This window comes from Micromonospora sp. B006 (genome assembly GCF_003408515.1).
GTDB classification, from domain to species: Bacteria; Actinomycetota; Actinomycetes; order Mycobacteriales; family Micromonosporaceae; genus Micromonospora; species Micromonospora echinospora_A.
Genome location: NZ_CP030865.1, coordinates 1,125,118 through 1,351,860 on the forward strand (window position 1 = coordinate 1,125,118; position 226,743 = coordinate 1,351,860).

The following is a 226,743-nucleotide window of genomic DNA, read 5'->3' on the forward strand; positions in this document are numbered from 1 at the left end:
GTGCCGGCAGTCCGTCCAACGCCCGGCGGAGCAGGTCGCGCTGTTCCACGCCCATGTACTCGTCTCGTGCCTGGGTCTCCACCAGCCGGCCCAGGGGCTGTTCCCACCAGGATCGGCGTCGCCTCCAGGTCACGAAGGTGTTCACCAGAACGCGGCGAACGTAATGATCGACGCCTTCTGAGCGTTGCAGCCGAGACCACGCCACGACCGTCTTGGCCAGCGTCGTCTGGACCAGATCCTCGGCTTTCCCACGGTCTCCGCACAGCAGGAAGGCGGTCCGAAGCAGCGATCCGTAACGCGCCCTCACAAAGGCTGTCACCTCCTCATCCTCGCGATCGTGCATCGGCCACCCGCACCTTCGGTTTCGATCTCACGGCCACTACTTACGCCCTTGACCCCGGCAAACGTTGCCGTGACCCCGGGAAATCTTTGACGATCAATTATCTCGGCCCGAGGGTTGGTGAGAGTGACGACCGGCCCGGCACCCGACGAATGTGGTCGCCTCCGGCAGCGGTTCCCGGCTACCGTCCGGCCGTGTCCCGCACCGTGACGCTCGTCCTGCTCGACGCCACCGGCCGCCCGCTTGGCGCGCTGCCGCCGTTCGACGTACCGGAGCCGTGGTGGCAGGAGGTCGCCTCGATCGTCGAGACCGTCCGGCGTCGCCACGGTCTGGAGGTCGCCGTGCTGCGGCTGCTCGACGCCGACCGTCCCGCACCGCCCGGCGGCCACGTCCACTACCTGGCACAGACCGTCGATGCGCTTGGCGTACCCCTGGAACCGGCAGTGGTGGCTGCGGACCTCGCGCCGCATCCGCTGCGCCAGCCGTGGGCGCAGGCCGGCGGCCCGGCCCGCAGCGTCGCCTGGGCGACCGGCGAGCTGCGCCGGCTCGGCCGCCGGGTGACGGCGGTGGCGCAGCAGCGCACCTGGAACCTCTCCGCCATCTGGCGCCTGGACACCGACCAGGGCCCCGCCTGGCTGAAGCAGCTCCCTTCTTTCGCCCGCCATGAGCCCACAGTCCTGGCCTTCCCCGATGATCAAGGAGTTGGTGTCTCTGACGATCTCCCTGGCGACCCGAACTCCTTGGTCGACGGACCGACGGTGCTCGCCGCCGACGGAGAAGGGCGGATGCTTCTGGCGGACGTGCCGGGGCAGGACCGGTACGGGGCCGGGGAAGGGGAGCGGGCCGCGATCGCGGCCGGGCATCACGTGGTGCAGCGGCGGGCGTGTCGGGTCGTCGGTGAGCTGGTCGCGGCGGGGGTGCCGGACCTGCGCGGGGCGGGGCTGGCGGACTGGATCCGCGAGCGGCTGGCCGGGCACGACGTGTCGGCGGCCGCCGACCTGCTCGACGGGCTCGACCACCGGCTCCGGCAGGTCCGTGACTGCGGCATGCCCGACACGCTTGTGCACGGTGACCTGCACCCCGGCAACGTGCGCGGCGACGGGCAGCGGCGGGTGGTGATCGACTGGGCGGACTCGTTCGTCGGCCACCCCGCCTTCGACATCCTGCGCCTGACCGAGGACGTCGACGCGGACGCCGCCGCCCGGCTGGTCGACGCGTGGGCGCGGCGCTGGCGTACCGACGTGCCGGGCAGCGACCCGCGCCGGGCCGTCGACCTGCTCCGGCCGGTCGCGCCGCTGCGGCTGGCCGCCGTGTACGCGATGTTCCTCGACGCGATCGAGCCGAGCGAGCACCCGTACCACGTACACGACGTGCCGGCCGCGCTGGCGCGAGCGGCGGCTACTCCCTAGACCCGGCGGACCGGGATCCACAGCTCCGCGTCGGCGGTGCCGCCGTCCTCGGCGACCCGCACCCGCGAGATCTCCGGCCCCGGGCGGGCCTCGTACGGGTTGGACGGGAACCAAGACGTGAACACGGCCCGCCACAGGTGCTGCACCGCCACCGGGAACGCGCCGGAACTGGAGAACACTGCCCAGTCACCGGCCTCGACGGGCAGGCTGCGCAGGTCGCCGGGCACCTCCGCACCGGTCACCGCCGCGTACCAGTAGTCCAGCTCGGCGCCCTCGTCGCGGGAACCGGCCAGCTCGGCGCTGACGTTGACGATCCCGCTCGGCTCCTGGTCGGACAGCGCCTCGATCCTGCGTACCGTGGCCGGGTCGATGCCCCTGACGAACGCCACGATGTGCGGGTTCATCCCCTCGTGGACGAGCGGCACCCGCGCCGTGAGACCGGCGAGCCGGAAGGCGTCCTTGGTCACGATCCGGTAGTCCATGCTGGTGTTCCCTTCGACGACGAGCCGGAAGGACATCCGGGGCTGGGACCGCAGCACCGCGCCGGCCTGCCGGGCCTGCGTCGGCCCGGTGCCGTGCACGGCCCGGAACGCGCGGGCGAACGCCTCGTTCGAGCCGTACCCCCAGCGGACCGCCACGTCGAGCAGCGACTCCTGGCCGGCGAGCACGTCCGCGCCGGCCAGCGTCATCCGGCGACGGCGCACGTACTCCGACAGCGGCAGCCCGGCCAGCGCCGAGAACAGCCGGCCGAAGTGGTGCTCCGACACGCCCGCGATCCGGGCCAGCGCGGCCACGTCGAGCGGCCTGTCGAGCCGCTGTTCGAGGTGGTCCAGCGCGGCGTTGAGCCGATCCAGCACCCGTTCTTCCCTCCTGGTGACGCCGTCGACGCTAGGTTCCCGGACGCCCACCGACCCGATCACACCGGACCGGGTCCGGTCGCCTCATCGACACTGGCGAGCGTGTCGCATCATGACGTGGTGATCTTTCGGAAGCGGCACCACAACAAGAAGAAGAGCCGGGACTGGTGCAACTGCGACGCGCCCACCTGTGACGGGCCGGGCTGCTGCGACCTGGGCCTCTTCTCGATGCTGCTCACCCTCGGCTCGGTGACTGCCGGTGTCGTGCGCCGACCCGCCGTGGACCGCGCCGGACGGGCCGCCATCCTCGGTTATCGGCGCTGGCTGTCGCACCGCTGGCCGGGGACCTGCCGCTACACGCCGACATGCAGCGCGTACGGGCTCGCCGCGGTGGAGCGGTACGGGCTGGCGGTGGGCGGTCGGATGGCCGCCGACCGGGTACGCCGATGCCGCCCCGACGTGCCGCACGGCACGCACAACCCGCTGCGCTGACGCCGCTCCCCTCAGCGCCGCGTGTCTCGGGGCCGCGCGGACGTGTCGTCGCCACGTCGGGGAGGTGGCGGTGTCCCGGTGCGCCGGATGCCGCCACTTCGGCGACCTGGCGTCGATCAAGGCGCTCGGCAACGGGTGGCGGTCAGCCGACCGTGGAGGGGCCGCCGAAGACGACCGGGACGCCGGGTGAGTAGAGCACGCTCACCGGCGGCCCGTCCGGTGCCGGCAGGCCCCCGGCGGTGACCAGCTCGTCGTCCAGGTGCAGCAGCTCGGCGCGGTGCAGCGGCCACTGCGGATGCCAGTTCGGCACGTGCAGGGTGCGGCCGTACGCGCGGGTGTGCAGGCCCCAGCGGGCAGTGAGGAAATGCTCCAGCGGCGTCGGCTCGGGGATGGGCGCGCCGACGCGTACCGTCATCCGGCTGGACGCGCCGGACGGACCGGGCCAGCGGCGGCGGCAGCGGTAGGTGAGCGTGTCGCCGGAGCGGTCCAGCCGCATCGCCGACCACTTGTACGGCAGGCGCAGGCTCAGCTGGGCCACCAGCACCGGCACCAGCCGGGACGCGTCGAGCGAGCGGAACACGACAGCGCGCCGCCCGGAGCCGTCGACGGAGTAGAGCCGGATGTTCGTCTCCCAGAACGTGCCGAAGTACGGCACGCCCGGGCCACGGCCGAGCCCCAGCCCAACCATCTGGAACCCGATCAGCCCGACGTAGGTGAGCCCGTCGAACGTGTCCGGCCGGGTGCCGGCGGGCAGCAGTGGCGCCACCCGCTCCGGCGGGACCGCCCAGTGCAGGAAGGCCAGGTCGTGCCAGCGCTGTGCCAGCCAGGACCGGCGGATGGCGCGTACCGGAGCGTGCTCGACCGGTTCGATCTCCACCGGTCCATCCTGCCTCCCGGACGCAACCGGACTCACTCCGGACGGTGGCAGACCGCCTCGACGTTGTTGCCGTCCGGGTCGCGGACGAACGCGCCGTAGTAGGTGGCGTGGTACTCCGGCCACTCCTTCGGCGCGTGCAGCACCTCCGCGCCCGCCGCCACCGCCGCGTCGTGGAACGCGCGCACCGTGGCGCGGTCGGCGGCGGAGAACGCGATGTGCACCGGCACCGGCGTGGCGTCGGACGGCGCGGGCTCCACCCAGAAGTCGGGCTTGTCGACGCCGTAACCGATCGGGCCGGGCTCCATGAGTCGCCGCGCGCCCAGCGGGGCGAGCACCGTGTCGTAGAAGGCTCCGCTGGCCGCCAGGTCGCGCACCGCTACGGAGAAGTGGTCGAGCACGTCGCCTCCCTGCGATCGTCGTTGACCGCGCCAGGCTACGAGCCCCCTACGACAATTCCGCCGGGTGCGGCGTGCGCCGTCGCCGGGCGGTGTCAGTGACGATCAGCAGGCCGGGCACCGCGCCGAGCAGCCAGATCACGCCCACCGGCCAGTGGATCATCTCGCCCACCGCGCCTCGGATCTCCGGCAAGTCACCCACCACGTAGGACGCCTCCGGGTCCGTCGTGCGGCAGTCGAGCGTCCACGTACCCGGAGTCGGCACCCGCACGGTCGCCACCCAGGCATAGGTGGCGGCGTCGCTGCCGTAGTCGCCCGGCGGGACGGAGACCGGCTCGGCCGCCCGGACCTCCGAGTCGTCGCCGGTGAGGCGGCAGTCCGGGTCCGCCGGGGAGAAGCCCACCGCGAAGATCGCGTACGCCCCGGCGCCCGGCGCCGTGAACCGTCCCGCCGACGCCGTGTAGGGACCGACTCCGCCGTACTCCCGAGGGGGTTCTCCGATCGTGCTGTCCTCGGCGCCGAGCCGTACCGTGCTCTGCGCCAGCAGCGCGCCGAACACGACGGCGAGCCCGCCGATCAGATAGCCGCGCCACGACGCCGGGCCGCCACGGCGGGGGTGACGCCCGCCGACGGCGTACCCGATCAGCGCCCCGGCCACCGCCAGCGCCGCGCCGCCGAGCAGCGCCCGCCCCCAGCGGGCCTCGCCGGTCAGCGGAACCACCCACCGGAAGAAGGCCAGCGACACGGCGAGAAGCACGGTCGTGACCAGCTTGGACACGCCGACGGCCACGGCGGGGCGCCGGGGTTGGCGGGCCGCCAGCACGGCGGCGAGCACCGGCGCCGCGAGCACCGGCCACCACAACGCGGTGGAGACCGGCTGGTCCTCCTCCCACCTGTGGGTCCACTCGAAGAGGATCAGTGGCGCCGGTACGGTCGCGGCCAGCCAGGCGGTCAGGACTCCGGGACCGGGCAGCCGCAGGCTCATCAGCCGAGTCTCGGGCACCCGGATCATCGACGAAAGTCCGCGAGCCGTCCGAAAGGGATTGCTCACGCAGCGTAGGATCGCGTGCGACACAGCCGAACACACGGGGGAAACGATGTTCGAGCGCCTGGGCAGATTCGTCGTGGGCAAGGCGTGGTGGGTGATCGGCGGCTGGGTCGTCGCCGCGATAGCGATCATCGCCGCCAGCCCGTCACTGAGCGACATCACCTCCGCCGACCAGGAGAGCTTCCTGCCGCGCTCCTACGAGTCGGTGCAGGCCACCGAGCTGGCCGAGAAATCGTTCCCGCAGGCCGCCACCGCCACCGCCACCGTCGTGGTCAAGCGCGGCGACGGCAAGCCGCTCACCCCGGCCGACGAGGCGCGCGTGGGGCAGCTCGCCGCCGCGCTCAAGGCCCGGAACATCCCGCAGACCTCCGGCTACCTGACCGGCCCGCAGGCCGTCGCGCCGGACAAGTCGGTGCAGGTGGTCACTGTCGGTCTCGACGCCGACAGTCCCGACGACCCGGGCCTGCTCGACGCCGTACGCGATCTGCGCACCGCCCTCGGGCCGGACCTGGCCGGCAGCGGCCTGACCGCCGGGGTGGCCGGCGACGTGGCCAGCTTCGTCGACAACGAGGACACGTTCAACGACGCGTTCGCGGTGGTCGGCGTCGCCACCATCATCCTCATCATCGGGCTGATCCTGATCATCTTCCGCAGCCCGATCGCCGCGCTGCTGCCCGTGGTGGTGATCAGCGTCGTCATGTCCGTCACCACCGGGCTGGTCGCCGCCGCCGGCAAGGCGTTCGACCTCAACGTCAGCCAGGACCTGCAGACCATCCTGCTGATCGTGCTGTTCGGCATCGGCACCGACTACATCCTGTTCCTGCTGTTCCGCTACCGGGAACGACTGCGCGCCGGTGACGACAAACGCACCGCGATGGTCGTCTCGGTGCAGCGGGTCGGCGAGGTCATCACCTCCGCCGCCGGTGCGGTCATCGTGGCGTTCCTGGTGCTGCTGCTCGCCTCGCTCGGCTTCTTCGGCTCGCTCGGCCCGGCGCTCGCCATCGCCGTCGGCGTCATGCTCGTCACCTCGCTGACCCTGATCCCGGCGCTCGTGTCGCTGCTCGGCCGGTGGGTGTTCTGGCCGTCGAAGGCGTGGCAGCGGCCACCGAAGGCGACCCTGTCCCGGCGGCTCGGCGCCGCCGTCGGCCGTCGCCCGGCCGTCGTCGCAGCCGCCTCCGGCGTGCTGCTCGTCGCGCTCGCCGCCGGGGTGCTCGGCTACAAGGCCGACTACGACTTCAGCGCCGGCTTCCCGCAGGACACCGAGTCGGCGCGGGCCGCACAGGACCTCCAGCGCGGCTTCGCCGCCGGGGCGCTCGCGCCCACCGAGGTCTACCTGACCACCGGCAACGGCACCCCGCTCACCGACCAGCAGGTGAACGACTTCGCCGCCGCGTCGGCCAAGGCGCCGGGCGTCGGGCGGGCGCAGCCGCCGGAGCGCAGCGCCACCGACCCGAGCGTCGCCCGGATCAGCCTGCTGCTGAACGAGAACCCGATGTCCAACGAGGCGATCACGCTGGTCCGCGACGACCTGCGGGACGCGCTGCACGCGGCAGCTCCGCCGGGCACCAAGGCCCTGGTCGGTGGCGCCACCGCGATCTTCGCGGACATCAACTCGGCGAACAACAGGGACCTCTCGGTCATCCTGCCGGTTGCCGCCGGCCTGATCGCGCTCATCCTCGGGCTGTTGCTGCGCAGCCTCGTCGCGCCGGTCTACCTGGTGATCGCGGTGCTGCTCAACTTCGCTGCCACGCTCGGCGCGACCGTCTACGTGTTCCAAGGGCTTCAGGGCAACCCGGGCGTGACGTTCCAGCTGCCGATCATCCTCTACCTGTTCGTGGTGGCGATCGGCACCGACTACAACATCCTGATGATCGCCCGGCTCCGCGAGGAGGCGCGCGAAGGCCACGAACCGCACGAAGCCGCCGCGATCGGGGTGGAACACGCCGGCCCCACAGTCGCCGCGGCCGGGCTGATCCTGGCCGGCACGTTCGGGGTGCTGATGCTCGCGCCGATCTCGTTCCTCCAGCAGATGGGCTTCGCGGTGGCGATCGGGATCGTGCTGTCCGCGTTCGTCATGTCGATGTTCTTCGTACCGGCGCTGACCGGGCTCATCGGCCACAAGGCGTGGTGGCCGGGGCACGGCGACGAACGGCGCAACGGCGGTGGCGGCGGCCGGCACGCGGCGCCCGAGCCGGCCGACGCGGCGCCGGTCTGACTGTGACCCGCCCCGGCGCGGCTCAACCCTCGCCGGGGCGGACCAGCCCGCTCTCGTACGCGATCACGACGAGCTGCGCCCGGTCGCGGGCGTTGAGCTTCTGCAGCAGCCGGCTCACGTAGGTGCGGGCGGTGTCGGGGCTCAGGAACAGCGCCTGCCCGATCTCCGTGTTCGACCGTCCGGCGCCCACCTGCGCGAGCACGTCCCGCTCCCGCGCGGTCAGTCCGGCCAGCCGCGCCGGGTCGGCCACCGGCGAGCGGGCCGCCGCCGCCAGCACCCGTCGGGTGACGGCGGGGGACAGCAGCGCGTCGCCACCGGCCACCGTCCGGACCGCGTCCCGCAGGGCGTCCGGCGCGGTGTCCTTGAGCAGGAAACCGGCCGCCCCGGCGCGGATCGCCTCGAACAGGTACTCGTCGTCGTCGAACGTCGTCAGCATCACCACCTGCACGCCGTCCAGCGTCGGGTCGGTCAGGATCCGCCGGGTCGCCTCCAGCCCGTCCCCGCCCGGCATCCGTACGTCCATCAGCACGATGTCGGGTCGCTGCTCGCGTACCACGGCGAGGCCGCTGCGGCCGTCGCCCGCCTCGCCCACCACCTCGATGTCCGGCGCCCGGTCGAGCAGCGCGCGCAGGCCGGTCCGGACCAGGTGCTGGTCGTCGACGAGGACGACGCGAACCGGGCTCACGCGGCCACCCCCGCCAGCGGAAGGCTGACCGCCACGCGGAAACCGGCGCTGCCGGTTTCGACGGTGCCGGTTTCGACGGTGCCGCCCAGGAGGGCGACCCGCTCGGCCATGCCGCGCAGGCCCTGACCCTCTCCGTCCGTCCGCACGGCGGGTGGGCCACCGCGGCCGTCGTCCACCACTTCAAGCGTGAGCCGCCCGGGCGTGGCGCGGACCGTCACGGTGACCCGGGTGGCTTCCGCGTGGCGCAAAACGTTCGTCAACGCCTCCTGCACGACCCGGTAGACGGTGCTGCCCACCACCGCCGGAAGCGTGTCCACCGGCCCCTCGACGCGCAGGTCCACAGCCAGCCCGCCGCGGCGTACGCCGTCCACGAGCGCCGGGATCTGGTCGAATCCGGGCACCGGCTCCCGCGGCCCGGGTTCGCGGCGCAGCGTGCCGAGCGTGGCCCGCAACTCCGCCATCGCGCTGCCGCTCACCGACCGGATCGCGGCCAGCGCGCTCTCCGCCTGCGCCGGATCGCTGTCGGCGAGCGCCTCCCGGGCGACGGCGGACTGCAACGTGATCACCGACATCGTGTGGCCGAGCGTGTCGTGCACCTCCCGGGCGATGCGCAGCCGTTCCGCCTCGACCTGACGGGCCGCCTCCCGGTGGCGCTCCTCGTCGGCCGCGACCGCCTGCCGGATCAACGCTGCCCGTAGCGACCTGCGGTTGCGTACCGCGTCGCCGAGGGCGATGACGGCGAGCAGCAACGCCGCCTCGGAGCCCAGCTGGGTACCGACGACGACGCCGATGTCGTCCCCCTCGGCCAGCCGCGCGACCACCGACACGGCCAGCAGGCTCCCGGCGACGACAGCGGCCGGGGTCACCCGCCCGCGTTCGGACACCCGGTAGAGCACGGCTGCGGCCGGGGCGGCCACCCCGACCGGCGGCAGGTCCAGCGCGTAGTACCCGAGAATGGCGACCGCCGTGGCCAGCAGCGCCGGCACCGGACACCGCCGGGCGCACAGCACCAGCCCGCCGAGCCCCGCGCCGAACACCACGGCGAGCGCCGCGCCGCCGGCGGCGGGCCGCTCGGCCGCCACGGCCACCGCGACCAGGCCGAGCGTGGCCGCGGCGAGCAGCGCGTCGGCGCGTCTGGGTGAGGTCTCGGGCACGCTTCGAGCCTAGGTCCGCGCGGCCCCTCGCCGCTGTCGTCCGCAGGCGTCAGGGACAACCCCGAGGCGTACGCCGAGAAGCGACAACCGGTCGCGCGGCCACGCGGACGACGGCCGCCGGCTGCCGACCTAGCGTCGATGGCGTCCCCAATTCGTGAGGAGAACCCTCGTGGTACGCACAAGACTGACCTGGATCGCCCTGATTGCGATGGTCTGGGCGGCAATGATGTCGTTCGGCGGGGTCGCCGCCGAGACCGTCATGCTCTACCCGAACGTCTTCAACGACGCGCCCGCCTCCCTCGACCGGGCACGCGAGTTCCTCGTCCACGGCGGCCCACACGACTACTTCCCGCCGCTGGGCGCGTCGGTGATCCTGAGCAGCGTCGCCGCGATGCTGCTCACCTGGCGCGACCGCCGGCTGCGCTGGTGGGTCGCCGGTGCCACAGCAGTCTTCGTCGTCTGCGAGTTCCTGTTCTCGGCTGTCTTCTTCTGGCCGCGCAACGAGATCATGTTCGTGGACCCGGTGGGGACGCACTCGCCGGAGTACCTGCGGCAGGTCGCGGCGGAGTTCGTCGCCGGGCACTGGGTGCGCTTCGCCGGAGGAGCGGTCACCGCCGTACTGGCGTTCGTCGCGCTGCTGCGGTTCGTGCGCGCGACCGCGCCGGCCTCGGCGTCGGCGTCCGTACGGGATTCCGCGCCGGCTTCTGTTCGGGCGCCGTCTTCGGGTTCTTCGGAGGTGACGCGATGAGCGGGGCCCGCCGTACCCTCGGGTTCTCCTGGCCGGCGCTGGTCGCGCTCGCCGCGCTGGCCGCCCCGCGCGTAGCTCTGCACGACTTGGACGTGGTGCCGGAGGGCACGATCGTGGCCGCGCTGCTGGCGGTCGGGCCGCCGCTGTGCTGGGTGGCCGCCGTGCTGTGGCGGCGCCCGCCGCGCCCGTTCCTGACGCTCGTTGTGGTCGGGGCGCTGTACGGGGTGTTCCTGGCGGTCGGTCACCAGGTCTTCTGGGACTCGTCGCTGGGGATGGACGCGCCAGGGCTGGCCGGGCTGGCGCCGGGGGCGCGGGAGGCGTTGTTGCGGGGTGCGGCGGTGATGTCGAGCCTGGTCACCGGGACGATGGTGGGGGTGGTGGCCGGGGCGGTAGCGGTGCTGCTTGTCCGGGTGCTGCCCGCGCCGGGCCGGCGTCCCGAGCAAGCCGGTGGTTCTCGCCCGCCCGCCTGAACAGGCGAGCGGGCGGAATCTGGATCAGGCGGCGATGGCGCGAGCGGCGGCGTACATGTCGGCGGGTAGCGGAGTCCGCAGCTCCCAGAGGATCCGCATGGGCCGGTCGCCGCTGTGCTCCCGGTACGTCATCGGCCCCGCGTACAGGTACGGCGGTGCGCCCAGGTCGCGGTCGGCGATCTTCGTTTCCCGCACGAACAGGTGCACGGTCGAGCCCAGCGCGACGTGGTTGACATACCGCTGGCCGGTGGCCGAGCCCGACGATGTGGTGCTCTGCGACTCCCACTGGAACAGCCGGTCAGTGATGGCACGGTCGGCGTACATCGTGGTGGGGGAGTAGTGCTCCTCGGACTTCACGAGCGTGACGAAGAACAGATCCGCTCGCTCGTCGGGCAACCACTTGACGCCCTCGCGCAGTGAGCCCGGATTGGTCATGCCGAATGCCGCGCACGCTTCGTTGCGGCTGTAGCGGGCGTGCACCCGCAGCGGTACCCGGCTGGAGGCCGGTCGATCGGTGACCCGGTGGATGCGGTCGCGCAGCACCTCGGCGACCTGCCGCAGCTCGGCGCAGCGCGCCGGTTCCGCCCATAGCCGCTTGAGCCGGGCGTCGCGTTCGGTCAGCGGCACCGACGGCCCCCACAAGCTGAAGTGCAACATGTCGAGCAGCCGTCCGGCGGCGGGGCGCTGGCCGGCGGCGACCCGGGCGAGCAGATCCAACCTGTCGACGTCGTCGGTGTGCAGCATCCGGCCGATGGCCCGGCTCAGGTCCCTGTCGTCCGGGCCACCGGCCGTCGTGTCGAGGCCGGCCAGGCGGCGTAGCCCGGCCCAGCCGCCGATGCTCCCCGACCGGTAGACGTCCTCAATCTCCAGGCCGGTCTCGCGCAGGAAGTCGGACAGGCTCACGTCACCGAGCTGCCGTAGTTCGGCCACCAGCGCGTTCTTCGACGTCGGCATCGCCGACTTGAGATTGCGGAGGACGATGTCCTTCGCCACCCGGTCCAGTTCGATGTGGCAGCCGCTTGGCAGCGAGGGGAAGTCCTCCCGCACGGCGGCTTCGACAGCCCGTCGGCTCACCCCGGCAAGTGCCCGCCAGCGCAGATCGAAGCGGAAGTTTGCGTGCTGGCCGCCGATGAAGTCGAGCACTGTCAGACACGGTTTGCCGTCGTCCAGCCGCAGGCCCCGGCCGAGTTGTTGGAGGAAGATCGTGGCGCTCTCGGTGGGACGCAGCATGAGGATGGTGTCGACCATCGGCAGGTCGACACCCTCGTTGAACAGGTCGACGGTGAAGAGCACCCTCAGCTCGCGCTTGCGGAAGCGGTCAATCAGTGCATGCTGATCTGTCCGCTTGATGCTTGATGTCACGGCCGCCGACGGCACACCGTGCCGCGTGAACCAGTCGGCCATGAACCGCGCGTGCCCACGGCTGACGCAGAAGCCGAGCGCCCGCATCTGCCCGACATCAGCGATGCGCGTGACCGCTTGCAGGATGAGCCGGGCCCGAGCGTGGTTGCCTGTGTAGACGCCTTCAAGTTCGCCGGTGTCGTACCCCTGCCCGCGCTTCCACCGCACGTGGGACAGGTCCACGTCGTCGTGCAGCCCGAAGTACTGGAACGGCGCCAGCAACTGCCGTTCGAGGGCATCCCACAGGTGCAGCTCCACCGTCGCACGGCCGTCGAACCACGAGCGCACGTCCCGGCCGTCACTCCGCTCGGGAGTCGCGGTCAGACCCAGGAGTACGCGTGGCCGAAGCCGCTTCAGCAACGCCGTGTAGGTGTCCGACTCGGCGTGGTGGAACTCGTCCACGATGACCATGTCGTACGCCTCGGGGTCGATCTCCTGCCGGTACAGCGACTGGATCGATGCGAAGACGTGCTTCCAGCCCTGTGGCCGATCGCCGCCGACAAGCGTCTCGCCGAACGTGCCGTCGCCCATGACCTGGCGGAACACCGACCGGCTCTGCCGCAGGATCTGCTCCTGGTGTGCGACGAAGAGCAGCGAGTCGACGTGCCCTGCCCGCTGGAGCCGGCGATAGTCAAGCGCTGCCACCACGGTCTTGCCGGTGCCGGTCGCCATCACCACCAGGTTGCGCCAGCGGCCGTGCACCAGCCGTTCGGCGTCGAGGTCGTCAAGAACCTCCTGCTGGTACGGGAACGGCCGCACGTCCAGGTTCGCGATCTCGGTCGGCGCCTCGTCGGCGCGTTCCCCACGCAACGCGACGCGCAGGCGCTCGGCGTCGGTTGCCGGGTCGTACGGCTCGAACGCCGAGTCGTGCCAGTAGTCGGCGAACGTCGCCTCGAACGTGTCGATGACGTGCGGCTGCTCCAGGTTCGAGATGCGGACGTTCCACTCCACGCCGTCGACAAGCGCGGCCTTGGAGAGGTTCGATGAGCCGACGTACGCGGTGGTGGTGCCGTTGTTGCGCCGGAACAGCCATGCCTTCGCGTGCAGGCGGGTGGTCCGGGTTTCGTAGGAGACCTTGATCTCGGCGCCCAGCTCGGCGAGCCGATCAAGTGCCCGCTGGTCCGTGGCGCCCATGTACGTGGTCGTGATGACGCGGACCCGGCCACCTCGGGCGATCAACTCGGTGATCGCGGGCTCGATGATGCGCAGCCCGTGCCACTTGATGAACGCACAGAGCAGGTCCACCTCGTCCGCCGAGGCCATCTCGTGGCTGACCTCGTGGCCGATCCGCGGCTGGTGCCGGCCGTTGACCAGGAGCGCACCGGTGGAGAGCGGCGTCGACGGGCGGATCGGGAAGACCGGTGCGGCCGGCGGGGTGGGCGGCGCGGCGATCGCGTGCAGCAGACGTTGGGCGTCGGCCACCTGGTCCTCGGCGGTAACGGCACGCGGCTCGGCCTGAGCGATGTGCGCGGCGATGCGGTTCGCCAGGTCGACCTGCCGGGCGACTTTGTTGTCGCCGCCACCGACGCCCAGGAGCGCTCGCCGCGCAAGGCCCGCGATGTGCCGGGCCAGGAGTTCATGCGCGTCAGCGGGATCCAGCTTCTCGTCGCGGACAAGGGCGTTGTCGATGTGCCGGAGCTGCGTCGCCAGCTTCTCCGTGATCAGGTGCTCGTAGATACCCTGTTCAAGATCCCCCACGAAGGCAAGCTAGCCGCGATGAACGCCAGGCGGAAGCCGGTGCGATAGGTGTCAGGAGCTTTGTCCCGCGGCCTGTCGGATCATCGACACCTAGAGAAGAAGGTCGACGCGTTGCCATCACCGGATCGACGCAATGGCTTTGATGCGGACCTCGAACAGCGGTGCCCCTTCCCGCGTTGGCTGGAGCCACCCAGCCGGCTGCCAACCCCAGGAGTCATATGCCTGCTGGGCGGCAACGTTGTCGGGTCGTACGAGCAGCGTCGCCCTTTCCTCCCGCCGCGTGCTCAGGAGCCGATCGTGGAGCGCCCGTGCGATGCCCCGGCGTTGCCACGATCGCCGCACCAGTAACTCGCAGACCGCGAACGTCCGGTGCCCGTTCTCGTCCGTGAAGCCGCCTGGTACCGGCTCGTGGATGCCGTCCCACCAACGCGTATCGGATCCGAGCGGGAAGCCGTACACGTAGCCGACCAACTCGTCATCGAGGTAGGCCGTCACCAGCTCCCAGCCTTCCCGGGGCATGTGTGCCGCGAGCTGCTGTTCGTACCGCTCGGCCGTGTAACGCGGGCCGTCGTCGGCGTGCGCGTCGAGGTACACGTCCACAAGCTGGTCCACCAGGCCCTCGGCCCCCGCTGCGGTCTCGTGCCGTAGTCGCAGATTCTCCAGCACGAACACAGGATCCCACCGGGCGGCAGTCGCTCGCCGAGAGGCTCTCAGACGAGATCGGCGAACGGCTTCCAACGTAGACCGTGGTCGCCTTGGGCAATTGACTGCAACCGCTTGGCGAACTCGGCCGCGACGCTCGCCGAACTCGCGAGAAGCGGCGTGGCAGCAGCAATCATCTTGAGCTCGCGGGCTTCTCGCAGAAGCGGCCAGTTGCGGTCGGACATCACGTCGTATTCGTACGCCTCGGCGAGCGCCCGATGCGTTCCGGTCTTTCCGAAGCGGGCCTCGCCCACAGCGACCGCTGCTAGGTCCACCTGCCAAGGCCCAAGACAAGTGGCGTCGAAGTCGCAGAGCAGGATGCCGCCCGATGCGTCCCGGAGCAGGTTGCCGACGTGTGCATCCCCGTGGATGAGTGACTGCTCCACGCGTTGGTTGAGATCTGCGACCTGCGGCTCCAAACGGTCGCACCACGTCATCAAGTAGTCGTGGTCCTCTGCGGTCAACCCGTCTGCATCTGCCAGGCGTCGACGCGCGTCCCCGATCGGATCCCAGTGGGCCAGCGGGAAGGGCGGGGGTCCGAGCGCATGAAACCGCCGCAGTGCCGAGCCGAGGTCATCCGCCGTGGGAGCAGGCACGGCCGGCGGCACGTAGGTCCACACCGAGGCCACCAAGCCGGCGGCCTCAACCGGTTGTGTTACGCCCGGTGCCAGCCGGATGGTCGGTGCTCCCAGCTCGGCGAACCATCGCGCCAGTTGAACGACCTTCGTCACCCGGTCCTGGAGCCGGTGAGTTCGTGCGATCCGGATGACGAGCCCCGCGCCGGGCAACGCGAACACGGCGTTGTTGGTGAGCCGCAGGAGCCGGGCATCTTCGATCGGCACGTCAAGATTGGCCGCGATCTCCCGCATGGCACAGGTCATCGCCTCTTCCGAGAACCGTCCGTTCATACCGTCGCCGCCACTCGGGCGATGAGTGTCCGCTCGAAATCGGCAACCGTGGGAAGGTGACGGTGCCGCCCGAGGTCACGACGCAGATTGACAACTCGATCAACGACGCGCCTGGAACTCAACGCTCGCGACTGTTCGACCACACGAACGCCGACACTGACGGCCCGATCAGGCTCGTCGGCGAGGAAGAGCGCGCTGCACAGTCCGACCTCGTTCAGGACCATGCTGCGGATGTTCGCTGGGCCGAAGGCGACAATCGCGTCCTCGACGCTCTGCACAGCCTGTGCCGTATGCGTGCCGACCTGGCGGGCCATGTCCCGGTATACGCGACCGTACTGCGCGAGCAGCTCGCCACGGTCGTAGAAGGCCATCCAGGTCGGCTCACGCTCGGGATCCACACGCTCGAACTGATCACTCGCCCGACCGAGGAGGGCCAGCGCGTTTCGGTGGTCGCCGAGTGCGGCTGACGCGGCTGCCTCCGCGCCCCAGAGCAGCGCCTTCACGGCAGGGGTTGCCCGGGATCCCAGCTCTGAGTGAGCCAGCCGCAGCGCGGCCAGAGCATCGTGGTTGTGCCGAAGGTGTTGCAGCTGCTTGGCCTGCGAGTAGCGGATCAGAGCCGCCAGCGGAGCGTCGCCAGCGGACATCGCGGCCCGCTCGCCGGCGGCGAAATGCCGTTGAGCGTCCGCGTGCCGGCCGGCGTCGAGCGCGGTCCAGCCAGCCAACTGTCGAGCCGCCGCGATGGCCGCGACCAGGCGGGGTGTCAGCCCGGGCGAGTGTGACCAGTCGAGCATGCGGTACACCGACTCCGCGAACCGGGCGACCTCCCGATAGAGCAGACCGCCACCGCATTCGTAGTCGACCGAGCGGTAGAGCTCCAGCACTGCGTTGAGCCGAGTCACATCCGCGCTGCCGATGCGGCGAGGACGGGGATCCTCAGCGGCTCCGACCAGCCCGGCTCCCGCCGACACCGCCGCGATGCCAGCCAGGAGGGTTCGCCGGCCCAGGTCTGGTGCCGCGCCGCTCCCGTCGGCCCGAGCGCTGGCTGGTGAGTCTGGACCGACGGCGAACCAGAGAGATCCCTGCGGGATGCGGAGCACGATCGCCCAGTGCGCCAGCCGGTCGAGATGCACCAGGGCGGGGCCGTTCTCGATCCGGCTCAACTGCGCCTGCGTGATCCCCAGCCACCCCGCAACGACGCTCTGCGGCAGCGGGTTCCGCCCGTGGTACGGGTGGTGTCGGTACGCCCGGATCACCTGCCCGAGGTGCCGCCCGGCCAGCGCCGCCCGGAGCGGCTCATGGGCCCAGAACGATTCGGGTACCGCGGGCGACGTGCTGAGGCGGTCGCGCTCGGCGGCCTGGCAGGGCGCGCAGCGTCCGGTGTCGTTGTCGCGCGCCAAGCGCCCGCCGCAGCGGGGGCAGTTTGCAGGTGTCACCGGCAACCTCGCCGTTCGCGGAGAACCTGTGTCCGAAGTCGAGCCTAGCCATTCAACCCGTTTCGGAGCGGCCCGGTATACGCACCGTGCATATCGCCGGATGTCTCGCGGCGGTGACTGAGCGTATGCGGCGTGCGCATGGCGACCACGATCATCAGGGCATGCGGCTCCTGTCGGGAAGGACCGAGAGTCGGCGCATGGCCCGGGGCGGGTGCCGGGCTCCGGTGGTACCGCGTCCCCCGATCGCGGCTCCCGCCGTCCCCGCCCGCCCCGGCGCCACTCCACGAGAACCGACCCGGAGGCGCCAGCCGATGTCCGCTGTACTCGCCGACTTCCCCGTCCTCACCCCGGTCACCGACGAGGATCTGCTCGTCGCCGCGCTGGCCGTGCGCGTCCACGTGCCCGAGCACTGGCCGCAGGGACCGCTGTGCCGCAGCGAGCGCGTCCCGTACCCCTGCCGGCTGGCCCGGTGGGGGAGGGCGACGCTCGCCGCGGCCGGGTTACCCGACGACGCCGTGGCGGCCGGGATGGTGGCGTCATGATCTACGTGACCGGGCAGCGGGTGCAGGCGTACCAGGTGCGCAGCGCCGTCTTCGACACCCGCTGGCGCGGGCTGGACCCGGCGCAGGTGCACGACTACCTGCGCCGGGTCGCCGACGAGATGGACCGGCTGCACCGGGAACTGACCACCGCGCGCACCGAATCGGAGCGCGTCCGTCAGGCCCTCCGGCAGTGGCAGTCCCGCCACAACGGGTGCCGGCGACGCGGCCACGATGGCTGAGCCGCGCTGGATCATCCATCTGCCGACCACGCTCACCAGCCGAGCTGCCGCCGCCGAGCTGGCCGCCGCGCTCGCGCGATCGCTCGGGCACCTGGACGCCGTGGACTTCGGCGAGAGCACGTTGAGCGAGGAGGATGCCCAGCACGTGCGGTACCGGGTCTGGTGTGACGCGCGGTTGCCCGAGGGCGGACGCTGTGGGCTGCGGAACGGTCACGGCGGGTCGTGCAATGCGGCGACCCAGCATCTCTGCTGCCAGGCGGTCAACAAACCTACAGGTGCGAAGGAAGGGCTGGCTTGACCTTCTGTCCCCGCTTCAGCCGGCAGGTGCCCTGCTTTCGCGGACCCAACGCCACACGTCAGCGGGTTATGCCCTCCCGGTACCAAGAGAGCAACTCCGCACTAGATACCCCCGGGTCGAAGGTTTCGCAGGCGTCCGCCACGTCAGTGAGCTGTTCGATGAAGCCTTCATGTGCGCCAAGGTGCGGATCCTCGGAGGTACCTCTGATGTAGAGAACCACGAACGTTGCAGGCCGTCGATCGGGCTTGGGACGGATGACCCGGCCCATCCGTTGGATCATCTGGCGTTTGCTCTTGCTGCTCGCCAGGACGACACCGATCTCAGCCTCGGGAACATCGACCCCCTCGTCGAGGACTCGCGGGGCGACCAGCACCTGGATCTCCCCGCTTTTAAAGTCGCTCAGGCGGTCCTTTCGATCGGGTCTGTCGAGGGCGCTAGTGAAGTCCATTGCGCGCAGACCGCGTTTACGCATCGCCTTGGTTGCCTGGTGGGTGCTGGCCGCAGTCTCGGTGAAGATGATGCCAGCCCTCGCCTCAGCGAAAACCGGTGCCAGCGACGCTAGTGCCTTGTGCTTGCGGCGGCATCCGGCCAGTATCTGCCTACGTTGGCTGAACGCCCTCAGATAGCCTCTGGCGTCCCTCCTTGACCGGATGCTGCGGTTACCGGGCTGGCTGAGCTCGTTGACCTCAGCCATGAAGTCACCAAATGGCTCCGCCGGACAGCCGTGGTCGAGGATGAGCCGTCTCCGGAGCGTCCTGACCCGTTCGTCGTGCCGCTTGTACTGTTCGTGCTCGTCCCGCGCGAAATCCGCCCCGACGAAGGCGACACGAAACGGGGCCAGAATGTCTTCGGTCAGGCCCCGCTCATAGGTGCACCCCGCCACCACGTCCCCGAAGTAGGGCTGCAGTCGGTCCGCGACACCGCTGTCGGTGCGCTCGTAAGTCGCGGTTAGTCCAAGTCGGGCGCCGAACCCGTCTTCGAGAGCAGAGGCGAAGCCCTCTGCCCCATAGCGGTGAACCTCGTCCGCGATCAATAGGCCAGCGGTGTAGGGCGGCAGGATCCAATCTTTTATAGCTGAATGAACGACGGCCACCAGGATCGAGTGGTCTGATAGCGAGTCGCGGTGACGGTCCCCAAGTCGCCCAATCCTGACACTTGGCAGAGACAGACGTAATACCTCGTACCACTGGTCAAGTAGCTCGCACCCGGGCACGAGTACCAGCACCTTCTCGCCGGCATCTACCGCGGCGGCTGCGGCGAGCACGCCGACGGTGGTCTTGCCGGTGCCTGTGACTGCCTCGACCACGCCCCGTCGGCCATTCGCCTGCCACTCGGCCAGCGCCTCGCGCTGCCAGGCGCGCGGCTCTTTACCCAGGTAACTCTGAGGAAGGGCGAGGGGTGCCACTCGGATCGGCTCGGGTTCGTACCCAGCTCCGGCGGTTAGATGCCAGCGCGGTGGTGTCGCTCCGTCGTGGGTGAAGGTCTGCCTGCCGGCGTACAGCACGCGGTTGACGTCCCTCGTGCTTAGGTCCCCCAGACCCAGGATGCGCAAGCCTGCCAACAGTTGCCGTTTGTTCTGCCCGGGCCACTCCGCCAGCAGTTGCCAGAGTGCCTTTCGCATCTGCTTCTCGTGCACGTTGCACCCCTCGTCACCCAGTCAGAACGTGCTGGCATCTGATCCGCTGTCGGAGGTTCCGGCCGCCCCTTGCGCATCGGCAATCCCACGCCGCTCAGCGCACCGGGTGATGGTAGTGATCTATGTCGAGCGTCCGGATCAACCGCCCAGTTGCTGCCGTTCGTCAGGAGGACGAACAAATTTCCCAACTGGTCGAGCGGGGCGCGGCGATCAGGTCGCGCCGGGGCGCGCTGCGTCGCGCCCCACCGCGCTGCGCTGCGCTCGCGGGACGGGGTCGTTATCAACGCCTCTCCGGCGGTGCCGCCCTTGATCCAGGAGCACCTCGTGCAGCCAGGCCTGCCTTGCGCGTGTTAAGAAGGGGCCCCGCCTCTACCGGAGACGTTAAAAGGGGGCCCTTCCTTGCACGAAGCGGAGCAGGTGATCCAACGGGTGCTGCGGGACCTCCGGGAGGGGGCGCACCGGGGCGTCGTGGTGGACTCGCCGCCGGGCGCCGGGAAGTCCACCCTCGTGGTCCGCGCCGCGGTCGAGATCGCCGCCACCGGCGACCCGCTGATGATCGTGGCGCAGACCAACGAGCAGGTGGACGACCTCATCGACCGGCTCGGCCGTAAGGCCCCGGAGCTGCGCGTCGGGCGGCTCTCCGCCACCGACTACCGGCCCACCGAGCGGGTCACCGGGCATCAGGCGGTGCGGGTCGCGGCGAAGGTCGCCGACCTGGGCGGGCCGGCGGTGACCATCGGTACGGCAGCCAAGTGGGCCACCGTCACCGAGGGGAGCTGGCCGTGGGCGATCGTGGACGAGGCGTACCAGATGCGCGCTGATGCGCTGCTGCGTGTGGCGGGGCGGTTCGAGCGGGCGCTGTTCGTCGGCGACCCGGGGCAACTCGATCCGTTCTCCACAGTGGAGACATTCCGCTGGACCGGGCTGACCTGGGATCCGATGCAGTCGGCGGTGGCCACGCTGCTGCGGCACAACCCGGAGCTGCCGGTGCACCGACTGCCGGTGTCGTGGCGGCTGCCCGACTCGGCCGCCCCTGTGGTGTCCGCTGCGTTCTACCCGTTCACCGGGTTCCGCGCCGGCACCGGACCGGCCGACCGGGTGCTGACGTTCACCGAGCCGGGCCCGGGTGACGCCTACGACGCCTCGGTGGAGGTGGCCGCCGCGACCGGCTGGGCGTTGCACGAGCTGCCGGCCCGGCACACCGTGCGTACAGATGGGGAGGCCGCCGCGGCCTGCGCGGAGCTGGCGCTGCGGGTGCTGGCGCGCGGCGCGGTCGCGGTGAGTGAGGCCGCGCCGAGCGGCGCGCCGGTCACCGCGGACCGGATCGCCGTCGGGGCCGCGCACCGCGACCAGGTCGCGGCCATCCGGTCCCGGCTGGGCACGGCCGGGGCGGGCATCACCGTGGACACCGCCAACCGGCTCCAGGGCCGGGAGTACGACGTGACGATTGTGCTGCACCCGCTCTCCGGCCGACGGGACGCGACCGCGTTCCACCTGGAGTCGGGGCGGCTGTGCGTGCTGGCGTCGCGACACCGGCACGCCTGCGTGGTGGTGGCCCGGGCCGGGATCGGTGAGCTGCTCGACGCGTACCCGTCGACCGAGCGGGTGCACCTGGACGTGCCGGTGAAGTTCCCGGACGGCTGGGAGGCCAACCAGACGGTGCTGACCCACCTGGACGCGCACCGGGCGTGACGGGGGGCCGTCGCGGCATGTCGGGCAAACCGTTCGGATCTTCCGGCGGTCGAGGGCGGTGGGCACGATGGCCGGATGTACCCTCACGACCCGTATCAGCAGGATCCGTACCAGCAGCAGTATCCGCCGCCGCAGTACCCGCCGCAGGCGTACGCGCCGCAGCCGGAACAGCGGACGAACAGGTGGGCGATCGCACTGTGGGTGGCCGTGCCGGCGCTGCTGGTGATCCTGTGCTGTGCCGGCTGTGTCGCGTCCGGGTTCGCGGGCGGGTTCATCGACGGGTTCAACGAGGGCTATTCGTCGTCGTAGGCGTACCTCGGCGCGCGCCGCTGGCGGCGGTGCGTTAGACATGGATCATGACCGCGAGCGTGCTGCCCTGGCTGGGTGGGGGTGTGGTGGCCCTGGCGGCCGGGTTCCTCGCCGCGTTGCTGCCCCGGCGACGCGCCCGCGCGCAGGGCCGGCGCGTCGCCTGGTCCTCGGCGCGGGCGGCGATCCACGACGCCACTGTGAGCCGGGACGCGTCCCTGACGGCGGTGCCGGAGGCGGAGCGGCTGCTGGCCCGGGCCGAGCTGCTCGCCGCCGGGCGGGGCGGCGCCGACGCGGCCCGGGCCGCGGCCGAGCACGCGCGCCGGGCCGACGAGCTGTGGCGGGCCGGCCGGTGACCGCGCCGAGGTTGCCGGTGCGCCGGGAGCTGGTGCGCTGGTCGCTGCTCGCCGCCGCGGCAGCAGTGCTCGTGGTGTTCCTGGGGGCGCAACGGCAGAGCGTGGAGGTCAGCTACGGGCGGTCCCCGTCGGCGGGCGCGCTGCCGCAGGAGGGGTCGGCCGGGGAGTTGAGCGACGCGAGCGTGCCGTCGGTCGAGGAGATGACGGCGCTGGTCGCGGCCGAACCGGTGGTACGGCTGCCCGGGGCGGTCGCGCGTTGGGACGAGCAGCGGGTACGGGCGGCCATCGGTGACCGGGGCACCCGGATCCTGGTCGCCCCTCCGGGTCTGGACGAGGCGGAACGCCGCCGGGTCAAGGACGTGGAGAGCGCCGAGATCCGGATCGTCGGCACCGAGGTCAGCGGCGGGCTCTACGTGGCCTCGCCGGACGACCTGCCGGGCTGGCGGGCCCGGTTCGCCACCCGCGACGTGACCGGCCCGCTGCTCACGCTGCTGGCCACGCTGCACGACCAGCCGACCCCGCCGGACCGCGACGACCTGCGCTGGCGGGAACCGACCGGCGCGGAGCTGGCCCCGATGGTGGCCGCGTTGCGCGCCACCGGCCGGTACGTGGGCTCCGGCGCCACGCTGACCCGGCTGCCGGAGAAGGCGGCGAGCAGCGCGTTCCCGGACGGGGCCTGGTTCGTGGTGCTACCCGCGCAGCCGTACGGGGAGCCGCTGCCCGCGTACGGGCCGGCACTGCACCGGCTCGCCCCGGACCAGCCGCTCGTGGTGATGTACGGCGACTGGATCGAGTACCACGGTCCGGGCGCTGCGGAGTTCGCCGAGGTGGCCGGCGCGAGCTTCTACGCCCAGTTCGGCAGCCGGCTCGGCCGGTACGCCTATCCGCAGCAGAACGTGCTCGGCACGTACCTGGGCCAGGTGACCGACGTGCGGTACGCGGGGCTGTTCGACCGTCCGCTGCCGTACCGGCCGTTCGACCCGCTGCGGGTGGCGCTGCCGGCGTTGCCCTGGCTCTTCGCCGCCTGCGTGGCCGGTTTCGTGGTGCTGTCGATCCGTACCGTGCGGGGGAGCGGTCGCCGTCCGGCCGACGTCGGTCCGGGCGGTACGCCGGCCCGGCTGGCCGGGCTCTCCGCGCTCGCAGTGGAGCTGTCGCTGCTCACCGACGCCCGCAGCGACCCGGCGCTGGTGCGGGGCGTGGGCCGGTTGCGGGCGGCCCGGGACGCGCTGGACGAGGGGCTGCCCGACCGGCACGTACGCGAACTGCTCGCCGACGCGGCGGCCGAGCTGGACGACGTGGCCCGGGACGTGCGGATGCCCGGCTACCGGCCGGACGTCTACCTGCGGGCGAGGCTGTCGTGAGCGGCGTCGCGACCCGGCCCGCGCGGGTGTCCGCCCGGCGTGGCGCGCGGGCGACCGGTCCGCGCCGGCTGCTCGGCCGCCTGGTCGGCACCGCCTTCGGCCGGGCGACGCTCGCCTGCCTGGCGCTGGCCGGCTGGGCGCTGTGGTCCGGCGGCATCCTCGACGGCCCGGTCGCCCGGCAGGTGCGCAGCTCGTCGGTCTACGCCGCTCCCGGGGTCGACCTGGACCGGGCCGCCGCCGAGCGGGTCATCGGCAACCGGCGGCTGGTGGTGCTGATCATGGAGCCGGGCGCCGACCTGCGCGAGGCGTGCGCCGACACCAAGCGCGCCGCCCAGGGCACGTTGGTGCTGGCGATGAGCCGCGACGGCGAGGACTGGGACACCTACGGCTGCTCCCGCCTCGGCGGCGACGGCGCCAAGGACCTCGGCCGGGCGATGGTCGCCGAGACCACCATCGGCCGGGGCGCCGACGCGTTCGTGGACCGGCCGGTCGAGGCGCTGAAGGTGATCGTGCTCAACTACGACCGGCTGGTCCGGGCCGGTCTGGTGCCGGACGGGGCTCGTACCATCAGCCCGTCGCTGCCGCGTTATCTCCTGGCCGGTGGCGCGGTGACCGGCGTGGTGGCCGGCGCCGCGGTGCTCTGGTTCGGCGGTCGCCGGGCCGGTCGCCTGGCGGACGCGCGCCGGGCCGGGCGGGACGCGCGCGCCGACGAACGGGCCGCGCTCGGCGCCGCCACCGCGGTGCTCGCGCAGCAGATCATCGACCTGGACGGGTACGCCGGGCCGGCCGCCCCGGCGCACCGGCGGCTGGCCGCCGACTACGTCGGCCTGCTCGACGAGGTGTCCGAGGTGGACGACGACGCCGAGGCGCTACGCCGGCTCCGGGAGCGGGTCGAGGAGCTGAACCGCCGCGCGGCGGATCTCGCCGACGACGCCGCTTCCGGCCGGGGCGCGGATCGCGCGGGTGGCCGCAAGCAGGACAAGCCGCCGGGCGGGAGTGCCGGCAGGTCGGCGGGCGGACGGCCGGGCCGGACGGCGGCCGGCACGCCGGGGAAGGGCCGGGCGCGCGGACGGGGCCGGCGGTGACCCGCCGACCCCGTCGTCACTGCGTCGTCAGCGCTGGGCGCCCACCGTCGCGGCGGCCGGCCAGCTGCCGGTGAAGACCTGGGCGGGCGTCGCGCTGCTGGCGGCGAAGCCGAACAGCGAGTCGACCCGGGAGGCCTCGGCGGAGCTGGGGTACGGGTTGGTGCAGCTCGTACCGGCGCTGCCGCCGGACATCAGGAGGGCGCAGTTGCCGTTGTAGTTGTCCGGCAGGCCGAGGATGTGGCCGATCTCGTGCGTCATGATGCGCAGTGCCGAGTACTGCTGGGCCTGGTTGTAGTCGATCACCACGCGGCCGTTGCCGAGGCTGGTGCGCTGGGCGTACGAGCCGCCGCCGTAGGTGTAGGTGATCCGCAGGTTGGACCCGCACTGGGCCATGTTGATGTTGTTCGTGTAGTTGTTCCAGATCGCCGCCGCCGGCACCGCCGTGTTGGCGAACGGGCCGGCCTGGCTGATGTTGTAGCAGACGTTGCGGACGGCGGCGGAGGCCGGAGCCGGGTTGACGGCTACCGCGCCGAGCGCTGCCAGCGTCGCGGCCGCGAGGGTGGCGAGGATCCGGGACAGCTTGGGCTTACGCATGGTTCACACTCCTTGGGATGGGGGGTGAGCGGAACGCCGCCAGCCTATAGATAGGCATTCATCGATATCAAGTGCCACGGTGAACTGACCGGGCTCGGCCATCCGTACCCCTGGTCGTGCGGACCACGGAGCTGGTGACCTGTCCCGGCGAGTCGCGCGACCGGCTCGGTCCGGTCGCCGTACGCGAGGCGGTGCACCGCTGGCTGCGGCTGATCGCGGCGGACGCGGAACTGGCCCCGTACCTGATCGGGGTCGACCGCCGCCGGCTCGCGGCGCTGCTCACCGCCCGGCTGGACACGGCGCTCGGCGGTGTGTGGCGCAGCGCCGGCGGCGCGTTCCCGGCCGGGACGCCGGACGGCCTGCCGGTCCTCGGTGGCGCGCGACGGCCGCCGTTGAGCGAGGAGCAGCGCTGGCGCGTCCTGGACTATCTGGCCGCCGCGCTCTGGACGCTCGACCTGCCGCCGGCGGCGCTCGTGAACGCCCAGCGGGCCGTCGCCGGACTGCTGCGCGCCTGACCGCGCCCGCGCGGCAGCACAGGAACGGTCATTCACGCCGCCGGGTATCCCCGGCATTCCTGTCAATCTCCCGTCACGCAGGGTGTTTTCCTGATCGCTTCCGGTCGATAACGTCGGTCCACTGCCGTCGACGAAGGGCCGACGATGAACGACAACGGACACCTGCTCGACCGTCGGCGACTGCTCGCCGGCGCGGCGGCAGCCTCGGCGGTCACAGTGACCGGCCTGGCCGTCGCCTCCACCCAAGCCGCCGCCGCGGCGGCGCCCGCCCGCCCCGCGACGCCGCTGCTCCCCCGGGACCGCATCGCCACCGCCGCGCTGCGCGCGCCCGACGGCTCCGCGCTCGCGGTCGGCGTCCAGACCGACTTCCACGCCCGGCTCGCCGCCTGGCTGGCCTTCTGGTCGGCGAACTCGCCGCCGGCCTGGAGTACGCCGGTGCAGGTGGTCGCCCGGATCGAGCCGGCCGGCGACGCGCTGGTGCTGCACGCGATCCGGCACCGCCGCGACGACGAGCTGCACGCCGGGTTCACCGCCGGCCGGCGCGACGCCACCCACCTGGCCACGCTGGCCAGCCTGCATCACCACTTCCCGAGCGTGCGGGTCCGGCCGGACGGCACGGTCCGGGTCGCCGACGGACCCGCCGGGTTCACCGGCGCCCCGGAACAGGTCGCCTTCGCGGTCGCGGCCTGCCGCGAACTGTGGGGCGACGCGGCGGCCACCGCCGGCCGCTGGGCGGAACACGCCGCCCGGGTGCTCGCCCGCGCCGGGCAACGCACCGACGCCGCCTCGCACGCCGGCTGGGCGGCCTTCACCCGCACCAGCCTGCGTCGTGGGCTGGGCACCGAATCGTACGAGTGACCGGAGGAAGCACATGGCCCGCAACGAGTTCCGCTTCGTGGTCGACGGTGTCGACCTGAGCGCCGAGCAGCAGACGCTGATCGCCGCGGAGATCCAGAAGGCCGGCCTGGCCGCGCTGCGTACCGCCGACGCGAGGCTGACCAACCCGCTGACCGTCGGCCACGGCAACATCAAGCTGCGTCCCGAGTGGTACGGCCTCTGGGTCATCGACGGCCCGTTCGCCCAGGACCTCGGGCAGAAGATCAACGACATCGGGTTCTGGATCCAGCGGTGACCGACGCCGCCCGGCCGGCCGGCGCGCCGGAGCGGATGTGCCCGAGCACCCCGGCGTCGAACGCCACGGTGTTCCTCGGCATGATCACTCCGGCGGGCCGGGTGGCCTACGTGACCCCGGCCGTACCGGCCGAGGTGGCACTCGCCGGGCTCGGCGACTCCGACGAGCCGGTCGAGGCGCGGGTCCGGCTCGCCGGTCCGTGCGTCACCTCGTCCTGCGGCTTCTGGACCGGCTCGCACTGCGGGCTGGGCGCCCGGATGGCCGCCTCGTACGCCGAGACCGCTCCGCCCGCCGAGGAGGCGCTGCCGAAGTGCGCCATCCGGCGCACCTGCCGGTGGTTCGCCGAACAGGGGCCGTCGGCGTGCCCGGCGTGCGCGCACGTGGTGACCGACGCGCGGACCTGATCGCCGTCATCTTGTCGGACCCCTCGACTAGCGTCGGGAGGTCATGGAGCCGCGGTTCGGCGAGGGAATCATCGGGCGGGAGCACCCCGCGGCACTGTTGCGCGCCGAGGTGGCCCGGCTGACCGCGGGCCACGGCGGCCTCGCCCTGGTCACCGGCGAGCCGGGCATCGGCAAGACCACACTGGTCTCGGCCGCCGCCGACGAGGCCCGGCGCCGCGGGGCGCTCGTGCTCGGCGCCGCGTGCTGGGACTCCGACACCGCACCCGACTACTGGCCCTGGGTCCAGGTGCTGCGCCGGCTGGCCCGGTCCGCCGGCGACCCGTCCGGCGCCCGGGAAGCAGTCGACGCCGGGCTGGCCGCCCTGCTCGGCGAGCGCCCCGCCGGGGAGGGCGACGAGCCGGGGGACGACGGTGACCCGGCGGGGGACGACGGCCGGGCCGAGTTCGACAGGCACGACGCGGTGACCGCGGCGCTTGTCGCCGTCGCGCACTACCGGCCGGTCGTGGTGGTCCTCGACGACCTGCACTGGGCCGACCCGGCGTCGGTCCGGCTGCTCCAGTTCGTCACCCGGCACACCTGGTTCGAACGGCTGCTGTTCGTCGGCACCTACCGGGACGCCGAGGTCGAGTCCGGCGAGCATCCGCTGCGACCGTTGCTGGTGCCGCTGAGCGCGAAGGCCACCACAGTCACGCTCACCGGTCTCGGCCGGGACGAGGTGGCCGCCCTGATGACCCGCACCGCCGGTCGCGAGCCCGGCGCCGACCTGGTCGCCGAGGTGCACAGGCGCACCGGCGGAAACCCGTTCTTCGTCGAGCAGACCGCCCGGCTCTGGCACACCGACGGCCTCACGGACACCATCGCGCCCGGCGTACGGGAGGTGGTGCGCCGCCGGCTCGACCAGCTGCCTGCCCCGGTGGTCGAGGCGCTCACCGTCGCCGCGGTGCTCGGCCACGAGTTCGACAGGGGGACGGTGGCGGCCTGCGTACCCGCGCCGGTCGCCCAGGTCGACCGCATGCTCGGCCGCGCCGCCGCGGCCCGGCTGGTGCTGCCCCGCGGCGGCGGGCGGTTCGTCTTCGTGCACGATCTGGTCCGCGAGACGCTCTACGACGGGCTCGCCGCGGACGCGCGGCGGGCCCGGCACGCGGGCGTCGTCCGGGCCGTCGACAGGTCCGACGCGCTCGCCGACGCGCTCAGCCCCGCCCACCTGGCCCGGCACGCGTGGCTGGCCGGCGCCGAGCTGGACCCGGTACGCGCCGGTGACCTGCTGGTCACAGCCGCGCGGGACGCGGCCGGCCGGCTCGCCGTGGACGAGTCGGTCCGGCACTACCGGCGCGCACTCGAGCTTCCCGGCGAGCCCGCCCCGCGGGTCCGGCTGCTGCTGGAACTGGCCGGGCTGCTGCACCACATCGGGCCGGCGGAGGAGGTCGAGCGGCTGCTGACCGAGGCCGCCGCGCTGGCCCGGCAGGCCGACGACCCCGGCGTGCTGACCCGGGTGGCGCTCACCGCGCACCGGCGGCACTCGGCCACCCGGCGCCGGCTCGACGTCGACGACCTGGTCCGCGAGGCGTACCGGCGGTTGATCGGCGAGCCGGATCCGGAGCGGTCGGTGCGCAGCCTGGTCACCGACCTGATCACCGCCACCGAGACGCTCGCCCGGCACGGCCGGGACGACGAGGCGCTCACGTTCAGCCTGTGGGCCCGCCACGACACCACCTGGGGGCTCGGCACCGCCGAGGAGCGCGCCCTGGTGACCGCCGAGATCCGGGAGGTGGCCCGCCGCGGCGACGACCGGGAAACCGAGCTGTGGGCCACCGCGCTGCGCTGGGTCGCGCTGCTGGAGCTGGGCGACCCGGGATACCGCCAGGAGCTGGCTGCGTTCGTGGCCGGCGCCCGGCAGGGCGAGGTCCCCCGGCAGCGGATGGCGGCCACCATGGACAGCGGCATCATCGCCGCGTTCCGGGGCGACCTCGCCACCGCCGAGGAGTGCTTCGCCGAGGTGGAGAGCCATCCCGAGCCGGAGCACTCCGACCACGCCTTCATGACGTACCACATCCGCTGGTCGGTGCTGCTTCTCTACGGCCGGGTCGCCGAGGCCGAGGCCCTGCTCGACAAGGTGGGCGCCGGCCATCCGCAGGCCGAGCTGCTCCGGGCGATCACCGCCGCCGAACGCGGCGACACGGACGCCGTACTGGGATTCACCGCCGGGATCGAGGCCGCCGGCGCCACGTACCCCCGGTCGGTGTCGCCGCTGTGGCTGCGGCTGCGGGCCCAGGCGGCAGCAGTGGACGGCGACCCGGACCGGTGCGCCGAGGCGCGAGCGGCGCTGACCCCGCACCGGGGGCGGTGGATGGCCGCGCTGTTCGGCTGCGACATCGCCGGCCCGGTCGACCTGTGGCTGGCCGCCGTGGACGCGGCCGACGGCAGGTGGGACGACGCGGTCGCCGGTTACACGGCGGCCCGGGACGCCGCCGACCGGCTGGGCGCCCGCCCCTGGTCGGTGCTGGCCCGGGCCGGGCTGGTGGCCGCGCTGACCGGGCGCGACGGGCCGGGCGACGCGGCCGAGGCGCGGCGGCTGCGCGCCGGGACGGTGGCCGAGGCGCGGGCGCTGGGCATGAGACAGGTGCCCGGCCGGTTGGTCCCCGCCCGGGCGGGCTCCCCGGCGGTGGCGGTCTCTCCGCTGGCTGCCGTCTTCCCGGCGGCGTCCGCCCCGTCCCCGGTGGCGCTCGCCTCGCGGGTGGCTGCCGCGTCCCCGTCCGTCGTCGTCCGTCCCCGCGTGGGGATCCGCGCGCCGGGGGCCGGGCGGCCGGAGTTCTGCCCGGACGGGCCGGTGTGGCGCCTCGGGTACGGCGGTGTGGTGGTGCACCTGCCCGACGCCAAAGGGCTGCACGACCTGCGGTTGCTGTTGAGCCGGCCCGGAACCGACGTGCCCGCGGTCGAGCTGCTCGACCCGGCCGCCGGCCCGGAACTTGTCGCCGCCCGCAGGCTCGGCGCCGATCCGGTGCTGGACGACGAGGCGAAGGCCCGCTACCGCCGGCATCTGCGGCGGCTCGACGACGAGATCGACCGGGCCGCCGTACGCCACGACGAGCGGCGGCTGTCCGCGCTGGACGCCGAGCGGACGGCGCTGCTCGACCAGTTGCGTACCGCGGCCGGGCTGGCCGGGCGCAGTCGCCGCCTCGGTGACCAGGCGGAACGGGCACGCAAGGCGGTGACCGGGCGGATCCGGGACACGCTGCGCCGCATCGACGAGCGGCATCCGGCGCTCGCCGCCCATCTGCGCGAGTCCGTCACCACCGGCGGCACCTGCCGCTACCTGCCGCCCGAACCGGTGTCCTGGCGGCTCTGACCGGCCGGTACGCCGGGGGCGGCGGGGTGCGGACCCCACCACCCCGGCGGACCGGGTCAGTGGCGGTTGTAGCGGTACATGGTCAGCGTGCCGAAGACGGCCACGAAACCGGCGCTCCAGAGCAGCAACCACATCGTGTTCGTGGCGTCCATCGAGCCGGCCATCGCCGCGCGGACCGAGGCGACCAGGTGGGTGATCGGGTTGACCTTGACGAATGCCTGCAACCAACCGGGCATGGTGGACGGTTCCACGAACACGTTGCTGAGGAACGTCAGCGGGAACAGCACCATCATGCTGACCCCCATCACCGACTTCTCGCTGCGCAGCACCAGGCCGAAGAACGTCCACACCCAGGAGAACGCGAACGAGAAGACCACGAGCAGCCCGATCCCGGCCAGCACCCCGAGCAGCCCGCCGTCGGGGCGGAAGCCGAGCACCAGGCCGACGGTGAGGATGACCACCGCGGCGAGCACGTAGCGCAGCACGTCCCCGAAGATCATCCCGACCAGTGCGGCCGGCCGCCAGACCGGCAGCGTACGGAACCGGTCGAAGACGCCCTTCTCGATGTCGTTGTTCAGCCCGACCCCGGTGTACATGGTGATCATCACGACGCTCGTGACCATGATGCCGGGCAGGAAGAACTGCAGGTACGCACGCGGGCTGTCGGCGAGCGCGCCACCGAACAGGTACGTGAACATCAGCACCATGATGATCGGGAACGCGGTCACGTCGAACAGCTGCTCCGGCACGTGCTTGATCTTCAGCAGGGCCCGCCAGCCGAACGTCAGCGACGCGGCGAGCGGACCCGGCCGGGCCGGCCGTTCGGCCGGGGCGAGCACAGTGGCGAGCGCCTCGGCGGACGGGACGTAGACGGACGGCGGGCGCCCGGTGGTGATAGCGGTGTCGCTCATCGCGCCGCCTCCAGCTCGTCGTCCCGCTCGTCCGTCGGGACGGCCGGGTGGTCGGTCAGGGCCAGGAAGACCTCGTCCAGGCTGGGCTGGCCGAGGGAGAAGTCGTCCACCACGATGCCGGCGCCGGCCAGCTCACCGAGCGCACGGGCGGCCTGCGCGCTCGCCTCCAGGTCGGTGCCGTCCTCGCCCACCCGGGCGGTCAACGCCACCGGATCCGTGTCGAGCTGCACCGGTACGCCCAGCGCCGCCCGCAGCACCTGCTCGGCCTGGGGGCGCTGCCCCGGATCGCGCAGCCGGATGTGGACGCTGCCGGAGCCGACCGACGACTTCAACTCGCCCGGGGTGCCCTCCGCGATCACCCGGCCGTGGTCGACCACCGCGATCCGCCCGGCGAGCTGGTCCGCCTCGTCCAGGTACTGCGTGGTCAGCAGCACTGTGGTGCCGTACGCCACCACCGCCCGCACGATCGCCCACACCTGGTTGCGGCTGCGCGGGTCCAGCCCGGTGGTCGGCTCGTCCAGGAACAGCAGATCGGGGGTGTTGAGGATGCTCGCGGCGATGTCGATGCGCCGCCGCATCCCGCCGGAGTACTTCTTCACCTGCCGCCCGGCGGCCTCGGTCAGCCCGAAGGCGGCGAGCAGTTGGTCGGCGCGGTTCCGGGCGCCCGCCCGGCTCAACCCGAGCAGCCGGGCCAGCAGCATCAGGTTCTCCGCGCCGGTCAGGTCCTCGTCCAGCGAGGCGTACTGGCCGGTCAGGCTCACCCGGGAGCGGACCGCGTCGGCGTCGCGTACGACGTCGTGGCCGAAGACCCGGGCCGTGCCGCCGTCGGGGCGCAGCAGCGTCGCCAGCACCCGTACGGCTGTGGTCTTGCCGGCGCCGTTGGGGCCCAGCACCCCGTACACGGTGCCGGCGGGCACCCGCAGGTCCAGCCCGTCGAGCGCTCGCGTCGTACCGAAGGACCGGACCAGGCCGTCGGCCTCGACGGCCAGGCCGGTGTTCCGGTTACTCATGGATTGTTACCTCTCTCGTCGGTGTCTCGACAGGCGTACGGGCGTGCCGCCAGACCGATCGCCTGTTTCAACGAGGCCGGGGAGCTGTGGTGTTGTGCCGGCCTCACCCCTTAGGTGCCAGACGGTCCGCCAGATCCGATCTGGCGGTGGCGACTCCCGGCCGACGGCGGCCGGTACGGGAGAAAGGCGGGGTTATGACCGTTCCCGCAGCAGTCCGCCGGATGACCGGTCGCGGACAGTGCGCGATCGATCTTCTGCCATATGCTGCGCCGGCATCCGACGCACGGGGGGCGTGTCCTGGTTGTGGTGACGCGGACGCCTCTTGAGCGCATTGAAACCGAGAGGGGTCCACCGTGTCCATCGTCCGAAGAGTGCTCGGCGCACTCGCCGTGGCGGCCCTGGCCGTCACCGCCGCACCCACCGCCGCCGGTGCGGCGGCGGATCCGGCAGGCGTGCTCCACCTGACCGTCACCAGCCCCGACGGCAGCCCGGCCGCCGGTAACGTCGCCGTGACGGCCGCCGACAGCAGCTACGACAAGGACCTCCTGCCGCTGGACGAGTCCGGGCAGCTCAGCGTGGAGGTGCCGGCCGGCGACTACAAGGTCGCTGTCACCCCGGTGTACGGCGACGGCCAGGACGACGAGGTGCTCAGGCAGTGGGTGCCGGGCCGCACCAGCTGGGCGCAGGCCGGAACGGTCCGGGTGTCCGCGGGGGACACTACGGAGGTCTCCGAGCGCCTGCTCCTGCCCAGCGGGTCGACCCTGCGGGCGCGCGACGCGGTCACCGGCGCCGCGGTCGACGGGCTGTGCGTGTTCCTCGACCCCCGGCGCAATCCGTGCGGCGACACCCAGGTGACCGTCCCGCCGCTGATCCCCGGCCCGCAGGAGGTGTGGGTCTACACCCGGGACGACACCCACCTGCCCCGCTACGCCACGGTGAACGTCCTCGCCGACGGCAGCGGCACCGCCGTGGTCGTCCTGACCCCGGCCGCGAACGTGGTCTCCCGGGTGGTCGACGCGGCGACCGGCGCGCCCGTCGCCGGGGCCTGTGTGACGCCGGCACCCGCCGGTACCGGCGAGCTCCCCGACAACCCGGGACGGTACTGCTCCGACGCCTCCGGGAACGTCCGCGTCGGCCTGGTCGCGGCCGGCTCCTGGAACCTGTTCGCCCGCCCCGCCGGCGGATCGGCGTACGGCGCGCAGTGGGTCGGCGCGACCGGCGGCACCGGCGACGCGAAGCAGGCCCGGGTGGTCACGCTCCGCGCCGGGCAGACGGTCACCGTCCCCGCGATCCGGCTCGACCGTGCCGGCGTCGTCACCGGCACCGTGACCAGCGCGGCCACCGGTACGCCGGCGACCTCCGGCACCGTGACGCTCGCGCCCGAGTCGGGCTTCTTCCCGGATTGGGGAGTGGAACTGGACGCGCAGGGCCGCTACCGCATCGACTGGCTCGGCCCGTACGGCTGGCCGCTGCTGTTCGCCACCGCCGACAACGCCACCCAGTGGTCCGGCGGGTTCGCCCTGCGGGGCAAGGCCGAGCCGGTCACCGTCCGGACCGGCGCCACCACTGTCTACAACCTCGCCCTGCGCCGGGGTGTCCTGGTCACCGGCCGGCTCGTCGACCCGGAGGGCCGCCCGGTGGTCGCGGAGCTGACGGTGCGCAACGCGCGTACCCGTGAGGTCATCGGCCGGACGTCCGACCGCGACGGCGAGTACGCGCTGCGCGTGCTCGGCCCCCAGCCGGTAACAGTGGCCTGGCTCTGGACGCCGCCGTTCGTCAGCTACGCCGGCTGGTACGACGGCGCGGCCCGGGCGGCGGACGCCACCGAGGTGACCCTGCCGGGCACCGGCAGCCTGCGGCTGGACGTCCGGGTGAGCCGATTCCCGGCGAGCTGAGCGACACCTCCGGGCCGGGTGGCGCGCCGCCACCCGGCCCGGGCGGGTCACCCGGCCGTGTCCAGCCGGGTCCGCTGCTCCGGGGTCAGCTCCAGGTCGACAGCGCCCAGGCTCTCCTCCAGCTGCGCCACGGAGGAGAAGCCGACGAGCGGGACGGCCGGGATGTCGCCGCCCATCAGCCAGGCCAGCACCACCTGGTTGACCGTGGCCCCGGTCTCGGCGGCCACCGCCCGCAACGCCTCCAGCCGGGCCGGGGTGGCGGGTACCGCGTACTCCTCACCGAGCCGTTCCGGCCTGACGTACGCGCCCTTGAGCAGCGGCGAGTACGCGACCAGCGTGAGCTGCGGCTCGGCCCGCAGGTAGCTGAGCAGGTCCGGGCCGACCCAGCCGACGTCGCCGTCCCGGTCCAGCTCGCTCGGCACGTCCAGACGCCGGGGCAGGTAGCTGCGGTGGTACTGCAGCACCTCGTACCCGGGCAACCCGGCCGCGGCGGCGAGCGCCCGCGCCCGCTCCACCCGCCAGGCGCGGTGGTTGCTGGCGCCCAGCAGCCCGACAGTGCCCTCGGCGACCAGCTCGGCGAAGCCCTCCACGGTCTCCCGCAGCGCAACCGTGTGGTCCTCGATGTGGGCGTAGAGGAGATCGATCCGGTCGAGCCCGAGCCGCTCCCGGCTGCGTTCGGCGGACTCGCGGATCACCTTCGCCGACAGCCCTTCGGGGTTGTCCACATAGCTGGTGCCCGGGGCGAGCGGCCGGGCACCGAGCTTCGTGGCGAAGACCACCTCGTCGCCGACCCCGCGGCTGCGCCGCCAGCGGCCGAGCAGTTCCTCGCTCTCGCCACCCTGGCCCCCGTTCTGCCAGAAGGCATAGTTGTCCGAGGTGTCGATGAACGTGCCGCCGGCCTCGACGTAGCGGTCGAGGATGGCGTACGAGGTGGCCTCGTCGGTGGCGGTGCCGAAGAGCATCGCGCCGAGGCTGAGCACGCTGACCTTGCGGCGCGTCGCAGGGTCGGTGCCGATGGTGCGGTAGCGCATGGATTTCCTCCCCGTCGGAGCTTTGCCGGTCACCCTGCCCCTTCGAGTGCGCGCGAAGTCAAACGTCGAAGGGCCCCGGTTCCCCGGGGCCCTTCGGTGTGCGGCGGTTCAGCTCGGGATGTAGTCGAACTCGTCCGGGTTCGGGCCCGTCCGGCCGGCCTCGCCCCGGTCCAGCGAGGTGAGCCGCTCCATCGCGGTGTCGTCGAGCGTGAAGTCGAAGATCGCGAAGTTCTCCTCGATCCGCTTCGGGGTGGTCGACTTCGGGAACACGATGTCGCCACGCTGGACGTGCCAGCGCAGCACCACCTGCGCCGGGGTCCGGCCGACCTGCTCGGCCACGTCGACGACAGTCGGGTCGTCGAGCACCGCGCCCTGCGCGATCGGCGACCACGCCTCGGTGAGGATGCCGTGCGCCTTGTCGTACGCCCGCACCTCCTCGTTGCCGAGGTAGGGGTGCGCCTCGATCTGGTTGACCGCCGGCACCACGTCGGCCTCGGCGGCCAGCCGCTCCAGGTGCGCGACCTGGAAGTTCGACACGCCGATCGACCGTACGGTGCCCTCGCGCCGCAGGTCTTCGAGCACCTTCCAGGTGGAGACGAAGTCGCCGTCGTAGCGGGTGGGCAGCGGCCAGTGGATGAGGAACAGGTCGAGGTAGTCGAACTTCAGTTCCCGCAGCGTCTGCTCGAACGCCTTGCGGGCGTCGTCCGGGCGGTGGAAGCCGTTGTTCAGCTTGCTGGTCACGAAGACCTCGCCGCGGTCCAGCCCGGAGGCGCGCAGCGCCTGGCCCACCTCGGCCTCGTTGCCGTACATCTGGGCGGTGTCGATGTGCCGGTAGCCGACCTCCAGCGCGGTGCCGACCGCCCGGGCGGTGTCCTTCGGCTCGATCTGGAAGACGCCGAAGCCGAGCTGTGGGATGGAGTTTCCGTCGTTGAGTGCGATGTCCGGAACGCTGTTGGGGGCCATGAGAGTCTCATCTCCGATCGTGCGGTGCCGGGGCGCGTCCGTGCCGACCGCCCCGGCCGTGCCAACCGGATGTCTCTACCCGCTCGCCACGCTTCCTCACATCGAGGACGAGCGTCAACCCCAGATCGACCGGGCCCACTCCGGGTGGTCGACGAACGGGTTGCGGTTGCCCTGCCAGCGTTCGTGGATCCGCTGGTTGCGTCGCTGCTCGAAGGCGTCCGGCGGGTCCTGGTCGTTCCAGGCCAGCAGCTTCGACAGCCGTCCGAGCCGGGGCGCGGAGCCGTTGGAGACCGAGTCGTTCGGTTCCAGGTCCGGCCAGCCGTCGCCGCCCTCGTACCGGATCGCCATGTAGAGGATCATCCGGGCCACGTCGCCCTTTACCGCGTCGCGCGGCTCGAACGAGTCGGCGTCGGTGTAGCAGCCGGGCGCCTCGGCGACCGTGCCGCCGCCCGCGTCGAAGTCCTTGTTGCCGCGCAGCGAGTTGACCGACACGTCCTCCGGCCGCAGGTGGTGCACGTCGGTGCCGGGGCCGGTGGCGGTGCCGAAGTCGCCGTGCGACTTGGCCCAGACGTGCTCCCGGTTCCAGTCGTTCGCGCCGCCGCCGTTGCTGGTCTTGCTCTGTGACCGTCCGCTGTAGAGCAGGATCACGTTGGCCGGGTTGGCCGGGTCCTGATCGGTGTCCTTGAGCGCGTCCCACACCTGGTCGTAGCTGAGCTTCGTCTGCACCCGGATGATGCCGTGCAGCGCGCTGCGCAGCGCCGGCCCGGTCTTGCCGGCCGCGGCCGCGTAGTAGGCGTCGGGCGTGCCGGTCGGCGCCGGGGTCGCGGTGGGGGAAGGGCTCGGCGTGGCGCCGCCGCCGAGGACCATGGCTGTCGGGTTCTTCAGCCCGCCGTGACTGAAGTACGCGGTCAGCGCGCCGGTCGCGGTCACCTGCCGCCCGCGTAGCGACGGGTTGCTGAGCAGCCCGAAGGTGCTCCGCCAGGCGGCCGTGACCTGCACGTACAGCATCCGGGTCGTGCCGGTCTCGCCGGCCTGGTCGGCGATGGCGATCGCGGTGTCCGCGGTGAAGCCGGACCTGAGCACCGTGTTGGTGGCGGTGGGCTGGCCGATGACGTAGCCGGTCACGGTGGCGGTCCGGCCGTCCTGGGCGGCGAGCGCCTGCGCGACGGTCAGTGTGGTCGCGGCCGAGGCGGCGCCGGTGACCCCGAGCGGGATCGCGACCGCGACGGCGAGCACGACCGCCGCGACCAGCCGCCCGGGTCGCGAGCGGGTGACGCGCTTCATATTCATTACCGGCAATGTTAGGTGCTGCCGGCCGGTTTGAGGAGAGGCGCTCAGGCGGCGGTCAGGTCGCGCAGGGCCAGCACCGACCGCAAGTTGCGGGCCGTCGCCACCACACCCAGCTTCTTCTCCAGGTACGCGGCGGTGAACTTCGTCCGCCCGTAGCCGCCGGCCGGGAAGTGCAGGTGCGCCTCCCGGCCGATCACCTCGTACTCCATCGTCTCGCCCGGCGGCACTGCCAGCTCGCGGACCCGCGCGGCGGCCGGCGCGGCCGACAGGAACACCACGAGCACCCGCGTGTGGTCGTCCTGCCGGCCCGCGTACGGGCTGGCGGCGGCCACCGCGGCCAGTTCGTCCCCGTCGCGGACCAGCACCGGCACCCGCAGGCCGAGTTCGTCGGCGAGCCGGTTCGCGATGCCCTCGGCAAGCGTCTCGGCCCGGGCCGGCGGGCTGGTGAAGACCACGTTGCCGCTCTGCAGGTACGTCTTGACGTCGGTGTGTCCGAGGTCGGTGACCACGCGGCGCAGGTCGGCCATGGCCAGCTTGTTGACCCCGACGTTGACGGCCCGCAGCAGGGCGGCGTACCTGGCCATCGGCCCTCCTCGACTCGTGCTCGGGGCCGACCCTATGTCAGGACGCCGACAGCCGGGCGTAGACGTCGCCGGAGCGACCGGCGGGACGGTACGTCTCCAGCAGGCGCACCAGCCCGGCCGCGTCGAGCCAGCTGTCGCTCGCGAAACGCATGGTCTCCACCGGCGAGTAGTTGTAGCGGTAGCCGCCCGCGGACGCGCCGAGCCGTTCCACCAGTTCCAGCGCCTCCAGCGCGGCGTCGTGCGCCGGTGGCAGGTACTCGAAGGACAGCCCGCGCACCGGGTGGGTGAGCCCGGACAGCACGTCGACCTCGAAGCCCTCGACGTCGACCTTGCAGAACGCCGGTACGCCGTGCCGCGCGACCAGGTCGTCGAGCGTCACCACCGGCACCTCGATCGACCGGTCCCAGCGGACCCCGGCGAAGCTCGGGTCGGCGGTGACCGACTCGATCCAGGACGACGACATGGTGGACACCGTCGGCGTCGCCGACGACAGCTCCAGGCGCGCGCTCCCGGACCGCGCCCCGACCGCCGTCGGCTCGATCACCACGTCGGCGTCCCGCCCGAAGCCCAGGCGCAGCACCCGCAGGCAGTCGGGCTGCGGCTCCACCGCGACCACCCGAGCGCCCAGCCGCCGCCAGGTGCGAACCCGGCCGCCGACGTGGGCGCCGATGTCGAAGGCGAGGTCGCCGGGGGAGAGGAACTGTCCGTAGAGCTGCCGGGCACGCCGGTGCTTGGCCGGCTGACCGTGGTAGACCGCCAGGGAGCGGGTGATTCCCCAGGCCCGCGCGAGCATCGTCACGACATCCCTAACTGTGAGTGGTGGACTGCGGTCCGAACGCCCGCAGGAACCGGTCCCGGAACGACTCCATCGGCCAGACCGGGGCCTGCGGGTCGGGGTTGAGCCCGTCCTGCCAGCCCCATCCGGCGATGCGGTCGAGCACGGCCGGGTCCTTCGCGACGACTGTGATCGGCACGTCCTTGCCGGCGCCGTCGCCGGTGATCGCGCGGGCGGGTTGGTGGTCGCCGAGGAACACCAGCACCAGGTTCTCGTCACCGTACCGCTGCACGTAGGAGATGAGCGTGCGCAGCGAGTACACGACGGCCTGCCGGTACGCCTCCCGCGTGCCCTCCGCCGAGCGGTCGGCGCGCGCCGTCCCCTTGTACACCGAGCCGTCGCCGATGTCGTCCCAGTCGACAAGGGGCGGCACCGGCGTCCACGGCAGGTGACTGGAGAGCAGCGGGATCTCGGCCATCACGGGGGTGCGCCCGGGGCCGCGCTCGCGGCGCTGGAACGCCGACAGCGTGTACTGGTCCGGTGGCGAGGAGAAGCTGAACAGCGGTCCCCGGTAGCCGAGTTCCTTAGCGCCGTACAGCGTGTCGGGCTCGAAGAAGGCCGCTTCCGGCCAGGCCCGGTTGAGCGCCGGCATGACGAGCGAGGTCCGCCAGCCGGCGCGCTTGAACGCGCCGTTGAGGGTCATGTGGTCGCTGCGTACCAGGTTGGTGTAGCGCAACTGGTTGTCGGTGCGGATGCCGCTCATCAGCGTGGCGTGCGCGAGCCAGCTTCCACCGCCGGTGGTGGACGAGGTGAGGAACGCGCTGCGGCTGCCGTAGCCGGCCGCGCGCAACTGCCGGGTCCCCTCGTCGAGGACGGCGTCCACCTCCGGGGCGAGGTCCGGGTCTTCCAGCGCGACCCGGCCGTAGCTCTCCACGAACGTGAACAGGACGTCCTTGCCGCGCAGCGCGGTGAGCATCTGCTCACCCGGCACGTCCCGGAACGGGTCACCGGCGAGCTGCGTGTTCAGGGTCTCCTTGTCGTTCAGGCCCGCCCGCACCTGCCGGGCGCGGTCGAAGACGTCGGCGGCCACGGTGTCCGCGGCGACCGGGACGCCGGGCACGATCTGCGCGCCGAGCACGGCGCAGACCACCCAGGCGGCGGCGAGCGCGGTGACGGCGCGCGTGGTCACCCGGCGGTGGGTAGCCGCAGCGCGGGCCAGCCGCCGCGCCGACAGCGTCACCAGCACCGGTACGGCGAGCGCCGCGACCACGGCCAGGGCGATCGCGCCCACCTCGGCGGCCCCGCCGTACGACTCGGACAGGAACTCCGCGCCCGCGCCGAGGAACGTCCAGTCGGCGATCAGGTCGAAGCGCCGGTCGAGCACCATCGAGAACCCGAGATCGGTGACCTTGAGCACCAGGATCAGGCCGAGCAGCGCGCCGAGCAGCGTGGCCACCACCCGGCGCGGGCGTGCCGGCAGGACCAGCAGCAGGGCGACGGCGAGCAGCCCTTCCACCGGGATGCGGAGCAGCGCGCCGAAGGTGAGCCGGTTGACCTCGTTCGGCGCGACCAGGGCCACCAGCACGAGCACGCCGGCCAGCGCGGTGACCGTCGCGCCGAGCAGCCGCCGGGTTCGCCTCGCGCCGACGGCACTCTCACCCGGGTCGCTCGTGTCGCTGTCGGTTGCGGCGCCGTTCGGGGTGCGCTCGCCGCTCTCGGCCGGGGCGTCGGCGGAGGCGCTGTCCGGTGTGCTGTCGCCCGTGGGCGCGGTGCCGGCCGGGACGTCGTCGCCGTCGGCCGGCCGGGACAGGTCGGTCACCGGCGCCGCCCGCCGACCTCGGCGGGCTGGCGCACGATCCGCGTGCCCGACGTCCACTCGGACCCGTGGCCCGCCGGTGCGGGGGAGACCGGCGCGGCCGGCAGCACCCGCGGCGCCGGCCGTACCCGGTGCCGCCACAGCCAGCCGACGTCGCGTCCGAACGACTCGACCAGCAGAGCGAGCGCGCCGATCACCACCGCGAGGGCCAGCGGCCGGGGCAGGACGCCCGCCGCCACCACAGTCAGCGCGATGCCCTGGGTGGCGGCGACCACCTTGCGCCAGTAGCGCGGCGGCAGCGAGCCGCGCATCCACGGCAGCACCCAGCCGGCGGCGACGAAGACGTACCGCATCGCGCCGATCACCAGCACCCAGGCGCCGACCTGGTCGGCGACGTAGCCGCAGAGGACCAGGACGAGGAAGGAGTCGACCTCCATGTCGAACCGGGCGCCGAGCGCGCTGGTCGTGCCGGTACGCCGGGCCACCTGCCCGTCGACCCAGTCCAGGGAGAGCGCCACGGCGGCCAGCACGACCAGCACCGGCACCACGATCGGCCCGCGGAACGAGTCGACTGTCAACGCGGCCACCCCGCCGGTGAGCGTCGCCCGGGTGAGCGTCACCCAGTCGGCCGGCCCGAGCCGGTCCGCGCCCGAGCGGCGCAGCCCGTATCCGAGCGCCGCGACCGTCACCACCCCGAAGAGCAGACCGGCCAGCCAGCCGTACGCGCTCAGGCCGACAGTGCCGGCCAGGGCCGCCAGTACGCCGACCTGGAGTATCGCCCCCGCGAATGGATCAGTTCGAACTGCGGACACCATGCCTCCGAGGTAGACGTCACTTACCACACCTGTGTACGGAGAACATGCCCGAACGGTTCGTTCTGATGCCGGAAACGCGCCAGCGATGTGCCTTGTCACGTCCGTCGGCGGTGCTCAGCGGGAATCATGCGCCGAAACGGAGGCCGTCACCGCGACGGCGGTCCGGGGACGAGCCGCCAGTACTGCCGCTTCCGCTCGTCGCGGACCACGACGCCGAGCCGGGCCAGCTCCCCGTGCAGCTCCCGGGTCTCGGCGTCGTGGCCGCCGTCGAGCGCCCGCTGCCGGGCGCGCAGCAGGGCGTCCGCGCCCGGCGGCAGGTCGGGTAGTCCTTCGACCCACCTCCGGTACGCGTCCCGGTGCGGGTCCTGCCCGGTCCACGGCCAGCCCTGCCGGGTGAACGCCGCGCGCAGCCGCTCGGCGTCCAGGTCGGACTTCTCCCGGGCCAGCTCGCCACCGGCGCTGTCCAGCAGCACCAGCGCCGCACCGTCGACGAACACACCGGCCACGTCGGCGCGGGCCACGTCCCGGCCGTGTCCGTCGCGGTGCAGCCGTACCGTGCGGTGCCCGACCGTGACGGTCAGCCGCTCGCGGACCGCCACCAGCGCCACGAACAGGCCGCCGAGCAGGCCCACCCCGGCCCCGATCGGGTACGCCCGCTCGTCCGGCCATCCGTCGAGCAGCTCGAACAGGCCCTGGAACGGGAACCAGGGCAGCCCGGCGATCCAGCCGGACAGCGCGGTCAGCCCGGCGCCCAGTCCCGCCCCGAGCAGCGGGAACCCCGCCCACATCAGCACCAGCTCGCCGCGCCCGCCGTCGACCACGACGTCCTCACCGAGCCCCCGGGCTGCCACGGTCACGACACCTCCCGGCGCAGCGTGCGGACCAGACCGGCGACCAGCGGCAGGAGCACCCAGACGGCCAGCGAGACGCCGAGCCGGCCCCACTGCTCGCCGGTCATCGCGGCGCCGAGCAGCGGCTCCATCGTGTACGAGGTGTCGAGCCAGCGGGCCGGCGCACGCAGCGCGGAGATCATCGCGGCGAGCAGGCTCCACACCGTGGGCAGCAGCAGATAGGTGACGATCGCCAGCGGCGTGTTCAGCAGCAGCAGGCCGAAGGCGGCGCCCATCAGCACGCTCGCCACCTGGAACACGGCCGCGTGCGGCAGCAGTTGCCAGTCGAACGTCCAGGCCCCCGCCCCGCCGGTGGCGCGGGCGGCGAGCGTGCCGACCGCGGCGACCGCGAGGCTGACCAGCACCGACGCGAGCGCGGCGAGCACCGCAGCGGCGAGCTTGGCGACGATCACCCGCTCCCGGCGGGGCACCAGCGCGAACGTGGTGAGCGCGGTGCGCTGCGACCACTCGCCGGTGATGGAGAGGATGCCGAGCACCGGCAGCAGCAGGCCGACCGGCAGCAGCGACGGGGTGAAGAAGGCGGTGAACGTCTGGTCCGGCGCGTCGAGGACGAACAACTGCACCACCACGATCACGGCGGCGATCAGCCCGATCGCGATCAGCAGCCATCGCCCGGCCCGGGTGTCGGCGAGCTTGCGCAGCTCCACGGCGGTCAGCCGGGCGAGCGAGGGGCCGGCGGCGACCGCTTCGTGCAGCGCCGGGGCGGCGGGAACGGCTGTGGTGGTCATCGGACTGCCTCCTTGGTCGACGCGCCGGCGGTGAGGGTGAGGAAGAGCTGTTCCAGGCCGCCGCTGCCGGCCGGGCGCAGCTCGGTGAGGACCAGTCCGGCGTCCGCCGCGGCCTGCCCCACCTCGCCCGGCTCGGCCCGGACGACGAAGCCGCCGTCGGTGCCAGCGGACGCGGGCAGCGCGGCCCGGTCCAGCGTCAGGCGCAGGGCGTGCGGGTCGCGGGCGCGTACCAGCGTGCCGGCGCCCGCGAGCAGCTCGTCCTTGCCGCCCTGGGCGACCACCCGGCCGCCGCCGATCACCACCAGCCGGTCGGCCACCGCCTCCACCTCGCGCAGCAGGTGCGAGGAGAGCAGCACCGTGCCGCCCCGGTCGGCGAAGTCGCGCAGCAGGCCGCGCATCCAGAAGATCCCCTCCGGGTCGAGGCCGTTCGCCGGCTCGTCCAGGATCAGGACCCGGGGGTCGCCCAGCAGCGCCAGCGCCAGGCCGAGCCGCTGCCGCATGCCCAGGGAGTACGCGCCGACGCGGCGCCGGGCGGCGGTGTCGTTCAGCCCGACCCGGTCGAGAGCCGCCGCCACCCGCCCCCGGTCCACGCCCATGGTGCGGGCGGCGAGCGTGAGCGCCTCCCGTCCGGTGCGCCCGGCGTGCTGCGCGGACGCGTCGAGCAGCACGCCGATCTCCCGCCCCGGGTTGGGCAGGTCGCGGTACGGGCGGCCGGCGACAGTGGCGGCACCCGAGGTGGGCGGCGTCAGCCCGCAGATCATCCGCATCGTGGTGGACTTCCCGGCCCCGTTCGGCCCGAGGAAACCGGTCACCGAGCCCGGTTCGCACCGGAACGTGACGTCCTCGACGGCGGTGTGCGGGCCGTACCGCTTGGTGAGGTGGTCGACTTCGATCATGCCGTCGAGCCTGCCGGGGCCACCCGGTCACGCGCTGCGGCCGGCGGTCGGCGCCGCCGTCGACCTCGGTTTACCGCAGACGTCGACTTTGGTAGCTGGTAGCCGGTCCGGACGGCTTCCTAGCATGGAGCCGTGACCAGCGCCGCCGTACCCGATCATCCCTGGCTCCTGCCGGGCTCCCTGGTGCCCGCCCGAGCCGCCCGGCGGACGCCGCGCGACTGGTTCGTCGACAGCCTGCTGTTCGTGGCCTCACTGCTCTGGGTGCTGATCACCCACGGCGACGTCACCAGCGCCAGCCCGGAGTTCGGGCTCAACGCCGGTCCGGCCTGGCTGGAGGAGGTCGACCTGCTGATCGGCCTGTGGATCAGCGGGGCGCTCTGGCTGCGCCGACGCTGGCCGGTCGGGCTGGCGCTGGCCACCGCGCCGCTCGTGTTCTTCTCGGTCACCTCCGGCGTCGCGTTGCTCGTCATCACGTTCACAGTGCTCGTGCACCGGCCACTGCCGGTGGGCCTGGCCCTGGCGGCCTGGAACGTGCTGAGCCTGCCGGTCTACCTCGCCGTGCGGCCCGACCCGACGATGCCGTTCTGGGGCTCGGTGATCTGGACCGCGTTGTTCATCGGCGCGGTGGTGGCCTGGTCGCTGTTCGTCCGGGCCCGCCGCCAGCTCGTGCTGTCCCTGCGCGACCGCGCCGAGCGGGCCGAGGCCGAGCAGCAGCTCCGGCTCGACCAGGCCCGGCAGCTCGAACGCGGCCGGATCGCCCGCGAGATGCACGACGTGCTCGCCCACCGGATCTCCCTGCTCAGCCTGCACGCGGGCGCGCTGGAGTTCCGGCCGGACGCGCCGCCGGAGGAGGTGGCGCGGGCCGCCGGGGTGAACCGGGCCAGCGCGCACGCCGCGCTCCAGGACCTGCGCGAGGTGATCGGCGTGCTGCGGGCCGAGGTCGGCTCCGAGGCCACGCCGGAACGGCCGCAGCCCACCCTGGCCGACGTGCCCGCCCTCGTGGCCGAGAGCCGCGACGCCGGGGTACGGGTCGGCGTGATCGACGAGGTGGCCGAGGCGGAGGCGGTGCCCGCGGCGATCGGGCGCAGCGCGTACCGGATCGTGCAGGAAGGGCTGACCAACGCCCGCAAGCACGCGCCCGGCGCGGTGGTGACGGTCCGGCTGGCCGGTGGCCCGGGAGACGGGCTGGTGGTGGAGATCAGCAACCCGTGGCCGGTGGGCAGCCCGGCCACCGCGATCCCGGGCACCGGCACCGGCCTGGTCGGGATCGCGGAACGGGTCACGCTCGCCGGGGGCCGCCTGGAGCACGGGCGGGACGCCGACGGCACGTTCCGGCTGACCGCCTGGCTGCCCTGGGTGGCGCGGTGAGCGCCCCGGTGCGGGTGCTGATCGTCGACGACGACCCGCTGGTCCGCGGCGCGCTGTCGATGATCCTCGGCGGCGTGCCCGACCTGGCGGTGGTCGGGGAGGCCACCGACGGCGCCGAGGTGCCCGAGGCCGTCGCCGCGCACGCCCCGGACGTGGTGCTGATGGACATCCGCATGCCCCGGGTCGACGGCCTGGCCGCCACCGAGGCGCTGCGTGCCACCGCCGACCCGCCCGAGGTGCTGGTGCTCACCACCTTCGACGCCGACGAGCAGGTGCTCCGGGCGCTGCGTGCCGGGGCGAGCGGATTCCTGCTCAAGGACACCCCGCCGGCCGAGATCGTGGCGGCGGTACGCCGGGTCGCGGCGGGGGAGGCGACGCTGTCCCCGGCGGTGACCCGCAAGCTCATCGCGCACGTCACCGGCTCCGCGCCGGTGCCCGGACCGGACCCGAAGCGGGAGCGGGCGGTACGGCTGCTCGACGGGCTCTCCGAACGGGAACGGGAGGTCGCGGTGCTGCTCGGCCGGGGCCGGACCAACGCGGAGATCTCCGCCGAGCTGTTCATGAGCGTGGCGACGGTGAAGGCGTACGTGTCGCGGCTGCTGACGAAGCTCGACCTGAACAACCGCGTGCAGGTGGCCCTGCTGGTCCAGGACGCCGGCCTGGTCTGACGCGCGCGTCTCCGGCCGGCCGAACTGCTCGCCGCGTGGCGGGATTGAACTGCTGCCGTCATCCGGCCGTACCAGTGGTCGAGGATGTGGTGCGGCCGTTCTGCCGCACCGCTGCCGAGCTGCGGGAGGCCTGCCGTGCGAGTTGGTGAGCAGTCGACGGATCCCATCGACCAGATCCTGGGCGAGGTGCCGGTACCGGCGCCGTTGACCCCTGAGGACGTCCGCCTCGCGGTCCGGGCGGTGGTGGTGCACGCCGCCGAGGAGTGGCCCGCGGGGCCGAAGTGCCGCAACGACGGTTCGTCGTTCCCCTGCCGGTTGCATCGCTGGGGCCGGCGCGTGCTGGAGACACACGGTCTCAACGACCGCCAGATCGACGCGCTGATCCGGCACGGCAACCCGTTCGTGCACGTGCCCTTCCCGTTCGTGCTGACCGGACCGTCCGGTGCCCGTCCGGCTCCCGGGCAGGTCGCCCGCCCGGCCGGTCAGGTGGCCCGGCCCGGCGTACCCGGTCAGGCCGCGCGGCCCGGCGTGCCGGGTCAGGCCGGCCGTCCTGTGCCCGGACAGCCGGCCCGGGCGGTGCCGGGTCAGGTTGCCCGCCCCGCCGCCGCGGCCCAGGCGGCGCGCGGTCCGGTTCCGCGGGTCGCCGCGCCGCCGGTGCGGCCCGGTCCGCGGCCCGTCGCCGGGCGGTCGGCTCCCGCCGCCCGGCCCCGCTGGCCCCGGGCGAGCTGACTCCCGCCTCAGTCCTCGGGCGAGCCGACGCCCGCCGCCAGTCCTCGGGCGAGCCGGCGCAGAGCCCTCGCCCGACACCGGGCACGTCGACCCCGGGCCCGCCCGGCCCGGGGTGAGCCGACCTCGGGCCACCCCGCCCGAGGTCGGTGGACGCCCGGCACCCGGTTCCGGTCACGCCGACGCCCCGTCGCGGAGTGGCGTCGTGCGTGCCGGAGCATGCCGACGGCGGCCCGGCCGGGGAGCCCCCACCCCCGAGCCGGGCCGCCGTCACCGCATCACTTGACTCCGCAGTCCGGTGCGGACCAGCCCTTCGTGTTCGACGACTTGTCCCGGTTGTTCTCCCGCCGCGAGTCGACGTGCGTGTGGTCGTCGTGGTCCGGGTAGCCGGGGCCGTAGATGCCGCTGAAGCCCCGGCTGCGGGCCGAGCGGGCGATGTCGCAGAGGCTGCGGTGCTTGGCGATCAGGTCTGCCGCGTTGCCGTAGAGGTGCTGGCTGTCCGCGGCGCCGCCGACCTGCCGGTTGCAGGCGATGCTGCGGAACCCGCTGGTCACGTAGAGCGGCTTGTCGCCGAGGCTGCGCCGCAGCGCCTCCAGCTTCCACATGGTGCGCAGCGCGTTCTCCCGGGTGGCCGACGCGGAGAGCGGGCCGCCGGCCCACCCGCCCTTGCCGCAGCCGTTGTCCAGCTCGGCGTAGCTGAAGTGCTTCGGCGTGCAGTCGCTGTCCTTCTGCAGGTCGTAGATCCTGGTGAACGTCTGCGACCCGGCCACGCCGTCGGCGCGCAGTCCGTACGCGGTCTGGAAGCGCTTGACCGCGGCGGCCGTCTCCGGGCCGTACACGCCGTCGACCCGGACGATGCCGCCGTACGCGGCCCAGCCGGCCACCCGGATCTGGAGCTGCCGGACGTCGTCGCCGGAGCTCCCCTGCGACAGTGTCCGGTTCCAGGTGTAGCAGCCGTCGGCATGCGCCGGTGGTGCGGCGACGACCGTCGCCACGGCGGCCCCGGGCAGGGCCAGCGCGAACGCGACCGCCGCCCGCTTCAGGGTGTTGACGCGCACAGAGTCCTCCCGATGTCAGAGCGAACTGGGCTTGGGACGGGCACATCGACCGGTACGTCCCGTCCCTCTCACCGTGACAGGTACGAGGATTCTTCGTGGTGATTAGCCGAAATTGTTCTCACTTCAGATGGTTGCTGGATATTGACTGTGAATAGTGCCCGTTTGCGTATGCGCTGCCGGGTGTCGCCCGTCGGAGGTGAGCGGTAACGTCTGCTCCCGGACCGGGCGGCGACCTCGACGGGCGGGGAGGTGGGCGTTGGCGCGTGGCGGCGTGTTCTGCGTCGAGGGGCAGTGGCACCGCGACCTCAACGAACGCGGGTCCGTCCTGCCCACGCTCGACCTGCTGGAGCGGCTCGGCCGCATCCGCTACATCCACAAGGACGCGGCCACCCGCGACGAACTGTTCTATTTCGTCGACCGCTGGCTGCTCAAGCAGTACGCGGACCACCGGGTGGGCTTCTTCGCCATGCACGGCGAACCGAGCCGGCTCTGCCTCACCGACTGGGACTCGGTCGAGCTGTCGGACGTGGCCGAGCGGATGGCCGGCCGCTGCGAGGGCCGCCGCCTCTACTTCGGCAGTTGCTCGGTGCTGCGCGCGTCCGACGCCACGCTGCGCGAGTTCCTCGACGTCACCGGCGCGGCGCTGATCTGCGGCTTCACCCGCGAGGTGGACTGGGTCGAGTCGGCCGCGTTCGAGACGGTGCTGCTCGACGTGCTCGCCAACGGGCAGCGGCACAACGCCGCCGAGTTGCGGATGCGCTCGGCGCACTGGGCGCCGCTCGCCGCGTACCTCGGTTTCCGGGTGATCTACGCCAACGGCCGTGCCTGGCGGCCCTCGGCCCGCCCGCGCGTGCCGGAGCAGGTCACCGCGCAGCGGGCCGCCGGTCGTCCGCGCTGAGAACGACAGCCATGCCTGGTAGAACCGAGGCATGGCACGCAGCATCGCGAAGAACACCCGGGTCGACCGGGACACCCTGATCGACTTCCTCCGCCCCCGCCACCACGTCGTGCTCATGACCACCCGCTCCGACGGTCGCCCGCAGTCCTCCCCGGTGGCCTGCGGTGTGGACGCCGAGGGCCGCCTGGTGATCTCCACCTATCCCGAGCGCGCAAAGGTCGCCAACATCCGCCGCGACCCGCGCGTCTCCGCGTGCGTGCTCTCCGACGACTGGAACGGCCCGTGGGTGCAGGTCGACGGTGTGGCCGAGGTGCTCGACCTGCCCGAGGCGCTGGAACCGCTGGTCGAGTACTTCCGCAGCATCTCCGGCGAGCACCCGGACTGGGACGAGTACCGGTCGGCCATGGTCGCGCAGGGCAAGTCGCTGATCCGCGTCACCATCGAGTCCTGGGGTCCGATCGCCACCGGCGGCTTCCCGGCCCGGCTGGCCGACTGAATCAGTACGCGACGGATCAGGACGCGCCGGATCAGTACGCGACGGTGAAGCGGGCGTTGCCGAACCGGGGATTCTCGATCTCGTCGACGATCGCCACCGCCAGGTCCTCGTAGGTGAGCACCGACCGGCCCTGCGCGTCGGTCACCGGCTGGTCGGTGCCGGTGCGGTAGTGCCCGGTCCGCTCGCCCGGGTGGAACTCCAGCGGCGGCGGCGAGACGTACGTCCAGGTCACCCCGTCGGCGCTGGAGCGGTAGAACTCCAGTGCGTCGGCCTGACCGTGCGCCGAGTCCCGGTACTCCTCCGGGAAGTCCGGCTCGTCCAGGTACCGGGTGCCCTTCGGGGTCAGCAGCGTCGAGCCGCCGCCGACGTGAATCACCCGAGGCGGGTCCGGCAGCTCACGCAGCGTGTCGACGAGCGTCTGCGCGGCGTCGCGCCACAACTCCCGCTCACCGCCGCCGATGGCCACCACCAGCACGTCCGCGTCCTGCGCCAGTTCGCGTACGCTCCGCGCCGACGTGGCGTCGCCGGTCACCGTGCGTACGCCTGGCGGTAGGTAGCTGACCGCCTCCGGACGCCGCACCGCCGCTGTCACCCGGTGCCCCCGCTCGACCGCCTCGGCGGCGATCCGGGAGCCCGCCGTCCCGCCGGCGCCGAACACGACGATGTCGCTCATGCCTCACAGGCTAGGCAGCCCACCGGTCGGCGGCGGGAGTTCCGCCGAACCGGCTCAGTCGACGAGCGACGAGTAGACGAGCTGGCGCAACTGGCTGCGCAGCGGGTACGTGCTGGACGGCATCAACTGGGTGAACAGCAGCGCGGTGACCTCCTCCACCGGGTCCACCCAGAACGCGGTGCTGGCCAGGCCGCCCCAGTAGAACTCGCCGACGCTGCTGGGCACGCGCGACGGCACCGGGTCGAGCACGACGGCGAAGCCCAGCCCGAAGCCGATCCCGTCGAGGATCGTCTCGGCGAAGCCCTCCGGCGAGAACGAGGCCAGATCCCGGTTGCCGGGCAGGTGGTTGCGGGTCATGAAGCGCACCGTGCGGGGCCCGAGCAGGCGCACCTTGTCCAGTTCGCCGCCGCGCAGCAGGAACTGGGTGAAGCGGTGGTAGTCGGCCGCCGTGGAGACCAGCCCGCCGCCGCCGGAGTGCCACGTCGGCTCCGCCAGCGCGGCCCGGCCCACCCCGTCGGCGCGTACCGCCTGGCCGGTGGCCGGGTGCGGGGCGTAGAGCGCGGCCAGGCGCTTGGCGTCCGCCGCGTCCACCCACCAGCGGGTGTCGGTCATGCCCAGCGGGCCCAGGATCCGCTCGGCGAAGAACGCGTCGAGCGACTGCCCGGAGATCACCTCGACCAGGCGGCCCAGCACGTCGGTGGAGACGCCGTAGTTCCAGCTCGTGCCGGGCTGGAACAGCAGCGGCAACCGGGCCAGCCCGGCCGACGCGGCGGCCAGGTCCGCGCCCGGCGGCACGCCCAGGTCGAAGCCCGCCGCCCGGTACAGGCCGTCGACCACCGAAACCTGGGCGAAGCCGTACGTCAGGCCGGCGGTGTGGGTGAGCAGGTGCCAGATCCGGATCGGCTCGACCGCCGGCACCGTGAACGGCTTGAGCACCGAGCCCCGGTCGTAGACGCGTACGTCGGCGAACTCCGGCAGCCAGCGGCTGACCGGGTCGTTCAGCTCGAACCGGCCCTCCTCCCAGAGCATCATCGCCGCGACCGAGGTGATCGGCTTCGTCATCGAGTAGATGCGCCAGAGCGTGTCCGCCTCGACCGGCGTGCCGGCCTCCCGGTCGCGCAGCCCGTACGTCGAGGAGTGGGCGACCTCGCCCCGGCGGGTGACGACGATCTGCCAGCCGGCGAGCCGGCCGTCGTCGACGTACCGGGCGAAGTGATCGTCGATCCGCGCCAGCCGGGCGGGATCGAAGCCGACACGGCCGGGGTCGGTGCTCACGGTGACACTCACGACCGCGAACCTACCCGCAGGTATCGCGACCGGGAAGTGTCACTAGGGTCGGTGGCATGCCCGAGCCGGTCGAGGACGTCACCTACCGCCAGCAGGACTGGTACGCCGAGGAGCTGGCCGACCGGCACTTCGTGCGGTGCGAGTTCTTCCACGTCGACCTGACCGAGGCGGTCAGCCGGGGCGCGGTCTTCACCGACTGCGTGTTCGGCAACGTCGCCTTCAACGCCTCCCGGCACACCGACTCGGCGTTCACCAGGTGCTCGTTCAGCAAGTGCAACTTCTTCGAGGCCGAGTTCACCGGCTGCAAGCTGGTCGGCAGCACGTTCGACCGCTGCGACCTGCGCCCGCTGCGGGTCGACCGGGGCGACTGGTCGTTCGTCACGCTGGCCGGCGCCGACCTGCGTGGGGCGCGGATCACCGACGTACGGATGCGGGAGGTCGACCTGAGCGGCGCCGACCTGACCGGCGCGACGCTGACCGGCACGGACCTCTCCGGCGCGCAGCTGCACGCCGTCAAGCTGATCCGGGCCGACCTGCGTGGCAGCGACCTGTCCGCGCTCGACCCGACGGCGGTCGAGCGCTCCGGCGCGCGGATCGACCCGGAACAGGCGATGGTGCTGGTCCAGGCGCTCGGTTTCCAGGTGGGCTGAGCCGCCGGGGGAAAGGCGCCGCGGGTTGTCAGGTTTCCGGGACAGACTCGGAGGCATGACATGGTGGTCCGATCTGGTGGCGGCCGAGCCCGACTTCGCGGCGCGGGTACGCGCCCGGTTCGCGGTCCGCAAGCACGGCACGATGGCGACCCTGCGGCGGGACGGCTCGCCGCGGATCAGCGGCACCGAGTTCGACTTCGGCGACGACGGGCAGCTGCGGCTGGGCAGCATGGCCGGCGCGGTCAAGGCGCTCGACCTGCGCCGCGACCCCCGGGTGGCGCTGCACAGCCCCACCGAGGACGCCCCGTCCGACGACCCGTCCACCTGGGACGGGGACGCGAAGATCACCGGCCGGGCGCACGAGGAGCCGCCCGCCGAGGACGGCTCGCACAGCTTCCGGATCGAACTGACCGAAGTGGCGCTCACCCGAGTGGGCGACCCGCCCGACCACCTCCTGATCGAGAGCTGGCACCCGACCCGAGGCCTGCACCGCCGCACCCGCCACTGACCGCCGCCCGCCCGCCCGCCCCGCCCCGCCCCGCACGCCCGCGCCCTCCGCCCGCCGATCCGCGTCGATCATGAAGTTGACGGCATCCGACGCCCGATTTGTCGCCGCCAACCTCATGATCGACGGGGTGGGCGCGGTCCGCGTGTCCGGGTCGCGGGAGATCTTGGTACGGAACGGCCCCTATGGGGGCGCAAAGCTTCCAAGATCTCTTCCGTTGGGGTGCTCGGAGTACGGAGGGCGTGGGAATTGCGGGGGTGGATGCCTTCTCCAAGATCGCGTTCTGTGTCATTCTCCCTACGGCGAGCCACGGGGCCGGGCCGCTCGCCGCCGGTGGCCGAGGGAGGGTCGGTGGCTGAGGACGACATCGCGCGTACCGGGATCCGGGTCGGAGGCTGGCTGCCCACGCCGGACGACGCGGCCGACGCGCCGGAGCGTCCCGTCGGTCCACGCCGCCTACCCGGGGACACCGATCCAGCCACGCCCCGGCCGGTGCCCCCGCCGGGCGGCGACCGCTCACCGTCCGACCAGGATGATCCGGCGCCTCCGGCGGACCTGGATCCGCCCGGTACCGCTGTCTGGCCGCCTCCGCGCACCGCCGGCCCACCCGCTCCCGACCTTCCGGCCGCCGGCCCGTTCCCGGCCGACCCCACCGCACCCGGCCCACCTGCGCCGACTCCGCTCGCCCCGGGCCCGCTGAGTCCGGGCTCGCTTGCTCCGAACCCGCCCGGCGGCCGGGTTCCGCTGGTCGGGCCGGCTCCGATCGGACTGCACCTGTCCGCTCCACCGCCGGTCCGACCGGGCGCCGGGCACGATCCGGCCGAACCGGGTCCGCCGCAAGAGGCCGAGGCGGAAGCGAGACCGGGCCGCCACTCCGCCCGGAAGAGCCTCCCGGCGCGCCTCGGCGTCCTGACCGGCAAGCTTGACGTCCTGGCCGGCAAGTTCGGCGTCCGACTGCGCGCCGTGGCCCGGGCGGCGAAGAACCGGCTGAGCCGGACTCTCGGCCCGGCCCGGCCACCGGCGGATGCCCCGGCCACCCGGGTCGCTGCGGCCCGGGCCCGGCGTCGGCGCCGCCGCGCCGTGCTGGCGGGCATGGCCGTGACCGGGCTGGTGGCGGCGCTGACGTACGCGGTCCGGTCACCCGCGCCGCCCCCGTTGACCCGGGAGACCGCGCCCGTGGCGGCGCCGAGCGATCAGGCGCCGGTCGCGCCGGTTCCCGGCGACCCGGTGTCGCCCGGCGAGCCGCTGCTCGACCTGAAGCTGGAGCCGCTGCCCGAGTCGCTGTCGCTCACCGTGCTCGGCAAGCGGGACTGGCGGCACTGGGGTGGCACCGGGGCGGACAGTGTCCAGCGCAAGCTGCGCGGCACCGGCGAGATCCAGGACCCGGGCGGCGAGCGGTTGGAGCACAACGCCGGGGTGACGGATCTTCGGTGGGTGGACGGCGTGCCGACGGCCCGGGAGGAGGGCACCCGGGCGGGTGTCTTCCAGCGGGGCGCCGGCAAGAGCTTCACGCTCGCCGTGACCGGGAGCGGGGATCTGCGTACCGTCCGGCTGTTCGTCGGCACGTTCTCGGCCGGTGCGCGGCTCGACGTGTCGCTCTCCGGCGGCGGCGATCCGGCCGTCCAGGAGGTCGCCCTCGCCGCCGGGGACCGCTTCTACCAGTACGTCATCCGCTTCCGGGCGCCCCGGGAGGAGCGGTTGCTGATCACCTGGCGCGCCCTGACGGTGACCGGCGGGCACAACGACGGGGTGGCGTTGCAGGCGATCACGGTAAGCTGAGCCGCCCGGCTCCCGGCGTTTGATAACGAACTGGAAACGCCCGTCGGCTGACATATGGCGCAAAGAGCCGCCCGGTGACACCGTGAAGCCCGTCGCGCTCCGGTCTTTCCCGGCGTCGTGACCGGAGCGGAGGGTGTGGTGGGGCAGGAGGACCGTTCGCGTGCCGGCCACGGCTCGCACCGCCACGGCCTTCCGCGTACCCGGTCCGCGCTGCGGCGGTTGCGCCGCCGACGACGGCTGATGCTGGAAGGGCTCGCCGCGTTGCTCTGCCTCGCGGCGCTGGCGTTCTACATCGGAGTCGAGCGGCACGACGCGCCACGCGAGGAGCACGCCCGGCTGCCGGCTGCCCCGCCCGGCCGGGTCGGGCTGCCGAACGAAGCCGACGACACAGTGGTCAATCCGGGGTTGCGGCCCCGGCAGCGGCCGCCGTCGCCGAGCCCGACACCGTCCACACCCCCACCCAGTCCCACACCGCCCACGGTGCCGTCGACGGTCGCGGTCAGCCGCGCCGAGGTGCCCGCCACCGTCGACCTCACCGCCGTGGGCGCCACCGACTGGGTCCACTGGGGGCTCACCGGCGCCGACCGGACGGTCCGCAAGCGGGGCGGCTCCGGCGAGATCCGCGACGAGGGCGGCCGGGGGCGGCGGCAGGGCTTCAGCAACAACCCCGAGGCGTACGCCTGGCGCGACGGAAACCCGGTCTCGTCGGCGAGCGGCACCATGTCCGGCGTCTACACCTGTCACCGGGGCAGCGGGTTCAACCTGGCGGTGGCCGCCGACGGGCAGCAGCGCACGGTGCGTCTGTACGCCGGGCTCTGGATGGCCCGTGGCCGCCTCGACGTGCGGGTCTCCAGCGGCGGCCCGACCACCACGCTGCGGATGGAGGATCCGCACACCGCGCTCACCACCGAGTTCACGATCAAGTTCCGCGGGCCGCGCGGCGCGAAGCTGCTGATGAACTGGACGGTGGAGGAGTCCCTCGGGGACTGCGGCAACGTCAGCCTGCAGGCGGTCGCGCTGCGTTGAGCGGGGACAGTTTGTCCGTCGCGTGACCGGCCGGGCGTCGTAGGTTTCCGTTGTTCCCGTCCGACCATCCTCTGTGGAGGCACGACCGATGACCGGCCCTGCTCCCGTCGCCCCCGCCTGCCCGCGCGCCGACGGTGACGTCCTGCGCGAGATCCCGATGCCGCCGTACGTGACGGTCGAGGACGTCCAGTTCGCGGTGCGGGCGGTGGTGGTGCACGCGCCGCGGGCCTGGTCGGGCGGGACCATCTGCCGCAACGACGCCAGCCCGCACCCGTGCCGGCTGCACCGCTGGGGCCGCCGCGTGCTCACCCTGCGCGGGCTCCCGCCGGCCGAGATCGACGCGCTCGTCGAGCGGGGTGACCCCGCCGCCTGCCCGCAGCCGTACCGCCCCGGCGCCTAGCACCGGGGCGGTACGGCCCCGGTCAGCAGAGCGCCGGCTTGACCCAGGAGCACTCCCGTCCCTCCGGTACGCGCGGCGACTCCGGCGCGGCCGGCACGGTCCGCCGGGCGGCGGCCGTCTCGCTCTCGGTGTGCCCGGCCAGGGCGATCGCGATCTGGTCCTCCAGGCCCTTCACGGACGAGGTCAGGTAGTTGTTCAGCACGATCGAGAACGCCAGCAGCCGGCCGTCGGCGTTCGTGACGTAACCGGAGAGCGCTGACGCGCCGGTCAGGCTGCCGGTCTTGGCGTGCACGTTGTTCGCGGCGGCGGTCCCGCTCATCCGGCTGCGCAGCGTCCCGCCGACGAGCCGGTTCGCGTTGCCGGCCACCGGCAGCGCGGCGTACCAGGTGGCGAACCAGGGTTCGGCGCGGACCTCCGAGAGCAGCGTGACGAACTGGGTGGGTGGGACGAGGTTGCGCCGGGACAGTCCGGAGCCGTCGCGCTGGCGCAGCGTGCCGGTGTCCACCCCGGCGTCGCCCACGTACCCGCTGATCGCGGAGAGCCCGGCGGCCCAGGTGCCGGAGCCGGAGAGCACCCGGCCCAGCTCCTTGGTGAGCACCTCGGCGTGGCCGTTGTTGGAGAGCTTGAGGAACGGCACCATGAGGTCGGCCAGCGGCATCGAGTCGTGCCGGGCCAGCGGCTTCGCGGTGTCCGGGGTGGCGGTGCCGAGCACGGTCCGCCCGAGCACCCGTACGCCGTGGCGGCGCAGCGCGGACCGGAACACGTCGGCCGCGTACCCGGTCGGCTCCCAGACCGTCACCCAGTCGCGCTCGGTGGCCGCGCCGAGTGCGATCTGGCCGGTCATCACCACGGTGTTGCCGCCGTGCTCGCGCTCGAACGAGATGGTGGTCTCGCCGTCGGCGACGGTCTCGGCCCGGTTCTCGATGCGCAGCCAGCCGTTGTCCGGCGTCATGGTGATCTTCGGCCGGGCACCCGCCCGTGTTCCCGGCGCGGCGTTGACGATCACCGTGCCGGCGTCGTAGTCGGTGTCCGGCGCCACGGTGAGCGCGGACACCTGCGCGGCGTAGTAGTAGGGCTCGTCGTCCCAGGTCCAGTCCGGGCCGAGCCGGTCGCTGTCGTACCGGGTGTCGTCGGCGACCAGGTTGCCCGCGACGACCCGTACGCCGGCCGCGGCGACCTGCGCGGCGAGCCGGTCGTAGTCGGCGGCGAGGATGGTGGGGTCGCCTCCGCCGCGCAGGTAGAGGTCACCGGAGAGCATGCCGGCGCGGCGCGTCCCGTCGGCGCTCACGTCGGTGATGAAGCGGTGGCCCGGCCCGAGGAGTTCCATCGCCGCCGCCGAGGTGAGCAGCTTGGTGTTCGAGGCCGGGATGAGCCGTCGCGTCCCGTTGCGGTCGTACAGCGTGCGGCCGGTCGTGGTGTCGACGACGACCACGCCCGCCTGCGCCCCGTCGAGCCGGCTGTCGGCGAGGATCGCGTCGATGGTGGCGTGCAACCGGGTCTGCGCCGGGGTGGGCGCTTCGGCCGTGGCGGTGGTGGCGCCGGCGGTGGCCGCGGTGGCGACCAGCACCAGCACCGCGAGCGCCCGGGGAAATAGGCGACGATGCATGCGCCGATGCTGCCATGGAGATTTCCTGCGGGAAAGACTCCGGTGTGAAAGGTTATCGCCAGGAGACGTGGCGGCGCTGTGCGCCGTCCCTGCCCCCAGCCTAGGGATTCGCCGGGCCGAGGGAGGGAAAAGACCTGTACGTGGGCCTTGTCGCCCACGCGAATCCCGACATCCAGCCATGAGGAGTTCAGCGATGCTGACCATGACCGACAACGCCGTCCTGGTGATCCGTGACCTCGCCGCCCAGCAGGACGTCGCCGACGCGGGCGGGCTGCGCATCGCCGCCGACACCGAGGCTGGTTCGCTCTCCATCGAACTGGTGCCGGAGCCGGTGCGGGGCGACCAGGTGGTGGACACCGAGGGGGCGCGCATCTTCCTCGACTCCGACGCCGCCGAACTGCTGAACGACACCTCGGTGGACGCGGTCGTCGACGACGAGGGCGTGGTGCAGTTCGGGTTCACCGAGAAGGAGTGAGTCAGCCGGCGTGGCGGGACTCCCCGCCACGCGGCGAGCGGCCGGTGCGTCCCCGTTCCGGGGCGTCCGGCTCGGCCCACCACGCCCGGCCGCGCTGGTCCCGTTCGGCTCGGACCAGTGCGGCCAGCACCTGCGCCAGGTGGTGGGAGGTGCTCCACGCGATCCAGTTGGCCGGCGAACCCGCGCCCGCGCCGCGCCGGGCCCGCCGGACGATCTCGTGGTCGCCCCAGGAGAAGCTGGCTCCGGCGGCCGGCCAGTGGGGAGCGGCAGTCACGGTGCGGCAGAGGTCGGCGAAGCGCTCGTCGCCCCGCCCGCCGCGCCGCGACCAGCGGTAGACCCACCACGCGTCGTCGGTGGCCCAGCGCAGCGTGGGCACCCGGTCGCCCGGTTCGTCCGCGCCGCGTACCGCGCAGCTCACGCCGTAGTCGCCGTACCCGAGGTCCAGGTCGGCCAGGCGCTGCCAGAGCGACCAGTCGTAACGGTCCAGCCGGACCGGCTCGTCCACCGGGAGCCGGGACAGGGCCGGCGGCATCCCGCCGGCCGCCACCGTCACCGAACGCCAGGCGTGCCGCCGGGCCCATTCCGCCGCGCGCCGCACCCGTGGCTCGGCCAGCCGGACGTCGGCGGTGCAGCACACGTCCCCCGCGTCGAGCAGCAGGTCGCACTGCTCCGGTACCAGGCCGGTCAGCCGCCACACCCGCTCCGCCGCCGCCGTCGCGGCGTCCGGCCCGCTGCGGTCCGGCCCGGTGCGCAACCGGACGACGGCGTGGCGCGTCCAGGCCCGCGCCGCAGCGCCGTGCGCGGCCAGCCGCCGGTCGCTGTCCGCGAGACCGATGACCGGCACCAGCGGTACGCCCCAGCGGGCCGGATCGTGTTCCGGGGCGTCCGGAAGCGCCGACACGTCGACGGCGGGCAGCAGCTCGCCGGGCAGCCGCGCGAGCGAGTCCACCATGGACGGCGCGTCCGCCGGAACGTCGAGAACCGGTGCGAGCAGCGCGGCGGAGGATCCGTCGAGATGGGACAACGCCTCCAGCTCACCACGCCGCGCGGCCAGCACCGGGCGGTAGACCGGGTCCGCCGGTCGGCCTCGGAGCGACTGCACCATACTTAAATGTAGCCAGCCGATTGCTCTGCGTCACCACTTCTGCCCGGTGCCAGATCCGGCCGCCGATGTCACTGCGGCCTGCGAGGCGGGGTCGCGGATCGCCGGTGCGGCAGACGTTTCCGCAGCTCAGAGCCGTCCACTGTCCTTGATCGGACAGTTCTGCGGCTGGTTGCCGAGCGGTGCGCCGACATAGCGTCGGAATCACCGAGGGGGACCGCCGACGATCGCCCGGACGCGCACGAACGCCTCCTGCCGGCGTACCGGCGGGAGAGAGGATCAGCATGCCCAGCCGCAGAGGTAGGAGGGAAACCATCGGCCAACCGATCCCGAGCATGAGGGAGGCCGCGCGCGCCGACACCGAGATCAACTCGTGTGCGGCCCTGGGGCTGCCGGCCACCGCCCGCGTGCTGTTCGCGGTGGTCGACGCCAACGGCACGCTGGTACGCGGGCTCGGCGCCACCTCGGCCACCCGGCTCGCCGCCGGGATGTATCAGGTCGCGTTCGACCAGGACGTCGCCGCGGCGGCGTACGTCGGAACCGTCGGTCCCGCGAAGCCCGGCGGGCTCGCACCGCAGGGCGTCATCACCGTCGCGCCCCGGTCCGGCATCGCCAACGCCGTCTTCGTGGAGACGCACGGCACGAGCGGCCACGCGGACCGCCCCTTTCACCTGGCCGTGCTCGCCTGACCGGAACGGGCGCGCAGACGAGCGCACGGCGCCGCACGACCTCCGGTCGTAACGTCGCCGCGCTCCGGCCGTCTCCCACCGCCGCAGCCGTACAGGCGGTACGCCAGCGGGGACTTGGCTCGACCGGCCCGTACCGCACCGGTCTTGTCGGCAGCACATGCCCCTTCCGACGGGATCCAAACCCGGCCGGCGTGGGGAATTCCACCATCTGCGACTCCCGGCGTGGCGGGCGTGCGTACGGGGTATGAGCGGGCCATGGAGCATTTCACGATCGCGACAGTCGCCGAGAAGAGTCCCGACTTCCGCCGCGTGCTCTGGACCGGGGAGCACACCCAGCTGGTCATCATGACCATTCCGCCGGGCGGCGAGATCGGCGAGGAGGTCCACGAGGGCATCGACCAGATCCTCACGTTCGTCAGCGGCACCGGCGAGGCCCGGGTGGCCGGGGAGAAGAAGGAGGTCGTCTCCGGCGACCTCGTGGTCGTCCCGGCCGGCACGAAGCACAACTTCGTCAACACCGGGCCGAACCCGCTGGTGCTCTACACCGTCTACGGCCCGCCGGAGCACGCCGACGGCGCGGTGCACAAGACGAAGGAGGAGGCGGACGCCGCCGAGGAGGCCGGCGAGGACGAGCCGCCGACGTCCTGACGCCCGGCGCACGTGTTAAGCGGGGGCCCCTGCTCTACCGGAGACGTTAAGAAGGGGCCCCTCCTTGCACCAGGCCGGGGTACTTCAACCCGGCGCCGGTGTTCAGCACCACGACGCGCTCGCCGGGGCGGATCCAGCCACCGGCCCGCAGGTGCCGGGCGGCGGTCAGGCAGGCCGCGCCCTCCGGGCAGAGCAGCAGCCCTTCCCGGGCGGCGAAGTCGCGCAGGTCGGTGAGGATCTCCGCGTCGTCCACAGCGATCGCGGTGCCGGCGCTCTCGCGCAGCGCGGACAGGATCAGCTCGTCGCCGAGCGGGGCGGGCACGGTGATGCCGAACGCGACGGTGCGCGCGTCCGTCCACGGGGTGACCCGGTCCTCGCCGGCCGCGAACGCCCGGACGATCGGCGCGCATCCGGTGGACTGCACCGCTACCAGCCGGGGCAGCCGGTCCTCCACCCAGCCCAGTTCGCGCAGCTCGTGCAGCGCCTTGTGGATGCCGATCAGCCCGACGCCCCCGCCGGTCGGGTAGACGATCACGTCGGGGACCTGCCACCCGAGCTGCTCGACGATCTCGTACCCCATGGTCTTCTTGCCCTCCAGGCGGTACGGCTCGCGCAGCGTGCCCGCGTCGAAGATCTGCCCGTCCGACCCGGCGATCAGCTCGGCGATGTCCCGGCCGGCGTCGTTGATCAGGCCGTCGATCAGCCGCAGGTCGGCGCCGGCGGCGAGGCACTCCTCCCGGCAGATGGTCGGCGCGGCCAGCGGCATGGCGATCGTCGCGCCCATCCCGGCCCGCGCCGCGTACGTCGCCCAGGCCGCCCCGGCGTTGCCGTTCGTGGGCATGGCGATCCGCTCCACGCCCAGCTCCCGGGCCCGGCTCACGCCCACCGACGCGCCGCGTGCCTTGAACGACCCGGTCGGGGTCAGCCCCTCGTCCTTGACGATCAGATCCGCGATGCCGATCTCGTGGCCGTACGCGGGCGCGCGCCACATCGGCGTCCAGCCCTCGCCGAGCGTGGTGACGCACCGGGGATCGGCCACCGGCAGCAGCTCCCGGTAGCGCCACAGGTCGGCCGGGCGCAGCCCGAACTGCTCCGGGGCGACGGTGGCGGCCACCGCGGCGAGGTCGTAGCGGGCCAGCAGCGGCGAGCCGCAGCCGCACAGGTTCTGCAACACGTCCGCCTGATGTTCGCGGCCGCAGCGCGGGCACTCCAGGTGCGTCAGGTGCACGGTGGTCCTCAGCTCGCGTCGATGCTCAGCCAGTGCCGGCTGCGCCGGCCCGGCTCGTACGGGGAGTCGAGGCGCTTGGCCACCACTCCCGGGAGCCCCTGCTCACGGGCGGCCCGCAGGGCGTCCGCACCGACTCCCGGGAACCACGGCGGAGTCTGCCAGTGCGGACCGGCGAGCGCCAGACCGTCGAGCAGGTCACGGCGTTGCGCGTACGGCACGTCGAGGCTCGGCACGCCCTCCAGCCAGAGCAGGTCGACGGCGAGGAACTGCCCGTCGCGCCGGGTCGGCGGCCGGACCCGCCCGGCCGGGTCGATCCGGACCAGCACGCCGTCGAGCACCGCCTCGGCCGGGGCCAGCGCCTCGGCCATCGCCCGCAGCCAGGGGTACGACCCGGTGACCTCGGCGTCGTCGCCGTCGAGCAGCCGCAGCCGGCCGCCGGAGACGTACGCCATCGCGCGCACACCCGCCCAGCGCAGCTCGTACCCCCAGGCGGCGGCGTCGCGCGGCAGCCGCCCACCCTCGGCGGGCCGCATCGGGCGGACCAGCTCGGGCATCGGCGTCCAGCCCTCCGGCGCCGGGTCGGTGCGCCTGATCATCCAGTCCCGGCCCCGCCCGCCGGTGGCGAACAGCACGTACCGCCCCTTCGTGCGCTCGCCGTCGAGCACCACGATCACCTCGTCGTCGCGCCACTTCTCGGCCCGGTAGGTGCCGGTGTCGTGCACTGTCATCCGCCCGCCGCCGTACTCCCCGGCGGGGATCTCCCCGTGGAACGTCAGATACTCCATCGGGTGGTCCTCGGTGTGCACCGCGAGGTGGTTGCGGCCCGGGTCGCGGGGCAGGCCGCGCGGCACCGCCCAGGAGGCGAGCACGCCGTCGTGCTCCAGCCGCAGGTCCCAGTGCAGGCTCCGGGCGTGGTGCTGCTGGATGACGAAACGGGGCGCGCGCCGCGCGGACCGCTTCCGGCCGGACGCCCGCTCGGGCACCGGTTCCGGGGTACGCGCGGCGTCCCGTTTCCGCCGGTACTCGTCCAGCCGGTCCGCCATCCCCGCATCCTCCCCCAGACGTGCCGTGCGCGCCGGGATGCCGGTGTGTGTGCGACGAACCGGGGTAGAACGGGGGACATGGAAAGCGACCAGCCCACCCTTCCGCTCACCGGCGACGTCCGGATCCCGCTGCTCGGCTTCGGCACGTGGCAGGCCACCGGCGAGGCCGGCTACGAGGCCGTGCTCAACGCGCTGGACGCCGGTTACCGGCACCTGGACACCGCGACGATGTACGGCAACGAGAAGGAGGTGGGCCGGGCGGTCAAGGAGAGCGGGCTGCGCCGGGAGGACGTCTTCATCACCACCAAGCTCCCGCCGGACCGGGTGGGCCGGGAGCGGGAGACCATCGAGGCGAGCCTGGCCGCGCTGGACACCGACTACGTCGACCTGTGGCTGGTGCACTGGCCGCCGTCCGCACCCGGCGACAGCATCCCGGTGTGGCGGGAGATGCTCGCGGCGCGGGACCAGGACCTGGCTCGCGCCGTCGGGGTGAGCAACTACTCGGTCGGGCAGCTCGACGAGCTGATCCAGGCCACCGAGGAGACGCCGGCGGTCAACCAGATCCGGTGGAGTCCGTCGCTGTACGACAGGCACACCTACGCCGCCCACCGCGACCGCGGGGTGGCGCTGGAGGGGTACAGCCCGTTCAAGACCAGCGACCTGTCCGACCCGGTGCTGGTCCGCATCGCCCAGGCGCACGACGTGTCGCCGGCCCAGGTGGTGCTGCGCTGGCACATCGACCACGAGATCGTGGTCATCCCGAAGTCGGTCACGCCGGAGCGCATCCGGGCCAACTTCGACGTGTTCGGGTTCTCGCTGACGGCCGAGGAGATGCGCGACATCGACGCGCTCGCCGGCTGACGCTTCGTACCGGGAAAGGGGCGCGGTCCGTGCGGACCGCGCCCCTTCGTCACGCGCCGGTCAGCCGCGGGCGCAGGTGGAGCCGTTGAGCGTGAAGCTGCTCGGCGCCGAGTAGCTGCCGTTGAGCGTCGCCTGGTAGCCGAAGGTGGCCGACGCGCCGGGCGACAGGGTGCCGTTGTAGTCGGCGTTGCGTGCGGTCACCGCCGAGCCGCTCTGGCTGACAGTGGCGTTCCACGCGTTGGTGACGGTCTGCCCGGAGGGCAGGTTGTAGTTGAGCGTCCAGCCGTTGATCGTGCCGGAGCCGGTGTTCTTGACCGTCACCTCGGCGGTGAAGCCGTTGTTCCAGACGTTCGCCGCCCGGTAGGTGACGGTGCACGACGCGTTGCCCGACGGCGGCGGCGTGGTCGGCGCCGACGTGGTCGGCGGCGGGTTGGAGCCGGTGTTGACGTTCTGCGAGAACGAGTTGACCGCCAGCCCGACACCGCCCTGCCACGGCTCGAAGCCGGCCTGGATGCTGGTCAGGTACCAGTCGTTGGTGATCGCGCCCCGGTTGCGGGTGTCGTTGATGAACGCCAGCGCGTCGAAGCTGAAGCTGGGGATGGCCGACGGCGACAGGTACGAGATGACGTTGTTCGAGCCGTTGCTGCCGCGCCAGACCTCCCAGGTCCGGCCCGCGATGTTGGCGGTGCCGACCGGAGAGCCGATGGGCTGGATCGAGCCCTGCCGGTTGAGCCAAATCATGATCTCCATCTGGTTCACCCCGTCCCGCTTGGGCGACGGGTCGAGCCAGATGTCGTACGACGCGTTGAAGATCGCGCCGCTGACGTAGTTGTAGCTGATGCTGGACGGGGCGCTGCTGATGTTCTTCACCTGCACCGGCAGGTTCGTGCCGGGCGAGCAGTTGGTGTAGTGGCAGCCCACGAAGATCGACGGGTAGGCGACCGGCGCCCCGTTGGTCGGCGCGGAGCCGTCCGCCCGGGTGATCGAGAAACCGGTCGAGGTGACGTTGATGCACTGCTGGGCGCTGGTGCCCCAGCGGTTGTTCTGCACCACGTACTTGCCGCCGATGGTGGTAGAGCCGTACTGCTCGCAGATCTGCGTGTCGGCGGAGGCGGTGCCGCCGAGCGCTACGGCGACGATCGTGCCGGCGGCCAGCAGGCCGGCCGCGGCGAGGGCCCTGAGTGGACGCTTCATGATGCTCCTTGACTCGGCGCGGGGACGGCGCCGGTTCGGTCGGTGATGCGGACGGGAGCGCTCCCACGGTGCAGGGAATACATTTACATGTCTCGAATCATTGCGCAAATGCGCCGAGCTCGTTAACGCTCCGCGTCCGGCCGGTGGCGCGACCGGCGGCGGCCGCCGCACCCTTCCCCCAGATGGAGGCGGGATTCCTGCCGGTGGGACGGGGTGCGCCGCCGACCGGCGGCCCGCGCCAGGGCGAGCGGGCACTTCCGCCGCCTGGTTGCGGCGAGTAATGTCTTGCCTCCAACGCGTGCCGTTCCCCTCCGGAGGCGTAACCCACCATGGGTGGTTCACCCCTGCGCGTCCTCGTCGTCGGCGCGGGCATCGCCGGCCTCGCCGTGGCCCGGGCGCTTCGCCTGGCGGGGTTCCGGCCCGACGTCACCGAACGGCTGCCACCCACGGAGTCGACCGACACCGGCCTCTACCTACCGGGCAACGCGGCCCGGGCGATGCGCCGGCTCGACCTCGACGGCCCGCTGCGCCCGCTCGGCCAGGTGATCCGCCGGCAGCGCTTCCTCGACGCCGCCGGGGCGCCGCTGTGCGAGGTCGACCTCGACGCGCTCTGGGCCGGAGTGGGGGAGTGCCGGGCGCTGCCCCGGGCCGAGCTGCACCGGGTCCTGCTCACCGGTGCCGGCGGCGCGGTCCGGCACGGCGCCGAGGTCAGCACCGGCGACCCGCTGCCCGGCGGCGTGGCGGTCGGTTTCACCGACGGCACCAGCGCGGAGTACGACCTGGTCGTCGGCGCGGACGGGCCACGCTCGGCGGTACGCACGCTCGCCGCGCTCGGCGGCCCGCCCCGCCCCGCCGGACACGTCGTCTACCGGGCCCTGGTGCGCGGCGGCCCGCGGATCGTCGACTGGACCGCCCTGCTCGGCCAGCGGGCCGGGTTCCTGGTGGTGCCGCTCGGCGCCGGACGGCTCTACTGCTACGCCGACGAGGCCGGCACCGACCTGCCCGCCGACCCGCTCGCCCGGCTGCGGGAGCTGTTCGGCTCCTACGGCGGCCCGGTGCCGGAGGTGCTGGACGCGCTGGAGACTGTCTGCGTCGAGCGCACCGAGGAGGTCGAGCTGGGGCGGTGGTTCCACGGCCGGGTGCTGCTCGTCGGTGACGCCGCTCACGCCACCGCGCCGACGCTCTCCCAGGGCGCCGCGATGGCGCTGGAGGACGCCGTCGTGCTCGCCGAGTCGCTGCGCGCCGCCGGCAGCGTCGACGCCGCGCTGCTGGCGTACGAGAGTCGCCGCCGTCCGCGTACCCGCTGGGTGCGGGACCGGACCCGGGACCGCAACCGCACCCGCGACGTGCCGCCGGCGCTGCGCGACCCGTTGCTGCGCGGGCGCGGCGGACGGATCTTCCGGGAGCACTACCGGCTCCTGACCGGCCCGCTCTGACGGGTGGGAGATCGTAGCCGCCCACCCCACGCGGCGGGGCCACCTACCGGGGACTATCCTCCTTGCGGATGACGGCTGCGCCGATGACCAGCGCGCCGAGCGGGACAACCAGAACCGGAGGCCACTCGTGACCACCGTCGCACCCAAGCCGGTCGTGACCCGGCCCTGGCCGGTCCGGGAGCCGGTCAAGGGGTCGGCCCTCGCGCGGCTGTTGCGCACCACGGACGCGAAGCAGATCGGGATCATGTACATGGTCACCGCGTTCGTGTTCTTCATGATCGGTGGCTTGATGGCCCTGATCATGCGCGCCGAACTGGCGCGGCCGGGCCTGCAGTTCCTGTCGCCCGAGCAGTACAACCAGCTCTTCACGATGCACGGCACGATCATGCTGCTGTTCTTCGCGACGCCGATCGTGTTCGCCTTCGCGAACTACGTGGTGCCGCTGCAGATCGGCGCGCCGGACGTGTCGTTCCCCCGGCTGAACGCCTTCGCGTACTGGCTGTACCTGTTCGGCGGCACGCTCGCCACCGCGGGCTTCATCGCCCCGGGCGGCGCGGCCGACTTCGGCTGGACCGCGTACACGCCGCTGAGCACCGCCGACCACGCCCCGGGCGTCGGCGCCAACATGTGGGTGGTCGGCCTGGCCATCTCCGGTCTGGGCACCATCCTCGGCGCGGTCAACCTGATCACCACGATCCTGACCCTGCGCGCGCCCGGCATGACCATGTTCCGGATGCCGATCTTCACCTGGAACATGCTGGTCACCAGCCTGCTGGCGATCCTGGTCTTCCCGCTGCTGGCCGCCGCGCTGTTCGCGCTCGCCGCGGACCGCCTGATGGGCGCCCACGTGTACGACCCGGCGACCGGCGGGCCGATGCTGTGGCAGCACCTGTTCTGGTTCTTCGGTCACCCCGAGGTGTACATCATCGCGCTGCCGTTCTTCGGCATCATCAGCGAGATCATCCCGGTGTTCTCCCGGAAGCCGATCTTCGGCTACAAGGGCCTCGTGGCCGCCACCATCGCCATCGCCGCCCTGTCGATGAGCGTCTGGGCGCACCACATGTTCGCCACCGGCCAGGTGCTGCTGCCGTTCTTCAGCTTCCTGAGCTACCTGATCGCCGTGCCCACCGGTATGAAGTTCTTCAACTGGATCGGCACCATGTGGCGGGGCCAGATCACCTTCGAGACGCCGATGCTCTTCTCGATCGGCTTCCTGGTGACCTTCCTCTTCGGTGGTCTCACCGGTGTGCTGCTGGCCAGCCCGCCGCTCGACTTCCACCTGCACGACTCGTACTTCGTGGTGGCGCACTTCCACTACGTGCTCTTCGGCACCATCGTGTTCGCCGTCTTCGCCGGCATCTACTTCTGGTTCCCGAAGATGTTCGGCCGGATGCTCGACGAGCGCCTGGGCAAGATCCACTTCTGGCTCACCATGATCGGCTTCCACACCACGTTCCTGGTGCAGCACTGGCTGGGTAACGAGGGCATGCCGCGCCGGTACGCCGACTACCAGGCCATCGACGGCTTCACCACGCTGAACACGATCTCCACGATCGGCGCGTTCATCACCGGTATCTCGACGCTGCCGTTCATCTGGAACTGCTGGAAGTCGTACAAGACCGGCCCGGTGGTCGAGGTCGACGACCCGTGGGGTCACGGCAACTCGCTCGAGTGGGCCACCAGCTCGCCGCCGCCGCTGCGCAACTTCGACCGCATGCCGCGCATCCGCTCCGAGCGGCCGGCCTTCGACGCGAAGTTCCCCGAACTGGCTGCCGGGCAGAGCCTGGCCGGCCCGCCCGAGGGTGGCGCCAAGCCGCTGACCAGCGAGGTCAACGGTGGCGCCAGCTACCAGGAGGACACCGCAGGCAACCTCGACCAGCGCTGAGCACCGCGCCGCCACGTCGAACCGGGCGCCGCACTCCCTGACCGGGGGGTGCGGCGCCCGCCCTTTTCCCCGGCCGCCTGTTCCCGCCCGCCTGTTCCCGCCCGCCTGTCCCCGTTGATCATGAAGTTGGCTGTGCTCCGTGCCCGATTTGTCGCCGCCAACCTCATGATCGCCGGGGTTGAGGGCGGGACGCGGCACCAGTACGGGGAAGTGGTGGTGTCCGGGGTCCTTGGACCCAGCCGTTTCCCCGTACTGGCTTCGCCTGGCATCGAGTTCGCCGGTGATCAAGGAGTTTGTGTCGTCTCGTTGCGCCTCCGGCGACGCCAACTCCTTGGTCAACTCTTGGACAGGTGGGTTCCGGCCATGGGCCGCCTCGCGGCGCCGGTACGGGGGAGTTGTGGTGTCCGGGGTGCGTGGACCTAGCCACTTCCCCGTACTGGCCTCGCCCTGCCTCGGGTGCGCCGGTGATCAAGGGGTTTGTGTCCGCTTGCTCGGCCTGAAGGGCCGCCAACTCCTTGGTCAACTTCTAAAGTGGTGGGGTTTCGGCCAGGGGGTGTCACGCGGGTGCCAGTTCGAGGGAGTGGTGGTGTCCGGGGTGCGTGGACCTAGCCACTTCCCCGTACTGGCTTCGCCCTGCCTTGGGTGCGCCGGTGATCAAGGAGTTTGTGTTGTCTTGCCCGGCCTGAGGGGACGCCAACTCCTTGGTCAACTTCTGGGAGGGGAGTGGGGGTTTCGGCCAGGGGGCATCACGCGCGGGTGCCAGTTCGGGGGAGTGGTGGTGTCCGGGGTGCGTGGACCCAGCCACTTCCCCGAGCTGGCTCGCCTTGCCTCGGGGAGGGGAGGCACGGACTCCTTGATCACGCCGGATGGGTGGGCGGCGGGCGGGGACTTCGGCTGAGGGCTAGCGGGAGGCGAGGGCCAGGTCGGGGTCCGGGGTCGGGGCGGGGACCGGGGTGCGGCGGTGGCGCAGCTCGATCGGGAGGACCGCCAGCGCCACCAGCGCGCCGATCGCGCCCGTGACCACGAAGCCCCAGACGGGCGCGGAGGCGTCGATCACCGCGCCGGCCAGCGGTGCGCCGAGCGCGATGCCCACTGTCACGGCGGAGCCGTGCAGGCCCATGGCCAGTCCCCGTACGGAGGGTGGGGCCAGCCGGCTGACCGCGTCGGAGGTGGACGCGAGGGTGGGGGCGCAGAGCGCACCGGCCGGGATCAGCGCGAGACAGAGCAGCCACCAGTGCGATCCGCCCAGCCCGACCGGGATGGTGGCGAGGCTCAGCGCCGCCATGAGCGCCAGCGGGGAGAACGAGCGGCGTACCGCGCCGTAGGCGAAGCCGCCCACCAGTGAGGCGACCGCCCAGGCGGCCAGCACGGCGCCGGTCCAGCCGATCTCGCCCCCGGCGCGGAGCACGGCGACCACTGCGACGTCGGTGCCGCCGAGCACCAGCGTGCCGGCGAGGCTGACCGCCAGCACGGCGAGCAGGCGCGGGGTGAGCCATTCGCGGCGGTGCACCGGGCGCTGCGGCCCGGCCTGCTCGTCGGCGGCCCGCACCGGCGGGTTGAGCAGCCAGAAGCAGATGCCGGAGCCGACGATCCCGGCGCCGACCGCCCACAGCGTCAGGCGCGGCGTGACGGCGGTGGCCAGGGCGACGGCGAGCGCCGGGCCGACCATGAACGACAGCTCCATCGCGATCGAGTCCAGCGCGTACGCGGGTCGGCGCTTCTCCACCGGCACGAGCGCGGCGATCGACTGGCGGATCATCGAGAAGATGGGCAGCGCGAGCAGCCCGGCGAGGAACGCGGCGGGCAGCAGCACCGGGTACGGCAGCGTGGGCGCGGCGGACCAGAACAGCGCCTCGGCGACGGTGGTGAGCGCCAGCACCGGCCGGAGCCCTCGGCGGTCGATGAGCCGCCCGAGCAGCGGGGCGCCGACCGCCGCGCCGATGGTCGACGCGGCGCCGACCAGGCCGGCGGCGCCGTAGCCGCGGCCCAGGTCGAGCACCACGTAGAAGGTGAGCGTCACCCCGGTGGCGGTCAGCGGCACGCGGGCCAGCACCGACACCAGCAGCAACGATCGGAGACCGGGTAGGGCGAGCGCTTCCCGGTAAGGCTTCAAGTTCACGACGGACCGTACCTCCGGCGCCATCCTGGGGCCGGGGTACGACACCCGCAAGCGATTACCCGGTCAAGCGGCAGTGATCACAGGCTCGCCCACCATGGTCACCCCGGCGCCGTCGAGCGCGCGCAGCGCTACGTCGAGCGTGTCCGGGGCGACGGCGGCGGTCAGGTCCAGCAGCACTGTGGTGTGGAAGCCCTCCCGGGCGGCGTCCAGCGCGGTGGCGCGCACGCAGTGGTCGGTGGCGATGCCGACCACGTCGACCCGGTCCACGTCGTGCCGGCGCAGCCAGTCGGCCAGGCACTCGCCGTCGGGCGCGTGCCCTTCGAAACCGGAGTACGCGGCCGCGTGCTCGCCCTTGTGGAAGATCGTCTCCACCCGGTCGGTCGCGAGTTCCGGGTGGAACTCGGAGCCGGTCGTGCCGACCACGCAGTGCCGGGGCCAGGAGTCGACGTAGTCCGGCGGGTCACCGAAGTGGGCGCCCGGGTCGACGTGGTAGTCCTTCGTCGCGACCACGTGGTCCCACCGGTCCGGTTCGGTGGCCAGCAGCCGGGAGATCCCGGCGGCCACCCCGGCCCCGCCGCCGACCGCGAGGGAACCGCCCTCGCAGAAGTCGTTCTGCACGTCCACGATGATCAGGGCGTTCGCCATCGGGTTCCTCCTCAGCTTGCGGGTACGACGGTGACGGGGACGGCCGGATCTCCGGCGGAGAGCTTGAGCCCCTCCCACGGAATGGAGATCAGGCACTGCCGCAGGTGGTCCCGGGAGTCCTCCAGGGTGGGCAGCTTCGCCGGCTCGCCCGACACCACGTACGAGTGCTGGAGCAACCGGTCGTTGGGCTGCCGGTCCGGCACGCCCTGCGGCACGATGATCTCCTCGGTGGCGGTGCCGGTGGGCTTGTGCCGGCGTACCGCGACCTTCCGGCCGCCGATGGTGGCCTTGTGCTCGGAGCGCTTGACCACCGGCCGCCCCTCCACCTCGACCAGCTTGTAGACCAGGCCGGCGGTGGGTGCGCCCGAGCCGGTCACCACGGCGGTGCCGGCGCCGTACATGTCCACCGGCTCGGCGGCGAGCGAGGCGATCGCGTACTCGTCCAGGTCACCGGACACGATGATCTTCGTCTCGGTGGCGCCGAGCGAGTCCAGCAGCTCGCGGGACTGCTGGGCGATCACCGCGAGGTCGCCGGAGTCGATCCGGACCGCCCGCAGCTCCGGCCCGGCCACCGCGATGGCGTTGCGGATGCCCTGGGCGATGTCGTACGTGTCGACGAGCAGCGTGGTGTCCTTGCCCAGCGTGGCGACCTGGGAGGCGAACGCGGCCCGCTCGTCGTCGTGCAGCAGCGTGAAGGCGTGCGCGGCGGTGCCGGCGGTGGGGATGCCGTAGCGCTGCCCGGCGGCCAGGTTGGAGGTGAACCGGAACCCGGCCAGGTACGCGGCCCGCGCGGCGGCGACGGCGGCCTCCTCGTGCGCCCGGCGGGAGCCCATCTCGATCAGCGCCCGGCCCCGGGCGGCGGTGACCATCCGGGCCGCGGCGGCGGCCACCGCGCAGTCGTGGTTGAGCACCGACAGCACGAGCGTCTCCAGCACCACGCACTCGGCGAACGTGCCGGACACGGTGAGGATCGGTGAGCCGGGGAAGAACAGCTCGCCCTCGGCGTAGCCGTCGATGTCGCCGGTGAACCGGTAGTCGGCGAGCCACTGCGCGGCCCGGTCGTCCACCACGCCGGTACGGCGCAGGAAGTCGATCTCATCCGGGTCGAACCGGAAGTCGCGGATCATTTCGATGAGCCGGCCGGTTCCGGCGACCACCCCGTACCGGCGCCCGGCTGGCAGCCGCCGGCTGAACACCTCGAAGACGCAGCGTCGGTCGGCCGTGCCGTCACGCAGCGCGGCGCTGACCATGGTCAGCTCGTAGTGGTCGGTCAGCAGCGCGGGGCGAAGGGTGCTCACCGCTCCAGCCTAGAGTTCAGTCCGGCTCCGTGCCGTCGTGCCCCGGCATCGACCGCAGCGCGGCCCGCAACTCGCCGCGCCCGGCGACGCCGAGTTTGCTGTAGACGCGCTGGAGGTGGTTCTCCACAGTGCGGGTGGACAGGAACAGCCGCTCCGCGATGGCCCGGCTGGTCACCCCGTCGGCGGCGAGGCGGGCGATCTCCCACTCCCGGTCGCTGAGCGTCGGGCGGAGCAGCCGCAGCGCCGGGGTGGAGATCTCGTCGCAGCGGCGCAGCAGGTCCGCGAGGCGTTCCCGGACCGGCCCGGTGGCGCCGGCGCGGGCGTTCCGCGTCCGGTGCAGCGCCATCGCGGTCGCCTCGGCGGCGTACACGGTCAGCTCGCGGTCGGCGAAGCCGTCGGCGACGGCGAGCAGGGCGTCCGGGGCGCCGTCGGCGACGGCCCGGCCGAACCGGGCGACGAGCGGCGGCAGTACGCCGTCGACCTGCTCGGAGAGTTCCGCCAGGCGTTGCGCCACGGTGCGCCGCCCACCGTCGGTGCAGGTCGGGCCGACCGGCGCGTCGGCCTGGTCGAACCGGACCAGGTCGAGCAGGACGAGCAGCTCGTGCCCGGCCAGGCCGTCCTCGCGCAGCCGGTCGGCGAGCGCGCACAGGTGCTTGGTGGCCGCCGGCAGGTCGCCCGTCGCGGCCTGGACCGCGCCCCGGGCCTGCTCCAACCACGGGTAGAGCACTGCCATGCCGGGCGCGTGCGTCCGGTCCGCCTCGGCCATCGCCTCGGCCGCGTGCGTCGCGTCCCCACGCAGCGCGGCGGCCTGGGCGCGCTCGGCGTGCGCCAGCCCGGCGTACACGCGGCTGGTGGCGAGCACCGCGCACGCCTCCAGGCTGGTCCGCAGCGCCTCGTCCCCGCGCCCGCGCAGGCGAGCCGCGTACGCCTGGAGGATGGCCAGGTAACCGGTGCCGAGCCGGAAGTCACCGGCCCCGGCCAGGTCGGCGAACTCGTCGGCGACGATCGCGTCGATGCCGGCCAGGTCGCCGGAGAGCGTCAGCCGGGTGCCCCGGGCCAGCTCCATGGCGAGCTGGAGGTAGGGCATGTCGGCCCGCCAGCACGCCGCCTCGGCCTGCACCCGGGCGATCGCGGTGGCGCTGCGCTGGTACTGCCCCTGGGCGGCCTGGAGGTGGGCCAGCGTGCAGCGAGCCAGCTCGCGGGCGGCCATCGGGGCCGCCGGGCGGTCGAGCACCTCCTGGGCCAGCCGGACCGCGACGTCGATGTCGAGCCGGTGCAGCCGCATGGTGGCCTCGAACGCGCGGACCCGGGCCCGGTCGGCGGGATCGCTCAGCTCCTCGCCGCGCGCGGCGATTTCCTCCACAGTGGACTCGCGGTTGAGCCCCCAGTAGCTGACCATGCCCCGGACCGTCAGCCACCGGCTGCGCCGCCGCTCGTCGTGGATCTCGCCGGCGACCTGGTCGAGCACGCGGATCGCCTCGTCCGGCCGGTCGCCGAACATCAGGATGGTGGCCAGCAGTTCCGCCGCGTCGGTGCCGCCGCCGGCCTCCAGCGCGGCGCGGGCCAGCCGGGTGGCCAGCGGCACGTCGTACCGGCCGAACGCCTGGACCGCGGCGTCGAGCAGCTGGGCGACGTCCTGCGCCGTACCCGAGTCGAGCCGCCACACCGCGACCCGCAGCAGGTCGTCGCGGCGGCGCGTGCCGACCTGCTCCAGCAGCCCGGCGAGGGTGGCCTGCAGACGGCGGGTGCGGCTGACCGGGCAGTGCCGGCGCATCACCTCGCCGTAGAGCGGGTGCGCCAGGCGGACGTTGAGCCGCCGGTCGTCGTGGATCAGGGTGATGAGCCCGCGCTCCTCGGCCGCCTCCACGTCCGCCGGGTCGACCGCCCGTTCCAGCAGTTGCAGGCCCAGCGGCTCGCCGAAGGCGACCAGCTCGACGACGGCCCGGACGCCGGGGGTGAGCTGGCCGATCCGGGTGTCGATCAGGTCGGTGAGGCTGGGCGCCAGCTCCAGCCGGCCGGTCCAGGTCCAGATCCCGTACGTGCGGCGCAGCTCGTCGTCGGCGGCCAGGACCAGCTCGCGCAGCAGCAGTGGGTTGCCGGCGGAGAGCTGGAAGAGCCGGTCGGAGGAGCAGGCGTCGACCGGTCCACCCAGGATGGCGGCGAGCAGCCCGGTGGTCTCGCTGCGGCCGAGCGGGCCCAGCTCGACCAGGTCGACCAGGTCGTCGGTCCAGAGCGCGCGGATCGGCAGTGGGATCTGCTCGCCGTTGCGCAGCGTCCCGATGACAGTGGCGTTCTCGGAGCGGGCGACCAGATGCACCAGCGCGGCCGAGGGCGGGTCGAGCAGGTGTGCGTCGTCGATGGCGAGGACGACGGGCCGGCCGGCGGCCTGTTCCTGGAGGACGTCCACGGCCCAGCGCAGGATCCCGGCGGGGGAGAGCCCTTGCGGCTGCGCGGCGGGCAGCACCTGGACGAGCCCACCGAAGGGGAGCGCGGCGGTGGTGGCACTGGCCGAGATGGACCAGATGGCGTACCGCTCGGGGGAGAGTTCGGAGACGCCCTCGCGCAGCAGCCGGCTCTTGCCGACCCCGGCGTCGCCGCTGAAGAGCAACCCGCGCCCCTCGGGTCGGCCGATGGTCGACAACAGACGGTTGAGTTCATCTCTACGGCCGACGAACTCCCACCTACTCATCGGGGCAGCATATCGACCGTGTTCCGTCCGCGTGCAGACCGTTACGCAGTGAAGTTGAGTAATCTGGCCATTACCCCTGAGTATCGGAGGTGTTCGCTGTCGGATGGCCGACAGCCGTACTCTTCCGACAGCCCCTGCAACCAGGGAAAAGTCGCGACCGGCACCCCGGTCGCCTGACCGGGAGGCCACCTGATGACGCCGGGTCCACTCCCCTCGGTCGACGTGCCCGACCCGCGCCGGCAGGCCGGGCCGCCCGGGTGCGCCCCGCTGCCGACCCGGCTCGGGGTGACCACGCCCGGGCCGGGCGATCCGATGGCCGTGGTCGTCGCCGGCCCGGCCGGCGCGGGCCGGCGCGAGGTGATCGCCGGCCTGCTCGGGATCGACTCCGCGACGCTCGCCGTGCCCGCGGGAAGCAACCTGCTGGTCCAGCACGCCGAGAAGGCGACCCGCGCCGCGTACGTGCCGGGCTACCGCCAGCCGCACGCCTACGGCACCCACCCGCTGACGACCGGACCGGCGCTGGCCCGGCCGCCACGCCGGGTCGAGCTGAGCCTGCCCGACCCGCTGCTGCGGCACTTCGCGGTGGTCGACACGCCGGACACCGGCACGCTCGGCGTCGCCGGCGGCCGGGTGCTGCGCGACGCCGTCGGCCGGGCCGGCGCGCTGCTCTTCGTGATCTCCGCCGACCAGGCGTTCAGCGCGGCCGAGCTGCACCTGCTCGCCGAGGTGGCACGCGCCCGGGTCGAGGTGTTCTTCGCCGTCACCCCCGGCACGACCGGCTGGACCGCGTCGGCCGAGGGCCCGGCGGCGGAGGACGCGGGTCCCGCCGTACCGTCGCCCGGGCGGGCCGGTCCGTCCGGGCCCGCCCGCCGGTTCGACCCGGTGTCGGTCTCCATCGAGGCGCACCGCGCGGCGCTGCTGGCCGCGGTGCCGGCGCTCACCCCGGCCCGGTGGTTCCCGGCCCGCCGGGCCGAGCTGCCGCACCTGCGGCGTGCCCTGGTCGGCTGGGCCGCCGACGAGGGACTGCGCCGCGGCAGCGCCAGTCCGCCGGTGGCGCCCGGCGCGCACGGCCGGGTGCCGGTGCTGACCGGCGTCGAGCCCGGCGAGCTGGCCGACCGGATCGACAGGGAGTCCCGCGCCTGTGCCCGCCGGATCCGTCAGCACCTCGCCCTGGAGCTGGCGAACATCCACCTGCGGGTGGTGCAGGAGATCGTCTTCGGGGTCGGCTGCGCCGGCCTGCCGCAGATGCTCGACCGCGAGCTGGAGGCGCTGTCGCTGCTCGCCACCGCCCAGTGCGACGAGGCCGTCCGGGGGCTCGTCGACGACTCCGCCGCCCGGGTCTTCGGGGCGCCGCTGGCCGAGGGCGTACGCGGGCGGATCGCGCACGCGGTGCGCTGGAGCCTGGCCGACCATCCGGACGGCCCGGAGCTGGACCGGGTCCTCCTGGTCACCAGCACGGCCGGGGTGGCCGCGCTGACCGGCGAGGGGGCCCTCGACGCGCTGGCCGGGCTGCCCGGCGGGCAGCGGGACGAGCTGCTCCCGCCCGTAGGCGTCGCGCTCAACGGCGGCTGCTGGCAGCACTGGCGGGCGGCCGACAACAACGACCCGAACGCCGCCCGGTCCTGGGCCCAGCGCGCGCTGCGCGAGGTCGAACTCGAACTGTCCCGCGAGGTGTCCCGCCGCTTCGAGGTGATCCGTCTCTCGCTGGGCGGGGTGCTCGCCGATGCTGTCGACCACGGCATTCTGCTGGCCTGAGCGGCTCGCCGCCGCGCGGCGGACCGGGCTCGCGTACGCGGCCCGGGCGGGCCACGACGACCGGCGCGGCGTTCCGGTTCATCGGTTCGCCGGATCCGGTGGCACGATGGGGGGCATGGCGGCTCCACAGGTTGCGCCGGTCGAGACGCCGGACACCGAAGAGGTGCCGGTCTCCGACCGGCCGTGGGTGACCATCGTCTGGGACGATCCGGTCAACCTGATGACGTATGTGACCTGGGTGTTCCAGAAGCTCTTCGGATACAGCCGGGAGAAGGCGGAGCGGCTCATGCTGGACGTGCACCACAAGGGCAAGGCCGTGGTGTCCACCGGCGCCCGGGAACGGATGGAGCACGACGCGGCGCAGCTGCACGCGTACGGCCTCTGGGCGACGGTGGAGAGGTCATGAGCATGTTCCGCCGCCGCGGCGACCACTACGTGGCCACGTTCGCCGTCGACGAGGTCCGGGTGCTGCGCAAGGTCGCCGCCGAGGTGGTCGGGCTGCTGACCGACGGCTTCGACCACGGTGACCCGGTGGTCGGCCGGCTCTTCCCCGACGTCTACCCGGACGACGACGCCGGCACCGCCGAGTTCCGCCGCTACACCGAGGGCGACCTGAAGACCGGGAAGATCGACCAGGCGGGCGCGATCCTCGCCGCCCTGCCCGACGGCGACTCCGGCGGCGAGGTGCGGCTGGACGCGGAGGCGGCCGAGGCGTGGCTGCGCGCGCTCAACGACGCCCGGCTGGCGATGGGCGTACGCCTGGAGATCAAGGACGGCACCGACCTGGGTGAGGAGCTCGACGACGCGGTCGCCGAGGACCCGGGTTCGTCCCGGGTGTTCCAACTGTCGGTCTACGCCTACCTCGGTTATCTCCAGGAGTCCCTGCTCAACGCGCTCATCGACTGAGTGGTGACGGTTGCCACCTCGCCGCCCGGCAGGGCCAGGGGCTAGGCTGGTGGCGTGCTGAGCATCGACCGGTCGATCATCGACGCGATCGTCGCCCACGCGCGTCGGGACCACCCGGACGAGGCGTGCGGCGTGGTCGCCGGCCCCGTCGGCAGCGACACCCCGACCCGGCACATCCCGATGGACAACGCGGCCCGCTCCATGACCTTCTACGAGTTCGACTCGATGGAGCAGTTGCGGGTGTGGCGGGAGATGGACGACCGCGACGAGGAGCCGGTGGTCATCTACCACTCGCACACCGCGACCGAGGCCTACCCGTCCCGCACCGACGTCTCCTTCGCCGGCGAGCCGGGCGCGCACTACCTGCTCGTCTCGACCCGCGAGCCCGACACCGAGGAGATCCGCTCCTTCCGGATCGTCGACGGCGTGATCACCGAGGAACCGGTGAAGATCGTGGATGCCGCCGTGGACCCGAACGCCGTCCAGTCCTACATGTTCGGGCAGAGCCCGGCGACGGTCGACTACGAGTGTTCCGACCGCTGATCTTCAGCGCCGGCACTTTCCTTTTCCCGTCACCTGGCACGATCCCGAACGAGGAGCACGAGACATCATGGCCATCGAGGTTCGCATCCCCACCATCCTGCGCAGCTACACCGGCGGCGCGAAGGTCGTCGAGGGCAGCGGCGACACGCTCGCCGACCTGATCACCGACCTGGACTCCCGGCACGGCGGCCTGAAGGCCCGTCTGGTCACCGACGCGGGCGTGCTGCACCGGTTCGTCAACGTCTACGTCAACGACGAGGACGTCCGCTTCCTCGGCGCGCTCGACGCCAAGCTCAACGACGGCGACAGCGTGACCATCCTGCCGGCCGTGGCCGGTGGCGCGTTCGGCTTCGCGGCCGCCGCGGCGATCGCCTCGCACGCGGTCTCCACGCGCGCCGCCCGCTGAGGGGCCCGCGATGGCGCGGTACGACAGCCTGCTCGACGCGTGCGGCGGCACCCCGCTTGTCGGGTTGCCCCGGCTCTCGCCGACGGTCCCCGCCGGGGCGCCGCCGGTGCGGCTCTGGGCCAAGCTGGAGGACCGGAACCCGACCGGCAGCATCAAGGACCGCGCGGCCCTGTACATGGTGCGCGCGGCCGAGGAGGCCGGCCGGCTCCGTCCCGGTGACACGATCCTGGAGCCGACCAGCGGCAACACCGGCATCTCGCTGGCCATGGTGGCGAAGCTGCGGGGCTACCGGCTGGTCTGCGTGATGCCGGAGAACGTCTCCACCGAGCGGGTGCAGCTGCTCCGGATGTACGGCGCGGAGATCATCTTCTCGCCGGCCGCCGGTGGCTCGAACCAGGCCGTCGCGACCGCGAAGCAGATCTCCGCCGAGCACCCGGACTGGGTGATGCTCTACCAGTACGGCAACGAGGCGAACGCCCGGGCGCACTACGAGACGACCGGGCCGGAGCTGTTGCAGGACCTGCCGGGCATCACCCACTTCGTGGCCGGGCTGGGCACCACCGGCACGCTGATGGGCACCGGCCGCTTCCTGCGGGAGAAGGTCGACGGCATCCAGATCGTGGCGGCCGAGCCGCGGTACGGCGAGCTGGTCTACGGTCTGCGCAACATCGATGAGGGCTACGTGCCCGAGCTGTACGACGCGGGTGTGCTGTCCCGCCGCTTCTCCGTGGGCACCCGGGACGCGGTGCTGCGTACCCGGCAGCTCGTCGAGGTGGAGGGCATCTTCGCCGGGTTCTCCACCGGCGCCATCCTGCACGCCGCGCTCGCGGTGGCGCACGAGGCGGTCCGCGACGGCCGCCGCGCCGACGTTGCGTTCGTGGTCTGCGACGGCGGCTGGAAATACCTCTCGACCGGGGCGTACGGCGGCACTCTCGCCGACGCGGAGGAGTCGCTGGAGGGTCAGCTCTGGGCCTGACGGCCCGCGTTCGGTCCGGCCGGTGGTGTCTCCGCCGGCCGGACCGCCGCGCCTGTCCGGAGCAGACGTGTATGGGTGTCACGTTGATGACAACTTCCGGCAGATGATTCTTGCCCGACCATGGCGACGCGTAGGCTGCGCAGCGTGGCGAGCGCGTCGGTAGAGATCATCGGCGGAGTCGCCGCCGGCGCGTCGACTACTCATCGTGAGATCGAGGCCACCGGATGAGACTGACCGTCCTCGGCTGCGCGGGCAGCTTCCCGGGCCCCGAATCGCCCTGCTCTGCCTATCTCATGGAAGCCGAGGGCTTCCGGCTCCTGATCGACTTCGGCGTGGGGTCGCTCTCCACGCTCCAGCGCTATGTCGGGCTGCACGCCCCCGATGCCATCCTCCTCACCCACCTGCACTGCGACCACATGTTCGACGCGGTGTCCTACGTGGTGGTGCGCCGGTACGCGCCGGACGGCCCGTACCCGCCCCTGCCGATGTACGCCCCCTCCGGCGCGCCCGACCGGCTGGCCGCCGCGTACGGGCAGGAGGAGGGCTCGGTGGAGGACGTCTACCAGTTCTACGGCCTCCAGCCGGGCACGTTCCCGATCGGCCCGTTCAGCGTCACAGTCGACCGGATGAACCACCCGGTCGAGACGTACGGGGTGCGGCTGGAACATGACGGGCGGGTGTTCTGCTACTCCGCCGACACCGCGCCCTGCGAGGCGCTGCTGCGCCTGGCCCAGGACGCCGACGTGTTCCTCTGCGAGGCGAGCTACATGGACGGCGTGGAGAACCCGCCGGATCTGCACCTGACCGGCCGGGAGGCGGGCGAGGCGGCCACCAAGGCGGGCGTGGGACGGCTTCTGCTCACCCATCTCGTACCCGCATGGGGCAGCGAGTCGCAGACCGTGGAGGCGGCGGCCGGGGCGTACGCCGGGCCGCTGGACGTGGTGCGGCCCGGCGCCTGCTACGACGTCTGACGTCGGCGGCGGCCGGTCCGTCGGGCGGACACCCGCGGACGATCCGATCACCGCACCGCATAGGGTGCAGGCATGGCGCGACCTGACGGGCGGCAGCCCGACCAACTCCGACCGGTGACCCTGACCCGGGGCTGGAGCACCCATCCGGAGGGTTCGGTGCTCGTCGAGTTCGGCGCGACCCGGGTGCTCTGCACGGCGAGCGTCACCGAGGGGGTGCCGCGCTGGCGCAAGGGTTCCGGGCTGGGCTGGGTGACAGCCGAGTACGCGATGCTGCCCCGGGCCACGAACACCCGCTCCGACCGGGAGAGCGTGCGCGGCAAGGTCGGCGGGCGTACCCATGAGATCTCCCGGCTGATCGGCCGCAGCCTGCGCGCCTGCGTCGACCTGAAGGCGCTCGGCGAGAACTCGATCGTGCTGGACTGCGACGTGCTCCAGGCCGACGGCGGCACCCGGACCGCGGCGATCAGCGGCGCGTACGTCGCGTTGTACGACGCGGTGACCTGGCTGGCCGAGCGTAAGGCGCTGGCCGGCAAGGTGGAGAAGGTGATGCACCGTTCGGTGGCGGCGGTGAGCGTCGGTGTGATCGGCGGCGAGCCGATGCTCGACCTCTGCTACGCCGAGGACGTCACCGCCGAGGTCGACATGAACGTGGTCTGCACCGGCACCGGCGACTTCGTCGAGGTGCAGGGCACCGGTGAGGCGGGCGTCTTCGCCCGCGACCAGCTCGACGCGCTGCTCGACCTGGGCGTGGCGGGCTGCCTGGAACTGGCCGACGCGCAGCGGAAGGCGCTCTCGTCATGAACAAGGTCCTGCTCGCCACCCGGAACCGGAAGAAGCTCGTCGAGCTGCAGCGAATTCTGGACGGCGCGCTCGGCGCGCACCGGATCGCGCTGCTCGGCCTCGACGACGTCGAGGAGTACCCGGAGCTGCCGGAGACCGGCCTCACGTTCGGCGAGAACGCGCTGATCAAGGCGCGGGAGGGCTGCCGGCGTACCGGCCTGCCGACCATCGCCGACGACTCCGGGCTGGCGGTGGACGCCCTCAACGGCATGCCCGGCGTGTTCAGCGCCCGCTGGTCCGGCCGGCACGGCGACGACCTGGCCAACCTCCAGCTCGTGCTCGACCAGGTCGGCGACGTGCCGGACGAGCACCGGGGCGCGGCGTTCGTCTGCACCGTCGCGCTGGTGCTGCCGGGCGGCAAGGAGCACCTGGTCGACGGCCGCCAGTCCGGCCGGCTGCTGCGCGCGCCTCGCGGCGACGGCGGCTTCGGCTACGACCCGATCTTCCTGGGCGACGGGCAGAAGCGGACCAACGCGGAGCTGACGCCGGAGGAGAAGGACGCGGTCAGCCACCGCGGGAAGGCGCTGCGGGAGCTGGCCAAGCTGGTCGCGAAGGTGCTCCCGCCCGCCACCTGAGATCAGCCGAGCGGGCCGATCTCCCGTTCGATCGCCGCGCGCAGCTCGGGACCGCGCACCACGTCCCGCGCCGCCTCCATGAGCGGCGCGAGGAACACGTCCGGGCCCGGCTCGCCGATCGTCTGGCCGAGCGTGGCGAGCGCCGCCCGCCCGGCCGGTGACGGGGTCAGCGGCGCGCGCAGCTGGAGCCCGCGTACGGCCGACAGCAGCTCCACCGCGAGCAGGCTGGTCAGGTTGTCCAGGACGGTGCGCAGCTTCTTGGTGGCCGCCCAGCCCATCGAGACGTGGTCCTCCTGCATGCCGCTGGTGGGCAGCGAGTCGATCGAGGCGGGCGCGGCGAGCCGGCGGTTCTCCGCCACGATGCCGGCGGCGGTGTACTGGGCGATCATCAGCCCGGAGTTCACCCCGGCGTCGGGGGACAGGAAGGCGGGCAGGTCCCGGGAGCGGGTGACGTCCAGCAGCCGGTCCACCCGGCGCTCGGCGATCGCGCCCACCTCGGCGGCGGCGATGGCCAGGTAGTCGGCGGCGAAGCCGAGCGGCGCGCCGTGGAAGTTTCCGGTCGACTCGACCCGCCCGTCCGGCAGCACGACCGGGTTGTCCACCACGGAGAGCAGTTCCCGGCCCGCCACCACCTCGACGAAGTCGAGCGTGTCCCGGGCCGCGCCGGCCACCTGCGGGGCGCACCGCATCGAGTACGCGTCCTGCACCGCGTGCGCGAGGTCGTCGCGGTGCGAGTCCATCACCGCCGAGCCCTGCAGCAGCCGGTGGATGTTCGCCGCCGACGCGGCCTGGCCGGGATGCGGGCGGATCGCGTGCAGCTCGGGTAGGAACGGCCGCTCCGAGCCGAGCATCGCCTCGATGGCCAGCGCCGCTGTCACGTCCGCCATGGCGAACAGGTGCCGGGCGTCGGAGACGGCCAGCAGCAGCATGCCGAGCATGCCGTCGGTGCCGTTGATCAGCGCCAGCCCCTCCTTGGCGGCGAGCGACACCGGCTCGAGCCCGACCTGGTGCAGCGCGTCGGCTGCCGGGAGGCGGTCCCCGGCCGGGCCGAGCACCCAGCCCTCACCGAGCAGCACCAGCGCGCAGTGCGCCAGCGGCGCCAGATCGCCGGACGCGCCGAGCGAGCCGTGCTCGGGCACCCACGGGGTGACGTCGTGGTTGAGCAGGTCCACGAGCGCCTCGGCGACCAGCGGGCGTACCCCGGAGCGACCGAGCGCCAGTGAGCGGACCCGCAGCAGCATCATGGCGCGTACCACCTCGCGCGGCATCGGCGCGCCCACCCCGGCGGCGTGCGAGCGGATCAGCGCGTGCTGAAGCTCGGCCCGGCGCTCCGGGGCCACGAACGTGTTGGCGAGCGCGCCGAATCCGGTGGAGACGCCGTAGACGGGACGGCCGGCGGCCTCGATTCGGTCCACGATGGACCGTGAGGTGGCCATCGCCTCGGTGGCGGCCGGGTCGAGCACGACCTTGGCGGTGCCGCGGGCCACCGCGAGCACGTCGGCGGGGGTTACCCCGGTGGACAGGATGGTCACTGTGGTCATCGCGGCACTCCGTTGTGCAGAACCTGGCGGATCAGTGGCACCCCCGGCCGGTAGGCCAGGTGCAGGTGGGACGGGGCGTCGAGGATGATCAGGTCGGCCCGCGCCCCGGGCGTCAGCCGTCCCACGTCGGTGCGGCGCAGCGCCGCCGCACCGCCGGCGGTCGCGGCCCACACCGCCTCCGCCGGGGTCATCCGCATCTCGCGTACGGCGAGCGCGACACAGAACGGCATCGACGAGGTGTACGACGAGCCGGGGTTGCAGTCGGTGGCGAGCGCCACCGTCACGCCCGCGTCGAGCAGCCGCCGGGCGTCCGGGTACGGCGACCGGGTGGAGAACTCCGCGCCGGGCAGCAGCGTGGCGACGGTGACGGTGTGCTCGCCCTCGGCGCACATGCAGTCGACCCGTCGCGAGGCGAGCGCGTCGATGTCGGCGTCGGTCAGGTGGGTGCAGTGGTCGACGCTGGCCGCGCCCAGCTCCACCCCGAGCTGGACCCCCGGGCCGGGGCCGAGCTGGTTGGCGTGCACCCGTACGCCCAGACCGACGGCCTGCCCGCAGGCGAGGATCGCCCGCGCGTGGTCGGCGTCGAACGCGCCCCGCTCGCAGAACACGTCGATCCAGCGGGCGTACGGCGCGGCAGCGGCGAGCATCGGGCCGCAGACCATGCCGACGTAGTCGTCGGGGCGGTCGGCGTACTCGGCGGGGACCACGTGCGCGCCGAGGAACGTGGTGTCCGCTGTGAACTCGGCGGCGATCCGCAGCGAGCGGGCCTCGTCGGCGACGGTGAGGCCGTACCCGCTCTTGATCTCGACGGTGGTGGTGCCCTGCCGCAGCATCTCCGCGCGCAGCCGGCCCACAGTGGCGCGCAGGTCGTCGTCGGAGGCCGCGCGGGTGGCGCCGACTGTGGTGCGGATGCCGCCGCCGGTGTAGCGCTCGCCGGCCATCCGGGCGGCGAACTCGGCGGCCCGGTCCCCGGCGAAGACCAGGTGGGCGTGGCTGTCCACGAAACCGGGCAGCACGGCCGCGCCGCCGGCGTCGATCCGCCGGTCGGCGGCCGGCGCGTCGCGGGACGACCCGACCCAGGCCACCTGCCCGTCCTCGACCAGCAGGGCGGCGTCGCGCCGGACGCCCAGCGGGTCGCCGTCGCGGCCGTCGTTGGTGACCAGCTCGCCGATGTGGTCGACGAGCAGGCTGCCGCGCGTCACGAGTCCTCCTTCGCGGTCACCGCCGCGATCGAGTCCCGCAGCTCGGTGGGCACGTCCACGGTCAGGTGCCGGCCACCGTCCACCACGGGCCGGCCGTCCACCACGACGCTCGTCACGTCGGCGGCGGTGGCGGCGAAGAACGCGCCGACCGGCGGCACCCCGGCGGTCCGGGCGCTGTCCAGCCGTACCGTGACCAGGTCCGCGCGCTGCCCGACGGCGAGCCGGCCGGCGTCGCCCCAGCCCAGCGCGGCGTGCCCGCCGACGGTGGCGGCGGTGAGCAGCTCGACCGGCGTGAAGTGCCCCCGCCTGCGGGTACGCAGCCGCTCGTCCATCTCCAGCGCGCGGGCCTCCTCGAACAGGTCCACCACGGCATGGCTGTCGCTGCCGAGGCTGAGCGGGCTGCCCGCGTCGGCCATCCGCCGCACCGGGCCGACCCCGTCGGCCAGGTCGCGTTCGGTGGTGGGGCAGACGCACACCCGGGTACGGCTGTCGCCGAGCAGCGCCACGTCGGCGGCGGTCGGGTGGGTGGCGTGCACCGCTGTGGTGTGCGGGCCGAGCACGCCGTGGTCGGCCAGCAGCCGCGTCGGGGTGCAGCCGTGCACCGCCCGGCAGGCGTCGTTCTCGGCCGGCTGCTCGGACAGGTGCACGTGCAGCGGCAGCCCGTTGCGGTCGGCCCAGCCGGCCACCGTGGCGAGCTGCTCGGCGGGGACCGCGCGCACCGAGTGGATGGCCGCGCCGAGCCGGACGTGCTCGTCGGCCGGGCGGAACTCGTCCACCCGCGCCGCCCAGCGCAGCGCGTCGCCGTCACCGAACCGGCGTTGCGGCCCGGTCAGCGGCGCGCCGTCCACGCCCCCGGCCAGGTACGCGGTGTCCAGCAGCGTGAGCCGGACACCGGCGTGCGCGGCGGCCTCCACGAGCGCGGCGGACATGGCGTTCGGGTCGTCGTACGGGGTGCCGCCGGGACCGTGGTGCAGGTAGTGGAACTCGCCCACGCAGGTGATCCCGGACAGCGCCATCTCCGCGTACGCGGCGCGGGCCAGCGCCAGGTAGGTGTCCGGGTCGAGCCGGGTCGCTACCGCGTACATCAGGCTGCGCCAGGACCAGAAGTCGCCGCGCCCGTCGTGGGTGCGCCCGCGCAGCGCCCGGTGGAACGCGTGCGAGTGGGCGTTTGCGAGGCCGGGCACCGTCAGCCCGGGCAGCCGTACCGCGTCGCCGAGCACCTCCACCCCGGCGGTCGGCGGACCGTCGACGGTCAGCGGGGTGACAGCGGTGAGCCGCCCGTCGGTCGCCTCGATCAGCACGTCCCGGGTGGGCTCGGCGCGGTCGGGCAGCCAGGCGTACTCGGCCAGCCAGCGGGTCAGCGGCATGCCAGCTCCTCCAGGACCCGGGCCAGGGCGGTCACCCCGGCGGCGCAGTCGGCGTCGGTGGCCGCCTCGGCGGGGGAGTGCGACACCCCGGTCGGGTTGCGCACGAACAGCATCGCGGTGGGCAGGTGCGCCGCCAGCACCCCCGCGTCGTGCCCGGCGCCGGTGGGCAGCACCGGCGCGCCGAGCAGCGTGACCAGCCGGTCGGCCAGCCCGCCGTCGAACGCGACGAGCGGGGTCGCCGACTCCTGGGTGCAGGTGAGCGCGGTCCCGTCCCGGCCGGCCCGGTCGGTGGCCTTGGCGCGTACCGCCTCGACCAGACCGTACAGCGTCTCCGCCTCGGCCGCCCGCGCGTCCAGCCAGCCGGTGACCCGGGACGGGATCGCGTTCGTCGCGTTCGGCTCGACCGACACCCGGCCCACTGTGGCGTGCGCGTCGCGCAGCCGGGCCTCCTTGTTCGCCGCCAGCACGGTGAACGCGTAGGTGAGCATCGGGTCGCGGCGGTCGGCCATCCGTGTCGTACCCGCGTGGTTGCCCTCGCCGGTGAAGTCGAACCGCCACCGGCCGTGCGGCCAGATCGCTGAGGCGACAGCGACCGGCGCGTCCTGGTCGACAAGCGCGCGGCCCTGCTCGACGTGCAGCTCCACGAAGGCCGCGAAGCGGCCGAGCAGCGCCGGGTCGGCGCCCGCCGGCCGCTCGCCCAGCGCCTCGGCGAAGGTCGTCCCGGCCTGGTCGCGCAGCCCGGCGGCGCGGTCGACGTCGATCTCGCCGGTGAGCAGCCTCGACCCCAGGCAGGGTACGCCGAACCGCGCGCCCTCCTCCTCCACGAACGCGGCCACCACCACCGGCCGGTCCGGGGTGACGCCCGCTGCCCGCAGCTCGTCCACGGCGAGGAACGCGCTGACGATGCCGAGCGGACCGTCGTACGCGCCGCCGTGGGGCACCGAGTCGAAGTGGCTGCCGGTGAGCACCGCGCCCCCGGCCTGCGGGTCGCCCCACCAGGCGAACAGGTTGCCGTTGCCGTCCTCGGAGACCGGCATGCCCCGCCGGTCGGCCTGCTCCCGGAACCAGCCGCGCAGCGTCAGCTCCGGTTCGGTGAGCGCGTAGCGCAGATAGCCGCCGCTGACGGCGTCCCGCCCGACCGGCGCGATCTCGTCCCACAGCTCGCGGAACCGGTTAGGAAGGGACCCTTCACATGCAGAATGCGTTAACAAGGGGCCCTTCCTTACTCGGCCATCGGGACGCGGACGCCGGTGCGCTCGGCCACCGCGCGGGCGTCGTCGTAGCCGGCGTCGACGTGCCGGATGACGCCCATCGCCGGGTCGTTTGTGAGCACCCGCTCGATCTTCTGGCCGGCCAGCTCAGTGCCGTCGGCCACGCAGACCTGGCCGGCGTGGATGGACCGGCCGATGCCGACCCCGCCGCCGTGGTGGATGGACACCCAGGACGCCCCGCTGGCGGTGTTGACGAGCGCGTTCAGCAGCGGCCAGTCGGCGATCGCGTCAGAGCCGTCGGCCATCGCCTCGGTCTCCCGGTAGGGGCTCGCCACGCTGCCGCAGTCCAGGTGGTCCCGGCCGATCACCACCGGCGCGCTCAGCTCGCCCGAGGCGACCATCTCGTTGAACCGCACCCCGGCGCGGTCCCGCTCGCCGTAGCCGAGCCAGCAGATCCGCGCCGGCAGGCCCTGGAACGCGACCCGCTCACCGGCCATCCGGATCCACCGGGCGAGGGACTCGTTCTCGGGGAACAGGTCGAGGATGGCCCGGTCGGTGGCGGCGATGTCCTTCGGGTCGCCGGAGAGCGCGGCCCACCGGAACGGGCCCTTGCCCTCGCAGAACAACGGCCTGATGTACGCGGGCACGAAACCGGGGAAGTCGAACGCCCGCTCGTAGCCGCCGAGCTTCGCCTCGCCCCGGATCGAGTTGCCGTAGTCGAAGACCTCCGCGCCCGCGTCGAGGAAACCGACCATGGCCTCCACGTGCTTGGCCATGGACGCCCGCGCCCGGTCGGTGAACTCGGCCGGCTTGGCCGCCGCGTAGTCGCGCGCGTCGCCCAGGTCGACTCCTTCCGGCACGTACGACAGCGGGTCGTGCGCGCTGGTCTGGTCGGTCACGACGTCGATCGCGACGCCCCGGCGCAGCAGCTCCGGGAAGACGGTGGCGGCGTTGCCGACCACGCCGACGCTGAGCGCCCGCCGGTCCCGCTTCGCCGCGAGGGCCCGCTCGATCGCGTCGTCGAGCGAGTCGGCCACCTCGTCGAGGTAGCGGTCGTGCACCCGCCGCTCCAGCCGCGACCGGTCCACGTCCACGACCAGGCAGGCGCCGCCGTTCATGGTGACCGCGAGCGGCTGCGCCCCGCCCATCCCGCCGCACCCGGCGGTGAGCGTGAGCGTGCCGGCGAGCGTGCCGCCGAAGCGCTTGGTGGCCACCGCGGCGAACGTCTCGTACGTGCCCTGGAGGATGCCCTGGGTGCCGATGTAGATCCACGAACCGGCGGTCATCTGCCCGTACATGGTCAGGCCCAGCGACTCCAGGCGGCGGAACTCCGGCCAGGTGGCCCAGTCGCCGACGAGGTTGGAGTTGGCCAGCAGCACCCGCGGCGCCCACTCGTGGGTGCGCATCACGCCGACCGGCCGACCGGACTGCACGAGCATCGTCTCGTCGTCGCGCAGCTCGGTGAGCGTCCGCACCAGCGCGTGGTACGACGGCCAGTCCCGGGCCGCCTTGCCGGTGCCGCCGTAGACCACCAGGTCCTCGGGGCGCTCGGCCACCTCCGGGTCGAGATTGTTCATCAGCATCCGCAGGGCGGCCTCCTGCGGCCACCCCTTCGCGGTGCGGGTGACGCCGCGGGCGGCGCGGACGGGCTGGTGCATCTCGTACTCCTCTCAGCCGAGGAACAACTGGCGGCGGGCGGCGGACGACTCGAACGCCTCGAGCCGGTCCTGGGTCTCGGCCGGTGCGGCGTCGCAGATCGCCTGGAGCACCACCATGGCCAGGGTCATCGGTGCGGTGTGCAGGTCGAAGACCAAATCGGCGCCGACGGCGGCGGGCAGCACCACCTGGGCGTGCTCGGTGGCCGGGCTCACCGGCGAGTCGGTGATCGCCACGACCGTCAGCCCGGCGCCCCGGGCCTCGCGCAGCGCGTCCAGGGTCTCCCGGGGGTAGCGGGGCAGCACGAACGCGAGCAGCGCTGTCGCACCGGCCGCCACCGCCTGGTCCAGGCGGTCCACGAGCATGCTGCCGCCGTCGTCGAGCACCCGCACGTCGGGGTGCACCTTCGCGGCGAAGTAGGCGAAGTAGGCGGCCAGCGGCGCGGCAGCCCGCAGCCCGAGCACCGGCAGCGGGCGGCTGGCGGCGAGCAGCTTCCCCACCTCGGCGACCCGGCCGGCGTCGGCGAGCTGCTCGGCGAGCCGGTCGAGGTTGTCCCGCTCGGCGTGGACCGCCCGTTGCAGCGCGTTCCCGGCGCCGTCCTGGTCGGCGGCGCCGCGCGCGCCCAGCTCGCGCAGGCGGCGACGCAGCGCGGGGTAGCCGTCGTGGCCGAGCGCCATGGCGAACCGGGTCACCGAGGGCTGGCTGACGCCGGCCAGCTCGGCCACCTCGGCGGCGGACAGGTATGCCGCCGCGTCCGCGTGCCGCACCAGGCAGTGCGCGATGCGGCGCTGCGTCGGGGTGAGCCGTACGCCGTGGAAGAGGTCGAGCAGGCGGTCAGGGGAGGCCGCACCGCTTTCATTCACGAGCTGACTCTATGCATGAAAACTTTCAGAGCGCAAGCGTCGCGCGACCGCAGGGAGGTCCGATGAGCGTGCTCTCTGTACTATCCGCACGGCGGGTGAGCAGAGGAGTGGGGCATGCAGCCGGAGGGGCCGTACAGGTTCACCGAGACGTTGGGCGAGTGCCAGGTCGGCCGGGCATGGGCGGCTCTCGACGGGCAGGACCGCCCGGTCACCGTCGCCGTCCTCGAGGGCGCCGCCGCCGGTGACCAGCGCTGGCGGGAGGCCTTCGCCAACGCGGCGAACGTGCTGGCACAGACCCCGGGCGGCCACCGGTACGTCAACGCCGACTTCGCGGCCGCCGAGCCCTGGATCGCGTACCCGTCCGAAGAGGAGGGCGCGGCCGAGCGGCTGTTCCGCAGCCTCGGCATGGACTACCAGCGCATCCCGACGGCCGAGATGCTCCCGCCGCCCCCGGCCGCCGCCCCCGTCTCCGCGCCGCCCCAGTTGCCGTGGGTTCCGCAGCCCTGGGCGATGGCGGCTCAGCCGATCTCCGGCGCGCCGATGTCCCCGGCCGCCGTCTCCGCGACGTCCGCTGTCTCCGCGCCCCCCGCTGTCGCCTCGGCGCCGGTGGCCACCGATCCGCTGGATCCGTCCGGCGGACGCCGGATCGCCCCGGTGCAGCCGAAGCCGAAGCGGCGCGACTGGATCTCGATCGTCGGCGCCCTGGTGCTCACCCTGGTCGCCGGCACCGCCGGGTTCTTCCTGGGCGCGGGGCGCGAGAAGGAGGCCGCGGCGCCCACGCCGTCGGCCAGCCCTTCGCTGCCGCCCTACGAGGCCACGCAGCTCGCCATCAACAAGGCCAAGTTCGAGGGTGAGCTGGCCCCGCTGGTCGAGCCCTGGCTGACCCGGATCGGTGGCTGCACCGTCTACGACCAGCCAGGCGCACCGAAGCTGCCGGCGGACGAGAAGGGGCACGTCTTCTGCCACTACGGCGGCGCGTGGCTGCACTTCACGCTCTACCCGGGACAGAAGCAGAAGGACACCGCGCGGGCGTACCGCCAGCAGCTCAACCTCGCCGGCGGCTCGCTGGCGCCGGGGCTGCGCGAGGCGAGCACCGCGAAGGGCGGCGTGACCGGCAAGCCCGGCAACTACGTCGAGTACGCCTTCGAGGGCGAGGACGGCCGGGCGATCTGCGGCGTCTGGTGGGACCCCGACGACATGCAGGGGGCCTTCTACATCGAGACGCTCTGCAAGGACGGTGTGGACGGCAACTGGGACGCCCTGCGCGACCTGTGGCAGCGCGGCAGCTGACCGCCGCGCCGCGTCATGCCGTGCTGATCCGCGCGACCGGTTCGACCCCGCCGGTGACCTGCTCGACGCGGTAGGCGGCGAGCGCCTGCCGCCAGGCGTCGACCTCGTCGCCGACGACGTGCGAGCGGACCAGCCAGACGCGCGCCCCGTCGCCGCGCTCGGCCGCCAGTTCGACCGCGTGCCGGAGACTGGCCCCGACGGCCGTGGTGTCGTGGCCGGGCACCACCACGACGTCGGACCGGTCGGGCATGTCGACCCACCAGCCCACCGTGTTGCCGTGCGGCACGACCAGTTTCAGCCGTTCGTGGCGGGAGTAGAACGCGAACCCGTACCAGGCCGCGTTGTTCATGACCACGACGTCGTTCGGGAGGCGGTGCCGGGCCACGTACTCGGTCGCCGAACGCACGTCCGTGACGGCGATCGCCGTGTAGTAGAGCCCGGGCTCGTTCCCGTCGAACCGGTACCAGTGGCTGTTGCCGGCCGCGTACCCCCCGAGCAGGACCGCGCAGACGGCCGCGGCCAGGACGGCGGGCCGTACGCGGGGGAGCCGGCGGCAGGCCAGGTCGGCCGCGCGGCTCGCCAGCCCGGCGACCCCGATACCGGCCACCGCGGCGGCGGTGACCAGCAGGAAGTGCGAGGTACGCAGCTCCAGCAGCGGATAGACCTTCGCGACGCCGACAATCGTCGCGACCACCGGCAGGAGCATCACGGCGACCGCGGCGGCGGGCCGGCCGCGCCTGCGGAGCGTCGACGTGCCGGCCACGAGCAGGGCGACCACCACCAGCCCGGGCGCGCCGACCACCGGCATCAGCGTGTCGATCTGCCGCGCCAGGTAGCCGGGCAGCTCGGTCACGCCGGGGAAGTTGTCGGCCCAGAACTGCTGCATGGGCACGTTGCGGCCCTGCATCGAGATGCCGAAGTAGACGCCGGTGAGGACCAGCCCGGCGTTGAGCCCGGCCACTGCCACCTCGACCAGGCGTAGCCACTGCCGCCGGACCGCCGTGACCAGCAGCAATCCGCCGAACGCGCACGGCGCCACGATCGCGGTGACGTGGCTGACCAGCATGCCGGCGGCGACGGCGGCGGTGAGCACGTTGAGCCGCCGGCGCGACCACCGCTGTTCGACCCAGGCGACCAGGGCGAGCACGCCCACGGCCACCGCGGCGTCGGCGGTGTACTGCTTGAGATCGTGGCGCACCTGCTGGGCGGGGAGCAGCAGGACCGTCGCCGCGCAGGCCGCCCCGGCCACCACGCCCCGGCCGGGCGTCGACCACCGCAGCGCCCGGCCGAGACCGTACGCCGCCACGACCGCGAGCCCCTGGAACGCCAGGGTGACCAGACGCAGGTCGTCCGGATCGGGTACCAGCCGCAGCAGGAGGCTCCAGCCGAGCGGGCTGGACGACGTGGTGACCGGCAGATCGCCCAGCGGGAAGCGGACGGACAGGGCGACCCACGCCTCGTCGAGCCAGTACGGCGCGGAGAGCATGGTCTTGACGTCGTGCAGGATCGGCAGGAGGCACAGCAGAGCGAGGACGGCGGTGCTGTCCCACAGGATCGGGCGGGGCCCCGGCGGGCGGTCCACCGCCCCGCCGGTTCTGTCCACATCGGCTGGTTCCACCCGTGCGACCACGCAGATCCCTATCCCCGCCTGCCGACCGGCCGTCACCCTAACCCACCACTCAGGTGCGTCGACAGGCCCGGACCTGCGGGCCCGCGTCCCCGGCCCCAGGGCTGGTGCCGATCGGCCACGGCTGATCCGTACGATCGTGCGGTGCGCGTGTTGGCTGACCAGATCAGGGGCGTGGAGCGCAGGGTGCTTCACCTCGGCCTCGGCCTTGTCGTTCTGGCGGCCGGATTCCTGCTCACGGGCAGGTGGCAGCTCGCGCTCGGGGTCGGCGTCGGCGCCCTGCTCGGCTGGGTGCTGACGGAACCGGTCCGGATCACCTGGGCGGTCTTCGTCATCGCGTTCGCCGTCCCGGTGACCATCGACGTCGGTTATCCGACGAATCCCTCGTACGCGCTGCTGCTGGTCCTGTTCCTCCTCGCCGCGTGGGGGCGGGTGCTGCGCGCCGAACGCGACGGGTGGCCGCCGAAGGCGCTCGCGGCGGCGCTGCTGCTTCCGGCGTGCGCGGTGCTCGCGGGGCTCGTCCACTGGCACGGGGTGAAGCCGATCGCCGTCGGCGTCGCGCCCCTGCTGTGCTTCGGCGTGCTGGCCTGGCACCTCGCGGAGGAGGCGCGGCACGACCGGCGGACCGTCCTGCGGATCGCGGAGGCCCTCACCTGGTTCAGCGTCGCCGTGGCCGTGTTCGCCAAGTATCAGACCGCTTCCCGGAGCTGGCCGATCTTCGACCAGTTCGCGTACGACTGGACCTACACCTCGGCGTTCGACGCGACCCGGGCGGTGGGCCTGTCCGGGCACCCCATCATCTACGGCACGTTCGCCATGGCGATGGTGCTCGTCGCGCTGACCCTCCGGGGCCGGTTCTGGTACGTGCCGGTCACCGCCAACCTCGTCGGCCTGGTGCTCTCGGGCACCCGCAGCGCCTGGGTGGGCACGGTTCTCGCGCTCGGGTTCTGGCTGTTCCTCCAGTGGCGGAAGGTCAGCTGGCGCGGCCTGGGCAGCGCTGCCGCCATCGCCGCGATCACCTGGGCGCTCGTGGCGTTCAGCCCGCCGGCCCTGCTGCCCGACACCACCGCCTCGACGCCGACCGGGCAGGGCGCGGCCACCGCCGCCGCCCCGCCCCCGAGTCCGGCCGCCCCGGTGGCGAGTTCGGCGGCCCCGGCCCCCGAGTCGCCCGCCTCCACACCGAGCCCGGCCGCTCCGGCGCCTCCGACGGTGAGTTCCGGGGCGCCGGAGCCCAGCGCGCCGGCCCCGGCGGCGCCCACCGCGAGCGCCGTGGACTCCGTCGACGTGGCGGGATCACGAATCTCCGACCCGGCCAGCGCCGACGCCCGCTTCACGCGCATGAGCGTGGTCTGGGACGGCATCACCCACGACTGGTCCACTGTGGTGTTCGGCAACGGGCCGGAAGCCAACGTGCGGTTCCTGGAGAACGTCGGCATCGGCGACGGCCAGGCCCAGGTCTTCGACAACACCTACCTGACGTTCTGGTACAACTTCGGCCTGATCGGACTGGCCTGCCTGCTGGCGCTCCTGGTGCTGCTCTACCGGCGCCTCCGGTCGCTGCCGGCCCGCCTCCTGCTGGTCGGGTTCGCGGCCCAGATCTTCTTCTTCGACGTGTGGCTGTGGCTGGGCGCCGTGGCCGTGCTGCTGCTGGCGGTCGCGCTGGGCGCCGCCGACAACCCGTCCCTGTCGGCGCGGGCGCTGCCGCGGCCCCGTCGCTGGCGACCGGTCACGGAAGCCGCCGCCCCGGCCGCCGCGGGCCCGCGCTAACCGGCGGCGGGCGCGGCAGCCGGATCCGGCTCGATGTCCGCCGTGCGCCCGGGCCCCGGACGTGAGTCGGGACCGTCGTGGCCCGGCGGATCGTCGGACGGCTCGCGCAGCGCGGGCGGCGTCCAGTCCTTTGCCCGCAGCGCCGGCTTCTCGACCAGGTGCCAGGAGAGCATCGCCAACCCGAGGCTGAGCAGCGCACTGACCAGGAAGAACCCGGCCACGCCGAGGGCCGGAAGGCCGATCTTGGCGAGCACCTGCTGCACCACGAACGAGTAGATGTAGACCCCGTACGAGTAGTCGTTGTCGCGGCCGACGCGGTGCAGCATCCGCGGCAGCCGCACGGCCAGCCAGAGGACGGCGTACGCGTAGGCGAGCAGCGCGGGGGCGAAGAACGCCCCCGCGGCGGCGTTCGGCCCCGGGCCGACGAAGTCGCCCCGCGCGGCGAGCCAGCCGACCGTCCCGAGCGCGAGCACGCCGAGCAGGTCGTTCATCGGCAGCCGGTCGCGGTACAGCTCGGCGGCTCCGCCGGCCAGGAACATGAACCCGTACCAGAGCAGGTAGGTCTTCTCCAGCGCGCCGAGCATCGGCAGCGGACCGATGGCCCCGCTGGTCCAGACCGCAGCCCCGGGCTGGAGGTGGTTCCAGCAGAGGACGCCGAACACCGCGACCACGGCGAGCAGCGTGAGCCAGCGGAGCTGCCGGCGCAGGACGGTCAGCGCGGCCAGGACGGCCACCGCCAGATAGCAGTAGATCTCGTAGGCGAGGGTCCACAACGACCCGTTGATGGTGTTCCCGCCCTGCCAGTGCCAGTACGGCGTGTCACCGCGCAGCAGGTCGGCGATGCCGAACTGCCGCAGCCCGCCCCACCAGTTCTGCCGCAGGTAGTCGAGCACGCCGCCCGGGCTGCGCCACAGCCCGTCGACAGTGCCGTGCCGGTCGAGGTACAGCAGTGGCGCGACGACCAGGCCGGTGAACAGCAGGCAGACCCACAGTCCGGGCCAGATCCGCAGCGCCCGGTGCCACAGGAAGCGGGGCACCGAGTTGCGCCGCGCCGAGCCGACGACGAGGAACCCGGAGATCGTGAAGAAGCCCGCCACCGCCAGCGCGCCCAGGTCGACCCGGTGCAGCAGCGGACGCCCGAACCCGAGGGCGGCGGTGTGGGACAGCACCACGGCCAGCGCGAAGGCGAGGCGCAGGGCGCCGAATCCGTTGGCGCGCCCGCGGTACGCCGTAGCCATCGGCTGCGACACGAGCGCACGCCGGACGGCGGTCCTCAGGAGGGGAAGCACGCGGACCGCCCCGGCTCAGCCGGCCACCGGCGGGCGGGGCGCGGGCACCCGTGAACCGATCAGGCCGGCCGCCCGCTGATGCCGGCGTGCGGCCGGCGGCAGGCCGACCAGGAACTCGGGGAACATGCCGAAGAAGATCCGGGCGCTGCGCAGCTCCAGCGTGTGCGCCGGCGACCACCGCACCGAGTTCGTCGCCCGCGCCCAGTGGTGGGTCCACCGCACGTCACCGAGCAGAGCGACAGGGAAACCGCGCTGCCACGCCCGCAGACCCAGCTCGTGGTCCTCGTAGTAGAGGAAGAATCGCTCGTTCCACCCACCCAGCTCGACGAGGTCCGCGGTGCGGCCGGCGACCGCCGCTCCCATCAGCCAGGCGACGTAGCGGACCTCACCCGGCTCCGCCACCATCCGGTACGACGCGTGCAGGCGGGACAGCGGCCACAGCTTCCGGTTGCCGAGCTTCGCGGTGGCGTACGGGAAGCCACGCCCGTTGGGCTGCGGAGTTCCCCCGGTCGTGAGCAGTTGGGGCGCCACCAGGCCGCCGTGCGCGTCCAGGTGCCGCGCGAGCACGTCCAGCCCGTCCGGGCGGACCTCCAGGTCCGGGTTCGCGAAGAGGAGGTACCTGCCGCCGGCCTCGTGCAGCGCGACGTTGTTGGCCCGGGAGAAGCCGACGTTCTCCGGCAGCGGGACGACCCGGGCGCCCAGTTCCCGGGCCACCGCCACGGAGTCGTCGGACGACGCGTTGTCCACCACGATCCACTCGTACGGCTTCTCGCCGCGCCAGCAGCGGCGCAGCGTGTCCGCCGAGTTGTAGGTGACAGTCACGACACTCCACGGGTGTCCCGTCATCACGCTCTCCGAACTGTCAGATAGCTGAGCAGGGTCGCGAAGCCGAACCGCTTGCCGGTCCACTGCCGGCGGGCGGCCGGCCCCTGCCGCAGGCCGTGTCCCACGCCGCGCAGGAACGGCCGCAGCAGCCCTTGGCGGACCCGCCGGGCGGCGAGCGCGACGTGCGCCAACGCGAGGACCGGGAGCGCGACGAGCAGCAGCGGCCAGGTGAGCGTCCGCGCCGCGACCAGGAGCCGGTTGCGGGCCAGGAGGAACGCCCGGAAGCCCTGGAGCCGGTCGTCGCCGTCGACGCTGTGCCCACCGGCGTGCGGGAGCATCAGATCCAGCGGGCGGGTGGGCGTACCCGAGGCGTAGAGCCGCAGGGCGAGGTCGGCGTCCTCACCCCAGGCGAACAGGTGCTCGTAGAAGCCGCCGAACCTGCGGTACAGGTCGGTGGGGAAGACCGCCGCGCCGCCGGACGGGCCCAGTGGCGCCCGCGCCGTCGTGGCGGACCGGTCGATGAACAGCGAGACCGGGTGCAGGTCGATGCCCACGTACTCGCCGCCGTGCATGGCCAGGCCGACCGCGACCGGGATGCCGGGGTCCTCCGCGACGGTGGCGCAGATGCGGGCCAGCGCGCCGTCGGGCAGCCAGACGTCCGGGTTCAGCAGCAGCACATGGCTGGTGGTGGTGGCCGCGACGGCCCGGTTGCAGCCGGCCGCGAAACCGGGGTTGGACGAGTCGGGGAGGTACCGGTACCGGTCGTGGTCGAGGCAGCCGGCGATGATCTCCGCGCATCCGTCCTCGGGCCAGTTGTCGGCGAAGACGAACCGCACCGGCAGACCTTCGGCGCTGCGCACCCAGGTGGGCAGCGTCTCGGCGAGCATGCCGGCGGACCGGTACAGCACCGTGACGACAGTCAGTTCCACGGCGGTCATTGCAGCGACCGGTACAGACTCTGCCAGCGCGTCACGCACCGGTCGAAGGCGTACTCCTGGGCGTACCACTCGGCCACTGCCTGCCGCTCCCCGGCGGGCCCGGCGTGGGCCAGTGCCTGTCGGACGGCGGCGGCCAGCGCGGCGGGGCTGGGGTCGGCCCGGACGGCGAGCGTGCCGGTGGCGTGCCGGGTGACCTCGGCCAGGCCGCCGGCCCCGGTGTGCACCACCGGTACGCCCAGGGACAGCGCCTCCAGCGCGCTGAGCCCGAACGACTCGACCCGGGACGGGACCAGGAGGCAGTCGACGCGCCGGAGGAAGTCCGCCGCGCTGACCCGCCCGACGAGTTCCAGGTTCGGCCGGGCCGCGATCGGGAGCGAGCCGGCGCCGGCGACCTTGACGTCCATCTCCGGCAGGTGCGCGGCGGTCTCGGCCAGCAGGTCAGCGCCCTTCTCCCGCTCCAGCCGGCCCAGGTAGCCGACCACGGGCCGCCGGCCGGTGGCCGGCGCGTCGGCGGGCTTCGGGCCGGGCCAGTCGGCCGGCAGGGGGTTGGGGATCAGGTGGATGTTCCGGACGCGCCCCCGCTCGCGCAGCTCGGTGGCCTCGAACTCGGACACCGCGACTGTCGCGTGCGGCCGGAGGCGGCGCATCGCCAGGTCCAGCGTGATGTTGGACTGGATGGCGGCCTTCTGCTGCCACGACCCGGCGGTGTCCCGGTACTGCCAGAGGCTGTTGTGCAGGGTGACCACGAGCGGGGTGCGGTCCAGGCTGAGCGCGGCCCGCGCGTGCATGGCGGCGGACAGCAGGTGGGCGCAGACCACGTCCGGCTTCACCTCGCGGACGAGACGACGGATCTCCCGCGCGTAGCCGAGGTCGATCCGGCTGGTCGCGCCGAGCCCGACCCACGGCACTCCGGCCTCGCGCAGCGACCGGCCCACCTCGTCGTCCGAGGTGGCGGCGACCACGTCGACGCCGGTGCGGGCGTGCGCCGGCACCAGTTCGGTGAGCATCCGTTCCGCGCCGCCCAGCTGCCGCCGCCCGGCGCCACCTGTCGTGCAGACGAAGAGCACCTTCACGACGCACGCAGTCCCGCGACGGCCCCGCGCGCTATCGCGCGGCGCACGGAGTCGCGGCCCACCGCCGCCCGCAGCAGGATGCCGCAGACGTACGCGGTGGCCGCCACGCGACCACGGCGGCCGCCCAGGTCCCGGCTGGCCCGGATGAACTCGCGGGTACGCCGCTCGGAGATCTCCTCGGCCGACCAGCGGCGCTTGGCCGTCGCGTCGTCCTCATGCATGATCACGGCGTCCGCCACGTACGCCAGCCGTTTGCCCTGCCGGCGCACCGCCCAGCACAGCCGCATGTCCTCGGAGTAGAAGAACGACGTCTCGTCGACACCGCCGATGGCGTCGAAGGTGCTGCGTCGCAGCGCGACGAACGGCCCGGTCAGCCAGTCCGCCTGCTCCGGGGGCGCGACGATCCGCAGGCGCGGCACCACGAGGCTCAGCCCGGTGGCGTGGCCCAGCCCGACCCCCATGGTCAGGAACCGGCCGCCCTCGGTCTGCGGCACGCCCTCCGGCGTCACCACCGCGGGGAAGGCCGCGCCCACCTCCGGGTCCTCCAGAGCCGCCAGCAGCCGGGCCACCGCGTCGTCGTGCACGACGATGTCGTTGTTGGAGAGGATGACGTTCGCCCGGCTGGTGTGCCGTACGCCGAGGTTCATGCCCCGGGCGTACCCCAGGTTCGAGCCGGACTGGACGTAGGTGACGCCCTGCTCGGCGCAGAACTCGCTCAGCGCCTGGCGGATCTCCGCCGAGCTGCCGTTGTCCACGACGACGATCTCGGCCTCGGCGGGCAGTGACAGGACGCAGGCGCGGGTGCGGTGGAAGTCCTCCCAGGCGAGAACCACGATCGAGGCGTCCATCTCACACCATCCCAGGATTCGGCGGCTGCGCTCGTCGCAGGCTCGCTCTCGACGCGAACGCGTGTACGGCGTAGGCGAGCGAGGAGGCGACCGCCGCCCCGACCACACCGGCCCACGGGATGACGCCGAGGTATGCCGGTATCGCGACCGCGGACGTGACGACGGCGACCACAGTGGTCGCCTTCTCGCCCCGCCGCTTCAGCAGCAGGGCGCTCCAGCTCTTCCCGGCCGCCGTGGCCAGCGAGCCCGGCAGGAGCAGCAGCCCGAGGAGCCAGGCGTGCCGGTACTCCGGCGCCAGGAAGCCCAGCACCCCGAGCCCGGCGATCGCGGCCAGGGCGATCGGAAGGGCGGCCCTCACCACCGCCGGCGTCGGGTCCGGCCCGTCCCCGCCGTCCCGGTCGGCCAGGATGCGCTGCGCCCGCACCACGGCGCCGGCCTGCGCGAACTCCAGGGCCGCGACCGCAAGCGCGTAGACGCCGAGCGGACCGGCCCCGGCGAACCGGGCCACCAGGATCTGGTTGAACCGCAGCGTCATCATCTGCGCGAAGATGCCCAGGTGCAGGCTCCCGGCCGCGAGCAGGTCGGCCCGATAGTCCGCTCCGGTCGAGGTGGGCGCCGGGGCGGCTCCGGCCCGCCGCAGCCGCACCAGGACCAGGCCGCACACGGCGAAGGCGCTGAGCCACTGCACCGCGAGCCACACCATGCTCCACACGCCGCCGTCGAGCCGGCCGGCGGCGTAGAGGGCGGCGTAACCGGCGACCAGGACCGCGCCGCTCGCCGCGCGCATCGCGTAGACCAGCCCGAAGCTGCGCTGCCGCAGGGCGAGCGACGAGACCGTGTTGAACACGGTCAGACCCACAGCGGACCCGACCCCGACCAGATAGGCGCCGACGCCCGCCGCCGCGGTGAGCAGCGCGGCGGCGACACCGGACAGGAGTACGGCGACGCCGAGGATCGCGATCAGGTACGCCCGTCCCCGGGACTGCACCCAGCCGGCCGGGCGCGAGATGAGGAAGGTGTCGAGCGACAGCCCGCCGACGGCCGCGCCGAGCGTCGCGCTCACCATGTTGGCCGACAGCTCGCCGCGCTCCGCCGCGGGCAGCGCCACCGACATGACCGCAGCCAGGCCGGTCAGGCCCAGCGCGCCGAGATAGAGGCGCTCGGGCGCGACGAGCCGCCGCAGCAGACCGGCCGCCCGGCGCCGCGACGGAGGTGTCGTGCCGGGTTCCGACGGGGACTGAGCAGCGTCGACCAGCGAACCGCCTGTCACTCGTCTCCCCCAAACGGTGCGGCACAGGTACGGGTACGTCGAGTACCACGTCGCTGGCATTTTCTACCCGAATGACCGGTCAGCTGCAATCAGCCTTCGGGCTCCACCTGGCCGGATCGGGACCGGCCACGAACGACAGGCAACTGCGGTAGTCGGGCAGGAGCCCGGCCGTGCGGGCGTCGGCCAGGCTGGGCGCGGCGGCGTCCCGGGCCGACAGCACCGGCGCCTCGACCGGCCAGTCGATCGCCAGGTCCGGGTCGAGGGGATGCACCGTGTGCTCGGCGCCCGGGTTGTAGGTGGTCGAGCAGAGATAGCTCAGCGTGGCGTCGTCGGTCAGCGCGCAGAAACCGTGCCCCAGACCCTCGCTGAGATAGACGGCACGCCGGTCCACGTCGTCCAGCCGCACCGTCTCCCACCGCCCGAACGTCGGCGAGCCCACCCGGATGTCCACCACCAGGTCGACGACGGCCCCGCGTACGCAGGTCACGTACTTGGCCTGGCCGGGCGGGACGTCGGCGAAGTGGATGCCGCGGACCACGCCCCGCGCGGAGACGGACAGGTTGCCCTGGGCGAGCCGCAGCGGATGCCCGACCACCTCGGCGAGCCGGTCGAACCGGTACCACTCCATGAACAACCCGCGGGAGTCGCCGTGCTGCCGGGGCGTGATCTCCCAGGCCCCCTCGATGCTCAGCGGCCGGATCTTCATCGGTCGGTTCCGCTCGGGCCGGCCAGCAGGCCCAGCAGGTACTCGCCGTAGCCGCTGCGGGTCAGCGGATGGGCGAGCACGCGCAGCCGCTCGTCGTCGATCAGCCCGGAGCGCCAGACCACCTCCTCGACGCAGCCGATCTTCATGCCCTGGCGCTCCTCGATCACCCGGACGAACTCGGCGGCCTGCATCATCGAGGTGAACGTGCCGGTGTCCAGCCACGCGGTGCCCCGGTCCAGGACCGTCACCGTCAGCTCACCCCACGCCCGGTACGTCTCGTTGACAGCGGTGATCTCCAGCTCGCCGCGCGCGCTCGGCGTCAGCTTGCGGGCGATCTCGACCACCCGGTTGTCGTAGAAGTAGAGGCCCGGCACCGCGTACCGGGACCGGGGGCGGGCCGGCTTCTCCTCGATCGACAGCACCCGGCCGTCGGCGTCGAACTCGACCACGCCGTACTCCTGCGGGTTCGCCACCGGGTACGCGAAGACCCGGCCGCCCGTCGGCTCGCCGTGCTGGGCGAGCTGCCGGCCGAGCCCGACGCCGTGGAAGATGTTGTCGCCGAGGATCAGCGCCACCGACTCGTCACCGATGAAGTCCGCGCCGAGCAGGAACGCCTGCGCGATGCCCTCCGGGCGGGGCTGCTCGGCGTACGCCAGCCGCAGCCCCCACTGGCTGCCGTCACCGAGCAGCCGCTCGAACTGGGCGCGGTCCTCCGGCGTGGTGACGACAAGGATCTCCCGCACCCCGGCCATCACCAGAGTGGACAGCGGGTAGTAGACCATCGGCTTGTCGAACACCGGCATCAGTTGCTTGGAGACGGCCCGGGTGATCGGCCACAGCCGGGACCCGGTGCCACCGGCGAGAAGGATTCCACGCACTCGCGGAGACTACCCGTGACGCCGCCACCACCGTGGCCCTTCGACGTCCCGCCTGTGCTGCTCGTACGGCGTAGACTCCTCGACCCGTGAGGATCCTCGTCACCGGCGGCGCCGGCTTCATCGGGTCGGAGTACGTGCGGATGCTGCTGGGCGTGCCCGGCGGCGACGCGGCCGGGGTGCCCGCGGCGGCGCCCACGGCGCTCACCGTGCTGGACAAGCTCACCTACTCCGGCAACCTGGCGAACCTGGCCCCGGTGCGTGACGACCCACGCCTGCGCTTCGTCCGCGGCGACATCTGCGATCCGGCGCTCGTCGACGAGGTGGTGCCCGGGCACGACGTGATCGTCCACTTCGCCGCCGAGTCGCACGTGGACCGGTCCATCACCGGCGCGGCCCCGTTCGTCACCACGAACGTGCTCGGCACCCAGACGCTGCTGGACGCCGCGCTGCGCCACGGCACCGGCCGGTTCGTGCACGTCTCCACCGACGAGGTGTACGGCTCGATCGACTCCGGCTCCTGGACGGAGAACTGGCCGCTGTCGCCGAACTCGCCGTACTCCGCCTCGAAGGCCGGGTCCGACCTGCTGGCGCTGGCCTACCACCGCACCCACGGCCTGGACGTGGTGGTGACCCGCTGCTCCAACAACTACGGGCCCTACCAGTTCCCGGAGAAGGTCGTCCCGCTGTTCGTGACGAACCTGCTCGACGGCGGCACCGTGCCGCTGTACGGCGACGGCGGCAATGTGCGCGACTGGCTGCACGTGCACGACCACTGCCGGGGCGTGGCGATGGTGCAGGAGAAGGGGCGGGCCGGCGAGGTCTACCACATCGGCGGCGGCACCGAGCTGACCAACCGGCAGCTCACCGAGCGGCTCCTGGCGGCCTGCGGGGCCGGCTGGGACCGGGTCGTCCCGGTCACCGACCGCAAGGGCCACGACCGCCGGTACTCGCTGGATATCACCAAGATCAGCGACGAGCTGGGGTACGCGCCGAGCATCGACCTCGACCGGGGCCTGGCCGAGACGGTCCGCTGGTACCGGGACAACCGGGCCTGGTGGGAGCCGCTGAAGACGGCCGGGCACCCATGACCCGGGTGCTCGTCACCGGCGCGGGCGGGATGCTCGGGCGGGACCTGCTCGCCGTGCTGCGGACCCGGCCCGACCTGTCGGTCACCGCCGCCACCCGCGCCGGCCTCGACGTCACCGACGCCCACGCGGTCCGGGACGCGGTGGGCGGGCACGACGTGGTGCTCAACGCCGCCGCGTGGACCGACGTGGACGGCGCGGAGACCCGCGAGGCGGACGCGACGGCTGTCAACGGCGACGCGGTCGCCCACCTGGCCCACGCCTGTGCCGTGTCCGGCGCGCGCCTGGTGCACGTCTCCACCGACTACGTGTTCGCCGGGGACGCCGTCGAGCCGTACCCGGAGGACGCGCCGACCGGCCCGGTCAACGCGTACGGGCGCGGCAAGCTCGCCGGGGAACAGGCGGTGGCCCGGCTGCTGCCCGAGACCGGGTACGTCGTGCGTACCGCCTGGCTCTACGCCACCCACGGCCGCAACTTCGTCACCACCATGCTGCGGCTGGCCGCCGAACGCGACCGGCTCGACGTGGTGGACGACCAGCGCGGGCAGCCCACCTGGTCGTACCGTCTCGCGGAGCGGCTCGTGGCGCTGGCCGACGCGGCGCTGGCCGGCGACGCGGCGCCCGGGACGTACCACGGCACCGCCGCCGGCGAGACCACCTGGTACGGCCTGGCCCGCGCCGTGTTCGCCCTGCGCGGCCTGGACCCGGACCGGGTCCGGCCCACCACGAGCGACAGTTTCCCGCGCCCGGCGCGGCGCCCCCGCTACAGCGTGCTGGCGCACGGCCGGTGGGCCGCGGCGAAGCTGCCGCCGCCGGGGGACTGGCACGCGGACCTGGCCGAGGCGCTCAGCCTCCCCCGCCCCGGAACACCTCGCTGACGGTCCGCAGCACGATCTTGATGTCGAGCCAGAGCGACCAGTTCTCGACGTAGTAGTTGTCGAACCGCGCCCGGTCCGAGATCGGCGTGTCCCCGCGCAGGCCGCTGACCTGGGCCAGCCCGGTGAGCCCGACCGGTACGCGGTGCCGCATCGCGTAGGTCGGGTACTCCACCGAGAACTTCTCCACGAAGTACGGCCGCTCCGGGCGAGGCCCCACCACGCTCATCTCACCGCGCAGGATGTTCCACAGTTGCGGCAGCTCGTCGAGCGAGGTGCGCCGCATGAACCGCCCGATCGGCCCGACCCGCTGATCGTGCGCGATGGACCAGGTCGTCTGCGACTCGTGCTCGTCCTCCGGACGCATGGACCGGAACTTGATGACGTGGAACGGCTTGCCGTACCGGCCGATCCGCTCCTGCCGGAAGAACACGCCACGGCCGCCGTCGAGGAACGTGGCGAGGGCGCAGAGCAGCAGCAGCGGGCTCAGCACCACCAGGGCGGTCACCGCGAACACCACGTCCGAGGCCCGCTTGACCCGCCAACGGGGACCGGTGAGCGTGGTGTCACCGATCTTGACGATCGGGATGGCGCCGATGTGGTCGGGGTAGCCGCCCTGGCCCCGCGAACCCCACAGGCGCGGCACCGCCCACAGGTCACACCGCGAGCTGGCCGGGCGCAGCAGCGACTCCATCAGGTCCGACTCGGAGCAGTCCGGGTCGGCGATGACCAGGACCTCGCACTCCAGCATGTCGGTGAGCTTCTCCAGGTCGTCGATCGTGCCGATCAGCGGCACCGCGCCCATGCGCGGCCGCGACGGGGCGTCCACCGCGCCGACGAACCGCAGCCCGTACTGCGGGTGGCGGCGCAGCAGCCGGGCCAGTTCGCCGCCGATCGGGCCGCCGCCGACGACGATGGTGTTGCGCTCCACCCACCGGCGCTTGCGGGCCAGCAGGACGAGCCGGCAGTTCAGCGCGCGCCCCACGACCACCAGGCCGGCGGAGAACGCGACGCCCTGGACGAAGCCGCTCACGTGCGGCACCGAGTCGTGCCGCAGCGCCGCGATGATGGCCACCACCGCGCCGGAGGCCAGCAGCCGCCCGCCGAGGCTCGGCAGCTCGTCCAGGATGCTGATGTGCCGGCGGGGCCGGTACAGCCCGCCGGCCGCGAAGAAGCCCACTGTGAGGGCCGCGTTGGCCAGCGTGCCACGCCAGTAGTTCTGGGTCAGCAGCAGCGGTGCGAGCAGCGCCGCCACGTCGATGGGCGCGGTCACCATCCACGCGCGCACCCATCGCGTACGCGTCGACGCCCGCGACCCCGCGTAGGGCAGGACCGTTGTCGTGTCCAGGCCGCTGTTCATCGGCGGGTCGTTCGACGGCGGGTCGTTCGACGGCGCGGCCGGATGCTCGAACGCCGGAAGGCGTGGCATGGTCGATCCTCCCCCGTGACGCCGCCGGCCCGGATACGGAGACCGACGACGATCGCAGGATACGAGCGACCCCGCCGCGCCGCCACCACCGGCACGGCAGATCGACGTCCTACTTTCCGCTCATGGCGAGAATCTCCGGGACCGAGTCGCGGCGGACCGCGTCGAACAGCGTCTTCGCGCGCGCCGGATCCGGGAACACGACGCTCTCGCTGCCGACGCGGCCCGTCCCCTTCACCGGGCAGGTGAAGAACGTCAGATTGCCGCTGCGCAGGCCACGCATCTCCATCGCGAGATCCACCAGCGACAGTGACTTGTCGACAGCCACCGAGTCCGACGTGGCACGGACGAACGAGTTGAGCTTGGCCGGGTTGGTCATCACCCCGCCCGAGGCGGCCTTGTCCAGAATGGCCTTGATCACCTGCTGCTGGTGCCGGATGCGGGCGAAGTCGCCGTCGGGGAAGGCGTGCCGTTCCCGCGCGTAGTCCAGCGCGGCTGCGCCGTTCATGGTCTGCCGGCCCTTCTCGAAGGTCCGCGTGCCGGCCAGCGAGTAATTCGTGCTGAAACCCTTCTCCACGTCGATCTCGACACCGCCCAGGGCGTCGATGATCTCCTTGAAGCCGGCGAAGTCCACCATCGCCACGTTGTCCACCCGTACGCCGCTGAACTTCTCCACCGTCTGCACCATCAGCGGCACACCGCCCCAGGCGTACGCGGCATTGATCTTCGCGTCGCGGCCGCCGCGGCCCTCCTTCGACTTCGGGATGGCCGTCCAGGTGTCCCGCGGGATCGAGATGAGCTGGGCGCTCGACCGGTCCTTCGGCAGGTGGGCCAGGATGATCGTGTCGCTGCGCGAGCCGCCCGTGCTCTCCGGGTCGCGGGAGTCGCTGCCCAGGATCATGATGTTCATGGCGCCCTTGACCTCGACCTGCGGGCGCGACTCCTCCGGTACGCCCTCGAAGGCGTCGACCCGTTCGATCGACTTGTCGACCGAGCGGTAGTAAAGGCCGCCGGCCAGCGCGCCGCCACCGGCGAGCAGCACCATCACGAGCAGCACGATCAGGGCGATCCGCCGGCCCCGGCGACGCCGGGGCGCCTTGTGCCGCACCGGCTCGCCCGGCTCCACATCGGAGAACCCGGGGCGGGCGTCGGAATCGGCGAGCTGATGGCGATCTGACATGCTCTGATGCTACTGATTCGCGCTGCGCCACGGGGGACCCTCGTGCCCCGGGCAGGGATCGCGGCGCAGCCCGGCGGGCGGGCTGACCCGGTGCCGGGCCTTGCCGGGAGGAGCGCCTCGGATCGATGATGGTGTGACGGGCCGGTCGACCGAGGAGTCGAGATGCAGGTAATTCACCAGCCTCGGGTGGCGTGGGACGCGGCCCGCGTCATCGGCGCGGCGGTCCACGACGAGGAACTGTTCCGCTGGCTCTACCGCGTACTCGGCGATCTGCTCGGCCCCGCCACATGGGCGGCCCTCGACGAGACCCGCGACCGGGTCCGCCGGGCCGGCGACGACCGGATCCCGGTCGAGACCGGCGTGTGGCGTGTGCGCCTGGAGGACTCGCTGCGCGGGCGCCCCGACCTCGCCGACGAGCTGGCCGGCATCGTCGCCACCGCCCGCGCGGTCCGGCCGTACTAGCCTCCGCGCCGGTTTAGCTTTCGCTTAGCTCGCTTGTCCGGCGGCACGCCGGTCCGGCAGCATCGACCGGCGTGACCGACGGCACCGCACCCCACCCGCCGACCGACGACCGCGCGCCCGCCACCGCGCCCGGTCGCCGTGCCGCCACGCGCCGCCGCCGGCTCGCCGCCGCCGGTCTGGTCACCGTCGCGGCGGCGGTCGCTGTCGCCCTTGCGGTACGCGGCGGCGCCGCCCCCGCCTGCGCGGCCCCGCCTCCACCCGCCGGCGTCGAGGTCCTGGCGGCGGGTCCACTCGGCGCCGCCCCGCCCGTCGGTGGGACCACCCGCAGCGGCAAGGCCACCTTCTACGACTCCGCCGGCGCCGGCGGCAACTGCTCCCGCCCCGCCGCCCCGGCCAACCGGATGTACGTCGCGCTCGGCCCGAGCGAGTACGCGGCCGGCGCCTCCTGCGGCGGGTTCCTCGACGTCACCGGCCCGCGCGGCACGGTCCGGGTGCTGGTCATGGACCAGTGCCCGGAGTGCGCCCCGGGCCACCTCGACCTGTCCGCCGAAGCGTTCGCCCGGATCGCCGACCCGGTGCAGGGCGTGGTGAAGGTCAGCTACCGGGCCGTGGTGAACCCGCCGCTGTCCGGGCCGCTCACCTTCCGCATGAAGGAGGGCTCGTCGCAGTGGTGGTTCGCCGTGCTTGTCGGTGACCACGGCAACCCGCTGCGCTCGGTCGAGGTCCGGCAGAACGGATCGTGGCGCGCGGCGCAGCGGCAGGACTACAACTACTGGCTGATCGAGTCCGGCGCCGGCCCCGGCCCGTACACGATCCGGGTCACCGACGTGTACGGCAACCGCGCGACCGCGGCCGGCGTCCGGATGCTCCCGGGCCAGGTGCAGCGCAGCGCGGTCCGGATGTACGGCGCGAAGCCCGCCCCCACCACACCCACCCCGAAGAAGCCCCGCCCCACATCCCCGACCCCGTCCACCCCCACCTCGACCCCGACCGCATCCACCCCCGCCGCCCCCACCTCAGCCCTCACGGACCCCCTGGTGCAGGCAGCCGCCGCCCCACCCACCCCCACCAGCTGCGCCTAACCCTCACCCCACGGTCCTCACTCCGCGCCGCCCCCGCGCCCTCACCCCCCGCCGATCTTGCATTTGCGGCCCCTCGGATGCGGCATTCGCACCTTTCGCCTGGGCCGAATTCGCAAGATCGCCGAGACTGCCGGGCTGCCTCGCCGCCGGGCGCGAGGACGGCGTGGACGGGCGCGAGGGCGGCGTGGGGCGGGCCAGCCTCGCTGATCTTGCACTTGCGGACCCTTGAGTGTCGTGAATGCCCGATCTGCCGGGGCCGTGAGTGCAAGATCGGCGAGGTGCGGCGCGGGGAGGGCGCGGCGCGGGGGAGGGAGGAGGAGAGGGGGTCAGGTTGGGGTGGGGAGGTCTAGCCACATGAGGATTTCGTCGCGGGCGTCGGTGGCGGACAGGCGCAGCGCGGCGGGGAGGCGGCCGATCTCGCGGTAGCCGAGGCGCTTGTAGAAGCGGTCCAGCCCCAAGCCGTCGCGGACCGTCACGTGCAGCGCCGCCAGGCCCAGCCCTCGGGCGATCCGCTCGGCCTCGCGCATCAGCGCCGCGCCGTGGCCGCGTCCCTGCGTGTCGGGGTGCACCATGACGCGCTTGAGTACCCGCCAGTGCGTCTTGAGGTGGAACCGGTTGTCGGCGATGACCAGGACCGCGACCAGCCGTTCGCCCTCGTAGGCGGCGAGCAGCCGGTCCGGCCCGTCCGCGACCTCGTCGAGCGTGGAGGTGGCGAGCGGGCGTACCTCGTCGGCGGTCACGGGGGCGACGAAGCCGACGGCGCCGCCGGCGTTCGTCACGTCCACCCAGAGCGCGATGATCTGTTCGCGCAGCTCGGGGGTCAGGTCGGGGTCGAGTACGAAGCGCAGGTCCACGCCGTAATCCTGCTCGTGGCGACGCGGCGCGGACCCGCGTTCGTGACCTTCCCGACAGTCGCCGGCGCGCGCGGCACCGGCGACTGGTAGGGCCGGCGGGATTCGAACCCGCACTGGTGCGGACCTAAACCGCATGCCTCTGCCGTTGGGCTACGGCCCCTTCATCGTGACCACCGCCCGCGGGCCGGTGGCACAGCCTCCGGATCGTAGACCACATTCGGCGCCACCACTGCGGCCCGGCCGTGACGAGCCGGGCCGTGCGCCGACCTCAGTCGAGCCCGAGGTCCCGGCGCAGCTTGGCGACGTGGCCGGTGGCCCGCACGTTGTAGAGCGCCCGTTCGATCTTGCCGTCCTCGTCCACCACGAACGTCGAGCGGATCACTCCGGTGACCGTACGGCCGTACATCTGCTTCTCGCCGAACGCGCCGTACGCGGTCAGCACCGCCTTGTCCGCGTCGGAGACCAGCGGGAACGTGATCGCGTCCCGCTCGCGGAACTTCGCGAGCTTGGCCGGCTTGTCCGGCGAGATGCCCACCACCTCGTAGCCGGCGGCCTGCAGCGAGGCGAGGGAGTCCCGGAAGTCACACGCCTGCTTGGTGCAGCCGGGCGTCATGGCGGCCGGGTACGCGTACACGATGACCTTGCGGCCGCGCAGGTCGGCGAGGGAGAGCGTCCCGCCGTCGTCGGTGGGGAGGGTGAACTCGGGGGCGGGGTCGCCGGGGCTGAGGCGGTCGGTCATGGCGGTGACGATACCGCCGTGCCCGGGGCGGCGGCCGACGGCGACGCGCGGGCGGGGTGACGGCCATACTGGGTTGTTGCTACATATTGGCAACAACCCATTCCTGGAAATACGCTGAGCCCGTGGACACCCTGGCGATGCACATCTCCAACGGGATCATCAACGGTCCCGTTGCCGCGATCTTCGCGGCCCTCGCCCTGGCCGCGCTCGCCTTCTGTGTGCTGCGGGGCCGGGCCGACCTGGACGACCGGCTGGCCCCGATGGCGGGACTGGTCGCCGCGTTCATCTTCGCCGTGCAGATGCTCAACTTCCCGATCTTCACCGCCGGGGTCAGCGGCCACCTGCTCGGCGGCGCGCTGGCCGCGCTGCTCGTCGGGCCCTGGGTCGGCGCGCTCTGCGTCGCCGTGGTGCTCATCGTGCAGGCGCTGGTCTTCGGTGACGGCGGCGTGGCGATGCTCGGCCTCAACATCACCAACATGGCGCTGCTCGGCACCGCCGCCGCGTACCTGCTGATCGCGCTGCTGCTGCGGGTGCTGCCGCGTACCCCGGCCGGGCTGGCGGTCACCGCGTTCGTCTCCGCGCTGGTCAGCGTGCTCGTCGCGTCCCAGGGCTTCGTCCTGCAGTACTGGCTGGGTGGCACCACCGACCTCGGCGGCAACCTCACCGGCCTGGCCGGCACCATGGCCTTCGCCCACCTGCTGATCGGCATCGGCGAGGGCCTGATCACCGCGACCACTGTGGTCACCGTCGCCAAGGTCCGGCCCGATCTGGTGTACGCGCTGCGCGCCCTCAAGCCGGCCGCGCCGGCTCCCGCCGTCCCGGTCGCCGGAGGTGCCCGATGAGCAAGCGTCAGTGGCCGTTCCTGCTCGGTGGCCTGCTGGTGGCCCTGCTGCTGGCGGGCGTGGTCAGCAACTACGCCTCGTCGCACCCGGACGGGCTGGACTCGTCGCTGCTGAAGGGCTGCACCGTCAACGCCGACGACGAGATCACCGGCGGCAGCTGCCCGGCCCAGGAGGCGAAGGACCACGAGCTGGCGGACAGCCCGCTGGCCGACTACGGCGTACGCGGAATCGGCAACGACTTCGTCTCCACCGGCCTGTCCGGCGTGCTCGGCGTGCTGCTCACCTTCGCGCTCGGCGGCGGCCTGTTCTGGCTGGCCCGTCGGCGCGGCCCGGCGGTGCCTGCCTCGCCCGCCCCGAACGCCGCGGGCGCCGACCCGGTGGACGAGGCCGCGACCCCGTCCAGCGGCGCCCGCTGACCGTGGGCGCCGGGCACGCGCACGTGCTCTACCGCGAGTCCGGCTCGCCGGTGCACCGCCTCCCGCCGGAGGTGAAGATCGCCGCGATGGTGCTGTTCACAGTGGCGGTGGTCGCCACGCCCCCGGAGGCGTACTGGGCCTTCGGCGGGTACGCGCTCCTGGTCGCGGTGGTGGCCGCGCTGGCCCGGGTCGGCCCGCGCTGGCTGCTCAGCCGGGCGCTGATCGAGCTGCCGTTCGTGCTGTTCGCGTTCGCGCTGCCGTTCCTCGGCGCCGGGGAACGGGTCGAGGTGGCCGGGCTCGCCCTGTCCGTCGACGGGCTGCACGGCGCGTTCAACATCCTCGCCAAGGGCACGCTCGGCGTACTCGCGTCGCTCCTGCTGGCGGCGACCACGACGACGCGTGACCTGCTGATCGGCCTGGACCGGCTGCGCTGCCCGCAGATCCTCACCCAGATCGCCACGTTCATGCTGCGCTACCTGGAGGTGCTGGTCGGCGAGGCCCGCCGGATGCGGGTGGCGCGGGTGTCCCGGGGCGACGACCCACGTTTCCTGTGGCAGTTGCGCGGCTTCGCGGCCGGGGTCGGCGCGCTGTTCCTGCGCGCGTTCGAGCGCGGCGAGCGGGTCTACCTGGCGATGCTCTCCCGCGGCTACACCGGCCGGATGCCGGCGGTGTGGCAGGGGGCCGGCGCGGCCACCGCCGGCCAGTGGGCGGCCGCCGCGACGGTGCCGGCGATCGCGGCCACCATCGCCGCCGTCGCGCTCGTCCTGCAATGATCGGGTACGTGCAGCAGCCGCCCTCCCTGGACGTCAACGGCGTCCGGTACGCGTACCCGGACGGTCACGTCGCCCTGCACGGCGTGGACCTGACCGTGCCGCGCGGCGAGCGGGTGGCGCTGCTCGGGCCCAACGGCGCCGGCAAGACCACGCTGGTGCTGCACCTCAACGGCATCCTCACTCCGACCGAGGGCACGGTGAGCGTCGGCGGTCTGACCGTCACCCGCGACCGGGACACGCTGGCCGAGGTACGCCGCCGGGTCGGCATCGTCTTCCAGGACCCGGACGACCAGCTCTTCCTGCCCACAGTCGCCGAGGACGTCGCGTTCGGGCCGGCCAACCTGGGCCTGCGCGGGGCCGAGCTGGCGGCCCGGGTCGACGAGGCGCTCGCGGCGGTGGGGATGAGCGAGCACCGGGACCGGGCGCCGCACCACCTGTCGTTCGGGCAGCGGCGGCGGGTGGCGGTGGCCACCGTGCTCGCCATGCGTCCGGAGATCCTGGTGCTGGACGAGCCGGCGTCGAACCTCGACCCGGCCGCCCGCCGGGAGCTGGCGGAGATCCTGCGGGCCCTGCCGGTGACGTTGCTCATGGTCACGCACGACCTGCCGTACGCGGCCGAGCTGTGCCCCCGCTCGGTCATCCTGGACGGCGGCCGCATCGTCGCCGACGCCCCGACGCCCGACCTGCTGGCAGACGAGGCGCTGCTGTCCGCCCACCGCCTGGAACTCCCCTACGGCTTCGCCCCCCGCCCTACCTGACCCGGGGCCGGGGTTACGGGATCGGGGTGGGGGGTGGTACGGGCTGCTCTTGCGGCGGTTCGTAGGCGCAGCAGGCCGGCGGCCACCGCGCCGGCGCCTGTGGCCAGGCCGACGACGACGAGCACCCGCACCAGGACGGGCGGGCCGGCGGCCGGGGGAATCGCGCGGGACAGCGCGGCGAGGTTCGTCACCCCGGCGAACACCGTGAGGCAGGCGCCGGCGAGCGCCAGCACGAAGTCGGCGGCCGGGCGGCGGGCCAGCGCGTACCCGCCCGCGGCCAGCGCGCCGAGACCGGTGAGCAGCGTCCACACCTGCCCGGTGAGCAGTTCGGCGAGCATCCCGCCGACACCGGGAGCACCGGTGTCGAACGCCCGGGCGACGGTGAGCGCCACTGTCGCCGCGCCGCCGAGGGCGAGCAGCGCGCCGACCCCGCGCAGCGCGCGTACTCCGGCGGTCGTGCCGCCCGGGGCCAGCCCGGCCGCGCCGATCACCAGGAACCCGAGCGTGGCGGCCACCCACCAGGGGTACGGGTCGGGCGGCGGCACCCAGTCCAGCGTGCCGCGTACGGCTCCGGCGGTGTCACCGGCGCGCAGCGGCACCGTCCAGTCGCGTACCCGGTGCTCCCGGTCCGGGGCGGCGGCGACGGCGGCCGGCGGAGCGTCCTCCCGCCACAGCGTGCGCTGGTCGTGCCAGCGAGCGGTGGGTCCGTCGTCGATCCGCCGCCAGTCGGGCGCGGCGGCCGGGTTCGCCTCGGCCGGCAGCCAGGTCTCGCCGGCCAGCGTCCGGTTCAGGTACGTGGCGGGGGAGCGGGTGTTCTCGTACACGCCACCCGGGCCGACGCGCAGGTACGGCTCGCCGGAGTAGCCCAGCACGGTGACGTCGGCGCCGGTGTCGTTCGTCAGCTCCAGCCGCGCGCCGGCCTCCACCATGCGGGCGGTGAGCCCGGGCCGGGCCGGGTCGACGCCGGTGATAGTGGCGCGGTAGTCGGTGCCGTCGGGCGCGTCCGCGCCGTGCGCGGCGGCCGGCGCGGCGAACGTGAGCAGGGCGGTGGCCGCGACGGTGAGCACCAGCGCTGCCCGGCGCAGGGGTGCGGGGATCACTTCCCGGCCGCCTCCACCGCCGCCTTGATCCCTTCCGGGCTGCGGTCCCGCAGCTCACTGCCGTTGATCTTGATGGTCGGGGTGCCGGTCACGCCGGCCTTGCTCGCCTCGTCGGTGACGTGCCCGGTCCACGACCGGTACGTGCCGTCGGAGACGCAGGACGCGAACTCGTCCCGGTTCAGCCCGACGCCCGCGCCGATGTCGACCAGCTCGTCGTTGCTGAGCCCGGCGCCGCCCTCCGGCGGCTGCTTGTCGAAGAGCTGCTCGGTGAACTCGCGGAACTTGCCGCCCTGCGCGGCGCAGCCGGAGGCGGCCGAGGAGCGGGTGGAGTACTCGGTGGTGGAGAAGCGGTTCAGGAAGGCGACCGGGTGGAACACCAGCTTGGCCTTGCCCTCGGTGACGAGCTGGTTGAGCGTCTCGCCGTTGATCTGCTGGAACTGCTTGCAGGCCGGGCAGAGGTAGTCCTCGTACAGGTCGATGGTGACCGGGCCGGTGCCCTGGACGATGCCGGTGCCGGCGTCGTTGGCCCCGGGCGGGGCGGTGAAGTCGTCCGACTTCTGGCTGGAGTAGACGGCCCAGCCGATGCCGCCGGCGATGACCAGCACCAGCACGGCGGCGATCGACGTCCACAGCGTGCGCTTGCGGCGCTTCTCCCGGGCGATCTGCTCGCGTACCACCCGTGCCGCGTCCCTGCGGCCCTTGCGGCTACTCATCGGTGTCCTCCACGGTGTCGTCGCCGGCCAGCCAGCCGTCCACCGAGAACGGGGTACGGGGCCAGATCAGCAGGAACCCGGCAAGCGCCAGGAACCCCAGGTCCCGGAGGATCTCCGGGAGGTAGCTGGGCGTCTCGCCGGCGGCGAGCTGGCCGCCGCTGCCGAAGCACCCGCAGTCGATGGCCAGGCCGCGCGCCCAGGCCGAGGCGATGCCGGCGACGAAGACCACGAGCAGCGCCGCCGAGATCCCGGCGCTGACCCGGGTGGCCAGGCCGGCGAGCAGCAGCAGACCCAGGGCCAGCTCGACGAAGGGCAGCGCCGCGCCGATCACGGTGGCCAGCTCGTACGGCATCACCTGGTAGGCGTTGACGGCCCGGCCGGAGGCGGCGAGGTCGCCGACCTTGGTGCCACCGGCGATCAGCCAGACGGCGGCAAGTCCGAGCCGGGCCGCGACGCCGAGCCGGGGCCGCAGGGTCTGCCAGCGCCCGGCCGGGGAGGGGGAGGGGGTCACAGTCATTCGTCGTCCGAGCGTCACGATTGGTTCCCGCTATCCGGTCATCGTGTCGCCGACGGCGCCGACCAGCTCGTCGCGGGCGCGGGCCACCCGGGAGCGGATGGTGCCCACCGGCACCCCCTCCACGTCGGCGGCCTCGGCGTAGGACAGGCCGAGCAACTGGGTGAGCACGAAAGCGGAGCGCCGCTCGGCCGGTAGCCGGCGGACCAGGTCGGTGGCGCCGAGCTGACCGGCCGGGTCCGGGTAGGGGCGGTCGGTGGCGGCCTGGGCGGCGAGCCGCGCGTCGAGCCGTCGGCGGCGTACGACTGTGCGCAGGTGGTCGGCGCAGGCCCGGCGGGCGATGCCGAGCAGCCAGGTACGCACGCTGGAGCGCCCCTCGAAGCCGGGCAGCGCCCGGAACGCCCGCAGGTACGTCTCCTGGGTCAGGTCGTCCGCGCTGTCCGGGTCGACGAGCGCGGCGGCGAAGCGCCACACCTCGGCCTGCGTGGCCCGGACGAGGGCTGCCTGCGCGTCGCGGTCCCCGTCGCGGGCGGCCAGCGCCCAGCCGGTGGCCGTGTCCCGGACAGCCTCGGAGGCCGCCTCGGGGCGGTCGGCGGCGGTGTCGCGCGGGCCGGGGATCACGTCACCCGAGGTTACGCGGCGTACCTGGGCGGGACAGGGTCCTTCGGCCCATTCCGTGGTCCCGCACACGCCGGGAACTTTTTCCCTCCGCCGTCCGACTACCCTCCCATGACCTCCGAGCAGGCCCGGCGTGGCGCGCGCCGCCGCGCCGGGTGGGCGCTCGGTCACGCCCGCCCGAGGCCGGCTCGCCGGATCGGCTCCGGTTCGGGAACCATGGCGGTCATGACTGCTGCCGTACGCCGCCCGTCCCGGGCCGTCGCCGCCCGATCGGGGGCCGTCGCCGGGCTGCTGCTCCTGCTGGTCGCCCTGCTGCTCGTGCCGGCCACCCCGGCCGCCGCCCACGCGGTGCTGGTGAGCAGCAGCCCGGCGGCCTCCGCCGTGGTGCCCGACGCGCCCGCGCAGGTGGTGATCACCTTCAGCGAGAGCGTCCGCAAGGTGCCCGGGAAGGTACGCGTGATCGCCCCCGACGGCTCGCGGGCCGACCGGGGCGAGCCGACGTTCCAGGGCGCCGAGGTCACCATCCCGGTGGACCCCGGCGCGGGGCGCGGCACCTACCTGGTGAGCTACCGGGTCATCTCGGCGGACAGTCACCCGGTCTCCGGCGCCTTCACCTACTCCGTCGGCGCGCCGTCCGAGCCGCCCACCGACAGCGGCACCGACAACCGGGCGAACCCGGTGACCGAGACCGCGGTGAAGGTGGCGAAGTACGCCGGCTACGCCGGGCTGCTGCTGCTCGTCGGCCCGGCGCTGGTGCTGGCGGCGCTCTGGCCGCGCCGGCTGTCCCGCCGCGGCCCGGCCCGGCTGGCCTGGACCGGGCTGGGCGTGCTGGCGGTGGCGACGCTGGCCGAGGTGTGGCTCCAGGTGCCCTACGTCAACGGCGGCGGCCTGTTCGACGTGACCGGCTCGGGGCTCGGCGACGTGCTCGGCAGCGCGTACGGCACGACCCACCTGGTCCGGCTGGGCCTGCTCGCCGCGGCGGCGTTCCTGCTCCGGCCGCTGTTCGCCGGACCGGTCGGCCGCACCGACGGGATCATCCTCGCCGTTCTCGGCGGCGCCGCGCTGTTCACCTGGCCGCTCGCCGGGCACGCGGCGGCCTCACCGGCCCCGGCCGTGTCGGTGGTGGTGGACGCGGTGCACCTGGGCGCCATGGCGGTCTGGCTCGGCGGCCTGGTGATGCTCGCGGTGTTCCTGCTGCGCCGGGCCGACGAGCGCGAGCTGGACGCGATCCTGCCGATCTGGTCCCGCTGGGCGGCGCTCGCGGTGGCCGCGCTGCTGCTGGCCGGCACCGTGCAGGGGCTGATCGAGGTGGCCAGCGTCCAGGCGCTGATCGACACCACGTACGGGCAGTTGCTGCTCGCCAAGATCGCGTTGTTCGCGCTGGTGATCGGCGTGGCCGCGTACTCCCGGGCGCTGGTGCGGCGGCGGCTCGCCGCCGGCCGGCAGGGGTCGATGCGGCGGGCGGTGGTGGCCGAGCTGGCGATCACGGCGGTGGTGCTGGGCGTGTCGGCGACGCTCGTGCAGACCACGCCGGCGCGGACCGCCGTGGCGGACGCGCCGGGCGCCTCGGCCGGCTACTTCTCCACCACGCTGAGCAGCCCGATCTACTCGCTCCAGGTCGAGCTGGACCCGGCCGAGACCGGCAACAACTCGATGCACCTGTACGCCTACACCCCCGACAACAGGCCGCAGCCGGTGCAGGAGTGGAAGGTCACCGCCGCCCTGCCGTCGGCCGGGATCGAACCGATCACGGTCCCGCTGCTGCCGTTGAGCGACAACCACGCCACCGGCGAGGTCAACCTGCCGGCCCGTGGTGACTGGCAGTTGCGCATCACCGTCCGCACGTCCGACATCGACCAGGCCACGGTGACCGCCACCGTGCCGATCAAGTAACGGGAAGGTCCCACTGATGATCCGTCTCCGGCGCTCCGCGACCGTCGCCGCGCTGACTCTCGCCGCCGTCGCCACGACCGTGCTCGGCCTGGCCGGGTCGGCTTCGGCGCACGTCACGATCAACCCGGCCGAGGGCAAGCAGGGCGGCTACGGCCGGTTCGCCTTCCGGGTGCCGAACGAGAGCGACACGGCGTCGACGGTCAAGGTCGAGGTGAACCTGCCGGAGAACGCCCCCGTCGGTTCGGTCTCCACCATGCCGGTGCCGGGCTGGACGGTGGCCGTGGAGAAGCGCAAGGTCGACCCGCCGATCGAGGTGCACGGCAGCCAGCTCACCGAGGCGGTCTCCAAGCTGACCTTCACCGCCGCGCCGAACGGCGGCGTCAAGCCGGGCGAGTTCCAGGAGTTCCCGGTGTCGATGGGCCCGCTGCCGCAGGTCGACACGATGGTGTTCAAGGTCCTCCAGACGTACTCCGACGGCAACGTGTCCCGGTGGATCGAGGAGCCGACGCCGGGCGCGGAGGAGCCGGAGAACCCGGCGCCGGTGCTCAAGCTGGCCGCCGCCGAGAACGCTCCGGCCTCGCCCGGCGCGAGCGCGCCGGCAGCCGAGGCGGCCGACGACGATGACGACGCCGAGTCGGGCGCGGCCGTCGCGCTCGGGGTGGCCGGGCTGGTCGCCGGTCTCGGCGGCCTGGTCCTCGGCGGCCTGGCGTTCGCGCGTACCCGGCGGGAGCCCGCCGCGAAGTCCTGAACGCGAGCGACGCACCGGCCCGGCGGAACGATCCGCCGGGCCGGTCGCCGTCCCGGCCGGGTGCCGCCGATATCCGGCGATCGGCCGACCCGCGTCGGTAAGGTCGGCCGGGTAGTTGGCTACCGAGAGGGACGACGCGAATGCGTTTCGCACGCACGATCGCCGGCATGGTGCTGCTGGCGCTGGGGGTTCCGGCCCTGCTGGCCGGCGCCGGCCTCTGGCTCGCGGCCCGGCACGCCGACCCGGACGGCGGCTTCGGCGCCCGGTTCGAGCCGGTCCGCACGCCCGCCCGCGCGGTGCTGGTGACCGACGTGGACGCGCTGCTGCGCACCGACCTGCCGGTGGCCCGCACCGGGCAGGCCCGGCTGCACCTCACCGCACGGGACGATCACGGCCCGGTCTTCCTCGGCCTCGCCCCGACCGATGAGGTGCGGCGGTGGCTCGCCGACGTCCCGCACAGCACGGTGCGCCGCGTCGCCGTCACCCGGGGGGCGCTTCCGGTCGATCTCGACCCGGCGACCGCCGGCGACGGTGTCGCCGTGCCGCTGGCCCAGCCCTTCTGGGTACGCGAGGGCATCGGCTCGCTGGAGTGGAGCCCGGCCGAGCTGAGCGGCCGGTCGTTGAGCCTGGTGGTGATGCGCGTCGACGGCGCCGACGGGCTCGACCTGTGGATGCGAGGCGAGCTGCGGGCCGGCTGGTTCCCCGGGCTGGCGTGGGCGCTGCTGACCGGCGGGACGCTGTTCGTGATCCTCGCCGTGGTGGTGCTGCTGCGGCCGTTGCGGCCGCGTGAGGTGGTCTTCGTGGTCGAGCCGGACCAGGTGCCGGTGCTGGCCGGGCGCCTCGGCGTCACCTCGCTGAGCGGGCTGGGCCGGCAGCCGGGTCCGGCGTCGCGGCCCGAACGGCATCTGGTGGCGGTGGGCTCGGGCGCCGGCGGGCGCACCCGCGCGGCGATCGCCCCGCTGCCCAGCCGGTGCCCGGACGACCAGGACTGACGACCGGAAACCCGAACGGCCCTCCGCGCTGCCGACGCGGAGGGCCGTCCTCACCGGGGGATCGGTGCTACCTGGGAGAAATCTGAGGTAGTTGAGACCAGATTAGCGCTGATCGCCGTTTGTTGCGAGGTGTGTCCGTTCAGTCCGTGTTATCCGAGGTTCGTCTCGGTGGTGACGGATCGGGAGCACCGCCAGCAACAGCAGGCTGAGCAGCACGTACACGTTGCGGACGACGAAGTCGACCGGGTCGTCCGTGTGCACGACGGCGGTGCCCCAGTCCTGGAACGTCACCAGGCCGTACACGATCGGCAGGCCGACGACGGCGGCCAGCGCGAACAGGCCGCCGCGACGGCGCGCCCCGGCGGGCGTCGCCGGATCGGCGTCCAGCGCCGCGTCGACGAGCACCACCACGGCGGGAATGAACCAGTACAGGTGGTGGATCCACGTGATCGGGCTGACCAGGCCGCCCACCAGGCCGGTCAGTGTGAGACCCACCAGCGCGTCCCCCGCCCGAGCCGCCCGCGCGGCCCGCCACAGACCGAACGCGGCCACCGCCAGCGCGAGCAGCAGCCACAGCAGCCGGTCCGCCTCGGCCGATGCGGCCAAGCGGCTGAGCAGCCCGAACAGCGACTGGTTCCCGGTGTAGTCGGTGCGGCCCACCCGGTCGGTGGCCCACAGCTCGTGGGTCCAGAACCGCCACGAGTCACCCGGCGCGACCGCCGCCGCCGGCAACGTTGCCGCCGCCGCGGTCGCCGCCGCCACCGCCGCCGCCCGCCACCTGCGGGCGACCAGCAGGTAGAGGACGAAGATGCCGGGGAAGAGCTTGAGCGCCGCGGCCAGACCCACGCCGACTCCGGCCCAGCGTCGCCCCTGGGGTACGGCGAACAGCAGGTCGGCCAGGATCAGCACCACCAGCAGCATGTTGATCTGCCCGAGCGTGAGCGTCTCCCGGGTGCTCTCCACCGCCAGCACCAGCAGCACGGCGACCGTCAGGCCGAAACCGCGCGGCAGATCGTGCCGCCGCAGCACCGGCAGCACCAGCCAGCGGGTCGTCACCACCACCGCGGCCACTGTCAGCACCGCGAACATGGCGACGGCCACGCCGAGCCGCAGATACCCGAACGGGAGCAGCAGCAGCGCCGCGAACGGTGGATAGGTGAAGTAGAGGGCGCCCTGCACCCGGTCCGGCTGGACGTAGTCGTAGAGCGGATGCCCGGCCGCCCACCAGTCCATCGCCGACATGTAGATCTTCTGGTCGTAGTAGTCGTGGCGCAGGTTGGGCAGGTAGAGCGCCGGCAGGATCGCGACCAGCGCCAGCACCGCTACGACCCGCCGGACCGTACGCGCGCCCGCGTCGTCGCGGGCGACGGCGGGTGGGGCGGCGGGTTCGGCTGGCACGCAGGAAACCCTAGCGGTCCACCTCGGCCACCGTGCCGAGGCGCGGGCGGGTCGGCGGCGCGTAGTCTGTTCCGGTGGCTGATCTTCTCGTCTGGATCGACTGTGAGATGACCGGGCTGGACCTGCGGCGGGACGCGCTGATCGAGGTCGCGGCGCTGGTCACCGATCCCGATCTCAACGTGCTCGGTGACGGCGTCGACGTGGTGATCCACGCCGACGACGAGGTGCTCGACGGCATGCCGGAGATCGTGCGCAGCATGCACGCCAAGTCCGGGCTCACCGAGGAGGTACGCCGCTCCACGGTGACGCTGACCGAAGCCGAGGACATGGTGCTCGACTACGTGACCAGCTACGTGAAGGACCCGCGTACCGCGCCGCTGTGCGGCAACTCGATCGCCACCGACCGGGGCTTCCTGGCCCGCGACATGACCCGGCTCGACGCCCACCTGCACTACCGGATGATCGACGTGTCGTCGATCAAGGAACTGTGCCGGCGCTGGTACCCGCGGGTGTACTTCGGGCAGCCGCAGAAGGGCCTGGCCCACCGGGCGCTCGCCGACATCAGGGAGAGCATCCGCGAGCTGGAGTACTACCGGCGGACCCTGTTCGTGCCGCTGCCCGGCCCGGACGTCGAGGCCGCGAAGGCGATAGCCGCCCAGCTCTGACGCCCGGCCGAACCCGGTGGACGGGGTCGGCCGTAGTGTGGCTATTATTAGTCCGCGCACCGCCCGGGCAACCGCAGCGGCGAGCATGGTGGCTGTAGCTCAGTTGGCAGAGCACCGGGTTGTGGTCCCGGTTGTCGTGGGTTCAATTCCCATCAGTCACCCCGATAGTGGATCTGCTCCACGCCTGATCACGCCCCCTCCTCCGAGGGGGCGTGAGTCGTTTCAGGGGCACCGCAGGGAAGTCGTGGCCCCGCCAGTGCGCGTCTCCCCTGCGGAAGTCGTTCGAACTTCGGCTGGAAATCGACGCGATGTGCTTCCTGTCCAGAGAAGCACGCCTACACTGGGGTGGTACATAGAGCCGACCAGTCCGCGGATGTGGTCGGAAGTTGGGCCGAGGACTCCCGGGGCAGACCGGGACCTCGGCCCCGCGCTGTTCACAGTCAGTGCAGCTCGATCTCGGACATTCTCAGTGTGGGCGTCAGTGGAGCGAGCAGCTGTTGCCCATGAGCTGAGCCGTGTGCGCTGCTGACCGCGCCGGCAACGATGTCCGGCAGCCACAGCAGCGGATCACTCTGCGGTCCGTACGGCCGCGCGAAGTCGATCTTGATCCGTCCTGAGATGATCCGCCGCCGCTTGAACTGAGCAATGGCAGCGGTGTCCTTGGCGTTGAGCGACGCCGTGCGGGTCTCGATGCTCGCGTGTTCCACGCCTGCCTGGTCGAGTTGCCACAACATCTGCTCCATGCACAGCCGCCGGGCGCGTTCCTGCCGGGAGCTGTCCATGCCGGTTCCCATGACCACCACATGGACCGCTGCAGTAATGGACGCCACGGCCTGGATCATCTTGCGCCGTTCGTCGTCGGTCGCGTCCCTGTAGTGAACGCGGGCCCGGGGCGTCGGAGCCAGCCTGGCAGCGTCGAACCGGACCATCTCGACCTCGCTGGTCTGTATCACCGCAGCTGCGAGCACGTAGATGCCGCTGTGGTCGGGCCGCTGACGCATCGACTCGTCGAGCCAGGCCGCGCTGCTCATCTGACCACCTCAACGACCGGCTGACGGAAGGTCCATGGTGCGCCCGGCCATGAGGGGAACGAGCGCGGTCCCGACAAGACATGGCCTGTGTGTCTCCTCACGACGAAGCCCCCTCCTTCCGGAGAGGGCTTCGTCGTGTGCCGGGTCAGGGGGTGGGCTCGACGCTGGGCGTACCTGCGTCCGGGGTGGTGTCGGCGTCCGGGGTGGTGTCGGCGGTCGGCGGCTCGTACGGCAGGGCGCTGCCCTTGACGTACTGCTCCCAGCTCATGTTCCAGTCCGTCCAGCCGTTGCCGTTCTGGAGCTTGCGTTCGGTGCCCTTGACCGTGATCGGGTCGCCGATCCGGGTGTTGGCGAACAGCCAGTTGCCTTCCTTCATCGAGACGTTGACGCAGCCGTGCGACACGTTCGTCCGGCCCTGCACGCCCTCCGACCAGGGTGCGGCGTGGATGAACTCGCCGCCCCAGGTGAGCCGCTGGGCGTAGTCGATCTCGGTGCGGTAGCCCTCCTCCGGGCCCAGCTCCTCCATGGTGTCGAAGACCGTGTGCCGGAGCTTCTCCATCACCACCATGGTGCCGCTGGACGAGGGGGTGCTCTTCTTGCCGAGGCTCACCGGGATGGTCTTGACCACCTTGCCGTCGCGGGTGACAGTCATCCGCTTGGTGCGGTTGTCGACGGTCATCACGAACGACGGGCCGATCTTGACGTCGACGGTGAGGTCGGACCGGCCGTACCAGCCGCCGCCGAGCGGCAGCCCGCCCGCCTGCACCTTGTAGCTGACGGTGCTGTTGGGCTTCCAGAAGGTCTTGGGCCGGTAGCGCACCTCGGTCGGGCTCACCCAGTGCCAGATGCCCTCCTGGGCGGGCTTGGCGGTGACGATCATCCGGCGCTGCACGTCGTCGCGGTAGTCCTCCGGGATGGCCCGGCCGAACTTCACGATCAGCGGCATGGCCACGCCGACGACCTGGTTGTCACCGAGGAAGCTGGTGACCCGCACCTGCTGGGCCGGCTTCGCCATGGTGGTGAACGTGCTGGTGGCGGTGGCGGGCTTGCCGTCGTCGCCGGTCGCCGTCACGGTCGCGGTGTACGTCTGCCCGTACGCCAGCGCGGCGGCCGGCAGCCAGCTCTTGCCGTCCGCGGCGACCGTGCCGTCGACGGCCTTGCCGGTGGAGTCCTTCACCTCGACGGTGGTCTCCTGCGCCTCGGTCGTGGTGAAGGTGATGGCGGTGGAGGCGGGCACGTCCTTGGCGTCGGCGGCGGGCTCGCTGATCGTGGCGGCTGCCTTCGGGGCCTTCTCGCCACCGTCGCCGCCGCCCTGCCAGCTCGACGGCTTGCCGCCACCGCCGCCGGTGCAGGCGGAGGTCAGGGCCAACGCGGCGGCGAGCACCCCGGCCGCCAGCGCGCGGCGGCGGCCGACGCGCGGGGCGCTCCCGCCCCTGATCGGTTCGTCCTGGCCAGCTCGCATGATTCCCTCACAAGTGATGCCGTTCGGCGTCGTCTCAGGTCAGACGCGCCGGAGCGGATACGCGTTGCCGGACGTGAACCGGAACACCCCGCCGGGATGTAACGATTCCACGGCCGCCCGGCGCTTCGTCGGAGGTGGCGTGTCCGACCACGTTACGCCGGTCAGAACGGCGCCGGCTGCCCGCCCTGCGGCACGGGCAGCGCGCTGCCGGCGACGAACTGCGACCAGCTCATGCTCCAGGCCGTCCAGCCGTTGCCCGGCGCCAGGCGGCGTTCGGTGCCCTTCACCGTGATCGGGTCGCCCACGAGCGTCTTGCCGAACAGCCACCGGCCGTTGGCCATCGACACGTTCACGCAGCCGTGCGAGACGTTGCGGCGCCCCTGCACGCCCTCGGACCAGGGCGCGGCGTGGATGTACTCGCCACCCCAGGTGATCCGCTGGGCGAAGTCGATCTCGGTGACGTAGCGGTTGGCCGGGTTTGGCTCGCTGCGGGTGTCGAAGACGGTGGACTCCTTCTTCTCCATCACCACCATCGTGCCGCTGGAGGAGGGGGTGCTCTTCTTGCCCAGGCTGACCGGCAGCGTACGGATCACCGTGCCGTTCTCGGAGACCGTCATCTGCTTGGTCGCGTTGTCGACGGTCATCTCGAACGCGCGGCCGATCTTGGCGGTGGCGCTGCGGTCGATGTTGCCGTACCGGCCGTTGCTCAGCGGGATCCCGGCCAGCGCCAGCCGGACCGTGATCGTGGTGCCGGTCTTCCAGTACTCCGGGGCGCGGTAGTACGCCTGCGTGCCGTTGTCGACCCAGTGCCAGGCGCCGGGCTGCGGCGGGTCGGTCTGCACGAACATCCGCTTCTGCACCGCGGCCCGGTCCTTCTTCGGGATGCCGGGGGAGAACTCGGCGACCACCGGCATGGCCACCCCGTACGTCTTGTCGCTGAACATGTAGAGGCCGGAGCCGATCATCGACTTGGGCTTGGCCATCGTGGTGAACGTGCTGGTGCCCTGGTACGGCTGGCCGTCCTTGCCGGTCCCGGTGACAGTGGCGGTGTACTTCGCGCCGTACTTCAGCGCGGCCGACGGCACCCAGCTGGAGCCGTCCCGCCGCATCCGTCCGGGGACGGTGGTGCCGTCGGCGGTGGCGAGCACCACCTTCGACACGGTGCCGCCGCCCGGGATGCGGGCGCTGATCTCGGTGCTGACCGGCCGGCTCGCCGCGCCGTCGGCCGGGCTGACCGTCAGCGCCGCCGCGGGGGCGCCGCCGGTCGGGGCGGCGCTCGGGTCGGCGGGCGCCGAGGCCGAGACGCCGCCGACCTGCTGCTGGCCGGGCTCGAACGCCGGCTTCTTCCCCTCGTCGCCGCCGCCGCACCCGGTCAGTGCGAGCGACGCCGTGAGGACCAGGACGCCCACCGTCGCCCCGGCCCGCGAGAACCTGCCCATGCCCACCCCTGTCCTCACATGCCTGGCGGACATCGTGCCGTATCGACGCCATCTGACCCGCCCCCGCGTCCAAATCTTTGACCGTTTTGATCGGTTTCGTCGGTTAAGCTCGTCCGAAGGGTGGACCCCGGTATCGGATTGGAACCCGGCTCGGCGGGCGTGCTAATCTTCTTCCCGTTGTCAGCGAGCGCCGCTAGCTCAACTGGCAGAGCAGCGGACTCTTAATCCGCGGGTTCGGGGTTCGAGTCCCTGGCGGCGCACCAACGAGCAAGGCCCTGAGCAGGCGTTCCACGCCGTTCGGGGCCTTTTTCGCGCTTGCCGCTCACCCGTGCGCCGGGCGATCGCCCGTGGGTGGAACGCCATGGGTGTCAAACGGGCCCGGAGGCACCCGTGACGTTCCACCGAGGGGCGGTCAGCCCGGTGGCCGGGAGGGAACCGGCCGCGGATCCGCAGCGCCGCCACCTCGGTCGCGGGCGCCCTGGTGCTCGGTCTGGGCGCGCCCGCGTACGCGGACTACACGAGCCCGATCTACTCGACCCTGAAAGCCTGCAACGACGCGCGGCCCAAGTACCAGTCGTCGTGGACGAAGCCGCAGGCGTGCCGCCCCATGTACAACTGGGACGGCACGAAGGTGATCGGGTACGCGTTCCTGGTGATCACCCGGGCCTGATCGGCGTTCGTCTGCGGCACCTGACGCCAGGGAGGGATCGTGTCCGCTGAGACCACCGGCAGCCCGGACACGATCCTCGTCTGCATCAGGGGCAACTCCGGTTCGGGCAAGAGCAGCATCGCCCGCGAGCTGCGCCGCCGGCACGGCCGGGGCTGCGCACTTGTCGAGCAGGACTACCTGCGCCGCGTCGTCCTGCGCGAACGGGACAAGCCCGGCGGTGTCGCCCCCGCCCTGATCGAGCAGACCGTCCGGTTCGCGCTCGACCACGGCCACCACGTGGTCCTGGAGGGCATCCTCCACACCGGCCGTTACCGCGACATGCTGACCTCGCTGCGGGACGGCCACCGGGGCCGGTCGCTGTTCTGCTATCTCGACGTGTCGCTGGCCGAGACGCTGCGCCGGCATCTGACCCGCCCGCAGGCCGGTGACTTCACCGCCGAGCAGATGAGCGGTTGGTACGTCGCGCACGACGTCCTGGGCTGGCCGGGCGAACTCGTCCTCCCGGAGACCACCGGACTGGAACAGGCGGTCGAGGCGATCGCGGCTACCGCCGGGCTGCCCCAGACCGGACGCGACGACGACAGGCGTTAGGCGGCGGCGCTTGCCCTTCCGGTAAGTGCAAGAGGCAGTCTGGGGTCATGTTGTCGATCAGCGAGTTCAGCCAGATGTGTCACCTGTCGCCGCAGGCGCTGCGCTTCTACCACGCCGAAGGGCTGCTGGTGCCCGCCGAGGTCGACGACCGGACCGGCCACCGCTCGTACGCCTTCGAGCAGGTGGAACGGGCCATGCTGATCACCCTGCTGCGGGACACCGGAATGAGCGTGAAGCTCGTCCGGCGTGCCCTCGACGAACCGGACCAGGCGCTCGCTCTGCTCGATCGGCACAGCGACGAGGTCAGCCGGGAACGCCAAGCTCAGGCGGACGCGATCGCTGCCGCCCGCGCCGTCTTCGAGGCGCAGCCCGAGCCACGGTTGCGGCACGTGCCCGCCGTGACTGTGGTGGCGCGGCTCGTGCCGGGCACGCCGCTGGGCCGTGACGCGCAGGAGTGGGACCGGGCCGAGGAGATCCTCACGGCGGCGGCGGCCGAGCTGGTCACCACCGTGCGGCAGGCCGGCGTCACCTGCCTGGGTGAGCCGTGGCGGACGCTGGCGCTGGAGACGCCGGAGCAGGACCGGCGGGTACTCGACGGCGCCGGGCCGTTCTGGGCGGTCAAGGTCGCGGTGGCGGGCACCCCGGAGATGCTGCCGTCCCTGCCTGCCGACCTGATGGTGCAGATGCCCGAGGCCCACGACGAGCTGTCCATCTTCATGCCGGGCCGCAACACCATGGCCAAGTACTGCACTGTGGTCCTGCGCCTGCTCGACGCCGCCCCCGTCGAGGGCGAGCGGTTCGTCAACCTGGCGCGTCTGCGTCAGGAGGTCCGGCCCGACGGCGTGCTGAGCAGCGCGCCCGTCGAACGACGACCGGAGTGACCCGCCGGGCCGGTCCCTCGGTCAGACGCCCCGGAAACTACGGCGGTACGCCTGCGGACTCGTGCCGGTGATCCGCCTGAAGCGGTCCCGGAAGGCGGTGGTGGAGCCGAAGCCGACCTGGCTCGCCACCCGGTCGACGGGGTGGGTCGTGGTCTCCAGCAGGTGCTGGGCCTGGTGTACGCGCACCCGGTGCAGCCACCGCAGCGGGGTGGTGCCGGTCTGGTCCCGGAACCGGCGGTTCAGCGTGCGAGTGCTCAGCCCCGCGTGCCGGGCGATGTCGGTGAGGGTCAGCTCACGCCGGGCGTTGTCGCGCATCCAGGCCAGCAGCGGCTCCAACGTCGCACCCTCGGGGGCGGGCGGCTCGTGCGTGATGAACTGCGCCTGCCCGCCCGCGCGTTCCAGCGGCATGACGGACAGCCGTGCCGCGTCGGCGGCGACGGCGGCCCCGTGGTCACGGCGGACCAGGTGCAGGCACAGGTCGAGCCCGGCGGCGGCGCCGGCGGAGGTCAGGAACTGACCGTTGTCCACGTAGAGGACGTTGGGGTCGACCTGGACGCGCGGATACTCGGCGGCGAGCCGGTCGGTGGCGACCCAGTGCGTGGTCGCCCGATGCCCGTCGAGCAGGCCGGTGGCGGCGAGGGTGAACGCGCCGCCGCAGATCGAGGCGATCCGGGCGCCGCGGGCCGCGGCGGCCCGCAGCGCGTCGAGGACGGCGGCGGGCGTCGCGGCGGCCGGGTCTGACACACCGGGTACGACGACCGTGTCGGCGTCGGCGAGGGCGTCCAGGCCCCACGGCACCGCCATGCGGAACGCGCCGGTGGTGACGGTCGGCGTCGCGGCGCAGACGAGCACCCGGTAGCCGGGCCGGCCGTCGGCCAGGCGTGCGCGGCCGAAGACCTCCATCGGGGTGGCCAGGTCGAACGGCACGACGCTGTCGAGGGCGAGCACTGCCACTGTGCGCATGGCCGAATTCAACCAGTCAGGACCGCGCGGCGACCGGCGGGCGCAACGCCGTGACGGCCCTCCGGTACAGGTCCTTGACCGACAGGCCGCCGGCGAAGCACCAGAGCGCGATGACCGGATCGCAGAGGGCGCAGCCGAAGGAGGAGTCGTGCAGCGACGGGATGATCGGCGTGCCGCGGCGGTGGTGCAGCACGTCCCAGGCCGTGTGCAGCAGCCACCCCAGACCGATGAAGGTGTACGAGGTGAGCCCGGCGTAGCCCACCGCGACGAGCAGGGCGCAGAACGCCAGTTCCCACAGCCCGAACCCGCCGCCGCTGAGGTAGGCGGCACCGGCCCCGGTGACGATGAGCGCGTTCAGCCGTCGCCGGTGCGGCTCGGGCACGAGCGAGTTGAGCCCGACGTAGACCAGGCCGATCACGACCGGCATGACATAGCGAAGCACGTGCGGCCCCGTTTCCGTTCGCGGTGAAGCGTGTCGGGAAGGAGCCTAGGAAGGCCGGCCACCGGGGACGAGAGGCGAAAATGCCAGCATCCGCCGGATTCCCGCCACGCCGGTGCCCACGGTCAGCGGTCCGCGCCCTGCTCGGCGAGCCGCTTGAGGTTCAGCAACTGCCGGCGGGCCATCACCAGGTCACCGAGGCATCCACCGAGGGCGATCACCGGGTTCGTCCGCATCACGACCTTGAGCAGCAGGCGGGTCGTGTTCCCGGCGCCCGGCACCAGGACGTACGACAGGACCGCGCCCATGATCCGGCCGGTGAGGTGACGCCCCGGCTCGACAGCGAGGATCCGGCCCCGTCGCCGCCCGCCCGCAGTGGTGAACGGCTCGCAGGCCACCGGCTCGGGAAGGCCCACCAGCAGTTGCGGTGAGCGGCGGCCGAGGTTGTCGATCCAGTCGTACGAGTAGGGCGCGAGCCGGATCTGGCCGACCCACTGCCACACGGCCGCCGGTGGCGCGTCCACGCTCACCCCGCGCCACGCCCGCAACGTGGGCGCGGGCACGAAGTCGTCGCACGGGTAGCGGCGCAGCGTCTCGTCGTCCGACACGCCCCACCGGTCACCGAGCATGGGCCCGGCCCAGCACGAGCGTGGTCCGCAGGTCGAGCACGACGGTGCCGCCGAAGTCGTCCACATTCATCACCAGCAGGATACGGCTCCGACCGGTCTCCGACAGACCGCGACGGAACCGGCCCGCCCGCCCCTACAGTCCGCACCATGAGGTGGATCCTGCGGCTGGTCGCGGCGCTCGGCGTACTCGTGACCGCCCTGGCGGCCGGGGCGGCGAGCGCCGTCGCGGCGCCCGCCGACGGCGGCCTCGGCCTGGCCCTGCGGCCCGGCCAGGCCGACTACCGCGCCGGGGAGCAGGTCCGCCTCGACCTCACCGTCACGAACACCACCAGCGCGGCGTGCGCGCTCGCCACCCGCGCCGTCGGCACCGTGCAGATCACCGGGGTACGCCGGGACGGGCGCGACCTCACGCCGACGCTCGCCCGCAGCTTCCACGACGACGGGATCGGCGCCGCCGCCACCGCAGCGCTCACCACAGTGGAACCGGGCGCGACCGCCACCGTGGCGTCGACCGGGGTACGGCTGCGCGACGGCGAGGTGGTGCTCCGCTCGGTGGCCGCCACCGGGGACGGCGGCGGGCTGGACACGCTCTGGCCGGTGGGCGCACCCGGCCGGTACGAGGTGACCGCGGGCTACGTGACGCTGCCGGTGACCGGCGCGGCGGACCTGTGCGCGGGCGCGACGGCGCTGCGGACCACCACGTTCACCGTGTCCGACGACGGCGGCACCGGCCTCCGCCGGCTCTGGGTGGTGGCCGGGGGAGCGCTGGCGCTGCTCGCCGTCGCGCTGGTCGTACTGCTGCTGGTGCGCCGCCGCCGGCCGACCGCCGCCGCCGTGGCGCTGCTGCTGGTCGCGGTCGGCGCGCTCGTCGGCGGTGGCGCCCGGCCGGCGCGGGCCGACTACGGCGTCGACCCGACCGCCGGGGTGCCGGTCAGCGGCGTCGACTTCCAGGCGGCTGTCGACGGCTGCCTGGCCGGATTCGCGCTACCCGGCGGCGATCCGTCCGGCCTGCTGCCGAGGCTGCGGGACAAGAAGAGCCCGCGGGTGCGGATCATCCCGACCACCGGCGGCTCCGGCGCGTTCGAGACGCCGCAGAGCGCCGACGGCAAGGGCTCCTCCACCGTCACGTGGAACCCGACCTCCACCGACCCGTACGGCGACGGGGTGGCCCGCGACCCCTGCGCCGCGCTCTACCACGAGCTGAACCACGCCGACGACATCTCCCGCGACGCCGTGCCGCAGGGCGAGTGCGGCGGCACCGGCATCCGTACCGCCGAGGTGAAGGCGACGCTCGCGGAGAACCGCTACCGGGCGGCGAAGGGGTTGCCGCCGCGCACCGAGTACGACGGGAAGACGCTGCCGAAGAGCCTCGACGAGTGCAAGAAGCCGGCCAAGAAGACGCCGCCGCCGAAGGGCCCGGTGAAGCTCTGCGAGGACGGCGCCGACTGCGGCGGCAGCAACGGCGATCCGCACCTGGTCACGTTCGACCGGGTCGCCTACGACTTCCAGGCCGTGGGCGAGTTCACGCTGGTCGCGTCCACCGGTGGCGATCCGCTGGAGGTGCAGGTCCGGCAGGCGCCGATGGCCGGCACGCGGACCGCCTCGGTCAACTTGGCTGTCGCGTTCCGGATCGGCGCGCACCGCGTCGCGCTCACCCTCACCGACGGCGGCACCCGGGTGCACGTCGACGGCGCGCCGCTCGCCGCGCCGCCGGACCGCACCGACCTGGCCGGCGGCGGCACGCTCACCCGCCGTCCGTCGGACACCGGCCCCGCCGACGGGTACGACGTGACGTGGCCGGACGGCTCGGCGGCGGCGGTGGACCAGATCGGCAGCTACGGCTACCGGATCCTGGTGCGGCTGGCCGACAGCCGGGCCGGAAAGGTACGCGGACTGCTCGGCGACTTCGACGGCGACCCGGCCGACGACATCGCGCCCGCCTCCGGGGCACCGCTGGCCCAGCCGGTGCCGTTCGACAAGCTCTATCCCGCGTACGCGGACAGCTGGCGAATCGCCGCGGACCGCTCCCTGCTGCACTACGACGACGGGCAGGACACCGGCACCTTCACCGACCGCGCCTTCCCGGAACGGGAGGTCACAGTCGCCGACCTCGACCCGGCCCGCCGCGCGGCGGCCGAGCAGATCTGCCGCTGGGCCGGCGTGACCGCGCCCGCCCAGCTCGCCGAGTGCGTCTTCGACGTCGCGGTCAGCGGGCGCCCCGAGTTCGCCGTCGCCGGCGCGAGCACCGAACGGGTCGCCCCGCCGGCCGCCCCGCCGATCAGCGCCGTACCCGTCGCCACCGCCACGCTCACCCCCGGCGGCGCGCCGCTGACGTTCGCCGCCCGCGCCGGAGACGCCGTCTTCGTCGACGCCACCGCGCCCGGGATCGGCGACCGCTGCTCGCCGTACGTGCTCACCGACCCGGGCGGCCGCGAGATCGCCAGCGGGTGCAACATCAAGGGCAACGGGTACGTCGACCGCGTCGACCTCACCGCTACCGGCACGTACGCGCTGCGGGTCACCGCCGAGCCCGACGACACCGGCCGGGTCGCGGTGCGGGTGTACTCGGCCCGGGACAGCGACGGCACGATGCAGCCGAATGGCCCGGCGGTCACCGCGACAGTCGAGCAACCCGGCGCGCGGGCGCGTTACCGGTTCACCGGGCGCGCCGGTGAGCGCGTCTACGTGGAGGTGCCGACGAGCAGCCTCACCGACCAGTGCTCCCCGCTGGAACTGCGGGACGCCGACGGGCGGCTGCTGCGCAGCGGCTGCGTGATCAACGGGGCCGGCGAGATCGACGGCACGGTGCTGCCCGCCGACGGGACGTACACAGTGGTGGTCGACCCGACCGAACGAGGCACCGGCGCGACCACGCTGCGGGTGGTCACCAGCCGGGACCGCGAGGCCGCGATCACGCTCGGCGGGCCACCGGTCGTCGCCGTCGTGGACCGGCCCGGCGCGATCACCGGCTACCGGTTCACCGCCGCGGCCGGCACGTCGGTGACGGTGAGCGCTTCCGCCTCGGACCTGCCGGACCAGTGCGGCGTGCTGGCGCTGCGCGCGCCCGACGGCAGCACCGTCGGCAGCGGCTGTGTGATCAACGGGGCCGGTGAACTCGGGCCGGCCGTGTTGCCGGCCTCCGGGGCGTACACCCTGGTGGTGGACCCGTCGGGGGCCGCGACCGGGCAGGTCACGCTGGCGGTGCGGTGACGCCGACCCTGCTTTTCGGGGACGGTGGGCGGGCGTGCTAACGTCTCGTCCCGTTGTCAGCGAGCGCCGCTAGCTCAACTGGCAGAGCAGCGGACTCTTAATCCGCGGGTTCGGGGTTCGAGTCCCTGGCGGCGCACCAACGATCAAGGCCCTGGCCGGGTGGTTCACACCGGGTCGGGGCCTTTTTCGCGTCCGCTCGCGCGCGGGTGGTGCTGGCTCGGTGGGGCGCTCGGGAGCCGTTGGGCTGTCGTCGGCGCCCACGGGGTCAGCGACGACCGCGGCTACGCCAGCGGCGCGTCGGACGCGCCCACCAGCCCTGCCACCAGGCGAGGCGGTCCTTGGACTGCTGCGGGAAGACGATCCTCAACGCGCTGAGCGCGGCGGCCAGCACGAGCAGTAGTACCAAGGTCCAGGTCGGAAGAGCGGAGACAGCGTCCATGATCGGAACGCTGGGAAAGGACAGGACAGGGATCGACTGCGCAGGCGGTCGACGAAGCATGACGAGCTCCTAGACGCTTGCGGATCCGAGACGGACGCAGACCGCTGGCGGGTCTGGTTGTCTGCTCGGATCGGCATTTCGCCTCGGTCACCGTTCGACCTGCCCCCTCGTCTCGTTGCCCATTTCGGGACCCGGCGTTGCGTGTTGCGGTGCCGGTAGACGCCCTGCTCGGTCTAGCGCTCGTATCCAGATGTAGCTCTCATGATAGATCACCTCGGCTCGGCCCTGGAGAGGCGGCACCCGGCAGTCCGGAACCCGCGACCCTGCCGGCGCGGCCGGTCGCGCCGCCTGTAGCTCCACCCAGTCGGGTGGGCCCAGCCCGGCATACTGGACGGTGCCCGTTGGCCCACCGGGGCACTCGGCAAATTTCTTCAAAATTTATTGCCGGTCGGTCTCCACCAGGGGCTCAAGGAGTAAGACCTCAATCCACGAGCGCCAAGGACCGCCGATGCGAACCGACACCACGATCCCCCACCCCGACGACGACCTGCCGCACGACACATTCGTCGATGAGACCGCCACCAGCGCCGACGAGCCGGAGCCGCCGGATCCGGACCGCCACGGCACCCGCTGCGGCCGCGCCGACGGCGGAGCCGATCTGTTCGTCGTGCTGCCGTCCTCCGGCCATGAGCCCCGGCTCACGGCCTACTGGGGAGAAATTGCACTGAAGCTCGGCGACGACTGGGCCTCGAAGATCACCTCGGCGGCGGCGTCCAAATTCGTGACCGAGGCCGGCATGGCCATGCAGGTCAAGCAGGGCAGCTTGCGGCGCTCGACGGTCATCACGTACACCGAGCCGTTCGACGTCGACGTCATCGCCCACCTCACCCCGCCCGCCGCGGCCCCCAACGACCACACCAGCCGCCTGATCCGCCTGCTCAAGCACTGGAGCCACGCGGCGGACGGACAGTCGAAGCTCGCGACCCGCATCGAGCTAAAAACCTCGCTGCCGCAAGGCAGCCGCTGCCGCTGGTGGGACGACGCGACGACCCGCGCTGCCGGCTGGGCCGCGTCCCGGGCCGTCCGTGCGGCTCTGCAGGCCCGCGACGCGGTCATCCAGGAAGACCAGGAGGCCGGCCAAGCCGTCGTGGCCACATACGTATCGCAGTGGCTGGGTCTCACGCCCACCGTGGTAATGGTCGAGGCCGCCGGCAACGCGCTGCTTCAGGCGCCTCTGGATCCGTACAACCCCAGCCCCGACAGCGCGGTGGTCAAGCGGCTGCGCAGCGCCACCTTCCTGCAACGCCGGGCCTGGCGCCCAATCGGCGAGACGTGGCTGCACGGCCGCCGCGTCGACTCCCTCGAGCGCCCCCTTCGGCTCGGTGCCGACGAGCAGATGCTTACCGTAGCCGACACCCTCGGAATCGAAGACCGGCACGATATCGATCTGGAGGGCTGGCAGGACCGCCGCCTTCCACGCGTGCTGACCCAGCTGCACGCCGACGAACGTGACGTGGCGATGGCCTACGCGCACGACCCTGCCACCACCTGGGCCGCCGCGGCCCGGGCCTGTGGCCGGCCCGAGGCGTTCGGCGAACGGGTCCGCCGCAAGCTGCTGCGGCTCGGCAAGAACCTCGCCGCGCGGCTCGCCAACCAGCACGCTGTTCCGCGCGCGGCGTGACGCCCGGCCCCCGCCCAGCTCGTTCGGGCGCGGAGAAATCTTGGCGCTGATCGAGATTTATTGCTTGTCCGCCCGGATCCGGCGCTCAAAGGCAAGGGGTGTCCCACCACCAAGCCGATGAGGAGCACGACCTGCCATGACCAGATCGAACCACGACGACACGTCCCGCAATTCGGCATCCGGCCTGCGGCCGGCGCCGTTGAGTGGCGATCGCGACACCGCGCACCAGACCTTCGGCCGTGAGCCGGAGCCGCTGCTGAGCGTGCGTACCACTATGGTGCTGCTGCTAGCGGCCGTCGCCGGTATCGCCGCCGGCGTGCTCGCCGGCCTGGCCGGGCAGCCGCTTCCCGCCGCAGCCCTTGTCGGCGGGAACGCGGCCGGTGGAGCGGTTGCGCTCTTCCACTCCCTGATCGCGCGGCGATAGTCGGAGGAAGCGCCCCCTCGATACTGGCGCCGAGACAGATGACCACTCCAGACACGCCGATCGCCCTGGGCGCAAAGCCCGGGGCGATTGGTGGTGGAGGTGGGCCAGCCCCGCTGGTGACCGGCCTGCCCGCTGCGAGCGACGTGGTGGTGCGGGCGGTGGTCGGGCCGCCCCTGCAGGCGTGGAAGGGTGGGCATCCGTTGGTGTCGGGCATGAGGTGGTTTCCACGACAGGGCTGGACGCATTGACTCGACCAAGATCATACTCTTAATCCGCGGGTTCGGGGTTCGAGTCCCTGGCGGCGCACCACCAAGAGGGCTTTGACCTGGGGTTTCGCCCTGGGTCAAAGCCTTGGTGTTTTGGTGGGTGCTCGAGAGTCGTTGGACTGGTTGCCGTTTACCGGGACTGGGTGCAGTGCTCTTGGACGTCGGCTGTCACGACGTTCGTCGTGGTCCACCTGATGAGGGCTTCCGGTGGGGCGGCAGTGGGCGTTGGTGCGGATCGGCCCGGCGATCGGTGTCGCCCACCTGATATCGATTCTTGCGGTCCGATCATAGGATGCGCGCGTGTTGCCGATCGACAGGGAGCAGTTCGCCGCGGGGGTCCGGTGGTGGCGGACGAAAACGAGTTGGCCGAACGACTTCCACAACAGTGACTACGAGGTGCTGGCTGCCCAGAACCCGCACGGAGATTTCCGGGACAGTTGGTGGGCGGGCTTCCTGCCCCGGTTGACCGCGTGGAAGGCGTTGCGGCCGCTCTCCCAGGCCGACGTGACCGGTCTGTTCACCGAACACCGGGACGAACTGTCACAGGCGTGGCATCAAGCGTGCGCGCCGGTGAAAGCCCTGGACATCACCGGTGTGACCTGGGATCAGGTGCGGGCGTTCCCGCGAGTGGTCGCGCGGCTCAAGCCGACGAGGTCGGGATCTGCGGTGTTCCCGTCGAAGTTCTGCCACTTTCTGCTTCCCCGGATCTTTCCGGTCTTCGACAATGCAGCGGTCGGGGGATCGTGTACCTATGAAACGTACTTCAACTTGATCAAGGGTACCTGGGATGCAACGCCCGCTGCTGTTCAAGCCGAGTTGGAAGCTGAACTATCCGGGATCATCGAGGGCTGCGGCCGGGGTCCTCTGTGCGAGAGTTTCCCGGTGGCGACCAAGATCGTTGAGCTTGCACTCATCGGACGTCGCCACCCTTGAGGTCATCTGGTTGAGGTGCACAACGCCGTCTGGAGGCTCTGTTTCGCAACTGCCTTTCCAGCGATCTTGGTTAGTAGGTTTCGGCAGCCTGGCCGACCCCGGACCCATCGACGGACGGACGGGACGGATCATATTCTGACCCGTCGAAGGAGGCCGTCGTGTCCGCCACCCGGAGCGTGCTCACCCCGGCCACCCCGGCCGGTCCAGCCGGCCTTCGCCCCCGCGTCTGGACCGCGCTGATCGTCCTCGGCCTCGTCGGGCAGATGGCCTGGACCATCGAGAACATCTACCTGAACCTGTTCGTGTACGACACGATCACCGACGACCCCAACGTGATCGCCACGATGGTCGCCGCCAGCGCCGTGACCGCCACTGTCGCCACCCTGCTGCTCGGCGCCCTCTCCGACCGGACCGGCCGGCGCAGGTCGTTCATCGCCGGTGGCTACCTGCTGTGGGGTGTCTCCACCGCCGCCTTCGGCTTCCTGACCGTGGGTTTCGTGGAGGACATCGCGCCCGTCGCGAACGTCGTGCTCGTCACGGCGATCGCGGTCATCACCCTGGACTGCATGATGTCCTTCCTCGGCTCGGGGGCCAACGACGCGGCGTTCCAGGCGTGGGTCACCGACGTGACCGAGCCGGCGAACCGCGGCCGGGTCGAGTCGGTGCTCGCGATCATGCCGCTGGTGTCGATGCTGGTGATCTTCGGCGGGTTCGACGGGCTGGCCCGCACCGGGAACTGGCAGCTGTTCTTCGTGGTCATCGGCGCGATCATGGCAGTGGCCGGTCTGCTGGCCTGGTTCCTGGTCGAGGACAGCCCGTCACTCGTCCGGCACGAGGGCGGTTACCTGCGCGCCGTCGTCCACGGTCTGCGCCCGGCTGCCATCCGGGCCAACCCGGGGCTCTACCTCGCCCTGGCCGCCTGGTCGATCTGGGGGATCTCCACGCAGGTGTTCCTGCCGTATCTGATCATCTACCTTCAGCGGTACCTGCGGATCGAGGGGTACGCGATCGTCCTGGCCGTCGTCCTCGTCACGGCGTCGGCGGTCAGTGTGGTCGGCGGGCGGCTCATCGACCGCGTCGGCAAGGTGCGCTTCCTGCTGCCGGCAGTAGTGGTGTACGGCGCCGGCCTGGCGCTGATGTTCTTCGCCCGCGGCATGGTTCCCGTGATCGCCGCCGGGATCGTGATGATGTCGGGCTTCATGCTCGTCCTCGCCCCGATCGGCGCCATCGTGCGGGACTACTCGCCACCGGACCGGGCCGGCCATGTCCAAGGGCTGCGGATGGTCTTCGCCATCCTTCTGCCGATGCTCATCGGCCCCTACCTCGGCGCTGCCGTGATCACCGGCGCCGGCGAGGTCTACGAGGATCTCGGCGTGGTGAAGCAGGTTCCGACGCCGGGCATCTTCCTCATGGCGCTGGCCGTCCTGGTCCTCATCGCGGTGCCGGCCGTGGCGCTGCGGCGGCGGGAGCAGGAGGCCCGGGCATGACGCTGCTGACCCCATGGGGTGCCACGCTCGACGCGGAGCGTGTCCTGCCCGAGTATCCCCGCCCGCAGTTCGCCCGGGACAGCTATCTCAACCTCAACGGCCGGTGGGAGTACGCGATCACCGGTTCGGCCACCGAGCCGGAACGCTACGACGGCGAGATCATCGTGCCGTTCTCCCCGGAGTCCACGCTCTCCGGCGTCGGGCGGCAGCTCCAGCCGGGCGAGACGCTCTGGTACCGCCGTCCGCTGACCCTCCCGGCGGGCTTCCACGCTGCCGGCTCGCGGCTGCTGCTGCACTTCGGCGCGGTCGACCAGACCTGCCAGGTCTACCTGAACGACGTCCCGGTCGGCGGCCACACCGGCGGGTATCTGCCGTTCACCTGCGACATCACCGACGCGCTCCGCGAGGACGGCAACGTGCTGGTCGTGGCGGTCCGGGACGACAGCGACACCGGCCACCACTCCCGGGGCAAGCAGAGGCTGCGCCGCGGCGGCATCTGGTACACCGCCCAGTCCGGCATCTGGCAGACGGTGTGGGCCGAGAGCGTGCCCGCCGTACACCTGCGGCACCTCACCCTGACGCCGCTCCTCGACGAGCGGTGCGTCGAGGTGACAGCGCACGCGACGGCGGATGCCGGCGACGCCGGCATCCGGGTCCTGGCCGACGGGATCGCGGTGGCCGAGGCCACCGCGCCGGTCGGCGTGGCGGTGCGCATCCCGATCCCCGAGGTACGGCAGTGGAGCCCCGAGGATCCGTTCCTCTACGACGTGACCGTCGAGCTGGGCGCGGATCGGGTCCGCAGCTATTTCGGCATGCGCTCGTTCGGTGTCGGACCGGACGGGGACGGCGTGCCCCGCCTGCTGCTCAACGGCCGGCCGTACTTCCACGCCGGGATCCTCGATCAGGGCTACTGGTCGGACGGCATGTACACGGCGCCCTCCGACGAGGCGATGATCGCCGACATCGCCACCATGAAGCGGCTCGGGTTCACCATGCTGCGCAAGCACATCAAGATCGAGCCGCTGCGCTGGTACCACCACTGCGACCGGCTGGGGATGCTGGTCTGGCAGGACATGGTCAACGGCGGCAGCAGTTACCGCCCGCTGGTCGTCACCGCGCCGGCGGTGACGCCGCTGCGGCTGCCCGACAGGGGCCGGTGGCGGCGCTGGTTCGGCCGTGCCGACGCCGGCGGACGGGACCGGTTCCGGGCCGAGCTGCGCGACACCGTCGAGCATCTGCGCAACGTGGTGAGCCTCGCCGTGTGGGTGCCCTTCAACGAGGGCTGGGGCCAGTTCGACGCGGCCCGGATCGCCCGCGACGTCGCGGGACTCGACCCCACCCGCACTGTCGACCACGCCAGCGGCTGGCACGACCAGGGCGGGGGCGACCTGCGCAGCCTGCACGTCTACTTCCGCCGCTTCCGGGTGCCGCGGCGACGCGGCGACCGCCGGGTGCTGGTGCTGTCGGAGTACGGCGGCTACAACCTGCGCGTCGACGGGCACGCGTTCAGCCGCAAGGATTTCGGCTACCGGCGGTGCCGGAGCGCCGAGGACCTGGCGGAGGCGTTCACGCGGCTGCACACCGAGCAGATCGTGCCCGCGATCCGGGCCGGTCTGAGCGCGACCGTCTACACCCAGCTGTCCGACGTGGAGAACGAGCTGAACGGTCTGCTCACGTACGACCGGCGCGTGGTCAAGCTTCCCGAGGAAGTGGTCCGGCAGGTCAACGAGCGGCTGCGTCACCAGCGGTTCTGAGCTTCCTCCGCCCAGCCGACCAGGCCGTCCAGAGCCACCCGTTCGCCGTCGTCCGCCTGGGCCCAGCCGGAGAAGTGCCCGAAGCACTGGTGGGTCTCGCTGGCCACGACGCCGAGGTTGGTGCGCGAGATCTTCTCGTGGAACGGGTGGAACTCCACCTCGACCCGATCACCGCTGATCCGCCACGGCCGCAGCCAGTCGTGGCGGTCGTAGCTCCAGTGCAGTTCGGCGCCGAGCTTGTGCAGCCGGCCGCCGGTGAACAGCGCGTTCTCGGTCGAGCCGGTGCCGTCGGTCCACTTGCCGCCGAGCTGGATCGACACGTCCGGTCCGCTGCCCGCCGCCCAGTTCCACGTGATCGCGTACGGCCATCGGCCCCGGCCGTGGTCGAGCACGGCGAACGAGTCGTCCTCGGCCACTGTGTGCGTCGTGCCGTTCACTCGCAGCGAGCCGCGCACCGGGCGGCCGACGTCCTTGACCGTGTACTGGAAGCGGCGGGTGCTCCACGGGACCACGACGCCGAGCGACTCGTGGCCGGGCGGGAGCGGCACCACGAGGTCGATCTCGATGCCTGGTGTGGTGGCACGAATCGTGCTGCCCTCGGCGGTCTGGTCGATGTCGATCGACAGGCCGCCCCCGCGTGCGCACACGGTGCCCGCGCCGCTGACCGGCGGCATGACGACGCCACGGGCGAACGGGACCACGACGTCCTTGCTGGTCTCGATTTTCGTGGCGCGGTCGAGCACGTAGACGCCGTGCACCCCGGCGTAGTCCAGCGACGACGCGACGAGGCCGACGATGTGGGTCGGCGTCACGATCCCCCAGTACTCCCAGCGCTTGGCTCTTCCCCAGCCGCGCAGGTTCGCGCGGTGCAGCGGCCGGCGGGTCCAGCCGACCGCGGCGGGGTTGAGCCGCCCGTCCGGCATGCACAGGTCGACCGGCTCGACGATCTCCTTCTCGTGCGTCACCGGGGGAGCGTAGCGACCGCCTCAGTAGTCGATGTTGATGGCGGCGACCTGGCGGCTGCCGTTGAACACGATGGCGGGGCCGGCGAAGCGGGAGCTGGCGTACGTCAGCGCCGTCTTGTGGCCCGGGCTGTTGAACCATGCCTCGATCATCTGCTCCGGCGAGGAGTTGCCCGACGACGCGAACAGCACCTCGTGGCCGCAGTGCTGCAGGCCGCTCGCGTTCAGGTTCTGCCGCACGCAGGACTCCGCCTCCCGGTGCTGCGCCGTACCGAGCTTGACCTCGTTCAGCCCGAGCGCGCGACGCCGCTCGTTGAGCAGCACCAGCAGCCGCCGTTCCGCTGCTGACAAGCCGCTGGACGTGGCGGTGGACCTGGCCGGCGACGGGGTCGGCTTGGGCGACCTGCTGGGCTTCGCCGACCTGCTCGGGGTGGGGCTCGGGAGGGCGGCGGTCGGGGAGGCGACAGGGGAGGGCGTGAGCGCGGGAGCGGTGGTCTCGGTCGCGGGCTGCGAGGCTGCCACGCTGGCCGGCTGCTGCTTCGCCCCGTTCGGGTAGTTGGCGAGGATCAGACCACCCCCGCCGAGCACGGCGACGGCGGCGGCGACGCCGACCAGGGTCTTGGACAGGGAGAGCCCGGACCTCGCTCCGGCCGCCACGGCGTGCGTACCCGCCGGGGCGGCGGGCGACACGGAGGCGACGGCGTGCAGCTTGTGCGTGACGTCCGAGGCGAGTGCGGCCGGGGGCGGCGTGAGCGCCAGGCCGGCGAGCAGCCGCTCGGCGGGGACCAGGTCGGATGCCGCGTCCGGGCAGTGCGCGCAGCCCCGGAGGTGCCGCGCGAATCGCTTGCGCCACAGCGGCGCCGGCTGACCGTTCCAGCCCGACGCGGTGTCGCGCAGGCCGGCGCAACCGGGCCGCGCGGTGAGGGCTCGTACCACCAGCCGGGCGGTGTCCAGTTGCGCCTTCATCCTGGCCACCCGGACGGTCACGTGGTGTGGCTCCAGGCGCAGGGCGTCGACCAGATCGGCGCGGGTGAGGTGACCGGCCTCGACCAGCCACCACAGAGACAGCAGGTGGCGGTGGTCGTCGTCCAGCCAGCGCGTGGCCAGCACGACCTCGCGGCGCTGGTCGGAGAGGCGGAGCTGGGTCAGGGTCAGGTCCTCGAAGTCCGAACCCGGGTCGATCACGTTGTCGATGTCCTCCGGTGGCGCCGGCGTGGTGGGCCGGCGCTGCGTGTGGGAGCGGATCTCGTTCATGGTGACGGCGACCAGCCACGACCGGAACGACCGCGGATCGCGGAGGCCCGGCAGCCCTCGTACGACGTTCACCATCGCGTTCTGCACCACGTCGTCGACGTCGGACGACCGGTTCAGCGCCCGGCCCACGATGTTGTAGACCAGCGGCAGACAGTGCGAGACCAGCTCGTCCATCGCCGACCGGTCGCCGCGGCGTGCCGCGTCCACCACCGCCGACATGTCGGCCCTGTTCGGGTACGCGTGAGAGGGCACGCTCACAACCTCGCCTTCACGGAATGATCTCGTACACCGTGGAGACTGTCCGGTACGCGGTCAGGTCACACAAAATGCTGAGGCGTCGGAGGGAAGCGTTACCTTCTCCGCCATGCCATTGATCACAGTCACCGACGAGGTGGTCGGAGCTCCGAGCGGGCCCGCGTGGACCATTGAGGTCTTCGAGGAGACGCTGCCCCTCGCCGAGTTGATCCGCCGTCGGGTTTCCCTCGAGATCGCCGAGTCCGGCGCGGACGCCGATCCCGAGGAGCGGACGCGGATGACACTCGACGCGTTCGGCCGCAACGCCTTCGTGGTGCTGGTCGACGACCGCCAGGTCACCGACCTGGACGAGAAGGTCCGCCTGCACGCGGGATCGCGCGTCACCTTCCTCAAGCTCGTCCCGCTGGTGGGTGGCTGAGTGGACACGCAGGACGTGCAGGCGGCACTGCGCGAGGTGGTCGACGCGGTGACCGGCTGGCGCCAGAGCGACGACCAGACCTTCAACGAGCATCACCTGCGGCACTTCCTCGACGGGGTGGTGGCTGTGTTCGGCTGGGCGCCGGCCGGCTCGGTTCCGGCGCTGCTCGCCGCGCTCGACGCCACGCGCAGGTCCGGCGATCCCGCTCCGCCGCGGGACGAGCTGCTGTCGGAGGCCATTCGGAAGGCCGAGTCGGTTGCCGCCGCCGTGACCGACCTGGCCGGCGACGACGCGGATCACGACCGCCGTGCCGCCGCCGCGCTGACGATGGTCGGCCACCTGCCAGGGCGGCCGCACCAGGACGTGAGCGTGTGGGACCGGGCCCGGGGCGAGGCGTGGCGCCGGACGGAAGAACTTCTGGCCGCGCAACCCGCGCCGGTGCGCCAGGTGGTCTTCGACGCGCTGACGGTGCCGGGGGAGAGCGGTGACAAGCAGACCAGGCTGATCCCTGTCGTGCGCTCCGGCGGCGGGCTCGACGGCTCGGCCTGGCTCGGCCGACTGGGCACTCAGGCCTGGCTGGGATTCAATTACTGGAGTTGGCACCTCAACCAGTTCACCTGGGAGGCCATCCAGGCGGAGGCGGCGGCCGGGCGGGTGAACCCGGCGGCGCTGGCGACCTGGCGCCGGACCGCGATCGAGCGCTCGCTGAGTTACATCAGCGACGAGGCCGACCGGATGTGGCCGATCCCCAACGTCGGTGAGCAGTGGGCCGACCGCGCCGTCGCGGACATCGAGGAGATGCCGGCGGATCGCCGGTCCGCCTGGGAGGCGCTGCTGGCGCACTGTCCGGTCGAGGTGGACAAGGCGAAGCCGACGGCCGGTTGGCGCAAGCAGGCTCGGTCGCTGCTCGACGCGGTGGGCGTCGACGATTTCACCGCCCGGCTCGACGACTGGCTCCCGCTCGTCGGGCAAGCGCGCAGCCTGCCGCTGCGCATGACCACGTGCTGCCCCGGCCACATCAAGGACATGCCACCACGGATGATCGACCGCTACAACGTCGGGCTGCTGTGGGGACTGATCTGGACGCGGACGATGTGCCCGCCGTCCGAGCAGACACTGCGCAGCCTCGGGCAGATAGCGGAACGGGCCGCCCGCAAGATCTCCGGCCACGGCCCGGCGAGCCCGAAACTGGCGAACGTCGCGGTCGCGGCGCTCGTCGACACCGATCACCAGGCCGCGCTCGCCCAGCTGGCGCGGCTGTCCTCGCGGCTGACCTACAAGAGCACGCTGCGCCTGGTGGAGAAGGGGCTGACCCGGCACGCCGAGGCGCGCGGCGTCAGCCGGGAGGACGTCGAGGAGATGGCCCTGCCCGGCTTCGGGCTGCCGCTCGCGGACAAGCTGGGCGACTGCTCGTACGAGCTGGAGGTGCGCGGCGTCGACGCCGTGGTGGTGTGGCGCAACGCGGACGGCAAGGTGGTCAAGGCCCCGCCGGCGCAGGTGCGCAGGGAGCACGGCGAGGAGGTGAAGGAGCTGAAGGCGACTGTCGTCGATGTCGCCGCGACGCTCGTCGCCACCCGCGACCGGCTGGAAGGGCTCCTGCGGCGCGACCGTTCGTGGACCGTCGAGCAGTGGCGCGAACGGTTCCTGGACCATCCGCTGGCCCGTACGCTGGCCCGGCGGCTTGTCTGGACGGTCGACGGCGTGGCCTGCTGCTGGGCCGGTGAGGCGCTGCGAACAGTGGACGACACCGTGTTCGAGCCGGCCGACGACGCGACGGTCCGGTTGTGGCATCCGGTGCTCGACCCCGACGCGGTGGCGCCGTGGCGGGAGTTCCTCACCCGGCACGCGATCACCCAGCCGTTCAAGCAGGCGCACCGGGAGCAGTACCTGCTCACCGACGCGGAGCGGGCCACGGGCATGTACTCCAACCGGTTCGCCGCGCACGTCGTCCTCCAGCACCGCCTCAACGCGCTGCTGTCCCGGCGCGGCTGGTCGTACGTCCAGCACCGCAACGACGGGGCGTCCTACAACCTGCCCTGGCTGGCCCTCCCGGACTGGGGGCTGCGCGCCGAACTGGGTGTCGCCGGGATCGAGGACCGGGACGACGACCTCGTGTTCGACACGATGGGGACCGACCAGCTGTTCTTCATCCGGGGAGAGCGCCTGCCGGTCCCGCTGGCGGAGGTTCCGCCGGTCGTGCTGAGCGAGGTGATGCGCGACGTCGACCTGTTCGTGGCCGCCGCCGGGGTGGGCGCCGACCCGAACTGGTACGACGGTGGGCCGCAGGGCCGGTATCGCGACTACTGGGCGCAGAGCAGCTTCGGCGAGCTGACGCCGACCGGCCGGACGCGCCGGGACGTGCTGGCGGAGCTGATCCCCCGGCTGGCGATCGCCGGTCGCTGCACGCTCACCGACAGGTTCGTGGAAGTACGCGGCGACCTGCACACGTACCGCATCCACTGCGGCTCGGGCAACATCCTGATCGCGCCGGACGAGCGGTACCTGTGCATCATCCCGGACTCGGCGAAGGCGAAGGAGCCGGAGATGTTCCTGCCCTTCGAGGGCGACAGCCGGCTCGGCGAGATCATCAGCAAGGCGTTGCTGCTGGCCGCCGACAAGAAGATCAAGGATCCGGTGATCCTGCGCCAGCTGTGAGGCGGCCGGCGGGCGCCGGGCCCAGGGTCAGCTCGGCGCCCGCTTCGGCAGCAGCAGCTCCTCATGGTCGAGTTCGCGTTCCAGCACGCGCAGTCCCTCGTCCGGCAGCCGGCCGGAGTCGCGCCACCGCAGCAACTCCTCGCGCTGTGCCTCCAGCGCGGTCCGGTGGACCCGCAGCGCCGTCTCGTACTCGGGTGAGGTGGGCAGCTCCGACGATCCGCTCTGCTGGAGCAGGTCGAGCCGTCCCCGGTAGCGGGCTAGCCGCGTCAGTAGCTGGGCGCGGGTGGTGTTGACCGCCACCCGCGTGTCCGGCTCCTCGGCGGCGACGGTGTCGAGGCGGGCCAGGGCGGCCTCGACGGCGGCGGAGCGGGCCTCGTTGCGTACCCGGGCCTGGTCGGCCTCGTCGGCGCGCAGGCCGAGCATCCGCACGAGCGGCGCGAACGTCAGGCCCTGCCCGACGAGCGTCACCAGGACCACCACGAAGGTGCAGAACAGCAGCAGGTCGCGGTCGGGGAACGGGTCTCCGCTGTTTGTGGTGAGGGGCAGCGTGAAGATGGCGGCCAGACTGATCACGCCCCGGGTGCCGGACCAGCTCAGCGCCACCACCTCGCGTGCGGTCAGCCCGCGGGCGTTGCGCTCGGCTTGCCCGGCTCGCCGCGCCGCGCCGGGCGGGTCGGTGTCGTCCTGCTCGGCGACGCCGCCCAGCCGCGTGTGCAGCGACCGGGGGAGCCACTGGGTCAGGATCAGCCAGGCCGGGCGCAGGAGCAGGACCACGCCGACGGACACGGCGACGGCGATGACGATGGTCGACGTGTCGTACTGGCGCAGGCCCCGCATGACGGCGGGGAGCTGCTGGCCGATGAGCAGGAAGACGAAGCCTTCGAGGAGGAAGTCGACGAGCCGCCACACCGCGTTGGTCTGCAGGCGGGCGGCCCCGGACCCGAACTGGGGCGTCTGGTGGCCGACGATCAGGCCGGCGACGACCACGGCGAGTACGCCGGAGACGTGCAGCGCCTCGCCGAGCAGGTACGCCACGAACGGTGTCGCGAGCGAGATCGCGTTGGACAGCAGCGGGTCCGCGGTGAGCGGCCGGACCAGCCGTTTGGCCCGGGCGACGACCACGCCCACCGCGATGCCGCCGGCTGCGGCGAGCACGAACTGCCCGACCGCGGCGTGGAACGAGAACTCGCCGCCCACGGCGGCGGCCACCGCGACGCTGAGCATGGTCAGCGCGGTGGCGTCGTTCAGAAGGCCCTCGCCCTGGATGATCGTGACCATCTTCGGTGGCAGGTTGACCCGGCGGCCCACGGCCAGGGCGGCGACCGGGTCGGGCGGGGCGACGGCGGCGCCGACCGCGATGCCTGCGGCCAGGGTCGCGCCGGCGACGAACAGGTGGAACCCGACGCCCACGAGCAGTCCGGTGAGGAGCACCAGCACCACGGAGAGGCTGACGACGATCCGCAGGTTGCGGCGGATGTCCAGCAGCGACGAGTCGAGCGCGGCACTGTAGAGCAACGGTGGCAGCACGACCATGAGCACGAGGTCGGGGTCGAGGCCGATGTTGGGGCCGGGGAGCAGCGCGTACGCGATGCCGATGAGGGGCAGGAGCGCCGCCGCCGGCAGACCGGTGCGCGCCGCCACCCACCGCACGGCGATGACGACCGCGACGGCGGCGAGCACGAACAGCAGCGTCGAATGGGTGCTCACCCCGACCGACCCTACCCGTTTTCGCGAGCGTCGTTCGGTGGGGTGGGGTCCGGGCCCGCGAGGCGTTGACCACCTTGTGGTGTGAACGCTAACATGCAGGAAATTTGATAGACACATGTCTATCTGGAGGTGGGTCGGTGTCCAGCAGGGTGAGCGGAGAACATGCGGCGTGGCGACGGATGGCGTCGGCGGCGGTGGCCGCGATGGTGGCGGCGTTCGCGCTGACCGTCCCCGCCGCGCCAGCCCGGGCGGCGACCGCCCTCACCGTCAACGGCGCCTCCGGCGGGCGCGCGCTCGACGGGGTCGGCGCGGTCAGCGGCGGCGGCGGAAACAGCAGACTCCTGATCGACTACCCGGAGCCGCAGCGCAGCGACATCCTCGACTACCTGTTCAAGCCGGGTTACGGCGCCGCGATGCAACTGATGAAGGTGGAGATCGGCGGCGACACCAACTCCACCTCCGGCGCCGAGCCCAGCCACGAGCACACCCGGGGCAGCGTGAACTGCAACCGGGGCTACGAGTGGTGGCTGATGGAGCAGGCGCGGGTGCGGAACCCCGCCATCGCCCTGGTCGGTCTGGCCTGGGGCGCGCCCGGCTGGATCGGCAACGGCAACTTCTGGTCCACCGACTCGATCAACTACCTCGTCGGGTGGCTGGACTGCGCGGCGACGCACGGACTGACCATCAACTACCTCGGCGGGTGGAACGAGAAGGGCTACAACACCACCTGGTACAAGAACCTGCGCTCCACACTCGACTCCCGCGGCTACGGCAATGTGAAGATCGTCGCCTCGGACGACTTCGGGTGGGGTGCCGCCGACGAGTCGCTGCGGGACCCGGCGTTCGCCAACGCGGTGCAGGTCTTCGGCAGCCACTACGTCTGCGGCTACCGCAGCGCCCAGACCAGCTGCCCCAGCTCCGCCAATGCGATCTCCACCGGCAAGCAGCTGTGGGCCAGTGAGAACGGCTCCGACGACTACAACGCCGGCGCGTCGGCCCTCGCCCGGGGCATCAACCGCGGCTACCTCGACGGCAAGATGACCGGGTACATCAACTGGCCGGTGATCGCCGCCATCACCCCCAACATTCCCTGGGCGACCACCGGCGTGGCGGTGGCGCAGCAGCCGTGGTCCGGCGCCTACTCGATCGGCAGGAGCACCTGGGTGATGGCGCACACCACCCAGTTCACGGCGCCGGGCTGGCGCTATCTCGACTCGTCCAGCGGCTACCTGGGGGGCAACCGCGGCAACGGCAGCTATGTCTCGCTGAAGTCCACGAACAACAGCGACTGGAGCACCATCATCGAGACGCAGGACGCCGGCTCGGCCCAGCAGCTCGACGTCACCGTCACCGGCGGGCTCTCCGCCGGCACGGTGCGCGTGTGGGCGACGAACCTCAGGTCCAGCAACAGCGCCGAGCACTTCGTCCGGGGCGCCGACATCACACCGAACGGCGGACGCTTCTCGCTCACCGTCCAACCCGGCTACGTCTACAGCATCACCACCACGAGTGGGCAGGGGAAAGGCGCGGCTGTCAGTCCGGTCCAGGGCACCCTGGATCTGCCGTACCGCGACAACTTCGACAGCTACGCCGCCGGGCGCGAAGCCCGGTACCTGATGGACCAGCAGGGCTCGTTCGAGATCGTCGGCTGCGGTGGCGGCCGGACCGGGCAGTGCGTCCGCCAGATGTCCGAGCAGGCGCCGATCTACTGGACGTCCGGCCAGGCCGAACCGTACGCCCTGCTGGGCGATCTGACCTGGCGCAACTACACGGTCTCCTCGGACGTGCTGCTGGAGAAGCCCGGCTACGCCCAGCTCATCGGCCGCGGCAACACCTACAACCACCAGGGCCCGCAGAACCTCAACGGCTACTACTTCCGGGTCACCGACGGCGGCGCCTGGTCGATCCGGAGCAACAACACCAGCGGCAACTGGCGCACCCTGGCCAGCGGCAACACCGCGGCGCTGGGCACCGGACGCTGGCACAACCTCTCGTTGAAGCTCAATGGCAGCACCCTCACCGCGGCGATCGACGGCACCACCGTCGGCACCGTGTCGGACTCCACCTGGGTGGCCGGCCAGATCGGGTACGGCACCGGCCAGGGCGTCACCGCCCAGTTCGACAACCTCGCGATCACGCCAGGCGACGGCTCCAGCGGCCCGACCGGAGAGGTGCGCAGCGCGAGCGCCAACCGCTGCCTCGACGTCAACGGCGCGAGCCAGGCCGACGGCGCGGTCGTGCAGATCTGGGACTGCAACGGTGGGCCCAACCAGCAGTGGACGGTCGGCACGAACAACCAGCTCACCGTGTACGGCAACAAGTGCCTCGACGTCCCGGGCACCGCGTCCGGCAGCCGCGCGCGGATCATGACCTGCACCGGCGGCAGCAACCAGCAGTGGCGGATCAACGCCGACGGCACCATCGTCGGGGTCGGCTCGGGTCTCTGCCTGGACGTCAACGGGCAGGGCACCACCAACGGCACCGCGGTGCAGATCTGGACCTGCAACGGCGGCAACAACCAGCGGTGGGTACGCGGCTGACCCGCAGCGCGCACGTCAACTGCGGGTTGACGCCGACGTAGTCGTCAACCTATGGTTGACGCATGGAGGAGACCCAGCCGCACAAGATGACCCATCCGGTACGCCTCGACGACCTCATCGAAGGCATCAAGAAGGCGCACACCGGCGCACTCGACCAGTTGGCCGACGCGGTCCTCGTGGCCGACCATCTGGGCGACGTCGCCGACCACCTCATCGGACACTTCGTCGACCAGGCGCGACGCTCCGGCGCCTCGTGGACGGAGATCGGCCGCAGCATGGGCGTGACCAAGCAGGCCGCCCAGAAGCGCTCCGCCGCCAAGTCGGAGACCGCCGCCGCGCTCGACCCGAACGCCGGATTCAACCGGTTCACCCCGCGCGCCCGCAACGTCGTGCTGGCCTCGCAGGAGGAGGCGCGGGCCGCCGGCAACGCCGAGATCACCCCGGGGCACGTCGCGCTCGGGCTGCTCGCCGAGCCGGAAGGGCTGGCCGCCGCCGCGATCGTGGCTCGGGGCGTACCCCTGGAGCGGCTGCGGGAGGTCGTCACCGCGACGCTGCCGGCGAAGGCCGACCCGGTTCCGGACCTGATCCCCTACGACGCGCGCGCCAAGAAGGTCCTGGAGCTGACGTTCCGGGAGGCGCTGCGGATGGGACACAACTACATCGGTACGGAGCACATCCTGCTCGCCCTGCTGGAGGAGGAGGGCGGTGACGGTGTGCTGAGCGGCCTCGGGCTGCAGAAGGACGCGCTGGAGTCGACGTTCGAGGCGGCGCTGGCCGAGATCACCCGGAAAGGGGCCTGAAACCGGTCCGGGCACGCGCCACGGGGGCGCGTGCCCGGCGTGCGGGTCTCAGCCGGCGGTGGGGAAGCCGTAGCGGGCGGCGTGCTCCGGGTCGGCGGGGTCGACCTGGCGGATGCCGGCGTCGGCGAGCCGCTTGTTCACCTCGTCCAGGCGTTCCCGGACCAGCCGGGCCTCCTCCTCGGTGACACGGCCGCGGTGCGGTCGGCCGGCGTGCTCGATGGTGCCGTAGTCGATCTTCTCGGCGGCGCGGCGCGCCTTGGGCGGCTTGACCCGCTCGGCGGTCCGCAGCAGTTGCGCCATCGGCACGTCGGTGGCCATCGCGTCGAACTCACTCGCGGTCAGCACCACCCGGCGCGGCTCGCCGCCGCCGTGCCGGTCGTGAATCTCGACCACTGCGACGTCCAGCGCCGCGTCGTCGATGCTCTCCACGTCGACCGGGGTGGCGTCCAGTTGCACGGGCTCGGCGACCAGGTCCGGGTGCTCCAGTACGACGACCTTGACCACCTCGTCGTCGGCGCTCAGCACCTGGCCGGTGAAGTCGGAGACGTGGATCGTCTTCTTGCCCATGCGCGGAGCTTCTCCTGTCGTAGGCCGGAAATCGGACCACAAGACGCTACCGCACAGGTGTGCGAAGGTCGGGACGCCGCCGGCCGGTGTGTCGCCGCCTACCCCGTCAGAGGGGAGAGAGGCCGCGCCACGCGGCGGTGCCTGCTGGTTGCGCGTTCAGCTCGGCCCAGGAGAGTCTCCGGTCGCGGGCTTCGCGGTACGCCCGCTGCGCCGGGAAGAGTGCGGCGTCGCGGGCGGCCCGCCAGCTCCGCGCCGGGTCCTGCTGGAATCGGTCATTCGGTTCGTGAGGCATGACCACTACCGTCCCAGAGAAACTTGTCCATGTATGGAAATGAATATGACGCTGGGTCGATACCTCCGGTTCCCTTGAGGCGTCAAATTCCTGCGGCCCTCCGGCGGACCACATATCGTCATCCGTCGCTGGCGTGCCGACCCACTACCCGCCCGTCCCGCTTCTCAACCCCGCCGGATCAACTGATTACCCGACCACGGGCGGCCCGGTCCGGCGTACCATGATCACGTGCTCGACCGGCGGGTCTTCCTTCACCTGGCGGCCTGGTTGGGACAGTGGCCCGCGGGCCCGGGACTGCACGTGGTCCGGTCCCACCGCCGCGCCCGCCCGGCCTGGGACGGCCGCCTGCGCCCGGCCGTCGCGGTGACGGCGGGCGGCAGCACCGTCCTCTCGGTCGCCGCCGACCGGGTGGAGGCGGTCCGGGCGCTGGTCCGGGGCCGGCCGCCCGGCGAGTGGCTGCCCGTCCTCCCGGCGGCCGTCGGCATGCCCGACTTCACCGCGCACACGTCCGTCTTCCGCTGGTGCGCCGACCCGGCGCCGCTGCCCGAGGTGGGGGAGTGGGTGCCGCCCACGCTGCCCGGGCTGCCGCCGTGGTTGCGGCTGTTCGACAGGGAGGTGCTCGTGGTCCGGGGCGCCGACGGCGCGTACCGGGCCGGGGTGGGCGTGAAGCGGCACGACGCGTACGGACACGAGCTGGCGGTGGGCACGGTGCCGACTGCTCGCGGGCGCGGTCTGGCCCGGCGGCTGGTCGCGCAGGCGGCCCGCCGGGTGCTGGACGAGGGGGCGATCCCCACCTACCTGCACGACCCGGGCAACGCCGCGTCCGCGCGGGTGGCGGAGGCGGCCGGGTTCCCGGATCGGGGCTTCACCGCGTTCGGCGTCTTTCCCCGCTGACCCGGCCTGGCGCGGACCGTGGATCCCGGGCCGGATCCACGGTCCGCAGCTCTCCCCCAGGCCCCGACATCGGTAACGCTATGTGTTAGTCCCGGTGGTGAACAAGGGGTAGGTTGCTGTCCGGTTGCGGACTCTCACCTGCGGAATCGCCGGCCGGTACGCCGATCAGGTCAGTGACGCAGCGTGTGGATCAGGGCGAGTGCCTGCCGGGTGACCGGCCGCAGCACGCGCAGCCGGGACAGCCCCACCAGCCGGTCCACGAGCGGCACCACGCCGTCGATGAGCTGGCGGGTCTTGACCTGCCCCTCCGAGCGGTCGTGCACCCAGTAGAGCACCACGCCCATGTAGCCGAGCCAGAGCAGCTCGGGCAGTTCTTCGCGCAGCTCGTCGTCGAGCTTGGCGGTGGACCCGGTCAGGGCCTCGCGGAACAGCGCGATCGACATGTCCCGGGGCTCCGACGACTCGGCGGAGAACGGGCTGAGCGGCGAGGTCGGCTCGGCCGCCGTCTTGAAGAAGGCGCCCGCGAACGCGTGGTACGGGCTCAGCACGTCCACGCCCGCGTGCAGCACCCCGGCCAGTCGCGCGGCGAACTCCCGCTCCCGGGCGAGCACCGGCGCGGCGGCTGCCCGGTGCTCCCGCTGGGTGCCCGCGTAGAACTCCTGGACCAGGTGCTCCTTGGAGCCGAAGTAGTAGTAGGCGTTGCCCACCGCCACGCCGGCCTCCTGGGCGACCGCGCGCATCGTCGTGCGCGCGTACCCGCGTTCGCGGAACAGCCGCATCGCGGTGTCCAGGATCAGCTGGCGGGTCTGCTCACCCCGGGCCGTCGACCCCTGCCCACCCGCAGCTGTCGTCGGCGCACTCTGCTCGGTCATCGTCGTCACCGTATCCCGGTTCCCGGATCCGCTCGCGGACCGCGGAGGCCGCCGCCACCACCCGCCGGGCCAGCGGCAGCAGGTGCGGGCGGGCCAGCCGCTCGGCCGTCCCCCGATGCTCGGCGAGCGCCCAGAGGCAGGCGAACCAGGCGCCGTCGCCGGTGTAGACCGCGCCCGTGTCGGCCACCACTGTCAGGTCCCGCAGCGTGGCGTCGTGGTCGAGGCCGGGAAAGCGCCGCCGGGCCTCGGCGGACCCGGCCGGCACGAACTCCAGGGGTACGAGCTGGGGCCGCGAGGCGAGCCACCGCCGGGCGCTGCGGCACAGCGGGCAGCCCGCGTCGAACAGGACGGTGAACCCGCGGATCCCACCGGCCCCGTGCCCGGTGGGATCCGACGGGCGCCCGCCCGGGGCGGACGTCACCGGGCCGGCGGGTTTGGGCCGGTCGCCGGAACCGGCCCGCCCTGCGGCGGGAGCATTCTGACCGGCGGCAGCGGCGGGTGGGTGGCCTGCTGCCGGAGCCGGCCCCGCCGGTAGCGGCCGAGCGCGAAGACGTTGAAGAAGTGCAGCGCGCCCAGCACCAGCAGGACCAGGCCCACCTTCATGGAGAGCTGCTCCAGCGCCTGGCTGGTGTCGCCGACCGGATCGGACTCCTTCATCGCCACCGTGACGTAGCCGAGGTTGAGCAGGTAGAAGCCGACCACCAGCAGACTGTTCACCGCACCGGCCAGCCGGCTGTCGGCGAACACGTCCTCCAGGAACACCAGCCCGTTGCGGGACAGTGCCCGCGCCACCCACATGGTCAGACCGATGCTGACCGCGAGGTAGGCCAGGTACATCCAGACCTTCACGTCCATCCCCGTCGCCTCTCTTGAACATGTTCAAATCAAGGGCGCCCTGAGCGTACGGCAGATTTTGAACGTGTTCAATAGTGGTGCGGTCAGGCGGTCAGGCCGAGCGTCTGCGCGGCAGCGCGACCGTTGGCGTGGCTGGCGCCGTAGGTGGCGACGAAGGCGCGCGCGGCGACCGGCCGCCACGCGCCCGGCCACCCCATCTCGACCACCGTCACCTGATGCGTCGCGGCCAGCGCCTCGATCAGCTCGCGCGCGCCGGGCAGCCGGTGCAGGTGCCGCCCTACCAGCACGACCGGCCGGTCCCCGGCGAGCCGCCGCAACTGCTCCGGGTCGGTCTCGCCCGCCACCGCGCGGGCCTGCTCGATCCCGGCGGCCAGGTGCGGGCCGAGCCCCCACGGCACCCGACCCTCCGCGATGGTCGAGGTGGCGTGCACCTGCACCACCAGCGGCGCGGCGGAGCGGGCGAGGTCGCCCTCGACCCGGACCGCCCGCAGCGCGGCGGCGTAGCCGAGGCCGTCGGCGGCGGGCGGCGGGGCACCGGTGGGGCCGGAGGCTGCGGCGAGCGCGGCGGTCCGGCCGGCCGCCTCCTCGACCCGCTCACGCGCCAGCCGGCCGTCGCCGATCGCCGCGACGATCTCGGCGGCGACCGACTCGACCAGCTCGGCGTCGACCCGCGCGCCGATGCAGAGCAGGTCCGCGCCGGCGGTCAGGGCCCGGACCGCGCCCGTGCCGACCCCGCCGGCGGCGAGCACCGCGCCCTTCATCTCCAGCGCGTCGGTGATGACCGCGCCGGTGAAGCCGTACTCGACGCGCAGCAGGTCGTGCAGGACCGCGCGGCTGAACGTGGCCGGGCCGTCGCCGGTCAGCGCCGGCACCCGGATGTGCGCGGTCATCACCGCGCGGACGCCCGCGTCGACCACCGCGGCGAACGGCGGCAGGTCCCGCTCCCGCAGGACGGCCGGTGGCACGTCGACGGTGGGCAGCTCGTGGTGGGAGTCGGCGACAGTGGCGCCGTGGCCGGGGAAGTGCTTCGCGCAGGCGGCCACGCCGGTCGCCTGGAGGCCGGTGACGGCGGCGGCCGAGTGGACCGCCACCCGCTTCGGGTCGGCGCCGAACGAGCGTGTGCCGATGACCGGGTTCTCGTCGGCGGTGTTCACGTCGACGGTGGGCGCCAGGTCGAGCGTGACGCCCAGCGCGGCCAGCTCCGCGCCGATCGCCGCGTACACCCGGCGGGTGAGGTCGGGGTCGTCGACAGTGCCGAGCGCGGCGTTGCCCGGGTACGGGCTGCCGGTGGCGTGGGCCAGCCGGGTGACGTCGCCCCCCTCCTCGTCGATCGCGACGATCACGTCGGGGCGGCCGGCGCGCAGCGCCGCTGTCACGGCCGCCACCTGGGCCGGGGCGTGGATGTTGGTGCCGAACAGGGTGTGCCCGGCGAGCCCGTCGGCGAGCAGGTCGACCGCCCAGTCCGGCGGGACCGGCCCCGGGTACGCGGCCAGCAACGTGCCCAGCGCGAGCCGCCGGAGTCCAGGATCCTGACCCACGAGTATCCCCTTTCCCTGCCGGGTCGTCCGAGCTTCGCGGATCGGGGCGGCCGATACGCTAACGGGCACCCCTCGGCAGGCGTTTTGTGGTTAGAAAACTTTACTGAAAATTGAGGACGTTGGCATGAGTGCGACCCGGCTGCCCGGCACCCCCCGACTCCTGCGGGCGCTCAACGACCGTGCGGCGCTGGAGCTGCTGCTCGAACGCGGCCCGCTGACCCGGGCCCGGATCGGTGAGCTGACCGGGCTGTCCAAGGTCACCGCGTCCCAGCTCGTCGAGCGGCTGGAGGAGCGGGGCCTGGTCGCCCGGGTCGGTGAGCAGGCCGGCGGGCGGGGCCCGAACGCCCAGCTCTACGCGGTCCGGCCGAGCAGCGCGTACGTGGTGGGCGTGGAGGTGGGCGCGGAGCGGGTGGTGGCGGCCTGCGCCGACATCACCGGCACGGTCGCCGGCCGGGTCGAGCAGTCCACGAAGGACACCGACGACCCGGTCGGCGTGGTGCACAACGCCGTGGTCCAGGCGGCCGCCAGCGCCGGGGCGGAGCTGTCCGCCGTCCGGCGCGTCGTGCTCGGCACCCCCGGCCTGGTGGACCCGCAGACCGGTGACATCACCTTCGCCTTCAACCTGCCGCGCTGGCACAGCGGCCTGCTCGCCGCGCTGCGCGAGGACCTGGACACCCCCGTCGTCTTCGAGAACGACGTGAACCTGGCGGCGGTGGCCGAGGCGCAGTCCGGCGCGGCCCGGGGCACCGCCGACTTCGTGCTGGTCTGGGTGGACGCGGGCGTCGGCCTGGCGATCATGCTGGGCGGCCGGCTGCACCACGGCAGCAGCGGCGCGGCCGGTGAGATCGGCTACCTGCCGGTGCCCGGCGCGCCCATCCCGCGCGACGTGTCCAAGCGGGCCAAGCCGGCGTTCCAGCAGCTCGTCGGCGCCGACGCGGTACGCGCGGTGGCCGCCGAACACGGTTTCGCCACCCCGAAGGCGGCGGAGCAGGGCGTCGCGGCGACCCGGGCGGCCGAGGTGGTACGCGCGGCGATCGCGGCCGGCACCGCGGGCGGGCCGATGCTCGACGAGCTGGCCCGCCGGCTGGCCCTGGGCGTGGCGAGCACCTGCGTGGTGCTGGACCCGCCGCTGGTGGTGCTCGCCGGCGCGGTCGGGCAGGCGGGCGGGGCGGCGCTGGCCGAGCGGGTGCAGCACGAGGTCGCGGCGATCACGCTGGTCCGGCCCCGGGTGGTGACCACCGGGCTGACCGAGGAGCCGATCCTGCGCGGCGCGCTGCGTACCGCGCTGGACGCGGTGCGCGACGAGGTGTTCGGCTCGACGGTCGGCTGACCGCGTCGTACGCCCGGACGCCATGTGAAGGAATCCTTCATCATGGCGTCCGGGTTCGCAAGGAGTTGCCGGGGTGCGGCTCCCGTCACATCAGGTCGCGGCGGCGGAACACCGTGAACGCCGCGGCCACCAGCGCGCCGGTGAGCCCGAGCAGCACCACCAGACCCGACGGCCAGGTCACCGTGTACGAGCCGTCGCAGTAGCCGGAGATCCCGGGGCCGCAGGCGTTGCCGTCCCAGAGCCGCACCTCACCGGAGAGCCAGGCCGCCAGATAGCTGGACAGCATGTACCGGTCCGGCCGGCCGACCTGAAGGATCTGGAACACCAGCCGCGCCCCCAGCTCCCAGACCACCAGGTACGCGGCCACCGTGCCGAGCGCCGCCGAGGTGTGCCGGCCCAGCGTGGCCACGGCGAAGCCGAGCGCCGCGGCGAGCAGCACCAGCAGCAGGCCACGCCCCCAGATCGCGGCGAGCGACGGCCAGAAGTCGCCACCGGTCCGCCCGACCAGGCCGGACGCCTGGCCGATCAACCAGAACGCCCCGAGGTACGCCACCGAAGCCAGCACCGACACGCCGAGCAGCCCACCCAGCAGCGTGCCCAGCTTCGCGGCGAGCACTGTCGGCCGCCGTGGCCGCCACAGCAGCAGGTTGACCACCCCGCCCGAGTTCAGGTCGGCCCCGATGTAGGAAGCGCCGACCAGGAACCCGAACAGCGTCAGGAACGCGATCAGGAAGTAGAGCAGCGGCTCGGCCTCCTTGGCGAAGACGAAGACGCCGCTGAGGTAGTCGGCAGCGGTCGGCAGCTCCTCGATCTGGGCCGGGTCGATCTGGGCGCAGTCGCGCGGCAGGTAGTCGTTCTCGCCCGGCGGGAGCGAGCCCTCCCGGATCCGCAGGCAGCGGTCGTACGCCATCTCCATCTGGCGCACGTTCTCCGCCGCCTGGTTCTGCGCCCGGGTCAGCTCCGCCGGGCTGGGCCGGTGCGAACCGGCGAGCGTGGTCACCACTGTCACCGCGAAGGCGAGCCCCAGCAGCACCACCATGAGCTGCACGAAGCGCCGGGCGGCCAGCCGCTCCAGCTCGGCACGGACCAGGTTCACGCGTCCACCTCCCGGCTCTCCCGGACGTCGAGGTCGATCACTCCGTCGCTCGGCGGCGCGCCGTCGACCTGCCGCGGCACCGCCACGTGCTCGTGGTCGCCGGTCAGCTCCAGGAAGACGCTCTCCAGGTCCGGCCGCAGCGGGACCAGCTCGCGGACCCACACGCCCTGCTCGCCGAGCGTCCGGCTGATCGTCTCCGGATCCTCCACACCGGTCACCACCAGGTGATCCGGCCCGACCGTCACCGACAGACCGGCCCGGCCCAGCAGGTCACCGGCCTGATCCAGGTCGGCCACCCGCACCTGCCACTGGTGCTGGTCGAAGCCGGCCAGCACCTCTTCCACCGGCCCGTACGCGACCCGCCGCCCACGGCTGACGATCGTCACGTGGTCGCAGATCAACTGGATCTCGGCCAGGATGTGGCTGGACAGCAGCACCGTCACCCCGGCCTCGGCGAGCGACCGGGTCAGGTCCCGCATCTCCCGGATGCCGGCCGGGTCCAGCCCGTTCGCCGGTTCGTCCAGGATCAGCAGATCCGGGTTCTTCAGCAGCGCCGAGGCGACCGCCAGCCGCTGCTTCATGCCCAGCGAGTAGCCCTTGACCCGCTCGTCGCCCCGGTCGCGCAGCCCGACCTGCTCCAGCACCTCGTCCACCCGGCCGGTCGGCACGCCACCGGCCACGGCCAGCAGCCGCAGCGTCCGGTGCGCGGTGAAGTTGCCGAAGAACTGCGGGCTCTCCACGATCGCGCCGACCCGCCCGGCCACGTCCGCCAGATGCTCGGGTGACTCGGCCCCCAGCACGCGCATCCGCCCGGCGTCCGGCCGGACCAGCCCCAGCAGCGCACGCAGCGTGGTGGTCTTGCCGGACCCGTTCGGTCCCAGGAAGCCGTGCACCTGGCCCGCCTCGACCAGCATGTCGAAACCGTCGACGGCGACCCGGCGCCCCTGGCGCAGCGAGTGGAACGATTTGCGGAGGCCGGCGATCTCGATGACCGCGCTCATCCGCGCGCCTTGCGGCAGCGGTCGGGCATGGGTGTCCTTCCGGATGCGGTGACCAACGACACGGCGCCCCACCCTATGGTGGCGACGCCTCCCGTGGGGGGCACCGTGCCGCATGCGTGATTGGATGGTGCGGTGACTGGTGACCTGATCCCCGGCGCCCCGGGCGCCCCCGCCCCCTCGACCGTGGACGCGGATCTGGTGGTCAGCCTCGACGGGGTCGGCGTCAAGCGTTCCGGCACGGCGCTGGTGCACGACGTCGACTGGCGGGTCGAGCTGGACGAACGGTGGGTGGTGCTCGGGCCGAACGGCGCGGGCAAGACGACACTGCTCAACCTGGCCTCCGGCCGGCTGTACCCGACCAACGGCGTCGCGCACGTGCTCGGTGAGCGCATCGGCCGCACCGACGTCAACGAGCTGCGTACCCGCATCGGCCTGTCCACCGCGACGCTCGCCGAGCGGATCCCCGCCGACGAGCGCGTCACCGACGTGGTGGTGACCGCGGCCTGGTCGGTGGTGGGCCGCTGGCGGGAGAGCTACGACCGCACCGACGAGGCGCGCGCCGCCGCGCTGCTGCGCCAGCTCGGCGTCGGGCACCTCGCCGACCGCGCGTACGGCACGCTGTCCGAGGGCGAGCGCAAGCGGGTGCAGATCGCCCGCGCCCTGATGACCGACCCGGAGCTGCTGCTGCTCGACGAGCCCGCCGCCGGGCTCGACCTGGGCGCGCGGGAGGACCTGGTGGCCCGGCTGGCCGAGCTGGCGTACGACCCGGACGCGCCCGCGATGGTGCTGGTCACCCACCACGTCGAGGAGATCCCGCCGGGCTTCACCCACGCGCTGCTGCTGCGCGAGGGTGGCGTGGTGGCGCAGGGCCTGCTCGCCGACGTGCTCACCGCCGACAACCTGTCGAAGGCGTTCGGCCTCCCGCTGGTGGTCACGCGGTCCGGCGACCGCTGGGCCGCCCGCGCCGCCTGAGCGGCGGGACGACACCGTGCCGCAGACCCGGATCGCCGTCGTCGGCAGCGCCAACATGGACCTGGTCGGCATCGGCGCCGCGCTGCCCCGGCCCGGCGAGACGGTGCTGGGCGACGACTTCGTCATGCTGCCCGGCGGCAAGGGCGCCAACCAGGCGGTCGCCGCGGTACGCGCCGGCGCGTCCTGCGTCTTCCTCGGCGCGATCGGCTCGGACTCGTTCGGCGTGACGCTGCGGGCCCGGATGACGGCGGCCGGCGTGGACACCGGGCACCTGCGGGTGGTCTACGGCCCGTCCGGCGTCGCCCTGGTCATGGTCGGCGGCGCGGGGGAGAACGCCATCCTGGTCACGCCGGGCGCGAACGCCGCGTTCACGTCGCTGACCGCCGACGAGCTTTCCGCCGTACGCGATGCGGACGTGCTGGTCGCGCAGCTGGAGGTGCCGGTCGAGACGGTGACCGAGGCGGCGCTGGCGGCCCGGTCGGCGGGCACCCGGGTGGTCCTCAACGCCGCGCCGGCCCGGTCGGTGCCGGCCGAGCTGCTGGCGGCCACCGACCTGCTGGTGGTGAACGAGCCGGAGGCGCAGGCGCTGACCGGCCGTGGCCGGGACGAGCCGGCGGCGCTGCTGGATCTGGTGCCCCGGGCGGTGCTCACGCTCGGCGGCGACGGCGCCTGGTACGTCGACCGGGACCGGCCGGTGACGCACGTGCCGGCGGTGCCGGTGGACGTGGTCGACTCGACCGCCGCCGGGGACGCGTTCACCGCTGCCCTCGCGGTGGCCTGGGGCGAGGGGCGGGACCTGGCCGAGGCGGTGCGCTGGGCGGCGGCTGCCGGTGCGGCGTGCGTGCGCAAGCTCGGCGCCTCGGTGGCGCTGCCCCATCGCGCGGAGATCGACGAGCTGTTCGCCGACTGTTAAGAAGGGCCCCTTTCCCTACCGGAGGCGTTAAGAAGGGGCCCTTCCTTACACCTCGTCGGTGAGGCGTTCGCCGCGGCGGCGCAGCATGCCGAGCCCGGGGATGCCGGCGACCGCGAGCTTGAGATCCCGGGTGACGTCCAGCAGGTCGTGCAGGTCCGGGCCGACCCGGTCCAGCGTGGCCAGGATCGGCAGCACGTCCGAGGTGAGGTGGTCCTTGAGCTTCGGCAACTCGTCGACGAGCCGGATCGCGGCGGTCACCTCCTCCGGGCTGAGCTGCTCCACGAAACGCGCCGCCATCGGCGCGGCCCGGCGCAGCGTCGCCTCGTACGCGGCCAGCAGCTCGTTCGCGACGCCGGTCGCCTTCTCGGCGGTGGCGAGGGTGCCCGCCGCCCGCGCCGTCACAGTCTCCGCCTCGGTCACCACACCGGCCGCGCTCCGGGCCACCCGGTCGGCCTCGCCGACCACAGTCGCCGCCGCCTCGGAGACCCGCTGCGCCTCGCCGACGACAACCGTCGCGGCGGCGGCCACCTCGGTCGCCGTGTCGATCGCCGCGGTGGCGGCAGCGCTGATCACCGCCACCTCGCGGACCGCCGTCTCGGCGTCGGCCAGCACCCGGTCGGTGCGGTCGAGCGTGCCCTCGATCCGGTCCACCACCCCGTCGATCCGCCGGACCAGCGCCTCCACCTGGTCGAGGACGGCGAAGGCGCGAGCGGGTACCGAGGCCATCGTGGCGGCCGAGCCGAGCGCCTGGTCCACTGCGGTACGGGTGAGGCCGAGCAGGGCGCCGGGCCGGGGGAGAGGGATTGCCATGGCATCCAGTGTGCGGCGTCGGGGCCAGTGCCGCCCGGCGGCCGCCGGGCGGTGACCGTCACGCCGGGTGCCCGGCGCGGCGTAGGGTGCCGGCATGCCCACCCCCGGCCCGGCGTCGCGGCGAACGCTCGCCTGCGGCGTGGTCGCGCTGCTCGCCGTCGTCGTCGGCGCCCTGCTCCTGGTCCGTGCCGACGCCGGTCTGAGCACCCGGCGGGCGACGGTGGCCGGGGTGCCGCTGACCGAGGTCCGGGCGGACGGCGCGGACGGTGACCGGCGGCCCGGTGTGGTGATCGCGCACGGCTTCGCCGGGTCGGCCCGGCTGATGCGGCCGCTGGCCGACTCGGTGGCCCGCCAGGGCGGCGTCGCGGTGCTGCTCGACTTCGCCGGGCACGGCGCCAGCGGGTCCCGGCTACCTGGCGCCGGGCGGGACGGGGAAGGCGCCCGGGCGCGGCTGCGGCACGATCTGGACGTGGCCGTGGCGTGGCTGCGTGAGCGTCCCGGCGTCGACAGGGACCGGATCGTGCTGGTCGGGCACTCGATGGGCGCCGGCGCGGTCACCCGGTACGCGGTGGCGCATCCGGAGATCGACCGCACGGTGGCGATCTCGCTGCCCGACGGCGGTGACGTGCCGGCCGGCTGGCCGGGGAAGCTGACGCTGGTGGTGGGCGGCCTCGAGTTCGCCGGTTTCCGCCAGGCGGTCGACGAGGCGACCCGGGACGCGCCACCGGGCGCCCGGACGCGCGTGGTGGCGCCCGGCGTCGAGCACGTGTCGGTGCTGTTCGCGCCGCGTACCCACGCGGCGGTGCTCGACGCGCTGCCGGACCGTACCGGCGGGCCGTCGCCGTCCCCGCTGACCCGGCCGGGCGGGGCCGCCCTGCTGTTGGCGGGGTTCGCGCTGGGCCTGGTGCCGCTGGCGGCGCTGCTGTCGCGCCGGGCGCGGCCGGGCGCCGGCGGTCCGCGTACCACCTGGTGGCTCGCCGCGACGGTGCCGGCGGCCGGGCTGGGCGCCGCGCTCGCCGCGTTGCTGCCGACCGCTCGGCTGCCACTCGCCGTGGGCGGATACGTCGCGGTGTTCCTGCTGCTCACCGGCGTGCTGCTGGCCGCCGCGGCACGCTTCGCGCGCCCCGGCCGGACACCGGCGACCGGGGGTGGCGTCCGGTCCGCCGTGGTCGCTGTCGTGCTCCTCGGGTACGCCGTGCTCGCGGTCGCGCTACCGCTGCATCTCGGGCTCACCTCGACCGTGCCGGTCGGGGCCCGGTGGTGGCTGCTGCCGCTGATGACGCTCTGCTGCCTGGTCTTCCTGCTCGGTGCCGAGCGGCTCACCGACGGCCACGGCCTCGGCTACGCCACCGTCGGCGGCATCGCCGTGCTGGTGCTGGCCGGCGCGGCGCTGATCGGCCTGGCGCCCGGGTTCGTGCTGCTGGTGGTGCCGCTGTTCGCGGCGCTGGTCGCCTGGCAGGCGGCCTGGGCCGAGGTGTTGCGCCGCCGGGGTGCGCCGTGGTGGCAGGCACCGCTGCTCGGGGCGGTGCTGCTGGCCTGGCCGGTGGCGACCACGCTGCCGCTGGCCTGACCGGCGCCGGGCGGCTCAGCGGCTGTCGGTCTGCTGTTCCACCGCGCGTTGCACGGCCCGGTAGATCTGCCCGAACCGCAGCGCGTCGGGCGTGCGGACCAGCATCGTCTCCCGGCCGTGGTGCTGCACCCACAGTTCGTGCACCCGGTTGCCGCGCTCGTAGGAACGGTCCAGCCAGCCGAGCGGCACCTCCAGGAACGGGGTGAGCGCCAGCCCGATCACCACGAACGCGGCCAGGATGATCAGGGCCAGCTTCCACTCGCCCCGGTCCTGCGCCGACCAGGCGAGGGAGAGCACGCAGACCACCGCGACCAGCGGCGGCAGCGACAGCAGCAGGACCAGCACCCCGCGTCCCAGCACCCGCCCCCGGACCGCGAGGGTGGTGGCGCCGCGCTCGTGCCAGACGTACGTGACGTCGGCGAGCGCGACGACCCGACCACCCGCGTGGATCGCGTCCGAGGTGACCTGTACCGCGTCGTCCCGGTAATAGAGGGCCATGAATCAGCCTAACCGCGTGTGTCGACACCGGACGGTCGAGCGTCGGTAGGGTGACGGTATGACGGGCGGGGCCGGCGTCGGCGGCGACGAGCAGGCGCGCAACATCGAGGTGGTCAAGCGCTACCTGCGCACCTTCGTCACGAAGGACCTGGCCGAGCTGGCCGAGGTGGTCGACGAGGACGTGCAGGTCTACGGCTCCGGCGTGGCGGTACGCGGTCGGCGCCACCCCGAGGCCGCCGTCTCCTCGCCCGGCCTGACCGTGCTCGACCAGGAGATCCTGGAGATCTTCGCGGCCGGGGACCGGGTGGTGGTGTCGGTGGCGCAGACGTACCGGCGCGACGCCACCGGGGCGACCACCGTGCAGAGCGCCTGCAAGATGTACCGCCTGGCCGGTGGCCGGATCGTGCAGTTCTGGGGCGAACAGGACACCTACGGCCTGCTGCGCGGGCTCGGCCTGCTGCCGGACGAGCCGGTCACGTTCTGACCGGGCGCGGCAGGTCCCGGCGCGGTCCGGCGGGGAGCGGCGGGCAGGCTCTCCATGGCCCGCTGCACCGCCCGGTAGATCTGCCCGAATTTCATCGCGTCCCGGGTGTGCAGCAGCCGCACCGGACGCCCCCGCCAGTCGGCCCACATCTCCATCTCCCGGCTGCCCCGGGCGTAGGAGCGGTCCAGGTACTCGAAGAGGAAGTCAGCCACCGGCCCGACGGCCAGGCCGATCAGCACCGAGATCCCGACGATGGCGATGGTGACCACCGCCGAGCGTTGCAGCCACACGGCCAGCCCGATGCCCAGCACGGCGGTGACCAGCGGCCCGGCGAGCGCAGCTCCGATCGCGCCGCGCCCGGCGAGCACCCGCCACGAGCGTTCGCCCCGCCGGTGCCACACGGTGGTCAGTTCGGCGAGCGGGTAGCTGCGCCCGTCCACCCGTACCGTGGTGGAGGTGACCTGGACGGAACGGTCGTCGTAGTAGGTGATCATGGCCTCACTCCCGGTGGCGGGGCGGCGGCGACCTGGGGAGTCGCCGACACCACACTGTCTACCCCAACGAGGCGAGCCGTAAGGTTGGCACGCGACTTCGACGAGGAAGTGAGGGCAGCGTGGGCGAGTTCGTCAAGCTGGAAGTGAAGGACGGCATCGGCACCATCCGGCTGGAGCGGCCGCCGATGAACGCGCTCAACACCCAGGTGCAGGAGGAGTTGCGCGCCGCCGCCGCGGCGGCCACCGCCGACGCCGAGGTCCGCGCCGTCATCGTGTACGGCGGCGAGAAGGTCTTCGCGGCCGGCGCGGACATCAAGGAGATGGCCGACATGTCCTACGTGGACATGGCGGAGCGGGCCGCCGATCTGTCCAGCGCGCTCGGCGCGATCTCCCGCATCCCCAAGCCGGTCGTCGCCGCGATCACCGGCTACGCGCTCGGTGGCGGCTGCGAGCTGGCGCTGGCCTGCGACTGGCGGATCGTCGCCGAGGACGCCAAGCTCGGCCAGCCGGAGATCAAGCTCGGCATCATCCCGGGTGCCGGCGGCACCCAGCGGCTGGCCCGGCTGGTCGGCCCGGCCCGCGCCAAGGACCTGATCATGACGGGTCGGATGGTCGACGCCGCCGAGGCGCTGCGGATCGGCCTGGCCGACCAGGTGGTGCCCGCCGCGGAGGTCTACGACGCCGCGGTGGCGTACGTGAAGCCGTTCCTGACCGGGCCGGCGCAGGCGCTGCGGGCGGCGAAGGCCGCCGTCGACGCGGGTCTGGACATGGACCTCACCTCGGGCCTGGCCTGGGAGAGCCAGCTCTTCGCGGCGCTGTTCGCCACCGACGACCGGCGCGAGGGCATGACCGCGTTCGTGGAGAAGCGCAAGCCGGGCTTCACCGGCCGCTGACGCGAGAGCTGTTCACATCCGCGCTACCGGCCAGTAGCGTGACCCCGGTCGGTCGATGAAGGGGAATGGCATGACGGAACGGGTCGAGGGCCACGGCGGCGATCTGGCGCTCGCGGCACTACGCGCGCACGGCGTACGGGAGATGTTCACGCTCTCGGGCGGGCACGTCTTTCCGCTCTACGACGCCGCCCACAAGGCGGGCTTCCCCCTCTACGACGTGCGGCACGAGCAGTCCGCCGTGTTCGCCGCCGAGGCGGTGGCAAAGCTTCAGCGCCGCCCCGGCCTGGCCGTGCTCACCGCCGGCCCCGGTGTCACCAACGGCGTCTCCGGCCTGACCAGCGCGTTCTTCAACGCCTCGCCGGTGCTGGTGCTCGGCGGCCGGGCCCCGCAGTTCCGCTGGGGGTCGGGCAGCCTCCAGGAGATGGACCACCTGCCGCTGGTCGCGCCGGTGACCAAGCACGCCGAGACGGTGTTCAGCGCCGACGACATCCCGCGGGCGATCTCGGCGGCGCTGACCACCGCGCTGACCCCGCACCGCGGCCCGGTGTTCCTGGACTTCCCGCTGGAGGCGGTCTTCTCCGTCGGTGACGCCGACCTGCCGGCGGTCACGCCGCCCGCGCCGATCGAGCCCGACCCGGACGAGGTCGCCAAGGCGGCCCGCCTGATCGCCGGCGCGTCCCGGCCGGTGATCATCGCCGGCTCCGACGTGTACGCGGGCGACGCCGTCGAGGCGCTTCGGGCCGCCGCCGAGTCGCTGCGGGTGCCGGTGTTCACAAACGGCATGGGCCGGGGCGCGCTGCCGCCGGAGCACCCGCTCGCCTTCGCCAAGGCCCGCCGGGTCGCGCTCAAGGGCGCCGACGTGGTCGTGGTGATCGGCACCCCGCTGGACTTCCGGCTCTCCTTCGGCGACTTCGGCGACGCGCAGGTGGTGCACGTGGTGGACGCGCCCAGCCAGCGGGCCGGGCACGTGCAGCCGGCCGCCGCGCCGGCCGGTGACCTGCGGCTGATCCTCGGCGCGTTCGCCGACCACGCCGGTGACCGGGCCGACCACGCCGACTGGATCGCCGAGCTGCGTACCGCCGAGGATGCGGCGAAGGCCCGCGACGCCGAGGAGATGGCCGCCGAGAGCGACCCGATCCGCCCGGCCCGCGTCTACGGCGAGCTGCGCAAGGTGCTCGCCCCGGACGCCATCACCATCGGCGACGGCGGCGACTTCGTGTCGTACGCCGGGAAGTACCTGGAGCCGGCCCAGCCCGGCACCTGGCTCGACCCCGGCCCGTACGGGTGCCTCGGCACCGGCATGGGCTACGCCATGGGCGCCCGGGTCAGCCACCCCGACCGGCAGATCTGCGTGCTGATGGGCGACGGCGCGGCCGGCTTCTCGCTGATGGACGTGGAGTCGCTGGTCCGGCAGAAGCTGCCGGTGGTGATCGTGGTCGGCAACAACGGCATCTGGGGGCTGGAGAAGCACCCGATGCGGGCGATGTACGGCTACGACGTGGCCGCCGACCTCCAGCCCGGGCTGCGCTACGACAAGGTGGTCGAGGCGCTGGGCGGCGCGGGCGAGACGGTGGAGAAGGCCGCCGACCTCGGGCCCGCGCTGGGGCGCGCGTTCGACTCGGGCGTGCCGTACCTCGTCAACGTGCTGACCGACCCGGCCGACGCGTACCCCCGCTCGTCGAACCTGGCCTGAACACGGCGCCCACGGGCCGTCCGCCGGGTGACCGGCGGGCGGCCCGCGTCGCGTGTCAGACCTCGGGGCGGTCCCGGTCGTCCGGGCGGCCGCGCAGCTCCTCCTCGCGGCGGCGCAGGTCCTCCTCCCACAGCCGCAGCCGTTCCTGGTCCTCGCGGCGGGACTGCTCGTCCAGCGAGGCGAGGAACTCCGGGTCGTCGTCCGGGGCGAGCGGGCGGCGGGCCGGGGCGGCGGTACCGCCCGCGCCGGTTCCGCCCACGGCTCCCGCCGGGCGCTCGCGGCCCACCAGGAACCAGGCGATCGAGCCGACCAGCGGGAAGACGAGGATGACCAGCACCCAGACCATCCGGGGCAGCGCCTTGACCTTCTCCTCGTCGGCGGAGAGGCAGCTGATCAGCGCGCACACGGCGAGGACGACCTGAACCAGGAACAGCAGCACGAAGAGGCGGGGCATGCCTCATGATGGCTCACCCGGACACGTCAGTGCACCCCGCCGAGCACATGCGCCACGCCGAGCACCGCAAGTCCGGCCGCGCCGAGCGCGGTCAGCGGCACCGACCAGGGATCGAACCGCCGCGGTCCCGCGCCGGTGGCCCGGTGCCACGTCACCACCAGCACGGCGAGCCAGACCAGGAGCGCTGCCCCGGTCAGCAGCGCGTCGAGGACGCGGCCGGTGAACGCCTGCCGGAGCTGCAGCAGCAGCACCGCGGTCAGCGTGAGCAGCGTCCGCCGCCAGGCCAGCCGGGTGCGTTCGGGTTGCAGGCCGGGGTCGCGGGTCATCCCGCGCCGCCCAGCAGCACGGCCGCCACCAGCAGCAGCGCGCCGATCGCGACTATCAGCGCCAGCACGGCCGGGAAGCGGGACGCGGGCAGCTCCTCGTCCAGTCGCATGGCCCGTTCGGTCCGGGCCCAGTGGTCGACCGCCCGGATCGAGACGGCCGCGCCGAGCAGCAGCAGCGCGATCGCGAGCGCCTCGCGCAGGTGGGCCAGGCGTAGTGGCGGGAGGAACTGCGCGGCGGCCAGCCCGCCCGCCACCAGCGCCAGGCCGGTACGCAGCCAGGCCAGGAACGTCCGTTCGTTCGCCAGCGAGAAGCGGTAGTCCGGCGGGGTGCCGACCGAACGCAGCTCACGCGGGTCGAACCAGCTCTTGATCGACTCCCACACGCTGCCGATTATCCGCTTTGCCCCGCGCCTAGCCTGGGGGGATGACCGATCTTGACGCGCGTGAGCTGCGCGACGCCTACGACAGCCAGCTTCGTCCGGAGTTGCCCGATCCGGCGCCCGCCGGGGTGACGGTGGAGCGGGACGGTCCGCTGTTCCGCGTGCTCGGCCTCGACCACCGGGGCTTCCTCACCTACCGGACGCTCGACGGTCTGGCCGGCGCCGAGCTGGACGCGCTCATCGCCCGGCAGGTCGAGGTCTTCCGGGCCCGGGGTGAGTCGGTCGAGTGGAAGCTCGCCGGTCACGACGAGCCGGCCGACCTGGGCGACCGGCTGCGCGCCGCCGGCTTCGTACCGGAGGACCAGGAGACCGTAGTGGTCGGCCCGGTCGCGCCGCTCGCCGCCGCCGTCCCGGTGCTCCCCGAGGGGGTACGCCTGCGCGAGGTCACCAGCCGGGCCGACCTGGAGCGGATCGCCGCCATGGAGGAGGAGGTCTGGCGGGAGGACCGCAGCCACCTGGTGTACGGGCTGGCGCGGGAAATCGAGGCCGATCCGCAGTCGATCACGATCGTGGTGGCCGAGGCGCGCGAGACCGTGGTCAGCGCGGGCTGGATCCGCTACCAGCGTGGCACCGGCTTCGCCAGCCTCTGGGGCGGCTCGACGCTGCCGCAGTGGCGGAAGAAGGGCATCTACCGAGCGCTCGTGGCGTACCGGGCGCGGTTGGCGCAGCAGCGCGGCAAGACGCTGCTCCAGGTGGACTGCTCGCCGGACAGCCGGCCCATCCTGGAGGGGCTCGGGCTCGTTGCGGTCACCACCTCCACGCCGTACGTCTACACTCCGTGATCATGGAACGGTTGACGGCGGACGAGCGGCTCACCCTGAAGACCGGCGCGTTCGGCGCGGTCTTCCTGGTCTCCAACGCCGTACCCGGGGTGCTGGCGATGGTGCGGGAGAGCTTCGCCGCCTCCGGCGCGCTCGCCGAGGTGGGGGGCGTGGTCAAGGAGGCGCTCACCACCGGCCCGCTGCCGCAGCTGCCCCGGGACTCGGCCCTGGAGGTCGAGTCCGTGGTGCTGCCCGCGCTGGGCCGGTCGATGGAGATCCTCCGGGACAAGTCGCCCGACGACGCCGAGACGTACCGGTCGGTGGTGCTCGCAGCGGCGGAGCGGGTGGCGCAGGCGCACCGGGGGATCGAGCCGGCTGAGGCAGCGGCGATCGAGAAGATCACGCACGCGTTGGCCGAATCGGCCTGATGCCGGTGACCTGCGTCACTGCGGGCGGCCGGGGTGCCCATGCTACTTGCGGGTAACATTGCGCTCGTGGGGAAGTGCACAGCTGCCCGCGGTTGACCCACGTTCCGTCACGCGGGAGGCTGCGCCCGTGACCGGGCGAGTGATCGCAACACCAAACAGGAGGGTCGTCGAAGCGCGATGAATATCGTCGTACTCGTCAAGCAGGTGCCTGATTCGGGCGCGGACCGCAGCCTGCGTGCTGACGACAACACCGTCGACCGCGGTTCGGCGAACAACGTCATCAATGAGATGGACGAGTACGCCATCGAAGAGGCGTTGAAGATCAAGGAAGCGCACGGTGGTGAGGTCACGATCCTGACGATGGGTCCGGACCGGGCGACCGAGTCGATCCGCAAGGCGCTGTCGATGGGCCCGGACAAGGCCGTGCACGTCGTGGACGACGCCCTGCACGGGTCCTGCGCGGTGGCCACCTCCAAGGTTCTCGCCGCCGCCCTCGGTCAGCTCAACGCCGACCTGGTCCTCTGCGGCGCCGAGTCGACCGACGGTCGGGTGCAGGTGATGCCGCACATGATCGCCGAGCGGCTCGGTGTGGCCGCCCTGACCGGCGCGCGCAAGCTCACCGTCGACGGCTCGACCCTGACCGCCGAGCGGCAGACGGAGGAGGGCTACGAGGTGGTGACCGCCTCGACCCCGGCCGTGGTGTCGGTGTGGGACACCATCAACGAGCCGCGGTATCCGTCGTTCAAGGGGATCATGGCGGCGAAGAAGAAGCCGGTGCAGACGCTGTCCCTGGGCGACCTGGGCGTGGCCCCGGGCGAGGTGGGCTTCGACGGTGCCACCAGCGCCGTGGTGGAGCACTCCAAGCGGCCGCCGCGCTCCGGCGGCGAGAAGATCACCGATGAGGGCGACGGCGGCGTGAAGCTGGTCGAGTTCCTCGCCACCGAGAAGTTCGTGTGAGGGGTCTGGTCATGTCTGAGGTTCTCGTCGTCGTCGAAGCCACCAAGGAGTTCGGCGTCAAGAAGGTCACCCTGGAGATGCTCACCCTCGCCCGCGAGCTGGGCACCCCGAGCGCCGTCGTTCTCGGCGGCGCCGGCGCCGCGCAGGCGCTGAGCGCGAAGCTGGGTGAGTACGGCGCGGAGAAGATCTACGCCGCCGAGGGTGAGGAGATCGACGGCTACCTGGTCGCCCCCAAGGCGACTGTGGTCGCCGACCTCGTCAAGCGGGTGCAGCCGGCGGCCGTGCTGCTCGCCTCGTCGCAGGAGGGCAAGGAGATCGCCGCCCGCCTGGCGGTCAAGCTGGACAACGGCATCCTGACCGACGTGGTCGCCCTCGCCGCCGACGGCACCGCCACCCAGGTGGCGTTCGCCGGGTCCACCATCGTCAAGGCGAAGGTCACCAAGGGCCTGCCGCTGGTCACCGTCCGGCCGAACTCCCTCGCCCCGGTCCCGGCCGCGGCCACCCCGGCGGTGGAGCAGCTCACGGTGTCGGTCACCGACGCGGACAAGCTCGCGAAGGTCGTGGAGCGGGTCGCGGAGCAGAAGGGCTCCCGCCCCGAGCTGACCGAGGCCTCCGTGGTCGTCTCCGGCGGTCGCGGTGTCGGTAACGCCGACAACTTCAAGCTGGTCGAGGAGATCGCCGACCTGCTCGGCGGCGCGGTCGGCGCGTCCCGCGCGGCCGTGGACTCCGGTTACTACCCGCACCAGTTCCAGGTCGGCCAGACCGGCAAGACCGTCTCCCCGCAGCTGTATGTCGCGTTGGGTATCTCCGGGGCGATCCAGCACCGCGCCGGCATGCAGACCTCGAAGACGATCGTCGCGGTCAACAAGGACGCCGAAGCGCCGATCTTCGAACTCGCCGACTACGGCGTGGTCGGCGACCTGTTCAAGGTCGTCCCACAGGCCGCGGAGGAGATCCGCAAGCGCAAGTGAGCATCGCGTGAAAGAAGGCCGCCGCCCGGTGATCCGGGCGGCGGCCTTTTCTCGTGGGGAGCTGATCGGCGGGCCGGGGAGCTGAGCCGGCCCGCCGATCAGCCCGTCAGGGTGCCCCGCAGCAGGCTGTCGCCGGAGTGATCGGGCTTGTTGTCGTACTGCTCCGCGCTGATGTCGACCACGGTGTAGGTGCGCAGGTCGACGTTCGGGGGAATCGGCAGGAGCGCGTCCCCTGATCCGTTGCTCAGCGTACCCACGGAGAACATATCCATCGTGTTCGGATCGATCAGCCAGACCTCGTAGTACCCCGGAACGGTCGGGAGATTCGTCACGTGCAGATGCAATCGGTGGTCGCCGAGCACCCGGGCGTCGCCGGAGGCGTCCTTCGGTGTCGAGCCGAACGCGGCGAGCGGCGCGCTGGCCACCACCGGCGGCTCGGGATCGGTGTCCGTGCCGCCGCCGAGCACCGCGGCGGTGCCGGCGACACCGATCACCGCGGCGGCGGTGGCGGTGACCGCCGTGGTCGCCCACCCCGGCCAGCGCCGGCCCCGCCGCGAACGGCGCGAGACGGCGGGTACGGCGACCGGCTCGACCGGGTCGGCCGGGCGCGGCAGGCGCCGCTCGGTCAGCGCCGGCAGTTCCTCGGCGGCCCGGATCTCGGCCATGATGCCCTGCCAGATGTGCTCCGGCGGGTCGGGCAGATCGGCCAGACCCTGGGTGCCCGCGCCGAGCCCGGCGACGTGCTGGAGCGTCTCCACCTCGCCCCGGCAGTGGTCGCAGGTGTCGAGATGGGTGGCCTCGCCGTCAGCCGCCTCGCTCTCACCGAGCGCCAGAAAGACCAGCCGGTCGTGGTCCAGGTGCTGCACCGTCCACCTCCCATCTGCGTTTCAGGCTCTGCATGCCGCGTCTGATGTGACTCTTGACAGTGCCTAACGGCACTCCGGTCACCGCCGCGATCTGCTGGTGTGTCAGGTCGTCGTAGAACGCCAGCTCGAGCATCCGGCGTTGTTCGTCGGGGAGCCGGGCCAGTTCGTCGGCGACCACCAGCCGGTCGACCACGGTGTCCGGGTCGGGGCCGGTGGAGACCGGCTCCGGCAGTTGCTTGACGGTCTCGACCACGCGCGTCTCCCGGGCCGAGGCCCGGATCCGGTCGACCACCTTGCGCCGCCCGATTCCGAGCAGCCAGCCGACCAGTGAGCCTTTCGCCGGGTCGAACGTCTCCCGGCCCAGCCAGGCGGCGACGAACGTCGCCTGGGTCACGTCCTCTGCGTCGCTGCGGTTGACGAGCGTCGTGGTGGCCAGGTGCAGCACCGCTCGGCCGTACCGGTCGTACGCCTCTCGCAGGGCGGCCTCGTCGCCGTCGCGGAACCGGGTGGCGAGGTCGTCCTCGCCCGGCGGTTCGGGGCCCTGCCTCGCCGCCGTCATGCGGCGGCTCGCCTTCCGTGGGGCATGCCCGACTGTAACTCCCACAGCCCTCGCCCCACTCTTCCGGTGTGTCAGTGACGACCCTCGTCATCTCTCCTTCGTCGCCGCAAGGCCCGGCGGATGCGCCCGGAGACGGGAAAAAGAAATCGGATCCGGGCGCATCCGGAGGCGACGGAGCCGGCGTAACCCGTTCTGCAAGCCAGGCCTGACGAATCAGCATGAACTACCAGGAGGCAGACAATGCAGTACGCGATGTTCCGTCGGGTCGCCGCGGGCGGCGCGGTGGCCGCCCTCACCTTCGCCGGCGTCGGCGCCGCCACCATGAGCCCGGCCTACGCCGCCTCGTCGAAGGTCTCCGTGGTCCACGGCATCCCGGACACCCCGGTCGACGTGTACGTCAACGGCGAGAAGACGCTGAACAACTTCAAGCCCGGCGACGTGGCCGGCCCGCTCACCCTGCCCGAGGGGGAGTACGACATCGCCCTCACCAAGCCGGGCGAGGCGATCGACAAGGCGATCCTGAAGGTGGACGACGCCGCGGTGCCGGGCGGGGCGAACATCAGCCTCGCCGCGCACCTGAGCGCCGACGGCAACCCGCAGATCACGCCGTTCGTCAACGACGTGTCCAAGGTGGGCGCCGGCAAGGCCCGGCTGATCGTCCGGCACACCGCCGCCGCCCCGGCCGCCGCCGTGCGGGCCGGCGGCAAGCCGGTCTTCGAGAACCTGACCAACCCGAAGGAGGCCAAGGCCGACGTGGCCGCCGGCGCGGTGAAGGCGGACGTGGTGCTGGCCGGCACCGACACCGTCGCCATCGGCCCGGCCGACCTGAACCTCAAGGAGGGCACCGCCACCATCGTCTACGCCATCGGCTCGGCCGAGGCGAAGAACCTGAGCGTGGTCGCCCAGACCATCAGCGGCCTGCACTCCGCGCCGGGCGGCGTGCCCAGCGGCACCGGCGGCCAGGCCGGCACCGGCGTGGACACCTGGTGGTACGTGCTGGCCGGGGCCGGCGTGCTGCTCCTGGTCGGCGGCGGTGCGCGGGTGGCGGCAACCGCCCGGGCCGGTCGCCGGTGACGGTGCGCAACCGCGGGGCGCTGGCGGCGATGGCCGCCGGCGCCGCCGCGCTCACCCTGGCGGGCGTGGTGGCGTGCGGGTCCGATCCCGCCGAGGACGTCGGCGGCGACGAGGTGGCCGCCCTGTCCAGCGCCACGCCCACGCCCACGCCGGCCGCCTCGGCGGCGGGCTCGGTGCCGGTGAACCCGGGCACGCTGCCCGCCGGCAGCGAGATCGTGCCGCCGGTGAAGCTGAGCATCCCGCCGATCCGGGTCACCGCCACCGTCGACCCGGTGGGGGTGAACGAGCGCACCGACGAGTTCGAGGTGCCGCCCAGCGTGGACCAGGTCGGCTGGTACCGCTACGGCCCGGGGCTGGAGGCCGACGCCGGCTCGGTGGTGATCGCCGGGCACGTGGACAGCGCCGAGCAGGGCAAGGGGGCGTTCTTCCGGCTGCGCGAGCTGGACCGGGGCGACCGGCTCACCGCCACCGGCTCGGACGGCCGCGAGCGTTCCTACCGGGTGGTGGCCCGGGAGGAGTACCGGAAGACGAAGATCCCGCTGGAGCGGTACTTCGCGCGCGACGGCAAACCCCGCCTCACGCTGATCACCTGCGGCGGGCCGTTCGACGCGAAGACCCGGAGCTACCGGGACAACATCGTGGTCACCGCCGTTCCCCTGTGAGCGCGAGGAGTGAGCCACCGGACCGCCCCGTCCCACCCCCGCGCGGGACGGGGCGGTCCGGCCCCCGGCGGCGGGTTCGCAGGCCGTTAGGCTGAACGGTGATGGCATACCTTGATCACGCGGCGACGACCCCGATGCTCGACGAGGCACTCGAGGCGTATGTCGCGACCGCCCGCGAGGTGGGGAACGCGTCGTCGCTGCACGCGGCGGGCCGCCGTGCCCGGCGGCGGGTGGAGGAGTCCCGTGAGCGGGTGGCCGCCGCGCTCGGTGCCCGCCCCTCCGAGGTGATCTTCACCGGTGGCGGGACGGAGAGCGACAACCTCGCCGTGAAGGGCGTCTTCTGGGCCCGCCGCGCGGCCCGGGCCGACCGGGTCCGGGTGGTCTCCAGCTCGGTCGAGCACCACGCCGTGCTGGACGCGGTGGACTGGCTGGTCGAGCACGAGGGCGCGCAGGCCGGTCTCCTTCCGGTGGACGCGGTCGGCCGGCTCGACCCCGAGCGCCTGCGCGCCGAGCTGACCGAGCACGGCGAGCGGGTGGCGGTGGTCACCGCCATGTGGGCAAACAACGAGGTCGGCACCGTGCAGCCGGTCGCCGAGCTGGCGGCCGTCGCCGCCGCGCACGGCGTGCCGTTCCACACCGACGCCATCCAGGCGGTCGGCCAGGTGCCTGTCGACTTCGCCGCCAGCGGGGTGTCCGCGCTCACCGTGACCGGGCACAAGCTCGGCGGACCGACCGGCGTGGGCGCGCTGCTGCTGGCCCGCGACGTGGCCGCGACCCCGCTGCTGCACGGCGGCGGCCAGGAGCGCGACGTCCGCTCCGGCACGCTGGACACCGCCGGCATCGTCGCGTTCGCCGTCGCCGTCGAGACCGCGGTGAAGGGCCAGCAGGAGTACGCGGCCCGCGTCGCCGCGCTCCGCGACGAACTGGTCGAACGGGTCCGGCATGCAGTCCCCGAGGTGATCTTCAACGGTGACCCGGCCGACCGGCTCCCCGGCAACGCGCACTTCTCCTTCCCCGGCTGCGAGGGGGACGCGCTGCTGCTGCTCCTGGACGCCCAGGGCATCGCCTGTTCGACCGGGTCGGCCTGCTCCGCCGGGGTGGCCCAGCCCTCGCACGTGCTGCTGGCCATGGGCGCCGACGACGACCGGGCCCGGTCCTCGCTGCGCTTCACGCTCGGGCACACCAGCACCGGCGCGGACGTGGACGCGCTGATCGCCGCGCTGCCCGCCGCTGTGGAGCGGGCACGCCGCGCGGCCGCCCTGCGTACGCCCCGCTGACCCGGATACGCTCGGTGAGGACGAGGGGAGTGGGCCGGTGAGGGTTCTGGCGGCGATGTCGGGCGGGGTGGACTCCGCCGTCGCGGCGGCGCGGGCGGTGGAGGCCGGGCACGACGTGACGGGCGTGCACCTGGCGCTGGCCCGCAACCCGCAGACGTACCGCACCGGCGCCCGGGGCTGCTGCACGCTGGAGGACTCCCGGGACGCCCGGCGCGCCGCCGACGTGCTGGGCATCCCCTTCTACGTGTGGGACATGGCCGACCGGTTCCACGACGACGTGGTGGACGACTTCGTGGCCGAGTACGCCGCCGGGCGTACCCCGAATCCGTGCCTGCGCTGCAACGAGAAGATCAAGTTCGCGGCGGTGCTGGACCGGGCCGTGGCCCTGGGCTTCGACGCCGTGGTGACCGGTCACCACGCCCGGCTCGGCTCCGACGGGCTGCTGCGGCGCAGTGTCGACGCGGCCAAGGACCAGTCGTACGTGCTGGCGGTGCTGACCCGCGCGCAGCTCGACCGGTCGATCTTCCCGCTCGGCGACTCGACAAAGGCCGAGGTGCGCGCGGAGGCCGCCCGGCGCGGCCTGGCGGTCGCCGACAAGCCGGACTCGCACGACATCTGCTTCATCGCCGACGGCGACACCCGTGGCTTCCTCGCCGAGCGGCTCGGCGAGGCGCCCGGCCAGGTGGTGGACGCGCTCACCGGCGCGGTGGTGGGCAGTCACAGCGGCGCCTACCAGTACACCGTCGGGCAGCGGCGTGGGCTGCACCTGGACCGCCCGGCGCCGGACGGCCGGCCCCGCTACGTGCTCTCCATCACCCCGACCACGAACACGGTGACCGTCGGTCCGGCCGAGGCGCTGGAGGTCTCCGACGTACGCGCCACCCGCCCGGTGTGGACCGGTGGCCCGCGCCCGGACGGGCCGGGCGAGTGCGAGGTGCAGCTGCGGGCGCACGGCGACGTGGTGCCGGCCGCCGTCGAGGTCGACGCCGACGGCCTGCGCGCCTCGCTGCGCCGGCCGGTGCGGGGTGTCGCCGCCGGTCAGGCGATCGTGGCCTACCGGCCGGACCCGGCCGGCGACGTGGTCCTCGGCTCCGCCACCATCACCGCCGCCTGACCTCGCACCGGCAGCGGATAGGCTGCGGCCGTGACTGAGCAGGCATGGCCCTGGCCCACCGGCGCGGCGACCGGCATCGGGTCGCTGCCCGGCACCGACATCGCCGAGGCGCAGCGGGTCGTGCTCGGTGAGCTGCCCACCCTGCCGCACCTGCCCGAGCTGCCCACCCGGGGACCGGGCGCTGACCTCGTCGGCCGCAGCGCGGGTCTGCTCGTCGAACTGCCGGTCGAGCTGTACGCGGGTCGCTGGCGGATCGCCCCGCGCCCCGGCCGGGACCTGCGCCGCGCTCGCGACCTGATGGAACGTGACCTGGACCAGCTCGCCGAGCAGGCCGAGGAGTACGCCGGGCCGGTCAAGGTCCAGGCCGCCGGCCCGTTCACCCTGGCCGCCGCGCTGGAGCTGCCGATCGGCGGCCGGATGCTGCGCGACCCGGGCGCGGTACGCGACCTCGCCGGCTCGCTCGGCGAAGGGCTGCGCAGGCACGTCGACGCGGTGACCCGGCGGCTGCCCCGCGCCTCGGTGCTGCTCCAGCTCGACGAGCCGTCCCTGCCGACGGTGCTGGCCGGCCGGGTGCCCACCGAGAGCGGCTTCGGCACCCACCGTCCGGTCGAGACGGAGGTGGCGCGGGCGCTGCTGCGCGACGTGATCGACGCGGCCGGCGTACCGGCGCTGGTGCACTGCTGCGCGCCGGACGTGCCGCTGGACCTGATCCGATCCGCCGGCGCGGTGGGCGTCGCGCTCGACCTGTCGCTCGTCACCGAGCTCGACCCGCTCGGCGAGGCGATCGACGCCGGGCTCGGTCTGCTCGCAGGCGCCGCGCCGACGCTGCCGCCGGCCTCCGGCCGGGCGCCGACGTCGGCCGAGGTCGCCGACCGGGTCCGCCGGGTCTGGGACCAGCTCGGCTTCCCCCGCCGCCGGCTGGCCGAGCAGGTGGTGGTCACCCCCGCGTGCGGCCTGGCCGGCGCCACCCCGGGGTACGCCCGCGCGGTGCTCACCGCCTGCCGCGACGCGGGCCGGCGGCTCGCCGAGGACTGACGAGTTTTCCGTCGTACCCGCCGGGCACGATGACCGGCATGATTGGACGACTGCGCTCCACAGTGATCGACTGCCCCGATCCGCACGCGCTCGCCGCCTTCTACTCCGAGCTGCTCGGCCTGCCCCTGGTGGAGGAGAACTCCGACGGCGACGAGTGGGTGGTGCTCGGCGGCCCACCCGGGCACCAGCCGCGGGTGGCCTTCCAGCGGGCGCCCGGCCTGCGCGCCCCCGACTGGCCCGACCCGGCCCGGCCGCAGCAGTTCCACCTGGACGTGACCGTCGACGACATCGAGGCGGCCGAGAAGGCGGCGCTGGCGCTGGGCGCGCGGCGGCTGCCCGGTGAGGGGGAGGGCTTCCGGGTCTACGCCGACCCGGCCGGTCACCCGTTCTGCCTCTGCTGGGACTGATCTTCCGCCACTTGCGCGGCGGAGGCATGATCGCCACCGTGACCGCCTCCACCGCCACCGGCCGTGCCGCCGGCTCGCTGTTCGGCCTGGCCTACGGCGATGCCCTGGGCAAGCCGACCGAGTTCCTGACCGTCACCGAGATCGTCCGGCGCTACGGCCCGGACGGTCCACGCGAGCTGAGCGGCGACCCGGCCCTGGTCACCGACGACACGCAGATGGCGCTGGCCGTGGCGTGGGCGCTGCACGAGGCGCCCGCGTACACGGCCGAGGTGGTGGAGCCGCTGCTGCGGCAGCGCTTCGTCGACTGGTCGGTCAGCCCGGAGAACAACCGCGCCCCGGGCATGACCTGCCTGCGGGCCTGCGCCGAGCTGGAGCGGGGCACCCGCTGGCAGGAGGCCACCGTCGCCGGCTCGAAGGGCTGCGGCGCGAACATGCGGGTCACCCCGGTCGGGCTGCTCGACGTCGACCTCGACACCATGGCCGGCCTGGCCCAGCTCCAGGCCGGGCTCACCCACGGCCACCCGACCGGGCTGGCGGCCAGCGAGCTGACCGCGTACGCGGTCCGGCTGCTGCGCGACGGCGCGGCGCTGCCGGAGCTGCCCGGCCTGCTCACCGAGCGGGCGCGGGAGCAGCGCACCGTCTACCGGGAGGACTGGCTGGGCGACCTGTGGCAGCGGCCCGGCGAGAGCGAAGCGGCCGAGTTCATCGCCCGGGGCTGGGACGACTGCCTGCGGGTGCTCGACCGGCTGGAGGCGGCGCTGGCCCGCCCGGACGACGGCGGCGACCCGTGCCGGTTCACCGGCGAGGGATGGATCGCCGAGGAGGCGCTCGCCACAGCGCTGCTCTGTGCGCTGCGTCACGCGGACGACCCGGTCGGCGCGCTGGCCCGGGGCGCGACCACGGCCGGTGACTCGGACTCCATCGCCGCGCTGGCCGGCGCGTTCGCCGGAGCCGCGTACGGCATGGCCGCCTGGCCGGCCGGGTGGGCGGACCGGATCGAGTACGCCGGGCAACTCGCCGCGCTCGCCGACGCGCTCGACGCGGGGGCGTCGCAGCGCTGAGGTTCGACCGCCGCTCCGGCTCGCGAGCCGCGCGGGTGGCAGGCGTCGTTCGCCGTGGCGGCGTCCGGCTCAGCCGGTGAGGTGGTTCAGGCGGCGGACACCACGCCACAGTGCCGGGTCGCACGTGCCGGCCCGGTCGGCGAACGCGGTGAGCGGCACCGGGATCGGCTCGCTGATGTCCAGGTAGCTGTCGTGGTCGGCGTCCGGGTCCCAGCCCCGGGTCGGGATCGGCAGGTGGTCGTCCCGGTCCGACTTGTCCTGGCTGGTGATCTTGAGGACCTCGGCGTCCGCACCGTCGACCCGCAGCACCAGGCAGGGGCGCACCTTGGAGCCGGTCCCGTCGGCGTAGGGCACGTCGGCCCACCAGATCTCCCCGGGCCGGGGCTCGTCCCGGTCCGTCCGCCCGGCCCCACGCGGCCGTGGCGGCGCGCCGCCGCGGTCAGCCCGCGCGCCGGCGCCGGCCCGGTCACCGCGGCGTCCGCCGCCGGGCCGGTCGCTGCCGGGCCGGTCGTCGCCCGGTCCGCGCCCGGTCCGGCCACCGCGCCCGGAGCCCGGCCGCCGCCCGTCGGCCCGGCCACGCGTCCCGGCGGAACGGTCGGCCGCCCGGCGGCGCCACTCGTTCCAGAGCCAGCCGGCCGCGACACAGGCCACGATCACCAGCGCCCAGAGAACCCCGTCGCGCATCAGTACCCGCCTTCCGACCGTTCCCGCACAGCGCCGCCGAGGCGATGGTCGCACGCCCGGGGCCGGACCGCGCGGGGGCGTGACGCGCGCCGGTTCGCCCTGCTCGTGCGGGTGGCCGGACTGTTGTCACCCCCGACCGCTACGGTTCTCGGGTAGCGCGAGCACGGGAGGCGACAGCGGTGTCCGAAGGCGGCGGCGTGTCCGAAGAAGCGGTTCCCACGGCGGCCGACGCGGCCCAGGAGGCGGCGGCGGGGGCCGAGCCGACCCCGGCGGCCCGGGAGCGGCACGCCACGCTCAGTCAGGAGCTGACCGAACACCAGTACCGCTACTACGTGCTGGACGCGCCGACGATCACCGACGCGGAGTTCGACACGCAACTGCGGGAGCTGGAGGCGCTGGAGGCGGAGTTCCCGGCGCTGCGCACCCCCGACTCGCCCACCCAGCGCGTCGGCGGCACCTTCTCCACCGACTTCACGCCGGTCGCCCACGCCGAGCGGATGCTCTCGCTCGACAACGCCTTCGCCGACGAGGAGCTGGCCGCCTGGGCCGAGCGGGTCGAGCGCGACGCCGGCGGCCCGGTGCCCTACCTGTGCGAGCTGAAGGTCGACGGGCTGGCCATCAACCTGACCTACGAGAAGGGCCGGCTGGTGCGCGCGGCCACCCGGGGCGACGGCCGCACCGGCGAGGACGTCACCGCGAACGTGCGCAGCATCAAGGGCGTGCCGGCCCGGCTGACCCCGGCCGACGAGTTCCCCGACGTGCCGGATCTGATCGAGGTGCGCGGCGAGATCTACTTCCCGGTGGCCGCGTTCGCCGACCTCAACGCGAGCCTGGTCGAGCAGGGCAAGGCGCCGTTCGCCAACCCGCGCAACGCCGCCGCCGGCAGCCTGCGCCAGAAGGACCCGCGGGTGACCGCCTCCCGCCCGCTGCGCCTGGTGGTGCACGGCATCGGCGCCCGCACCGGCTTCCGGCCGACGGCGCAGTCCGAGTCGTACGCCGCGCTCAAGGCGTGGGGCCTGCCCACCAGCGACCGGTGGCGGGTGGTGGACGACCTGGCCGGGGTCGCTGACTACATCGCCTACTACGGCAAGCACCGGCACGACGTCGAGCACGAGATCGACGGCGTGGTGGTCAAGGTCGACCCGGTCTCCATCCAGGGCCGCCTCGGCTCGACCAGCCGGGCCCCCCGCTGGGCGATCGCCTTCAAGTACCCGCCGGAGGAGGTCAACACCAAGCTGCTCGACATCGACGTCAACGTCGGGCGCACCGGCCGGGTCACCCCGTTCGCCGTCCTCGAACCGGTCCGGGTGGCCGGCTCCACAGTCGCGCTGGCCACACTGCACAACGCCCGCGAGGTCGAGCGCAAGGGCGTGCTCATCGGCGACACTGTGGTGCTGCGCAAGGCCGGCGACGTGATCCCCGAGGTGCTCGGCCCGGTGGTCGAGCTGCGCCCGGCCGACGCCCGCCCGTTCGTCATGCCGACCACCTGCCCGGCCTGCGGCACGCCGCTCGCGCCGGCCAAGGAGAGCGACGTCGACATCCGCTGCCCCAACGGGCGGGCCTGCCCCGGTCAGATCCGCGAGCGTGTCTTCTACCTGGCCAGCCGCAAGGTGCTCGACATCGAGGTGCTCGGTGAGAAGGGCGCGGCGGCGCTGCTGGACGCGCAGATCATCACCAACGAGGGCGACCTGTTCCAGCTCGACGCCGACCAGTTGCGCCGCTCGCCGTTCTTCGTCAACAAGGACGGCAGCCTGGGCAGCAACGCGGTCAAGCTGCTCGACAACCTCGCCGAGGCCAAGGAACGCGACCTGTGGCGCGTGCTGGTGGCGCTGTCCATCCGGCACGTCGGTCCGACCGCCGCCCAGGCGCTCGCCCGGCACTTCCGGTCGATCGACGCCATCGAGGCGGCCGGCGAGGAGGAGCTGTCCTCGGTGGACGGCGTCGGCCCGACCATCGCCGCCAGCCTCAAGGAGTGGTTCGCCGTCGACTGGCACCGCGACGTGGTACGCAAGTGGGCCGAGGCGGGCGTACGGATGGCCGAGGAGGCCGCCGACGAAGGGCCCCGCCCGCTCGACGGCGTCACGGTCGTGGTCACCGGCACGCTCAGCGGGTTCAGCCGCGACCAGGCCGCCGAGGCGATCCAGGTCAGGGGCGGCAAGGTGACCGGTTCGGTGTCCAAGAAGACGGGGTTCGTGGTGGTCGGCGACAATCCGGGCTCCAAGGCCGACAAGGCGGCCACCCTGAAACTGCCGATCCTCGACGAGGACGGCTTCCGGGTGCTGCTCGATTCCGGCCCGGACGCGGCCCGCGAGGTGGCCCGGGTAGAGGAGTGACCTGGTCACGACGACCGGCCCGGCGGATACCAAGTTAATTACGACTACGACCGATTCGTGACTGTCGTGTCGGGGAAACCGCCTCGGAGGGCGTTTCATTGGCGTACGGCGCGTGACGGCGCGCGCCAGGACGTTGCCCCGGGAGGTGCGATGGAGACCGGCGACCCGCGTAACTCCGTCCCGCCCGGGCGGAGCGGGCCGTTCTTCGGTTTCGTCGGCGCGGTCGGCGTGGTCGCGGCGCTGGTCTCGGCCGGGCCGCTGGTCGCGCTCGCCGACCGGTTGACCGAGCTGCCGGCCGCGTTCTGGACCATGGCGGCGCTCGCCGTCGCCTGCGACGCCCGCCCGTTCGTCCCGCCCGGGCGGCGGCAGACCTCGGCCGTGTTCCCGTCGACCTGCTTCACCTTCGCCATCCTGCTCGGCTGGGGCTTCGGCCCGGCCGTGGCGGTGCAGGCGGTGGCCGTCGCGGTGAGCGGCTGGCGGCTCGGGTACGCGCCCTGGCGTACCGGCTTCAACGCCGCGCAGTATGCGTGCGCGCTCGCCGCCGCGTACGTGGTCAGCCGGATCGGCCCGGGCGAGCTGTTCGGCGACGGCCGGCTGCACTGGACCGACGTGGCGGCGGTCGGCGGCGCGACGGCCGCCTGGTTCGTGGTCAACTACGGCCTGGTCAGCTCCGCCGTGCGGCTGCGGTTCGGCGACCGCTGGTGGCCCAGCGTGCGCAGCGGGCTGGCCTACGAGCTGCTGGCCACCGGCTCGCTGCTGCTGCTCGCGCCCGTGCTGGTGGCCGCCGCCCGGGCCAGCGCGGCGCTGATCCCGCTGGTGCTGGTGCCGCTGTTCGCCGTCTACCGGATGGCACGGCTCTCCGTGGAGCGGGAGCAGCTCGCCGACGTGGACCCGCTCACCGGGCTGCCCAACCGCAAGGCGCTGCTGACCGAGATGGCCGAACAGGTGCACCTGCACGCCGAGCGGGCCGCCCGGGGCGTGCCGGGCTCGCACCTGGCCCTGCTGCTGCTCGACCTCGACCGGTTCAAGCACGTCAACGATGCGCTCGGGCACGCGGTGGGGGACCGTCTGCTGGTCGAGGTGAGCGCCCGGCTGATGGGCGTGGTCGGCGCGGGCGACATGGTGGCGCGGCTCGGCGGTGACGAGTTCGCGATCGTCGTACCCCGGCTCACCGACATCGACCAGGCCCGCGAGCGGGCCGACCGGGTGGTCGCCGCGCTCGCCGAGCCGGTGCCGCTGGACGGGTTGCCGCTGGACGTGGGCGGCTCGATCGGCATCGCGCTCTACCCGGACCACGGCGAGGACTTCGCCACCCTGATGCGGCACGCCGACGTGGCCATGTACGACGCGAAGCACCGCAACGACACGGTGGCGGTGTACGCGCCGGAGTCCGACCACAACTCGGCCGAGCGGCTGAGTCTCCTGGCCGACCTGCGCCGGGTGCTGGAGTCGGGTCCGTCCGCGCAGGGCGGGGAGTCGGTGGGCGTACGCGGGGGTGACGGCGCGGCCCTGACGCCGGCGCTGTCGGCTCCGCGACCGGCCCGGGCCGAGCGGCCGTCCCGCAACCAGCGCCCGGCGCGCGACGACGGCCGGGGCGGCGGACGGTCGGGCGACGGGCCGAACCGGTGGCTGCGGCGCCGCCGGGACCGCGCCGTGGAGCGGCACGACGACGACCTGATCGAGCGGATCCTCACCGGCGCCGACCCGATCCGCAGCCGGGCCGCCCGCTCCGGCGGCACCGGAGCGGTGGTGGCGCCGCTCGTGGTCGACGGCGGGGAGGCAGACGCGGAGGCCGCGCGCGGGACGGACGCCGGGCACGACGTCGAGGCCGCGCGCGAGGCCGGCACCGGGCACGACGCGCAGGCCGCGGTGAGCACGGGCGCGCCCGGCGTCATCGGGCCGAGTGCCGACGGGAGCGCCGAGCCGGAGGACCAGTCCGGGCACCCGGGCGAGATCACCATGTACTACCAGCCGCAGATCGCCATCGCGACCGGTGAGGTGGTCGGTGTCGAGGCGCTGCTGCGGTGGCGGCACCCCCGCCGGGGCATGGTCGACCCGGGCGAGCTGATCCAGGTCGCCGAGCAGAGCGCGGTGATGCGGCTGCTCACCCGCCGCGTGGTGGACGACGTGGTGGAGCAGCTGGCCAAGTGGTCGGCAGCCGGGCTCACGCTGCGGGCCGCGCTCAACGTCAGCGTCCGTGACCTGCACACCGGCGAGATCGCCGACCAGATCGCCGACCGGCTGACCCGGTACGGGGTGCCGCCGGAGCGGCTCCAGGTGGAGATCACCGAGGGCGCGCTGATGGCCGACCCGCGGCGGGTGCTGGCCAGCATCACCCAGCTGCACCGGATCGGCGTCGGCATCGCGCTTGACGACTTCGGCACCGGCTACTCGTCGTTGCAGCACCTGCGCCGGCTGCCGCTGTCGGAGGTGAAGGTGGACCGCTCGTTCGTCCTCGGGATGGCCGACGACCCGGACGACGCGGCGATCGTCCGCTCGATGATCGAGCTGGCCGGCGCGCTCGGGCTGCGGGTGGTGGCCGAGGGCGTGGAGGACGAGCGCACCTGGCGGTTGCTGCACGCGGCCGGGTGCGACGTGGCGCAGGGCTGGTTCCACGCCCGGCCGATGCCGGCCGAGGACCTGGTGGCCTGGTTGTCGCGCTACCGTCCGGTGCGCCCGGCGGAGGCCGGGAGCCGCGGCGGGCCGGCAGCGGAGGGGGAGTCGAAGGCGTCGTCGTGACGGCGGGACAATAGACTCGCTCCGGTCACCGCGCGTCATCGCGTACGCGCGGCCGGCCCACCGCAGACGTCTCAGGACAGCCACGAAGGGGGCACCCGATGGCCGCCATCTCCCGCGAGGAGGTCGCGCACCTCGCGCGACTGTCGCGGCTCGCCGTCACCGAGGAGGAGTTGGACACCTTCGCCGGCCAGCTGGATGTGATCCTCCAGTCGGTCGCGCAGGTCGGCGAGGTCGCCGCGGCGGACATCCCGCCGACGTCCCACTCGGTGCCGCTCACGAACGTGCTCCGCGAGGACGTCGTACGGCCGGGCCTGACCCCGCAGGAGGCGCTGTCCGGCGCCCCCGACGCCGAGGAGCAGCGGTTCCGCGTCCCGCGGATCCTGGACGAGGATGTGGCCTCATGAGCGACTTGACCAAGCTGAGTGCCGTTGAGATCGCCGGGCTGGTGGCGAGCGGCGAGACCTCCGCCGTCGAGGTCACCCAGGCCCACCTGGACCGCATCGGCGCCGTCGACGACCGGGTGCACGCGTTCCTGCACGTCGACACCGAGGGGGCGCTCGCCGCCGCCCGGTCCGTGGACGAGCGCCGCGCGGCCGGCGAGGAACTCGGCCCGCTCGCCGGTGTGCCGGTAGCGGTGAAGGACGTGCTCACCACCAAGGGCGTGCCGACCACCGTCGGGTCGAAGATCCTGGAGGGCTGGCGCCCGCCGTACGACTCGACGATCGTCGAGCGGCTGCGCGCCGCCGGCACGGTGATGCTCGGCAAGACGAACATGGACGAGTTCGCCATGGGCTCCTCCACCGAGTACTCGGCGTACGGGCCGACCCGCAACCCGTGGGACCTGGAGCGGATCCCGGGCGGTTCCGGCGGCGGCAGCGCGGCGGCGCTGGCCGCGTACGAGGCGCCGCTGTCGATCGGCTCGGACACCGGCGGCTCGATCCGCCAGCCGGGCGCGGTCACCGGCACCGTCGGCGCGAAGCCGACCTACGGCGGCACCTCCCGCTACGGCCTGGTGGCGTTCTCCTCGTCGCTGGACACGCCCGGCCCGTGCGCGCGTACCGTGCTGGACGCCGCGTTGCTGCACGAGGTGATCGGCGGCCACGACCCGCGTGACTCCACCTCGATCCCGGCCGCGGTGCCGGACGTGGTGGCCGCCGCGCGCCTCGGCGCCACCGGCGACCTGACCGGCGTGAAGCTCGGCATGGTCACCGAGTTCACCGGCGAGGGCGCGGAGCCGGGCGTGTCGGCCGCGTTCCGCGACGCGGCCGAGGCGCTGGCGAAGCTGGGCGCGGAGATCGTGGAGGTCTCCTGCCCGCACTTCAAGTACGCGCTGCCGGCCTACTACCTGATCGCGCCGAGCGAGTGCTCCTCCAACCTGGCCCGGTTCGACGGCGTCCGGTTCGGCCTGCGGGTCGGCGACGACGGCAACCGGTCGCTGGAGGAGGTCATGTCGCTGACCCGCGAGGCCGGCTTCGGCCCCGAGGTCAAGCGCCGCATCATGATCGGCACGTACGCGCTCTCCTCGGGCTACTACGACGCCTACTACGGCCAGGCGCAGAAGGTCCGCACCCTCATCACGCGGGACTTCACCAGCGCGTTCGAGCAGGTAGACGCGCTGATCTCGCCGACCACGCCGTTCGTGGCGTTCCCGCTGGGGTCGCGCACCGCCGACCCGTACCAGATGTACCTGGCGGACCTGTTCACCATCCCGACGAACCTGTACGGCGGCCCGGCGATCTCGGTGCCGTGCGGACTGTCCGACGGGCTCCCGGTCGGCTTCCAGATCATGGCGCCGACCATGGCGGACGACCGGATGTACCGGGTCGCCGCCGCGCTGGAGAGCGCCGTCGGCACGCTTACCCCGCCGACGCTCTGAGCTGACGGGATCCGCACGCGCCCGGCACGGTCACCACGACCGCGCCGGGCGCGTCTGTCGTCGCGGCGACACGGTGATCACCGATCAGTGGATTGTCAGGGGTCACTGGCACTGGTCGAATAAACTCCGAGTCTGCTGGATCGACTGGACTGTGGCCCGCTGGCGGACGCGAGCGGTTCCGACCGAGAGCTGGATGTGCGATGGGGACACTTCGCCCGGTCATGGCCCTGACGATGGTCGTCGCGTTGCTGCTGGGCGCCGCGCAACCGGCCGCCGCGCAACCGGCCGCCGCGCAACCGGCCGCCGCGCAACCGGCCACCGCCGCCACCGAGGCCGTCAGCATCACCTCGGGCAAGCCCCGGTCGGTCATGTACATCGGGCAGGTCTACGCGATCCACACCGTCGAGGCCACAGGTGGCACCGCGCCGTACCGGTTGTCGGTGACCTCGGGGAGTCTGCCGCCGGGGATGCTCGTGGTGGGGACGTCGCTCGGTGGTGCGCCGACCACGCCGGGGACGTACACGTTCCGGCTGCGGATGACCGACCAGAACGACCTCTTCGACGAGCAGACGGCGACGATCGAGGTGCGCGAACCGAAGGTCGTCATCACGTCGGGCAAGCCCCGGTCGCCCATGTACCTGGGCCGGGTGTACGCGATCCACACGGTCGAGGCCACAGGTGGCACCGGGCCGTACCGGTTGTCGGTGACCTCGGGCAGTCTGCCGCCGGGGATGCTCGTGGTGGGTACGTCGCTCGGCGGCGCGCCGACCACTGCCGGCACGTACACCTTCACGTTGCGGATGACCGACAAGAACGACCGCTTCGACGAGCAGGACGCCACGGTCGTCGTCGCCGAGGCGGCGACCGCGTTCACCTCCGGCGACCCGCCCGCCGCAACCGTCGGTAAGCGCTACTCCTTCCGGTTCACCGCCGCCGGTGATTCGGACATCGCGTTCTCCCTGGCCGCCGGGGCCCTGCCGGACGGCCTCACCCTCGACAAGGAGGGGCGGCTCAGGGGCACCCCGGGCAGCGTCGGCACGTTCGCCTTCACCGTCGCGGCGAAGGGGTACAGCACCAGCGCCACGAAGCAGGTGTCGCTGACCGTCGCCGCCCGGACCCCGGGCACCCCGACGGCGTCCCCGACCGGCTCGACGCCCGACCCGGCCGACCCGACTGCCACGCCGAGCCCCGATGACCCGGCCGCCACACCCTCGGAGAGCAGCGCCGCGCCCCTGCCGACGGCCTCGCCGTCGAAGGTGAGCGGCGCGTGGCTGCCGATCACCGGCCCGGGCTCGCCGCTGGTGCTGCTGTTGCTGAGCGTCGTGGCCTTCTCCATCGGTGGCATCCTGCTCGTGCTGGCCTACAACCGTCGGCGAAGCTTCACCGCACCGGAGTGACGCCCGCCCGAGCCCGGGTAGGCGGAGCGGTAGGCTTGGCGGCGTTGTGTCCGGATGCCGCCGTGGGCCGGCTACCGCCTGCAAAGCTGGAGTTCTCATGACCACGACGCTGCCCGCGTACGACGAGGTCGTCGCGCGCTTCGAACCGGTGATCGGCCTGGAGACCCACGTCGAGCTGGGCACGAACACCAAGATGTGGTGCGGCTGCCCGACCGACTTCGGCGGCGAGCCGAACACCCGGGTCTGCCCGGTCTGCCTCGGTCTGCCCGGCTCGCTGCCGGTGGCGAACAAGGCCGCCATCGAGGCGACCATCCGGATCGGGCTCGCGCTGAACTGCTCGATCGCCGAATGGTGCCGGTTCGCCCGGAAGAACTACTTCTACCCGGACATGCCGAAGAACTTCCAGATCAGCCAGTACGACGAGCCGCTGTGCTTCGACGGCTACCTGGACGTCGAGGTGAACGGCGAGCTGGTGCGCATCGGCATCGAGCGGGTGCACCTGGAGGAGGACACCGGCAAGACGCTGCACGTCGGCGGCGCCACCGGCCGCATCCACGGCGCCACCGAGTCGCTCGTCGACTACAACCGGGCCGGCATCCCTCTGGTCGAGATCGTCACCAAGCCCATCCCCGGCACCGGCGCGCTCGCGCCCGAGGTCGCCCGCGCGTACGTCGCCGAGCTGCGCGACGTGATCCGCTCGCTCGGCGTCTCCGACGTGCGGATGGAGGAGGGCTCGCTGCGCTGCGACGTCAACACGTCGCTGAACCGGCCGGGCGAGGAGTGGGGCACCCGCACCGAGACCAAGAACGTCAACTCGCTGCGCTCGGTCGAGCGGGCGGTCCGCTCGGAGATGCTGCGGCAGGCGTCGGTGCTGGAGGCGGGCGGCCGGATCACCCAGGAGACCCGGCACTTCCACGAGGACACCGGCGACACCACGTCGGGCCGGTCCAAGGAGACCGCCACCGACTACCGCTACTTCCCGGAGCCGGACCTGGTGCCGCTCGCCCCGGACACCGCGTGGGTGGCCGAGCTGAAGGCCGCCCTGCCGGAGCTGCCGCGGCTGCGCCGCAAGCGGATCCAGCAGGACTGGGGCCTGTCCGACCTCGACATGCAGTCCGTGGTCAACGCCGGCGCGGTCGAGCTGATCGAGGCGACGGTCGCCGCCGGCGCCACCCCTGCGGCCGCCCGCAAGTGGTGGCTGGGCGAGCTGTCCCGCCGCGCCAACGAGACCGGCGTGGAACTGGCCGACGTGGGCGCGACCCCGGCCCAGGTCGCCGAGCTGCAGAGCCTGGTCGACGCCGGCAAGCTCAACGACAAGCTGGCCCGTACCGTGCTGGAGGGCGTGGTGGCCGGCGAGGGCTCGCCGACCGAGATCATGACCAACCGCAACCTGGAGGTCGTCTCGGACACCGGCGCGCTCACCGCGGCCGTGGACGAGGCGATCGCCGCCAACCCGGACGTCGCCGACAAGATCCGCAGCGGCAAGGTCGCGGCGGCCGGCGCGCTGGTCGGCGCGGTCATGAAGACCACCCGCGGCCAGGCGGACGCGAAGACGGTCCGCGAGCTGATCCTGGCGCGCCTCGGCGCCTGATGAGTAAGGAAGGGCCCCTTCTTAACGCCTGGTGCATGGGAAGGGGCCCTTCCTAACGCCTCACCCCCACTCAGTGGGCGTCAACGGCGACGCCCGGATGGAGAAACCGTGAACACCGACGTCCTCGACGAGATCCAGCGCCGGGTGCTCTGGCTCGCCACCCGCATCGTCGACGCGGCCAACCACGACCGCGACACCGGCGACGGGGTGAAGGTCGGCGGCCACCAGGCGTCCAGCGCGTCCCTGGTCACGGCGATGACCGCGCTCTGGTTCCACCACCTGGACGCCGAGGACCGGGTAGCGGTGAAGCCGCACGCCTCGCCGGTGTTCCACGCCATCCAGTACCTGCTCGGCAACCTCGACAAGGCGTACCTGCCGAAGCTGCGGGCACGCGGCGGCCTCCAGTCGTACCCTTCGCGCACCAAGGACCCGGACGAGGTCGACTTCTCCACCGGCTCGGTCGGCCTGGGCGCCGCCGCGCCGCTGTTCGCCGCCGTGACGCGCCGCTACGTCGACGCGCACTTCGGCCCGCGCCCGCACTCCCGGTTCGTCGCCCTCATCGGCGACGCCGAACTGGACGAGGGCAACATCTGGGAGGCGGTCGCCGACCCGGCCACCACCGGCCTGGGCAACGTGATGTGGCTCGTCGACTTCAACCGGCAGTCGCTGGACCGGGTGGTCCCCGGCATCCGGATCAACCAGTGGCGCGGCCAGTTCGAGGCGGCCGGCTGGCACGTGGTGGAGGTCAAGTACGGCCGGAGGCTCGCCGAGGCGTACACCCGGCCGGGCGGCGCGGCGCTGCGCGACTGGATCGACCGGATGCCCAACGAGCAGTACCAGTCGCTGTTCGGGCTGGCCGGGCCGGCGCTGCGCAAGCAGTTCCTGGACGGCGCGCCGGCCGAGGTCGCCGCGTTCGTCGCCGACATCGGCGACGACGAGCTGGGCCCGCTCGTCACCGACCTGGGCGGGCACGACACGCAGGCCATGCTCGACGCGTACGCCCAGTGCGACGCGGTCACCGACCGGCCCAGCGTCGTGTTCGCGTACACGGTCAAGGGCTGGGGCCTGCCGATCGCCGGCAACCCGCGCAACCACTCGGCGCTGCTCACCACCGAGCAGGTCGACGCGCTGCGCGCCGCGAACGGCCTGACCCCGGAGACCGAGTGGGACCGCCTCGACCCGGCGTCCCCGGCCGGCATCCGGGCCGGCGAGCGCCGGGAGGCGCTGTCCCGCGCGCCGCGCGAGCGGGCGCTGGGCGTCACCGTTCCGGAAACCACGCGGGTACGCGCGAACAAGCCCGTCTCCACCCAGGAGGTCTTCGGGCGGGTGCTTGTCGACCTGGCCCGCGATCCGCAGGTGGCGCCCTACCTGGTGACCACCGCCCCGGACGTGGCGACCTCGACGAACCTGGCCGGGTTCATCAACAAGACCGGTGTCTTCGCCCCCACCGAGCAGCGTTCCTGGACCGAGGACCGGATGCTGCGCTGGACCGAGAGCCCCGCCGGGCAGCACATCGAGCTGGGCATCTCGGAGATGAACCTGTTCCTGCTGCTGGGCCAGCTCGGCCTGTCGTGGGACCTGTCCGGCCAGCCGCTGCTGCCGGTGGGCACCGTCTACGACCCGTTCGTGCTGCGCGGTCTCGACGCGTTCCTCTACGGCACGTACTCCGGCTCGCGGTTCGTGGTGGCCGGCACCCCGTCCGGCATCACGCTGGCGCCCGAGGGCGGCGCGCACCAGTCCACCATCACCGCCTCGGTCGGCCTGGAGCTGCCGGGGGTGACGTTCCTGGAGCCCGCGTACGCCGGCAGCCTCGACTGGCTGCTCTGCGACGCGCTCGGGCAGATCGCCGGTGGTGCCGCGCCCGCCGCCACCGCCGCGCCCGCCGAGGACGGGGCGTACTACTTCCGGCTCAGCACCCGGCCGATCGACCAGGCGCCGTTCGAGGCGGCCCGGACCCGGCTCGGGGACGCGGTGCTGCGGCGGCAGGTGGTGGCCGGCGCGTACCGGCTCGTGGACGCGCACCAGGCGTACCCCGATCTGGCTGATGCCCCGGTCGTGCAGCTCGCCGCCTCCGGCGCGGTGCTGCCGGAGGTGCTCGCGGCCGCCGCGGAGCTGGCGGAGGAGGGCGTGGCCGCGCACGTGGTGGACGTGACCAGCCTGGACCGCCTCTACCGGGCGTGGCAGCGGACCCTGCGCCAGGGTGTGCGGACCGCGACAGTGCCGAGCGTGCCGGGCGCGCTGCGGTCGGCGTTCGCCGACCGGGTGCCGGTGGTCACCGTGCACGACGCGGCGTCGCACGCGATGGCCTGGCTCGGCTCGGCGGTCGGCGCCCCGGCGGTGCCGCTCGGCGTGGACGAGTTCGGCCAGTCCGGCAGCGTCCGGGAGCTGTACGAGCTGCACGACCTGCTGCCGGGCAGCATCGTCAACGCCGCGCTGGCCGCGATCGCGCTGCGCTGACCCGCCGACACCCGCGCCCCGTCGGGGTCAGCGGGTCGTCGTGGGGCTCGGGGTGAGGGTGCTCGGCGACGGCGAGCCCGAGGGGCCGCGGGTCGGGGTCGGGGTGACCGGCACCTGGTCGCCCTTGGCCGGGTCGCGGATGACGTGCCGCTCCAGGTTGACCTGCGACTGCCCGGTCCCGCCCACGGTGATCTCGTCGTAGGCCTGGAGCAGCTTCTGCTGGTCGAAGTAGAGCACCGTCATGGTCAGCGGGGTCGGCTTCTCGCCCTCCAGGCCGCGCAGCCCGGCCCCGCCGGTCGAGCCCTCCACCATGAGCGTGGTCGGCTGCTCGCCGGGCACCTCCGGCAGCTTCGACACCTGCCGGGAGTGGGTGTGCCCGGAGAGCACCAGCGGGCAGGTGCCGGAGAGCGGACCGGCCGAGGCGGGGTCGTGCACCAGCGCGATGTCCACCTTGCGCGGCGACTTCTCGATCGTGGCGGCGAGCTGTTCGCCGGCGCCGATCACCTGGTCCGCGACAGCGGCGGTGAGGCCGCTGCCGGCCGGCGAGGTCTCCTTGTCCGGGGTGAAGCGGGGGTCGCCGATGCCGGCGATGGTCAGCCCGGCCACCGTCGTGATCGAGTTGTTCAGCACTGTCGCGTTCGGCTGCTGGGCCACCGCGGCGGCGGTGCGGGGCGAGTCGTGGTTGCCGCGGATGAACACGTACGGCTTCTTGAGCAGGCCGATCGAGCCGACGAAGGACGCCTCCGGCTCGCTGCCCCAGTCGGTCATGTCGCCGGTGTCGATGACCACGTCGATGCCGAACTGCTCGACCACGGTACGGATCAGCTGCCAGCCGGTCGGGTTGAGGTGCATGTCCGACACGTGCAGCACCCGGGTGGTGCCGGGCGACGGCTGCACCACCGGCAGCGCGGAGACCGTGGTGTACAGCTTGCTGACGTTGCCGACCAGCCGCTGCAACTGCTCGGCGTACTTGGTGTAGTCGTTGGCGATCCGCCGCGCGTCACCCACGATCGCGGGCGCGTTGACCAGCAGGCCCTCGTACCGCGGCTCCTCGATCGCCTGCGGGCGCAGCGTGCTCGCGGCCACCCCGAGGCTGCCGGCGGTGATGACGAGCGCCATGCCGCCGGCCCAGGCGGTACGGCGGACGTCGCGGAAGACCAGCGCGGCCAGGATCAGCGTGGCCAGCACCGCCGAGGCGAGCGTACGCAGCCCGAGCCGCATCACGCCGTCGCGGACGTCCTGCACCGCCGACTGGCTGGCCCGGCTGATGCTGGCCGGGTCGTCGATCAGCGCCTCGGTGCGCCCCTGGTCGAGCGCGCCCACCTCGACGGTCAGGTACGCCGGCCCGTCGTGGCTGTCCAGCAGCAGCGCGCCCAGCGGCGGGATGTCGACTGTGGTGCCGCCGCTCAGCGACGGGCTGAGCTTCAGCTCGGCCCGGAACGGGCCGATGTCGGTGCCGATGTGGCCGCCCGCGTACGTGCCGACCACGATGCCGCCGAGCGTGACCGCGAGCAGGGCCAGTACGACACCCAGCCGGCGCAGCCCGTGACCGGGCCGCCAGTCCGCCCAGCGGCGGGCACGCCCCCGCACGGGTGACGTCTCGTCCCCCGCGCGGTGCTCTTCGTTGTCGTGGCCGTCCATGCTGAGATCCTGACCTGCCCCTTGAGCGATCTTGACAAACCCGCCGACCCGGATCAGCTCCGGCCGGCGCCCCCGTCGGCGAAGACCAGCCGCAGGAGGCGGTCGTCCTCGGCGGCGGGCCGGCCCCGCCCGTCCCGGTTCGAGGTGCTCACCCAGAGTGAGCCGTCCGGGGCCACCGCCGCCGCCCGGAGCCGGCCGTACTTGTCGGTGAGCAGGTCGCGCGGCTGACCGAGGACGGTCCCGTTGCCGGCCAGCTCCACCAGCCAGAGCCGCTGCCCGCGCAGGCAGGCGGTGACCAGCAGCCGGTCCACGGCGGCCAGGCCGGAGCAGGAGGCGTCACCGGTGGGCCACTGCGTGATCGGGTTGACGTAGCGCCTGTCGTCGCTGCGCCCCTCCACCCGGGGCCACCCGTAGTTGCCGCCCTTGTTGATCGGGTTGATCTCGTCCCAGGTGTTCTGCCCGAACTCCACCGCGTACATCTTCTTGTCCGGCGTCCAGGCGAAGCCCTGCACGTTGCGGTGCCCGGTCGACCAGACCGGCGACCCGGCGGTCGGGTTGCCCGGCGCCGGCTTGCCGTCCGGGGTGATCCGCAGGATCTTGCCGCCGAGGCTCTTCGCGTCCTGGGCGTTCTCGGTGCGCCCGGCGTCCCCGGTGCTGGCGTAGAGGAAACCGTCCGGGCCGAAGCCCAGCCCGCCGCCGTTGTGCGTGCCGGCCTTCGGGATGCCGGTGAGGATCGGCGTCGGCGCCTGCCCGAGCCGCATCTTGGCGATCCGGTTGTCGTTCTCGGCGGTGTAGTAGACGAAGATCGTCCGGTCCTGCTCGTACGCCGGGGAGACCGCGATGCCGAGCAGGCCGCCCTCGCCTCCGGCGACCACGTCCGGCACGGTCTGCACCGGCCGCACGGCAAGCCCGTCCGGGCCGGACTCCGGGCCGACCTGGAGGATCCGCCCCTTGTCCCGCTCGGTCACCAGCGCCGCGCCGTCGGGCAGGAACGCGATGCCCCACGGCACCTCCAGGCCCTTGGCCAGCACGGTGGCGACCACCTGCTGGCCGGCCCCACCCGGGCTGGCGGTGCTGGACGGGCTCGGCAGGTTGGGTGGCGCGCCGGCCGGGTCCGGCTCGGGCTCGCCGAGGGCGCAACCGGCGCTGCCCAGCAGCAGCGCCGCGCAGGACACCGCCAGCGCCGTGCGGAGCCGGCGGACACGGGGGTACGGAAGAGGCGCTCTCACCCGGCCCAGCCTAGCCGGGCGAAGCGCCGAACCGGGCAGGTCGAGCGTCGTTCGATCGGCCTGTCGAACAGGGCGGAGAAGCCGGACCGGTCCGCTCAGCCGGCGCGCAGGGCCAGCAGGGCGACGTCGTCCTCGCGGCGGTGCGCGGCGGCGAGCAGCCGATCGCAGAGGAGGTCCAGCGATCCGCCCGGCCCGTTGGCGCCGAGGTGGGCGAGCAGGTCGGCCTGCCCCTCGTCGATCGGCCGGTCCCGGCGCTCGATCAACCCGTCGGTGTGCAGCAGCAGCGTGTCGCCGGAGGCGAGGACCAGCGTCCGGCCGGTACGCCGCGGCACGTGGGCCAGGCCGAGCAGCGGGCCGCGTCCTTCGGCCACCGAGACCGTGCCGTCCGCCCGGACCAGCACCGGCGGCGGGTGTCCGGCGTTGCACCAGGAGACCCGCAGCCCGTCCGCGTCCGGGCGGATCCGGGCCAGCACCGCGGTGGCGACAGTGGGCACCCGCAGCCCGCCCATGGCCCGGTCGAGTTGGGCCACCAGCTTCTCCACCGGGTCGTCGCGCCCGTACGCGTTGCCGCGCACCAGGTTGCGCAACTGACCCATGGTGGCCGCCGCCTCGATGTCGTGACCGGCGACGTCACCGATCGCGGCCACCAGCTCGCCGTCGGGCTGGACGAACGCGTCGTACCAGTCGCCACCGACCTCGACCCGGTCCGCGACCGGCAGATAGCGGGCGGCCAGCTCGATCCCCGGCACCGTCGGCAGGGTGGGCAGCATGCTGTGCTGGAGCACCTCGGCGACGTGGCGCTGCTCGCCGTAGAGACGGCTGTTGCCGACCGCCTGTCCGGCGCGTACCCCGATGTCCTGCGCGGTGCGCAGGTCGCTGTCGTCGAAGCCGCGCCGGCCCGGACGGTTGACGAGCGTGACGGCCCCGATGATCCGGTCCCCGGCGGCGGTGATCGGCACGGTCAGGTGGGAGCCGACGCCGAGCCGCTCGGCGAGCGGCACCAGCTCCGGGTGGGTGCCGCCGCGCGCCACGTCCGCCAGCCCGGCCACCGCGCGCACCACCGGCCGCCCGGTGCGCAGCACCGACCGGATCTGCGACTCCGGGCCGAGGCCGGTGACCAGCAGCTCGGCGAAGCGGGCCAGGTCATGCTCCCGGTCGGCGTCCCGGTGCACGCCGGTGACGCTGCGCGGGCGGCCCGCCGGGTCGACGAGCGTGATGAGGCACCAGTCGGCGAGCAGCGGCACCATGGCGTGCCCGAGCCGGTCGACGGCGGTGGCCACGTCGAGCGTGCCGCCGAGCATCTGGCTCATCCCGGCCAGCATGGCGAGCCGGCCGTGCGCCTCCTCGGCCCGGCGGCGGGCCTCCTCGGCGCCACGGACCGCGATGCGCAGCCGCAGCTCCGAGGAGCACGCGGCCGCCAGGTCGGCGAGCGTACGCAACTGCTCCGCGGTCCAGGCCCGGGGCTTGCTGTCGATCGCGCAGAGCGAGCCGAGCACCCGCCCGTCCAGGTCGGTGAGCGGCATTCCGGCGTACGCCACCACGCCCAGGTCCTCGATGGCCAGGTTGAGGCGTACCCGGGGAGAGAGGCGGGCGTCGGGCAACACCAACGGCATTTCGACGTCCACCACGTGCTGGCAGAACGAGTGGCTCAGCGGTGTCTGCCGTCGTGCCGCCCAGGGCTCCGGCAGCCCGGTCGCGCCGGGAAAGAACTGCCGGTCGGCGTCGACCAGGGAGACCAGCGCGACCGGCACGTCGAGCAGGTCGCCGACCAGCCGGGCGAACCTGTCGAACGCCTCGTCGGGCACGGCGTCGAGCCGGGTCTCCTCGAGCGCACGCAACCGGTCGGGATCGGCCAATGCGGGAATCGGCACGGACATCCGCCCCGGGCCGTCCTCGCTCATCGCCACCGCCCTCAGCAACCGTAACGCCCGGCCGGCGTCCCGCACTCGGTTATACCCCGCAGGACCGCCACTCCATTCCCGGCGCGGTGTTCGTCACGGGTCACGCCGCGCCCACCGTCCCGGGGCCGATATCGTCGGCGGTCGTGAAGGCATGGATCCCGCACCCCGAGGGCCTCCGGCTGCTCGGCGAGCCACCGCCCGGCGTCACCGTGGAGCTGCTGGCGGACCCGGACCGGCTCCCGTCGTCCCCCGACGGGGTGCGGTTCTGGGTACCGCCGTTCCTGTCCGGCCCGGACGCCGGCGCGTTCCTGGCCCGGCTGCCGGACGTCGAGGTGGTGCAGCTTCTCTCCGCCGGCGCGGACGCCTGGGTCGGGCGCGTCCCGGACGGCGTGACGCTCTGCGACGCCCGGGGCGTGCACGACTCGCACACCGCCGAGTGGGTGGTGGCCGCGATCCTGTCCTCGCTGCGCGGGTTCGCGCCGCTGGCCCGGGCGCAGGCGCGGCGCGAGTGGGCGTACGACGAGGTGGCGCCGACCGACGAACTGGCCGGCAAGCGCGTGCTCATCGTGGGCGCCGGCTCGATCGGCGCGGCGGTACGCGACCGGCTCGCCCCGTTCGAGGTGAGCTTCACGCTGGTGGCCCGTACGCCGCGACCGGACCAGGGCGTGCACGGGGTGGACGAGCTGCCCGCGCTGCTGCCCGGGGCGGACGTGGTGGTGCTGCTGGTGCCGCTGACCGACCAGACCCGCGGTCTGGTCGACGAGCGTTTCCTGGCCGCGATGCCGGACGGCGCGTTGCTGGTGAACGCCGCGCGGGGGCCGGTGGTCAGCACCCCGGCGCTGCTCGCCGAGCTGGCCTCGGGGCGCCTGCGCGCGGCGGTGGACGTCACCGATCCGGAGCCGCTGCCCGCCGACCATCCTCTGTGGGAGCTGCCGAACCTGCTGCTCACCCCGCACATCGGCGGCTCGGTACGCGGTCTGCTGCCCCGGGCGTACCGCCTGGTGGCCGAGCAACTGCGCCGGTACGCGGCCGGGGAGGAGCTGACGAACCGGGTGGTAGACGGCTACTGATCGTTCGCCTCACCGGGCAGCTCCTGCCCGGTGACGGCGATCAGCTGGGGCAGCTCGGTGGCGCGTACCGCCGGCAGCATGACGACTTCGCCGTCGTCGAGCCGGGCGAGCGCGCGGCCCCGGGCGTCGCCGGCCAGTTCGGCGACGCGCGTCCACGGCACCCGGCGTTGCCCGGCGAGCGCCCGCAGCGGCAGTTCCGAGGCGTCGGCGTCGGTGCCGGAGCGCCACGCCCAGACCGCCACCGCGACCGGGACGAGCAGCACCCAGAGCAGCCACCAGCGGGCGGAGGCCAGCGGCAGCGCGCCGATGGCGGCGACGATCGCGGCGACCAGGATGGCCTGGTTGTGTCGGAAACGGACGGTATCGGCACGGCTCACCCTCCGATGATCCCACCCGGCCGACTCCCCCCACCCCTCGCCCCGGCCCGCCTCGCGGTGCAAGCCGCTCCCATCGCGGCCCAACCACTCTGGAGATCTTGGTGCGTCTCCGCCCTCCCGAGGGCGATTGCGTACCAAGATCTCGTCAGGGAGAGGGGCGGGGGTGTGACGCATGTCACTGGTGTGGTGACGTCACCAGGCGCTTCCGGGATCGTTTCTAGGCGTGGCCGCAGCGGTCCCCGCCGATGCGTCCCGCCTGCCCCGACCCCCGCACGTCGTACCGCGAACCGCAACCGCACCGCCCCCGTGCCCCCTCACGAAGGCGACCGCCGTGCCCGTCCCTCCTCCCGCCGGTCCCCGTCGGCGGCCACCCCTGTCCGATGTCGCCGTGTCGCTCACCGGCGCGGTCTTTCTCCTGGCGGGCGTCGCCGGGCTTCTACCCGGCCCGGCCGCCGCCGCGCTCGCCGTCGCCGGTGGCTCCGCGCTCGCCTGCGTCCGGCTCGCCTGGCTGGCCGGCGGAGCGCTGCCCGCCGCTCCGAGCGACCTCACCCCGAACGTGCCGCCGACCGTCGACGCCCGAACCACCGAATCGCCGGCCCGGAGCGCGGGCGCCGCCCTGCCCGAGCGCCGGGACGTCGCTGCGCCGGGCGTGACGACGGGGCGGCAGGCGCGCCGGGTCGCCCTGTCCCGCCGGGTCGCCGCGATCCTGGACGCCGCCGTCCTGGTCGCCGGGCTCACCGTCGCGGTGCTGCCGCTGAGCGATCCCGCGCACCGGCTGCCGATCGCGCTGACCGGGCTGTGCCTCACCACGCCGCTGTACGTGACGGCGCTGCTGCGCCTGCCCGGCCGGTCCCGGATGTCCGGCCCCGAGTTGGTGCGCCGTGGCGTCGACGTGCTCGCGCTCGGCGTCAGCCTGGTCTTCGCCGGCTGGATGCTGCTGCCGGGCGGCCCGGTCCGGGCCGTCGCCGGGATCGCCGCGTCGGGCGGCGCGGTGGTGCTGGCCGTGCTCGTGGTGGCGGCCCTCGCCGAACGCCGCCGCCGGCCGGGCGCCGCGGGTTGCCACGCCGGGGCGGCGCTGACGCTCGGCGGGTTGACGCTGCTGGTGGTGCTGCTGGCGTACGACGCGCCGGAACGGGCGCTGCCGGTGGTCGCGGCGCCGCTGCTGGCGGGAGCGCTGCTCACCGTCGCCGGCCTGCGGCGCGCCTGGGCGGGGGAGCGGCCGGGCCGGGACCTGGCACCGGCCGCCTGGCCCCGCCTGACCGCGCCGGCCGGGATCGCCGCGCTGGCCGCCGGTGTCCACCTGTGCGCGGTGGGGGAGTTCAGCACCGGCGCGATGGCCCTGGGCCTGGCGGTCATTCCGCCGATCATGGCGGGGGAACTGCTCGCCGCCGCGGACCAGCGTCGCCGGGTGCAACGGCTCGCGGCCCGTGAGGCGTGGTTGCGGTGCCGGCTCGGACCGGACGCCCGGGTCGCCGAGCCCGCGCCGTTGACCCGCGCGGATCTGGTCCGGGCGATGGCGCAGCGCAGCGGCGGTGCCCTGCTCGTGGTCGACCTGCACGGCGAGGGCGCCGCCGTGCCGGAGGGCCCGGTCCTCACCGAGGTCGCGCGCCGGCTCCGGGCCGGCGCCGAGGCGCACGATCTGGTCGGCCGGCTCGGCGACACCGAGTACGCGATCCTCACCGACCTCGGGCCGGTGCTCGCGTACGCGCTCGGCACGCGGCTGCTGGCAGCGCTGGCCGAGCCGTACCCGCGGCCGTCCGGGGCGGCCCGGGTGCGGGTGAGCGTCGGGCTGGCCGAGACCGGCGGCGGCGAACCGGAGGACGTGTTGCGCCAGGCCGACCTGGCCCGGCGCCGGGCGGTGCAGCTCGGCCGGGACCGGGTCGAGTGGTACGACGCCTATCTGGAGGAGCAACTGGTCCGGCGCCTGGATCTGGAACGGGAGCTGCCCGGGGCGGTGGCGCGCGGTGAGCTGGACCTGGTCTACCAGCCGGTGGTGGCGCTCGCGGAGCGGGTGCCGGTCGGCACCGAGGCGTTGCTGCGCTGGCGCAGTCCCACGCTGGGCACCGTGCTGCCGGCGGAGTTGCTGCCGGTGGCGGCCGACCTCGATCTGGTCGGCGAGATCGGGCGCTGGGTGGTGGACCGGGCCTGCCGCCAGCTCGCCGCGTGGTCGGAGGGCGGCCGGGAGCTGTGGATGGCGGTGAACGTGACGCCGCGCGAGCTGGCCGCGCCGGACTTCGTGGCGCGTACCGCTACCGCGCTGGCCGCGTACGACGTGTCGCCGGAGCGGCTGGTGGTGGAGGTGGCCGAGCCGGCTGTGGGCGCCGAGTTGTCCACCGTGGTGGCCCGGCTCGCCGGCCTCCGCTCGATCGGCGTGCGTACCGCGCTCGACGACTTCCGCGCCGAGCACGCCTCGCTCGCCCAGCTCCGCCGCCTCCCGATCGACCTGCTCAAGGTGGGCCCGCACCTGGTCGGGCCGGGTGGGGACGGGCAGCGCCCGCTGATCGACGTGGTGGCGAACCTGGCCGACCGGCTCGGCGTGGAACTGGTGGTCGAGGAGCTGGAGTCGGAGGGGCAGGTGGCCGGCGCGCGGCGGGCCGGCTGCCGGTACGGGCAGGGCTTCGCGCTGGCCCGGCCGGCGACCGCCGAGCGGGTCGAGGCGTGGTTCGAAGAGTTCCCGTCCGCCGCCCGATGAGCTGAACCGGTTCAGCGCCCCGTGCGAGGTGGCGCGGTGCTGCCGCGCGGCGTGAGGTGCGCGGTCTCGTCCTGGACCACGGCGGCCGGCTCACCGGCGATCACCGCCAGGAGCTGCCGGGCGGCGTGCGCGCCGTACGCCGGGATGTCCCGGCCCAGCGCGGTCAGCGGCGGGTGCACCAGCCGGCAGAGCGGCGAGTCGTCCCAGGCCACTATGGACAGGTCGCCGGGGACGGTCAGGCCCATCTCCTGGGCCACCGAGAGCCCGGCGATCGCCATCACGTCGTTGTCGTAGACGACAGCCGTCGGCCGAGCGGCGGAGCTGAGCAGCCGGCGGGTGGCCCGCGCGCCCTCCTCGCCGGTGTAGTCGGACCAGACCGTGTGCGCCTCGTCCAGCCCGAGCCGCCGGCACACGCCGGTGAACGCCTCGGTGCGGATCTCGGTGTGCAGCAGCGACGGCAGCCCGCCGACCCGGGCGATGCGCCGGTGCCCGAGCGCGACCAGGTACTCCACCGTCTCGACCAGCGCCGCCGCGTCGTCGGACCAGACGCTCGCCAGGCCACCGGTGTGGCCGGGGCCGCCGATCACCACCGCCGGCAGTTGCAGCTCCTCCAGCGCCGGCACCCGCCGGTCGTCGGTGCGCAGGTCGCAGACGAGCACGCCGTCGACCCGGCGTTCGGCCCACCACCGCCGGTACACGGCGATCTCGGCCTCCTGGTCGCTGACCACCTGGAGGGTGAGCGCGTACGAGCGGGCCGACAGCTCGGCCTCGACGCCGCTGATCAGCTCCATGAAGAACGGCTCGATGCCGAGTATCCGGGCGGGGCGGCACAGCGCCAGCCCGACCGCCTTGGCGGTCGCGCCGGACAGCGCGCGGGCGGCGCTGCTCGGCCGGAACCCGATCTCGGCGGCGATCGCGAGGATGCGCTGGCGGGTCGCCTCGGAGACGCCGGGCTGGCCGTTGAGCGCGTACGACACCGCGCCCTTGGAGACCCCGGCCCGCCGGGCGACGTCGGCGATGGTCGGCCGCTTCACCGCAGCGTTCCTCCACTGTGTCCGGCCCTCGCGGGCGTTCTCGGTCGCCGGGCTCACCGGCGTCTGGTGACGCTACTGCACCGCCGCCGCGGCCCGGTCGGCGTGGGCGGCGGCCGGCCGGGGTGTCCGGCGGCCACTGCTTGTGCGGTTCAGTTTAGTGCGCCTGCCGCTCTCCCCGGTCACCCGGTGTCCGGGCAAATGCCCCTCCACCTGCGGTCCGGTAAGGCGGTGCGGTTACCGGGCCGGCACGTGCGTAACCGCCCGTTGACAGCCCTGGGGGTGAACCGTACGGTGGCCTCACTTATCCGGTTCAGTCAACGTTCCTCGATATGTGGAGCGTTCCCATTCGGCGCGGAGGATGAGATGAGACGGTCCTGGACGCACCTGGCGCGCGTGACCGCCGCCGGTGCCGTCGCCCTGGTCATGGTCGCCGCGTGCAGCGGCCGGAGCACCACCGGCGGCTCGGACGCGGGTGGCGGTCAGGTGACGCTGAAAATCAACTTCTGGGGCGACTTCGGCCTGCAGGACCTCAAGGCCAGGTACGAGGCCGAGCACCCGAATGTCAAGATCCAGCTCAACTCGGGCGAGTACAACGCCCAGCACGAGGACCTGCAGAAGAAGCTCGTCGCGGGCAACGGCGCGCCGGACATCGCGGCGATCGACGAGGGCTTCATGGTCCAGTTCCGCAGCCAGTCCGACAAGTTCGTCAACCTGCTCGACAAGGGCGCCGGCTCGTACGAGAGCAAGTACCTGCCCTGGAAGTGGAAGCAGTCGCTGTCGGCCGACGGCAAGACGCAGATCGGCCTCGGCACCGACGTCGGCGGCTTGGCCATGTGCTACCGCACCGACCTGTTCAAGGCCGCCGGCCTGCCCACCGAACGCGACCAGGTGTCCGCGCTCTGGCCCACCTGGGACAGGTTCATCGAGGTCGGCCAGCAGTACACCGCCACGACGAAGAAGAAGTTCATCGACGCCGGCACCAACCTGTTCAACCCGATCCTCGGCCAGCAGCCGGTCGGGTTCTACGACGAGCAGGACCAGCTCCGGATGGAGCAGGGCCCGAAGGTGGCGTTCGACTACACGGTCAAGGCCGTGGGCGCCGGGCTGTCGGCCAACCTGGTCAGCTTCCAGGCCGACTGGGACAAGGGCTTCACCAGCGGCGCGTTCGCGGTGCTGGCCTGCCCGGCCTGGATGCTCGGTCACATCAAGGACACCGCGCCCGGCACCCAGGGCAAGTGGGACATCGCCGCGGTACCGGGTGGCGGCGGCAACTGGGGTGGCTCCTTCCTGACGCTGCCCAAGCAGGGCAAGAACGTCGACGAGGCGTACAAGCTGCTGACCTGGCTGGTCGCGCCGGAGCAGCAGATCGAGATCTTCAAAAAGGTCGGGAACCTGCCGTCGCAGCCGGCGCTCTACGCCGACCCGGCCATCGCCGACTTCAAGAACCCGTTCTTCAACGACGCCCCGGTCGGCCAGATCTTCCCGAAGATGGCGCAGGGCCTCACCCCGCAGTACCTGGGCCGCAAGAACGGCCCGACCCGGGTGGCGGTGGAGAACGTGATCCGGCGGGTGGAGAACAAGTCGCTCAAGTCCGACGCCGCCTGGTCCGAGGCGGTCAAGGAGGCCGAGAAGGCCGCGAAGTCCTGACACGTCAGCGGTGACGGGGCGGCCCGGTCCGCCCCGTCCCCGTCCGATCTCCCGGCCCTGGAGTGAACAGATGTCCAGCACCCGTGCCGCGCCGTCCCGCCGCCAACCCGTGCCGCAGCGCGGCAGTGCCGGCGACCGGCGGATGACCTGGCGCGACCGGCTGTACCGCTTCGACATGCGCTACATGCCGTACCTGATGATCGCGCCGTTCTTCCTGCTCTTCATCGTGTTCGGGCTGTTCCCGCTGCTGTTCAACGCGGTCGTGTCGCTGCGGAACTACCGGCTGGACGACCCGACGCTGCCGTACTGGGCGGGCATGGAGAACTTCAGCCGCCTGATCGCCGACGAGGACTTCTGGAACGCCCTGGCCAACACGTTCGGCATCTTCCTGCTCTCCACGGTGCCGCAACTGCTGCTCGCACTGCTCGTCGCGTCGCTGCTCAACCGCAAGCTCCGGGCGCAGACGTGGTGGCGGGTCGGCGTGCTGCTGCCGTACGTGACACCGATCGTGGCCTCGACGATGGTGTTCAGCGTCTTCTTCTCCCGCGACTTCGGCATGGCGAACTGGGCGCTCGGCCTGCTCGGCATCGGCGGCGCGGACGACCCGATCGACTGGCGGGCCGGCAAGCTCCAGGCCTGGATCGCCATCGCCACGATGGTCAACTGGAAGTGGATCGGCTACAACGCGCTGCTCTACCTGGCCGCCATGCAGTCCATCCCGCGTGACGTCTACGAGGCCGCGGCGATCGACGGCGCCGGGCAGTGGAAGCAGCTGTGGCGGATCACCGTCCCGATGATCCAGCCGGTGGTCCTGTTCACAGTCATCCTCTCCACCATCGGCGGGTTGCAGCTGTTCACCGAGCCGATGCTGTTCGACCCGAACGCGCAGGCTGCGACCGGCGGGCCGGACGGTGAGTGGCAGACCATCGCCCAGCTCATCTACAAGGTCGGCTGGAAGGACCTGAACCTCGGCTACGCCGCCGCCATGTCCTGGGCGCTGTTCCTGATCATCCTGATCGTGGCCGGCCTCAACTACCTGCTGACCAACCGACTCTCCGGAGGCCGCCGGTGACGACCCGACGTGTGGTGGCCCGGGCCCCGCAGGACACCCCGGCCGGCCTCTGGACCTACTTGCTCCTCGCGGTCAGCATGCTGTTCGCCGCGTTCCCGCTCTACTGGATGTTCGTCATCGCCACCAGCAACGACGAGGCGCTGGCGAAGCTACCGCCCGCGGTGATCCCCGGCGACCGGTTCCTGACGAACGTCGAGGAGGTCTTCTCCCTCCAGGACGTCTACTTCGCCGCGTCGCTCGTCAACAGCGTCATCGTCTCCGCGGTGGTGACCGCCTCGGTGCTGTTCTTCTGCTCGCTGGCCGGGTTCGCGTTCGCCAAGCTGCGCTTCAAGGGCAGCGGCGCGCTGATGCTGTTCGTGGTGCTCACGCTCACCGTGCCCAACCAGCTCGGGATCGTCGCGCTCTACATCGTGATGGGCGAGCTCGGCTGGAACGGCACGCTGCTGGCGGTCATCGCGCCCGGCCTGGTCACCGCGTTCGGCGTGTTCTACATGCGGCAGTTCATCGTGAACACCGTCCCGGACGAGCTTGTCGAGTCGGCCCGGGTCGACGGTGCCACGACCATGCGGGTGTACGCGACGATCGTGCTCCCGGCGATCCGCCCGGCCCTGGCGGTGCTCGGCCTGCTCACGTTCGTGGCCACCTGGAACGACTTCCAGTGGCCGCTGATCACGCTCAGCGGCACCGACTACCCGACGTCGATGGTGGCGGTCTCCGACCTGGCAAGCGGCAACTACGTGATCTACCGGCGGGTGCTCGCTGGCGCGTTCATCGCCACCGTCCCCCTGCTGGTCATGCTGTTCATCGGTGGACGTCAGATCGTCCGCGGAATCATGGAAGGCGCGGTGAAGTCGTGAGCCGTCGAATGTCGCTGCACGAGGGGTGGACGCTGCGGGCCGAGCCCGGCCCGGCGGTGCCACCGGAGATCGCCGGGCTGGCGGTGCCGGCGACGGTGCCCGGCTGTGTGCACACCGACCTGCTCGCGGCCGGCCTCATCCCCGACCCGTACCGGGACGACAACGAGAACCGCCTCACCTGGATCGGCCGCACCGACTGGGTCTACCAGACCACGTTCGGGTGGCGGCCCGGCGACGACGAGCGGGTCGACCTGGTCTGCGCCGGCCTGGACACCGTCGCCACAGTGACGCTCAACGGCGTCGAGGTCGGCCGCACCGAGAACCAGCACCGCTCGTACCGCTTCGACGTCCGCGCGCTGCTGCGCCCGGACGGCAACACCCTGGCCGTACGCTTCGACTCCCCCTACCGGTACGCCGAGGCGCACCGGGACCGGCTCGGCGACCGGCCCAACGCCTATCCGGAGCCGTTCCACTTCATCCGCAAGACCGCCTGCAACTTCGGCTGGGACTGGGGACCGACGCTCGTCACCGCCGGCATCTGGCGCGACATCGGCCTGCACGCCTGGTCCACGGCTCGGCTCGCGTCGGTCCGGCCGCTCGTCACTGTGGTCGACGGCGTCGGCCGGGTCGAGCTGCACGCCGAGGTGGAGCGGACCGGCGACGAGCCGCTGACCGTCCGTGCCGCCGTCGCCGGGGTCACCGCCGAGATCGCCGTACCGGCGGGGGAGCGGACCGCCGTCGTGACGCTCACCGTCGCGGACCCCGCGCTGTGGTGGCCCATCGGGTACGGCGACCAGCCGCGCTACGACCTCGACGTGAGCCTGCACGCAGCCGACGGCCGGGAGCTGGACGCCGAGTCCCGCCGGATCGGGTTCCGCTCGGTACGGCTGGACACCACGCCCGACGCCCACGGCACCCCGTTCGCGCTGCACGTCAACGACGTGCCGGTATGGGTGAAGGGCGTCAACTGGATCCCCGACGACGCGTTCCCGAACCGGGTCACCCGGGACCGTCTCGCGCAGCAGTTCGGCCAGGCGGCCGGCGCGCACGTCAACCTGCTGCGCGTCTGGGGCGGCGGCCGGTACGAGTCGGACGACTTCTACGACCTGGCCGACGAGATGGGGCTGCTGGTGCAGCAGGACTTCCTGTTCGCCTGCGCGGCGTACCCGGAGGAGGAGCCGTTCCGCGCCGAGGTCGAGGCGGAGGCGCGGGAGCAGGTCACCCGGCTCACCGGGCACCCGTCGCTGGTGCTCTGGACCGGCAACAACGAGAACATCTGGGGCTGGCACGACTGGGACTGGCAGGAGCCCCTGGCCGGGCGCACCTGGGGACGCGGCTACTACCTGGAGCTGCTCCCCGCCGTCGTCGGCGAACTGGACCCGACGGTCCCGTACTGGCCGGGAAGTCCCTGGTCCGGCAGCGAGGAACTGCACCCCAACGACCCGGCGCACGGCACCACGCACATCTGGGACGTGTGGAACACCGACGACTACACCCGCTACCGGGACTACGTGCCGCGGTTCGTGGCCGAGTTCGGCTACCAGGCGCCGCCCGCGTACGCGACGCTGCGCCGGGCGCTCTCCGACGAACCGCTCGCGCACGACTCGCCGGGCATGGCCCACCACCAGAAGGCCGCCGACGGGGACGGAAAGCTCCGGCGCGGGCTCGACGCCCACCTGCCGCCGCCCGCCGACTTCGACGACTGGCACTACCTCACCCAGCTCAACCAGGCCCGCGCCATCCAGCTCGGCGTGGAGCACTTCCGCTCGCACCGGCCGGTCTGCGCCGGCACCGTCGTGTGGCAGCTGAACGACTGCTGGCCGGTCACGTCCTGGTCGGCGATCGACGGCGACGGCCGTCGCAAACCCCTGTGGTACGCGCTGCGCCGCGCCTACGCCGACCGGCTGCTCACCGTGCAGCCGCGCGACGGTGGGCTGACGCTGGTCGCGGTGAACGAGACCGCCGAGGCGTGGAACGGGCCGGCCACCGTCACCCGGCTGACAGTCACCGGGGAGCCGAGGGCGAAGACCTCGGTCGACCTCGACCTCCCGGCGTACTCCTCGGTGGTGGTGGAACTGCCGGCGGAGCTGGCGCGGCCGGACGACGGCCGCGCCGAACTGCTCGTCGCGGACGCCGGGGACGCCGCGGAGCGCGCGCTGTGGTTCTTCGCCGAGGACCGCGACGTGCGGTGGCCGGCGGCGGAGTGGGACGCGACCGTCGAACCGGCGGACGGCGGCTGGCAGGTCCGGGTGACCGCGCGGACCGTGCTGCGCGACCTGACGCTGTTCGCCGATCGCCTCGACCCGGCCGCGCAGGTGGACCGGGCGCTGGTGACGCTGCTGCCGGGGGAGAGCGTGACGTTCACCGTGCGCGCGCCCGGCCCGCTCGACGCCGACGCGCTCACCCGCCGCCCGGTGCTGCGCTGCGTCAACGACCTGCTCTGAGGCGGTGGACGCCCATCTCCGTCGATTTGAAGACTTCTGCAAGTGCTAAAGTCTTCAGAGTCGTCGGAGGGGTGAGTCATGTCGGTGCCGCTGTACCAGGCCAAGGCGGAGCTGTTCCGCACCCTCGGGCACCCGGTCCGCATCCGGGTGCTCGAACTGCTCCAGGACGGGCCGAAGCCGGTACGCGACCTGCTCGCCGCCATCGACGTGGAGGCGTCGAACCTCTCCCAGCAGCTCGCCGTGCTGCGCCGCGCCGGCATGGTCACCTCCTACCGCGACGGCCCCCTGGTCATGTACGCGCTCAGCACCCCCGACGTGGCCGACCTGCTCGCCGCCGGGCGGCGCATCCTCGGCGCGGTCCTCACCGACCGGGACGCCCTGCTGGACGAACTGCGGGCCTCCGGGACGGACCGGTGAACGGGGCGGCCCTTCGCGCCGGTGACCTCGTCCGGCAGGCGGGCCGGCTGTTCGGCGGGCTGCTGCCCGGCCGGGCCGACTGGGCGGCAGTGCGCCGCTCGCCCCGGCGCGACCTGCTCGCCGGGCTCACCGTCGCCGTGGTGGCGCTGCCGCTGGCGCTGGCCTTCGGCGTCACCTCCGGACTCGGCGCGCAGGCCGGTCTGGTCACCGCCGTCGTCGCCGGGGCGGTCGCGGCGATCTTCGGCGGCTCCAACCTCCAGGTCTCCGGTCCCACCGGGGCCATGACCGTCGTGCTGGTGCCGGTGGTGCAGCAGTTCGGCGCCGGTGGCGTGCTGATGGTCGGCGCGTTGGCCGGGCTGATCCTGATCGCGCTCGCGCTGGCCCGCCTCGGCCGGTACGTCCGCTACCTGCCGACTCCGGTGATCGAGGGCTTCACCGCCGGCATCGCCGTCGTCATCGCGCTGCAACAGGTGCCGGCCGCGCTCGGCGTCACCGCCGCGCACGGCGAGAAGGTGTGGGCGGTGGCCGCCGACGCGGTCGCCCGGTTCGCCGCGCAGCCCCGGCCCGCCGCGATCGCTGTGGCGCTCGGCGTGGCGGCGCTGATGCTGCTCGGCGCCCGGTGGCGGCCCGCCGTGCCGTTCTCCCTGGTCGGGGTGGCCGCCGCCACGATCCTCGCCGAGCTGGCCCCGATCGACCTGGCCCGGATCGGCGAGCTGCCGCAAGGGCTGCCCGCGCCGTCGCTGGCCTTCCTCGACTTCGGCGCGGTGGGCGTGCTGCTGCCCAGCGCCCTCGCAGTGGCCGCGCTCGCCGCGCTGGAGAGCCTGCTCTCCGCCACCGTGGCGGACGGCATGACGGTGAGCGAGCGGCACGACCCCGACCGGGAACTGTTCGGCCAGGGCCTGGCCAACCTCGCCTCCCCGGTGTTCGGCGGCATCCCGGCGACCGCCGCCATCGCCCGTACGGCGGTCAACGTCCGCGCCGGGGCGTCCTCGAAGCTCGCCGCGCTCACCCACGCGGTCGCCCTCGCCGCGATCGTGCTCGCCGCCGCCCCGCTCGTGGGCCGCATCCCGCTGGCCGCCCTGGCCGGCGTGCTGCTCGCCACCACCGTCCGGATGGTGGAGGCGGCCTCCCTGCTGGCGCTGATGCGGGCCACCCGGGCCGACGCGGTGGTGCTGGTGCTGACGTTCGCCGTCACTGTGATCTGGGACCTGGTGACAGCTGTGGTCGTCGGGCTCGCCGCCGCGGTCGTGCTGGCGCTGCGTGCGGTGGCCCGCAGCGCCAGGCTGGAACAGGTGCCGCTGGACACCGGCGAGCACAGCGCCGAGGAGCACGAGCTGCTCGCCGAGCACATCGTGGCGTACCGGCTCGACGGGCCGCTGTTCTTCGCCGCCGCGCACACGTTCCTGCTGGAGCTGGCCGAGGTGGCCGACGTGCGGGTGGTGATCCTGCGGATGTCCCGCGTCTCCACCATCGACGCGACGGGCGCCCAGGTGCTCGGCGACGCCATCGCCCGGCTGCGGGCCCGGGGGATCACGGTGCTGATCTCCGGCATCACCCCGGGCCACGACCAGGTGCTCAGCACGCTCGGCGTCGCCGAGGAGCTGCGCCGCGAGGGCCTGGTGTTCGCGGACACCCCGGCCGCCATCCGGTACGCCCGGGGTGTCGCCCTCGCCGCGAGCCCCGCCTAGGCTCTCGTCACCTCGGCGTCCACCTCCTCCTGCTTCCGCACGCCGAAGACGATCAGGTAGCCGAGGATCCACACCTCGCCCACCGTTGCGGGCACCACCAGCAGGTCACCGGCGATGCCGGCGCCGGGGGCGAGGTACGCGACGAACGTCATGAGCACGTAGCCGACGCCGCCGGCGACGAGGACCCAGCCGAGGGGGCGGGGCAGCCAGCCGGACCGGAGCACGCACCAGCCCATCGGCACCAGCCACAGGCCGAAGAAGAGCCCGCCCACCTCCCACAGGTTCCCGCTGACCAGGTAGAGCAGCTGGACGGTGTCGGCGTCGCCCGGCCCGCCGGTCGCCACCCCCAGGGCCGTGGCGAGCAGGGCCGCGCTGCCGAGGATCGCGACGGCGTTGACGAGCCCGAAGGCGGCGATGCTGCCCGCGGCGGTGCTGTCGACACTGCGGAACAGGCGGTGGAACCAGACGGCGGTGAGCGCCTGTGTCAGGACGACCAGCAGTTCCAGGGCGATGCCGACGCGCGCCAGCGACTCGTGGGCCACCAGGTTGGCGAACGTCGCGCCCGCGTCGTCCGCGTCGAAGATCATCGGGCGGACGGTGAGGAACCCCAGCGCGCCGGTGACGGCGAGCCCGAGGTAGAACAGCCCGGTCACGCGGGCGGTACGGATCAGCTGGTGCATGGCGGCTCCTATGGGGGTGATCGACGTGTCGTGGCTGAGCTTGCCTTACGTCGTAAGGCCGACCATACGTTGTAAGGTCAAGGGGAGATGGGGAGCCGGATGGGAGCGAGGAAACCTCGGGAGCCGCTGAGCCGCGAGCGGGCCCTGGCCAGTGCGATCGCCCTTGTCGACGCGGAAGGGATGGAGGCGCTCACGATGCGCCGGCTCGCCGCCGAACTCGGCGTCGAGGCCATGTCGCTCTACCACCACCTACCCGGCAAGGCCGGACTGCTCGACGGCCTCGTCGACGCGGTCGCCACGGAGATCACCTCAGCCGCCGAGCTTGCCGAGGCGGACGCGCCCGGCGGTGACTGGCGTACCCGGCTGCGGCTGCGCTTCCTCGCCGCGCGCGCGGTCATGCTGCGGCACCCGTGGGCCCCCGCGCTGTTCAGCTCCCGCCCGACCGTCCCCGCCGGGGTGTACGCCTACTACGACGGCATCCTCGCCACCCTCGTCGAGGGCGGCTTCTCGTACCGGATCGCCCACCGGGCGCTGCACGCGTTCGGCAGCATGGCGCTCGGCTTCGCCCAGGAGGTGTTCCGGCCGGACGCGGCCGGGGAAGCCGACGAGGCCGCCGCGGAAGCGGAGATGATGGCGCTGGCCGAACGGCTGCCGCACCTGGCCGCGATGGTCGCCGCCGAGACGCACGACGTGGCCGATCCGACGCTGGGCTGGTGCGACTCTCAGACCGAGTTCGAGTTCACCCTCGACCTGCTCTTCGACGGCCTCGAACGACACCTGCCGCACCCCTGAACCGCCCGCGCGGGCGGGCACGCGAGCTGCCGGGTGGAACGTCATGGGTGTCTCCGCGCCCGTTTGACACCCACGGCGTTCCACCCACGCGACTCGATCCTTGTCATTCGCAGTCAGGTATCGGACTGAGAAGCGGACCAAAGCCGAATTGATGAGCTGGCCTATCCGTCCGGCATTCGGTTTCGACCGGGACGGATCGCTCGACATCCGACTGGTCAACTCTTTCCGTTCGTACGCGCCGATGGTCGCGCCACTTTTCGACCGTGCCCGCGAGTAACTTCTCGTACCACCGCATTCACGAGGAGTCACTTATGTCTGAGGAAGCCTGGCTCGCGGCGCGTCTGATTCCCACCTCGGGCATCAACGGCGCCGAGGAGCAGGAACGCCGGGCGACCTCCGCCCTGCTGGCGGTGATGAGCGCGGTCCGGGAGTTCGGACGTGTCCTGACCCAGTCCGTCGGCGCGCCGGCCGGAGTCGTGCAGACCTTCATCGAGGTTCCCTTCAAGCTCGGAAACCAGCAGCTCTTTCCGGATGGCCTCATCCGCGTCACCAGAGGACAGCGTCAGTGGACCGCACTCGTGGAGGTGAAGACCGGCAGCAACCCGCTGCGATCCGAGCAGTTGGAGGCCTACCTGGACATCGCGCGCGAGCAGGGATTCGACGCCCTCATCACGATCTCCAACGAGATCGCTCCCGTCCCGGGTCAGCATCCGACGACCATCGATCGCCGGAAACTGCGCAAGGTCGCCCTGTATCACCTGCCCTGGACGGAGATCCTGACCCAGGCCGTGATTCAGAAGGAATACCGTGGCATCGCAGACCCGGATCAGGCATGGGTTCTGGGCGAGCTGATCCGATATCTCGAACACCCGCGTTCGGGCGCTCTTGAGTTCAGCGACATGGGACCGGCCTGGGTGCAGGTTCGGGACGGGGTGTCGGCCGGGACGTTGCGGGCCGGCGACGACGCGGCAGCGCAGGTCGCCGGGCGCTTCGACGCCTTGATCCGTTACGCGTGCCTCCGACTCGGCCGACAGTTGGGCACCGACGTCACTCCCGCGCTGAGCCGCCGCGACCTCGCCGATCCGGCCGCACGCACCCAGTCGCTCGCCAATCAACTCGCCGGTGCCGGCACCCTGAGCGGCAGCATCCGCATTCCGGGCGCGGTCGGGCACCTTCACGTGACGGCCGATCTGCGGGCCGGGCAGATCGTCTGCCACGTCGATGTCGACGCTCCGCGGTCCGGCCGACCGACCACCCGGGTGAACTGGCTGGTCCGTCAACTGAAGGACGCGCCGGACACGGTCCGGATCGAGGCATTCGCCATGCACGCCCGGGGCGGTGGCGCCACCGATCTCCTCCGTCAGGTACGCGCCGAGCCGACGACGCTCATCACCGATCCCTCGCGTGAACTGCGGGCCTTCCGTATCGCCCAGAGCGCAGCTGCGGGAACCAAGCGTGGCAGCGGCCGGGGCGCCTTCATCGACTCCGTGCTGCACGCCATCGACGACTTCTACGAGCAGATCATCCAGAACCTCAAGCCGTGGATGCCCGCGGCGCCCCGGTTGCGTACGCCGGAGGACGTGATCCCCGTTCAGCCGGTCGCCTCCAGCCTCGTTTCCACCGCCATCTCGTCCCAGGACAGCCCCGAGTTCGACACCCAGGGAACGCCCGGCGGCTCCGGTTCCTCGGACCGCACCGACGAGTGATCCCACCGTCTCGCCGCCGAGCTTCCGACCCGAGTTGGTTGTTTCGGGCGGACGAGCGTCAGCCCAGTGCGGCCAGGGCGTAGGGCGGGAGTGAGTATTCGGCGTTCTCGCTCTCGGACCACTCGGCGTAGCCGCGCTTGAGCGCCAGGACGCCCTCGACGCGGAGGTGCTCTTCCGGCTCGCCCTGGAACGGACGCCCCCCGGCACCGCCGGGTTCGGGCGGCGCCGGGCGGGTACCAGGGCGGCATGACTGATCCGGTTGAGCTTTCCGAACTGCACGCCGGAGGTGCCGACCCCGACGACGTCACCCCGGACGAGCCGCACGCGGACCTGGACGGAACCGACGAGAACTCACCTGCGGAGTTCGGCCTGCCCATAGACGGCACCGCCCCGGCCGAGGAGGACCCGCCCCGCCCTTGACGCGCCCGCCGCCGTCGCCGGTGCGCGCCGTGGGTGGAACGTCATGGGTGTCTACGGCCCCGTTTGACACCCGTGACGTTCCACTGACCGGCGCTAGTTGGGCAGGGCGGCGAGGCCGGCCAGCAGCTCCCACCGCTCGGCCTCGGTGAGCACCGCGTACGCGGGCTCGTCGCGACGGTCGGTGTCCGCCTCGATCGCCGCGCGCTGCGGCCCGTCCGGCAGCGCGCGGATCTCGTCGGCCGTCAGCCCGGCGGCCCGCCACGCGGCCCGGTGGGCGTCCGCGCGGTGGTGCCGCAGGGAGCCCAGCCGGGTGACGAGCAGCAGCGCCGGGGAGGCGCCCGCCGGCTCGTACGGCGGGGACATCGCCCGGAACACCGGCCCGCCGGTGGCCTGCGCGTACGCCAGCACCCGGCCGACGAGGTCGGCGAGCCGGGGCACGATGGCCAGGCCGGGCAGCACCCCGGGCAGCATGGCCCACAGTTCCTCGGCGGCCTCGCCGGTGGCGCGCTGCGCGAACAGCGTCAGTTCCCGGCCCAGGTCGGTGAGGTGCCACGCGCCCTCGCCGTCCCGCACGACGACGCCCTGCGCCAGCTCCTCGTCCATGCTGCCGGAGGTGTAGACCAGGCCGTCGGCCAGCGCCTCGGCGGGCATCGGCCGGGCCAGTACGCCGGAGAAGAAGCTGTTCTCCGCGCCGAGTGTGCAGCCCCGCTCGGCGTAGAACGCCTCCATCCGGGCGCGGGCTGCCCAGCGGGCGCCCACGTAGACCCGGTCGATCGCCGGGCGGACCAGTCGCGCGTAGCTCACAGTCGTCTCCACGCCGCCGGACGTTACCGGCGCGCGGGCGTTAAGAAGGGCCCCCTCCTCTACCGCAGGCGTTAAGAGGGGGCCCTTCCTTACGTCACTCGGGGACGCGGCGGTAGGCGCCGTCGCTGGCCGAGGTCGCCATCGACGCGTACGCGCGCAGCGCCGCCGACACCGGCCGCTGCCGGTCGACAGGGGTGTACGGGCGGTCCCGCTTCTCCTCGGCCACCCGGCGCGCCTCCAGCTCGTCGGCGGGGACGTTCAGCTCGATCGACCGGCCCGGGATGTCGATGACGATCTCGTCGCCGTCGCGGACCAACGCGATCAGCCCACCGGAGGCCGCCTCGGGGGAGACGTGGCCGATGGACAGGCCGGACGTGCCGCCGGAGAACCGGCCGTCGGTGAGCAGCGCGCAGGAGCGGCCCAGCCCACGGCCCTTGAGGAACGAGGTCGGGTAGAGCATCTCCTGCATGCCGGGGCCGCCCTTCGGGCCCTCGTACCGGATCACCACCACGTCTCCGGCGACGATCTCCTTGGCGAGGATCGCGGTCACCGCGTCGTCCTGCGACTCGTAGACCTTGGCCGGGCCGCGGAACGTCAGGCACTCCTCGGGCACACCGGCGGTCTTCACCACGCAGCCGGCCGGCGCGAGGTTGCCGTGCAGGATGGCCAGCCCGCCGTCCGCGCTGTACGCGTGCTCCCGGTCGCGGATGCAGCCGCCGGCCGCGTCGGTGTCCAGCGACGACCAGCGGTTGGCGGTGGAGAACGGCTCGGTGGTGCGCACCCCGCCCGGGGCGGCGTGGAACAGCTCGATCGCCTCCGGCGTGGCGGAGCCGCCGCGCACGTCCCAGTCGGCCAGCCACTTGTCGAGGCCGGGGGAGTGCACCGCCCGCACGTCGCGGTGCAGCAGCCCGGCGCGGTCCAGCTCGCCGAGGATGGCCGGGATGCCGCCGGCCCGGTGCACGTCCTCCATGTGGTAGTTCGGCGAGTTCGGTGCGACCTTGGCCAGGCACGGCACCCGGCGGGAGATCTCGTCGATGTCGGCCACGCCGAAGTCCAGCTCCGCCTCGCGGGCGGCGGCGAGCAGGTGCAGCACCGTGTTCGTCGAGCCGCCCATGGCCACGTCGAGGGCGATCGCGTTCTCGAACGCCTCCCGGCCGGCGATCGAGCGCGGCAGCACCGAGGCGTCGTCCTTCTCGTACCACTGCTTGGCGATCTCCACGACGGTGCGCCCGGCCTCGACGAACAGCGACCGGCGCGCGGCGTGGGTGGCGAGCGTCGAGCCGTTGCCGGGCAGCGCCAGGCCGATCGCCTCGGTGAGGCAGTTCATCGAGTTGGCGGTGAACATGCCGGAGCAGGAGCCGCAGGTCGGGCACGCGGAGCGCTCGATCTCGCCGAGCTGGTCGTCGGTGACCGCCTCGTTCGAGGAGGCGATCATGGCGTCGATCAGGTCGATCTTGGAGTGGACGACACCCTCGATCGCCACCGTCTTGCCGGCCTCCATCGGGCCGCCGGAGACGAAGACGGTGGGGATGTTGAGCCGCAGCGCGGCGAGCAGCATGCCCGGGGTGATCTTGTCGCAGTTGGAGATGCAGACCAGGGCGTCCGCGCAGTGCGCGTTGACCATGTACTCCACCGCGTCGGCGATCAGCTCCCGGCTGGGCAGGGAGTAGAGCATGCCGCCGTGGCCCATGGCGATGCCGTCGTCCACGGCGATGGTGTTGAACTCCCGCCCCACGCCGCCGGCCTCGGCCACCGCGTCGGCGACCAGGCCGCCGAGGTCCTTGAGGTGGACGTGACCGGGTACGAACTGGGTGAAACTGTTGGCGATGGCGACGATCGGCTTGCCGAAGTCGTCGTCGGTCATCCCGGTGGCCCGCCAGAGGGCCCGGGCGCCGGCCATCGTCCGACCGTGGGTGGAGGTCCTCGACCGCAGCTCAGGCATGACACCCAGTCTGACACCATCCCCGCGGCGCGCCCCCGCCGCGCACCCTGTGTCCCAACAGTTGCACACCCGGTGCCCCACGGGGGGCGCTCATCCGGCACAGTTGACGCGTGCAGTCGTCCCCGGGGATGGTCACCGTCGCGGCGCTGAGCGGGATCGCCGCGGCCGCCGCCACGGCGCTGCTCGCCGCGTCCGCGCGGCGTCGCACCGGCCCTCGCCGGCAGGCCCACCTGTGGCTTGCCGTCGCCGCCGGGGCGGCCCTGCTCGGCCTGCTGGTCGGTCTCGCCGGCCTGTTCGCGGCCGGGGACCACTGGGCGCACCGGCAGGGCCAGCGGACCGGCTGGGCGATCCTGGTCGCGGTGGGCACCACGCTCGCCGGGCTCGGTCTCGGCGCCGCCGTCCTCCGGCTGCCCGGCGCCGCCGCGACCCGCGCCACCACCGCCCGGCTGTTGCTCGACGGCCTGATCATGGGCAGCGCGCTCTGGTTCGCCGGCTGGGTGGCGTTCAGCGAGCCGACCCGGCTCCTCGGCGACGCCACGCCGACCGCCTGCCTGCCGATCCTGCTGGCCACGATCATCGCGGCGCTGACCACCGGGCTGACAGTGATCCTGGTGCTGCGGGTCGCGCCGCCACGCGGGTGGCTGACCCTGCTCGGCGTCGGCGCGATAGCGGTCACCGCGGGCGGGCTGGGCGTCTCGGCCGGGCTCTGCCAGGCCGGTCCCGGCTTGGCGCTGACCGGCGCCGCGCTGACCGCCGCCGGCCTGCTCGCCACCGCCGTGGCCGGCCGCCGGGCCGACCTGATGCAGCTCGACGTCGATCTCATCCGGCGCGACGGCGAGTACGCCTTCGTGCCGATGTTCGCCATCGCCGCCTCCGCGATGTACCACCTGGTGCAGGGCGGTGGGTTCGACGGGTACGCCATCGTGGCCGGCACCGTCGAGGGCTTCGCCCTGGTCACCCGGCAGTACCTGGCGCTCAACGACGTACGCGGCTACGCGGGCCGGCTGGCCGAGCGGGAGGCGCACTTCCGTGAGCTGGCGCACACCGACCCGCTCACCGGGCTGGCGAACCGGCGCGGGCTGCTGCGGGCGCTGCACCGCGGCGCCGAGGCGGGTGTGCCCTGCGTCCTGCTCGGGCTCGACCTGGACGGGTTCAAGAACGTCAACGACATGCGGGGCCACGACGTCGGCGACGCGGTGCTGATCGAGGTGGGGCGGCGGCTGCGGGGCAACCTGCGGCCCGGTGACCTGGCGGCCCGGCTCGGCGGTGACGAGTTCGCGGTGCTGATGCACGGGTCGGCCGATCCGGGCCCGGTGGCCGACCGGCTGCTCGGGGTGCTCGGCCGTCCGTACGAGCAGGGCGACGGGCCGGTCTTCCTGTCGGTGAGCATCGGGGTGGCGGCCGGGCACGGCGAGGCGGACGTGGAGCTGCTGCTGCGCAACGCCGACCTGGCCCTGCGCTACGCCAAGCAGCGGGGCAAGAACCGGATCGAGCGCTACGACGCGACCTACGACCAGTTGCTGAGCCGGCGTACCCGGCTGGAGCACGAGCTGCGCGGCGCGATCGAGCGCGACGAGCTGCGGCTGGTCTTCCAGCCGGTGGCCTCGCTGCCGTCGGTGCGGCCGGTCGGCGCGGAGGCGCTGCTGCGCTGGCGTCACCCGGAGCTGGGCAACGTCCGGCCGGACGAGTTCATCCCGCTCGCCGAGGAGTGCGGGATGATCGCCAAGCTCGGCGCGTGGGTGCTGCACCAGGCCTGCTACCAGCTCTCCCGCTGGCTCGCCGACGGGCACGACGTGTGGGTGTCGGTGAACGTCTCACCGCGCGAGCTGCACGCGCCCGAGTACGTGGTCCAGGTCGCCGAGGCGCTGCGCGCGCACCACGTGCCGCCGCAGCGGCTGGTGCTGGAGGTGACCGAGCACGCGGTCGCCACCGACGTGGACGAGCTGATCCGGCGGCTCACCGCGCTGCGGCTGACCGGCGTCCGGATCGCGCTGGACGACTTCGGCGCCGGCTACTCCTCGCTCGGCCAGCTCCGGCGGCTGCCGATCGACATTCTCAAGATCGACCACAGTCTGGTCGCCGAGCACGAGCCGGTCCGGCCGGTCGGGCGGGATGGTCCGGCGTTCGCCCCGATGGTCGACATCGTCATGCGCCTGGGGCACCAGCTCGGCCTGGAGGTGATCGCCGAGGGTGTGACCAACCCGACGGAGCTGGCAGCCGTGGTGGCCGCCGGCTGCCGGTTCGGTCAGGGGGCGCTGTTCGGCTGGGGCGTACCGGCCGAGCACCTGGAGGCCATGCTGGAGGCGGCGACCGCGCCCGGGAACCGGCACACCGCGATGCCCCAGGCGCCACCGGCCCCGCCGGCGCACAGCCCGTCCCCGTTGCTGCCCCGGTTGCGTAACAACCCGCCCGCCGCGGTGCCCGCCCAGCGTCCTCCGATGGAGGGATCTTCGCAGGTGGGGCCGGGGGCGGAGGGCATGCCGGGTACCGAAACGCCCACGTCCGTGAACCAAAATGTGGGATCAGTTGACTCATCGCGTGAGATGCGTCAGGCTTAGCCGCATGTCGTCGAACCGGTCGCCGCGAGTACTTACCTGAGCGCACTCTCCCACCGAGAGTGCGCTGGCCCCGTGCATCCTGCACGTGGGCTTTTTTGTTGCCGTCGGACCCATCGCGGGACCTCCGCGTCCCATCCTGAGAAGCGCGTCACCCACTCACTTCCGAAGGCTTGAACCGCCATGACGAGACCCACGCCAGAGACCCTCGCCCACTCCGCCCGCCGTGCCCGTTCCGGCACCGGCGCGGCCGGTGACTCCGACTCCGCCGCCCGCCCCGGCCGTGCCGCTCCGGCGGCCGCCACCACCGAGACGCCCGTACGGGAGCCCGCCACCGCGCAGGTCTCGGGCGCCGGTTCGCTCGTGCGGTCGCTGGAGGCGCTCGGCGTCGACGTGGTCTTCGGCATTCCGGGCGGTGCGATCCTGCCCGCGTACGACCCGCTCTACGACTCGACGGTCCGGCACATCCTGGTCCGCCACGAGCAGGGCGCGGGGCACGCGGCCACTGGTTACGCGCAGGCCACCGGCCGGGTGGGCGTCTGCATCGCCACCTCCGGCCCGGGCGCGACGAACCTGGTGACCCCGATCGCCGACGCCTACATGGACTCGGTGCCGATGGTGGCGATCACCGGCCAGGTGGCCCGGCCGTCGATCGGGACGGACGCCTTCCAGGAGGCCGACATCCAGGGCATCACGCTGCCGATCACCAAGCACAACTTCCTGGTGCAGACGGCCGACGAGATCCCGCGGGTGCTGGCCGAGGCGTTCCACCTGGCCGCTACGGGCCGGCCCGGCCCGGTGCTGGTCGACATCCCGAAGGACGTCCTGCAGGCGCCCGCGACCTTCTCCTGGCCGCCCGCGCTCGACCTGCCCGGCTACCGGCCCACGCTGCACCCGCACGGCAAGCAGATCCGCGAGGCGGCCCGGCTGATGACGGGCGCCCGCCGTCCGATCCTCTACGTCGGCGGCGGCGTGCTCAAGGCCGGCGCCACCGAGGGGCTGCGGAAGCTGGCCGAGCAGACCGGCATCCCGGTCGTCACCACGCTGATGGCGCTGGGCGCGTTCCCCGACTCGCACCGCCAGCACCTGGGCATGCCGGGCATGCACGGCACCGTGTCCGCGGTCTACGGCCTGCAGAAGGCCGACCTGATCGTGGCGCTGGGCGCCCGCTTCGACGACCGGGTGACCGGCAGGCTGGACTCGTTCGCGCCGGACGCGACAGTGGTCCACGCCGACATCGACCCGGCCGAGATCGGCAAGAACCGGCACGCCGACGTCCCGATCGTGGGCGACGCGCGGCACGTCATCGACGAGCTGATCGCGGCTGTCACCGCCGAGCAGGCCGCGCACCCGTCGGTCGACCTGACCGACTGGTGGGCGCAGCTCGACGACCTGCGCGAGCGGTACCCGCTCGGCTTCGAGGAGCCGGCCGACGGCACGCTCTCCCCGCAGTACGTGATCAAGCGGCTGGGCGAGATCGCCGGCCCGGACGCGATCTACGTGGCGGGCGTCGGCCAGCACCAGATGTGGGCCAGCCAGTTCATCTCGTACGAGAAGCCGCACACCTGGCTCAACTCCGGCGGCCTGGGCACCATGGGCTACGCCGTCCCGGCCGCGATGGGGGCCAAGGTCGGCAAGCCGGACACCACGGTGTGGGCGGTCGACGGCGACGGCTGCTTCCAGATGACCAACCAGGAGCTGGCCACCTGCGCGCTGGAGGGCATCCCGGTCAAGATCGCCGTGATCAACAACGGCAACCTGGGCATGGTGCGGCAGTGGCAGACCCTGTTCTACGGGGAGCGCTACTCCAACACCGAGCTGGGCACGCACAAGCACCGCATCCCGGACTTCGTCAAGCTCGCCGAGGCGCTCGGCTGCGTCGGGCTGCGCTGCGAGAACGCCGCCGACGTGGACAAGACCATCGAGGCGGCCATGGCGATCAACGACGCGCCGGTGGTCATCGACTTCGTGGTCGGCAAGGACGCGATGGTCTGGCCGATGGTCGCCGCCGGCACCAGCAACGACGAGATCATGTTCGCGCGGGGCGTGCGCCCCGCCTTCGACGAGGACGAGCTCTAATGACCATGCACACGCTGTCCGTGCTCGTGGAGAACAAGCCGGGTGTCCTCGCCCGGGTCTCCGGGCTGTTCTCCCGGCGCGGGTTCAACATCGACAGCCTCGCTGTCGGCGAGACCGAGAACCCGGACGTCTCCCGCATCACCATCGTGGTCAACGCCGAGTCCTCGCCGCTGGAGCAGGTGACCAAGCAGCTCAACAAGCTGGTCAACGTACTCAAGATCGTGGAGCTGGACCCGCAGGTGTCGGTGGCGCGGGAACTGCTCCTGGTCAAGGTCCGCGCGGACCGCGCGGCCCGCGCCCAGGTGCTGGAGACGGTCGGCCTGTTCCGTGCCCGTGTGGTCGACGTCGCGCCGGACACGCTCACCGTCGAGGCCACCGGCACGCCGGACAAGCTCGACGCGCTGCTGCGTGACCTGGAGCCGTTCGGCATCAAGGAGATGGTCCAGTCCGGCACGGTGGCCATCGGGCGGGGTTCGCGGGCCATCACCGCCGGCCCGGCCCTGCGCGCCGCCTGATCCGTACCCACAAGTTTTTTCGACGGGCCGACGGGCTCCGCCGTACGAAAGGGAAGTCAATGAGCGTTGAGGTGTTCTACGACGACGACGCCGACCTGGGCCTGATCCAGGGCCGCAAGGTCGCCGTGATCGGGTACGGCAGCCAGGGCCACGCGCACGCGCTGTCGCTGCGCGACTCGGGCGTCGACGTGGTGATCGGCCTGCCCGCCGGGTCGAAGAGCCGGCCGAAGGCCGAGGAGCAGGGCCTGCGCGTGCTCACGCCCGCCGAGGCGGCCGCCGAGGCCGACGTGATCATGATCCTGGCGCCGGACACCGCCCAGCGGGGCCTCTACGCCGAGGCCATCGCGCCGAACCTGACCGCCGGCAAGGCGCTGTTCTTCGGGCACGGCTTCAACATCCGGTACGGCCTGATCAAGCCCCCGGCCGACGTGGACGTGGCGATGGTCGCCCCGAAGGGCCCCGGCCACCTGGTCCGCCGTCAGTACGTCGACGGCAAGGGTGTGCCCTGCCTGGTGGCCGTCGAGCAGGACGCCAGCGGCAACGCGCTCGGGCTGGCCCTGGCCTACGCGAAGGCGATCGGCGGCACCCGGGCCGGCGTGATCCGGACCACGTTCACCGAGGAGACGGAGACCGACCTGTTCGGCGAGCAGGCGGTGCTCTGCGGCGGCGCGGCGGCGCTGGTGCAGACCGGTTTCGAGGTGCTCACCGAGGCCGGCTACGCGCCCGAGGTGGCCTACTTCGAGTGCCTGCACGAGCTGAAGCTGATCGTCGACCTGATGTACGAGGGCGGCATCGCCCGGATGCGCTACAGCATCTCCGACACCGCCGAGTACGGCGACCTGTCCCGTGGCCCGCGCGTGATCGACTCGCGGGTCAAGGAGGAGATGCGCAAGATCCTCGGCGAGATCCAGTCCGGCGAGTTCGCCCGCGAGTGGGTGGCCGAGGACGAGGCGGGCCGGCCGAACTTCGCCAAGTGGCGGGCCGAGGGCGCGGCGCACCCGATCGAGGAGACCGGGCAGAAGCTGCGCGGCATGATGAGCTGGGTCGACCGGCCGATCACCGAGACCGCCTGAACCCTCCCACGTGCGGCCCGCGACCCGACGCTCTCCCCGGCGTCCGGGCGCGGGCCGGAGTCCGCTCCACCCACCCACCGCCGGTCAGGCGGCCACCAGCCGGTCCGCCTCGGCGAGTGCCCGCCCGGCCTCGTCCGGGCGGCCGAGCGCAGCCAGCGACGTGGCCAGGTTGCGCAGTGCGACGGCCATCTCCGCGGGCGGCAGCCCGCCGTCCACCGCACGCGCCTGCTCCACCGACTCGCGGTGGGCGTCGTACGCCTCGTCGAGCCGGCCCAGCGCGTCCAGCCGGTTGCCGAGATTGCCCAGCGCCTGGGAGAGGCCGGCCCGGCGGGCCGGATCCTCGTCGGCCAGCTCCCGGCGCAGGGCCACGCACTCCCGCAGCGCCTCGGCCGCCCCGGCCACGTCACCGGACCGGTACAGGGCCCGCTCCAGGCAGAACAGGGCCTCGCTCAGCAGCCCACGGTAGGTCGGTTGTCCGGCCACCAGTGACCGGGCCAGCTCGACCGCCTCCCGGCCGGCCGCTGTCCCGGTCATACCGGCGATCCGCGTGCCGGGCGGCGGCGGATCCTCGTCGCCCCGCTTGAAGGCGGACACGACCGTCACCGCGCACAGGCCCCGGACGAGCAGCGGGCGGAACACCTCGGGCAGGTCGTCGGCCCGCCGTCGACAGAGCGGCAGCAGCTCCTCCAGGAGCGGCTCCACGTCGTCCCACGCGCCGACCGTCATCCGTGCCGGGACGAGCGCCATCAGTGACTGCGCCAGTGGGACGCCCCCGCCGGCGCGCGCCACCTCGACGGCTTCGGCGAGGCGGGCGACGCCCTCGTCCGGTCGGCCCGTCTCCAGCAGCAGTGAACCGTGCGCGCGCAACGCCTTGGCCAGGCCGCTCCCGCGTACCCCGGGAGTCTGGTCGACCCAGGGCCGTAGGAGGTCGACCGCCCCGGCGCCGGCCCGCTCGGCCGCCTCGACCTCTCCGAGTGCCTGCCGGCAGCGCGACTCGGTCAGCAGCGCGTCGGCGGAGACACGGTGCCCGGGCACCGGTGTGACGGAGCGGAGCACCTCCAGGTCCGCCGCGGACGCCGTCAGCAGTTCCAATGCCTCCCGGTGACGACCGTTCACCGCCATGCTGGACGCGAGGTGTACCGCCGTCTCGGCGCCGGCGGCCTTCCAGCGGAACCGATGCCGCCAGGGAAGCGCGCGGTACGCGTTCCGCGCCTGCCGGCGAACGTCCAGAGCTTCGTCGTGCCGCCCCAGCGCCGTCGCCGCCTCGCCGGTGGCCAGCAGGGTGAGGATCCGCCGGGCCCGGTCGTCGGCGGTGAGCGGCTCCGCGCCGGCCCAGGCGCGCAGCGCCAGCCGCGTCGACGCGAGCGCCTCCCGTACCTCGCCGAGATGGGACCGGTGCCGGGCGAGCAGCGTCCGAGCGGTGGCGAGCGCCACGAGCCCGAGCCGGTCGGACGACTCCTCGACGTACCCGATCGCCTCGTTGAGCTCGGCGATGACCGCGGTCGTGGGACGGACGTCCGGCACGCCGGCGCGGGCCACCAGCGCCCGGGCCAGAGCCGTCCGGTGCCGATCCGGGCGTTCGGCGACCAGCCGACGGCAGAGCGCCACCGACTCCTGGGCGGCGGCCGTCCGCCGGGCCGTTCCGCCCCGCAGTCCGCTCACCACCTGGGACCGGGTGATCAGCGCCTCGGCCAGCCTCGGCCCCCAACCGAGCGGGTCGAGCCGGGCCATCGGCCGCAGCAGCGCGATCCGGACGACCACCGACATCGGCGCTTCCTCCCTCGTGACGACAGCTCCCGTTGTAGCGGCCCGATGCCAGCGCGGTGCCCGGTGAACGGGGGATGACAGGCGTGCGACGGGCCCGTGTGAGGGCCCTCACCCCGCACTCCGGGACACGCCGGGCGGACGGCCACCTACCATCCTTGGTGTGGTGCCCGAGCGCACCGACGGCCATGGTGCGGATCAGCGGAGGGCGCAGCGCGGCGTCCTGATGCCCCGAACCGACCGCATACGACGTCTACGAGGACCGATGAATCCTGTCGTACTGATCGCCGAAGAACTCGCCCCCGCCGCCATCGAGGTGCTCGCCCACGACTTCGACGTGCGCCACGTGGACGGCACCGACCGCCCGGCCCTGCTCTCCGCGCTCTCCGAGGCCGACGCGGTGATCGTACGAAGCGCCACCCAGATCGACGCCGAGGCGATCGCGGCCGCGCCGCGGCTCAAGGTGGTCGCCCGCGCCGGCGTCGGTCTGGACAACGTCGAGGTGCCCGCCGCCACCGCCCGGGGCGTCATGGTCGTCAACGCGCCCACCTCGAACATCGTCTCCGCCGCCGAGCAGGCCGTCGCGCTGCTGCTCGCGGTGGCCCGCAACACCGCCAGCGCCAGTGCCGCGCTCAAGGCCGGCGAGTGGAAGCGGTCCAAGTACACCGGCGTGGAGATCCAGGGCAAGACCGTGGGCGTGGTCGGCCTCGGTCGCATCGGCGTGCTCTTCGCCCAGCGCATCGCCGCGTTCGGCACCCGGCTGATCGCGTACGACCCGTACATCCAGCCGGCCCGCGCCGCGCAGCTCGGCGTCCGCCTGGTCGGGCTGGAGGAGCTGCTGCGGGAGAGCGACTTCATCTCCATCCACCTGCCGAAGACGCCGGAGACGGTGGGCCTGATCGGCGAGAAGGAGCTGGCGATCGTCAAGCCGGGCGTCCGGATCGTCAACGCGGCCCGGGGCGGGCTGGTCGACGAGCAGGCGCTCGCCGACGCGATCGCGGAGGGCCGGGTCGCCGGCGCCGGCGTCGACGTGTACGCCAAGGAGCCCTGCACCTCCTCGCCGCTGTTCGCCTTCGACAACGTGGTGGCCACCCCGCACCTGGGCGCCTCCACCAACGAGGCGCAGGACAAGGCCGGTCTCGCCGTGGCCAAGAGCGTCAAGCTCGCGCTCCAGGGCGAGTTCGTCCCGGACGCGGTGAACGTGCAGGCCGGCGGCGTGGTCGCCGAGGACGTACGCCCGCTGCTGCCGCTTGCCGAGCGGCTGGGCCGGGCGTTCACCGCCCTGGCCGGCGGGGTGGCCGCCAGCGTGACCGTCGAGGTGCGCGGTGAGATCGCCGGCCACGACGTGTCGGTGCTCAAGCTCGCCGCCACCAAGGGGCTGTTCAGCTCCGTGGTGGAGGAGCAGGTCACCTACGTCAACGCGCCGCACCTGGCCGCCGAGCGGGGCGTCGAGGTCACCCTGGCCACGCCGGGCGAGACGGTCGACCACCCGAACCTGGTGACCGTGCGCGGCGCGCTGCCGGACGGGCGTACCGTCCGGGTGTCCGGCACCGTGGTGCACACCGGTGCCCGTGACGTGTTCAAGCTGACCGAGGTGGACGGCTTCGACGTGGAGATCGGCGCGGAGGGCATCCTGGTCTTCCTGCGCTACGCCGACCGGCCCGGCGTGGTCGGCACCGTCGGCACGCTGCTCGGCGAGGCCGGTGTCAACATCGCCGCCATGCAGGTGGCCCGCCGCGAGGCCGGTGGCGAGACGCTGATGACGCTCACCGTCGACCAGGCGCTCGGCGCCGACCTGCTCACCTCCGCCGCCGACTCGATCGGCGCGGTGGCGGCCAGCGCCGCCGACCTGCGCGACGTGTAGTCCGGACAGGACACATCGGGGCCCGGCCGGATGCGGCCGGGCCCTTCGTCGTTCCGGCCGGTCAGGAACGCACGCGGGCCGGTGGCGGGTAGACCGAGCCGTCCTGCGCGTCGAAGAGCATCAGGTCGTGTTCGCCGGCCAGCCGTTCGATGTCCAGCAGGACCTGGTCCGGGCAGGTCGGGTTCAGGTTCATCTCGATGTGGTCGGCGGCCGTGTGCAACGGCGCCTCCCACGGCGTACCCGGCCGGGTCGGACCGTCGGGGTAGCTCGCCGTGATCGCCCGGTAGAAGGCGACCAGCCTCGGGTCGGGTTGCTGCCTGCCGTGCCAGCCCTCGCGGCACTGCTGCACCGCCGCCCGCACCTGGTCCGGTGTCGCCCCGTTCGGCAGGGCCCACACGCTCAGATCGAAACTCACGGCGGACAGCGTGCCATCCCGGGCCCGGCCCGTCACCTCTGCCCCACCGTGCGTTCACCGGCT

At 73.0% G+C, this 226,743-nt stretch carries 211 protein-coding genes and 4 tRNA genes (1 of these 215 only partly in view); 116 read left to right on the forward strand and 99 right to left on the reverse strand.

All coding sequences use genetic code 11. From position 1 onward, the window contains the following. Positions 1–343, reverse strand: partial view of a SigE family RNA polymerase sigma factor gene (locus MicB006_RS05495; protein ID WP_116504277.1) — the 5' portion only. Its footprint begins 179 nt before the window's first position; 343 of the gene's 522 nt are visible here — the first part of the coding sequence; the start codon lies at positions 341–343; its stop codon lies off the left edge, out of view. A 191-nt stretch (positions 344–534) separates the two neighbouring features. Here MicB006_RS05495 and MicB006_RS05500 point away from each other — a divergent pair, with 191 nt between their 5' ends. Then, the gene (locus MicB006_RS05500) at positions 535–1,749 is read left to right on the forward strand and encodes an aminoglycoside phosphotransferase family protein (protein WP_116511198.1); all 1,215 of its coding nucleotides are present in this window, start codon (positions 535–537) and stop codon (positions 1,747–1,749) included. On the opposite strand, the gene MicB006_RS05505 is transcribed toward MicB006_RS05500, so the two are convergent. Further along, on the reverse strand, positions 1,746–2,606 hold the full coding sequence (locus MicB006_RS05505; protein WP_116504279.1) for an AraC family transcriptional regulator: 861 nt from the start codon (positions 2,604–2,606) through the stop codon (positions 1,746–1,748). The two genes, MicB006_RS05500 and MicB006_RS05505, sit on opposite strands and share 4 nt — an antisense overlap. Before the next feature lie 120 nt (positions 2,607–2,726). Between MicB006_RS05505 and yidD the strand changes: the two genes are divergently transcribed. After that, complete coding sequence (gene yidD, locus MicB006_RS05510; RefSeq protein ID WP_225980647.1) at positions 2,727–3,098, forward strand: membrane protein insertion efficiency factor YidD; 372 nt, start codon at positions 2,727–2,729, stop codon at positions 3,096–3,098. Positions 3,099–3,240: 142 nt separating this feature from the next. Here the strand turns inward: yidD and MicB006_RS05515 are convergent, their stop codons facing one another. The 3 genes from MicB006_RS05515 to MicB006_RS05525 are packed head-to-tail and all read right to left on the reverse strand — an operon-like array spanning position 3,241 to position 5,355. After that, positions 3,241–3,975, reverse strand: a complete 735-nt coding sequence (locus tag MicB006_RS05515; protein WP_116504280.1) for a YqjF family protein — start codon at positions 3,973–3,975, stop codon at positions 3,241–3,243. Positions 3,976–4,007: 32 nt separating this feature from the next. Then, a complete protein-coding gene (locus MicB006_RS05520; protein ID WP_116504282.1) occupies positions 4,008–4,373 on the reverse strand; it encodes a VOC family protein in 366 nt (121 codons plus the stop codon). A gap of 46 nt (positions 4,374–4,419) precedes the next feature. Beyond that, positions 4,420–5,355 carry a hypothetical protein gene (locus tag MicB006_RS05525; protein ID WP_116511202.1) on the reverse strand — a complete coding sequence of 312 codons (936 nt, stop codon included), beginning with the start codon at positions 5,353–5,355 and terminating at the stop codon, positions 4,420–4,422. Positions 5,356–5,467: 112 nt separating this feature from the next. On the opposite strand from MicB006_RS05525, the gene MicB006_RS05530 reads away from it, so the two are divergent. Further along, the gene (locus MicB006_RS05530) at positions 5,468–7,633 is read left to right on the forward strand and encodes an MMPL family transporter (RefSeq protein ID WP_116504284.1); all 2,166 of its coding nucleotides are present in this window, start codon (positions 5,468–5,470) and stop codon (positions 7,631–7,633) included. A 22-nt stretch (positions 7,634–7,655) separates the two neighbouring features. On the opposite strand, the gene MicB006_RS05535 is transcribed toward MicB006_RS05530, so the two are convergent. Both MicB006_RS05535 and MicB006_RS05540 read right to left on the reverse strand, forming a co-directional pair. After that, a complete protein-coding gene (locus MicB006_RS05535; RefSeq protein ID WP_104115665.1) occupies positions 7,656–8,318 on the reverse strand; it encodes a response regulator transcription factor in 663 nt (220 codons plus the stop codon). Beyond that, the gene (locus MicB006_RS05540) at positions 8,315–9,472 is read right to left on the reverse strand and encodes a sensor histidine kinase (protein ID WP_116504286.1); all 1,158 of its coding nucleotides are present in this window, start codon (positions 9,470–9,472) and stop codon (positions 8,315–8,317) included. The genes MicB006_RS05535 and MicB006_RS05540 overlap by 4 nt, the downstream gene beginning before the upstream one ends. Positions 9,473–9,641: 169 nt before the next feature. Here MicB006_RS05540 and MicB006_RS05545 point away from each other — a divergent pair, with 169 nt between their 5' ends. Further along, entirely contained in the window at positions 9,642–10,220 is a 579-nt protein-coding gene (locus tag MicB006_RS05545) for a DUF1772 domain-containing protein (RefSeq protein WP_225980648.1), read from the forward strand. Beyond that, positions 10,217–10,690: a hypothetical protein gene (locus MicB006_RS05550; RefSeq protein WP_116504290.1), complete on the forward strand. Its 474-nt coding sequence runs from the start codon at positions 10,217–10,219 to the stop codon at positions 10,688–10,690. The genes MicB006_RS05545 and MicB006_RS05550 overlap by 4 nt, the downstream gene beginning before the upstream one ends. Positions 10,691–10,714: 24 nt before the next feature. Here MicB006_RS05550 and MicB006_RS05555 read toward each other — a convergent pair whose 3' ends face one another. From MicB006_RS05555 to MicB006_RS05570, 4 genes are all read right to left on the reverse strand, one after another. Further along, entirely contained in the window at positions 10,715–13,789 is a 3,075-nt protein-coding gene (locus MicB006_RS05555; RefSeq protein ID WP_116504292.1) for a DUF3427 domain-containing protein, read from the reverse strand. A gap of 117 nt (positions 13,790–13,906) precedes the next feature. Next, positions 13,907–14,455 carry a GNAT family N-acetyltransferase gene (locus MicB006_RS05560; protein WP_255419517.1) on the reverse strand — a complete coding sequence of 183 codons (549 nt, stop codon included), beginning with the start codon at positions 14,453–14,455 and terminating at the stop codon, positions 13,907–13,909. Between the two features lie 44 nt (positions 14,456–14,499). Beyond that, a complete protein-coding gene (locus tag MicB006_RS05565; RefSeq protein ID WP_116504294.1) occupies positions 14,500–15,399 on the reverse strand; it encodes a phosphotransferase enzyme family protein in 900 nt (299 codons plus the stop codon). Then, positions 15,396–16,796, reverse strand: a complete 1,401-nt coding sequence (locus MicB006_RS05570; protein WP_225980652.1) for a helix-turn-helix domain-containing protein — start codon at positions 16,794–16,796, stop codon at positions 15,396–15,398. The genes MicB006_RS05565 and MicB006_RS05570 overlap by 4 nt, the downstream gene beginning before the upstream one ends. Positions 16,797–17,143: 347 nt before the next feature. Between MicB006_RS05570 and MicB006_RS05575 the strand changes: the two genes are divergently transcribed. The 3 genes from MicB006_RS05575 to MicB006_RS05585 are packed head-to-tail and all read left to right on the forward strand — an operon-like array spanning position 17,144 to position 17,911. Beyond that, a complete protein-coding gene (locus MicB006_RS05575; protein WP_116504297.1) occupies positions 17,144–17,374 on the forward strand; it encodes a hypothetical protein in 231 nt (76 codons plus the stop codon). Continuing rightward, positions 17,371–17,613, forward strand: coding sequence for a DivIVA domain-containing protein (locus tag MicB006_RS05580; protein ID WP_116504298.1), 243 nt, complete (start codon positions 17,371–17,373; stop codon positions 17,611–17,613). Before MicB006_RS05575 ends, MicB006_RS05580 begins: the two co-directional genes overlap by 4 nt. Further along, a complete protein-coding gene (locus MicB006_RS05585) occupies positions 17,606–17,911 on the forward strand; it encodes a hypothetical protein (RefSeq protein ID WP_225980653.1) in 306 nt (101 codons plus the stop codon). Before MicB006_RS05580 ends, MicB006_RS05585 begins: the two co-directional genes overlap by 8 nt. A gap of 58 nt (positions 17,912–17,969) precedes the next feature. Here MicB006_RS05585 and MicB006_RS05590 read toward each other — a convergent pair whose 3' ends face one another. Then, complete coding sequence (locus tag MicB006_RS05590) at positions 17,970–19,547, reverse strand: DEAD/DEAH box helicase (protein WP_116504300.1); 1,578 nt, start codon at positions 19,545–19,547, stop codon at positions 17,970–17,972. A 399-nt stretch (positions 19,548–19,946) separates the two neighbouring features. Here MicB006_RS05590 and MicB006_RS05595 point away from each other — a divergent pair, with 399 nt between their 5' ends. From MicB006_RS05595 to MicB006_RS05615, 5 genes are all read left to right on the forward strand, one after another. Continuing rightward, positions 19,947–21,239 (forward strand): AAA family ATPase, encoded by a 1,293-nt coding sequence (locus MicB006_RS05595; RefSeq protein WP_116504302.1) that lies wholly within the window; start codon positions 19,947–19,949, stop codon positions 21,237–21,239. Positions 21,240–21,314: 75 nt separating this feature from the next. After that, the gene (locus MicB006_RS05600) at positions 21,315–21,548 is read left to right on the forward strand and encodes a hypothetical protein (RefSeq protein ID WP_073830753.1); all 234 of its coding nucleotides are present in this window, start codon (positions 21,315–21,317) and stop codon (positions 21,546–21,548) included. A gap of 47 nt (positions 21,549–21,595) precedes the next feature. Next, positions 21,596–21,901 carry a DUF6403 family protein gene (locus MicB006_RS05605; RefSeq protein WP_073830754.1) on the forward strand — a complete coding sequence of 102 codons (306 nt, stop codon included), beginning with the start codon at positions 21,596–21,598 and terminating at the stop codon, positions 21,899–21,901. Next, positions 21,898–23,262, forward strand: coding sequence for a hypothetical protein (locus MicB006_RS05610; RefSeq protein ID WP_225980654.1), 1,365 nt, complete (start codon positions 21,898–21,900; stop codon positions 23,260–23,262). Before MicB006_RS05605 ends, MicB006_RS05610 begins: the two co-directional genes overlap by 4 nt. Next, positions 23,259–24,347, forward strand: a complete 1,089-nt coding sequence (locus MicB006_RS05615) for a hypothetical protein (protein ID WP_116504303.1) — start codon at positions 23,259–23,261, stop codon at positions 24,345–24,347. Before MicB006_RS05610 ends, MicB006_RS05615 begins: the two co-directional genes overlap by 4 nt. A 27-nt stretch (positions 24,348–24,374) precedes the next feature. On the opposite strand, the gene MicB006_RS05620 is transcribed toward MicB006_RS05615, so the two are convergent. Continuing rightward, the gene (locus MicB006_RS05620) at positions 24,375–24,941 is read right to left on the reverse strand and encodes a snapalysin family zinc-dependent metalloprotease (protein ID WP_116504305.1); all 567 of its coding nucleotides are present in this window, start codon (positions 24,939–24,941) and stop codon (positions 24,375–24,377) included. 116 nt (positions 24,942–25,057) lie between these two features. Here MicB006_RS05620 and MicB006_RS05625 point away from each other — a divergent pair, with 116 nt between their 5' ends. The 5 genes from MicB006_RS05625 (at position 25,058) to MicB006_RS05645 (ending at position 30,338) form a co-directional block, all read left to right on the forward strand. Continuing rightward, entirely contained in the window at positions 25,058–25,456 is a 399-nt protein-coding gene (locus MicB006_RS05625; protein ID WP_225980655.1) for a globin, read from the forward strand. A gap of 144 nt (positions 25,457–25,600) precedes the next feature. Continuing rightward, positions 25,601–26,314, forward strand: coding sequence for a hypothetical protein (locus MicB006_RS05630; RefSeq protein WP_116504307.1), 714 nt, complete (start codon positions 25,601–25,603; stop codon positions 26,312–26,314). A 13-nt stretch (positions 26,315–26,327) separates the two neighbouring features. Further along, positions 26,328–26,588, forward strand: coding sequence for a hypothetical protein (locus tag MicB006_RS05635; RefSeq protein WP_073830758.1), 261 nt, complete (start codon positions 26,328–26,330; stop codon positions 26,586–26,588). Next, on the forward strand, positions 26,585–26,992 hold the full coding sequence (locus MicB006_RS05640; protein ID WP_030501892.1) for a hypothetical protein: 408 nt from the start codon (positions 26,585–26,587) through the stop codon (positions 26,990–26,992). Before MicB006_RS05635 ends, MicB006_RS05640 begins: the two co-directional genes overlap by 4 nt. A 43-nt stretch (positions 26,993–27,035) precedes the next feature. Further along, a complete protein-coding gene (locus tag MicB006_RS05645) occupies positions 27,036–30,338 on the forward strand; it encodes an AAA family ATPase (protein WP_116504309.1) in 3,303 nt (1,100 codons plus the stop codon). A 56-nt stretch (positions 30,339–30,394) separates the two neighbouring features. Here the strand turns inward: MicB006_RS05645 and MicB006_RS05650 are convergent, their stop codons facing one another. Beyond that, positions 30,395–31,249: an ABC transporter permease gene (locus MicB006_RS05650; protein ID WP_116504311.1), complete on the reverse strand. Its 855-nt coding sequence runs from the start codon at positions 31,247–31,249 to the stop codon at positions 30,395–30,397. Beyond that, positions 31,246–32,259 carry an ATP-binding cassette domain-containing protein gene (locus tag MicB006_RS05655; protein WP_116504312.1) on the reverse strand — a complete coding sequence of 338 codons (1,014 nt, stop codon included), beginning with the start codon at positions 32,257–32,259 and terminating at the stop codon, positions 31,246–31,248. The genes MicB006_RS05650 and MicB006_RS05655 overlap by 4 nt, the downstream gene beginning before the upstream one ends. A gap of 353 nt (positions 32,260–32,612) precedes the next feature. On the opposite strand from MicB006_RS05655, the gene MicB006_RS05660 reads away from it, so the two are divergent. Beyond that, entirely contained in the window at positions 32,613–34,154 is a 1,542-nt protein-coding gene (locus tag MicB006_RS05660) for a carboxypeptidase-like regulatory domain-containing protein (RefSeq protein ID WP_152037824.1), read from the forward strand. Positions 34,155–34,201: 47 nt separating this feature from the next. On the opposite strand, the gene MicB006_RS05665 is transcribed toward MicB006_RS05660, so the two are convergent. The 10 genes from MicB006_RS05665 to MicB006_RS05710 form a co-directional block, all read right to left on the reverse strand. Further along, entirely contained in the window at positions 34,202–35,185 is a 984-nt protein-coding gene (locus MicB006_RS05665; RefSeq protein ID WP_116504316.1) for an aldo/keto reductase, read from the reverse strand. Between the two features lie 108 nt (positions 35,186–35,293). Continuing rightward, positions 35,294–36,148 carry an aldo/keto reductase gene (locus MicB006_RS05670; RefSeq protein ID WP_116504318.1) on the reverse strand — a complete coding sequence of 285 codons (855 nt, stop codon included), beginning with the start codon at positions 36,146–36,148 and terminating at the stop codon, positions 35,294–35,296. A 114-nt stretch (positions 36,149–36,262) separates the two neighbouring features. After that, positions 36,263–37,438 (reverse strand): endonuclease, encoded by a 1,176-nt coding sequence (locus MicB006_RS05675; RefSeq protein ID WP_116504320.1) that lies wholly within the window; start codon positions 37,436–37,438, stop codon positions 36,263–36,265. A 44-nt stretch (positions 37,439–37,482) separates the two neighbouring features. Further along, positions 37,483–38,022: a DUF1697 domain-containing protein gene (locus tag MicB006_RS05680; RefSeq protein WP_116504321.1), complete on the reverse strand. Its 540-nt coding sequence runs from the start codon at positions 38,020–38,022 to the stop codon at positions 37,483–37,485. Between the two features lie 37 nt (positions 38,023–38,059). Continuing rightward, positions 38,060–38,815 carry an FkbM family methyltransferase gene (locus tag MicB006_RS05685; RefSeq protein WP_116504323.1) on the reverse strand — a complete coding sequence of 252 codons (756 nt, stop codon included), beginning with the start codon at positions 38,813–38,815 and terminating at the stop codon, positions 38,060–38,062. 13 nt (positions 38,816–38,828) lie between these two features. After that, positions 38,829–40,616: a sulfatase gene (locus MicB006_RS05690; RefSeq protein WP_116504325.1), complete on the reverse strand. Its 1,788-nt coding sequence runs from the start codon at positions 40,614–40,616 to the stop codon at positions 38,829–38,831. Then, on the reverse strand, positions 40,613–41,428 hold the full coding sequence (locus tag MicB006_RS05695) for a CDP-alcohol phosphatidyltransferase family protein (RefSeq protein WP_225980656.1): 816 nt from the start codon (positions 41,426–41,428) through the stop codon (positions 40,613–40,615). Before MicB006_RS05695 ends, MicB006_RS05690 begins: the two co-directional genes overlap by 4 nt. A gap of 146 nt (positions 41,429–41,574) precedes the next feature. After that, entirely contained in the window at positions 41,575–42,285 is a 711-nt protein-coding gene (locus tag MicB006_RS05700) for a hypothetical protein (protein WP_225980657.1), read from the reverse strand. Further along, on the reverse strand, positions 42,282–43,067 hold the full coding sequence (locus MicB006_RS05705) for an ABC transporter permease (RefSeq protein WP_116504327.1): 786 nt from the start codon (positions 43,065–43,067) through the stop codon (positions 42,282–42,284). Before MicB006_RS05705 ends, MicB006_RS05700 begins: the two co-directional genes overlap by 4 nt. After that, entirely contained in the window at positions 43,064–43,963 is a 900-nt protein-coding gene (locus MicB006_RS05710) for an ABC transporter ATP-binding protein (RefSeq protein WP_116504328.1), read from the reverse strand. The genes MicB006_RS05705 and MicB006_RS05710 overlap by 4 nt, the downstream gene beginning before the upstream one ends. Positions 43,964–44,095: 132 nt before the next feature. Between MicB006_RS05710 and MicB006_RS05715 the strand changes: the two genes are divergently transcribed. The 3 genes from MicB006_RS05715 to MicB006_RS05725 all read left to right on the forward strand — a co-directional run bounded on the left by MicB006_RS05715 (position 44,096) and on the right by MicB006_RS05725 (position 46,728). Further along, complete coding sequence (locus MicB006_RS05715; protein WP_116504330.1) at positions 44,096–45,331, forward strand: sensor histidine kinase; 1,236 nt, start codon at positions 44,096–44,098, stop codon at positions 45,329–45,331. Continuing rightward, positions 45,307–45,999, forward strand: coding sequence for a response regulator (locus MicB006_RS05720; RefSeq protein WP_370013466.1), 693 nt, complete (start codon positions 45,307–45,309; stop codon positions 45,997–45,999). The genes MicB006_RS05715 and MicB006_RS05720 overlap by 25 nt, the downstream gene beginning before the upstream one ends. A 135-nt stretch (positions 46,000–46,134) precedes the next feature. Next, on the forward strand, positions 46,135–46,728 hold the full coding sequence (locus MicB006_RS05725) for a hypothetical protein (protein ID WP_116504334.1): 594 nt from the start codon (positions 46,135–46,137) through the stop codon (positions 46,726–46,728). A gap of 275 nt (positions 46,729–47,003) precedes the next feature. On the opposite strand, the gene MicB006_RS05730 is transcribed toward MicB006_RS05725, so the two are convergent. Beyond that, entirely contained in the window at positions 47,004–47,783 is a 780-nt protein-coding gene (locus tag MicB006_RS05730) for a D-Ala-D-Ala carboxypeptidase family metallohydrolase (protein WP_116504336.1), read from the reverse strand. A 256-nt stretch (positions 47,784–48,039) separates the two neighbouring features. On the opposite strand from MicB006_RS05730, the gene MicB006_RS05735 reads away from it, so the two are divergent. After that, on the forward strand, positions 48,040–48,681 hold the full coding sequence (locus tag MicB006_RS05735) for a hypothetical protein (protein WP_116504337.1): 642 nt from the start codon (positions 48,040–48,042) through the stop codon (positions 48,679–48,681). Positions 48,682–48,712: 31 nt separating this feature from the next. Next, positions 48,713–49,177 carry a PPOX class F420-dependent oxidoreductase gene (locus MicB006_RS05740; RefSeq protein ID WP_116504339.1) on the forward strand — a complete coding sequence of 155 codons (465 nt, stop codon included), beginning with the start codon at positions 48,713–48,715 and terminating at the stop codon, positions 49,175–49,177. A gap of 31 nt (positions 49,178–49,208) precedes the next feature. Here MicB006_RS05740 and MicB006_RS05745 read toward each other — a convergent pair whose 3' ends face one another. Beyond that, entirely contained in the window at positions 49,209–49,850 is a 642-nt protein-coding gene (locus MicB006_RS05745) for an NAD(P)-dependent oxidoreductase (protein WP_116504341.1), read from the reverse strand. 54 nt (positions 49,851–49,904) lie between these two features. Next, entirely contained in the window at positions 49,905–51,137 is a 1,233-nt protein-coding gene (locus MicB006_RS05750; RefSeq protein ID WP_116504343.1) for a serine hydrolase, read from the reverse strand. Between the two features lie 56 nt (positions 51,138–51,193). Here MicB006_RS05750 and MicB006_RS05755 point away from each other — a divergent pair, with 56 nt between their 5' ends. The 5 genes from MicB006_RS05755 to MicB006_RS05775 all read left to right on the forward strand — a co-directional run bounded on the left by MicB006_RS05755 (position 51,194) and on the right by MicB006_RS05775 (position 55,497). Next, positions 51,194–51,787 (forward strand): pentapeptide repeat-containing protein, encoded by a 594-nt coding sequence (locus MicB006_RS05755; RefSeq protein WP_116504345.1) that lies wholly within the window; start codon positions 51,194–51,196, stop codon positions 51,785–51,787. A gap of 55 nt (positions 51,788–51,842) precedes the next feature. After that, positions 51,843–52,295, forward strand: a complete 453-nt coding sequence (locus MicB006_RS05760) for a pyridoxamine 5'-phosphate oxidase family protein (protein ID WP_116504347.1) — start codon at positions 51,843–51,845, stop codon at positions 52,293–52,295. Between the two features lie 348 nt (positions 52,296–52,643). Further along, positions 52,644–54,071 carry a hypothetical protein gene (locus tag MicB006_RS05765; RefSeq protein WP_116504349.1) on the forward strand — a complete coding sequence of 476 codons (1,428 nt, stop codon included), beginning with the start codon at positions 52,644–52,646 and terminating at the stop codon, positions 54,069–54,071. A 117-nt stretch (positions 54,072–54,188) separates the two neighbouring features. After that, positions 54,189–55,097 (forward strand): hypothetical protein, encoded by a 909-nt coding sequence (locus MicB006_RS05770; protein WP_225980658.1) that lies wholly within the window; start codon positions 54,189–54,191, stop codon positions 55,095–55,097. Positions 55,098–55,185: 88 nt separating this feature from the next. Continuing rightward, positions 55,186–55,497, forward strand: coding sequence for a hypothetical protein (locus MicB006_RS05775; RefSeq protein WP_116504351.1), 312 nt, complete (start codon positions 55,186–55,188; stop codon positions 55,495–55,497). Between the two features lie 22 nt (positions 55,498–55,519). On the opposite strand, the gene dacB is transcribed toward MicB006_RS05775, so the two are convergent. After that, positions 55,520–57,103 carry a D-alanyl-D-alanine carboxypeptidase/D-alanyl-D-alanine-endopeptidase gene (gene dacB, locus MicB006_RS05780; protein WP_116504353.1) on the reverse strand — a complete coding sequence of 528 codons (1,584 nt, stop codon included), beginning with the start codon at positions 57,101–57,103 and terminating at the stop codon, positions 55,520–55,522. Between the two features lie 193 nt (positions 57,104–57,296). Here dacB and MicB006_RS05785 point away from each other — a divergent pair, with 193 nt between their 5' ends. Next, on the forward strand, positions 57,297–57,578 hold the full coding sequence (locus MicB006_RS05785; RefSeq protein ID WP_030501863.1) for an iron-sulfur cluster biosynthesis family protein: 282 nt from the start codon (positions 57,297–57,299) through the stop codon (positions 57,576–57,578). Between the two features lies 1 nt (position 57,579). On the opposite strand, the gene MicB006_RS05790 is transcribed toward MicB006_RS05785, so the two are convergent. After that, positions 57,580–58,683: a beta family protein gene (locus tag MicB006_RS05790; protein WP_192900196.1), complete on the reverse strand. Its 1,104-nt coding sequence runs from the start codon at positions 58,681–58,683 to the stop codon at positions 57,580–57,582. 332 nt (positions 58,684–59,015) lie between these two features. On the opposite strand from MicB006_RS05790, the gene MicB006_RS05795 reads away from it, so the two are divergent. After that, on the forward strand, positions 59,016–59,369 hold the full coding sequence (locus MicB006_RS05795; protein WP_225980659.1) for a hypothetical protein: 354 nt from the start codon (positions 59,016–59,018) through the stop codon (positions 59,367–59,369). 255 nt (positions 59,370–59,624) lie between these two features. After that, positions 59,625–60,017, forward strand: a complete 393-nt coding sequence (locus MicB006_RS05800; RefSeq protein WP_013284343.1) for a cupin domain-containing protein — start codon at positions 59,625–59,627, stop codon at positions 60,015–60,017. 46 nt (positions 60,018–60,063) lie between these two features. Here the strand turns inward: MicB006_RS05800 and MicB006_RS05805 are convergent, their stop codons facing one another. Then, positions 60,064–61,245 carry a threonine synthase gene (locus MicB006_RS05805; RefSeq protein WP_116504357.1) on the reverse strand — a complete coding sequence of 394 codons (1,182 nt, stop codon included), beginning with the start codon at positions 61,243–61,245 and terminating at the stop codon, positions 60,064–60,066. 8 nt (positions 61,246–61,253) lie between these two features. After that, entirely contained in the window at positions 61,254–62,288 is a 1,035-nt protein-coding gene (locus tag MicB006_RS05810) for a DNA polymerase ligase N-terminal domain-containing protein (RefSeq protein ID WP_116504358.1), read from the reverse strand. Positions 62,289–62,366: 78 nt separating this feature from the next. On the opposite strand from MicB006_RS05810, the gene MicB006_RS05815 reads away from it, so the two are divergent. Then, positions 62,367–63,149 carry an aldo/keto reductase gene (locus MicB006_RS05815; protein WP_116504359.1) on the forward strand — a complete coding sequence of 261 codons (783 nt, stop codon included), beginning with the start codon at positions 62,367–62,369 and terminating at the stop codon, positions 63,147–63,149. Positions 63,150–63,209: 60 nt separating this feature from the next. On the opposite strand, the gene MicB006_RS05820 is transcribed toward MicB006_RS05815, so the two are convergent. Continuing rightward, positions 63,210–64,343, reverse strand: a complete 1,134-nt coding sequence (locus tag MicB006_RS05820; RefSeq protein ID WP_116504361.1) for a cellulose binding domain-containing protein — start codon at positions 64,341–64,343, stop codon at positions 63,210–63,212. A gap of 329 nt (positions 64,344–64,672) precedes the next feature. On the opposite strand from MicB006_RS05820, the gene MicB006_RS05825 reads away from it, so the two are divergent. Continuing rightward, positions 64,673–65,779 (forward strand): FAD-dependent monooxygenase, encoded by a 1,107-nt coding sequence (locus MicB006_RS05825; RefSeq protein ID WP_116504362.1) that lies wholly within the window; start codon positions 64,673–64,675, stop codon positions 65,777–65,779. A gap of 127 nt (positions 65,780–65,906) precedes the next feature. Beyond that, positions 65,907–67,664, forward strand: a complete 1,758-nt coding sequence (gene ctaD, locus MicB006_RS05830; RefSeq protein ID WP_030501855.1) for a cytochrome c oxidase subunit I — start codon at positions 65,907–65,909, stop codon at positions 67,662–67,664. A gap of 901 nt (positions 67,665–68,565) precedes the next feature. On the opposite strand, the gene MicB006_RS05835 is transcribed toward ctaD, so the two are convergent. Genes MicB006_RS05835 through MicB006_RS05850 form a run of 4 tightly spaced genes read right to left on the reverse strand, consistent with a single transcriptional unit; the run spans position 68,566 to position 74,415 of the window. After that, positions 68,566–69,807: an MFS transporter gene (locus MicB006_RS05835; RefSeq protein ID WP_116504364.1), complete on the reverse strand. Its 1,242-nt coding sequence runs from the start codon at positions 69,805–69,807 to the stop codon at positions 68,566–68,568. A 39-nt stretch (positions 69,808–69,846) separates the two neighbouring features. After that, positions 69,847–70,428 (reverse strand): isochorismatase family protein, encoded by a 582-nt coding sequence (locus MicB006_RS05840; protein ID WP_116504365.1) that lies wholly within the window; start codon positions 70,426–70,428, stop codon positions 69,847–69,849. Between the two features lie 11 nt (positions 70,429–70,439). Beyond that, positions 70,440–71,726, reverse strand: a complete 1,287-nt coding sequence (locus MicB006_RS05845) for a nicotinate phosphoribosyltransferase (protein ID WP_073830798.1) — start codon at positions 71,724–71,726, stop codon at positions 70,440–70,442. 16 nt (positions 71,727–71,742) lie between these two features. After that, positions 71,743–74,415, reverse strand: coding sequence for a LuxR C-terminal-related transcriptional regulator (locus MicB006_RS05850; protein ID WP_116504366.1), 2,673 nt, complete (start codon positions 74,413–74,415; stop codon positions 71,743–71,745). Positions 74,416–74,607: 192 nt separating this feature from the next. On the opposite strand from MicB006_RS05850, the gene MicB006_RS05855 reads away from it, so the two are divergent. The 9 genes from MicB006_RS05855 (at position 74,608) to rdgB (ending at position 81,387) form a co-directional block, all read left to right on the forward strand. Beyond that, positions 74,608–76,170, forward strand: coding sequence for a hypothetical protein (locus MicB006_RS05855; protein WP_116504368.1), 1,563 nt, complete (start codon positions 74,608–74,610; stop codon positions 76,168–76,170). Positions 76,171–76,285: 115 nt separating this feature from the next. Next, positions 76,286–76,576 carry an ATP-dependent Clp protease adapter ClpS gene (gene clpS / locus MicB006_RS05860; RefSeq protein ID WP_030501849.1) on the forward strand — a complete coding sequence of 97 codons (291 nt, stop codon included), beginning with the start codon at positions 76,286–76,288 and terminating at the stop codon, positions 76,574–76,576. Then, positions 76,573–77,076 (forward strand): DUF2017 domain-containing protein, encoded by a 504-nt coding sequence (locus MicB006_RS05865; RefSeq protein WP_030501848.1) that lies wholly within the window; start codon positions 76,573–76,575, stop codon positions 77,074–77,076. Before clpS ends, MicB006_RS05865 begins: the two co-directional genes overlap by 4 nt. 54 nt (positions 77,077–77,130) lie before the next feature. Further along, positions 77,131–77,619: a Mov34/MPN/PAD-1 family protein gene (locus tag MicB006_RS05870; protein ID WP_030501847.1), complete on the forward strand. Its 489-nt coding sequence runs from the start codon at positions 77,131–77,133 to the stop codon at positions 77,617–77,619. Positions 77,620–77,686: 67 nt separating this feature from the next. Next, positions 77,687–78,025, forward strand: coding sequence for a MoaD family protein (locus tag MicB006_RS05875; protein ID WP_073830801.1), 339 nt, complete (start codon positions 77,687–77,689; stop codon positions 78,023–78,025). A 10-nt stretch (positions 78,026–78,035) separates the two neighbouring features. Continuing rightward, positions 78,036–79,001 (forward strand): PLP-dependent cysteine synthase family protein, encoded by a 966-nt coding sequence (locus tag MicB006_RS05880; RefSeq protein ID WP_043326204.1) that lies wholly within the window; start codon positions 78,036–78,038, stop codon positions 78,999–79,001. Positions 79,002–79,225: 224 nt separating this feature from the next. Continuing rightward, complete coding sequence (locus MicB006_RS05885; RefSeq protein ID WP_073830802.1) at positions 79,226–79,972, forward strand: MBL fold metallo-hydrolase; 747 nt, start codon at positions 79,226–79,228, stop codon at positions 79,970–79,972. 72 nt (positions 79,973–80,044) lie between these two features. Beyond that, the gene (gene rph, locus MicB006_RS05890; protein ID WP_116504369.1) at positions 80,045–80,773 is read left to right on the forward strand and encodes a ribonuclease PH; all 729 of its coding nucleotides are present in this window, start codon (positions 80,045–80,047) and stop codon (positions 80,771–80,773) included. Next, a complete protein-coding gene (rdgB, locus tag MicB006_RS05895) occupies positions 80,770–81,387 on the forward strand; it encodes an RdgB/HAM1 family non-canonical purine NTP pyrophosphatase (RefSeq protein ID WP_116504371.1) in 618 nt (205 codons plus the stop codon). The genes rph and rdgB overlap by 4 nt, the downstream gene beginning before the upstream one ends. 2 nt (positions 81,388–81,389) lie before the next feature. Here rdgB and hutH read toward each other — a convergent pair whose 3' ends face one another. The 6 genes from hutH to MicB006_RS05925 are packed head-to-tail and all read right to left on the reverse strand — an operon-like array spanning position 81,390 to position 89,227. Continuing rightward, complete coding sequence (gene hutH, locus MicB006_RS05900; protein WP_116504372.1) at positions 81,390–82,928, reverse strand: histidine ammonia-lyase; 1,539 nt, start codon at positions 82,926–82,928, stop codon at positions 81,390–81,392. Beyond that, positions 82,925–84,130: an imidazolonepropionase gene (hutI, locus tag MicB006_RS05905; RefSeq protein WP_116504374.1), complete on the reverse strand. Its 1,206-nt coding sequence runs from the start codon at positions 84,128–84,130 to the stop codon at positions 82,925–82,927. The genes hutH and hutI overlap by 4 nt, the downstream gene beginning before the upstream one ends. After that, complete coding sequence (locus tag MicB006_RS05910) at positions 84,127–85,491, reverse strand: formimidoylglutamate deiminase (RefSeq protein WP_192900263.1); 1,365 nt, start codon at positions 85,489–85,491, stop codon at positions 84,127–84,129. Before MicB006_RS05910 ends, hutI begins: the two co-directional genes overlap by 4 nt. After that, positions 85,488–86,708, reverse strand: a complete 1,221-nt coding sequence (locus MicB006_RS05915) for an allantoate amidohydrolase (RefSeq protein ID WP_116504377.1) — start codon at positions 86,706–86,708, stop codon at positions 85,488–85,490. The genes MicB006_RS05910 and MicB006_RS05915 overlap by 4 nt, the downstream gene beginning before the upstream one ends. Positions 86,709–86,719: 11 nt before the next feature. Then, positions 86,720–88,366 (reverse strand): urocanate hydratase, encoded by a 1,647-nt coding sequence (gene hutU / locus MicB006_RS05920; protein WP_116504378.1) that lies wholly within the window; start codon positions 88,364–88,366, stop codon positions 86,720–86,722. A gap of 12 nt (positions 88,367–88,378) precedes the next feature. After that, positions 88,379–89,227, reverse strand: coding sequence for a MurR/RpiR family transcriptional regulator (locus tag MicB006_RS05925; protein WP_116504379.1), 849 nt, complete (start codon positions 89,225–89,227; stop codon positions 88,379–88,381). A gap of 114 nt (positions 89,228–89,341) precedes the next feature. On the opposite strand from MicB006_RS05925, the gene MicB006_RS05930 reads away from it, so the two are divergent. Then, positions 89,342–90,517 (forward strand): hypothetical protein, encoded by a 1,176-nt coding sequence (locus MicB006_RS05930; RefSeq protein ID WP_116504380.1) that lies wholly within the window; start codon positions 89,342–89,344, stop codon positions 90,515–90,517. 13 nt (positions 90,518–90,530) lie between these two features. Here the strand turns inward: MicB006_RS05930 and MicB006_RS05935 are convergent, their stop codons facing one another. Continuing rightward, positions 90,531–92,135 carry a hypothetical protein gene (locus MicB006_RS05935; protein WP_152037825.1) on the reverse strand — a complete coding sequence of 535 codons (1,605 nt, stop codon included), beginning with the start codon at positions 92,133–92,135 and terminating at the stop codon, positions 90,531–90,533. Positions 92,136–92,288: 153 nt separating this feature from the next. On the opposite strand from MicB006_RS05935, the gene MicB006_RS05940 reads away from it, so the two are divergent. After that, the gene (locus MicB006_RS05940) at positions 92,289–93,911 is read left to right on the forward strand and encodes an O-antigen ligase family protein (protein ID WP_152037826.1); all 1,623 of its coding nucleotides are present in this window, start codon (positions 92,289–92,291) and stop codon (positions 93,909–93,911) included. On the opposite strand, the gene MicB006_RS05945 is transcribed toward MicB006_RS05940, so the two are convergent. The 8 genes from MicB006_RS05945 to rfbA form a co-directional block, all read right to left on the reverse strand. Further along, on the reverse strand, positions 93,908–95,149 hold the full coding sequence (locus tag MicB006_RS05945) for an acyltransferase (RefSeq protein ID WP_116504383.1): 1,242 nt from the start codon (positions 95,147–95,149) through the stop codon (positions 93,908–93,910). The two genes, MicB006_RS05940 and MicB006_RS05945, sit on opposite strands and share 4 nt — an antisense overlap. Positions 95,150–95,215: 66 nt before the next feature. Continuing rightward, positions 95,216–96,022, reverse strand: a complete 807-nt coding sequence (locus MicB006_RS05950; RefSeq protein WP_255419518.1) for a glycosyltransferase family 2 protein — start codon at positions 96,020–96,022, stop codon at positions 95,216–95,218. 23 nt (positions 96,023–96,045) lie between these two features. Further along, positions 96,046–96,963, reverse strand: a complete 918-nt coding sequence (locus MicB006_RS05955; protein WP_116504385.1) for a glycosyltransferase family 2 protein — start codon at positions 96,961–96,963, stop codon at positions 96,046–96,048. Then, positions 96,960–98,036: a glycosyltransferase family 4 protein gene (locus tag MicB006_RS05960; RefSeq protein ID WP_116504386.1), complete on the reverse strand. Its 1,077-nt coding sequence runs from the start codon at positions 98,034–98,036 to the stop codon at positions 96,960–96,962. Before MicB006_RS05960 ends, MicB006_RS05955 begins: the two co-directional genes overlap by 4 nt. Beyond that, on the reverse strand, positions 98,033–98,884 hold the full coding sequence (locus MicB006_RS05965; protein WP_116504387.1) for a glycosyltransferase: 852 nt from the start codon (positions 98,882–98,884) through the stop codon (positions 98,033–98,035). Before MicB006_RS05965 ends, MicB006_RS05960 begins: the two co-directional genes overlap by 4 nt. Before the next feature lies 1 nt (position 98,885). Continuing rightward, positions 98,886–100,154 carry a hypothetical protein gene (locus MicB006_RS05970; RefSeq protein WP_225980660.1) on the reverse strand — a complete coding sequence of 423 codons (1,269 nt, stop codon included), beginning with the start codon at positions 100,152–100,154 and terminating at the stop codon, positions 98,886–98,888. A gap of 79 nt (positions 100,155–100,233) precedes the next feature. Continuing rightward, the gene (rfbC, locus tag MicB006_RS05975) at positions 100,234–100,860 is read right to left on the reverse strand and encodes a dTDP-4-dehydrorhamnose 3,5-epimerase (protein WP_116504388.1); all 627 of its coding nucleotides are present in this window, start codon (positions 100,858–100,860) and stop codon (positions 100,234–100,236) included. After that, positions 100,857–101,738, reverse strand: a complete 882-nt coding sequence (gene rfbA / locus MicB006_RS05980; protein ID WP_116504389.1) for a glucose-1-phosphate thymidylyltransferase RfbA — start codon at positions 101,736–101,738, stop codon at positions 100,857–100,859. The genes rfbC and rfbA overlap by 4 nt, the downstream gene beginning before the upstream one ends. Positions 101,739–101,824: 86 nt before the next feature. Between rfbA and rfbB the strand changes: the two genes are divergently transcribed. Both rfbB and rfbD read left to right on the forward strand, forming a co-directional pair. Beyond that, positions 101,825–102,826, forward strand: coding sequence for a dTDP-glucose 4,6-dehydratase (rfbB, locus tag MicB006_RS05985; RefSeq protein WP_116504390.1), 1,002 nt, complete (start codon positions 101,825–101,827; stop codon positions 102,824–102,826). Next, the gene (gene rfbD / locus MicB006_RS05990; RefSeq protein WP_116504391.1) at positions 102,823–103,701 is read left to right on the forward strand and encodes a dTDP-4-dehydrorhamnose reductase; all 879 of its coding nucleotides are present in this window, start codon (positions 102,823–102,825) and stop codon (positions 103,699–103,701) included. The genes rfbB and rfbD overlap by 4 nt, the downstream gene beginning before the upstream one ends. On the opposite strand, the gene MicB006_RS05995 is transcribed toward rfbD, so the two are convergent. Both MicB006_RS05995 and MicB006_RS06000 read right to left on the reverse strand, forming a co-directional pair. After that, the gene (locus tag MicB006_RS05995; RefSeq protein WP_116504392.1) at positions 103,670–105,127 is read right to left on the reverse strand and encodes a sugar transferase; all 1,458 of its coding nucleotides are present in this window, start codon (positions 105,125–105,127) and stop codon (positions 103,670–103,672) included. The two genes, rfbD and MicB006_RS05995, sit on opposite strands and share 32 nt — an antisense overlap. 109 nt (positions 105,128–105,236) lie before the next feature. Next, positions 105,237–106,304, reverse strand: coding sequence for an LCP family protein (locus tag MicB006_RS06000; protein ID WP_116504393.1), 1,068 nt, complete (start codon positions 106,302–106,304; stop codon positions 105,237–105,239). Positions 106,305–106,466: 162 nt separating this feature from the next. On the opposite strand from MicB006_RS06000, the gene MicB006_RS06005 reads away from it, so the two are divergent. Next, a complete protein-coding gene (locus tag MicB006_RS06005; RefSeq protein WP_116504394.1) occupies positions 106,467–106,766 on the forward strand; it encodes a hypothetical protein in 300 nt (99 codons plus the stop codon). A 71-nt stretch (positions 106,767–106,837) separates the two neighbouring features. Then, entirely contained in the window at positions 106,838–107,848 is a 1,011-nt protein-coding gene (locus MicB006_RS06010) for an expansin EXLX1 family cellulose-binding protein (RefSeq protein WP_116504395.1), read from the forward strand. A 326-nt stretch (positions 107,849–108,174) separates the two neighbouring features. Here MicB006_RS06010 and MicB006_RS06015 read toward each other — a convergent pair whose 3' ends face one another. The 3 genes from MicB006_RS06015 to bcp all read right to left on the reverse strand — a co-directional run bounded on the left by MicB006_RS06015 (position 108,175) and on the right by bcp (position 109,441). Beyond that, positions 108,175–108,702, reverse strand: a complete 528-nt coding sequence (locus MicB006_RS06015; protein WP_116504396.1) for a GNAT family N-acetyltransferase — start codon at positions 108,700–108,702, stop codon at positions 108,175–108,177. Between the two features lie 84 nt (positions 108,703–108,786). Next, a tRNA-Leu gene (locus MicB006_RS06020) sits at positions 108,787–108,862 on the reverse strand. A 108-nt stretch (positions 108,863–108,970) separates the two neighbouring features. Continuing rightward, positions 108,971–109,441, reverse strand: coding sequence for a thioredoxin-dependent thiol peroxidase (gene bcp, locus MicB006_RS06025; RefSeq protein ID WP_073830828.1), 471 nt, complete (start codon positions 109,439–109,441; stop codon positions 108,971–108,973). Between the two features lie 122 nt (positions 109,442–109,563). Here bcp and MicB006_RS06030 point away from each other — a divergent pair, with 122 nt between their 5' ends. From MicB006_RS06030 to MicB006_RS06045, 4 genes are read left to right on the forward strand one after another with little or no spacing between them, the layout of a single operon-like run. Next, positions 109,564–110,283, forward strand: coding sequence for an energy-coupling factor ABC transporter permease (locus MicB006_RS06030; RefSeq protein ID WP_116504397.1), 720 nt, complete (start codon positions 109,564–109,566; stop codon positions 110,281–110,283). Further along, positions 110,280–110,699, forward strand: coding sequence for a PDGLE domain-containing protein (locus MicB006_RS06035; RefSeq protein ID WP_116504399.1), 420 nt, complete (start codon positions 110,280–110,282; stop codon positions 110,697–110,699). Before MicB006_RS06030 ends, MicB006_RS06035 begins: the two co-directional genes overlap by 4 nt. A gap of 2 nt (positions 110,700–110,701) precedes the next feature. After that, positions 110,702–111,472, forward strand: a complete 771-nt coding sequence (cbiQ, locus tag MicB006_RS06040) for a cobalt ECF transporter T component CbiQ (protein WP_116504401.1) — start codon at positions 110,702–110,704, stop codon at positions 111,470–111,472. Beyond that, positions 111,469–112,230 (forward strand): energy-coupling factor ABC transporter ATP-binding protein, encoded by a 762-nt coding sequence (locus tag MicB006_RS06045; protein ID WP_116504402.1) that lies wholly within the window; start codon positions 111,469–111,471, stop codon positions 112,228–112,230. Before cbiQ ends, MicB006_RS06045 begins: the two co-directional genes overlap by 4 nt. Here MicB006_RS06045 and MicB006_RS06050 read toward each other — a convergent pair. Genes MicB006_RS06050 through MicB006_RS06065 form a run of 4 tightly spaced genes read right to left on the reverse strand, consistent with a single transcriptional unit; the run spans position 112,203 to position 115,178 of the window. After that, a complete protein-coding gene (locus tag MicB006_RS06050; protein WP_225980661.1) occupies positions 112,203–113,330 on the reverse strand; it encodes a hypothetical protein in 1,128 nt (375 codons plus the stop codon). The two genes, MicB006_RS06045 and MicB006_RS06050, sit on opposite strands and share 28 nt — an antisense overlap. Then, positions 113,327–114,043 carry a thioredoxin domain-containing protein gene (locus tag MicB006_RS06055; RefSeq protein WP_116504404.1) on the reverse strand — a complete coding sequence of 239 codons (717 nt, stop codon included), beginning with the start codon at positions 114,041–114,043 and terminating at the stop codon, positions 113,327–113,329. The genes MicB006_RS06050 and MicB006_RS06055 overlap by 4 nt, the downstream gene beginning before the upstream one ends. Beyond that, positions 114,036–114,560, reverse strand: a complete 525-nt coding sequence (locus MicB006_RS06060) for a MauE/DoxX family redox-associated membrane protein (protein ID WP_116504406.1) — start codon at positions 114,558–114,560, stop codon at positions 114,036–114,038. Before MicB006_RS06060 ends, MicB006_RS06055 begins: the two co-directional genes overlap by 8 nt. A 30-nt stretch (positions 114,561–114,590) precedes the next feature. Beyond that, positions 114,591–115,178 carry a sigma-70 family RNA polymerase sigma factor gene (locus MicB006_RS06065; protein ID WP_073830835.1) on the reverse strand — a complete coding sequence of 196 codons (588 nt, stop codon included), beginning with the start codon at positions 115,176–115,178 and terminating at the stop codon, positions 114,591–114,593. A gap of 222 nt (positions 115,179–115,400) precedes the next feature. Between MicB006_RS06065 and MicB006_RS06070 the strand changes: the two genes are divergently transcribed. The 3 genes from MicB006_RS06070 (at position 115,401) to MicB006_RS06080 (ending at position 118,808) form a co-directional block, all read left to right on the forward strand. After that, positions 115,401–117,068 (forward strand): copper resistance protein CopC/CopD, encoded by a 1,668-nt coding sequence (locus MicB006_RS06070; RefSeq protein ID WP_116511222.1) that lies wholly within the window; start codon positions 115,401–115,403, stop codon positions 117,066–117,068. Between the two features lie 16 nt (positions 117,069–117,084). Next, complete coding sequence (locus MicB006_RS06075) at positions 117,085–117,816, forward strand: YcnI family protein (RefSeq protein WP_116504408.1); 732 nt, start codon at positions 117,085–117,087, stop codon at positions 117,814–117,816. Positions 117,817–117,956: 140 nt separating this feature from the next. After that, positions 117,957–118,808 (forward strand): hypothetical protein, encoded by an 852-nt coding sequence (locus MicB006_RS06080; protein WP_116504410.1) that lies wholly within the window; start codon positions 117,957–117,959, stop codon positions 118,806–118,808. A gap of 102 nt (positions 118,809–118,910) precedes the next feature. On the opposite strand, the gene MicB006_RS06085 is transcribed toward MicB006_RS06080, so the two are convergent. Next, positions 118,911–120,206: a glycosyltransferase 87 family protein gene (locus tag MicB006_RS06085; protein ID WP_116504412.1), complete on the reverse strand. Its 1,296-nt coding sequence runs from the start codon at positions 120,204–120,206 to the stop codon at positions 118,911–118,913. A 74-nt stretch (positions 120,207–120,280) separates the two neighbouring features. Here MicB006_RS06085 and orn point away from each other — a divergent pair, with 74 nt between their 5' ends. After that, positions 120,281–120,871 carry an oligoribonuclease gene (gene orn / locus MicB006_RS06090; protein WP_116504414.1) on the forward strand — a complete coding sequence of 197 codons (591 nt, stop codon included), beginning with the start codon at positions 120,281–120,283 and terminating at the stop codon, positions 120,869–120,871. Positions 120,872–120,959: 88 nt separating this feature from the next. Beyond that, a tRNA-His gene (locus tag MicB006_RS06095) sits at positions 120,960–121,032 on the forward strand. 279 nt (positions 121,033–121,311) lie between these two features. On the opposite strand, the gene MicB006_RS06100 is transcribed toward MicB006_RS06095, so the two are convergent. The 3 genes from MicB006_RS06100 to MicB006_RS06110 form a co-directional block, all read right to left on the reverse strand. Next, positions 121,312–121,902 (reverse strand): hypothetical protein, encoded by a 591-nt coding sequence (locus MicB006_RS06100; RefSeq protein ID WP_116504416.1) that lies wholly within the window; start codon positions 121,900–121,902, stop codon positions 121,312–121,314. A 145-nt stretch (positions 121,903–122,047) separates the two neighbouring features. Then, positions 122,048–123,364 (reverse strand): Ig-like domain-containing protein, encoded by a 1,317-nt coding sequence (locus MicB006_RS06105; RefSeq protein ID WP_116504418.1) that lies wholly within the window; start codon positions 123,362–123,364, stop codon positions 122,048–122,050. Between the two features lie 161 nt (positions 123,365–123,525). Continuing rightward, positions 123,526–124,803: an Ig-like domain-containing protein gene (locus MicB006_RS06110; RefSeq protein WP_116504420.1), complete on the reverse strand. Its 1,278-nt coding sequence runs from the start codon at positions 124,801–124,803 to the stop codon at positions 123,526–123,528. Between the two features lie 187 nt (positions 124,804–124,990). On the opposite strand from MicB006_RS06110, the gene MicB006_RS06115 reads away from it, so the two are divergent. The 4 genes from MicB006_RS06115 to MicB006_RS06130 all read left to right on the forward strand — a co-directional run bounded on the left by MicB006_RS06115 (position 124,991) and on the right by MicB006_RS06130 (position 126,945). Then, a tRNA-Lys gene (locus tag MicB006_RS06115) sits at positions 124,991–125,066 on the forward strand. Between the two features lie 218 nt (positions 125,067–125,284). Further along, positions 125,285–125,473 (forward strand): hypothetical protein, encoded by a 189-nt coding sequence (locus MicB006_RS06120; RefSeq protein ID WP_225980662.1) that lies wholly within the window; start codon positions 125,285–125,287, stop codon positions 125,471–125,473. 39 nt (positions 125,474–125,512) lie between these two features. Further along, on the forward strand, positions 125,513–126,064 hold the full coding sequence (locus tag MicB006_RS06125) for a kinase (protein ID WP_116504425.1): 552 nt from the start codon (positions 125,513–125,515) through the stop codon (positions 126,062–126,064). A 47-nt stretch (positions 126,065–126,111) separates the two neighbouring features. Continuing rightward, the gene (locus tag MicB006_RS06130; RefSeq protein ID WP_116504426.1) at positions 126,112–126,945 is read left to right on the forward strand and encodes a MerR family transcriptional regulator; all 834 of its coding nucleotides are present in this window, start codon (positions 126,112–126,114) and stop codon (positions 126,943–126,945) included. A gap of 21 nt (positions 126,946–126,966) precedes the next feature. Here the strand turns inward: MicB006_RS06130 and MicB006_RS06135 are convergent, their stop codons facing one another. The 3 genes from MicB006_RS06135 to MicB006_RS06145 form a co-directional block, all read right to left on the reverse strand. Beyond that, the gene (locus MicB006_RS06135; protein ID WP_116504428.1) at positions 126,967–127,908 is read right to left on the reverse strand and encodes a GlxA family transcriptional regulator; all 942 of its coding nucleotides are present in this window, start codon (positions 127,906–127,908) and stop codon (positions 126,967–126,969) included. Between the two features lie 16 nt (positions 127,909–127,924). Then, a complete protein-coding gene (locus MicB006_RS06140; RefSeq protein ID WP_225980663.1) occupies positions 127,925–128,350 on the reverse strand; it encodes a DUF6010 family protein in 426 nt (141 codons plus the stop codon). A 122-nt stretch (positions 128,351–128,472) separates the two neighbouring features. After that, on the reverse strand, positions 128,473–128,976 hold the full coding sequence (locus MicB006_RS06145) for a polyketide cyclase (protein WP_116504431.1): 504 nt from the start codon (positions 128,974–128,976) through the stop codon (positions 128,473–128,475). Positions 128,977–129,123: 147 nt separating this feature from the next. Between MicB006_RS06145 and MicB006_RS06150 the strand changes: the two genes are divergently transcribed. Continuing rightward, positions 129,124–132,186, forward strand: a complete 3,063-nt coding sequence (locus MicB006_RS06150) for a VWD domain-containing protein (RefSeq protein WP_116504433.1) — start codon at positions 129,124–129,126, stop codon at positions 132,184–132,186. Positions 132,187–132,249: 63 nt separating this feature from the next. Next, a tRNA-Lys gene (locus MicB006_RS06155) sits at positions 132,250–132,325 on the forward strand. A gap of 126 nt (positions 132,326–132,451) precedes the next feature. On the opposite strand, the gene MicB006_RS31800 is transcribed toward MicB006_RS06155, so the two are convergent. Further along, positions 132,452–132,625, reverse strand: coding sequence for a hypothetical protein (locus tag MicB006_RS31800; protein WP_161565911.1), 174 nt, complete (start codon positions 132,623–132,625; stop codon positions 132,452–132,454). Between the two features lie 508 nt (positions 132,626–133,133). Between MicB006_RS31800 and MicB006_RS06160 the strand changes: the two genes are divergently transcribed. From MicB006_RS06160 to MicB006_RS06180, 5 genes are all read left to right on the forward strand, one after another. Continuing rightward, a complete protein-coding gene (locus tag MicB006_RS06160) occupies positions 133,134–134,306 on the forward strand; it encodes a hypothetical protein (protein ID WP_116504435.1) in 1,173 nt (390 codons plus the stop codon). 136 nt (positions 134,307–134,442) lie between these two features. Continuing rightward, positions 134,443–134,730: a hypothetical protein gene (locus tag MicB006_RS06165; RefSeq protein WP_116504437.1), complete on the forward strand. Its 288-nt coding sequence runs from the start codon at positions 134,443–134,445 to the stop codon at positions 134,728–134,730. 566 nt (positions 134,731–135,296) lie between these two features. Next, positions 135,297–135,929 (forward strand): hypothetical protein, encoded by a 633-nt coding sequence (locus MicB006_RS06170; protein WP_116504439.1) that lies wholly within the window; start codon positions 135,297–135,299, stop codon positions 135,927–135,929. A 158-nt stretch (positions 135,930–136,087) separates the two neighbouring features. Further along, positions 136,088–137,416, forward strand: a complete 1,329-nt coding sequence (locus MicB006_RS06175) for an MFS transporter (protein WP_116504441.1) — start codon at positions 136,088–136,090, stop codon at positions 137,414–137,416. Further along, positions 137,413–139,170, forward strand: a complete 1,758-nt coding sequence (locus tag MicB006_RS06180; RefSeq protein WP_116504443.1) for a glycoside hydrolase family 2 protein — start codon at positions 137,413–137,415, stop codon at positions 139,168–139,170. Before MicB006_RS06175 ends, MicB006_RS06180 begins: the two co-directional genes overlap by 4 nt. On the opposite strand, the gene MicB006_RS06185 is transcribed toward MicB006_RS06180, so the two are convergent. Both MicB006_RS06185 and MicB006_RS06190 read right to left on the reverse strand, forming a co-directional pair. Then, positions 139,155–140,135, reverse strand: coding sequence for a DUF2804 domain-containing protein (locus tag MicB006_RS06185; RefSeq protein WP_116504445.1), 981 nt, complete (start codon positions 140,133–140,135; stop codon positions 139,155–139,157). The genes MicB006_RS06180 and MicB006_RS06185 overlap by 16 nt on opposite strands. 21 nt (positions 140,136–140,156) lie before the next feature. Then, positions 140,157–141,638 (reverse strand): sigma-70 family RNA polymerase sigma factor, encoded by a 1,482-nt coding sequence (locus MicB006_RS06190; RefSeq protein WP_225980664.1) that lies wholly within the window; start codon positions 141,636–141,638, stop codon positions 140,157–140,159. A 112-nt stretch (positions 141,639–141,750) separates the two neighbouring features. Between MicB006_RS06190 and MicB006_RS06195 the strand changes: the two genes are divergently transcribed. Further along, positions 141,751–142,059 carry a hypothetical protein gene (locus MicB006_RS06195; RefSeq protein ID WP_116504449.1) on the forward strand — a complete coding sequence of 103 codons (309 nt, stop codon included), beginning with the start codon at positions 141,751–141,753 and terminating at the stop codon, positions 142,057–142,059. After that, positions 142,060–144,714 (forward strand): DUF4132 domain-containing protein, encoded by a 2,655-nt coding sequence (locus MicB006_RS06200; RefSeq protein WP_225980665.1) that lies wholly within the window; start codon positions 142,060–142,062, stop codon positions 144,712–144,714. Between the two features lie 27 nt (positions 144,715–144,741). Here MicB006_RS06200 and MicB006_RS06205 read toward each other — a convergent pair whose 3' ends face one another. Beyond that, positions 144,742–146,421, reverse strand: coding sequence for a Na+/H+ antiporter (locus MicB006_RS06205; protein WP_116504451.1), 1,680 nt, complete (start codon positions 146,419–146,421; stop codon positions 144,742–144,744). Positions 146,422–146,600: 179 nt separating this feature from the next. Between MicB006_RS06205 and MicB006_RS06210 the strand changes: the two genes are divergently transcribed. Beyond that, on the forward strand, positions 146,601–148,961 hold the full coding sequence (locus MicB006_RS06210; RefSeq protein ID WP_116504453.1) for a ricin-type beta-trefoil lectin domain protein: 2,361 nt from the start codon (positions 146,601–146,603) through the stop codon (positions 148,959–148,961). A gap of 62 nt (positions 148,962–149,023) precedes the next feature. Further along, on the forward strand, positions 149,024–149,761 hold the full coding sequence (locus tag MicB006_RS06215) for a Clp protease N-terminal domain-containing protein (protein ID WP_116504455.1): 738 nt from the start codon (positions 149,024–149,026) through the stop codon (positions 149,759–149,761). A gap of 48 nt (positions 149,762–149,809) precedes the next feature. On the opposite strand, the gene MicB006_RS06220 is transcribed toward MicB006_RS06215, so the two are convergent. After that, on the reverse strand, positions 149,810–150,328 hold the full coding sequence (locus MicB006_RS06220; RefSeq protein ID WP_116504457.1) for a hypothetical protein: 519 nt from the start codon (positions 150,326–150,328) through the stop codon (positions 149,810–149,812). 106 nt (positions 150,329–150,434) lie between these two features. Next, positions 150,435–150,620 (reverse strand): DNA repair protein, encoded by a 186-nt coding sequence (locus MicB006_RS06225; RefSeq protein WP_116511226.1) that lies wholly within the window; start codon positions 150,618–150,620, stop codon positions 150,435–150,437. A 228-nt stretch (positions 150,621–150,848) separates the two neighbouring features. Between MicB006_RS06225 and MicB006_RS06230 the strand changes: the two genes are divergently transcribed. Then, on the forward strand, positions 150,849–151,514 hold the full coding sequence (locus tag MicB006_RS06230; protein WP_116504458.1) for a GNAT family N-acetyltransferase: 666 nt from the start codon (positions 150,849–150,851) through the stop codon (positions 151,512–151,514). 170 nt (positions 151,515–151,684) lie between these two features. On the opposite strand, the gene MicB006_RS06235 is transcribed toward MicB006_RS06230, so the two are convergent. From MicB006_RS06235 to MicB006_RS06250, 4 genes are all read right to left on the reverse strand, one after another. Continuing rightward, the gene (locus MicB006_RS06235) at positions 151,685–152,386 is read right to left on the reverse strand and encodes a TetR/AcrR family transcriptional regulator (RefSeq protein WP_116504460.1); all 702 of its coding nucleotides are present in this window, start codon (positions 152,384–152,386) and stop codon (positions 151,685–151,687) included. Further along, the gene (locus MicB006_RS06240) at positions 152,325–152,807 is read right to left on the reverse strand and encodes a thiol-disulfide oxidoreductase DCC family protein (protein WP_116504461.1); all 483 of its coding nucleotides are present in this window, start codon (positions 152,805–152,807) and stop codon (positions 152,325–152,327) included. The genes MicB006_RS06235 and MicB006_RS06240 overlap by 62 nt, the downstream gene beginning before the upstream one ends. Further along, complete coding sequence (locus MicB006_RS06245) at positions 152,804–153,241, reverse strand: hypothetical protein (protein ID WP_116504463.1); 438 nt, start codon at positions 153,239–153,241, stop codon at positions 152,804–152,806. The genes MicB006_RS06240 and MicB006_RS06245 overlap by 4 nt, the downstream gene beginning before the upstream one ends. An 83-nt stretch (positions 153,242–153,324) precedes the next feature. Continuing rightward, on the reverse strand, positions 153,325–154,779 hold the full coding sequence (locus MicB006_RS06250) for a glycoside hydrolase family 3 protein (RefSeq protein WP_116504465.1): 1,455 nt from the start codon (positions 154,777–154,779) through the stop codon (positions 153,325–153,327). A 124-nt stretch (positions 154,780–154,903) separates the two neighbouring features. On the opposite strand from MicB006_RS06250, the gene MicB006_RS06255 reads away from it, so the two are divergent. Continuing rightward, positions 154,904–156,109 carry an ROK family transcriptional regulator gene (locus tag MicB006_RS06255; RefSeq protein WP_116504467.1) on the forward strand — a complete coding sequence of 402 codons (1,206 nt, stop codon included), beginning with the start codon at positions 154,904–154,906 and terminating at the stop codon, positions 156,107–156,109. A gap of 85 nt (positions 156,110–156,194) precedes the next feature. Here MicB006_RS06255 and MicB006_RS06260 read toward each other — a convergent pair whose 3' ends face one another. Together MicB006_RS06260 and MicB006_RS06265 are read right to left on the reverse strand one after the other, a co-directional pair. Then, on the reverse strand, positions 156,195–157,205 hold the full coding sequence (locus MicB006_RS06260) for an ABC transporter permease subunit (RefSeq protein WP_116504469.1): 1,011 nt from the start codon (positions 157,203–157,205) through the stop codon (positions 156,195–156,197). Continuing rightward, positions 157,202–158,206: an ABC transporter ATP-binding protein gene (locus MicB006_RS06265; RefSeq protein WP_116504471.1), complete on the reverse strand. Its 1,005-nt coding sequence runs from the start codon at positions 158,204–158,206 to the stop codon at positions 157,202–157,204. Before MicB006_RS06265 ends, MicB006_RS06260 begins: the two co-directional genes overlap by 4 nt. A gap of 132 nt (positions 158,207–158,338) precedes the next feature. Between MicB006_RS06265 and MicB006_RS06270 the strand changes: the two genes are divergently transcribed. Further along, positions 158,339–159,178: an ABC transporter ATP-binding protein gene (locus tag MicB006_RS06270; protein ID WP_073830874.1), complete on the forward strand. Its 840-nt coding sequence runs from the start codon at positions 158,339–158,341 to the stop codon at positions 159,176–159,178. A 16-nt stretch (positions 159,179–159,194) separates the two neighbouring features. Then, positions 159,195–160,091 (forward strand): ribokinase, encoded by an 897-nt coding sequence (locus MicB006_RS06275; protein WP_116504473.1) that lies wholly within the window; start codon positions 159,195–159,197, stop codon positions 160,089–160,091. 45 nt (positions 160,092–160,136) lie between these two features. On the opposite strand, the gene MicB006_RS06280 is transcribed toward MicB006_RS06275, so the two are convergent. Then, positions 160,137–160,901, reverse strand: a complete 765-nt coding sequence (locus tag MicB006_RS06280; RefSeq protein ID WP_116504475.1) for a hypothetical protein — start codon at positions 160,899–160,901, stop codon at positions 160,137–160,139. A gap of 94 nt (positions 160,902–160,995) precedes the next feature. On the opposite strand from MicB006_RS06280, the gene MicB006_RS06285 reads away from it, so the two are divergent. Then, a complete protein-coding gene (locus MicB006_RS06285; RefSeq protein ID WP_116504477.1) occupies positions 160,996–162,471 on the forward strand; it encodes an alpha/beta fold hydrolase in 1,476 nt (491 codons plus the stop codon). 15 nt (positions 162,472–162,486) lie between these two features. Here the strand turns inward: MicB006_RS06285 and MicB006_RS06290 are convergent, their stop codons facing one another. Further along, positions 162,487–162,969, reverse strand: a complete 483-nt coding sequence (locus tag MicB006_RS06290; protein WP_030500927.1) for a DUF6232 family protein — start codon at positions 162,967–162,969, stop codon at positions 162,487–162,489. A gap of 58 nt (positions 162,970–163,027) precedes the next feature. Between MicB006_RS06290 and MicB006_RS06295 the strand changes: the two genes are divergently transcribed. Beyond that, entirely contained in the window at positions 163,028–163,453 is a 426-nt protein-coding gene (locus MicB006_RS06295) for a nuclear transport factor 2 family protein (RefSeq protein WP_116504479.1), read from the forward strand. Here the strand turns inward: MicB006_RS06295 and MicB006_RS06300 are convergent. Next, positions 163,399–163,947: a DUF6232 family protein gene (locus tag MicB006_RS06300; RefSeq protein WP_116504481.1), complete on the reverse strand. Its 549-nt coding sequence runs from the start codon at positions 163,945–163,947 to the stop codon at positions 163,399–163,401. The two genes, MicB006_RS06295 and MicB006_RS06300, sit on opposite strands and share 55 nt — an antisense overlap. A 119-nt stretch (positions 163,948–164,066) precedes the next feature. Between MicB006_RS06300 and MicB006_RS06305 the strand changes: the two genes are divergently transcribed. Continuing rightward, positions 164,067–164,840, forward strand: a complete 774-nt coding sequence (locus MicB006_RS06305; protein WP_073830880.1) for an enoyl-CoA hydratase/isomerase family protein — start codon at positions 164,067–164,069, stop codon at positions 164,838–164,840. A gap of 70 nt (positions 164,841–164,910) precedes the next feature. After that, entirely contained in the window at positions 164,911–166,533 is a 1,623-nt protein-coding gene (locus MicB006_RS06310) for an acetolactate synthase (protein ID WP_073830881.1), read from the forward strand. Positions 166,534–166,588: 55 nt separating this feature from the next. On the opposite strand, the gene MicB006_RS06315 is transcribed toward MicB006_RS06310, so the two are convergent. From MicB006_RS06315 to MicB006_RS06325, 3 genes are read right to left on the reverse strand one after another with little or no spacing between them, the layout of a single operon-like run. After that, positions 166,589–166,987: a PLD nuclease N-terminal domain-containing protein gene (locus MicB006_RS06315; protein ID WP_116504483.1), complete on the reverse strand. Its 399-nt coding sequence runs from the start codon at positions 166,985–166,987 to the stop codon at positions 166,589–166,591. A 26-nt stretch (positions 166,988–167,013) separates the two neighbouring features. Next, on the reverse strand, positions 167,014–167,313 hold the full coding sequence (locus MicB006_RS06320) for a DUF202 domain-containing protein (protein ID WP_116504484.1): 300 nt from the start codon (positions 167,311–167,313) through the stop codon (positions 167,014–167,016). Further along, the gene (locus MicB006_RS06325) at positions 167,310–167,696 is read right to left on the reverse strand and encodes a YidH family protein (RefSeq protein ID WP_091419252.1); all 387 of its coding nucleotides are present in this window, start codon (positions 167,694–167,696) and stop codon (positions 167,310–167,312) included. Before MicB006_RS06325 ends, MicB006_RS06320 begins: the two co-directional genes overlap by 4 nt. Before the next feature lie 41 nt (positions 167,697–167,737). Here MicB006_RS06325 and MicB006_RS06330 point away from each other — a divergent pair, with 41 nt between their 5' ends. From MicB006_RS06330 to MicB006_RS06345, 4 genes are all read left to right on the forward strand, one after another. Beyond that, positions 167,738–168,535 carry a GNAT family N-acetyltransferase gene (locus tag MicB006_RS06330; protein WP_116504486.1) on the forward strand — a complete coding sequence of 266 codons (798 nt, stop codon included), beginning with the start codon at positions 167,738–167,740 and terminating at the stop codon, positions 168,533–168,535. Positions 168,536–168,537: 2 nt separating this feature from the next. Then, positions 168,538–168,942: a hypothetical protein gene (locus MicB006_RS06335; RefSeq protein WP_116511228.1), complete on the forward strand. Its 405-nt coding sequence runs from the start codon at positions 168,538–168,540 to the stop codon at positions 168,940–168,942. Positions 168,943–169,119: 177 nt separating this feature from the next. Then, a complete protein-coding gene (locus MicB006_RS06340; RefSeq protein WP_116504488.1) occupies positions 169,120–169,899 on the forward strand; it encodes an electron transfer flavoprotein subunit beta/FixA family protein in 780 nt (259 codons plus the stop codon). Between the two features lie 11 nt (positions 169,900–169,910). Then, a complete protein-coding gene (locus MicB006_RS06345; protein WP_116504489.1) occupies positions 169,911–170,870 on the forward strand; it encodes an electron transfer flavoprotein subunit alpha/FixB family protein in 960 nt (319 codons plus the stop codon). Positions 170,871–170,968: 98 nt separating this feature from the next. Here the strand turns inward: MicB006_RS06345 and MicB006_RS06350 are convergent, their stop codons facing one another. Together MicB006_RS06350 and MicB006_RS06355 are read right to left on the reverse strand one after the other, a co-directional pair. Further along, on the reverse strand, positions 170,969–171,736 hold the full coding sequence (locus MicB006_RS06350; protein WP_116504491.1) for an anti-sigma factor domain-containing protein: 768 nt from the start codon (positions 171,734–171,736) through the stop codon (positions 170,969–170,971). Further along, the gene (locus tag MicB006_RS06355) at positions 171,690–172,295 is read right to left on the reverse strand and encodes an RNA polymerase sigma factor (RefSeq protein WP_013284457.1); all 606 of its coding nucleotides are present in this window, start codon (positions 172,293–172,295) and stop codon (positions 171,690–171,692) included. The genes MicB006_RS06350 and MicB006_RS06355 overlap by 47 nt, the downstream gene beginning before the upstream one ends. Positions 172,296–172,535: 240 nt before the next feature. Here MicB006_RS06355 and MicB006_RS06360 point away from each other — a divergent pair, with 240 nt between their 5' ends. The 7 genes from MicB006_RS06360 (at position 172,536) to MicB006_RS06390 (ending at position 178,925) form a co-directional block, all read left to right on the forward strand. Further along, positions 172,536–173,369, forward strand: a complete 834-nt coding sequence (locus MicB006_RS06360) for a DUF4397 domain-containing protein (protein ID WP_116504493.1) — start codon at positions 172,536–172,538, stop codon at positions 173,367–173,369. Next, positions 173,366–174,031, forward strand: a complete 666-nt coding sequence (locus MicB006_RS06365; RefSeq protein ID WP_116504495.1) for a class F sortase — start codon at positions 173,366–173,368, stop codon at positions 174,029–174,031. Before MicB006_RS06360 ends, MicB006_RS06365 begins: the two co-directional genes overlap by 4 nt. Before the next feature lie 101 nt (positions 174,032–174,132). Next, entirely contained in the window at positions 174,133–175,308 is a 1,176-nt protein-coding gene (locus MicB006_RS06370) for a cysteine desulfurase family protein (protein ID WP_073830467.1), read from the forward strand. A 37-nt stretch (positions 175,309–175,345) separates the two neighbouring features. Further along, positions 175,346–176,422 carry a tRNA 2-thiouridine(34) synthase MnmA gene (mnmA, locus tag MicB006_RS06375; protein WP_116504497.1) on the forward strand — a complete coding sequence of 359 codons (1,077 nt, stop codon included), beginning with the start codon at positions 175,346–175,348 and terminating at the stop codon, positions 176,420–176,422. Between the two features lie 30 nt (positions 176,423–176,452). Next, positions 176,453–177,457, forward strand: coding sequence for a methionine synthase (locus MicB006_RS06380; RefSeq protein WP_116504499.1), 1,005 nt, complete (start codon positions 176,453–176,455; stop codon positions 177,455–177,457). 38 nt (positions 177,458–177,495) lie between these two features. Next, positions 177,496–177,864 carry a VOC family protein gene (locus tag MicB006_RS06385; RefSeq protein WP_184682833.1) on the forward strand — a complete coding sequence of 123 codons (369 nt, stop codon included), beginning with the start codon at positions 177,496–177,498 and terminating at the stop codon, positions 177,862–177,864. A gap of 26 nt (positions 177,865–177,890) precedes the next feature. Next, positions 177,891–178,925, forward strand: a complete 1,035-nt coding sequence (locus MicB006_RS06390; RefSeq protein WP_116504503.1) for an ADP-ribosylglycohydrolase family protein — start codon at positions 177,891–177,893, stop codon at positions 178,923–178,925. A gap of 69 nt (positions 178,926–178,994) precedes the next feature. Here MicB006_RS06390 and MicB006_RS06395 read toward each other — a convergent pair whose 3' ends face one another. Further along, positions 178,995–179,609 carry a type II toxin-antitoxin system PemK/MazF family toxin gene (locus MicB006_RS06395; RefSeq protein WP_116504505.1) on the reverse strand — a complete coding sequence of 205 codons (615 nt, stop codon included), beginning with the start codon at positions 179,607–179,609 and terminating at the stop codon, positions 178,995–178,997. A 179-nt stretch (positions 179,610–179,788) separates the two neighbouring features. Here MicB006_RS06395 and ligA point away from each other — a divergent pair, with 179 nt between their 5' ends. The 7 genes from ligA to MicB006_RS06430 all read left to right on the forward strand — a co-directional run bounded on the left by ligA (position 179,789) and on the right by MicB006_RS06430 (position 192,002). Continuing rightward, on the forward strand, positions 179,789–181,942 hold the full coding sequence (gene ligA / locus MicB006_RS06400) for an NAD-dependent DNA ligase LigA (RefSeq protein WP_116504507.1): 2,154 nt from the start codon (positions 179,789–179,791) through the stop codon (positions 181,940–181,942). Between the two features lie 150 nt (positions 181,943–182,092). Then, positions 182,093–184,681, forward strand: a complete 2,589-nt coding sequence (locus MicB006_RS06405; protein ID WP_116504509.1) for a bifunctional diguanylate cyclase/phosphodiesterase — start codon at positions 182,093–182,095, stop codon at positions 184,679–184,681. 98 nt (positions 184,682–184,779) lie between these two features. Then, the gene (gatC, locus tag MicB006_RS06410; protein ID WP_013284468.1) at positions 184,780–185,085 is read left to right on the forward strand and encodes an Asp-tRNA(Asn)/Glu-tRNA(Gln) amidotransferase subunit GatC; all 306 of its coding nucleotides are present in this window, start codon (positions 184,780–184,782) and stop codon (positions 185,083–185,085) included. Continuing rightward, on the forward strand, positions 185,082–186,557 hold the full coding sequence (gene gatA, locus MicB006_RS06415; protein WP_116504511.1) for an Asp-tRNA(Asn)/Glu-tRNA(Gln) amidotransferase subunit GatA: 1,476 nt from the start codon (positions 185,082–185,084) through the stop codon (positions 186,555–186,557). The genes gatC and gatA overlap by 4 nt, the downstream gene beginning before the upstream one ends. A 221-nt stretch (positions 186,558–186,778) precedes the next feature. After that, positions 186,779–187,954, forward strand: a complete 1,176-nt coding sequence (locus MicB006_RS06420; RefSeq protein ID WP_225980667.1) for a putative Ig domain-containing protein — start codon at positions 186,779–186,781, stop codon at positions 187,952–187,954. A 97-nt stretch (positions 187,955–188,051) separates the two neighbouring features. Then, positions 188,052–189,545 (forward strand): Asp-tRNA(Asn)/Glu-tRNA(Gln) amidotransferase subunit GatB, encoded by a 1,494-nt coding sequence (gene gatB / locus MicB006_RS06425; protein ID WP_073830458.1) that lies wholly within the window; start codon positions 188,052–188,054, stop codon positions 189,543–189,545. A gap of 108 nt (positions 189,546–189,653) precedes the next feature. After that, entirely contained in the window at positions 189,654–192,002 is a 2,349-nt protein-coding gene (locus MicB006_RS06430; RefSeq protein WP_116504515.1) for a pyruvate dehydrogenase, read from the forward strand. Positions 192,003–192,029: 27 nt separating this feature from the next. Here MicB006_RS06430 and MicB006_RS06435 read toward each other — a convergent pair whose 3' ends face one another. From MicB006_RS06435 to MicB006_RS06445, 3 genes are all read right to left on the reverse strand, one after another. Beyond that, positions 192,030–193,643 carry a metallophosphoesterase gene (locus MicB006_RS06435; protein WP_116504516.1) on the reverse strand — a complete coding sequence of 538 codons (1,614 nt, stop codon included), beginning with the start codon at positions 193,641–193,643 and terminating at the stop codon, positions 192,030–192,032. A 53-nt stretch (positions 193,644–193,696) separates the two neighbouring features. Continuing rightward, the gene (locus MicB006_RS06440) at positions 193,697–194,872 is read right to left on the reverse strand and encodes a sorbosone dehydrogenase family protein (RefSeq protein WP_116504518.1); all 1,176 of its coding nucleotides are present in this window, start codon (positions 194,870–194,872) and stop codon (positions 193,697–193,699) included. A 95-nt stretch (positions 194,873–194,967) separates the two neighbouring features. Next, positions 194,968–196,773: a SpoIIE family protein phosphatase gene (locus tag MicB006_RS06445; RefSeq protein ID WP_116504521.1), complete on the reverse strand. Its 1,806-nt coding sequence runs from the start codon at positions 196,771–196,773 to the stop codon at positions 194,968–194,970. Positions 196,774–196,916: 143 nt separating this feature from the next. Here MicB006_RS06445 and MicB006_RS06450 point away from each other — a divergent pair, with 143 nt between their 5' ends. Continuing rightward, a complete protein-coding gene (locus MicB006_RS06450; RefSeq protein ID WP_116504523.1) occupies positions 196,917–197,843 on the forward strand; it encodes a 2-hydroxyacid dehydrogenase in 927 nt (308 codons plus the stop codon). Here MicB006_RS06450 and MicB006_RS06455 read toward each other — a convergent pair. Beyond that, on the reverse strand, positions 197,837–198,220 hold the full coding sequence (locus tag MicB006_RS06455) for a PH domain-containing protein (protein WP_192900198.1): 384 nt from the start codon (positions 198,218–198,220) through the stop codon (positions 197,837–197,839). The genes MicB006_RS06450 and MicB006_RS06455 overlap by 7 nt on opposite strands. Before the next feature lie 388 nt (positions 198,221–198,608). Here MicB006_RS06455 and MicB006_RS06460 point away from each other — a divergent pair, with 388 nt between their 5' ends. Then, complete coding sequence (locus tag MicB006_RS06460; protein WP_116504526.1) at positions 198,609–200,912, forward strand: EAL domain-containing protein; 2,304 nt, start codon at positions 198,609–198,611, stop codon at positions 200,910–200,912. 11 nt (positions 200,913–200,923) lie between these two features. Here MicB006_RS06460 and MicB006_RS06465 read toward each other — a convergent pair whose 3' ends face one another. Beyond that, on the reverse strand, positions 200,924–201,946 hold the full coding sequence (locus MicB006_RS06465; RefSeq protein WP_116504528.1) for a LacI family DNA-binding transcriptional regulator: 1,023 nt from the start codon (positions 201,944–201,946) through the stop codon (positions 200,924–200,926). A 363-nt stretch (positions 201,947–202,309) separates the two neighbouring features. On the opposite strand from MicB006_RS06465, the gene MicB006_RS06470 reads away from it, so the two are divergent. The 6 genes from MicB006_RS06470 to MicB006_RS06495 all read left to right on the forward strand — a co-directional run bounded on the left by MicB006_RS06470 (position 202,310) and on the right by MicB006_RS06495 (position 210,071). After that, positions 202,310–203,593 (forward strand): ABC transporter substrate-binding protein, encoded by a 1,284-nt coding sequence (locus tag MicB006_RS06470; RefSeq protein WP_116504530.1) that lies wholly within the window; start codon positions 202,310–202,312, stop codon positions 203,591–203,593. Between the two features lie 70 nt (positions 203,594–203,663). Then, on the forward strand, positions 203,664–204,665 hold the full coding sequence (locus tag MicB006_RS06475; protein ID WP_116504532.1) for a carbohydrate ABC transporter permease: 1,002 nt from the start codon (positions 203,664–203,666) through the stop codon (positions 204,663–204,665). Beyond that, positions 204,662–205,522, forward strand: a complete 861-nt coding sequence (locus MicB006_RS06480; RefSeq protein ID WP_116504534.1) for a carbohydrate ABC transporter permease — start codon at positions 204,662–204,664, stop codon at positions 205,520–205,522. The genes MicB006_RS06475 and MicB006_RS06480 overlap by 4 nt, the downstream gene beginning before the upstream one ends. Further along, positions 205,519–207,966, forward strand: coding sequence for a glycoside hydrolase family 2 protein (locus MicB006_RS06485; RefSeq protein ID WP_116504536.1), 2,448 nt, complete (start codon positions 205,519–205,521; stop codon positions 207,964–207,966). Before MicB006_RS06480 ends, MicB006_RS06485 begins: the two co-directional genes overlap by 4 nt. 78 nt (positions 207,967–208,044) lie before the next feature. After that, positions 208,045–208,383 (forward strand): helix-turn-helix transcriptional regulator, encoded by a 339-nt coding sequence (locus tag MicB006_RS06490; protein WP_013284484.1) that lies wholly within the window; start codon positions 208,045–208,047, stop codon positions 208,381–208,383. Further along, positions 208,380–210,071, forward strand: a complete 1,692-nt coding sequence (locus MicB006_RS06495; protein WP_116504537.1) for a SulP family inorganic anion transporter — start codon at positions 208,380–208,382, stop codon at positions 210,069–210,071. Before MicB006_RS06490 ends, MicB006_RS06495 begins: the two co-directional genes overlap by 4 nt. Here MicB006_RS06495 and MicB006_RS06500 read toward each other — a convergent pair. Next, entirely contained in the window at positions 210,068–210,751 is a 684-nt protein-coding gene (locus tag MicB006_RS06500; protein ID WP_116504539.1) for a DUF4386 domain-containing protein, read from the reverse strand. The two genes, MicB006_RS06495 and MicB006_RS06500, sit on opposite strands and share 4 nt — an antisense overlap. An 87-nt stretch (positions 210,752–210,838) precedes the next feature. Here MicB006_RS06500 and MicB006_RS06505 point away from each other — a divergent pair, with 87 nt between their 5' ends. The 3 genes from MicB006_RS06505 to MicB006_RS31960 all read left to right on the forward strand — a co-directional run bounded on the left by MicB006_RS06505 (position 210,839) and on the right by MicB006_RS31960 (position 213,669). Next, positions 210,839–211,543 carry a TetR/AcrR family transcriptional regulator C-terminal domain-containing protein gene (locus tag MicB006_RS06505; RefSeq protein ID WP_116504542.1) on the forward strand — a complete coding sequence of 235 codons (705 nt, stop codon included), beginning with the start codon at positions 210,839–210,841 and terminating at the stop codon, positions 211,541–211,543. A gap of 311 nt (positions 211,544–211,854) precedes the next feature. Then, complete coding sequence (locus MicB006_RS06510) at positions 211,855–213,249, forward strand: stress response protein (protein WP_116504544.1); 1,395 nt, start codon at positions 211,855–211,857, stop codon at positions 213,247–213,249. Between the two features lie 246 nt (positions 213,250–213,495). After that, positions 213,496–213,669: a hypothetical protein gene (locus tag MicB006_RS31960; protein ID WP_174534966.1), complete on the forward strand. Its 174-nt coding sequence runs from the start codon at positions 213,496–213,498 to the stop codon at positions 213,667–213,669. Between the two features lie 93 nt (positions 213,670–213,762). Here MicB006_RS31960 and MicB006_RS06515 read toward each other — a convergent pair whose 3' ends face one another. Both MicB006_RS06515 and ilvD read right to left on the reverse strand, forming a co-directional pair. Continuing rightward, a complete protein-coding gene (locus tag MicB006_RS06515; RefSeq protein ID WP_225980668.1) occupies positions 213,763–214,485 on the reverse strand; it encodes a hypothetical protein in 723 nt (240 codons plus the stop codon). 82 nt (positions 214,486–214,567) lie between these two features. After that, positions 214,568–216,415 (reverse strand): dihydroxy-acid dehydratase, encoded by a 1,848-nt coding sequence (gene ilvD, locus MicB006_RS06520; RefSeq protein WP_116504548.1) that lies wholly within the window; start codon positions 216,413–216,415, stop codon positions 214,568–214,570. 110 nt (positions 216,416–216,525) lie between these two features. On the opposite strand from ilvD, the gene MicB006_RS06525 reads away from it, so the two are divergent. From MicB006_RS06525 to ilvC, 4 genes are all read left to right on the forward strand, one after another. Continuing rightward, entirely contained in the window at positions 216,526–218,973 is a 2,448-nt protein-coding gene (locus MicB006_RS06525; RefSeq protein WP_116504550.1) for a bifunctional diguanylate cyclase/phosphodiesterase, read from the forward strand. A 180-nt stretch (positions 218,974–219,153) separates the two neighbouring features. After that, positions 219,154–221,049 (forward strand): acetolactate synthase large subunit, encoded by a 1,896-nt coding sequence (locus tag MicB006_RS06530; RefSeq protein WP_116504552.1) that lies wholly within the window; start codon positions 219,154–219,156, stop codon positions 221,047–221,049. Next, entirely contained in the window at positions 221,049–221,564 is a 516-nt protein-coding gene (gene ilvN / locus MicB006_RS06535; protein ID WP_073830439.1) for an acetolactate synthase small subunit, read from the forward strand. The genes MicB006_RS06530 and ilvN overlap by 1 nt, the downstream gene beginning before the upstream one ends. Before the next feature lie 59 nt (positions 221,565–221,623). Continuing rightward, positions 221,624–222,637, forward strand: a complete 1,014-nt coding sequence (gene ilvC / locus MicB006_RS06540; protein WP_116504554.1) for a ketol-acid reductoisomerase — start codon at positions 221,624–221,626, stop codon at positions 222,635–222,637. An 84-nt stretch (positions 222,638–222,721) separates the two neighbouring features. On the opposite strand, the gene MicB006_RS06545 is transcribed toward ilvC, so the two are convergent. Next, entirely contained in the window at positions 222,722–224,404 is a 1,683-nt protein-coding gene (locus MicB006_RS06545) for a tetratricopeptide repeat protein (protein ID WP_116504556.1), read from the reverse strand. A gap of 262 nt (positions 224,405–224,666) precedes the next feature. On the opposite strand from MicB006_RS06545, the gene serA reads away from it, so the two are divergent. Then, complete coding sequence (serA, locus tag MicB006_RS06550) at positions 224,667–226,265, forward strand: phosphoglycerate dehydrogenase (protein WP_073830436.1); 1,599 nt, start codon at positions 224,667–224,669, stop codon at positions 226,263–226,265. A 61-nt stretch (positions 226,266–226,326) separates the two neighbouring features. Here serA and MicB006_RS06555 read toward each other — a convergent pair whose 3' ends face one another. Continuing rightward, a complete protein-coding gene (locus tag MicB006_RS06555) occupies positions 226,327–226,680 on the reverse strand; it encodes a hypothetical protein (RefSeq protein WP_192900199.1) in 354 nt (117 codons plus the stop codon). Positions 226,681–226,743 lie beyond the last annotated feature (63 nt).

Coding starts and splice junctions, on each gene's coding strand:
- gatB (WP_073830458.1), top strand. CDS start 188,052: ATGACCACGACGCTGCCCGCGTACGACGAGGTCGTCGCGCGCTTCGAA.
- MicB006_RS06135 (WP_116504428.1), bottom strand. CDS start 127,908: ATGCGCACAGTGGCAGTGCTCGCCCTCGACAGCGTCGTGCCGTTCGAC.
- MicB006_RS06215 (WP_116504455.1), top strand. CDS start 149,024: ATGGAGGAGACCCAGCCGCACAAGATGACCCATCCGGTACGCCTCGAC.
- MicB006_RS05790 (WP_192900196.1), bottom strand. CDS start 58,683: ATGGTGCAGTCGCTCCGAGGCCGACCGGCGGACCCGGTCTACCGCCCG.
- MicB006_RS06180 (WP_116504443.1), top strand. CDS start 137,413: ATGACGCTGCTGACCCCATGGGGTGCCACGCTCGACGCGGAGCGTGTC.
- MicB006_RS05605 (WP_073830754.1), top strand. CDS start 21,596: ATGACCGCGAGCGTGCTGCCCTGGCTGGGTGGGGGTGTGGTGGCCCTG.
- ilvN (WP_073830439.1), top strand. CDS start 221,049: ATGACCATGCACACGCTGTCCGTGCTCGTGGAGAACAAGCCGGGTGTC.
- MicB006_RS05880 (WP_043326204.1), top strand. CDS start 78,036: ATGGCGCGGTACGACAGCCTGCTCGACGCGTGCGGCGGCACCCCGCTT.
- MicB006_RS05575 (WP_116504297.1), top strand. CDS start 17,144: ATGTCCGCTGTACTCGCCGACTTCCCCGTCCTCACCCCGGTCACCGAC.
- MicB006_RS05885 (WP_073830802.1), top strand. CDS start 79,226: ATGAGACTGACCGTCCTCGGCTGCGCGGGCAGCTTCCCGGGCCCCGAA.
- MicB006_RS05580 (WP_116504298.1), top strand. CDS start 17,371: ATGATCTACGTGACCGGGCAGCGGGTGCAGGCGTACCAGGTGCGCAGC.
- MicB006_RS05800 (WP_013284343.1), top strand. CDS start 59,625: ATGGAGCATTTCACGATCGCGACAGTCGCCGAGAAGAGTCCCGACTTC.
- MicB006_RS06500 (WP_116504539.1), bottom strand. CDS start 210,751: ATGCACCAGCTGATCCGTACCGCCCGCGTGACCGGGCTGTTCTACCTC.
- MicB006_RS06110 (WP_116504420.1), bottom strand. CDS start 124,803: ATGGGCAGGTTCTCGCGGGCCGGGGCGACGGTGGGCGTCCTGGTCCTC.
- MicB006_RS05775 (WP_116504351.1), top strand. CDS start 55,186: ATGACCGGCCCTGCTCCCGTCGCCCCCGCCTGCCCGCGCGCCGACGGT.
- MicB006_RS06245 (WP_116504463.1), bottom strand. CDS start 153,241: ATGGACGTGAAGGTCTGGATGTACCTGGCCTACCTCGCGGTCAGCATC.
- MicB006_RS06315 (WP_116504483.1), bottom strand. CDS start 166,987: ATGCCCCGCCTCTTCGTGCTGCTGTTCCTGGTTCAGGTCGTCCTCGCC.
- MicB006_RS05740 (WP_116504339.1), top strand. CDS start 48,713: ATGGCACGCAGCATCGCGAAGAACACCCGGGTCGACCGGGACACCCTG.
- MicB006_RS05815 (WP_116504359.1), top strand. CDS start 62,367: ATGGAAAGCGACCAGCCCACCCTTCCGCTCACCGGCGACGTCCGGATC.
- MicB006_RS06195 (WP_116504449.1), top strand. CDS start 141,751: ATGCCATTGATCACAGTCACCGACGAGGTGGTCGGAGCTCCGAGCGGG.
- MicB006_RS06355 (WP_013284457.1), bottom strand. CDS start 172,295: ATGACGGCGGCGAGGCAGGGCCCCGAACCGCCGGGCGAGGACGACCTC.
- MicB006_RS05565 (WP_116504294.1), bottom strand. CDS start 15,399: ATGAACGGACGGTTCTCGGAAGAGGCGATGACCTGTGCCATGCGGGAG.
- MicB006_RS06220 (WP_116504457.1), bottom strand. CDS start 150,328: ATGGGCAAGAAGACGATCCACGTCTCCGACTTCACCGGCCAGGTGCTG.
- MicB006_RS05705 (WP_116504327.1), bottom strand. CDS start 43,067: ATGACCACCACAGCCGTTCCCGCCGCCCCGGCGCTGCACGAAGCGGTC.
- MicB006_RS06335 (WP_116511228.1), top strand. CDS start 168,538: ATGGAACGGTTGACGGCGGACGAGCGGCTCACCCTGAAGACCGGCGCG.
- MicB006_RS05530 (WP_116504284.1), top strand. CDS start 5,468: ATGTTCGAGCGCCTGGGCAGATTCGTCGTGGGCAAGGCGTGGTGGGTG.
- MicB006_RS05710 (WP_116504328.1), bottom strand. CDS start 43,963: ATGATCGAAGTCGACCACCTCACCAAGCGGTACGGCCCGCACACCGCC.
- MicB006_RS05785 (WP_030501863.1), top strand. CDS start 57,297: ATGCTGACCATGACCGACAACGCCGTCCTGGTGATCCGTGACCTCGCC.
- MicB006_RS06165 (WP_116504437.1), top strand. CDS start 134,443: ATGACCAGATCGAACCACGACGACACGTCCCGCAATTCGGCATCCGGC.
- MicB006_RS06320 (WP_116504484.1), bottom strand. CDS start 167,313: ATGACCCGCGACCCCGGCCTGCAACCCGAACGCACCCGGCTGGCCTGG.
- rdgB (WP_116504371.1), top strand. CDS start 80,770: ATGAACAAGGTCCTGCTCGCCACCCGGAACCGGAAGAAGCTCGTCGAG.
- MicB006_RS06075 (WP_116504408.1), top strand. CDS start 117,085: ATGATCCGTCTCCGGCGCTCCGCGACCGTCGCCGCGCTGACTCTCGCC.
- MicB006_RS05840 (WP_116504365.1), bottom strand. CDS start 70,428: ATGGCGAACGCCCTGATCATCGTGGACGTGCAGAACGACTTCTGCGAG.
- MicB006_RS05675 (WP_116504320.1), bottom strand. CDS start 37,438: ATGAATATGAAGCGCGTCACCCGCTCGCGACCCGGGCGGCTGGTCGCG.
- MicB006_RS05630 (WP_116504307.1), top strand. CDS start 25,601: ATGAACGACAACGGACACCTGCTCGACCGTCGGCGACTGCTCGCCGGC.
- MicB006_RS06130 (WP_116504426.1), top strand. CDS start 126,112: ATGTTGTCGATCAGCGAGTTCAGCCAGATGTGTCACCTGTCGCCGCAG.
- MicB006_RS05695 (WP_225980656.1), bottom strand. CDS start 41,428: ATGGTGTCCGCAGTTCGAACTGATCCATTCGCGGGGGCGATACTCCAG.
- MicB006_RS05760 (WP_116504347.1), top strand. CDS start 51,843: ATGACATGGTGGTCCGATCTGGTGGCGGCCGAGCCCGACTTCGCGGCG.
- MicB006_RS06510 (WP_116504544.1), top strand. CDS start 211,855: ATGTCTGAGGAAGCCTGGCTCGCGGCGCGTCTGATTCCCACCTCGGGC.
- MicB006_RS05745 (WP_116504341.1), bottom strand. CDS start 49,850: ATGAGCGACATCGTCGTGTTCGGCGCCGGCGGGACGGCGGGCTCCCGG.
- MicB006_RS06545 (WP_116504556.1), bottom strand. CDS start 224,404: ATGTCGGTGGTCGTCCGGATCGCGCTGCTGCGGCCGATGGCCCGGCTC.
- MicB006_RS06225 (WP_116511226.1), bottom strand. CDS start 150,620: ATGCCTCACGAACCGAATGACCGATTCCAGCAGGACCCGGCGCGGAGC.
- MicB006_RS05525 (WP_116511202.1), bottom strand. CDS start 5,355: ATGAGCCTGCGGCTGCCCGGTCCCGGAGTCCTGACCGCCTGGCTGGCC.
- MicB006_RS05820 (WP_116504361.1), bottom strand. CDS start 64,343: ATGAAGCGTCCACTCAGGGCCCTCGCCGCGGCCGGCCTGCTGGCCGCC.
- MicB006_RS05930 (WP_116504380.1), top strand. CDS start 89,342: ATGCAGCCGGAGGGGCCGTACAGGTTCACCGAGACGTTGGGCGAGTGC.
- MicB006_RS05600 (WP_073830753.1), top strand. CDS start 21,315: ATGTACCCTCACGACCCGTATCAGCAGGATCCGTACCAGCAGCAGTAT.
- MicB006_RS06210 (WP_116504453.1), top strand. CDS start 146,601: ATGGCGTCGGCGGCGGTGGCCGCGATGGTGGCGGCGTTCGCGCTGACC.
- MicB006_RS31960 (WP_174534966.1), top strand. CDS start 213,496: ATGACTGATCCGGTTGAGCTTTCCGAACTGCACGCCGGAGGTGCCGAC.
- MicB006_RS05755 (WP_116504345.1), top strand. CDS start 51,194: ATGCCCGAGCCGGTCGAGGACGTCACCTACCGCCAGCAGGACTGGTAC.
- MicB006_RS06105 (WP_116504418.1), bottom strand. CDS start 123,364: ATGCGAGCTGGCCAGGACGAACCGATCAGGGGCGGGAGCGCCCCGCGC.
- MicB006_RS06390 (WP_116504503.1), top strand. CDS start 177,891: ATGATCGCCACCGTGACCGCCTCCACCGCCACCGGCCGTGCCGCCGGC.
- MicB006_RS06395 (WP_116504505.1), bottom strand. CDS start 179,609: ATGCGCGACGGGGTTCTCTGGGCGCTGGTGATCGTGGCCTGTGTCGCG.
- MicB006_RS05665 (WP_116504316.1), bottom strand. CDS start 35,185: ATGCGCTACCGCACCATCGGCACCGACCCTGCGACGCGCCGCAAGGTC.
- MicB006_RS05865 (WP_030501848.1), top strand. CDS start 76,573: ATGAGCATGTTCCGCCGCCGCGGCGACCACTACGTGGCCACGTTCGCC.
- MicB006_RS06360 (WP_116504493.1), top strand. CDS start 172,536: ATGCAGTACGCGATGTTCCGTCGGGTCGCCGCGGGCGGCGCGGTGGCC.
- MicB006_RS06285 (WP_116504477.1), top strand. CDS start 160,996: ATGCCCACCCCCGGCCCGGCGTCGCGGCGAACGCTCGCCTGCGGCGTG.
- MicB006_RS06470 (WP_116504530.1), top strand. CDS start 202,310: ATGAGACGGTCCTGGACGCACCTGGCGCGCGTGACCGCCGCCGGTGCC.
- MicB006_RS06310 (WP_073830881.1), top strand. CDS start 164,911: ATGACGGAACGGGTCGAGGGCCACGGCGGCGATCTGGCGCTCGCGGCA.
- bcp (WP_073830828.1), bottom strand. CDS start 109,441: ATGACCGACCGCCTCAGCCCCGGCGACCCCGCCCCCGAGTTCACCCTC.
- MicB006_RS05945 (WP_116504383.1), bottom strand. CDS start 95,149: ATGGCTACGGCGTACCGCGGGCGCGCCAACGGATTCGGCGCCCTGCGC.
- MicB006_RS06530 (WP_116504552.1), top strand. CDS start 219,154: ATGACGAGACCCACGCCAGAGACCCTCGCCCACTCCGCCCGCCGTGCC.
- gatA (WP_116504511.1), top strand. CDS start 185,082: ATGAGCGACTTGACCAAGCTGAGTGCCGTTGAGATCGCCGGGCTGGTG.
- MicB006_RS06295 (WP_116504479.1), top strand. CDS start 163,028: ATGACGGGCGGGGCCGGCGTCGGCGGCGACGAGCAGGCGCGCAACATC.
- MicB006_RS31800 (WP_161565911.1), bottom strand. CDS start 132,625: ATGGACGCTGTCTCCGCTCTTCCGACCTGGACCTTGGTACTACTGCTC.
- MicB006_RS05655 (WP_116504312.1), bottom strand. CDS start 32,259: ATGAGTAACCGGAACACCGGCCTGGCCGTCGAGGCCGACGGCCTGGTC.
- MicB006_RS06005 (WP_116504394.1), top strand. CDS start 106,467: ATGCAGGTAATTCACCAGCCTCGGGTGGCGTGGGACGCGGCCCGCGTC.
- MicB006_RS05995 (WP_116504392.1), bottom strand. CDS start 105,127: ATGCCACGCCTTCCGGCGTTCGAGCATCCGGCCGCGCCGTCGAACGAC.
- MicB006_RS06290 (WP_030500927.1), bottom strand. CDS start 162,969: ATGGCCCTCTATTACCGGGACGACGCGGTACAGGTCACCTCGGACGCG.
- rfbD (WP_116504391.1), top strand. CDS start 102,823: ATGACCCGGGTGCTCGTCACCGGCGCGGGCGGGATGCTCGGGCGGGAC.
- dacB (WP_116504353.1), bottom strand. CDS start 57,103: ATGCATCGTCGCCTATTTCCCCGGGCGCTCGCGGTGCTGGTGCTGGTC.
- MicB006_RS05795 (WP_225980659.1), top strand. CDS start 59,016: ATGAGGGAGGCCGCGCGCGCCGACACCGAGATCAACTCGTGTGCGGCC.
- MicB006_RS06060 (WP_116504406.1), bottom strand. CDS start 114,560: ATGACTGTGACCCCCTCCCCCTCCCCGGCCGGGCGCTGGCAGACCCTG.
- MicB006_RS06445 (WP_116504521.1), bottom strand. CDS start 196,773: ATGAGCGAGGACGGCCCGGGGCGGATGTCCGTGCCGATTCCCGCATTG.
- clpS (WP_030501849.1), top strand. CDS start 76,286: ATGGCGGCTCCACAGGTTGCGCCGGTCGAGACGCCGGACACCGAAGAG.
- MicB006_RS06255 (WP_116504467.1), top strand. CDS start 154,904: ATGAGTGCGACCCGGCTGCCCGGCACCCCCCGACTCCTGCGGGCGCTC.
- MicB006_RS05650 (WP_116504311.1), bottom strand. CDS start 31,249: ATGAGCGACACCGCTATCACCACCGGGCGCCCGCCGTCCGTCTACGTC.
- MicB006_RS06370 (WP_073830467.1), top strand. CDS start 174,133: ATGGCATACCTTGATCACGCGGCGACGACCCCGATGCTCGACGAGGCA.
- MicB006_RS05825 (WP_116504362.1), top strand. CDS start 64,673: ATGGGTGGTTCACCCCTGCGCGTCCTCGTCGTCGGCGCGGGCATCGCC.
- rfbC (WP_116504388.1), bottom strand. CDS start 100,860: ATGAAGATCCGGCCGCTGAGCATCGAGGGGGCCTGGGAGATCACGCCC.
- MicB006_RS06475 (WP_116504532.1), top strand. CDS start 203,664: ATGTCCAGCACCCGTGCCGCGCCGTCCCGCCGCCAACCCGTGCCGCAG.
- rph (WP_116504369.1), top strand. CDS start 80,045: ATGGCGCGACCTGACGGGCGGCAGCCCGACCAACTCCGACCGGTGACC.
- MicB006_RS05835 (WP_116504364.1), bottom strand. CDS start 69,807: ATGGCGCCGGAGGTACGGTCCGTCGTGAACTTGAAGCCTTACCGGGAA.
- MicB006_RS06000 (WP_116504393.1), bottom strand. CDS start 106,304: ATGTCAGATCGCCATCAGCTCGCCGATTCCGACGCCCGCCCCGGGTTC.
- MicB006_RS06080 (WP_116504410.1), top strand. CDS start 117,957: ATGCGTTTCGCACGCACGATCGCCGGCATGGTGCTGCTGGCGCTGGGG.
- MicB006_RS06035 (WP_116504399.1), top strand. CDS start 110,280: ATGAGCAAGCGTCAGTGGCCGTTCCTGCTCGGTGGCCTGCTGGTGGCC.
- MicB006_RS06490 (WP_013284484.1), top strand. CDS start 208,045: ATGTCGGTGCCGCTGTACCAGGCCAAGGCGGAGCTGTTCCGCACCCTC.
- serA (WP_073830436.1), top strand. CDS start 224,667: ATGAATCCTGTCGTACTGATCGCCGAAGAACTCGCCCCCGCCGCCATC.
- hutU (WP_116504378.1), bottom strand. CDS start 88,366: ATGCACCAGCCCGTCCGCGCCGCCCGCGGCGTCACCCGCACCGCGAAG.
- MicB006_RS06055 (WP_116504404.1), bottom strand. CDS start 114,043: ATGAGTAGCCGCAAGGGCCGCAGGGACGCGGCACGGGTGGTACGCGAG.
- MicB006_RS06160 (WP_116504435.1), top strand. CDS start 133,134: ATGCGAACCGACACCACGATCCCCCACCCCGACGACGACCTGCCGCAC.
- MicB006_RS06265 (WP_116504471.1), bottom strand. CDS start 158,206: ATGAGCGCGGTCATCGAGATCGCCGGCCTCCGCAAATCGTTCCACTCG.
- MicB006_RS06340 (WP_116504488.1), top strand. CDS start 169,120: ATGAATATCGTCGTACTCGTCAAGCAGGTGCCTGATTCGGGCGCGGAC.
- MicB006_RS05670 (WP_116504318.1), bottom strand. CDS start 36,148: ATGGCCCCCAACAGCGTTCCGGACATCGCACTCAACGACGGAAACTCC.
- MicB006_RS06330 (WP_116504486.1), top strand. CDS start 167,738: ATGACCGATCTTGACGCGCGTGAGCTGCGCGACGCCTACGACAGCCAG.
- MicB006_RS06235 (WP_116504460.1), bottom strand. CDS start 152,386: ATGACCGAGCAGAGTGCGCCGACGACAGCTGCGGGTGGGCAGGGGTCG.
- gatC (WP_013284468.1), top strand. CDS start 184,780: ATGGCCGCCATCTCCCGCGAGGAGGTCGCGCACCTCGCGCGACTGTCG.
- MicB006_RS06145 (WP_116504431.1), bottom strand. CDS start 128,976: ATGCTCGGTGACCGGTGGGGCGTGTCGGACGACGAGACGCTGCGCCGC.
- MicB006_RS05685 (WP_116504323.1), bottom strand. CDS start 38,815: ATGCTCGCGCGGGCCTGGGGAATCACCCGCTCCCTGGCGGTCTACCAC.
- MicB006_RS05635 (WP_073830758.1), top strand. CDS start 26,328: ATGGCCCGCAACGAGTTCCGCTTCGTGGTCGACGGTGTCGACCTGAGC.
- MicB006_RS05680 (WP_116504321.1), bottom strand. CDS start 38,022: ATGGCCAGGTACGCCGCCCTGCTGCGGGCCGTCAACGTCGGGGTCAAC.
- MicB006_RS05620 (WP_116504305.1), bottom strand. CDS start 24,941: ATGCGTAAGCCCAAGCTGTCCCGGATCCTCGCCACCCTCGCGGCCGCG.
- MicB006_RS05810 (WP_116504358.1), bottom strand. CDS start 62,288: ATGGCGGACCGGCTGGACGAGTACCGGCGGAAACGGGACGCCGCGCGT.
- MicB006_RS06280 (WP_116504475.1), bottom strand. CDS start 160,901: ATGGCAATCCCTCTCCCCCGGCCCGGCGCCCTGCTCGGCCTCACCCGT.
- MicB006_RS05955 (WP_116504385.1), bottom strand. CDS start 96,963: ATGACCGCCGTGGAACTGACTGTCGTCACGGTGCTGTACCGGTCCGCC.
- MicB006_RS06405 (WP_116504509.1), top strand. CDS start 182,093: ATGGAGACCGGCGACCCGCGTAACTCCGTCCCGCCCGGGCGGAGCGGG.
- MicB006_RS06505 (WP_116504542.1), top strand. CDS start 210,839: ATGGGGAGCCGGATGGGAGCGAGGAAACCTCGGGAGCCGCTGAGCCGC.
- MicB006_RS05585 (WP_225980653.1), top strand. CDS start 17,606: ATGGCTGAGCCGCGCTGGATCATCCATCTGCCGACCACGCTCACCAGC.
- MicB006_RS06045 (WP_116504402.1), top strand. CDS start 111,469: ATGATCGGGTACGTGCAGCAGCCGCCCTCCCTGGACGTCAACGGCGTC.
- MicB006_RS06345 (WP_116504489.1), top strand. CDS start 169,911: ATGTCTGAGGTTCTCGTCGTCGTCGAAGCCACCAAGGAGTTCGGCGTC.
- MicB006_RS05550 (WP_116504290.1), top strand. CDS start 10,217: ATGAGCGGGGCCCGCCGTACCCTCGGGTTCTCCTGGCCGGCGCTGGTC.
- ilvD (WP_116504548.1), bottom strand. CDS start 216,415: ATGCCTGAGCTGCGGTCGAGGACCTCCACCCACGGTCGGACGATGGCC.
- MicB006_RS05645 (WP_116504309.1), top strand. CDS start 27,036: ATGGAGCCGCGGTTCGGCGAGGGAATCATCGGGCGGGAGCACCCCGCG.
- MicB006_RS06435 (WP_116504516.1), bottom strand. CDS start 193,643: ATGGACGGCCACGACAACGAAGAGCACCGCGCGGGGGACGAGACGTCA.
- MicB006_RS05855 (WP_116504368.1), top strand. CDS start 74,608: ATGACGCCGGGTCCACTCCCCTCGGTCGACGTGCCCGACCCGCGCCGG.
- hutH (WP_116504372.1), bottom strand. CDS start 82,928: ATGACCACAGTGACCATCCTGTCCACCGGGGTAACCCCCGCCGACGTG.
- MicB006_RS05965 (WP_116504387.1), bottom strand. CDS start 98,884: ATGGACGCCTCGATCGTGGTTCTCGCCTGGGAGGACTTCCACCGCACC.
- MicB006_RS05850 (WP_116504366.1), bottom strand. CDS start 74,415: ATGAGTAGGTGGGAGTTCGTCGGCCGTAGAGATGAACTCAACCGTCTG.
- MicB006_RS06070 (WP_116511222.1), top strand. CDS start 115,401: ATGACTGCTGCCGTACGCCGCCCGTCCCGGGCCGTCGCCGCCCGATCG.
- MicB006_RS05875 (WP_073830801.1), top strand. CDS start 77,687: ATGGCCATCGAGGTTCGCATCCCCACCATCCTGCGCAGCTACACCGGC.
- MicB006_RS06150 (WP_116504433.1), top strand. CDS start 129,124: ATGAGGTGGATCCTGCGGCTGGTCGCGGCGCTCGGCGTACTCGTGACC.
- ilvC (WP_116504554.1), top strand. CDS start 221,624: ATGAGCGTTGAGGTGTTCTACGACGACGACGCCGACCTGGGCCTGATC.
- MicB006_RS06420 (WP_225980667.1), top strand. CDS start 186,779: ATGGCCCTGACGATGGTCGTCGCGTTGCTGCTGGGCGCCGCGCAACCG.
- MicB006_RS06100 (WP_116504416.1), bottom strand. CDS start 121,902: ATGAGCAGCGCGGCCTGGCTCGACGAGTCGATGCGTCAGCGGCCCGAC.
- MicB006_RS06300 (WP_116504481.1), bottom strand. CDS start 163,947: ATGATCACCTACTACGACGACCGTTCCGTCCAGGTCACCTCCACCACG.
- MicB006_RS06385 (WP_184682833.1), top strand. CDS start 177,496: ATGATTGGACGACTGCGCTCCACAGTGATCGACTGCCCCGATCCGCAC.